This is a genomic window from Paenirhodobacter enshiensis (genome assembly GCF_000740785.1).
GTDB classification, from domain to species: domain Bacteria; phylum Pseudomonadota; class Alphaproteobacteria; order Rhodobacterales; family Rhodobacteraceae; genus Rhodobacter; species Rhodobacter enshiensis.
Genome location: NZ_JFZB01000005.1, coordinates 1 through 228,154, shown reverse-complemented (window position 1 = coordinate 228,154; position 228,154 = coordinate 1). Strand labels below are relative to the sequence as shown.

Genomic DNA, 228,154 nt, shown 5'->3' with positions numbered 1-228,154 from the left:
CCACCGATTGCAGGATTGCAGGACATTGTTCCAATTTCTCTTTTTCTTAGCGTAATCAGCGCAGTACTGGCGCCCATCCGGGCCGCAGCATGGGCAGCTTCGGTTCCGGCATGTCCACCGCCGACAACGATGACATCAAAATGTTTCACGTGAAACACTCCTCACTTGCCGATGCAAAAACTGGAAAAGATTTCGTCCAGCAATGTCTCGACGTCAATCCGGCCAACCAGAGTATCCAGAGCCCGCGCTGCATCGCGTAACGCCTCTGCCGCGATCTCGGCATGTTCAGGACGAAGCATTACCTCATCCCGTGCCATTTCCAAAGCCTCAACGGCGCGGCTCATCGCGATGCGATGGCGCTCACGCGTCATGGTCCCCGCAGCAGCGGCTTTCCGAGAAAGCCGCTCCGAAATCTCCGCAAGCAACTCCCCTACCCCGGCTCCTGTCAGCCCGGAAACCGCAAGGCCGCACTGGCTCCGAAGATCCGCCTTGCCCTGAACCACCAGATCTTCGGCCCGAGGTGAGATCAGGCCAACCTCTTCATCGTCAAGCAAAAAAAGACGCAAATCGGCCCGTTCTGCACGCTCGATTGCCCGCGCGACACCGATGGCCTCCACCCGATCGGGGGTTTCACGCAACCCTGCTGTATCCAGAAAGGTCACAGCGAGTCCGTCAATATCCATCCGAACTTCAATCACGTCACGGGTGGTTCCCGCAACATCAGAGGTGATCGCTGCCTCACGACCAGCCAACCTGTTGAGAAGAGTGGATTTTCCAGAGTTTGGCCGACCTATGATCGCAACTTCATAGCCCTCGCGAACGCGCTCTGCCGCTCCGACACCATCGAGTTCATGGCGCAACTCGCCGCAAACACGGTTGATCAGCTCCAGAACCTCCGGCGAGACATCGACAGGAACGTCTTCATCGGCAAAATCGATCGTCGCCTCAATAAGCGCACAGGCGCGGATCAGATTCCGGCGCCAGCCATCGACCTTTTGCCCGATCGCCCCTGACAACACCGTCAGGGCCTGACGCCGCTGCGCTTCGGTTTCTGCCTCAATCAGATCCGACAAACCTTCGACCTGGGTCAGATCGAGCTGTCCGTTTTCCAGTGCCCGGCGGGTGAATTCCCCAGGTTCGGCAAGACGCAGCCCATCAAACCCCGACAGCGCACGCAACACCGCCGATACCGTCGCGATGGAACCATGCAGATGCAGTTCCGTCACCCGTTCGCCAGTGAAGCTAGCTTCGGCTTCGAAGCACAGAACCAATGCCTCATCGAGAAAATCGCCGTTCAGGCGCAGTCGGCGCAGCCCTGCCACCCGCGCGGGCGGCAAGGAACCAGCAAGCACCTCCGTCACCGACCAGGACAACGGACCGGAAATACGAATGATGGCGACGCCCGCCTTTCCGCGCGCGCTCGCCTGAGCGTAAATCGTGTCCATGGCCTCTCCGGTGATACGTCAGCCGTTCATCGAATCGAAGAATTCCGCGTTGGACTTGGTCTGCTTCAGCTTCGAGATCAGGAACTCGATCGCGTCCGTCGTCCCCATCGGGTTCAGGATGCGGCGCAGCAGGTAAGTCTTCTGCAAGTCCTTGGAATCAACCAGCAATTCTTCTTTCCGGGTGCCGGATTTGAGGATGTCCATCGCCGGGAAGACGCGCTTGTCGGCGACCTTGCGGTCGAGCACGATTTCCGAGTTGCCGGTGCCCTTGAACTCTTCAAAGATCACTTCGTCCATGCGCGAGCCGGTGTCGATCAGCGCGGTCGCGATGATGGTCAGCGAACCGCCCTCCTCGATGTTGCGCGCGGCACCGAAGAAGCGCTTCGGACGCTGCAGCGCGTTCGCGTCGACGCCGCCGGTCAGCACCTTGCCCGAGGACGGGACCGTCGTGTTGTAGGCGCGACCCAGACGGGTGATCGAGTCGAGCAAGATCACCACATCGCGCTTGTGCTCGACCAGACGCTTCGCCTTCTCGATGACCATCTCGGCCACCGCCACGTGACGCGATGCCGGTTCGTCGAAGGTCGAAGACACGACCTCGCCATGAACCGAGCGCTGCATGTCCGTGACTTCCTCGGGACGTTCGTCGATCAGCAGAACGATCAGATAGCACTCGGGGTGATTGCGCTCGATCGAATGGGCGATGTTCTGCAGCAGAACCGTTTTACCGGTGCGCGGCGGTGCCACGATCAGCGAGCGCTGCCCCTTCCCGATCGGCGCCACCAGGTCGATGATGCGCGACGACTTGTCCTTGACCGTCGGATCCTCGATTTCCATCTTCAGCCGCTCGTCGGGATAAAGCGGTGTCAGGTTGTCGAAGGCCACCTTGTGGCGCGCCTTCTCCGGTTCCTCGAAGTTGATCCGCTCGACCGAGACCAGGGCGAAATACCGCTCGTTCTCGCCCGGTGCGCGGATGATGCCTTCGACCGTATCGCCAGTGCGCAGCGAATACTGCCGGATCATGTCGGGGCTGACGTAGATGTCATCGGGACCGGGCAGATAGTTCGCCTCGGTCGAGCGCAGGAACCCGAAGCCGTCCTGCAGCACTTCCAGAACGCCGTCACCGCCGATTTCGACGCCTTCCTCGGCATGTTCCTTCAGAAGCTGGAACATCATCTCGCCCTTGCGCATGGTCGAGGCGTTTTCGATCTCCCAGTCCTCTGCCATCGCAAGCAGATCCTTCGGGCTCTTCGCCTTCAGGTCGGACAGGTTGAGACGTTCGGTTTCGGTGGTCATGGCAATGCCCATTCACAAGGACCGCCCCGGTTTCAGGGGACGTGTCTGACAGTCGTGTAAGCTGAAACCCTTCGGCCGGACGGCCGCGGCTGAGATGCGAGATACCGCCGAAACTGCCGCGAGTCAATCTGACGGGGCCAAAGCCTCTGCACGGCCTTCAAAACAAGGCCCGACACAGGCTTTGCAAACTTTGCAAAGCCACAACGCGGGGCAGACAAGACTGCCGTTACCTATCATCTAATATAAGAAGAATTTAAAAGAAAAGATGAAGATGAAGTAGGCCCTGTGGATAATGTGAATCCGGCCTGTTCTCGACTCTCTTTTCCACTGTAGACAAGTTTCATTCGGGGTTTTCCACCTCGGTGTGAATAACTATAAAAATACATTAAAAACAGATAGATATACGAATATAACCGACCTCATCGACCTGTGGAAAACTCAGGTGAAAGTTTGGAACCTCAGTTATCAACATCTGCGCCGCGGTCTCTGCCAACCGGTGTGAAATCCGCTTTCGTTCCTTGACAAAACCCCGGTGAAACGTCGAAGCACGCTCGGGGGTGGTTCGGCTCCACAGAGCTGCCCCTTGGGTTTCAGCGGGGTTATCCACATGCCATCAGAGATCGTCCTGGCCTCTTCATCCGAGATCCGGGCGCGGATTCTTCGCAATGCGGGGCTGGAAATCGTCACCGTTCCGGCCCGGATCGACGAGGAAATGATCCGTCAGTCACTCTTGGCCGAGGGCGCGACGCCTCGCGATCTGGCCGATTTTCTGGCTGAGTCGAAGGCGCTGAAGGTCTCGTCGCGCAATCCGGGTGCGCTGTGCCTCGGTGCCGATCAGGTTCTGGAGCTGAAAGGCAAGGTGTTCTCGAAGCCGGAGAGCCCCGAGGAGGCGATTTTCCAGCTTTCCGAGCTTTCCGGCCAGACCCACCGCCTTCTCTCGGCCCTGGTCGTCGTGCGTGACGGCGCGCCCTTGTGGCGCCATGTCGGCGAGGCGCGGTTGACCGTGCGCCCGCTCTCCGCCCCTTTCATCGCCGATTACGTCGCCCGCTATTGGGAGCAGATCCGCCATTGCGTCGGCTGCTACCGGATCGAGGCCGAGGGTATCCGTCTGTTTTCGGCGATTCAGGGCGATCTTTTCACTGTTCAGGGGCTGCCGCTGCTGCCTTTGCTCAACTGGCTTCACGTCCGGGGGGACCTCGATACATGACCGATCATCCGCGTATTCCGCTCGCTGCCGTCATCGGTTCGCCCGTTGCGCATTCGCGTTCTCCGGCGGTGCATGGCTACTGGCTGCGCCAGTACGGCATTCCTGGATATTATATCCCGGTCGACATCGCTGCGCGCGACCTCTCCGAGGCCATGCGTGCCATGCACAAGATGGGTTTCGTCGGCTGCAACGTGACCATCCCGCACAAGGAGGCCGCGCTTGCCCTTGCCGACAGCGCATCGGAAACGGCCGTCAGCATCGGGGCGGCCAATACCATGACGCTCGCGGCTGACGGCTCGATCTTTGCCGACAATACCGATGGCTATGGCTTCATCGCCAATCTCCGCGCCGGAGCGCCGCTCTGGCGCCCCGAGGCAGGCCCTGCCGCGGTCATCGGGGCAGGTGGTGCGGCGCGCGCCATCGTGCATTCCCTGCTCGCCGAGGGTGTTCCCGAGGTTCGCATTTCCAACCGCACCCGCGCCCGGGCCGAGGCACTGCGCGACGATTTTGGCCCGCGCCTCACCGTCGTCGACTGGGCCGAGGCGGCCGATATGTTCGACGGGGCGGCGACGGTGGTGAATACCTCGTCTCTCGGTATGCAGGGCAAGGCAGAGTTCGACATCGCGCTCGATGCACTGTCCGCTGCCGCTGTGGTGACCGATTGCGTCTATACGCCGCTTGAAACGCCGCTGCTGCGCGGTGCCGCCGCCCGCGGCTGCGTGACGGTCGACGGCCTCGGGATGCTGCTCCATCAGGCCGTCCCGGGGTTCGAGCGCTGGTTCGGCCATCGCCCCGAAGTGACGGAAGATCTGCGCGTTCAGGTTCTTTCGGCATGAGCCGGCCGTTCATCCTCGGCCTCACCGGCTCCATCGGCATGGGCAAGTCGACGACAGCGCGCATGTTCGCCGAGGCCGGTATCCCGGTCTGGGATGCCGATGCGACGGTCCATGACCTCTACGGGCCCTCTGGCGCGGCGGTGGCGGCCATCGGTGCCGCCTTCCCCGGCACGGTGAGCGATGGCGCGGTGGACCGCGCCCGGCTGCGTCAGGCGATCCGGGCGGACGATACCGCCCTGCCGCGGCTCGAGGCGATCGTGCATCCGCTGACCAGCGCCGCCCGTCAGGCGTTCATTGCCGCCCATGGGCAGGACGATATCGTCGTCCTCGACATTCCGCTGCTGTTCGAGACCGGGGCCGATGCGCTGTGCGATGCGGTTCTGGTGGTCTCCGCCCCGCCCGAGGTGCAGCGCGCCCGCGTGCTGGAGCGTGGCACGATGACCGGGGCCGAGCTCGATCTGATCCTGTCGCGGCAGATGTCCGACGCCGACAAGCGCGCCCGCGCCCACCATGTGATCGAGACCCGGACCCTTGCGGAGACCCGCACCGCCGTGCATCGTCTGATCGACGAGATCCGGAGCCGCCGCCATGCGTGAAATCTGCCTCGATACCGAAACCACGGGCTTCGAGCCCTCCGAAGGTCACCGCATCGTCGAGATCGGCGCGCTCGAACTCGACAACCACGTGCCGACGGGTCGGACTTACCACCAATACATCAACCCAGAACGCTCGATGCCGACCGAGGCCTTTCAGGTCCATGGCCTCGGCGACGACTTCCTGCGCGACAAGCCGGTTTTTGCCCGGATCGGGCAGGAGTTTCTGGATTTCATCGGCCCCGATGCGAAGCTGGTGATCCACAACGCGGCGTTCGACATGAAGTTTCTGAACGCGGAACTGGGCTGGGCCGGGCTGCCGTCGATTGCGAACGAACGTGCCGTCGATACGTTGACCATGGCGCGGCGCAAGTTTCCGGGCTCACCCGCGACGCTCGATGCGCTGTGTCGCCGCTTTGGTATCGACAACTCTCACCGCACGCTGCACGGCGCGCTTCTCGACAGTGAGATCCTTGCAGAAGTCTACCTGGAGCTTCTGGGCGGCCGTCAGCCGGTCTTCGGTCTCGCGCCGGTGCAGAAGGCGGCGAAGGCTGCCGTGGTGACCGAGGACAACTGGCGCCCGCGCCCGCGTTCCGTTCCGTTGCCGTCTCGTCTGACCGAGGCAGAAAAGGCTGCGCATGAAGCGCTGATCGCCAGGCTCGGCGATGGGGCGATCTGGAAACGCTGAGCTTGTGACCCTGGTCGCAAGGGGGCAGAGCCCCCTTCTTCCTTCAATTTCTGCCGCGATCAGTCGAGGTAATCGCGGAACTCATTGAACACCTGCGCGTAGACCATGCGCTTGAACGGCACGATGCTTTCGAGGATCTCGGTCCAGGGCTTCCAGGCCCAGGCCGAGAATTCAGGATGTTCGGTATTCAGGTTTACGTCGCTGTCCTGACCGTTGAAGCGAAACAGGAACCACTTCTGTTTCTGACCGCGATACTTGCCTCCCCAGACCTTGCCGACGAGCGTGTCAGGAAGGTCGTAGGTGACCCATTTCCCGGTCTTGGCAAGCTTCACCACCAGATCCTCGGTGATGCCGGTTTCTTCCCACAGTTCGCGCAGTGCGGCGGCCTTGGGCTTTTCGCCCTCGTCGATCCCGCCCTGCGGCATTTGCCAGGCCGGGATCTCCGAATCCAGCCGCTGAGCGGCAAAGATCAGCCCCTCGCGGTTCATCAGCACGATGCCGACATTGCGCCGATACGGCAGGGCGGCGATTTCTTTGGGAGTCATGACATGTCCTCCGCGGACCGTTCTCATTTCTTGTTCGGTTTCGCCGGCGGCTGAGAGGCCGGTGCCGGCGCTGCATCGGCCTTGGCGGGCGTGTCGACGGTCTTCACCGGTGTCCCCATGACCTGCAGCCCCTTGATGAGGTCGATCGCATAGGACAGCTGGAAGTCCTGCAGACGCAGCTTCGCGGCCTCTTCGGCCTTGGCGCGTTCGGCCTCGGCCTGCTGCTTCTCGGCGTCGGACATCGAGTCGTTCGACAGGATGCCCTTCAGATCCGCTTCCGAAGTCATGTGGCCCTGAGGATCGTCTTCCTTGCCCGCATCGGGCGTCGGATCGGGTTGCGGCACCACGATGTCGGGCTGGATCCCGAGCGCCTGGATCGAACGACCCGACGGCGTGTAGTAACGCGCCGTGGTCAGGCGCATCGCGCCCTCACCCTGGATCGGGATAACCGTCTGCACCGAGCCCTTGCCGAAGCTTTTCGTGCCGACGACGATGGCGCGGTGATGGTCCTGCAGCGCGCCGGTGACGATCTCCGAGGCCGAGGCCGAGCCGCCGTTGATCAGCACCACCACCGGCTTGCCCTGAGCGAGGTCGCCGGGCGTTGCGCTCCAGCTTTCGTCGTCCTGGCTGTTGCGGCCGCGGGTCGAGACGATCTCGCCCTTGTCGAGGAAGGCATCGGACACCGAAATCGCCTGGTTCAGCAACCCGCCCGGGTTGTTGCGCAGGTCGACGACGAAGCCGTTCACCTTGTCGATGCCGCCGGCATCCGCGATGCCCTTCTTGATCGCGTCCTGCAGGTTCGGGAAGGTCTGGTCGTTGAAGGTGGTGATGCGCAACACCACGGTCTGGCCCTCGATGCGGCCCTTGACGGCGACCGTCTTGATCGTGTCGCGGGTCATCGTCATCTTGAGCGGGTCTTTTTCGCCCTTGCGCACGACGGTGATGGTGATCTCGCTGCCGACCGGGCCGCGCATCTTGTCCACCGCCTGATCGAGGGTCAGCCCCATCAGGTTCTCGCCGTTGACCTGGGTGATGTAGTCGCCGGGCTTGATGCCGGCATTGGCGGCGGGCGTGCCGTCCATCGGCGAGACCACCTTGACGAAGCCGTCTTCCTGCGTGACCTCGATCCCCAGACCGCCGAAGGAGCCGCGGGTCTGCACCTGCATGTCCTTGTATTCGTCGGGGGGCATGTAGCTCGAATGCGGATCGAGCGAGCTGAGCATACCGTTGATCGCGGCCTCGATCAGCTTCTTGTCGTCGACCTTCTCGACATAGTCGGAGCGGATCTTCTCGAAGATGTCGCCGAACAGGTCGAGCTGCTGATAGACCGAGGCGGGCTTCGAGGCCTCATCGGCCAAGAGCGGGGCCACCTGCGTCGCGATCAGCGCCCCGGCGACCGTGCCGCCCAGTGCGGCCATGATGAACTTTCTCATTCCCAACCTTCAGTCTTTCGTCTGAATGAACCACGGCGTCGGGTCCACGGGCTTCTTGCCCTTCCTGAGTTCCAAATAAAGCGTTTCCGTCTGCCCGGCGCTACCGCCTTTCTGGGCGGCCTGAACGAAATCGGCACCGAATTCCTGGGCTGCGGGTTCCGTGCCGCCCATCAGGCCGACCGGCGCACCGGCTGCGAGAACGTCTCCGACCTCACCATAGACGGTCCCGAGCCCGGCCAGAACCAGCAGATACCCCTGCGCCGGCTCGAGGATCATCACATTTCCGTAGTCGAGCAACGGTCCGCGGTAACGGATCGTCGCGGGCCAGGGCGTGGTGACCAGCGCGGCCGGCGCGGTGGCGATCACCAGACCGGGGCGACGGATGCCTGCGGCGTCGGCCTCGTTATACTTGCGTAGCAACGAACCGATCACCGGCATCGGCAGCAGACCCTGCGCATCGGGGAAATTGCCGACCGGAGGGCCGATATCGCTGTCTAGCCCGGCAAGCCCGGTTGCGAAGCCGTCGAGGGTGTCGGCGCTCTCGACCAGTCGGCGCACGTCATCGGGTTCTTCAAGGTAGCGCTTGGGCAGTGCGCTGCGGTCCGACACGGCCTGGCTCAGCTCGGTCCGGGCATCCTGAACCGAGGTCAGCCCCTCTTCCAGCACTTTTTCGGCATTGGCCTGAACGGCGCGAAGCTGCGCGATCTCGATCAGCGAAACGCGCAGCTTGTCGGCCTCGGCCTGAAGGGCCGGCGTCACCGAGCTGAGCACCATTCCCGAGCGTGCCGAACCGAGCGCCCCGCCCGGATGCAGCAAAAGCAGCGGCCCTTCGGATTTCTGCATCGTGCTCATCACGCCGAGCAGCCGGCCGATGTCGGCGCGCTTGGCGTTGAACTGCGACTGGATTTCGTCCTCGCGGATCGCGGCCCGGCGCAGACCGTTGCGCAGCGCGGCAAGGCCCTGCTCATAGGCGGTGATCGTGGTGGTCAGCGCCCGCACACGATCGGCCTTGGTTTTCGCCGCATCGAGCGCGCCGATCGCGTTGCGCAGGTTTTGCGCCGCCGCAGTTGCGGCCTGGGTTTCGTCATCCGCCCATGCCAGCCCGGGCGCCTGTCCGGCGATCAGGCACAGCGACAGGAGGCACAGGGACCGCGACAGCGCCCGCATCCGGCCGGCTCAGCGCACGATCAGGGTCTTGCCCGTCATTTCGGGCGGCACTGGCAGTTCCATCAGCTCCAGCAGCGTCGGTGCCAGATCGGCCAGACGGCCCTTGCGCAGGCTGACGCCCTCGGGCCCGCCGACCAGCGCCACCGGCACCAGATTGGTGGTGTGGGCGGTGTGCGGCTTCTTCGTCACCGGGTCGATCATCGTTTCGCAATTGCCGTGATCGGCGGTGACGATCATCGCGCCACCGACCTTGTGCAGCGTGGCGATGACGCGGCCCATGTCGCGGTCGATCTCTTCGCAGGCCTTGATCGCGGCGGGCAGGCTGCCGGTATGGCCGACCATGTCGGGGTTGGCGTAGTTGATGACGATCAGGTCATAGCCCTTCTCGATCGCGGCGACGAACTGGTCGGTGACCTCGGGGGCGCTCATCTCGGGCTGCAGGTCATAGGTGGCGACCTTGGGCGACTTCGGCATGAAGCGCTCCTCGCCCGGCCAGGGGGCCTCGCGGCCGCCGTTCAGGAAGAAGGTCACATGCGGGTATTTCTCGGTCTCGGCGCAGTGGAACTGCGTCAGGCCCTGCTTCGACACCCATTCGCCGATGGTGTTGACCAGATCGCGCTTCGGATAGGCGGTCTGCATGTATTCGTTGTGGCTGACCGAATATTCGACCATGCCGAGCATCTCGGCCCAGTGCGGCCGGGCCGAGACGTCGATCTCGTGGAACCCGGGCTCGCCGAGGGCGCGCAGGATTTCGCGGGCGCGGTCGGCGCGGAAGTTCAGGCAGAAGAAGCCGTCGCCGTCCTGCGTGCCGGTGTAACCGTCGATCACGGTGGGCTCGATGAACTCGTCCATCACCTTTTCGGCGTAGGACTTGGCGACCGCTTCGGCCGGGGTGGCGGCGGTGTGCCCCTTCGCCTCGACCATCGCGGCATAGGCCTTGCCGACGCGCTCCCAGCGGTTGTCGCGGTCCATCGCCCAATAGCGGCCGATCACCGTGCCGATGGTGCAGCCTTCGGGCAGGCGGGCGACGAAATCGTCGATGAAACCGGCGGCCGAATCCGGCGGAACGTCACGGCCGTCGGTGATGGCGTGGACGATGACCGGAACCCCTGCTCCGGCGATCATCTTGCAGGCGGCCAGAACGTGCTCGATATGGCCGTGCACGCCACCGTCCGAGATCACGCCCATCAGATGCGCGCGCCCGCCGCTCGTCTTCAGCTTGTCGATGAAGGCGAGGATGGCCTCGTTCTTGAAGAAGCTGCCGTCCTCGATGGCAAGGTCGATCTGCCCGAGGTCCATCGCCACGACGCGGCCGGCGCCGATGTTGGTATGCCCGACTTCCGAGTTGCCCATCTGCCCGCTCGGCAGGCCGACATCGGGGCCGAAGGTGATGAGCGTCGATTTCGGGCAGGTCGTAAAGACCTTGTCGAGGTTCGGCGTATAGGCAAGCGCGGGGGCGTTGCCTTCGGTTTCGGCGCGCTCGCCCCAACCGTCGAGAATGCAAAGAACCACGGGTTTCGGGCGCGACATGACAACCTCCGCTCAAGTGCTGCTTCTATTTAGGCGTCTGCGCCGGCGCGGGCAACAGCCGAGGCAGGAGGTCCGGGTTGCACAAGGCTCGGAACCGCCGGGAAAATCGCTGCCCGCCATGACGGAGGGACTTGCGCTCGCCGGTCCGAGCCGCTAAACGGCGCAACGGGTTTTCCGGCATTCTCGCCGGTCCCGAGAAGGCCGGTGTAGCTCAGCTGGTAGAGCACGTCATTCGTAATGATGGGGTCGGGGGTTCGAGTCCCTTCACCGGCACCACTTCCCGCAAGCGAAGTGGTGCAGAAATTCCGAAAATCCAGTCAATGCTGAACCGGACGCCCGCGGGCTGATCCGGTTTTCGTGCTGGCCCATCACCGTTTTCCTCCGGTTTAGTCGGCTGTTGCCCGGAATCCGGCTTCGGATCGTCGCTCCATCCTCATCAGTCCCCTTGAAAACAAGCGTATTGGCCCGATTTTGGCCTGTTTTTCTCTGCCAGAGACCTCTGAAAGTCACTCTATAACAGTGATATGCATTTTATATCCGCGATTAAACGCAATTATGCGCCGTTATGGCGCAACTATATCGACCCAGACCAGACGGTGGCGCGAGGCAGCGCGGACGTCCGCCGCCAGATCGTCTCCGGAAAGGGGCCAGACCACCCCTGCCCCGGTCACCGCGAGGTCCGAGGACGGCAGCACGTAATCCACCCGCAGGTTGCCCGGCGGATCGCCGTAATCCGCGGTATCGAGGCCGGGATCCCCCCGATGTGTCGCATCCGCGGCCTCCGCCCCGCCGGGCGAGGCGGGCAAGGGATCGCTCAGTCGCGGATCGGCCAGCAGGCGTTGCAACGCTTCGGGGCGGCCCTCGCTGTCTTCGGCATCGAGAGCCGCCTCTCCCATGATCGCGAAAGGCTGGGTGACGGGTGCGGCACCGGGGATCCGGCCGTCCAGCAGATCCAGCCAGAAAGCGGTCTCGTCATGGTTGCGCCGGCCGTTGCGATCCTCGGGGCCGTCGAAGACGGGCGGCGTCGCGGCGAAGGCGAGGATCGACAGCACTTCGCCCGAGGTCATCCGCACCGGCACCAGCCAATGGCCCGTGCTCGACAGCCGTTGCACCTTTCGCGCGGCCTCGCTCAGCCCGGCGCCGGCGATCAGGCCGTCGGGCAAATCCGCCCAGAGAAAGGCAGAGTAGTCGCGAGCGCGGCCCGCCTCGATCGGCAGGCGTGACAGCAATGCCATTCCCTTGGCGCCGGAAAATGTGCCATAGCCCTGCGCATCGCCGGGGCCGCCGGTTCTGCCGTCGCCATCGAGGTCGATTCCGCTGGCGCGCCCGGTGTTCGGCCGCGGCGCATAACTCCAGCCATAGTCGAGTCCTGCGGACTTCAGACGGGCGCGCAGCGCGTCAAGCGCCCGGCCCTCATGGTCCCAGTCGATCCCGGTGAGCAGCACGATGTCGGGATGCAGCCGGACAAGAACGGCAACGGCCGCGGCGACCTGCCTGTCCTTGCCGGCCTCGATGTCGCGCAGCATCAGCCCCGGTCCGTCGCGGTGAAACCCGATGTCCCATGTTGCCAGACGCAGTGCCTCGGCCCGGGCTGGATGGGGCAGCACCGGCAGCGCCATGATCGCAAGGATCCGCGCCGCCGCCCGCATCAGGCCGGCACCCCGTCCTGTTCCGATGTCTCGCGGCAGCTGCGCTCGATCTGGCGTGCGGCGCGCAGGATCGCCATCCCGCGCATGAACAGCCCCGCCGGCAGAAAGGCCCAGGCGACCACCGTCCAGATCAGCGACAGTGTGCTCCAGGGGGCGGCGGTGGCCAGAAAATGCGACAGCTGGCGGGCGATTTCGGGCAGCAGATAGGGCAGTGCCAGCGCCAGCACCACACTGACCAGCGCGTCGCGGCGCAACCGCTGCGCCAGTCCTGAATCGTCGGCCGAATAGAAGGTCGGCATGTTGGTCCACAGATTGAACCCGACGCCCGGCCAGTGCGTCCAGCGCATCAGCACGCACAGCAGCCCGATCATCGCCACGCCGCTCACCAGAACCAGTGCGCCGCCCTGCCGCAGCAACTCGGCCTGCGCGGGATCGGCGTTGGCGGGCAGGATGCGCAGCAACGACCGCAGCGGGCTGAGCGGCACATCGAGAACACTGCCGAGCCTTGCTCCCAGATCGCGGACCGCGCCGGTTCCGGCCTGGGCGTCGATCTGGGCAAGCACGGCGAACGAGGTCAGCGCCAGCATCAGGACCAGCGTTGCAAAACGCATCGCATTGTAAAGGGGCGCAAAGCGGAACTCGATCAGCCCGGGCGCGACGGCAACATATTCGACGAAGGTCAGCCCCCCCATGAACAGCGCAACCAGCGTCATCAGCAGGCTGAAGTCGTCGTTTTCATAGGGAAGAATCAGACCCGGAAGTGCAATCGCCACGATCACCAGGGCGGCACGGACCAGCGCGCCCACGATACGTCCTGACACAGTCCGTCTCCCACAGCTGGGGCCCGCAGGGGCCGCGATGACGTCCGGCAAACAAGGCCATGCCGTCATTTCGGCCTATATCTGACACAATTCCGGCGCGTTTCACAACGTGGCGCTTTGCACTGTGCAAGAATCCCGGACGGGTGATGCACCGTCGCATCAATCCATGGATGCCTGTGCCGTATGGGCGCACCAATCGCACAAAGGAAAGGGGCCCTTGCAGGCCCCCGGTTCCGGTTTTCATCTGTGCCGGATCTCAGACCCAGGGGCGCGACTGCTCCATCCGGGTCTCGTAATCGCCGATCGCGGAGACTTTCTGCAGCGTCAGCCCGATGTCGTCGAGCCCGTTCAGCAGGCAGTGCTTCTTGAACGGGTCGATGTCGAAATGGATCTTCTCGCCGTCCGAGGTGGTGATCTCCTGTGCCTCGAGGTCGATCGTCATGCGGGCGTTGGCGCCGCGCTCGGAATCGCGCATCAGCAGGTCGACCTGCTCCTGCGGCAGCCGGATCGGCAGCATCCCGTTCTTGAAGCAGTTGTTGTAGAAGATATCGGCGAAAGAGGTCGAGACCACCGCGCGGATCCCAAAATCGGCCAGCGCCCAGGGCGCATGTTCGCGCGACGAACCGCAGCCGAAGTTGTCGCCCGCGACGATGATCTGCGCGTTGCGATACTGCGGCTTGTTCAGCACGAAATCGGGGTTCTCGGCGCCGGTCTCGTCATAGCGCATCTCGTCGAAGGCATGAACGCCCAGTCCCGAACGCTTGATCGTTTTCAGGAACTGTTTCGGGATGATCATGTCGGTGTCGATGTTGACCAGCGGCATCGGGGCCGCGACGCCGGTCAGGGTGGTGAACTTTTCCATGGCTATTTTCCGCTATTCCTGAGCGCCAGGCCCAGAGAGATGAGAGTCGATCCGATCACGATCAGTTCGATCGCGAGCAGGGTTCCAAGCAGGATCAGGCTCGATTCCGGAACGGTGAACAGGATGTAGGCGCCAAGCCCGGCCGAGATGACGCCCGAGATCAGCATCATCCAGAACATCGGGGTGCCGCGCATCAGCGCGAAGGCCATGTAAAGTCGCACGATCCCCGAGACGAAGAACAGCGCACCGACCACCGCGGTCAGCGACACCATCCCCGCCAGCGGATTTGCGAGCATCCACACACCCACGACCAGATCGAGCAGTGCGAACGCCGCTGCCCACCCGCGCGAGGGCATCTCCTTGTCCGAGAACACCGACCACAGGCCGAGTGCCCCCGAGAACAGAAAAGCCCAGCCGACGAACAGCGTTACCGCCAGCGAGGCCGGCAGCGGGAAGATCAGCGCAATCGCGCCACCGGCCAGTGCCAGCGCACCCGAGACGATGAGAGAGGTCGTGCCCTTCATGGAAATCACTCCTGTAAACTGCAATTTCCGGCGATCCTACATCCGAACCATTCAGTTTACATCAGCTCCCTGACGTCGGTCAGGTGGCCGGTCACGGCCGCCGCCGCCGCCATCGCCGGGCTGAGCAGATGCGTGCGCCCGCCCCGGCCCTGACGGCCCTCGAAGTTGCGGTTCGAGGTCGAGGCGCAGCGCTCGCCGGGCTTCAGCTGGTCGGGGTTCATCGCGAGGCACATCGAGCACCCCGGCAGACGCCATTCGCAGCCCGCCTCGGTGAAGATCTCGGCCAGCCCCTCGGTCTCGGCCTGTTCGCGCACGAGGCCCGAGCCCGGCACGATCAGCACGCGCACGCCCTCGGCCACCTTGCGGCCCTTCAGGATCGCGGCCGCGGCGCGCAGATCCTCGATGCGGCCGTTGGTGCACGAACCGATGAACACCGCGTCGATGGCGATGTCGCTCAGCCTGGTGCCCGGCTCCAGCCCCATGTAATCGAGAGAGCGGCGCGCCGCCTCGACCTTGCCGCCGGTGAAATCCTCGGGCGCGGGGACGCTGGCCGAGATCGGCAGCACGTCCTCGGGCGAGGTGCCCCAGGTCACCACCGGCTCGATGTCCTCGCCGCGCAGCGTCACCACCTTGTCGAACTGCGCGCCCTCGTCGGTGAACAGGGTCTTCCACCAGGCGACGGCGGCTTCCCACTGCGCGCCCTTCGGCGCGTGCGGGCGGCCCATGACGTAATCGAAGGTGGTCTGGTCGGGGGCGATCAGACCGGCGCGGGCGCCGCCCTCGATCGCCATGTTGCACACTGTCATGCGCCCTTCCATCGACAGCGAGCGGATCGCCTCGCCGCAATATTCGATGACATGGCCGGTGCCGCCGGCGGTGCCGGTCTTGCCGATCACCGCAAGCGTGATGTCCTTCGCCGTCACGCCGGGATGCAGCTTGCCGGTGATCTCCACCTTCATGTTCTTGGATTTCTTCTGGATCAGCGTCTGAGTGGCGAGGACATGCTCCACCTCCGAAGTGCCGATGCCGTGGGCGAGCGCGCCGAAGGCGCCATGCGTCGCGGTGTGGCTGTCGCCGCACACCACGGTCATGCCGGGCAGCGTCCAGCCCTGTTCCGGGCCGACGATATGCACGATGCCCTGACGGATGTCGGTCACCGGGTAATAGGTCACGCCGAATTCGCGCGCGTTGTGATCGAGCGCCTCGACCTGGATGCGCGATTCCTCGTTCTCGATATGGGTTTCGCGGCCCTCGGTGGTGGGCACGTTGTGGTCGGGTGTGGCGATGGTCTTGTCGGGGGCGTGGACCTTGCGGCCGGCGACGCGCAGCCCTTCGAACGCCTGGGGCGAGGTGACCTCGTGCACCAGATGGCGGTCGATATACAGCAGGCAGGTGCCGTCTGCGTCTTCGGACACGACATGCGCGTCCCAGATCTTGTCATAGAGCGTCTTCGGAGCGGACATGGCTCTCTCTCGTGATGGCTATGTTTGGATAGGGTGGCGAGCCGCGCCCGTGGCGGCGGATCGCCGGATCTGTCAGGCAAAAGGGGGCAGGGCCCCCGCCGACATCAAAGTCGGGCGAGAGCGGACCGGCTTTCACCGGTGAAGCGTTCCGCCAGGCGGACGCGTTCCAGAAGGTCGAACACCATGCTCATGCGCCCGGATATAGCCGCAAGGCCGGCTCCGGGCAAGAATTCTTAGGGTCAGAGGGCCTGACCTTGTGCCTCTGCCCCTTGACATTCGGCGTCAAATCGCAGAGCGACCTGCGATCCGGCACCGCCTCGGTTGAGATTTCACCGTCGCGATGCTATTTTTGAATATGCCTCGCGCCGGGGCGAAAGCGGCGCGCGAACCAGCGGAGGACACTGTCCTGTCTGATCTTTCTGTGGCATCCGGCACTCCGGATGCGAATTCGGCCGCGGGCCGCGATGCCGATGTGGGCAGCGATGTGATCCTCGCACGCGTGCTGGCATCGCTCGACGATGACAAGGCCGAAGACATCATTACCATCGACCTGCGCGGCCGGTCGTCGATTGCCGATTACATGGTGATCTGCTCGGGCCGGTCGTCGCGTCAGGTCGGCGCCATCGCCGAGAAGCTGGTCGAGCGTCTGAAGGACGAGTTCGGCCGCATCTGCAAGATCGAGGGCAAGGACCAGGGCGACTGGGTTCTGATCGACACGCAGGACGTGATCGTCCACGTGTTCCGTCCCGAAGTGCGCGAGTTCTACCAGCTCGAGAAGATGTGGATGCCGGCCGGCGCCCCGGTCTGAGGCCACACGGATGAAGGTCACGATCTGCGCGGTCGGACGGCTGCGCAAGAGCCCCGAGCTGGAGCTGATCTCCGATTATCTCGACCGTTTCGGCAAGACCGGGCGGGGCCTTGGCCTCGGCCCGGCGCATGTCGTCGAGGTCGAGGACAAGAAGAACCTCGGCATGGAGGCCGAGGCGCAGCTTCTGGAGCGCGCGATCCCGCATGGTGCGGTGCTGGTCACCCTCGACGAGCGCGGCGATCTGGTGTCCTCGCCCGATTTCGCGCATCGGCTGGCGGGCTGGCGCGATGCCGGGCGCCAGGATCTGGCCTTCGTGATCGGCGGGGCGGACGGAATTTCGCCGGCGCTGCGAGCGCGGGCGGACTGGTCGCTCAGCTTCGGGCGCATGGTCTGGCCGCATATGCTGGTGCGGGTGATGCTGAGCGAGCAGGTCTATCGCGCGGCGCAGATCCTCGCGGGCACGCCCTATCACCGGGTCTGACCGACCCGGATAATTTGAATCCAATTTGCATGATTTGTCTGGAAAGAGCCGGTTTCCTGAAGGAATTAGTTAGTTCTGGATAGGTATTCTCGTCCTCGTGTCGACGTCCACGGGGATTGCGGGAAATGAGCTGGGTCTTGCAATTGCTGCGAAATCTGACTTCCGGGGCCTTTTCAGAGGCTGGCGGGCAGGTCGCACTGATCCGACTCGGGGCTTCGTCCGGCGCGGAGCGGGTTGCCGTATGGGATTATACCGCGGGCCAGCGGCTGGTTTACGACATGACCGACAAGGGCGCCATGACGCAGGTCGGTTCGTCCGAGATCGCGTCCATGGCGCGGGTTTCTGCAGTGATTTCGGGAAATTCCGGCTCTTTGGCCAAGGCAGCACTGGCCGATGCGGCAGCGGCAGCGGCACTCGATGCAGGTCATGCCGTTACCACCTATCTGTCGAAAACACCCTCTCAGGAAGAGGCGGTCAGCCTGCTTTCGGTCGACAGCGGCGGCAAGACCTGGATGATCGGTGCGGCGGCGGATTACTCCGGCCTGTCGGTCTTCGGTTATGACGGTGCGAGGGGCACGTTGAGCCCGCTGCAAACGGTATCCGACAGCAGCGCCGCCTATCTGCGCGCGGTCAGCGATCTGGCCTCGGTCAGCATCGGGGGCAAGACCTTCGTCATTGCCGGATCGGCGTTCGAGCATGGGGTGACGGCGTTCAGCCTCGGCAGCGACGGGCGGCTGACGCAGACCGACCGGCTGGGTATGCAGGAATCGGTGCCGGTGAATACGGTGACGGCGCTGGCCACGGTCAAGGTGGGCGGAGCGGCCTTCGTGGTGGCTGGGGCGTCGGAAACCTCCTCGCTGACGGTGATGCAGGTCAGTTCCACGGGCAAGCTGATCGTCAGGGACCATGTTCTCGACGATCTGACGACGCGGTTCGACGGGGTGACGCAGTTGCAGGCCGTTTCTGCGGGCGGGCGGGCCTATGTCGTAGCGTCGGGCAGCGATCAGGGGCTGACGGTCTTTGCGCTGACTGCGGAGGGGCGGCTTGTCCATCTCGCGACCCGGGCCGATCTTGCGGGCACGGCTCTGACGGGCAGCAGCGCGCTTTCCGTTACCGCCACGGGGGACGAGCTTCTGATCGCCACGACCTCGGGTTCCGAAGCGGGACTGACGCTGCTGCGCCTCGGGCTGTCGGGGACGGGGATGACGGCTTCGACCGGGTCGGGAACACTGACCGGCAGTGCCGGCGGCGACGTGCTGTCGGTCTATGGCACCGCAGGGGCAGGGATCGACGCAGGGGCGGGTGACGACATCGTGACCGACGGCGCCGGCAGCGACCGGCTGAGGGGCGGGACCGGCAATGATATCTTCGTGCTGCACCGCGACGGCAAGGCGGACACTATCCTCGACGCGACGCCGGGTCAGGATCTGATCGACATCTCGGCCTGGACCCGGGCAACCTCGGTCGAGGCACTGAATTATTCTGCAAGGGCGACAGGGGCGGTTCTGACCTACGGGACCGAGACACTGACCCTGATCTCCGGTTCCGGCAGATCGCTGAGCCTCGCTCAGGTGAGGCAGCTGATCCCCTCGGTCGCTTCTCATGTCGTTGTGCAGCCGTCACCTTTGCAGACCAGCACGCCCGCCCCCGTCCCCGGGGCAGGACCTGTCCCGGTTGCGCCGGCGCCGAATTCTGGCGTGATTTTGGAAACAAGCCCCGTGGTTTACGCGAAAATTCTGACGGGCAACAATGCTGCCAACCTTCTGGTCGGGACGGATCTGAATGACCGGGTCTATGGCAGTGGTGGCAACGACCGCCTTTACGGCCTGGCCGGGTCGGACTGGATCTTTGGCGGCAGCGGGTCGGACCGCATCTATACCGGGGCGGGCAACGATACGGTCAGCGGAGATTCTGGCAATGACAGCATCTGGGGGGGGGCGGGCAACGATCTGATCCAGGGCTCGGATGGCAACGATCTGGTCTATGCCGAGACCGGCAGCGACCGGATCTATGGCGGTTCCGGCAACGATATTCTGCATGGGAACGAAGGCAACGACCTGTTGTTTGGTGATGCCGGCAACGACCGTCTTTACGGCGAGTCTGGCAATGACAAGTTTTCCGGAGGATCGGGGCGCGACACGCTTTATGGCGGCTCCGGCAACGACCAGATGGCCGGAGGAAACGACGACGACCGTCTTTATGGCGGCTCGGGCTCCGATACGCTTTATGGCGGCTCCGGCAACGATGCTCTTTATGGCAACGACAACAGCGACCGGCTGTTCGGCGATGCGGGCAATGACCGGCTGTATGGCGAAGCCGGCAATGACAAATTTTCTGGCGGATCTGGCAACGACATCTTCTATGGCGGCTCCGGCAACGACCAGGTGGCCGGGGGCAGCGGCAACGACGGGGTCTATGGCGGACCGGGCAATGACAGGGTCTATGGCGGCTCCGGCAACGACGTTCTCAAGGGAGACAGCGGCCGCGACATCATGGCGGGCGACGACGGCAATGACCGGCTTTACGGCGGGGCGGACAACGACCGCCTGTCCGGCGGCAGCGGCAACGATCGCCTTTTCGGCGATGCCGGTAACGATACGCTGACCGGCGGCAGCGGGAACGACTGGCTGGAGGATAGATCCGGCGCCAACCAGCTCAACGGAGGGACGGGGAACGACACGCTGGTCGGCGCCTCCGGCAATGACGCGTTGCGCGGCGAGGACGGTCATGACCGCCTCTATGGCAAGACCGGAAACGATTTTCTCACGGGCGGTGCCGGCAACGATCGTGTTCTGGGCGACGCCGGCAACGACCGGATTTACGGCGATACCGGCAACGACACGTTGTTCGGCGGCTCCGGATCCGATTTTCTCTATGGCGGCACGGCCAATGACCGGCTGGACGGCGGAGCAGGCAATGACCGGCTGACCGGCGGGAGCGGGGCGGATACCTTCGTGTTCTCGGCCTGGACCGCGGGAGACCGCGATACGATCGTCGATTTCACCCCCGGGACCGACCATCTGCGGATCTCTGGCATCAACGGGGTCGCAGATCTCGACGACCTGAAAATCACCGATGCGTCAATCGGCATGACCATCGTGCACGCGGGTGAAACCATCGTGTTGAAAGGCGTGCACGAGATTTCCGACGGTGATTTTCTGTTCCGGTAAGCTGGCGCGGTGGTGTCCGGGGGTCAGTCCTCGCCCGGAACCCGGGCAAGGGCCTGAATTTCCGCGTGGCTGCGGTGGGTATCGCGCAGCAGCGCATCGCGGATCGCCAGTTTCAGCAGACGGCGGAAAACCGGGCGTTGTGCCTCGGTGTAATGGCGGCCGAGGCGGAACCACTTCGGGATCAGCAGGCAGATCAGTGGCCAGAACAGCGGCCCCGATGCCTCGTGATACATCAGCAGGCCGTTGCGGTAGTTGTAGTAAACCTTCCAAAGCGGCTTGTAGACGCGCAGCGTTCCGCCGGAAAACGTCCGGAAATCATGCTCGTAGCGCACTGTCGGGTCAAAGGTCAGCTTCAGTCCGGCCTTGCGGATCGCCAGCGTGTAAAGAACGTCATCGCCGTAGATGAACAGGTTGCCCGGCGGGAAGCCCGCGAGCTGCATCGCCTTACGTGACACGAACAGCCCGACGAAGGAGGTGCCGTCGATCTCGCATGGCGCGGCCGTCGGCTCGAAGGCGCTGTCGGGCAGGTGGTAGCCCGCACGCCCGCCACCAAAGAGCACGCGCAGGAACACTTTCGGATGCCAGAACGGGTTCATCCAGGGCCGGTTCATCTCGCAGATGCCGCCGGCCGGGTAGCGCACCGCGGTGGCAAGGCCGTCGAAATCCGGCGTGCCCTCGCTCAGCCGGGCGTGGAACGCGGCCAGCGCGCCCGGCTCCGGCCTTGCGTCGTCGTCCATGATCAGCAGCCAGTCGGGGTCGTGGCGGTCATGGACCAGGCGCATCCCGGCCTCGAACCCGCCGGCGCCGCCCAGATTGACCGGATTGTGCACCACCTCGAGGCGCGGATCGCTTTGCGCATCGAGCCATTCCCGCGTCCCGTCGGTCGAGGCGTTGTCGAACACCAAGACGCGTTCAAGCTCGGCCGCGGGGCTGTCGAGCAGCCGCGCCACTGTCACCTGCAGCTGGTCGAGCCGGTTGAAGGTCACGACAAGGGCGTTAAGTCGGGCACTCTGCCCGTTCTCGGTCCGTTGCATGTCGCTTCCTTCCGTCGCGCCCGTCAAAGTCGCGGCAATCTGTCCCGAAGGCCGGGCCGGGTCAAGGGAGGCTCATTTCCCGGATTTCTGCTCCGGAGGGCGCAACTCCGCCGCCCAGTCGATGTCACAATTCCCGTCGGCCGCGGCGCGGATCGCTTCCTCGCGCGAGGGTTGGGGCTCTGGCGTGGCCGGGGTGCCGACGATCAGCGGCAGCATCTCGGCGCCGTTGGTCACCGGCTGCGATCCGGCTGCCGGTTCGCGCCAGCTGAGCGTGTCGAACCCACCGCAGTTGTTGCACACCGGCGTCCAGTCCGACTGGATGTTCTGGCACTTGTCGCAGCACCATTGCGGGCCGCGCGGCGCGCTGAGGGCCCGCGCCAGCCAGCCGCGCACCACCGCGTCATCGGCGCCTTCGCCGCGTTCGATGGCCGCCATCAGCGCCATCACCCGCTGCGTCGGATGGCGCGTCGCCAGATCGCCGAGCGCGCGCCGCGCCGCCGGGAAATCCTCGGCCGCGATGGCCAGTTCGGCTTCCAGCAGCTTGCTCTCGTCATGATCGGGGCGCAGCGCCAGCAGTTTACCGAAGCGTTTCAGCCGCTCGGCCGGGGTCTCGTCCGCCACGATGCGGGCGAAGGCCGCGGCCAGATCGGGATGCGGCTGCGCCTCCCAGGCCTTGAGGATCACGCGCGCGGCGTTCTTCGCCTTGCCCTCGGCGGTATAGGCATCGGCCGCCATCACCGCCGCCGGGATCAGATCGGGCGAAGCCTTGTTGGCGGCGATCGCCTCCTCGCGCGCCTCGATGGTCGCGCCCTCGGCCAGAACGCCCTTCGCCTCCTGCAGCGCCATGACCGCATCGCGACGCTGATGCACGTCCTTCGGCAACTGGCCCTGATAGCGTTTGTCGTTCAGCACCTCGCGCGCGCCCTTCCAGTCGCCGGCCTCGGTGCGCAGCTTCAGCAGCGTGTCCTGCACCTCGGTCTGCGAGGGTTTCAGCGCATAGGCCTTCTGGGCCAGCGCCAGCGCCGTGGCGGTGTCGCCCTCGGCCAGTTTCTGGCGCATCAGCCCGCGGATGCCGACGAAACGGGTGCGCTCGTCGCCCAGAAGGCGCTTGTAGACCTCGGCGGCCTTGCCGGTGTCGCCAGCGACCTCGGCCGCCTGCGCCGCAAGCAGATTGGTCAGATGCGGCTGCTTCAGGTAACGCTCTGCCTTCGCGGCCTCGGACAGGGCAAGTTTTCCCTCGCCCGAAGCGACGGCGAGCATCCCCTGCGCGAGCGCCTCGTAGCCCTTGCGCTCGGCGCGGCGGTCCAGATAGCGGTTGATCGCCGTGGTATCGCCGAGCAGGAACCGCCCGGCCGCGACCAGAAGACCGATGGCGCGGATCGCGCCCCAGATCACCCCGATGATCACGATGGCGGCAATCGCCGCGGTCAGCGGCCCGAGCGTGTATTCGGTGCCGAAGACGACGATGCGCAGCGCCTCGGCACTGTCGGCGAGATGTGCCGCGACCAGCGTCAGAACCACTACCAGAACGAGGAAAATCGCGACCTTGACGAAAGACCAGATCATCGCGCCCTCCTCCTATCGAACCGAGGCGGCGAAATCGCCAAGCGCCTTGCCCGCCGCGAGCCGCGCCTGAGCGAGCGCCATCCACCCCGAGATCGCCTGTTTGCCGGCCTCGGGCAGGGTGTCGAGTTCGGCGGTGGCGCGGGCGATGTCGCCCGCCTCGACCGCGGCACCGGCGCGCGACAGCACCGCATCGGCATCCGTGCCGTCGCGCGGGCTGACCGAGCGCGCACCCACCTGCGTCATCAGGAAGGCGATCGCCCGTTCGCCGATACCGCCTTCGCGGGCGCCGGCCTTGCGCGCGGCCGCCAGCGCATCGCGCGCCGCCGCCGGGAAGGACATCTGCAACGTTGCGAGTGTCGGCACCGTGGCCGAGATCGCCGCGGGGACGCTCAGCCCCGCCGCCTGCGCATCGGCGATCGCCGGCCCGAGCGGCGCACCCGCGTCATAGGCGGCCGACAGCCGGGCGACCGCGGATTGCTGAATGGTGCGTTTCACCGCCGCCTCGGCCTGAGCGCGCAGTTCGGCGCTTTGCGCCTCGCCCTGCTTCAGGCGTGTTTCGGCCTGACTGGCGGCGGCATTGACCTGAGCCGAGATCGCCTCGGGCGAGACCGCGCCGATCTGCGCCTTCAGCGCGTCGATCTGCGCCTGAAGCCCCGAGGTATCGGCGGTTTCGGTCGTCGATGCGGTGCCTTGGGCCGCGATCCGGTCCTCGACGGCTTTCATCCGGCCGTCGAGATTGCGCAACTGCGCCGTCGTTTCGTCCAGCGCGGCCCGCAGGCCGGACTGATCGTCGGCCGCGGCCGGTGGGGCGGATTGCAGCGTGGCGATGCGCGCGTCGAGCGCCGCGATCTGCTTCGCCTGAGCGTCGATCTTGTCGGCCGTGCCGTCATCCACGGCGGCCGGCTGTGGCAGAAGTGCCGCGAGCTGCGGCACACGCGGCAGCGCCCAGACCGTCGCGCCCGCCCCGATCAGCGCCGCGATCACACCGCCCGCCAGCAGCGCGCCGAAGCCGGCTCCGGCCGTGCGGGGCGCCTCGGCCGCCGGAGATTGTTTCTCAGGTTCAGAGACTTCGGCCAGTGCCCGGACCTTTTCGGCATGGGCGCGTTCCGCTGCCATGGCCTTGTCTGCGGTTTCGGCCGTGATCTCGGTCGTCCGGGTGGTTTCGGGTTCCGTCATGGCCGATGGTCCTCCTCGCGCGGGCTTGGTCTCGGGGTAGTCTAGTGGGGTGGGGGGCGGGGCTCAACCCGTCTGTCGGGCCTTCTGTCAGGTCACGCTCACTGCACCCGCATCAGTCGTTCGAGCGCATCGAGCACCCCCGCCGCATCGGGGTGACCGGCAATCTCGGCCTGCTCGGCCCGCAGCCCTCCGGCCGCCGCCAGCACCGCGCCCGAGATTGCCGCGAGCCAGATCGGCGCGCGCCGTTCTGTGCCGGTGTCGGCCACCGCATCCGTCAGCGTCCGCGCCGTGCGGGGCGAGAACACCGGCACCAGCAGTGCCGCCGTCCCTGCCAGGGCCGCCGTGGCCTCTGGCGTCAAGGGCAGGCGCTCCTGCCGGTAAACCACCACTTCTTGTGCTTCCAGACCGGCATCATTCAACATTTCGGCCAGCGGAACGGCGACCTCTTCGCCGCGGACATGCACCAGCGGGCCTTCGGGCGCCTCGGCGAGCAGCATCCGCCACAGGCCTGCGGCATCGCCCGGCCCCTCGATCGCCTCGAAACCGGCGGCGCGCGCGGCCTCGGCGGTGCGCATCCCGACGCACCAGGCGCGCCGGCCCGCACGGGGCAGGGCGCTTGCCGGCGGCATCACGAAGACCGCCTGTTCCGAGGTGAAGATGTAGTCGCCCGCCTCGGGGATCGGCGCGCCGGTCGGGCGAAGTTCGGTCAGCGGCGAGACGATCACCGGCCAGTCGGCACCGAACCGGGCGCGGAACGCCTCGGCGAAGCGGATCGCGCCGGCACGCGGACGGGTGACAAGCAGCGTCGGGCGGGGATCGTCGGGCATCGGCCGCTCCCGGGATTGCAGGGTCATGTCTCTGGTGTTACCTGCGAAGACAGTACCACGCAACAATTCGACGGGGGCCGGATGACCCAGAGCCTCACCTTCCTCGGCATCGAATCGAGCTGCGACGATACCGCCGCGGCCATCGTGCGCCTGACCGGCGAGGTGCCGGAAATCCTCGCCTCGGTCGTCGCCGGTCAGTTCGAGCTGCACGCCCCCTATGGCGGCGTCGTCCCCGAGATCGCCGCCCGCGCCCATGCCGAGAAGCTCGACCTGTGCGTCGAGGAGGCGCTTGCGGTCTCGGGCCTCGGACTTGCGGATCTCGACGGGGTGGCGGTGACGGCGGGGCCGGGGCTGATCGGCGGGGTGATGTCGGGCGTGATGTGCGCCAAGGGCATCGCTGCGGGCACCGGGCTGCCGCTTGTGGGCGTGAACCATCTGGCCGGCCATGCGCTGACGCCGCGGCTGACCGACGGGCTCGATTATCCCTATCTGCTGCTGCTGGTTTCGGGCGGGCATTGCCAGTTCCTGATCGTCGGCGGGCCGGAGGCGTTCACCCGCATCGGCGGCACCATCGACGACGCGCCGGGCGAGGCCTTCGACAAGACGGCGAAGATCCTCGGCCTGCCGCAGCCGGGTGGCCCCGCGGTCGAGGCCGAGGCGCGTCAGGGCGATGCCAAACGCTTCCATTTTCCGCGCCCGCTGCTGGACCGTCCGGGCTGTGACATGTCGTTTTCCGGGCTGAAGACCGCGCTGGTGCGTGCCCGCGATGCGGCGATGGCCGAGGCGGGCGGGCTGCTGCGGCAAGACCGTGCGGATCTGTGCGCCGGGTTCCAGTCCGCCGTGGCCGACGTTCTGGCCGAGAAGGCCCGCCGCGCCATGCGCCTTTACATGGAGCGCAACCCGGCCCGTCCGGCGATCGCCGTGGCCGGTGGCGTTGCCGCGAACACCGCGATCCGCGCGCGGTTGCAGGGCGTCGCGGCCGAATTCGGTGCCGAATTCGCCGCGCCGCCGCTTAAACTGTGCACCGACAACGCGGCGATGATCGCTTTCGCCGGGATGCAGCGGTTTCGCCGCGGCGAGAGGGACGGGATGGACCTGACGGCCCGGCCGCGCTGGCCGCTCGACGATCACGCGCCGGCGATGCTCGGGTCCGGCAAGAAGGGGGCGAAGGCATGACGGTCGCGGTTCTGGGGGCAGGGGCGTTCGGCACGGCGCTGGCGATCACGCTGGCGCAGAACGGGCCAGTGACGCTTTGGGCGCGCGATGCCGCCAAGGTGGCCGAGATCGCCCGCACCCGGCTGAACGAGCGCCGTCTGCCCGGCTGTCCGCTGCCCGAAAACGTCGCCGTCACCGCCGATCTGACCGAGGCCACCCGCGCCCCGGTAATCCTGCTCGCCGTGCCCATGCAGCAGACCGCGGCCTTCCTGACCGAACATGCCGCGCTTCTCGATGGTCGGGTGCTGGTCGGCTGCTCGAAGGGGATCGACCTTGCCTCGGGGCGGGGGCCGGTCGCGCTGATCTCGGATATCTGCCCGGCGGCCCATGCCGCGATCCTGACCGGGCCGAGCTTCGCCGCCGACATCGCGCGCGGGCTGCCGACGGCGCTGACGCTGGCCTGTGACGAGGATGGCGGCGCGCTTCAGGCCCGGCTGTCGACGCCGAGCCTGCGGCTCTATCGCACCTCGGACAAGACCGGGGCAGAGCTGGGCGGTGCTTTGAAGAACGTGATCGCGATCGCCGCCGGGGTGGTGATCGGCGCGGGCCTTGGCGATTCCGCCCGTGCCGCGCTGATGACCCGCGGCTTCGCCGAGATGGTGCGCATCGCCACCCACCTCGGCGCGCGGGCCGAGACGCTGGCCGGGCTGTCGGGCTTCGGCGATCTGGTGCTGACCTGCACCTCGGTGCAGTCGCGCAACTTCCGCTTCGGTCACGCGCTTGGCGCGGGCGAGGATTTCGACCCCACCACCACGGTCGAGGGGGTTGCAACCGCGCGCGCCGTGGTGGACCTTGCGCAGCGGACCGGCATTGACATGCCGGTGGCCACGATGGTCACCGCGCTGGCCGCAAAGAAAATGACGGTGGCCGAGGCGACCCATGCCCTGCTGTCGCGCCCGCTCAAGGAGGAATGAATGCTCTTCGCGATCATCTGCAAGGACAAGGCCGGCGCGCTTCAGACCCGGCTCGACAACCGCGAGAAACACCTCGCCTATCTGGCCGAAACCGGCATCGTGCAGATCGCCGGCCCGTTTCTGGAAGACGGCCGGATGACCGGCTCGATGGTGGTGGTCGAGGGCGACAGCATCGAGGTGGCGAAGGACTGGGCGGCGAATGACCCCTATGCCAAGGCCGGCCTGTTCGAGGATGTGCGCATCACCGAATGGAAGAAGGTCGTCGGCTGATGGCGAAGTGGCTGTTCAAGTCCGAGCCGGATGTGTTCTCCTGGGACGATCTGGTGGCCAAAGGGGCCGCCGGCGAGCAGTGGGACGGCGTGCGCAACTATCTGGCACGCAACAACATGCGCGCGATGCAGCTTGGCGATCAGGGGTTCTTCTACCACTCCAATCAGGGCAAGGAGGCCGTCGGCATCGTCGAGGTCTGCGCGCTCGCCCATCATGACAGCACCACCGAGGATCCGCGGTGGGATTGCGTCGATATCCGCGCGCTGCGCCCGCTGGCGCAGCCGGTGACGCTGGCCGCCGTGAAGGCGGAGCCGCGGCTGTCGCAGATGTCGCTTGTCACCAGTATGCGCCTGTCGGTGCAGCCGGTGACCGAAGAGGAATGGCGTCTGGTCTGCGAGATGGGTGGCGTCGAACCCTGATCCGGCCTGCCGGAGACCATTCGGAAAGGGGTGCACCGATGCCGGATTTCGTCCTTGTCGCTCATGGATCGCCCTCGGAGCCGCTGCCTGCGGATGCCGCGCTTGCCGCCATCGCGGCACATGTCGCGCCGCTGGTGCCGGGGCATGAGGTGCGCTCGGCCACGCTGGCGCTGCCGGGTGCGCTCGACGCGGCGGTCGCGGGGCTGTCGGATCCGGTGATCTATCCGTTCCTGATGGCCGAGGGCTGGTTCACCCGCACCGAACTGCCCCGTCGTCTGGCCGAAATCGGTGTCACCGCGCGGATCCTGCCGCCCTTCGGTCTGGAACCCGCGCTGACCGATCTGGCGCTGAGCGCGCTTCCCGCCGGGACGGCCGAGGTCATCCTCGTCGCCCATGGCGCGCGCCGGCCGGGTCCGGCGCGGGACAGTGCGCTCGATCTGGTGCGGCGGCTGGAATTGGCGGGACGTTTCGCCCGTGTGTTGCCGGCATTTCTGGAAGAGGCGCCGTTCCTCGCCGATGTCGCGGCGGAAGCGCCCGATGCGGTCTGCCTGCCGTTCTTCGCGCTGCGCGCGGGCCATGTCGCGGGCGATATTCCCGCGGCGCTCGATCAAGGGGGATTTCGCGGGCAGTTGCTGCCGGCCCTCGGCGAGATGGCCGAGGTGCCGGCGCTGATCGCCCGCAGTCTGCGGACGATCGCGGAACAGGGCTGAGCCTGTCTTATTCGACCCAACCGCCGATCGACTTCGAGTCGCAGAACTCCTCGATGCCCCAGCGGCCGCCCTCGCGCGCGCGCCCGGAGGCCGAGACCCCGCCGAACGGCGCGCCGGCGCCGCGGCTCTGGCCGTTCGCCACTGCCATGCCTGAATGGAAGGCGCGCAGGACGCGGTTGACCTTGGCGCCGTCCTGACTCTGGACGTAGTTGGTCAGCCCGTAAGGGGTATCATTGGCGATCCGAAGGGCTTCTTCCTCGGTGTCGAAAGGCATGATCGACAGCACCGGCCCGAAGATTTCCTCGCGCATGATGGTCATGTCGGGGGTGCAGTCGGCGAAGACCGTCGGGCGCACGAAATAGCCCTTGTTCAACCCCTCGGGACGGCCGAGGCCGCCGGTCAGCAGCGTCGCGCCCTCCTTGATGCCGGCGGCGATCAGGCCCTGGATCTTGTCGAACTGGCTCTGGTTGATGACCGGGCCGATGTGATCGCCGGCCTCGTGACCCGAGGCGACGCGGATCCCCTCGGCCGTCGCCTTCGCGATTTCCAGCGCGCGGTCGTAGGCCGGGCGTTCGACCAGCATCCGGCTCGGCGCGTTGCACGACTGCCCGGTGTTTTCCATCATGTGCACGACGCCGCGGCGCACCGCATCGTCATCGGCATCGGCGAAGACGATGTTCGCGCCCTTGCCGCCCAGCTCCAGACAGACGCGCTTCAGCGTTTCCGCCGCAGTCTTCGAGATCGCCTTTCCGGCGCGGGTCGAGCCGGTGAACGAGATCATCTCGATGTCCGGGTGGCCCGAAAGCTGGGTGCCGACGCCCATGCCGTCGCCGTTGACCAGGTTGAACACGCCCGCCGGGATACCGGCCTCGTCGATGAATTCGGCGAACAGCATCGAGGACAGCGGTGCCTCTTCCGAGGGTTTCAGCACCATCGTGCAGCCCGCGATCAGCGCCGGCGTCACCTTCAGCGTGACCTGGTTCATCGGCCAGTTCCACGGCGTGATGAGCCCGACGACGCCAACCGGTTCATAGGAGATCATCGCCCCGGGTGTGCCATCGCCGAGCGGATGGATCCAAAGGAAGTCCTTGGCCGCATTTACGAAATTCGTCATGTGCCAAGTGCCGGCGCCAGCCTGCTCTCGCAACGCGAAGTCGATCGGGGCGCCCATTTCCAGACTGATCGCTTCGGCCATCTCGTCGATGCGGCGGGTGTAGACCGCGATCAGCCGCTCGACGAGGGCAATGCGTTCGGCCGGCGGTGTGGCGCGCCATCCGGGCAGCGCGGCCCTGGCGGCGGCGACGGCGCGGTCGGTATCGGCCTGATCGCCGAGCGAGATCACCGCGCAGGCCTCTTCGGTGGAGGGATCGATGACCGCATGATCGCGGGCCGCTGCCGGCGTCACCCATGCGCCGTCGATATAGAATTTACGCTTGTCCAGCATGTGGGGCTCCCTGTTTTTTCGGCGACCGCCGCCTTCGGCCCTCTGACTGTCATCCGGGCCGGGGCGATTCGACCGGACTTTAGCAGAGGATGGCGGTCCGAACAGGCACCGTGAGCGGGGCAGGTTCGCTTGCGATACCGATCTTGTCCCGGTCATTGTCATGCTGCGGCTCCGTCCGGCATTCGCGGATCGGATTCAGGGCAATGCCCATTGCGTAAATTCAATTGCACGGATTCGCTCATCGTATCGGACTGAGACAAGACGTTCGTTTTCTCGCGGTTGCTTTTCGGGCTTTCCAATCGGCCGATGTCGCCGACATCAAGACGTCATGGCGGTGGAACCTGAGACAGAAGTGTTTCCCAGGCAGCACGGTCTGCCTGACTGTCGGAGATTTGTCGGTTGGCGCGGCTCAGCAGGCCAGTCCCCTCTTCCGGCGCGGGCGCCCGGGACAGAGACCGGCGGATTGCGGTTTTCTGTGCCTCGGTCCCGAAGCGCAGGATCGCGTCGGGAGAGCCGCTGCGCCAGGCTTCCTGCGCGGCACGGGCAGTGTCGTTCATCGCGGCAAACATCTCGGCCGCTGCGGCATGTTCGCCAAGACCGGCCAGAGCTTCGGCCCGCAGGACGGCCACATCGGACCCATCCATCCCATCAAGTGCGGCAATCGCTGTCGGTGGGTCGCCGTTGGCCAGTGCCGCGCGTGCCAGCGCAACGCGGCCGCGGGGGGTGCGCTGAGCTGGCGGGTCCAGAACGGAGGCTCCGGCTTCTCCGAAGCCGAGTGTGGACAGCCGTTCCGACAAGGCAATTTGCTGGTTCAGCCCAAGTCCGGTCTCCCGCGCCTGAGCGACCCGCGGCAGCAGGCGCGACAGAAACAGATTGTCGTCCGGCACCCGCGACAGAATGTCGAACGCCTTTTGCCCGGCGCTGTGGCGCAGGTCGTCTTCGGTTCCGGCGGGCCAGGCATCGAGCACGGCGAATGCCGTGTCAAAGTCTCCGACCGAGGCGGCCCCCAGTATTTGCGCCCGTCGCATCCGGTAACTGTCGCGACCGTCGCCCAGCAGATGCACGAAATCGGCCGCCCGCTGCGTTTCGGCCTCGGGGACGGCGCGATGCCTGTCGATGAAGGAGTCGATGCGCATTGCGACGGCACGGGCAGCCTCGGCATCCTTGCCCTGTGCCACGGGTCCGAGAAGGTCTGCGGCCGCCGCCGGTGCCTTGTCGGCCAGTTCGAGCCGTGCTTCGGCCAGACGGGCGGCGTCGCTTTCCGGCGTCTCCGAGCGGCGGAAGGTGTTGCGGATGGCTTCTGCGGTCTCTCTGGCGCCGGCCTTCAGCAGGCGGTCGATCAGCCGCATTCCCAACGCGTCCCGGAGCCCCTGCGGCAAGGCGGAAAAGCTGCGCTGCACGGCATCCATGTCGGAAGCGGTCGCTGCAGCCGGTTCTGGCGAGGCCAGAAAGGCCCAGATCGCAACTCTTCCGGGGCATCCGCGCATGGCGGTCAGGGACGCGGAAGCGGGGCGGTCGTCGAGCACATCGGCCATCGCCAGAATGGCCGCGTCTGATTTTCGCACCGGCGTCGTGGCGTCGCGAAAGGCTTCGATGGTCCGTCTGGCCTCCGTGGACATGCCGAGGGCCAGATAGACTCTGGCCAGTCCGGTGACCGCGTTCTGGTCCGGCCGGTCGAATTCACCGATGAGAGATCGGCGTGCGGCTGAGATCTGTTGCACAGGGGGCTGGTCGTTCAGCCAGCTTCCCGGATCGTAATCCTCGTCCGCTGCGCAGGTGCGGCCGCCCGGTCCCATCCGTCGAACCAGCATTCCCATGTCCCGGTCCATCACGGTCAGGCTGTCCATGCCGAACAGAATGTCGGAACGTGGCGTCACCGGCTCTGGCGCCGCACGGGCAGGAGCCATCGGATTTATGCGAACCACCCCTTGCGTTGCAGAGCGCCCCAGTTGCAGCAGCAAGTCCTGTTCGGCCTGCTGAACCCGGGAATCGGGCAGGGGCAGGGTTGGCCTCGGGGGTTGGTTTCCGGCGGAATCTTCGCGCCACCACGATGATGGCAAATCGCGGTTCTGCGGCTCGGGGGCCGGATCGGTTGCATCCGAAATATCGAGGACCGCTCCGCCCTGGCTCAGGCCAAAGGAGGACACCCGCGTCGTCATGGCGGTTGTCAGGCGCAGTGTCGCTCGATCGGGCAGGGCAGTCATGTCCGCGATGCGCGCCCTGGGAATGCGGCGAAAGGCGTTCGACAGGTCGAAATCCAACGGCTCTCCGCGGGCGGTCAGCAGAATCTCCGTGCCCGACTGGCGGACCGTCCATTCAGTGCCTTGAGGAAACAGGACGACCACACGGGTAAATCCCGCGTGCTCGCCCGACCTGACAATGACATCGCGGGCGGAGGCCGCGATGGCCCAGACAGCCAGTGTGACCGACCACAGAAGAAGACGCAAACTGCTCATGCGGCTTCGGTCCTGGCGGCCTTCAGCGCCTGCTCGAGCTCTGAGAAGCTTGGCCGGAGGTGATGAGGCATGTTCTGCCGCCCTACCTCGAGGCAGATATTGGTCGCGTAATTATACAGATTGGATACCAGAACTTCGCGGATCAGGCGGTAGAAATTGCTGTCTTCGTCGACGCAAAACCGGATGCGAGAGGCGAAGGGCGCGATGAACCCATAGGCCAGGAAAACGCCGAGGAAGGTGCCGACCAGTGCGCCGCCGATCATCTTTCCCAGGACCTCCGGCGGCTGGTCGATGGCCCCCATCGTTTTCACCACGCCCAGAACCGCGGCCACGATACCGAGCGCCGGCATGGCGTCGGCCATCTGCTGCAAGGCGTGGCTGGAATGTCGGGCATGTTCCAGATTGGCGTCCAGTTGCTTGTCCAGGACCTCTTCGACCTGATGCGGATCGTCATAGTTCATCGACGCCGCCCGCAATGTATCGCAGATCATTTCGACGGCATCGTGATCCGCCAGAATCTTCGGGTATCTCGTGAAGATCGCAGAACTTTCCGGAGCCTCGATATGCTCTTCGATGGCGACGGGGTTCTGCCGCAGAAGGCGGATGATCTCGAACAGCAGGCACAGCAGATCGCGATAGTCGGCGGGGCTCCATTTCGGCCCCTTGAACACCTTCTTCATGTCGCGCATCACATGCTTGATCGACGCCACGTCGTTCGCCAGTGCAAAAGATCCCACGGCAGCGCCGCCGATGATGATCATTTCGAAGGGGACGGCCTCGATGATGATCGACAGATGTCCTCCGGCCGCGACATAGCCGCCGAAGACCATCACGAAGACGATCACGATGCCTGCGATGTTGATCATGGGCGCTGCTCTCGTCGCTGCGACACAGGGGTCAGTTCTTCGGAGCGCCGGCATTGCGGCCGGCAAAGATCACGCTGACGGAATAGGCGAATTTCGGGTCGAGGCTCGCCATCACGGCCGCGGCCGTTTCGGGCTTCATCCGGGCCAGGAAGCCTGCGGCGAAGTCGGGTGCCATCGTCTCGAACAGGGGGGCGGCCTCCCGTGGTTTCATGTTCTCGTAGATCGCGACCAGACGCGCGACATCGCTGTCGGCGGCGGTGTCGGCGAAGGTGACGGTTTTGGACAGGTCGTCCTCGGCCTTGCGCAGGGCTGCCAGACGCTCCTCCATTCCCTTTTCGGCGACGCCAAGCGCCTGAGCCCGGTCGGCCAGGGCACCTTCGCGCTGCTCCAGCTTCGCCTCGCGGGCGCGCAGAGTGTCGAGCAGGGCGGCGGTGTCGGTTTCGCTCAGGCACTGGCGGGCCGAATCGGCGGCACTTGCAAGGCCGGCAGCCACCCCGGGCAACGAAGCGATGCGCATCAGGGCCGCCGACACAAAGACCAGCGCCAGCGCGGCCAGAATGCCGCGACCGCGGGGGCGGATGGTCATGCCGCTTCCTCCGCCATGTTGTGCCGCGACCGCCGGCGCACGACGCGGTGGCGCGCCGATGGGGCCTGTCCTGCGGGCGGTATGTCATGCAGCGAGGCGAGAACCAGCTCCAGGCGCTTCGCTCCGGCATCTGCGTGTTCGGTCAGCCGCGACAGCTGCCCCGCCGATGCCGATGCCGATTCCTGAGCCCGTTTCAGCGCCTGAGTCAACTCATCGACCTGGGCCGACAGGACGGCGATGGCCGTTCCCATGTCGCCTTCGAGCTGTCTGAACCGGTTCAGGCGCCGGGACAGGATCATGCAGTAGACGGCCGCCCCCAGGGCAGCGATGGCAATCAGGATATCCGCGACGATTGTCATTGTTTTCCCTCAGTTGAGAACGAATTCGGTAATCAGCAGGTCGTCGATCATGTCTTCTCCGGTCACGATTCGGGCGCGGCGCAGCATCTGGGCGCGCAGCCGGATCAGCGAACCGGGAGCCTCGATTTCTTCGGGGGTCAGCACGTGAAGGTAGCTGTTGAGAATGTCGGCGATACGCGGCTTCAGTTCCTCGACAGCCCGGGCCTTGTCCTTCGGAACTTCGATCTGGGCCGAGAAGCGCAGATGGCGGGCCGATTCGGGGCCGATGGAAACCAGAATCGGATCGAGCGGCACGAAAGCCGTGTCGGCCGGGGAGGGGGCCTTATCCCCGGATTCGCGATGCAGATCGGGCAAAAAGCCCTTGTAAGACAAGAAGAATCCGCCGCCTCCACACAGCGCCATCAGCACTGCCCCGATGAGTATGGGGAGCAGCTTGCGCTTCGCAGGGGGGGGGGTCGTTTCCTCAAGGCTCATGTTCGCCACCGAAATCTTTCGTCGGGAAAGCTATAACCGTGCACCGACTAACCGATTGTTAAGCGGAACCGGGAAAACATCGCCGTGCAGACAGGGCAGAAGTCCGCTCGCAGGAGGTGTGCGTTGCAACAGATCTCGACCGCCTGGCAGGCACTCGATACCCGTCGCCGGATGATTGCCGGCGCGGCGGCGGTGGCGATGTTCGCGGCCATCCTCGCGTTGTCGGGGCTGGCGGCGAAGCCGCGGATGGCGCTGCTTTATGCCGGGCTGGAGGCGGCGCAGGCCGGTCAGGTCGTTTCGGCACTGGATCAGCGTGGCGTCAGCTATGAGGTGAAGGGCGATTCGATCTGGGTCGATGCGGCGCAGCGCGATGCGTTGCGGATGTCGCTGGCTTCGGATGGGCTGCCAGAAAGCGGGGGCAACGGCTATGAGCTGCTCGACACGCTGTCGGGGTTTGGCACGACCTCGCAGATGTTCGACGCCGCCTACTGGCGCGCCAAGGAAGGAGAGCTGGCCCGCACGATCTTGTCGAATCACGAGATTCGCGCCGCCCGGGTGCATATCGCCAATCCGGTCGGGCAGGGATTTCGCAACACCGTGCGACCGACGGCCTCGGTCACTGTCACAACGGTCAATGGCGGGCTTTCGCCGCCTCAGGCCAAAGCATTGAAATATATGGTTTCATCGGCCGTTTCGGGAATGCGGCCCGAAGACGTTTCGATCATCGACAGCGCGTCCGGCCTGGTGTCGGTCGGCGATGACACGCCGCAGCGCTCGAATGACATGCGCGCGGCAGAGCTGCGCCGCAATGCCGAGAGGGTGCTCGAGGCGCGGGTTGGGTATGGCAATGCCGTGGTCGAGGTCGCCGTCGATACCGTCACCGAACGCGAAGCGGTGACGGAGCGGCGCATCGACCCGCAGACACGCGTCGCGATTTCGACCGATTCCGAAGAGCGCAAGCGTCAGGACAGCAATAATCGCAGTGGTGCCACAACGGTGGCCTCGAACCTGCCCGAGGGTAATGGAGCCAATGACAGCCGGTCGCAAAGTCAGGACAACGAAACACGCGAGCGCACGAACTACGAGGTCTCAGAAACCACACGTGAGGTCGTGCGTGACCCCGGCGATATCAAGCGCCTGACGGTCGCGGTTCTGGTCGACGGGGTTGAGGGTAAGGATGATAAGGGGCAGCCGACGACCGCGCCGCGCTCGGACGAGGAGATTGCCGCGCTGCACGATCTGGTGGCCTCGGCCGTCGGCTTCGACGAGGCGCGTGGCGATGTGATCACGATTCGCTCGATGCCGTTCCGGCCGCTGGAGGCCACGGGAACAGAGGCGACGGGCGGGTTTCTGGCCAGCCAGTCCTTCGATCTGATGCGGATGGCGGAAATCGGGGTGGTCGCGCTGGTGGTTCTGATTCTGGGGTTGTTCGTGGTGCGCCCGATGCTGTTGCAGCGTCGCGAGCCTGCCTTGCCGGCCCCGTCCGGAGGTGCGGGTTTGCCCGTGCCGGTGGCGGATTCGCTTCCCGCGATGGCGGCTCCGGCGATGGCGATGCCCGCCATGGCGCCGATGGCAGAGCCGGAACTTGTGATGCCGAGCTTCGGGATGGCCGACATTTCCCTTCCGGGTGAAACTGTCGGCGCGATGGAGGGCGATCCGGTCGCCCGGCTGCGCACGCTCATTCAGCAGCGCCGCGCCGAATCGGCCGAGATCTTGCGGGGCTGGATGGAAACCCCGGATCGGGAGGTCTGAGCGATGCAGAAGCTGCGCCTCGAATGCTTCGGCGCGACTGAGGTCGAGACCGATCAGATCATGACAACACTGGCTGCACTGGAAGAGCAACGCCTCGCGGCTTATGATGCGGGTTATCGGGCCGGCTGGGAGGATGCCGGTGCGGCGCACGACGCGCAGCGCTCTGCCGAGGTTGAGGCTGCCCTTCAGCATCTGCAGGATCTGTCCTTCACCTATCACGAGGCACGCCAGGCCCTTATGGCCGAGATCGCCCCCCTGATGGCCGAGGTCGTCGGAAAGGTGCTGCCCGCGGCGGCACACCGGTCTCTGGTGCCGATGATCGTCGATCTTCTGCGCGACAAGGCCGCCGATCTCGCGAACCTGCCCCTGCGAGTCACCGCTCCGGCCGGGGTGTTGGGCCAGTTGCGCAGTTTGCTGGGCGAAATCGAGGGGCTGCCGATCGACTATGTGGATGCCGGATCGGGGGCCGCCGGGGTCGCGGTTGTCGCCTTCGCCCGGGGCGAGACCAAGATCGACCTCGATTCGCTGACGATGCGGATCGGGGCCGCCGTGAGCGACTATTTCACCTCCAACCGACAGGATGATGACGATGAGCGATCCGCAAAGCCCGCCGCCCCCCGGGGCTGACCGTGCCAATCCGTTCTCGCAGGTGCCGATCGAGATCACCATATCGGTCGGCCGGGCGCATCCGACGGTGCGCGATATGCTGCAGCTGAAGAAGGATTCGGTGCTGACGCTGGACCGTCGGGTCGAAGATCCGGTGGAGCTGTACATCGGCGACCGGCTGATCGCACGCGGAGAGCTGACCGAGAGCGGCGATGACGCCAATCCCACGCTGGCCGTGCGACTGACCGAGGTCGTCGACGCGCGGGACGTGCTCTGAATGCGGGTCTGGCTGTGCCTGCTGTTCGTCCTGCTCGCCGGTCCGGCCGCGGCGCAGCAGATGACGCTCGATCTCGGGGCGGATCAAAGCCTCGCGGGGCGCTCAATGCTGCTGTTCGGGGCGATCACGCTGCTCAGCGTGGCGCCGGGTCTGGCGATCATGATTACCTGTTTTCCCTTTGTCGTCACGGTCTTGTCGATCACCCGGCAGGGTCTGGGGATGCAGTCGGCTCCGCCGAACATGCTGATTGTCAGTCTGTCTCTGTTTCTGACCTGGTTCATTATGGAGCCCACTTTCACCCAAAGCTGGGAGGCCGGCGGTCGTCCCTTTGCGGCGGGTCAGATCGGGGTCGAGGACGCTTTCAATCAGGTAATGGGTCCGTTCCGGACCTTCATGTCTGCCCGGGTCGATCCGGACACGCTGCACCGCTTCATGGCATTGCGCAACCTGCCGTCCGGGGAGGGAGGCGCGGAGGTGCCGCTGTCGGTTCTGGTGCCTTCGTTCATGTTGTCCGAGATCACCCGCGCCTTCGAGATTGGCTTCATGATCTATCTGCCTTTCCTGATCATCGATCTCGTTGTTTCGGCGATCCTGATGTCCATGGGCATGATGATGGTGCCGCCGGCTGCCGTCGCTTTGCCGTTCAAGCTCGCCTTCTTCGTGGTGGCGAATGGCTGGACGCTGATCTCCGATGCCCTGGTGCGCAGTTACATCGGCTGAACGCGCCTCTGCCCGCCGATCACAAAAGCCTGAGGTCGCGACAGACTTTCGGCGACTTGCCGTTATATGAGGGTAGACAGGGCCATCGGGACAGGAACGGGCAGGCGGGCGATGAACAGACAGGCGGTGGCGTGGCTTGCCGGGGTCGCGATGGCGGCGACGATGACGATCTTCGCATCGGCGCAGGCCCAGCAGGCGAAGGGCATGGCCGGGCCCGTGTCGGTCGGGGTTGTCTCGATGAGCCGGCAGGCAGTGCCGCAAGGCGTCGATCTGCCCGGTCGGGCCGTCGCTTATGAACAGGTTTCGATCCGGCCGCGGGTCGGGGGGGTGGTGACGGCGATCGGGTATACTCCGGGCAAGCCGGTCGCGGCGGGGGATCCGCTGTTCCAGCTCGACGATGCCAGTTACGTGGCCACGGTCGCCGCCGACCGGGCCGCGCTGTCGCAGGCAGAGGCCGATCTGCCGATCAAGCAGGCCGCTTATGACCGCACTGCCAAGCTGGTGGGCAAGGGCTACACCACGGCCGATCTGGAAAGCGCCGAGGCCGATCTCGCTTCGGCGAAAGCCACGCTGCAATCGGCGCGCGCGGCACTCGATTTCGCGCAGACGCAGCTGTCCTGGACCACGATCCGCAGTCCGATCGCCGGTATCCCCGAGGTGCAGGCGGTTTCCGTCGGCGATCTGGTCTCGGCGGCGCAAAGTGATGCGATGACCACGGTGACGCGCCTCGATCCGATCTATGTCGACATGCTCGAGCCCTCGGCGCGAATGCTCACGATCCGTCAGCGTATCGACGACGGTGCCCTGACCCCGACGAAGGAGATCGACGCCCGCCTCGTGCTGGAGGATGGGCAGACCTATACCGGAAAGGGTCATATGGTCACGCCGTCCTCGATCGTGTCGACCTCGACCGGCACGCTCAGTTTGCGGTTCGAGTTCGAGAACCCCGATGGCAAGATCCTGCCCGGAATGTTTCTGCGCGGCACGGTGACGCTTGGAACGACGCAGGCTTTCCTGGTGCCGCAGCGCGCCACCACGCTCTCCGCCACCGGCGGGCTGACCGCCTTCGTGGTCGAGGACGGCAAAGCGAAAGCGGTCGATCTGACCTATTCCGGCACGCAGGGCAGCCACTGGATCGTCACCGGGGGACTGAACGAAGGCGACAAGCTGATCGTCGACGGACTGAAGTCGCTGACCGCCGGACGTGAGGTCAAGTCGGTGCCGGTCAGCATCGATGCCGATGGGCTGACCCGGGATGCCCCGGCAGCGGCGAACTGACGATGGCGCGCTTCTTCATTCACCGGCCGGTCTTCGCCTGGGTTCTGGCCATCCTGGTGATGCTGGCGGGCTGGTTCGGGCTGACCTCGCTGCCCGTCTCGCAGTATCCCGAGATCGCGCCGACCACGGTCCGCGTTTCGGCCAGCTATACCGGCGCCACCGCCGAGACGGTGCAGAATTCCGTTACCGCGGTGATCGAGGAGGGCATGACCGGCCTCGATGGGCTGATGTATATGACGTCGACGTCGTCGTCGGGGCGCTCGTCGATCCAGCTGATCTTTGACGACAGCGTGACGGCGCAGTCGGCCCAGGTCGATGTTCAGAACAAGTTGCAGCTGGTGCAGAAGAAGCTGCCTGACAGCGTGATCCAGTCCGGTGTCTCGGTCAGCCGGTCGAGCTCGTCGATTCTGATGGTCGGGGCGTTGGTGTCGACGGACGGGCGCTATGACCGCTCGGCGCTGGGCGACATGCTGGACCGGATCCTTCTCGACCCGATCCAGCGCACCGAAGGGGTGGGCGCGATCAACGCCTTCTCCTCGCCCTATGCGATGCGGATCTGGCTCGATCCGGCGAAGCTTTACAAATACGGGCTGACGCCGAATGACGTGACCACCGCGGTGACGGCGCAGAACAGGAATATCTCGGTCGGCTCACTCGGTTCGCTGCCGGCGGTGCAGGGGCAGCAGTTCACCATCCCGCTGAATGCGCAATCGCAGCTGTCGAGCATCGACGAGTTCGAGCGCATCGCGCTGACCACGGCGTCGGACGGATCGACGGTCTATCTGGGCGATGTCGCCCGGGTCGAGATCGACGCGCAGGATCTGGCCTCGACGTCGCGCTACAACGGCAAGCCGGCTGCGGGCTTCGGTGTGAACCTGGCGGTCGGGGCGAATGCGGTCCATACGGCCGCCGCGGTGCGCAAGACCATTGCCGATCTGCAGGGCGCCCTGCCTGTCGGGGTCGAGGTGCAATATCCCTTCGATACCTCGCCCTTCGTCGAGGAGTCGATCAATCAGGTCTATCACACGCTCGGCGAGGCGGTGGTGCTGGTGTTTCTGGTGATTCTTGCCTTCCTGCAAAGCTGGCGGGCGACGCTCATCCCGACCATCGCGGTGCCGATCGTCCTTCTGGGCACCTTCGGGGTGCTGACCGCCTTCGACATGTCGATCAACACGCTGAGCATGTTCGCGCTGGTGCTGGCCATCGGCCTTCTGGTCGACGACGCCATCGTCGTGGTCGAGAACGTCGAGCGGGTGATGGAGGAAGAGGGCCTCGGCCCGGTCGAGGCGACCGAGAAGTCGATGGGCGAGATTTCCTCGGCGCTGGTCGGAATCGTCATGGTGCTGTCGGCGGTGTTCCTGCCGATGGCGTTCATGTCGGGCTCGACCGGAGTGATCTATCGGCAGTTCTCGGTCACGATCATCTCGGCGATGGTGCTGTCGCTGTTCGTCGCGCTGATCCTGACACCTGCGATGTGCGCGAGCCTTTTGCGCCCGCGTCCGCCCACCCGGTTCGGGCCGGCGCGCGCCTTCAACAGCGCCATCGCGCGGCTGAGCACGGGGTATACCGGCGTCGTCGGGCGCTTCATCCGCCGGCCGTTCCGGGTGATCGTGGTGCTTGCCGCCATCGCGGGCGGGGTCTGGTTCAGCTACCGGGCGCTGCCCAGCTCCTTCGTTCCGACCGAGGATACGGGGATGCTGATGGGCATGGTGACGCTGCCCGACAATGCCACCCGCGGCCAGACCGAACAGGCCGTCGCCGCGATCGAGGATTACCTGCTCAAGGACCAGAAGAACAACGTTCAGTCCACCTTCGCCGCCGTCGGGTTCAGTTTCGGCGGCACCGGACAAAACCGGGCGATGATGTTCATCCGGCTGCGCGATTATGCCAGCCGGCCCGACATGCCGGCGGCGAAGATCGCACAGGCCGCGACGAAGCATTTTGCCGGCAACCGGTTCGGCCAGATCGTCTTCATGCAGCCGCCGGCGATCCATGGGATGGGCAATGCCTCGGGCTTCGACATGTATCTGGTCGACACCGGCGGGCAGGGCAATGCGGCGCTGCGCGCGGCGGCCGACACGCTGGTTGCGCAGGCCGCGGCGACGGGGCTGGTGTCGGGGATGCGCGGCAACGACAAGGCGACGACCCCCTCGATGCAGATCGCCCTCGACCGGCAGAAGGCGCAGGCCTTCGGGCTGACGCTGTCGGACGTGAATTCGATGCTGTCGACGATCTTCGCGGGCGATTACGTCAACGATTTCACACTGAACGGCAAGCTGCGGCAGGTGATCGTGCAAGGCGATGCACCTTACCGGATGCAGCCCGACGACATCTTCGACTGGTCGGCGAAGAACAGCTCGGGCGAGATGGTGCCCTTCGGCTCGTTCATGACGATCGACGGGCAGATGATTGCTTCGACGCTCTATCGTTACGGCGGCACCGGCGCGATCGAACTGACGGGCGACCCGGCGACCGGCGTGGCCTCGGGAACGGCAATGGCGAAGATCGAGGAGCTGGTGAAGGCGATGCCGGGCAATTACTCGGTCGCCTGGGTCGGGCTGTCGTTGCAGGAGCAGAAAGCCGGCAATCAGGAACCGCTGCTGTATACCCTGTCGGCGCTGGTGGTGTTCCTGTGCCTTGCCGCGCTTTACGAAAGCTGGACGGTGCCCTTCGCGGTGATGCTGGCGGTGCCGGTGGGCGTGCTGGGGGCGCTGATCGCGGCGAAGGTGTTTGGCCAGACCAATGACGTCTATTTCAAGGTCGGCATCCTGACCACCATCGGCCTCGCGGCGCGCAACGCGATCCTGATCGTCGAATTCGCCGAGACCCTGCGCGCCGAAGGCAAGACGATTCTGGAGGCGACGGTGACGGCGGCGCGGATGCGGCTGAGGCCGATTCTGATGACCACGCTGGCCTTCGCGCTCGGTATTCTGCCGCTGGCGCTGGCCTCAGGGGCGGGGGCGAAGGCGCAGAATTCCATCGGGATCGGGATGCTCGGAGGGATTGCCTTCACCGCCGTGTTCGGCATCGTGATGGTGCCGGTGCTTTATGTTGCGGTGATGTCCGGTGTGGCCCGGCTGAAATCGCGCGGAAACGGGGAAAACGCATGAGATCCAAGGCCCTCATTCTGGCGCCGCTGCTGGTTGCGGCGGGATGCGCGGCGGTCGGTCCGGATTATCGCCAGCCGCCGGTTGCGCTGACACCGGCCTTCGTCGGCGGCACCGGCGGCCCGGTCGCGGCGCTTGCCAGCCGCGAGTGGTGGCGCGATTATCGCGATCCGCTGCTGAACGAGCTGGTCGGGCGGGGGCTGGCGCAGGCGCTGACGGTGCAGTCGGCGCGCGCGGCCATCGCCGGGGCCGAGGCGAACCTGCGTGCCACCGGGGTGAACGAGGCGCTGTCGGGCTCGGCCTCGGCGTCGCGCGACCGCTCGGGCGGCAGTCAGAAGGCCACGGGGTATCGCAGCAGCTCGACCCTTTCGGCGGATGTGGTGCTCGACATGTTCGGCGGCATCCGGCGCGACCGCGAGGCGGCGCAGGCCGATCTTCAGGCAGCGCATGACGATCTGCAGACCGCGCGCCTCGCCTGGCTGGCCGAGCTGATCGCCGCCTATGCCGATGCACGCTACTATCAGCAGGCATTGACGCTGGCGCACCGGACGATGGCGACCCGGCGTCAGACGCTGGACATCACCCGCACCAAGTTCGAGGCCGGTGCCGCGACAGAGCTGGACGTCGCGCAGGCGCAGGCGCTGCTCGATACCGCGGCGGCGGATGTGCCGAACGATCTGGCGCAGTTCAATGCCAATGTTTTCGCCATAGCGACCTTGCTGAACGAACCCGCCGGCCCGTTGCTGGCGCGGATGCAGCAGGGCGGCGCACCGTTGCGCACACCGGGCACGGTGCCGACGGGGGTGCCGGCGGATCTGCTGCGCAACCGCCCCGACGTGCGCTCGGCCGAGGCGAGCCTGCACGCCGCGACGGCGCGGGTGGGGGTGGCGACGGCAGACATGCTGCCCTCGGTCACGCTGGGGGGATCGGTCGCCAATGCCTCGGGGGTCAAGAGCTGGTCGTTCGGTCCTTCGGTCAGCCTGCCGCTGCTCAACCAGGGCGCACTGGCGGCGGCACGCGATGCGAAGATCGCCGCGGCGCGTCAGGCCGAGATCGCCTGGCGCAGCGCGGTGACCGGCGCGGTCGGCGATGTGCAGCTGGCGCAGTCGAACCTGACCCAGTTCCGGGCGCGCAGGGTCGCGCTCGACCGGGCGGCGGCGTCCTATGGCACGGCGCTGTCGCTGGCGCAGGAGAACTATCGCAACGGCGCGACCTCGCTTCTCGATCTGCTCGACACCGACCGGTCGAAATATTCCGCCGATGTCAGCGCGGCCTCGGCGGCCAATACCGCCGCGCAGGAATGGGCGACGCTGCAGATCGCGACCGGGGCGGGGGCGGGCTCTCCCGATTAGTTGATTTATTTAGTAAGGTATGCCTTGACTCTTTCCCCCGGCCCTGTCTTTTCTTCGGCCAACAGGGCCGGTTCCGGCCTGAGCCACGTGGGGTATCCCGCGGGCGATCTCGGTCTTGGAAAGGCATGAAATGCTGGCACCGTTTCTGATCATGCTGCGCGAGGGGCTGGAAGCGGCCCTTATCGTGGGCATCATCGCGGGCTACCTGCGGCAGACCGGGCGCGGTGCCTGGCTGCCGGCGGTGTGGATCGGCATCTTCCTCGCGGTGGCGCTGTCGCTGTTCGCCGGTGCGGCGCTGCAGCTGGTTTCGGCCGGCTTTCCGCAAAAAGCACAGGAGCTGTTCGAGGCGGTCATCGGCTTCCTCGCCGTCGGTGTGCTGATGGGCATGGTGTTCTGGATGCGGCGCGCGGCGCGCTCGATCAAGGTGCATCTTCACGCCGGGATCGACGAGGCCCTGGCAGAGCCCGGCCGTGGCGCCACCTGGGCGCTGATCGGCATGGTGTTCCTCGCGACGGCGCGCGAAGGCCTTGAATCGGTGTTCTTCCTACTCGCGATCTTCCAGCAGAGCCCGGATGCGATGGCGCCTCTGGGGGCGCTTCTGGGGGTGCTGCTGGCGGCCGTGGCGGGCTGGGGGATCTACGCGGGGATGTTGCGCATCGACCTGCGGCGGTTCTTCCGCTGGACCGGGGTTCTGGTGATCTTCGTCGCGGCGGGGCTGCTGGCCGGTTCGGTCAAGGCGCTGCACGAGGCGGGGCTGTGGAACGGGCTGCAGGGCATCGTCTACGATCTCGGCCGCGTCCTGCCCGAGACAGGCCCCCTCGGCACCGTGCTGTCGGGCCTGTTCGGCTATCGCGATGCGCCGACGCTCGGCGAAGTCGCCGTCTATCTGATCTTCCTTGCCGGTGCGCTGTGGCTGTTCCTGCGCCCGGTGTCGTCTTCTCCGGCCGGGGCGCGCGCTCCGGCAAACAAGAGCCTGTCCGATGTCTGAGACCCCTGTCGCGCCGAACCGTCATCTGTATTGGGCCGTTGCGGCGGCGGCCTGTCTGGCCGTCGCGGGCGGCGGGGCGTTCTGGTATGCCGCTTCGAAGACCGCGGCCACGACCCGAGGTCAGGCCGCCGATCGCACGGTGACCATCACCGCCACCGCCTGCCAGCCGAACCAGATCACCGTTCCGGGCGGCAGGCGCAGCTTCGAGATCGTCAACGCCTCGGATCGGCCGATCGAGTGGGAGATCCTCGACGGCGTTCTGGTGCTGGCCGAGCGCGAGAACATCGCGCCGGGGTTCCGCGCCACGTTGTCGGTGCAGCTGGCACCCGGCACCTATCAGATGGCCTGCGGTCTGTTGTCGAACCCGCGCGGCACGCTGGTGGTGACGCCCTCGGACGAGGCGGCCGCAGCCGCCTCCGAGGTGACGCTGCGCAAGTTCCTCGGTCCGCTGTCGGAATACCGGGTCTATCTGGCGATGCAGGGCAACGCGGCGCTGAGCGCGGCGCAGACCCTGCAGGCGGCCATCGCGGCGGGCGACGTGACGGCGGCGCAGGCGGCCTGGCAGGCGGCGCGGCTGCCCTATCGCCGGATCGAGGCGCTGGCCTATCGCTTCTCGGATCTCGAGAACCGCATCGACCCGCGCGCCGCCTATCTGACCGGGCGTGAGCAGGATCCCGCTTTCACCGGCTATCACCGCATCGAATACGGGCTGTTCGCACAGGGCACGACCGAAGGTCTCGCCCCTGTCGCGGCGCAGCTCGTGACGGATCTGGAGGCGCTGAAGACCCGGTTGCGGCAGGCACCGCTCGATCCGCAGTTGCTGATCGCGCTGCCCGGCGATATGGCGACTCAGCTGGCGCAAAGTCACGTTCCGACGGGCGACGATGCCTATGCGAAGACCGATCTGGCCGAGTTCGAGGCAAGCCTCGAAGGCCTCGACAAGCTGACCGGGCTGTTGCGCGGGGTGGTGGCCTCGGTCAATCCGGACCTCGAGGCGCAGATCGGTGCCGCGATGGAGCGCAGCCGCGCCGATCTGACGGCGCTGAAACAGGGCGGGGCCTATCCGCCCTACGATACGATTTCCGCCGAGCAGCGTCAGGCGCTGTCCGGCGACCTGACGGCGCTGGCAGCGGCGCTTTCCAAACTGCAAGACGTGATCGGACTGAACTGACATGAGCAAGTTGAACAAGCCAGGTGACGACATCGCGCAGGCCGGCACCAGCCGGCGCGACCTTCTCAAGGGTCTCGGGATCGGGGTCGGGGCGGGTGTCGCCTCGGTCATCGGGGCCGGGCAGGTGGCGGCCGCGCCGATGGTGGGCGATGCGCCGAAGGCGGACGCCGACACCAGCGCGCAGCGCGTGCCGTTCTATGGCGCGCATCAGGCGGGCATCGTGAACCCGCGCCCGGCGGCGGGGATCATCGCCTCGTTCGATATCGTGGCGACGGATCTCGACCAGTTCGAGACGATGATGAAGCTGCTGACCGCGCGGATTGCCTTCCTGACGGCGGGCGGCGCGGTGGCCATGCGCGATCCGAAGCTGCCGCCGGAGGATTCGGGGATTCTCGGGCCGGACATCGCGCCCGACAACCTGACCGTCACGGTGGGTCTGGGCGATTCCTTCTTCGAGAAGACCGACTGGGGCAAGGCGCTGAAGCCCAATGCCCTCGACCGGATGACGCAGTTCCCGAACGACGCGCTCGATGCCGCGCTGTGCCATGGCGATCTGTCGCTGCAGTTCTGCGCCAATACCCCGGACACCGCGATTCATGCGCTGCGCGACATCATGAAGTCGCTGTCGGAATATCTGGTGATGAACTGGATGATGCCGGGCGACGTGCCGCAGGCGAAGCCCGCCGCCGATGGCACCACGCCCTCGGCGCGCAACCTGCTGGGGTTCCGCGACGGCTCGGGCAACCCGGATTCGACCGACGAGGCGAAGATGCGCCAGGTGGTCTGGGTCACCCCCGAGAACGGCGAACCGGGCTGGGCGCTCGGCGGCAGCTATCAGGTGGTGCGGCTGATCCGCAACAAGGTGGAGCACTGGGACCGCACCCCGCTGCAGGAGCAGGAACGCGACTTCGGCCGGCGCAAGATCTCGGGCGCGCCGCTCGATGGCGGGCCGAACGCGACCGAGCGTGACGTGCCCGATTACAGCAAGGACCCGGAGGGCAAGGTGACCTCCTTCCTGTCGCATATCCGCCGCGCCAACCCGCGCACCCCCGAGACCGAGGCCAACCTGATCCTGCGCCGGCCGTTCAACTATACCTCGGGCGCGCTGAAGAACGGCCAGATCGACCAGGGACTGATCTTCATCTGCTATCAGGCGGATCTCGGCATGGGCTTCATCACCGTGCAGAGCCGGCTGAACGGCGAGGCGATGGAGGAATATTTCAAACCCTTCGGCGGCGGCTATTTCTTCGTGCTGCCGGGGGTGTCGGGGCCGGGGGATTACCTTGGCTCGACGCTCGTTTCCGCAGCCAGAAGCCTTTGACTTCCAGCCAGTTTCCACACTTTCCGAAGGAGACCGACATGGTCGCGAACACTCTGAAATCCACGGCACTGGCGCTGATTCTGATGGCGGGGCTGACGGCCCAGTCCTTCGCGGCGGATCCGTCTCTCGATCTGGTGGCCCCGCTGGCGGACTACAAGATCTACGTGGCCGAGAACACCGAGCAGCTTGTCAAGGACACCGAGGCCTTCGTTGCCGCGATCAAGGCGAATGACGTCGCCAAGGCCAAGGCGCTGTTTGCCCCGACCCGCACCAGCTATGAGAAGATCGAGCCGATCGCCGAGCTGTTCGCCGATCTCGACAGCTCGATCGACGCGCGGGCCGACGATTTCGAGCAGAAGGAAGCCGATCCGACCTTCACCGGCTTCCACCGCATCGAATACGGCCTGTGGGTCGAGGGCAAGACCGGCGAGATTCAGGGCTACGCCGACCAGCTTCTGAAGGATATCAAGACGCTGAACGAGCGGATCAACGGTCTGACCTTCCCGCCGGAAGTCGTCGTGGGCGGTGCCGCCGCGCTGATGGAAGAGGTCGCCGCGACCAAGATCTCGGGCGAGGAAGACCGGTATTCCCGCACCGATCTGTGGGATTTCGACGCGAACTTCGCCGGCTCGCAGAAGATTTACACCCTGTTCCGTCCGCTGATCGCCGACAAGAACCCGGACTTCGTCAAGAAAGTCGACGCGAACTTCGCCGAGGCGGGCGCCATCCTGAAGAAGTATCAGAAGGATGGTGGCTACGTGTCCTATGTCGAGTTGAGCGATGCCGACCGCAAGGTTCTCGCGACCAAGGTCAACACCCTTGCCGAAGACCTGTCGACGCTGCGCGGTCAGCTCGGTCTGAACTGAGTCCTCGCAGCGCTGGACGGAGTGACGAGGGCGGCCTTCGGGCCGCCCTTTGGCGTTTTGGCTCAGAATCTGCTGTAAAAAGCGCCTTTTGCCTGTGAAACGCACATGTCCCGTTCAGTGCGCCTGAGAAATATGCAGCTTCATTTTTTATCATTCATATACAATGCCTTGATAGTTAGTTTGACCGGGCGTTTCATGTCTTTGTGCGACATATTATGGGGCCGGATCGGTCCTTTTTGCGGCGCGACTTGCCGAGTCCAGCGGATTTTGCGCGAATTTCGGGCGAAACCGGCCGGCCGGGTGGCGGAATTCCGCCGCCGGTTGAAACCGAGGGTTTGCAACGCCGCCGTAATCTGAAAAAAGGAAATCGCGCTCAAAAAGCAACACAGCAGGGCGCGCGCAATCGACCAGATGGGACAGACTGGAATGGGCATCGAAAAGCGGCTGCTGGCATCCTTGTTCGGGGCATGGATGGCGTTTTCTCTGACGTCGCCCTCTGCCGCTGTCGCCGATACGTCCGGCAAATCCGCCTCGCCGCTGCCGCGTCCGTCGGTGTCCATCAAGGCCCGTCCGGCCGCGAAGCCGGCGAATGCCAAATCCGCCGCACAGACTACCTCGAAAAGCAGCAAGCATCTGGCGGCCGTCTCGTCCAAGGCACCCGCCGGCAAGGCTGCCACCGGCAAGGCGAGCCTGAGCAAGACCGGAAAGGCCACCGTGGCGAAGACTGCTCGGCTGGCCTCGGCGTCGGGTGTGCATCATTCCGCCGTCGCGCCTGAGCATGTGAAGGCCGCCGTCGCCAGCACCGCCGATGTGCGCAGCACCCGCAGCCGGCTGTGGTGCGTGCCCTTCGCCCGTGAGGTGACCGGCATCAACCTGCAGGGCAATGCGAAGAACTGGTGGTCCGCTGCCGAGAATCGCTATGCCAAGGGCAAGACCCCGGTCGTCGGTTCGGTGCTGAACTTCCGCGCTACCAACAAGATGCCGATGGGCCATGTCGCGGTGGTGTCGCAGGTGGTGAACTCGCGCAAGATCCTCGTCGATCATGCCAACTGGCGCAAGAACCGCGTGTCGCTGAACATGGCGGTGGTCGATGTCTCGCCGCGCAACGACTGGTCGGCGGTGCGCGTCGAATCGGTTCCGAACACGCTTGGCGACGTCTATCCGACTTATGGCTTCATCTACCGCGCCGCCGACAACGGCTGATCCGCGACAGACAGCTTTCAAAGCAAAACCCCGGCGGGAGCGATCCCGGCCGGGGTTTGCTTTTGCGCTCGGACGGGCCCGGCACTGAACCTGTCAGCGCCGGGCCCCCGGGAGGGGAGGCCCGGATCGGGGGATCACTTCGGCTGCTTGACGAAGCGCAGATAGGGCAGCTTGATGTCGACGGTGCCGAACTTCTTCTCGCCTTCCTCGGTCGGGACCGAGAGCGCGAGGATCACGTTGTCGCCGGGCTGCCAGTTCGCCGGGGTGGCGAAGGGCACGCCATCGGTGGCCTGGATCGCGTCGAGGGCACGCAGGATCTCCGAGAAGTTGCGGCCGACCGACATCGGATAGCTGATCGTCAGACGGATCTTCTTGTCCGGCCCGATGATGTAGACGGTGCGCACGGTCGCCGAATGCGCCGGGGTGCGGCCGTCCTGCGGCAGATAGTAATCCGCCGGCAGCATGTCATAGGCCTTCGAGACGGTCAGCGAGGTGTCGTCGATGATCGGGAAGGTGGCCGGGCTGCCGCACAGCTTCTCGATGTCGGCCTTCCACTTCTTGTGCTCCTCGACCGAGTCGACGGACACGCCGATGACCTTGGTGTTGCGCTTCGCCCATTCCGCGGCGAGCGAGGCGACGGAGCCGAACTCGGTGGTGCAGACCGGGGTGAAGTCACGCGGATGCGAGAACAGGATCGCATAATGGCCATCAAGCCAGTCGTGAAACCTGATCTCGCCATCGGTGGTGTTGGCAGTGAAATCGGGGGCAATATCGTTGATGCGCAGACCCATGTCGGTCTCCATTGCTGTGTGACAGTCTCTATTTACGCCTGATCGGGAAATTTTCCATATTTTTGGAATCTTGTCCGATAATTCCGGTAAATAATTCCAAAATTTGACGGGTATATCCGAATAATGACTGCCTTTTGGGGGTCCGGCGGACGCATGTCCCGACGGACCGGGGCCGCGCCTCAGCCCCGGGCGATCTGGCGGGCGATAGCGAGGTCTTCGGGCGTGTTGACGTTGAAAAACGGGTCGACCGGATCGGTTGGCCAGACCGCGAGCACGACGCCGTGCCGTCCGGCCCACAGACCGACCTTAGAGACCCCTTCGTTCAGCGCCGCACGCAGATCCTCGCGCAGCGCGACGGGCCACAGACCGATCACCGGCTGGCGGATCGGGCGGCCCGTCCCGGCACTCGCGGCCATGACGACAGGGGCTTCGGAGAGCCCGAAACTCAGGCGCTGCGCCAGATCCGGCGGCAGGAAGGGCGTGTCGGCGGCCGCGCTCAGCACATGGCTGCGGCCCTCGCGCGCTGCCAGATCCATCCCCGCGAGAATCCCGGCGAGCGGCCCCGGCTGCCCCGGCACGCTGTCGGCCAGGACGGGCAGGCCGAGATCGGCAAACCGCGCCGGATCGCCATTCGCGCTCAGTGCCAGTGCACCGACCTGCGGCTTCAGACGGCCTATGACGCTCTCGACCAGCGTCGCGGACCCGAGCGCCAGCCGTCCCTTGTCGCCGCCGCCCATCCGCGTCGCGCGTCCGCCCGCCAGGATCAGACCCAGCATGTCGTCCGTCCCGATCATGCCGCCGGCGCCAGAAGCGCGATTTCTGCCTCACTCGCCATTTTCGCCACCCGGCGCAACACCGGCGTCAGCGCCGAGGACCGGCGCCACAGCATCCCGATGGTGCGCCCGGGCTGCGGCCGGTCGCGAAACGGCAGCAGTCGCAGATTGGCGTTCTCGGCCAGCGGTCCGCGCGTCGACAGGGCCGGCAGCAGCGTGATGCCCATGCCGGCCGCCACCATCTGGCGCAGGGTTTCCAGGCTGGTCGCGCGAAAGCCGGCGGTCTCGTCCGCGCCCCAGCGATGGCACAGGCTGACCGCCTGATCGCGCAGGCAATGCCCGTCTTCCAGCAACATCAGCTTCTGCCCGGACAGATCGTCAAGCACCACATCCGCGCGCCCGGCCAGCGCGTGCTCGGACGGCACCGCCAGAACGAAGGGCTCGTCGAACAGCTCCACCGTTTCCAGCGCATCGTCCGACACCGGCAGTGCCAGCAGTGCGGCGTCGATCTGCCCGGCTTTCAGTTTTTGCAGCAGCAGGTCGCTCTTTTCCTCGACCAGTTGCAGCTCCAGCCGGGGGAAGCGCGCGGCGATCCGCGGCACCAGCGCCGGCAGCAGATAAGGACCGAGCGTCGGGAACACCCCAAGGCGCAGCCGCCCGGCCTCGGGGGCGCTGTGACGCGCGGCAATGGTGCGGATGTCGGCCGCCTCGCGCAACATCCGCTCGGCCCGGGCGGCGATCTCCTCGCCCGCTGCAGTCAGCACCACCTTGCGTGCGCCACGCTCGACCAGCACCACGCCCAGCTCGTCTTCCAGCTTGCGGATCTGCGTCGACAGGGTCGGCTGCGACACGTTGCACATTTCGGCAGCCCGGCGGAAATTCTTCTGCCGGGCCAGTTCGACCAGATATTGCAGTTCGCGCAGCGTCATCGCGGCCTCTTTCGGCTTTCCTCAAATATCCCGGGGGGCTGCGGCGCTCGCCGCAGCGGGGGCAGAGCCCCCTCCTCCCGTCCCCCCGGAACCCGGCCTCAGGCGGCGTTTTCCGCCGCCGGCGCGGTGACCCGGATCAGATGATCGAACGCCGCGAGAGAGGCCGTCGCCCCGCCGCCGATGGCGATCACGATCTGCTTGTAGGGCACCGTGGTGCAATCGCCCGCCGCGAACACCCCGGGGATCGAGGTCGCCCCATGCGCGTCGATGACGATCTCGCCGCGCGGGTTCAGATCCAGCGTCCCCTTCAGCCATTCGGTGTTCGGCAAAAGACCGATCTGCACGAAGATGCCCGACAGCGGGACCTCGTTCATCTCGCCGGTCGTGCGGTCCTCATAGGCGAGCCCCGTCACCCGGACGCCGTCGCCCTTCACCTCGGTGGTGCGCGCCGAGGTGACGATCTCCACGTTCGGCATCGAGCGCAGCTTGCGTTGCAGCACCTCGTCGGCGCGCAGCGTATCGGCGAATTCCAGCAGCGTCACATGGTCCACCACGCCCGCCAGGTCGATCGCCGCCTCGACGCCCGAGTTGCCGCCGCCGATCACCGCGACGCGCTTGCCCTTGAACAGCGGGCCATCGCAATGCGGGCAATAGGTCACACCCTTGTTGCGATACTCCTGCTCTCCGGGCACGTTCATCGAGCGCCACCGCGCCCCGGTCGACACGATCACCGTGCGCGCCTTCAGCACCGCGCCGCTTTCCAGCGCGACCGAGAACATCCCGCCCTCCTGCGTCAGCGCCTTCGCGGTCTGCAGGTTCATGATGTCGACGTCATATTCCCGCACATGGGTTTCGAGTGCCGTGCCGAGCTTCGGCCCCTCGGTATGCGGCACCGAAATCAGGTTCTCGATCGAATTGGTGTCCAGCACCTGGCCGCCGAAACGCTCGGCCGCGATGCCGGTGCGGATGCCCTTGCGCGCGGCATAGATCGCCGCCGCCGCGCCGGCCGGGCCGCCGCCGATCACCAGAACCTCGAACGGCTCCTTCGCGGCGATCTTCGCGGCTTCCTTCTCGGCGGCCGAGGTGTCGATCTTCGACAAAATCTCTTCCAGGCCCATGCGGCCCTGACCGAACAGCTTGCCGTTCAGGTAGATCGTCGGCACCGACATGACCTCGCGTGCCTCGACCTCGGCCTTGAAGTCCGCGCCGTCGATGGCGTCATGCGTCACCCCGGGGTTCAGCACCGCCATCAGGTTCAGCGCCTGCACCACATCGGGGCAGTTCTGGCACGATTGCGAGAAATAGGTCTCGAAATGGAAGGCGCCGCCAAGCGCGCGGATCTGGTCCTGAATCGCCTGTTCGACCTTCGGCGGATGCCCGCCCGTCTGCAGCAGCGCCAGCACCAGCGAGGTGAACTCGTGCCCCATCGGCAGGCCGGCGAAGCTGATATGGATGTTCTGGCCGGGCGAGGTCAGCGCGAAGGAGGGGCGGCGTTCGGCCGTGCCGTCGCGGCTGAGCGTGATCTTGTCCGACAGCGCGGCGATCTCGGTCAGCAGCTCCATCATCTCGGCCGAGCGGGGGGTGTCATCGGGGGAGGCGACGATCGCGACGGGGCGCGTCAGGCGGTCGAGATAGGCCTTGAGCTGCGTCTTGATGGTGCTGTCGAGCATGATGGACTCCGGAAATGTCAGGAAAGGGTGCCCCCGCGCCATACGTCACACGCGCGAGGGGCTTTGCTCCCTGCGCCGGGGGGCGCAGGGTAAGAACGGATGGGTTGGGATCAGATCTTGCCGACCAGATCGAAGGACGGGGCGAGCGTCTTTTCGCCCTCTTCCCACTTCGCGGGGCAAACCTCGCCCGGATGGTTGCGGATGTAGATCGCGGCCTTGACCTTGCGCACCAGCTCGGCGGCGTTGCGGCCGATGCCTTCCGAGGTGATTTCCATCGCCTGGATCACGCCATCGGGGTCGACGATGAAGGTGCCGCGGTTGGCCAGGCCTTCGTTCTCGCGCAGGATGTCGAAGTTGCGGCTGATGGTCTGCGTCGGGTCGCCGATCATCGCATACTCGATCTTGCCGATGGTGTCAGAGCTGTCGTGCCACGCCTTGTGGGTGAAATGCGTGTCGGTCGAGACCGAGAACACCTCGACGCCCAGCTTCTGCAGTTCGGCATAATGATCGGCGAGATCGCCGAGCTCGGTCGGGCACACGAAGGTGAAGTCGGCCGGATAGAAGAAGAAGATCGCCCACTTGCCCGCGATGTCGGCATCCGAGACGTCGACGAACTTGCCCTGCTTGTAGGCAGAGGCGGTGAAGGGTTTGATCCTGGTGTTGATGACGGACATCTGTGTCTGCTCCTCGGTTTGGTTGATCCGCTGCTTCGGGCGGGGAAGGTCGCCTCAGGGCGACTCGCCCCGGCCTTCGAGGGCAACCATAGCCGTGGTGGATGTGTTTATGAAATAGATTGATTCTCTATTTTTGATAGGTTTTATATATCGAAAACTTGTATCGCGACAATGTCGGCGGGTTGACCTCGACCGGTGCGGGAATACACCGGGGCGCAACAAGCGCGAAGCGTGACAGCAGGGATGATCTGAAGATGCAAATGGATGCGCAACGCGGTGCGCAAAGGGCGGCCGTATCGGCGCGGATCTGCGCGATCCTCGCAGTGGCGATGATTGCCGCGCTGGTGATTGGCGAGGTCGGCAAGCCGCATCTGCCGGCGCTGGAAGCTTTCGACTGGGTGGCGGCGGTGGCGGCGGTGCTGCTGGCGGCGATCCGGATCGGACATGTGCAGCGGCTGGCGCGGATCTTCGCGGTGCTGGCGGCGATTGTGGCCGCAGCGGTCCTGCTCGTCGCCCCCGAGGCGCGGCCGGTGGTCGGACGTGCGCTGATGCAGGGCACGGCCTTCTCGGCGTTTCTGACCGCACTCGGGCTGATCCGGGCGCCGGTGCGGGCGTCGAAGGTGATCGGGCTCGCCGCCGCGTGGTTGTTCGCCTGCCCGGCGCGGATGCGCTCTGCCGCGATGACCTACGGGGCGCAGTTTCTGGCGGTGCTGTTCAATCTCGGTGTGATCGCGATGATGCATGACATCGCGCGCGACCATTCCGACCGCGCCCGGGCCGAGGGGCGCAGCGGCGTCGATGCCGGTGCGGTGACGCTGGTGGTCGAGCGCGGCGCGCTGCTCGCCACGATCTGGAACCCGATCGGGGTGGGCTTCGCCATCGTGACCGCGGCGATCCCGGCGCTCGATCCGGCGCTTTTTCTGATGCTGTCCTTCATGGTGGCGATGGTCGTTTCGGCGGGCAGTCTGGTCTTCGCTCCGCGCGACGATCAGGCGGACCCGGAAAGCCGCGCCCCCGAGGGCGGCGCACGGGCGCTGCTGATCGTGCTCGCGGTCGTGGCGGGGCTGATCGCGGTGACGCTGGTGCTGCACCGGTTGCTGGGTGTGGGCTTCCTGACCGCGGCCTGCATCGTGCTGCCGCTGCTGTCGGTGCTGTGGTCGCGGGTCGAGCCCTCGGTGCGCGGGCCGAAGGGCGGTGCGCTTGACGGGCTGGCGCAGGCGACGGCCTCCATGGCCTCGGAATCGACGATCTTCCTGGCGGCGACGATGATCGGGGCAGGGGCGTCGCTGGCGCTTGGCGCCATCGGGATCGAGGCGCTGATCTCGGGCGGGATGATCCCGCCTGTCGCGGTGGTTCTGGGCTGTCTGGTGCTGGTGCCGCTGGCGGGCGCGATCATGATCCCGCATTCCATCGTGATGCTTCTGGTGGTGCAGCTGTTCGGAGCGGGTCCGGTGGGGCAGGCGCATCCGCAGGCGCTGGCGCTGGCGCTGTGCCTCGCCTGGGCCTTCGCCATCGCGACCTCGCCGATTTCGGCGATGTCGATCGTTACCGGGCGGCTGACCGGCATCGGCCCGACCGGCATCGCGTTGCGGGTCAACCGGGCGTTCACGCTGTGCGGTCTCGCGGCCTCGGCCCTGATCGTTCTGGCCGTCTATCTCCTCGAGTAAAACAGAAAAGGTTTCAGGATGTCGCTGCCCGCCCCTCTCGTCACGATCCTGCTGCTGACCTGTTCCAACCTGTTCATGACGGTGGCCTGGTATGGCCATCTGAAGTTCCGCTCGGCGCCGCTGATCGTGGTGGTCCTGATCAGCTGGGGCATCGCTTTCTTCGAATACCTGTTGCAGGTGCCGGCGAACCGCATCGGCTACGGGGCGCTTTCGGCGGCGCAGCTGAAGACCATCCAGGAGGTGATCTCACTCACCGTTTTCGTCGGCTTCTCGGCGTTCTGGCTGGGCGAGGCGATCAGCTGGCGCACGGTGATGGGGTTCGCGCTGATCGCGGCGGGGGCGGCAGTGATCTTCACCGGCCATCGCTGAGCCGTCACGCCGTTTGACGGCCTTCTTTTGCAAAGCTATGACGAATCAATGGCAGCTTTTGCAAAAGGAGCCACCGATGCCGCCCCAGAAACTTTATGCCGGGGTGAAACTGCGCGAGACCCGGGCGCGCCTCGGGCTGACGCAGAAGACCTTCGCCGAGCGTCTCGGCGTGTCGCTGCCCTATCTCAACCAGATGGAGAACAACCATCGCCCGGTTTCGGCCGGGGTGGTGCTGGCGCTGGCGGGGGAATTCGGCCTCGACATAACGGAACTGTCTACCGGCGATTCCGAGCGCATGGTCAGCGACATGCGCGAGGCACTGGCCGATCCTGTCTTCGCCGATGTGGCGCCGCCCTTGGCCGATCTGCGGCTCGCGGCCTCGAACGCGCCGGCGCTGGCGCGGGCGTTTCTGGAGCTGCACCGGTCCTATCGGCAGGCGCATGAGCGGCTTGCCTCGCTCGACGAGGCGCTTGGGCGCGGTGCGCCGCACACCATCGTCAGCCCCTGGGAAGAGGTGCGCGACTTCTTCCACTATTGCGACAATTACATCGACGCCATCGACCACGCGGCAGAGCGTTTCGCCTGCCCGGACGGCCAGCGCGGCGACGTGATCCGGCTGGCGACCGAAGCTCTCGGCCGGCGCGGCCTGTCGGTCGAGATCGCCGATGTCGCCGCGATCCGCACCCGCGAGGGCGCGGTGGTGCGGCTGTCGGCCCATGCGCCGCGCGCCACTCAGGCGTTCCAGATGCTGCATCAGGTCGCGCTGGTGACGCAAAACGAGCTGATCGAGGCGACGCTCGATCTGGCGCGGTTCCAGTCCGAAATCTCGCGTTCGGTGGCGAAGGTGGGGCTGGCGAACTATTTCGCCGGTGCCGCGCTGATGCCCTACGCGCCGTTTCTGGCGGCCGCGCAAAGCACGCGCCACGATCTGGAGCGTCTGGCCGACATGTTCGGCGCCTCGATCGAGCAGGTGGCGCACCGGCTCTCGACGCTGCAGCGCCCGGGCGCCAAGGGCGTGCCGTTCTTCTTCGTGCGCGTCGATCAGGCCGGCACGATCACCAAGCGCCATTCCGCCACGCGGCTGCAATTCGCGCGCTTCGGCGGGTCGTGCCCGCTGTGGAACGTGCATCAGGCCTTCGAGACCCCGACGCGCTTCCTGCGCCAGCTGGCCGAGACGCCGGACGGCGTGCGTTATCTGTGCGTGGCGCGCGACGTGTCGAAATCGGGCGGCAGCTTTACCGCGCCGGTGCAGCGCTACGCGATCTGTCTGGGCTGCGAGATCAGCCACGCCCGCGATGTGGTCTATGCCGACGATCTGGATCTGTCGAACCCGCGCACCTATCAGCCGATCGGCATCTCGTGCCGGATCTGCGAGCGCAACAATTGCCCGCAGCGCTCGATGCCGCCTTTGGAACGCAACTTCCAGGTCGATCCGAATCGGCGCGGCCTGCTGCCCTACGAGATCGTCTGAGGGCATCTGAGACGACAACGGCCCCGGAAAACCGGGGCCGTCTGAAATGACTGCGGAGCGCGATCAGGCCTCGGCCAGCGCCTTGGCGATGGCGTCCTTGATGACGCCGCGCTGCTTGCGCAGTTCGACTTCGGCCAGCTCGTCGACCGAATCGACGCGGGTCTCGGCGCGGTGCACCTTGTCGTTGATCGCATCGTAATCGTCGAGCAGCTGCGCGAAGCGCGGATCGCTGGCCTTCAGGGCGTGCAGCTTCTCGATCTGCTGCGGGAACTCTTCCCCGAGGGTGTGCGGCGTGTTGGACATGGGTCTCTCCATTACTTGACGGGCAGACTGTGGCATGGTGCGCGCCGGTCCGACTTTGATGCGCATCAAATCCGCCCCGGGGAATACATGTTTTTTCCGCTATTCCGCCGGGGCGGTAATCGGGCGGTTCCCCGGGCGGCCCCGGAGCCTTATAATTTGCCGGAAACCGAGGCGGAATCGCGTGTCCGAAGAGCTGTCCACTCCTGTTGCCGGGGCGCCCGAAGCGGTGGCGCTCGACGGGCTGTGCAAGTCCTATGACGGGCGCAGGGTGCTGGACGGGCTGTCGCTGTCGGTGCGGCGGGGCGAGTTTCTGGCGCTGCTCGGGCCGAGCGGTTCGGGCAAGACGACGGCGATGCGGCTGATCGGCGGGTTCGAGGCACCCGACGCCGGCCGTGTGCACATCGCCGGGCGCGATGTCACCGACCTTCCCCCCGAGGCCCGCCCGGTCAACACCGTATTCCAGAGCTATGCGCTGTTTCCGCACATGACGGTGCTGGAGAACGTCGCCTTCGGTCCGCGGATGCAGGGGCTGAGCCGCGCCGCGCGCCGTGCCCGCGCCGGCGAGATGCTGGAGCTGGTGCATCTGTCGGCCGCCGCCGATCAGCCCCCGGCCGAACTGTCGGGCGGTATGCAGCAGCGCGTCGCGCTGGCCCGCGCGCTGGCGAACCGGCCCGAGGTTCTGTTGCTCGATGAGCCTCTCGCCGCCCTCGACCGGGGCTTGCGCGACGAGATGCAGCGCGAGCTGCGCCGCATCCAGCGCGAGATCGGCGCGACCTTCCTTTACGTCACCCACGATCAGGACGAGGCCTTCGGCATGGCCGACCGCATGGCGGTGATGCGCGCGGGCCGGTTTGAGCAGGTCGACACCCCGGGTGCGATCTATGACCGGCCGGCGAGTGGCTGGGTGGCACATTTCGTCGGCACCGCGACCGGTTTCGCGGCGCGGCTGGCCGCGGGCGGGATGCTGGAGACGGGCTTCGGCCGCTTTCCGGCGGGCTTCGTCGCCCCCGGGCTGGCGCCGGGCGATGTCGTCGCCGTCACCCTGCGCCCCGAGGCGACGCGCTTCGGTCCGGTCCCCGATCCGGGCGGCATTCCGGCGCGGCTGACCGATCGTGTGGCGATCGGGCCGAATCTGCGGCTGCGGGCCGTGGTCACGCCGGCCGATGGCGCTACAATCGGCTTCGAGACGCTGGTGCCGCGGGCCGGGGTGCCGGAGGAGATGGCACCGGGCCGGGCGGTGTCGATCACCTTCGCGCCGGGCGCCCTGCGGGCTTACCGGCCGGACACATGAGACCACGGGTGCCGGCCGGTCAGGGCGGCGACCCGAACAAGGAGACTGCACATGACTCGAGGCCTTTCCCTCACCCGCCGCGGCGTCCTTTCGGGGCTTGCCGCCATGCCGGCCACCGCCGCCCTGACCGGGCGCGCCGCCGCGCGCGAGGCGGCGCTGACGATCTACAGCTGGCCCGATTATTTCGCCCCGCTCAGTCTCGACGGGTTCCGCAAGCAAAGCGGGGTGCAGCCGGTCATCGCGACCTATGAATCGAACGACGCGATGTTCGCGCGGCTGAACTCGCCGGCGGGGACCGGGTTCGACATCGCGGTGCCGTCTCAGGCCTGGGTGCCGCAGCTGGCGAAGCGCGGACTGATCGAGCCGCTGGATCACAGCCGGCTGGATTTCTCGGTCATCACGCCGGGGCTTCTGAACCGAGAATTCGACCCGGGCAATGCCTATTCCATCCCGAAGGATTACGGCTTCCTCGGCATCCTTTATGACCCCGAGGCGGTGGGCATGGAGATCGCCAGCTGGGAGGATTTCTTCACCGCCGGTGCGAAGCCCGGGGTGTCGGGGCGGGTGCGCATGTCGGGCTCCGGCTGGGAGACCATCGGGCCGGAACTGTGGCTTCAGGGCCTCGACTGGAACAGCGCGACCAATGCGCAGATCGAGGCCGCGGGTCAGCGCCTGATCGGCTTCGCGAAACATATCCGCTCGTTCTCGCGGTTGCAGGCGGGGGATATGGCGAACGGCACCTTCGTTCTGGCGACCACAGATCAGGGCACGGCCCGGCGCGCCATCGCGATGAAGCCGGGGCTGAAATGGGTGCTGCCCGCCCCGGTGACCGAGCTGTGGATCGACAATTACGTGATCGTCAAAAACGCGCCGAACCGCGACATGGCCTATGCGTTCCTGACCTATCAGCTTCTGCCGGAGGTGCAGGTGGCCGCGACCGATTACATCGGCTTCCCGGCGCCGCTCGAGGGGCTGCGCGGCCGGCTGGGGGCGGATCTGACCGATGCCGACATGATCTTCGGCGGTTCGGTCATCGACTTCTCCAAGGTCTCGTCCTTCGTGGTGAACCCGGACACGATCGGCACCTACATGCGCGTGCAGACCGAGATCCAGGCCGCCGCAGCGGGCTGAGCCGATGGCGCGCCGTCTGCAAGCAGAGACTGCGATGGCGGCCGTCCCGGCGCTGTGGCTGGGGGCGGTCTTCGTCGTGCCGCTGGTGCTGACGGTGGCGGTGTCCTTCCTCGGGTCGAGCTTTGCCGGGATCGACGACCGGCTGACGCTCGACAACTACCGGCAGGCGGCGTCGGGGTTCTATCTTGCGGTGTTCGGGCGCACGCTGCTGTTCGCGGCCATGGGCTCGGCGCTGTGCGTCGCGCTGGCCTATCCGGTCGCGCTGTTCATCGCCGGGTTGCCGGAGCGGTGGCGGCTGCGCGCGCTGGTGCCGGTGCTGATCCCGTATTTCGCGAGCTTCCTGATCCGGGTGATGGCGCTTGGCATGGTGATGTCGCGCGGCGGGCTGGCCGAGGCGGTGCTGAACGCGCTTCATCTGCACCGTGGTGCGCTCGATGTGCTGAACAGCCCGGCGGCGGTATTCATCGGCATGGTCTACGTCTATCTGCCGATCGCGGTGGTGCCGATCCTCGTGGTTCTCGAGCGCGTGCCGCCGGCCCTTACCGAAGCGAGCCGTGACCTCGGCGCCGGTCCGCTGCGCAGTTTTCTGACCGTGACGTTGCCGCTGTCGCGCCCCGGTATCGCGACGGCGGTTCTGCTGACCGCGGTGCCGATGATGGGCGAGATGATCCTGCCCGATCTCCTGGGCGGGGGACGCGGGCTGTTGATGGGCAAGGCGCTGTCGTCGCAATATCTGGAGGCGCAGAACTACCCCCTCGGCTCGGCGATGGCGGTGCTGGTGCTGGCGGCGGTGGGGGGCATCGTCGCGCTGCTTGCGCGGGCGACGCGCGGCTTCGACGGGGGCAGGCCATGAAGCGCGGGCCGGCAACGGGGGCGCTCGGGCTGATCTACGCGCTGACGGTGCTGTTCTTGTTGCTGCCGCTGGCCGTGGGGGTGGCTTACGCGTTCAACACGGGCATGATGGGCAAGCAGGTGACCCGGTTCACCGGCCTGACACTGGCGTGGTTTCCGGCCGCGTGGAACGATCTGTCGCTGCGCCGCGCGGTCTGGGCGAGCCTCGTCTCGGCGAGCTGGGTGGCGGTGCTGTCGCTGGCGGTTGGCGCGATGCTGGGCCATGCGATGGTGCGCCATCCTTCTGTCACGGTGCGGCGGGTGCTGTCGGGGCTCAGCTACACGCTGCTGATCGTGCCCGAATCGGTGCTCGGGGTCTCGCTTCTGCTGTTCTATTCCGAGACGGGGGTGCCCCTCGGCATGGCGACGCTGGTCATGGGCATCACCCCGGTCGAGATCGCGGTGGTGGCGCTGATCGTCCGGGCGCGGCTTCTGACGCTCGACCCGGCCATCGAGGCGGCGGCGGCCGATCTGGGGGCTGGACCTTTGCGGGTGCTGTGGCTGATCGTGCTGCCGCAGCTTGCGCCGGCGCTGGCGGCGGCGGGGGTGATGGCCTGGACCTTTGCCTTCGACAATGTGGTGATCGCCTCGTTCCTCGCGACGCCACAGGTCAGCACGCTGGCGGTCTATCTTTATGGCAGTCTGCACTACGGCCCTTCGCCGGCGGTCTTCGCTGCGGCGGCTGCGGTGTTCGGAGTGACGCTTGTCGCGCTTTGCCTGTGCCTGGTGTTGCTCGCCCGGGCGCGATCGCTTGGCAAGGCCGCGCGCGCCCTGTAGGGAGGAGCTGCGCCGGAAGCGTGGCCGAGTGGTTTAAGGCTCTGGTCTTGAAAACCAGCGAACCGAAAGGTTCCGTGGGTTCGAATCCCACCGCTTCCGCCACTTACTGTCGTATCCGTATGATATGATGGATCTTCTGCCGAAATTCAGATTTCAGCCCCACATCCAGCCCCACATCTGCACTATGGTAAGGCTGTGAGCCCGGGAAATACGATTTTCTCCTTGCATCGACGTCTCAATCTGATGCAGCATGATGTGCATCGGATCAGGTCGTCTTAACCTGACCCACTTCGTAATAATATCGCTCAACCGGTCATGTGCAGGATGCATCGGACTGCCCAGCAAGGGTAGACCTGTGTCTTGCAAGCCTGAACAGCCCGATCTTTTCCAATCGACCTCATTCTCCGATTCGCAGGCCGAACAAAGTCCTGCTTCGAAGACCTCAACCACAGCGCAGACGAAAGCACGCAAAGCCAAACCGGCCACGGCCAGGGTGGGGCGGGCATCTCATTCCGATCGCCCTTCATGCCCCTCGCACGGCGTGCCTTGGGACCCCCACGAGATCAGATACCTGACCGACAAGATGGTCGCCGCGCGGTATGATGTGTCGCGCGCGACGATCTGGCGGTGGACCAAGGATAATCCCGACTTCCCGGCCCCGCTTTCGCTTGGCTCAGGCTCCTCGCGCTGGGCCCTGCCTGATCTCGTGGCTTACGAAGCCAGCCGCCGTAAGATCCAAACCGGCGGCACTGCCAAATGAGCCGGTCTTATCACGGTGTGCGCCCGCACAAACATCGCGTCTATTCCGTCGACGATGTCATGGCCCTCTATAAAGTGTGCCGGAACACAGTGTCGAACTGGGTAGCCAGTGGGTTGGATCCCTCCGATCGAGGGCAGCCATACGTTTTCCGGGGCGCTGACCTGATCCGTTTTCATCAAGTCTGCGCCCCAAAAAAACAGTCGCTCCCGCCTGGCGCATTTCAGTGCCTGCGCTGCAAGGCTAGGGTCGCTCCTACGCTTTCGACCATCAGGATTGCCCCGCAAAAGCCTGGCGTGTTCGTGGCGAATGCCACCTGTCCCAACTGTGCGGCAAGCATGACAAAGCTACTGGGTGAGACAGAGTACGACAAGCTCCGCAGCGCCCTCGAAACCAATACGAGCCTGGGCTCGATAGTCGAAGATTATACGCGAGCGCAGGCTTGTATTGGGAAAGATAAAGGTATCGCGCCCGACAGGCTTTCCCGCGCCAATGATCGCCTCCTCTATTCCTGGATCAAGTACGCGGGGCGCTACGACCCGAAGACGGTCAACGCGCATCTCATTTCAATCCGGGCTTTCGAAGTTTTTGTTGGCGGGAAGCCCTTCGTAGACCTGACCAGGGAAGACGCGGCGGCTTGGCGTGACCATATCATCCGCTCACGTGGCGATGACTTGTCACTGGGAACATTGCGGCAAAGGGTATCGCATCTGCGTCTCTTCTTTGGCTGGTTGAGCAAGCAGCCGCACTATGCCCACCTGGCCGCCCTGCCAGACTACGTCGTCTTGCCTCGTCGTTTTCAGGCTAAGTCCGAAACCGTGCCGCGTGCCTTCCCGACCATCGACGAGGCGGCCGAGATGCTTGACCGAATGTCTTCTGCAACACTGAAAGATCGTCGGGCCAGGGCGTTGTTTGCCTTTGCATTCATCTCAGGCTTCAGGGCGGACGCTTTGACGACGGTACGCCTGCACCACGTCGATATGACTGGCCACCGTGTGCGGCATGACGGCAAGCTGATGCGCACGAAAAACGGCAAGAGCTTTATCTCGAACTGGTTTCCGCGTACCGAACCGTTTCGTCAGGTGTTCGAAGATTGGGTCATGGAAATCGAAGAGCTTGGCCTCGGCCCCGATGACGCTTTGTTTCCGGGACTGAGAGCACTCTCCCAAGCAAGGACGCCAAACCGCGAGCCGATCCCTCCGATGGCAAGTGCTGCAGCGGTGACAGAAGCCTTTCGTTTGGCCTCTTCCGATGCGGCCCGTCGTTACTCCCCACACGCGGCCCGCCATACACTCGTCCATCTGGGCGATCAAATCTGCCGAACATCCGAAGAGCGTAAAGCGTGGTCGCTGAACCTTGGGCACTCGTCGGAAGCCGTGACATGGACCCATTACGGCAAGGTGAACGATGAACGTAAAGATGCGATCTTCGAGGCTTTCGAAGACAACGCCCCCACCACCTCTGACGAGATCTCCTTGATGTTGGCTTACCACGAACATCAACTGGTACGTGGCACCCCTGAATTCACTCGCGCTGAAGCCCTTGTCGAAAACAGACGCGACATGCAGCGGCAGCGCAAGCGCTGAGTCCGACAGGGGCGCCGCGGACAATTCTGCGACCTATCCCTGATATTTCAGGCCAGAATGCGTCAGGTCTCGGGCCCGTCACGCAAACCGGCTTCGGCCTCGCTCACCAGGTCGGTCAAGCTCATGCCGAGCCCACGAGCGAGCCCCTGCATCGTATCGAGGCTGGGCATGTGCTTTCTGCTCTCCAATAGCGAGACATAGCGCATGCTCAAACCCGCGCGATGAGCGAGTTCTTCCTGTGACAGACCTGCAGCAAGCCGTCGCTGTCGCAAAACACGGGCGAAGGAGTCCAGCAGAGGATTGGTGGCATTTTCCATTCCTCTCGAAAACCGCTTCACCGGACTTGCATCTATGAAGTATTTTGTGAATTATGCGAAACAGGTGATCCTTCCCCAATGGCTCGTTTCCCATGGTTTCCACGCTGCTCCTCCTCCGCTCAACGCTGCGCTGCTTTCAGGTCAGCTCCCGTGGCCGCTCTACAGAGTGATCAGTGGCATCGGATGCCCGAGCGCGTGACTTTTAACCAGCGGGACGGTGCGCCGGACGTTTTGTCGTCGTCCATAGAGAGCCTTCCGGCGCGCATTCCACCAATTTCGTCCTTCTGATTTCCAAGACATCGAGGTCTACATGCGTTTTCTACCCATCGTCGCGTTCTTTGCCGTCGCAAGCTGCGCGTCGCCTTCCGCTGAAACCGTCACGGCCCCAGACGGGCAGGAACTGACCACGGTTCGCTGCACGTCGAAGACCTCGAAATGCTTCGCGAAGGCCCAAGAGGTCTGCCACGGTCAGCCTTATCGTGTGACGAATAGCTATTCCAATGCGGGAGGCTTGGCGGCGGATTTGTTACCTGGCCCTGTGACTTGGTATACGATGACCTTGCAGTGTGGCGTCCCCGGCGGTGGCATGCCCAGCTTTCCGTTCCGCGGGGCAACCTATGCCGATGCGCTCGCCAGCATGCCTGCTCCGACGAGGCAGATTTCGCGCCCAATTCGCTGCACATCCAGTCGACTTGGCTACAGCGTTAACACGACGTGTTATTAAGGGGGCTAATCCATCACGTGCCGCCCAGCCGGCCCTAAAGGCCTTGTTAGTCTACGGCTGCCAATTCAAGAACGCTCACCTTGTCGGCGACGGGGTGACGTTCATTTGTCTCGAACCGGGCGCCTACGCGGCCTCACAAGGGGCCACGGCCGCTCATTCCGAATGTGATCGAGCGGATTTCGAATCCACTTTAAAGCTCATTCCTAGGCTCAGGACTCGTTCTTGATCACAGCCAGAACAAGACCGTTGCAGCGAGCATGATCGTGGAGAAGAAGGTTTCCGGGCACCAGTCGTATCGGGTTGCCACACGGCGCCAGTCCTTGAGACGGCTGAACATGATCTCGATGCGGTTGCGTCGTTTGTCGTGGCGCTTGTCGTATTTGACGACCTTCTTGCGGGACTTTCGGGCTCAGATGAAAACCTTTATCCAATTGTTGTTCAACGATTCTCTGAATCAGTCAGCGTCATAGCCTCTATCGGCGAGCAGCCACCCCGCCCTCGGCAGGCTGCCCAGCAGTGCCCCCGATCCGGTATAATCGCTGACCTGTCCGGCGGACATGTAGAACCCGATCGGCCGCCCCTTCGCATCCGCGACAGCGTGCAACTTGGTGTTCATGCCATCTTTGGTGCGCCCGATATGGCGCCCGGGCCCCCTTTTTGCCCCCTAGGCTCGATGCCGTGCGGTGCGCCTTGAGATAAGTCGCATCGATCATGATCGTCTTGTGTTCGGCGCGCTCAGTGGCAAGGCCCACCATGATCCGGGCGAAGACGCCGTTGTAGCTCCAGCGCTTCCACCGGTTGTAGAGGGTCTTCGGCGGGCCATATTCCTTCGGCGGATCACGCCAACGCAAGCCATTGTGATTTATGAAGATTATGCCACATCGAAACGTGCATTTGGATTGCTGCCGTTCGCTCGTAGCACAGCGACTGGCCGGTTTCCGCAGGTCATACTCTGGAACTACAGCTCGCCGTCGCGCTCTATCGACAGTCGCGGGGTGTCTTAACCCGTTCGTTTCTGTCATCGGCGAAATCGACCGTTATTGTCCCGCCAGCCATCTATCCCCGACCTTTTGGCCTGAAGGCATGCATCGCGCCACCACAGGCGCAGGAGCTCCAGGAGCTGCGGCGAAAGCATGGCGTTGCGGCCCTTGCAAGCCGATTACCTGTACGTCAGAGTGAACCACACTCAATCATGAGCGTAACAGTTGCGGAACACCGCAACTCTTTTCTTGCGCGCGAATATCTCTTGTACGCGTTTATCGCTAAACTCGAAAAAATAATACGTTACCAAAATGTACAGTTTTATTAGTAAAAACAATGTATTACATGGAGGATCCTCCCGCTTGAGTGCCGAGAGTAATGTGTCGCTTGATCGATTGGCATGGGTCGAAACTGCCTTCAATGCCGCATGGACCGGTCCAACTTCTACTCCGTTTATCACAGACATCCAAGCTCGCGGTGATCTCCTCCACGATGCGGCACATTTCGCTCACGAGATACCGCTGTGGCGCCTATTCAATTCTGCCCCGACGCTCGCGGTCTGGGCCGTTCTCATCCCGCTTGCGCGCAACTACGGCATCTCGACCAATGAGGTCTACAGCCATATCAGTCGCTTCGTCGGCGAGAGCTTTGATGAACAGGAGGCCCGCGAGGATCTCAAGACCCGCTACCGCCGCACCGCCCAAGCTCTCGGCCTGCCGGTATTCGGCAACGAGCCGACAGGCCTCTTTTTCGCACCACTCGGTCCGGCCCAGGCCCACCACGGTGATCTCGCCCGAGCCTTTGTCGGTGCCGCCCTTCACATTGGCCCGCCAGCAATCGAGGATACGGCTTCCGCACGGCGCTGGCAGAGAAGAGTTGTGGCCGATCGCTGTGCAGGACTCGCCCGCCTCAAGGCGACCATCGCCTTCGACACCTCCGCCCATGTCGCCCGCCGCTTCGAGGCATGGCGACATGGCGAAAGCCCCGTGGGAGATACCGAAGCCCATCTCTTCGAAGCTTATGATCAGGCGGCACGAAGCCTTGGTCGTTCAAGAGCCGACATCGTCGGCCCGCCACGCCTTGTCTGGACCGGAGATCACCTCACCCTCGAAACCGAGACGTCGCGCGAACTACAATCCCTGCGGCTCGGGGCCATCCCGACTCGACTTGCTGGCGGCAAACGCCTCCAGGTGCCCCCGCCTTGGCGCCCGACCATTCGCTGGACCGCGGGCACCCTCTCCCGGGACATCCCCCTTGCCCCCGCGGAAGGTGAGGTTCTGGTCTTCGATGCCGACACCGGCGCCATGCTCTCTCGCCTCTCCCCTGAACAGGGGGAAATGGAAATTGCCGCAGAACGGCTCATCGTCCTTTCCGGAGCCCCTTTCACAAGCCCTTCTTTCGGCGACGCTATCCCCGCAAAGGATGCGTCCTTCAGGATTGCTTGGGTCAATGCGGACGAAACCCTCGCTTTCGAGGGGCGCTCCGACCTTTCATTCACGCGTCCGGTCGAAGACGCCATTTGGATCGACGCCCCGGTTCTCGGGCGCGACGGAAGCAGGGCCCTCTATGCTTGCAACGGCGGGCTGCAGGTGCGGATCGCCCCGGAGATCGGCGGGCCAACCCGGATCATCCGGACCCGCATCGGCGGACAGGTCCGTTTCCACCAGGTCGATCTCGGCGCCACCGGCGAAGTCCGCATGGCCTTTGCCGACGCCCATCTCGAAGCCCTCGCCGATCCATCGGAAGTTCTCTTCGAGGTCCTTACGCCCGGGGCGGCCGGAGACCTCGAAGCGCGGGTCGCCCTGACCACGCGCTGCTGGATATGGCCCGGCATCTCCGCCCCCGACGGTGACCTTGCGGACGTCCCGATCCCTGCCAATTTTGACCCTGCGCGCAGCGCCGGGCTGCGCGCGATCGACGGGCGCCTCTCGGTCGATCCCGAGGCTGACCAGGAAACCCCGATCCTCGGGCTTTCCGGTCCTGACGGAGTTCACGAATTTCGCCTTGTCGCCCGTGGCGAGAAGCTCTGGCACTTCCGGATGGCGCGCGGCGACAGGGTCTACGTCCCGCGCGGGGCCACGCTGGTCTTCGGTCACGCCAACCGACACGATGCCCTCATCCTGCGCTCGCCGGACCGCGACGCCTCGCTTCTTGTTCTCGGCCGTGAGAGCCGGCGTCCCTTTCATCGACGACAGACCATTGAGATAGGTGAGGCGGATCTCGAAGAGGACACTGAAGACGACCGCATTGCCCTGCGGAGGGCGGACGGGCGCGTCGATCTTCTCGCCCGACTTCGCCGCGCCACCGACCCGGCTGGCCTAGAAATCAGCGAAGACCCCGACGAGATCCGCCTGCGCTTTACCCCCCGGACAGACTGCGACGCCCTTCGGGTTCGCATAGAGCCCGTCTGCGGAGCCCTGATCGAGGGGGAATATGCCTTCGGCCGCGCACCCCTCGATCTTCCTTCGCTTCAGGGCGTTCGCACCACGCGCGATCACGCGACCAGCCAGGTCGAGGTCATCCTCGATCCTTCGCAGCTGCCCGCGCCGGCGCGCGCCACCTTTCTTCTGCGCGACAACGCGGGGGTACTCCTTCCGCTTCGCGATGTCCGCAATGCACCGGTCGCGATCGGGCTTGCCGGAGAGATCGACACGCCGCAGCGAGGCCATCTCCTCGATCTTGCCCGCTTTCTCGCCGAACCCCAGCCGGATAGCCTGGGCGGACAAATCGGTCGGGCCCTCTCGCCAGCCTACGAGGCGGCACTGGATCACGTTGGCAAGTCTCACATGCTCGGATCGATCAAGCCTCTCCTCGCCGTTGCCCGGGAGGATCGGCAGCCACCCCGGCACGACCTCGTCGGCGCCACTCCCTGGATCTTCGAAGCAAGCCCGATCGCCTTCGGCGGCCTAGACATCGACACCGGCCTTGCGCCGATCTCCGACATGGCCGGAGAACCCTCGCCCGTGCCGCCTCCGCGCGTCGATGGAGACACGCCACTTTCTGACTGGCTCGGGCGCGTCTCGACGAGTGCTGGCATCCCAATCGGATTCCAAGCCGACAGGCTCCAGCATGCCTTCCAGGCCCTGCGCTGGCGGCTCAAGGAAACCGATCTCCACGACCTCGTCGGGGAAGGGACGCTTGCGGGAACCGTCAAGCTGATCTGTGGCGCCCATGTTGAAGGCCTCGAGAAACTTCGCTCCTTCGATACGGGCGGAGGTGCGGATCCGCTTCCCGCCCGAATCGCCGCGCAGGTCGAGCGCCTTGCCCGCAGTTGCGCCGAACGCCGGTCTCACGCCTTCGTCGATGACGTCGTGTTTCGAACCGGCCTACCCCGGCGCGAAGTCGGGCAGGCACTGACCCTCATGCTGAGGGTCGGCGTCGAGTTCTTCGCCTATTTCCGTGCGCTCTGGGCGCATGCCAGCAAGGATGGATCCCCCTCCGCATGACGCCCCTCAATCCCAACGATTTCCGCGAGCATCTCAACGACGTCCTTGCGCGCTTTGTCGCGACGTCTTCGCCAATCAACGGCATCCGTGCGCCCCGTCTCGCGGAAGAGCTCAGTAACGTCATCGGGCAGCTCGACTTCGTCAAAGGGCCTTATGTCGAGACCCTTCCCGATTTCGAGAAGGGAAAATCTCTCCGCGGACTCCAGGAAGAAGGCCTTCTCACGCCGCATTGGCAAACCCTCGCCTCGACAGCTCCTGCCGTCTTCGCCCGGCCCCTGCACGCTCACCAAGAAGCGGCAATCCGGCGGCAGGACAACTACCTCGTCGCCACCGGAACCGGCTCAGGGAAAACCGAAAGCTTCCTCTACCCGCTGGTCAACGACATCCTGTCTCAGGGGGATCTCGAACGCCCGGGAGTGCGCGCGATCCTCGTCTACCCCCTGAACGCGTTGGCCAACGACCAACTGGGGCGGATAGCGAAGCTCCTCTTCCACGACCTCGGCGATCCCGGTATCACGCTGGGAAGATACACGGGCCAGGTCAAGTCGCGCGCCACGCGGGATGAGGAAATCACGCGCCTTCGATCCTCCCCGAGTTTCCTAGAGGCCTTCGGCGAGGATGCCGACGTGCCCGCGAACTGGCTCCTTTCCCGCGCGGAGATGCGCGAGGCTCCGCCGCACATCCTGATCACCAACTACGCGATGCTCGAGCACATCCTGCTCCTTCCGACCAATCGGCAACTGCTGATCGGCGCTGACCTGCGCCGCATCGTGCTCGACGAGATCCACACATATGCCGGCGCCCAGGCGATCGAGGTCTCCTTCCTGCTGCGCAGGCTCAAGGCCCATCTCGGAATCCCCGACGGGCAGATCCGCTGCACCGGGACCTCGGCCTCACTCGACCCCCGCCGCAAGTCGGAACTTGCGGATTTCGCCTCTCGGCTCTTCGGCGAACCCTTCGCCGGAGAGATCTCCGTCATCACCTCGAAACGCAAGATCCATCCCAGCCTGGCCGGCGGCGCCATGCCGAGCGGCCTCTCTCCCGAGCACTGGGCGCGGGCACGAGATCTTGCCGAAGCCGCGCGCGACGCGGTCCAGAACGACACGCCGATGTCGATCGAGGACTGGAATCTCGAGACCGAATTTCTCGACCTTCCAAGACTTCACCTCGATGACGCCCCCTCTCTCGGCGATGCGCTGATCGAAAGGCTCGCCGGATTCGAGGAAATCCACCGCATCGCCCGGCGTCTCGAAGGCGGATCGGTCGCAATCGAAATCCTCGCGCGCGAGGTCTTTCCCGATGCAGGGGAAGCGGCCGTCGCCGCGCTCGTCGGGCTGATTTCCGTAGGCGTTCTCGCCGTCAGTGCCGACGCAGCGGTCTTTCCGCTTCTTCCTGCCCGCTATCACCTGATCTCGCGGGCGCCGGACCGCATCGGGATTTCGCTTGCGGCCGGCGGCGCTGACAATCTCCGCGAAGTCCTGATCGGGGCCGAACGTGACGACGAGGACCGCCCGGTCTACGAGCTCTACGTCTGCCGCAACTGCGGCGAGCCCTATCTCGAAGCCTGGGACAACGGCATTTCCCTCGACCCGACGCCTGGCGCGGGAGTCCGCCATCTCTTGCGGCTTGTGCCGGGCGGGCTGGCTATCGAGGAGGAAGATGACACCGAGATCGCCCTTCCCGGCCAGATGGTCCATCTCGATCCCTCGAACGGGCACCCGATGGAGGAGGGAACACCAGGCACGGTCGCCCTCGAGGCTGTGCCTCTCGAACAGGATCCCGACGACGGCAAGCGCTACATGCACCGCTGCGTGGCCTGCAATCATCGCTCCGCGCGATTCAATGAACCCATCACAACCGTACGTCCCGGCGACGAGGCGATCGCGGCAGTCGCCGCCCAGACCCTCCTCGAATCCATGTCGTCACGCGATCTCGGCACCACCCCCCCGATGGGCGGACGCAATCTCCTCGTCTTCTCCGATAACCGCCAAGATGCCGCTTTCTTCGCCCCATTCTTCGAGCGCACATCACGCGAACAGGCAGTGCGCAGTGCGATCCTTCGGGTCGTCGAGCGCAGCGGGCGCATGGATATCGACAACATCACCGGCGCGATCCTGCGCGAGCTTCAGGCCGACGGGCTTCGCCTCTACCGTCCCGGCGTCGTTCCCGAGCGCGAGACCGGGGAAAACGAGCGTCTCCGCCTCAAGGCTCTCGTTGCCGCCGAGATCACGGTCTTCGGGCGGGGACGTCTCAGCCTCGAGGGCTTCGGTCTCATCGGTGTGGATTATGACGCCATCGCACGGCCCGTCGATATGGTCCGGGGCGCTCTTCCCGACGCCATGAAACCCTACGCCGATACCTACGTCCGCTACCTGCTGAAAATGATCCGTGAGCACCGCGCGATCGCGCAGAAAGAATCCGGCATGATCGACCTCGAGGACGAGTCGATCTGGACGCGTATCGCCTCACAACAGAACCGCTGCGTGAGCCGTGAGCGCAATCCCCACACGAACCTTCCGCTCAGCCTCGTGCCGGCCGCCGGTCGGCAGAACCGCTTCACCGACCTTCTCGAACGCATGGCCCAGGCCTGCGGCACGACGATCGACGAGAACCAAGTCCGCGATGTTCTGACCCAATTCTGGAAAGCCATCGAGCACCCGAAATCGATGACCTCGAAACATGGTGTGGGACGCGGCCTGAAACTCGACCGGGGCCTCCTCATTCTTCCCGGTTCTGAGGTGTCGCTCTACCAATGCCTGTCCTGCGGCACGCGAACCCAGTTCGATACTGCCGGCGTCTGCCAGTCCATGAGGTGCAATGGAAAGCTCCACGAGGTTCCGTGGGACGAACGCCAGACCCTCGATGCTCGCAACCACTACGTGGCCCGCTACCGCGAGCATCCGCAAATGGGCATTGCGCGCGAACATACCGCGGCGATCTCCAGCGAGATCAGGTCCGAGATCGAGGAGAAATTCAAGGCAGGCGAAGTCAACCTCCTGTCCTGCACGACCACCATGGAAATGGGGGTCGACCTCGGTGATCTCGAGTCAGTCCTGTGCAAGAATGTCCCGCCCTCGATCGCCAACTACCAGCAACGCGCGGGACGCGCCGGACGCCGCGCCCAAGTCGCGCCAATCGTACTCACCACCGCGCGTTCCGGGCGCTATGACCGGGCGGTCTTCGAGAAGTTCTCCGAATATCTCGCGGCCCAGCCGATCATCCCCTACCTCAGCCTCGACAACGCGGGCTTTTTCCGTCGTCACCAGCTCTCGATGCTGCTGGCGCGCTTCCTCGAACACCGCCTCGCGGGATACACCCGGACGGGATCTCCCCGCATGCGTGACGTCTTCTCCGATGCCCTGACAGAGGAGGCCAGAAAGACGTTCGACACCTCCTTCGCCGACTGGATCGAGCGGGCGGACCCGGACCTTGCGGCCGCCGCAGACCTGGCCACCCGCTTGCCTCCTTCCCTTCGATCGATCGCGCTCGACGCGGCAGGTCTGAAGGCCTCCCTGAGCGAGCGGATCTCGCAATTCGCGGACATGGCCTGGGGTCGTTTCGGACTGATGCAGGAAGCAATCGACGACCTCGAGGCACGCCGAAACGATCTCCAAAAGACGGAAGCCGACAAGTTCATCAAGATCGACCGGTCGCTGGGCGCCCTGCGCACCCAACAGAAGCTCTATATGAACCAATTCTTGATCGACCAGCTATCGCGGCGAGCGATCATTCCCACCTACTCGTTTCCGGTTCACTCGGTCTCGCTCGAAGTTCTCAATACGGCCGGTCAGACCTCCGACACCGCCGTGCTCGAACTCGACCGCGACGGCTCGATCGGAATTTCCGAATACGCGCCGAGCGCCGAGATCGTCGCCGGAGGCCGAGTTTGGGTAAGCGCTGGGATTTCCAAGCGATCGAAATTCACCGGAGACGACGCCTTCATCGAACGATCCCAATACCGGGTCTGCGGTGCCTGCCGTTCTCCCCAAATCACCCTCCAGGGCGTGGAGCCAAAGAAGCATTGCCTGCAATGCGGCGCCGCGTTCCAAAAGACCAATGCGACTCGGGCCTTCATCCGGCCCCATGGTTTCGTCACTTCCGTCGCCGATGGTCAGGGGCGCGACCCGGGCGCGACCCGGATCCGTCCAACAATCTCCGATGAGGCCCTGCTTCTCACGGAGGCTCCACGCTCCAAATACACCGCGACCGACCTGCCCGGCATCCTGACCTTCCACGCGCCGGGCTCGAACCGGCCCGAGGATGAACTCGGGCGCATCATCACCGTCAATCGCGGACGCCATGGCGGCGGCTTCGCCTGGTGTCCGAGCTGCGAGCACGCCGTGCCCGCGCATGGACATGGTCCCGACCTCGCCTGGCAACAGCCGACGCTTCTCGCTACCCATGTCAACCCACGCAGCGGACAGCCTTGCCGTTTCGATCCCACCAAACAAGCTTGGCCGATCGATCTCGCCCATGTCTTCGAAACCGATGTCCGCGGTCTTCTCTTCGAGAGCCTCCCCACAACCCCCTCGGGGGACGCCATCCCCTCTGACAACTCCCTCGAACGCACGCTGCAGGAGGCGTTGCGGCTCGGCGCCGCCGAACTCCTGGAAACCAATCCGCGTGACCTTCGCGCGCTCGTTCAGAAACTCGACGGCCTCATCGTTGTCGTCATCTACGATTCCGTCTCCGGTGGGGCGGGTTACGCCACGCGGTTGACAAACGAGACCGGGTATCTCGCGCGAGATCTCCTTCTCTCCGCCCGCAAGATCCTCAACTGTCCCAACCCCGATTGCATCACCAGCTGCACGCGCTGCCTCAACGACTATTCGAACCAGCGCCACTGGCACATGTTCAATCGCCGCCCAGCCCAGGCATGGATCGAGACGATCCTGCTCGATGCCGGCGTCAAAATTGACCCGCAATGGGACATCTGAAACACATCGAAAGACAGACAGGCGCCTTCATGCTCAAGCACAAACCCCTCGATCCAACTGTCCGTTCGGCGATGACGGAGTTCTCTATCTCCAGTAAGACCCCTAGAACGACGGATTTCCCGAAGTCCCATCCCGCTTGCATCGTCATGGCCGGATGGACGACGGAGGACTGGGAAAAGCCCGAAGTCTTCAGTGACTTTCCCCTTCTGGAAATCTGCCCCGAGGCTCCTGCCTACTTTGCGCAGGCAGGCCATTTCTCGGCGCGCGACCTCCGCAATATCGTCTCTAGCTTCGGCCTCGACGTAGATCATCACGATGCGGAGGCGATTTATCACATCATCCTCGAGCGTGCCGAAGGGGCTCCCTGGGTTCTTCCGATGCTCGAGACGATCATCGCACGGCAAAGGCTCAAGAACGGCGGTTTCAAGAATAAGAACAAGGTTTCCTACGTCCTGAAGAAATTTCCTCTTTTGAAACTGCGTCTCAAGGCAAATCCACAACTCCATGAGCGGATAGGCGAACTTCTTCTTCCACCGGTCGCCTCCGATATCGCCGTGGCAGCCTTCTGCGAATACGCGATCGAGGCCTACTACCGGAAGACCGAAAACAAGAGCTTCTTCGAAGAGCACTACATCGAGGCGAGGAAGATCCTATCGGATATCAGTCCTGCCGACATCATCATGGGCGAGCTTGGCCAGATCGATGACATCGAGGATTGGGTCGAGCACGCGTCCCTGATCACATCCCTCATGTCCGACCACCCTGACGCCGTCTCCGAGTACCTCCATCTCCACCTCATCGCCACCCTGAAGCATTTCAGCCAGCACATCACGCCGACGAGCAGCGTCGACGATTTTGAAACCATCATGGTACTCTCCGGGGCCGCGGCAAAACAGGCAAAGCTGCTGCAGACCCCGCGCAAGGAAACCGTGATCGAACAGGTCCGGAAACTCGGAATCGAGGTGGATCCCAACCTCGTCACCGACGAGGCGGTTGCCACGCTTTCCGCCGCGTTGGATGCGGGTCTCGTCATGCGGGTGCGCATCCAGGACCTCGCCATTGCCGACCTCGAGGAAAAGATCGCGGAAACCAAGGAGGCGATCGCCGCGGCGAATGCCGAGGAAGATTACGCCCTCCTCACCCGCCTCGCGCCGCAGGCGGGTGAGGAGAAGGAGGCCCTGCGCGTCGCGCGTGACGTTCAGGAGGCCATTCTTCTCTGCCTTGGCGAGTTGGTCTCTGGCGCGGCGGAAGATCAGGATGCTGCGCTGGCCGAGCTACGCGCCTTCATCGAGAAGAACGACCCGGACACAGAAGACTACTCCAAGGCCGATGCTTCCCTGGCATCCGAACTCTTCACCCCGCCTTACGCCGAAGAAGACCCCGTCGAAGACCACACCGCCGCAGACGATGTCGACCCCGAAGATGAGGTCGAGGACAACTCGCCCGTCGACGCCACGAGCGTCTCCTCCGACCTCGTGAATAGCGATGATTCCGAAACCGCTGGGCACGATCAGGCGGAGGGGAACACATCTGAGCCGACTGTCACCGATGCATACGAGGAAGACACCGTCGAGGCGCAAAACACCCACGCAGGCATCGATGAGAACGAAGGCGCGGCGAAGGAGATCGAACCGCAGGACGTCAATCCCCAGCCTGACGCCGATTCCGTCGCTATCGAGAATCCCCTCGAACACGCACCGATTCAGTCTGCCATTGAAACGGCGGAAGATAGATATTCTGAACCCGAGGCGCTTCCCGATCTCATATCTCGGATTGAGCCTGAAACCTATGTGGCCGAGATCGACATCGACACCCCCCCGCCGGTCCCAGTCTCGGTGCTGGCAAGCCTGATCTATCGCAATCTCCTCGGGATCGCCGCCGATGCGGCGAAGAGCTTCGAACACGAAGGCAAGCACTGGCCGATCCGGGCCGTTGTCCTCGAGGCCGCCGCCGGCAGCCGCACGCCCCATCGCAAATACGGGGCTGACACCCAGCGGTTCCTGGAACTCGCCACCCGTGGGGCGGGTGATGCCGCATCCGATGTCGGTTCCATCCTGCTCCTCGGAGCATTGATCCGGCCCGCGCTGCTCGAGACTTCCCTCTCCAGCCTGCGCAATATTCTCCACGAGCTTTGCCGCGGCAGCCTCGGGCAGCACCTGCAGCAGGCCACGGATGCGATCTCGGAACTCGATTACGACTTCCCGCCCGACGCCGACGAGCTGGCGCGCCTCTCCGGCGGCCAACGCACGCCCCAGAAACAGAGGCTTGCGGCCCAGCTCGGCAAATGGGCCAACACGGTGTCGGCCAAGACCTCGCGCTGGCCCTTCGCCACCGCCATCATGCACCACATCGCCTCGCCCGCCGGCCCCATCGGCGCGGCTCTCTCTGCGATCAGTAACGGCAACAAGAATGCGGCTAGCCTCGCTCGCGAGGCGATCGACGGTCTCTCTTCCGCCTCGAAAATCGAGACGCTGTCCGCGGAATACGCGAGCGAGGCTGGGCGCAACACGGCCCGCCTGCACCCTAAGGGGATCGAGTATCTCGAGCGCCAGCTCGAGGAGCCCCTCGGCCTTCTCGACAGCTGGATCGACGCAACTACGCGCGAGGGCAGCCAGGGGCAGAAATCCGAGGCGCGTCTGCGCACCATCGTCGGAAACCTCATCTCCCGCCTCGAGAAAGCCGAAACCGGGCTGCGGGCGGAGGCGAAAAGCGCCCCCGACACACTTGCTGGAGCAACTGCCCACTGGGTTGCGGATCAGGTCCGCGAAGTCCTGCAGGCACTGCGCGGAGAAGATATCGGCGCCTTCGCGACGCTCGATGAAGCGCTCGCCGCGGAACGCGATCTCCTGCCCGCCTCGGTGCGTGACACGCTCGATATCCCCGAGGGCCGCTTCGACGCCTTCAGCGATCTTCTCAACGAAACCGTCATTCCCGATCCCAAGGGCGCCCTGGCCCAGGCGCGCGAGGAAGGCGCCTTCGATACCGCATCCCGTCTCGCCAGCCGTTTCGGCATCGACGTCCAGGACGGCCTGACCCATGACATGAAGGTCTTTGCGAAAACCTGGAGCGCGGAGATCAACACCCGCGTCCGTCGCCTCAAAACCCTCTCGAAGGTCGACTACAAGCACCAGGAAGAGATCTCCAGGCGCCTTGCACTCTGCGAAATCCTTCTGGGGCGCCTCACGGCGATCGACAACGGATCCGAGGTCCACGACCTTGCCGAACTACCGGCGGCTGCGGCCGAGATCGATGCCACATGCGCCCAGATCGAGGCCAAGATCCGCGCAGACCAGGTTCAGCGCATCGACCAATATCGCAACGACCGCAACTCGGAAGAAGCCGACACCCTGCTCGGGGCTCTCGACGGCATCACGGTCGAGGCGGCCGAAGACCGCATCGCGCAACTTCGCGATGGTCGCTCCGCTGCGATCTTCCAGACCGAACTTGGCGGGCTCGTGTCCGACTTTCTGCCCGACTTCCTCGCCTATGCGAGCTCTGCGCAATGGCCCACGACCAGCGAAGCGCTCGAGCGCACCGTCGCCGCGGCGGGGCCTCTGCATATCGAGGAAGATCGTCGCGGCGCCGGCCTTGATCTCATCCATCTCTACCGCGCCATCGGCACCTCGATGCAATCGAAGCAGCCCGACCTGCCGAAGGTTAAAGTGCTCTTCGAGGAGATCGGCTACGACAGCGTGAAGATCCACAACCCCCGGCCGGTCGGCCGTTCCGGACTGTGGCAGGCCCAGCTTGGCGGCCGGATCCAACCCCTCCGCTCCGGCGACTGGTTCCTGCCGCCGGTCTTCGGCTCGCAGGCCACAAACGGGGCGGGCGCTCATCTCGTGCTGATCGGACGCGATACCCTTCCCGAGAACCTCGTGAAGACTCTCGCTTCGGACATGCCCGCGATCCTTCTTTTCGCCGGCGTCGTCGATGCCCAGCGGCGGCGTGAACTCGCCGAACATCTGCGCGACAACGCGATCCCCGCACTCCTCATCGACGAGGCCCTCATTACCTTCGCTGCTACCCGCCGTCAGGCCAGGGCCCGGACCATCTTCGAATGCGGATTGCCCTATGGCCGCATCGAGCCCTACACAACGGACGCGGGCCAGCTGCCGCCCGAGATGTTCTTCGGGCGCAGCGAAGAGATCCGCCTCATCATGTCGAAAACGGCTGACGGCTGCCTCGTCTACGGCGGGCGTCAGCTCGGCAAGTCCGCCCTTCTGGGCCATATCGCCCGTACCGAGCATGCCCCCGAGAAGGACCGGATCGTCGTGACGCGCGAGGTCCGACCGCTTGGAAAATCCGAGAAGCCTTCGGAGATCTGGTCCCATCTCGCCTCGATGCTTTCACCCGAGATCGTGCGTCCCGCCAGCCGCAACGCCGAGGATGTCTCGCGTGACATCAAGGCCTGGCTCATGCACCATCGACAGGGGCACATCGTCGCCATGTTCGACGAAGCCGACAACTTCATGGATGCTGATACCCGCGACGACTACCCCGAGCTCGCCCGCCTCAAGAAGCTGATGGAAGAGAGCGGGCGCGCGTTCAAGGTCGTCTTCGCCGGCCTTCACAACGTCCAGCGGATGTCTCACCAGCCGAACTCTCCGCTCGCCCATCTCGGCCTGCCTATCTGCATCGGTCCGCTGAACCGGACCGAGGACGACAAGCGCGCCGCGCATGATCTCGTTGTCTCGCCGATGCGCGCCGCGGGCTTCCGTTTCGAAAACCACGAGGCGATTGAGGAAATTCTGGCCTGGGCCAACTACTACCCCTCTCTGATCCAGGAATACATGAAGGGGCTTCTCTCCACTCTCCATGGCAGCGGTTCGGGCAAGCCCTATCGACTGCCCGTGGGCGATCCCCTCTGGCCGATCTCGAGTGACGCCCTCTTTGATCACCGCGGCTTTGGCGAGATCGAGAACCGGATCCGCTTCAAGTTCCACCTCACGCTGAATCTCGATCCACGTTACGCGCTCGTGGCCTATACGCTCGGCCGGCTCAACGTCGAGGGCCAGGAAGACAGGGCCCGGGTCACCGGCTTCGATCCACGCGAGCTTCTCGACGAAGCGAGCACCTTCTGGCCGCGCAGCTCCGAGATCCCGCCCCTTGCCGCCTTCGAGGCCTTGCTCGAGGAACTCTTCGACCTTGGCGTTCTCGGCCGCGTTCCGATCCCCGGAACCAAGCGCTTCCGCTACCTGCTAGGCTCGCGCCAGGTCGCGACCATGCTCGGCTCCGAGGACGACATCTACCATGCGCTCGCCGAAATCGAGGAAAAGGATCCGGAGGTAGCCTATGACCGCTCCGTCCATCGGCGGCGCTACAACCTGAACACCTCCGGCAACCAGGGCGAGTTTTCCTACTGCCCGCTCACCGATCTCCAGATCGAGCGCATCGTCCAGCCCCAGGATACGACCGGACAGATCGTCTGCGGCCTTGAGGCCCTCGGGCTTTCCAAGGTCGGCTCGTCGCTCAAGCGCATTGCCGAATCCGGCCACCTGCCCGGAGCCCCCGAGCAGGGGATCAACGTGGAGATCGTGCGCAGCAAGCGCGAATTGCGCGCACCCGTCGAACGCAAGGGCGCCTCGCAAAACCCGGTGATCCTCGTCTTCACGCCGGAAGATAGCAAGGAGGCGCATGATGCGCTGATCTGGCTCGAACATCAGCCGCGGGTTCTCAATAAGCAGGTTCGTCCGCTTCTCCTTCTCGATGCCGCCAACACGGAGATGCGCGACATCGCCATCCGGCGGCCTGAACAGAGCCAGTTTCTCACCGCCTGGGGGGCGGAGATGATCCGCATCCACCTGAGCCATATCGAAAAGGTGGAGCTCGATACCAAGCCGATGCGGTCCGCCATTCTTGCGGCGGCCGGCGGCATCCCTTCTGAAACCATCAAGCTGATCTCCGCGATGCGGGTGGCGGAAGACCCGCTGGAAGTCGCTCGGGAATGGAAGGTGTCTTTCCGTATGCCGGCGGGACTTCTCAATGGCCCCCTGGGCAAAGCCCTTTCCATTCTCGACATGGGGGATGACGAAGACGCCGACACTTTCAACGAGATCCTGCGCGATTACGCAGGAGCCGATCTTGTCGATATCGGGCCGGACCTCGTCGCAACCGGTCTTGCGACCTGGTTCAAGAAAAAAGCTGGACGCATCCGCCGCTCCGCACTTGGCGATCTGCTCGCTAGGGGGAGGGAGAAATAGACACGAATCTTCCCCGAAACCTCTTATCATAAAGTTCGTTACCGACCTGCTTCGTCGCTGGGGAGGCGTGAATTGCCGCTCGATCAGAGGTCACACATTCGTAGTTGACGTGATCGTCAGCCCGTTAGCGTAGCGCAAAGGCCAAACAAAACTCTTCCATATGAACTCATCAGGCCAATGTCCTGTGCATGAACTACCTACACCTCCATAACCACCTTGAAGCGGATCCGGATTTCGCGGCGTCGAGCGGTTTTTCGAATGTCCATCCGGCAGACGGGTTTTCCCTTGGTGGCCGCGTAGGCCCCCGGGGGCGTTTTTCGATTTCCCGAATGGTCCCATCATGCTCTGCATGATGCACCCTCAACCGATCCCGAACCTTGCGATCTGCGGATGCGGATCGAAAACGGTACCATACCCTCGCCCGGAAGCGCCTTCATCCTGGCGTTTCTCGACTTCGCCCACAGCGTGATAGGAGCAGAGGCGTTTAACGACCCCGGCGTGCTCGCTTCAGAGGCGTAGTTCGCGGCCTTGTTTCCCCGAGGTCCGGACGACGATCTTGCCGCAGCATTCGGGGATGCCGCCCTCTACGGCCGGTGCCGGGAATTCACACTCCCCGCCCAAAGTGATCAGTGCTGCACTTGGCCATTTATGCCCGCTTCGGGCTCGGAGCTGTCATGCGGCGGCGCGGTGAGCCTTTCTTGAGGCCTGCGCCGCTGAACCGACGCCACCGGCCGATTGCGCACGGTCGAAGCAGCGGCCGAGCAGTGGTGCGCCCGGCACATAGCGGATGGTCAGGCAGGACGCCTGGCACCGCAGCGCCCTGCCCCTTGCGTCAATTTACGGCCTCCCCAGGCCACACACGAAATCCGCCCAATTCTGCATCATTGTTCGACGTTCATCGAGAAGGTCCGTCCGGTGATATGCCGCTTCCGTGGTATTCGGGATTGTATGCGCCAGTGCCCGTTCAGCCAGATCGCGGGGATAGCCGTTTTCGGAAGCCCAATCGCGAAAGCTGGAGCGAAAACCGTGCGCCGTGGCTGATCGGTCTGGAACATCACTTGGAAAATTCTTAAGTCGCAACACCTTTGTCATGGTCATATCGCTCATCGCGTCTGCCCCGCGGGTATTGAAAACGAATAGACCGCCAAGATGAGTGCGCTGCCGCTCTCGCAGAAGCTTGACCGCCTGAGTGCTCAGCGGGACACGGTGTTGACGTCCTGCTTTCATCCGTTCGCGCGGAATGGTCCAGGTTGCGGTCTCAAGATCGATTTCATCCCAAGTTGCCCCTCTGACTTCGCCGGACCTCCCCGCTGTCAGGATCAAGAACAGCAGTGCCTGACGGCTGATGGAAAGCCGGGCAGCCTCGTTCATGGTGCTGACAATGTCAGGAAGGTGCCGCCAGGGGGCTGCGGGGTGATGTGTCACCCGGTCTCGCGCTCCTGATTGCCGAGGCAACAGCGCATCAACGGCCGAAAGCGGATTTGTCGTACAGTGGCCATTGGCGACGCACCACGTCATGACCCGCTCGCAGCGCTGCTTAACCCGGCTTGCCGTTTCTGCTTTCTGGAGCCAGATCGGCTGAAGGACTCCAGCGAAATCCGCAACGGTGAGCGTATCCACGCTACGCCGTCCCAGTTTAGGAAAGACATAGGTTGTAAGGGTGTTGATCCACTGATCCCGATGCTTTGCATTCCGAAAGCCCGAGGCGATCGCTTGAAATACCGTCCTTGCCGCATCTTCGAACGAAGGTACGGCATCCTGTTTGCGGTTTGCTTGAGAGCGCCGGTTCTCAATCGGATCGATCCCCCTGGCAATCAGCTCTCTGGCATCCATTGCTCTGCGGCGCGCGTCCGCAAGCCCGAGCTCCGGGTAGGTGCCGAGCCCCATGTCCCGGCGCTTTCCAGACACCGGTGACACGAAGCGCATGTAGAACTTCCCCGCCCCAACCTTCTTGGCCGGCTGAAGATAGAGGCCCGGGACTCCACCGACCGCGATAGCTTTGTCGCCAGGTTGCAGGCTCTTTGCTTTGGTGTTGGAGAGCATGATGCTCGCCCCTTGTTCCTAAATTGGCCCCACATAGAGCCCCACACTATCGATGTGATGGCGTGATGCTGGGTGCATCGGGACAAGACAACGTCAAACATAAAATCAAATAAAAACAATGATAAATATGAATTTTCTGGAAAATTTTGACAGCATTTTACAGAACTATGGCGGACACCGCTTCCGCCATTATTTTCAGCGCTGGTCTTTGCGTTGCCGGATCCGCCGGGCTGGCTGCGATTTCGCCGATCCGGGCCGTTTTCAGAGATTTTGTTCCAGAAAAGACGAAGGCCGCGCAACCTGGTAGGGGTTGCGCGGCCTGCCGCGAAGTATTGGTGCCCAGAAGAGGACTCGAACCTCCACGCCTTGCGGCACACGGACCTGAACCGTGCGCGTCTACCAATTCCGCCATCTGGGCGATGTCGTGAGGCGGGATTTACCGATTGCCATCGGGGGTGTCAACAGGGGGTAAGCGATTTTCTTCATCCCTTTTTCCGACGCTGCGGCGGGCCGGGCGGGCCGGCCTTGTCCGGGCAGGGGCAAACGGCTAATCATTGCAGGACTTCAGACGAGATGAGGAGGGCTGAGCCCATGTCCAAGCTGGTCACGATCTATGGCGGTTCGGGATTCGTGGGACGTTACGTCGCGCGCAGGATGGCTCAGCAGGGCTGGCGGGTGCGTGTCGTGTGCCGCCGCCCGAACGAGGCGCTCTTCGTCAAACCCTATGGTGCGGTCGGGCAGGTCTCGGTCGAGTTCTGCAACATCCGCGACGATGCCAGCGTCCGCGCGGCGATGCGCGGTGCCGATGCGGTGGTGAACTGCGTCGGGATCCTGGTGCAGGACGGGCGCAACCGTTTCGACGCGGTGCAGGCCGAGGGCGCGGCGCGCGTCGCCCGAATCGCGGCGGAAACCGGGGTCGCGCGTCTGGTGCAGATCTCGGCGCTCGGGGCCGATGCCGCCTCGCCCAGTCAGTATGGCCGCAGCAAGGCCGCCGGCGAAGCCGCGGTTCTTCAGGCCTTCCCGAAGGCGGTGATCCTGCGCCCGTCGGTGATTTTCGGCACCGAGGACGATTTCTTCAACCGTTTCGCCACGATGGCCGTGCGCAGCCCGGTCCTGCCGCTGGTCGGCGCCGAGACCCGGTTCCAGCCGGTCTATGTCGATGACGTGGCTCAGGCCGTGGTCAAGGGTGTGCTTGGCGAGGCCGAGGGCTGCTATGACCTCGGCGGTCCGGATGTCGAGACCCTGCGTCAGCTGATGACCCGTATGCTGACGGTGATCGAGCGCAAGCGCCCCATCGTCGCGCTGCCGCGCTTCGTGGGCGCGCTGATCGCCACGGCCGGCGATGCGGTGCAGGCGGTGACGCTCGGCCTCGTGACCAACCGGGTGCTGACGCGCGATCAGCTGCGCAATCTTTACGTCGACAATATCGTCGCGCCCGAGGCCCGTGGCTTCGCCGCGCTCGGCATCGCGCCGGTGGCGATGGGGGCGGTGCTGCCCGATTATCTGTGGCGCTTCCGCAAAGCCGGCCAGTTCGAGGCGATCCGCGCCTCGGCGCGCAATCTGCGCAAACTTTCGTAAGGCGAAAACCGCATCATGCACGACACGATCGTCGCGGCCGTTCTGGGGCTGCTCGAGGGGCTGACAGAGTTCATCCCCGTCTCCTCTACCGGCCATCTGTTGCTGGCGGGGCATTTCCTCGGGTTCAACTCGACGGGCAAGACTTTCGAGGTGGTGATCCAGCTCGGCTCGATCCTGGCGATCCTCGGGGTCTATGCCCGGCGTCTGGTGCAGATCTTCACCTCGGCGCCGCACGATCCGAAGTCGCGCCGGTTCATCGCGGCGGTGCTGCTGGCCTTCCTGCCGGCGGTGGTGATCGGCGTTCTGGCGCATGATTTCATCAAGACCGTGCTGTTCGAAAGCCCGGCCCTGATCGCCTGGATGCTGGTGCTGGGCGGTATCGTGCTGCTGGTCGTCGACCGGCTGCCGCTGCGCCCGGTGGTGCATGACGTGATGGACCTGCCGTTGTCCAAGGCGCTGGCGATCGGCTTCTGCCAGTGTCTGGCGATGATCCCGGGGGTGTCGCGCTCTGGCTCCAGCATCGTCGGCGCGATGCTGATGGGCGTCGACAAGCGCGCGGCGGCCGAGTTCAGCTTCTTCCTGTCGATGCCGACCATGGCCGGCGCCTTCGCCTATGACCTCTACAAGAACCGCGACGCGCTCAGCAGCGGCGATCTGCATCTGATCGCCATCGGTTTCGTCTTCGCCTTCCTCTCGGCCGTGGTCGTGGTGAAAGGGCTGCTCGATTACGTTTCGCGTCATGGTTACGCCCTGTTCGGCTGGTGGCGAATCATCGTCGGCGGGCTTGCCTTGCTGGGTCTGACGCTGGGTCACTGATTGGTTGGTCAGCAATACTGACCAACTTTACCCTCACTTTTTGTTACATCCGGCCCCTTACCGCGATAATTCCGACAGAAAGGTCAGCATTGCTGACTTTCAATTGAGTCGGAACGCGTGTATTTCTGCGCTCCCGACAGGACCCAGTGGAGCGCAGCCATGGCCAAGCAACGCATGCTCAAATTCGTCCACACGCAGCGCGAAACGCCCCAGAAGCGGGATGCGGATCAGCGGGCGCAGGACTTCAGCGAGATCTATCGCGAATTCTCCGAAGCCAAGGCCGAGGAGCAGGCCAGCCGGTGCAGCCAGTGCGGCGTGCCGTTCTGCCACGCGCATTGCCCGCTCCACAACAACATCCCCGACTGGCTGCGCCTGACCGCCGAGGGCCGCCTGCAGGAGGCCTACGAGATCAGCCAGGCCACCAACACCTTCCCCGAGATCTGCGGCCGCATCTGCCCGCAGGATCGTCTGTGCGAAGGCAATTGCGTGATCGAGCAGTCGGGTCACGGCACCGTCACCATCGGTGCCATCGAGAAATTCATCACCGATACCGCCTGGGAAAACGACTGGGTGCAGCCCATCGCCCCGGCGCGCAGCCGCACTGAAAGCGTCGCCATCATCGGGGGCGGCCCGGGCGGTCTGTCCGCCGCTGACGTGCTGATCCGCGCCGGGCTGAAGGTCACCGTCTACGAGCGCCACGATCGCGCCGGCGGCCTGCTGACCTACGGCATCCCCGGCTTCAAGCTGGAGAAGGACATCGTCCTGCGCCGGGTCGAGCAGCTTGCGAAGGGCGGCGTCGAATTCGTGCTGAACTGCGATGTCGGCCGCGACATCACCTTCGCCGAGATCCGCGCCCGCCACGATGCGGTGCTGATCGCGACGGGTGTCTACAAAACCCGCGAGCTGCGCGATCCGGGGGCCGATGCGGCCGGGATCGTGCGCTCGATCGACTTCCTGACCGCCTCGAACAAGAAGGGCTTCGGCGATGCCGTTCCCGAGTTCGACAACGGCACCCTGAACGCCGAGGGCAAGCGCGTGCTGGTGATCGGCGGTGGCGATACCGCGATGGACTGCGTGCGGACCTCGATCCGGCAGGGCGCGACCTCGGTCAAATGCGTCTATCGCCGCGACCGGGCGAACATGCCGGGCAGCCAGCGCGAAGTGCACAACGCCGAGGAAGAGGGCGTCGAATTCGTCTGGCTCGCGGCGCCGAAGGCGTTCTCGGGCAATCCGGTGAACCGCGTCACGATCCAGAAGATGCGCCTCGGTGCGCCCGACGCGACGGGCCGTCAGTCGCCCGAGCCGATCGAGGGCGGGATCTACGAGGAAGAGGCCGATCTGGTCATCAAGGCCCTCGGTTTCGAGGCCGAGCCGCTGGCCCAGATGTGGGGCGCCGACGATCTCGAGACCACCCGCTGGGGCACGGTGAAGGCCGATTTCGGCACTCATGCGACCTCGATCCCCGGCATCTACGCCGTGGGCGACATCGTGCGCGGTGCCTCGCTGGTGGTCTGGGCGATCCGCGACGGCCGCGAGGCCGGGGCCGAGATCCTGCGCTACCTCGACAAGGCCGGCCGCGTGGCCGCCGAATGAACGTGACGCCCGCACACTGACGCGGGCGGAAAACCGAAGCCGGGGCCGGTCCCCATCCGAAAGGTCGAAGCGGTGCGTGCGCCTGTTCTCTGTCTGGCGGCTGTCGGAGCCTTCCTCGCGGGTCATCCCGCCGGGGCGGCCACGGCTTTCGTGCCGCCCGAGGGCTGTCAGGTCGACTATACCGTGCAGTTGCGCGGTTGCCGGGTTGAAAACCACTATCGCTGCGCGGCCGATCCCGCCGGCGAGCGGCGGATCTCCATCGCCGATCAGACGGGCGAGTTCTTCATCAGCCGGATCGACGACGAGACCCGCTGGATCGGCTCGGCGGCACCGCAGGACGGGACGTTCACCGCGCTCGATCTCGCTGGCTCGGCCGACAATGCGTCCTTCACGACGCTGCTGGCGACGGGGCGTGACGATTACGATTTCGTCACCCACGCCCTCGGCGGCGAGACCCGGCGCTACATCGGCCACGACCGTCTGACCGGCGAGAGCGTGACCGTCAGCGGCCAGACGCTCGAACGGACCGAGTTCTCGATGCGGATCGAGGACGAGGCCGGAAACCTTCTCGCCACGCGCTCGGGCCGGCAGCTGATCAGCCGCGGGTTGCGGGTGTTCTTCGGCGATGCCGAGAGTTTCGACTCCGCCGACGGCACGCGCAGCGATGACATCTCTACCCCGGTGAGCTTCGCCTTTCCGGGTCAGGACGGCTTTTCCGCCGCCAAACCGATTTTCGATTGCGACATGATGATGAGCCTCATGTCCCCGAACCCTCACCATCCCACTCTCTGAGGAGGCAAGTGATGACGAAGTATGATGAAGCCTGGGTCGCCGCAGAGGAAGCCAAGCGCAAGTGGATGGCTGAAAACGGTCTCTACCGCGAGGATGACGAGCATTCCTCCTGCGGCGTGGGTCTGGTGGTGTCGATCGACGGCAAGTCGAGCCGCAAGGTGGTGGCCTCGGGCATCGAGGCGCTGAAGGCGATCTGGCACCGCGGCGCGGTCGATGCCGACGGCAAGACCGGCGACGGCGCGGGTATCCACATCCAGATCCCGGTGCCGTTCTTCTACGATCAGATCCGCCGCACCGGCCACGAACCCGACATGGAGAAGCTGATCGCCGTCGGTCAGGTGTTCCTGCCGCGCATCGACTTCGCCGGTCAGGAAGCCTGCCGCACCATCGTCGAGACCGAAGTTCTGCGCATGGGCCATTACATCTATGGCTGGCGCCACGTTCCGGTGAACACCGACGTTCTCGGCGAGAAGGCCAATGTCACCCGCCCCGAGATCGAACAGATCCTGATCCGCTGCGAGAAGGACATCGACCAGGAAGCCTTCGAGCGCGAGCTTTACGTGATCCGCCGCCGCATCGAGAAGGCGGTTGCCGCCGCCTCGATCCACGGGTTCTACATCTGCTCTCTGTCGTGCCGCTCGATCATCTACAAGGGCATGATGCTGGCCGAGCATGTCTCGACCTTCTATCCCGACCTGACGGACGAGCGGTTCGAATCGACCTTCGCGATCTATCACCAGCGCTATTCGACCAACACCTTCCCGCAGTGGTGGCTGGCCCAGCCGTTCCGGATGCTTGCCCACAACGGCGAGATCAACACGCTGAAGGGCAACGTCAACTGGATGAAGAGCCACGAGATCCGCATGGCCTCGAAGGCCTTCGGTGACATGGCCGAGGACATCAAGCCGATCGTGCCGGCCGGCACCTCGGATACCGGCGCGCTCGATGCCGTGTTCGAGGCGATGGTGCGCGGCGGCCGTTCGGCGCCGATGACCAAGACGATGCTGGTCCCCGAGGCCTGGTCGAAGGCGACGACCGACATGCCGAAGGCGTGGCAGGACATGTATGCCTATTGCAACTCGGTGATGGAACCCTGGGACGGTCCGGCCGCGCTTGCGATGACGGATGGCCGCTGGGTCTGCGGCGGGCTTGACCGCAACGGCCTGCGCCCGATGCGCTACACCATCACCAACGACGGTCTGCTGATCGCCGGTTCCGAAACCGGCATGGTCGCCATCGAAGAGACCAACGTCCGCGAGAAGGGCGCCCTCGGGCCGGGTCAGATGATCGCCGTCGACATGCGCGAGGGCCGTCTCTACCACGACCGCGAGATCAAGGACCGTCTGGCCAACAGCCAGCCGTTCGGCGAATGGGTCTCGAAGGTGGTCGATCTGAATGCGATGATGCGCGACATCCCGGAAACCCCGGTGTTCTCGGGTGCCGAGCTGCGCAAGCGCCAGATCGCGGCGGGCTACTCGCTGGAAGATCTGGAACAGATGCTGTCGCCGATGGCCGAGGACGGCAAGGAGGCGCTGGCCTCGATGGGCGACGACACGCCGCCCGCGGTGCTGTCGAAGCAGTATCGCCCGCTCAGCCACTTCTTCCGGCAGAACTTCTCGCAGGTCACCAACCCGCCCATCGACAGCCTGCGCGAAAGCCGGGTGATGTCGCTCAACACGCGCTTCGGCAACCTGAAGAACGTGCTCGACGAGGACAGCTCGCAGACCGAGATCCTGATCCTCGAAAGCCCGTTCATCGCCAATGCGGAATACGACCGGCTGCTGAAGCAGTTCGGCGAGTCGGTGACGATCATCGACTGCACCTTCCCCGCCGGCGAGGACAACGAGGCGCTGCACCGCGGGCTGAGCCGGATCCGTGCCGAGGCCGAGGATGCCGTGCGCTCGGGCGCGCTGCACATCGTGCTGACCGACGAGTTCCAGTCGTCCGACAAGATCGGGATGCCGATGATCCTCGCGACCTCGGCGGTGCACAGCTGGCTGACCCGCAAGGGGCTGCGGACCTTCACCTCGGTGAACGTGCGCTCGGCCGAGTGCATCGACGCGCATTACTTCGCGGTGCTGATCGGTTCGGGTGCGACGACGGTGAACCCCTATCTGGCGCAGGATTCGATCGCCGAGCGGATCGGCCGCGGTCTGCTGCCGGGGACGCTGCTGGAGAACATGCGCCGCTATCGCCACGCCATCGACGCGGGTCTGCTGAAGATCATGGCGAAGATGGGCATCTCGATCATCTCGTCCTATCGCGGCGGTCTGAACTTCGAGGCGGTCGGTCTGTCGCGCGCCATGGTCGCGGAATATTTCCCCGGAATGCACTCGCGCATCTCGGGCATCGGCGTGCACGGTATCCAGCGCAAGCTGGAAGAGGTCCACGCCAAGGGCTGGCTCGGCGGTCAGGACGTCCTGCCCATCGGCGGCTTCTACAAGGCCCGCCGCACCGGCGAGAAGCACGCCTGGGAAGCGCAGACCATGCACATGCTGCAATCGGCCTGCGACAAGGCGAGCTATGAGCTGTGGAAGCAGTATTCCGCGATGATGCGGGCCAACCCGCCGATCCACATCCGCGATCTTCTGGACATCAAGCCGCTCGGCAAGCCGGTGCCGATCGAGGAGGTCGAATCGATCACCTCGATCCGCAAGCGCTTCGTCACGCCCGGCATGTCGCTCGGCGCGCTGTCGCCGGAGGCGCACCGCACGCTGTCCATCGCGATGAACCGTATCGGCGCGAAGTCGGACTCGGGTGAAGGCGGCGAGAGCCCGGACGATTTCACCCCCGAGCCCAATGGCGACAACGCCTCGGCGAAGATCAAGCAGGTGGCCTCGGGCCGGTTCGGCGTGACGGCGGAATATCTGCTGCATTGCGAAGAGCTGGAGATCAAGGTCGCTCAGGGTGCGAAGCCCGGCGAGGGCGGCCAGCTGCCTGGCATGAAGGTGACCGAGCTGATCGCCAAGCTGCGCCATTCGACGCCGGGCGTGACGCTGATCTCGCCGCCGCCGCATCACGACATCTACTCGATCGAGGATCTGGCTCAGCTGATCTACGACCTGAAGCAGATCAACCCGAAGGCCAAGGTGACGGTGAAGCTGGTGTCCTCCTCGGGCGTCGGCACCATCGCGGCGGGCGTGGCGAAGGCCAAGGCCGACATCATCCTGATCTCGGGCCACAACGGCGGCACGGGTGCATCGCCGGCGACCTCGATCAAGTTCGCGGGTCTGCCGTGGGAGATGGGTCTGACCGAGGCGCATCAGGTTCTGGCGATGAACAAGCTGCGTGAGCGGGTGACGCTGCGCACCGACGGCGGTCTGCGCACCGGCCGTGACATCGTCATGGCCGCGATGATGGGCGCCGAGGAATACGGCATCGGCACCGCCGCGCTGATCGCGATGGGCTGCATCATGGTGCGCCAGTGCCAGTCGAACACCTGCCCGGTGGGCGTGTGCACGCAAGACCCGGCGCTGCGCTCGAAGTTCCATGGCAATGCCGACAAGGTGGTGAACCTGATCACCTTCTACGCTCAGGAAGTGCGCGAGATCCTCGCCTCCATCGGTGCGCGGTCGCTCGATGAGGTGATCGGCCGTGCCGATCTGCTGACCCAGGTCAGCCGCGGCTCCGCGCATCTCGACGACCTCGACCTGAACCCGCTGCTGATCACCGTCGATGGCTGGGACAAGATCGTCTACGACCGCTCGAAGCCGCGCAACTTCGTCCCCGATACGCTCGATGCCGAGATCATCAAGGACGGCGCGCGCTTCTTCGAGGACGGCGAGAAGATGCAGCTGTCCTACGCGGTGCGCAATACGCTGCGCACCATCGGCACGCGCGCCTCGAGCCACATCGTCAAGAACTTCGGGATGCGCAACGCGCTGCAATCCGATCATCTGACGCTGAAGCTGACGGGGTCGTGCGGCCAGTCGCTCGGGGCCTTCGCGGCGCCGGGGCTGAAGATCGAGGTCTCGGGCGATTCGAACGACTATGTCGGCAAGGGGCTGTCGGGCGGCACCATCGTGGTGCGGCCGCAGATGTCCTCGCCGCTGGTGGCGTCCGAGAACACGATCATCGGCAACACCGTGCTGTATGGTGCGACGGACGGCTATCTGTTCGCCGCCGGCCGCGCGGGCGAGCGTTTCGCCGTGCGCAACTCGGGCGCCAAGGTGGTGATCGAGGGCTGCGGCACCAACGGTTGCGAATACATGACCGGCGGTGTGGCGGTGATCCTCGGCCGGATCGGAGCGAACTTCGGCGCCGGCATGACCGGGGGCATGGCCTACCTCTACGACCCGGACGGGATCGCCGAGGATTACATGAACCCCGAGAGCATCGTCACCAACCGGATCAGCCATCCGCATTGGGAAGCCGAGCTGAAGCACCTGGTGGAGCGTCACGCGGCCGAGACCGGCTCGCGCAAGGCGCAGGACATCTTGCAGAACTGGGAAGCCGAGCTTGGCAACTTCCTGCAGGTCTGCCCGAAGGAGATGCTGGCCCGTCTGCCGCATCCTCTGACCAATGAGCCCGCGGCGGTTCCGGCCGAATAAGCGGCCGCACAGGGTATGAATGACGAAAGGGGCGGGGCCGCGGGGCCTCGCCCCTTTTGCTTGGGCCGCCTAGGGCAGAGCAGGGCGGCGAGAGCCTCCCTCAGCCTCTCAGGCGGGCCGCCAGGCGCCCTGTGGCTCCTGCCCTCCTGCCCGGCCTCAACGGAGTTGGGCGAGCCTTAGCCCCTCAGGGCCGGGGCGCGCGATCTCCATCCCGCTCCCCGGCCCCGGTCCCCGGCAACGAAAAAGGGCGAAGCCTGCGCTTCGCCCCTTGCTCATTTCCCGGTCGGTCCGGCGGGAAGGATCACGATTCCAGCAGCCGGCGCAGCATCTCGACATCCTCGGTCAGCTGGCTGTCGGCGGTCATCAGCTCCTCGACCTTGCGGATGCCGTGCATGATCGTGGTGTGATCGCGCCCGCCGAAGCGACGGCCGATCTCGGGCAGCGAACGCGTGGTCAGCTGCTTCGACAGATACATCGCCACCTGCCGCGGCCGGGCGATGGTGCGCAGCCGCTTCGGCCCGATCATGTCGGACAGGCGCACGTTGTAATGCTCGGCCACCTTGCGCTGGATCTCCTCGATCGTCACCTTGCGCTCCGAGGCGCGCAGGATATCCGTCAGGCACTCCTGCGCGAGGTCGAGCGTGATCTCGCGCCCCACCAGCGAGGCGAAGGCGAACAGCCGCGTCAGCGCGCCTTCCAGCACGCGCACGTTGGTGGTGATCCGGTGGGCGAGGAATTCCAGCACGCCATCTGCGATCTTCAGGCCCGGATACTGGCCGCGATAGGCCTCGGTCTTGGTCTGCAGGATGCCGAGGCGCAGCTCGTAATCGGTGGGGTGCAGATCGACGACCAGCCCGCATTGCAGCCGCGACTTGATCCGGTCCTCCAGATCCTTGATCTCGCCGGGCGCACGGTCGGCCGAGATGACGATCTGCTTGCCCTGATCGACGAGGGCGTTGAACGTGTGGAAGAACTCTTCCTGCGTCGAATCCTTGCCGGCGATGAACTGAACGTCATCGACCATCAGCACATCGACCGAGCGGAACAGCCCCTTGAAATCCATGATCTGGCGTTCGCGCAGCGCCTGGACGAAGCGATACATGAACTGCTCGGCCGAAAGATAGAGCACCCGCATCTCGGGGCGGCGCTTGTGCAGTTCGTTGGCGATGGCGTGCATCAGATGCGTCTTGCCGAGGCCGACGCCACCATACAGGAACAGCGGGTTGAAGGTGACGGGCCCGCCCTCGGCGACGCGGCGGGCGGCGGCATGGGCGAGTTCGTTCGGCTTGCCGACGACGAAACTGTCGAAGGTGAACCGGGCATCGAGCGGTGCGCCCGGAAGCTCGTCATCGCTGCGGGCATCGGGGCCCTGCGGGCGGGACGGAGCGGCCGACGAAGCCGGGCGGACGACTTCGCGGGCAGGGATCGGGCGCAACTGCGAGACGCGGAAATCCACCCGCTCGACGGCGACGCCGGCATGACGCATCTCACGCAGAATCGCGTCGGCGAAGTTGCGCGACACCCAGTCGCACATGAATTTCGTCGGCGCTTCGAAGGCGGCGATGCCGTCCTCGACGCCGGTCATGCGCAGCGGAGCGATCCAGGTCGTGAAATTGCTCTTGCCGACCGATTTGAGAAGTTCATTGCAGACCCGCCCCCAGGATTCGTCGCTCATTTTTCGCCTTCGTGATCTACATCGCTTCCACGCGGGAACACCTCGGCCTCGGGGCAGGGATCCTCCGGCGCCAAAGGCGCGGACAGATCCGGCAGCAACAGGGACGGCTCCGCAAACCGGCACAAACCGGCGTGCAGACGGACAGACGGCGGCAGGCAGCAGCCTCACCACGAATCGGAATCGCATTCATCGACCGGACAGCGCCGGGTATTTTCGTTTGTCGTGGCAGACTTGCGCCGGCTGCGACGGTCGGGAATGCGGGATGTCCCCCAAGGCGACGTGAATCGCACGGTCAAGCTAGCAAGGGCTCCACCCCCCCCGCAACCGATCTTCGCGCTTGACGGAGGATTCCCGAAAACGAATCCCCGAACCTCGGCAGGACCGCCACACCGCGAATCAAGCAATTGAAATATATTGAAAAAAGAAAAGGGGCGCCGCATGGCACCCCTTGCTCGATTCTTGGTCTCGGATGAATCCGAGGGCCGCGATTACTTCGCAGCAACGGCCTTCACACGGGCGGCCAGACGCGAAATCTTGCGCGAAACGGTGTTCTTGTGCAGCACGCCCTTGGTCACGCCACGCGCCAGTTCCGGCTCGGCAGCGGCCAGCGCAGCCTTCGCAACTTCGGCGTCGCCCGACAGGATCGCCTCTTCGACCTTGCGGACGAAGCTGCGGATGCGCGAACGGCGGGCGCGATTGATTTCGTTGCGGGTCTCGTTCTGACGAGCGCGCTTCTTGGACTGGGCGTTATTGGCCATCTGTATTTCCCAACTTCCGGGCTATGGTTGATACGAAACACGCAAAGCCCGGTCGTCCCAGCGAACCGGATGATTCTAGCCTGAGCGGGCTCCACGCGCATGTCTGGCGCTGCCTATACGGCAAAACCCTCGCCTTGAAAAGCCCGGAATCGCCAGTCTGCGCAGGGCGCGGCCTCTGCTTTCGATTCGCCGCAAATATCCCGGGGGTGAGGGCCGAAGGCCCGAGGGGGCAGAGCCCCCTCCCTTTCACTCTCTGCGGGGCAGAGCCCCCTTCGCGATGGCCGGCGGACGATCGGCGGGCAAAAGAAGAAACCGTGCCGGTTTCCCGACACGGTTTCTGGAATTTCGCTTCTGGCAGCGGAACCTAGCCCTGACGGGCCTTGTACCGCTTCTGCGTCTTGTTGATCACATAGACGCGGCCCTTGCGGCGCACGATCTGGCAATCGCGATGACGCAACTTGAGCGAGCGGAGCGAGTTACGGACCTTCATGGTCTACCTCCTGGTCGCGGCGCGCGTGCGCCTTGAAACAGATATGCCTCCCGAAGGAAGCGGTGAATATGGTGGGCGGTACTGGGATCGAACCAGTGGCCACTACGATGTCAACGTAGTGCTCTACCGCTGAGCTAACCGCCCTTAACCCTTGCGATTTCGGCCGCCTTGGTTCTTCATCAGAACCTCGATGCCGCGCCCAAACGCTTCGGTCTGGGGGTCTATAGAAGGACTTTCGGCGGCTTTCAAGAGGCTTTTCGCGGGAAATGGATCTCTCATTCCCGCCGCTGACAGGCAGGACGATGACGGATCCAGGCTCCCATGCGCTTCCCTTCCGGCTGATCCGGCCAGAGCCGCCGCTCGCGCCGGTGATCTTCGCCTCGCCGCATTCGGGACGCGAGTATCCGGCGGAAATGCTGGCCCGCAGCGATCTCGACAGTCTGAAACTGCGCTCGTCCGAGGATGCTTTCGTCGACGATCTGCTGAGCGCGGCGCCGGCACAGGGGGCGGCTTTGCTGCTCGCGCGGCTGCCGCGCGCCTACGTCGATCTCAACCGCGCCGAGGACGAACTCGACCCCGCGCTGATCGAGGGGGTGGCGCCGCGCGCGGTGCGCAACCCGCGAGTCGCTGCGGGGCTCGGGGTGATTCCGCGCGTCGTGTCGGGCGGCCGGGCGATCCAGCCCGGCAAGATCACCCTCGCCGAGGCTGAGGCCCGGCTTGCCGCTGTCTGGCGGCCCTATCATGCCGCCCTCGGGGCTCTGATCGCGGATACCCGGCTGCGATTCGGCCATGCCCTTGTGCTCGATATGCACTCGATGCCGTCGGATGCGGTCTCGGGGATGGGGGCGGGTCGGCCGCAGATCGTGCTTGGCGACCGCTTCGGCACCTCGGCCGGGCGTGCGACCGTGGCCCGGATCGAGGCCTGTTTCCTCGCCGAGGGGCTTCGGGTGCAGCGCAATGCCCCCTTCGCCGGTGCTTATGTCGCCCGCCACTATGGTCGCCCTGCCGAAAACGTCGAGGTCGTGCAGATCGAGATCGACCGCTCCCTTTACATGGACGAGGCGCGAATCGTTCGCTCCTCCGATTTCACGCGGTTCGCCGCGACAATGGGGCGGATCGTCGCCCGCCTCGCCCGGATCGGCCGGGGGCGCGAGGACGGACTCGCGGCGGAGTAACCTCAGCGCTCCTCGCCGGTCCAGCCGCGACCGCGGGCGATGGCCGTGGCGCCGAAACGGGCGCGAATCGCATCGACCGCGCGTTCCGCCCCGGCGCGGGTCCTGGCGCCCGGATCGAGCAGATCGCCCGCCGGATCGCGCCCGTCGTCAGGGGCAAGATCGGTATAGCCCGCCCCGATCAGCCGGAACGCCCCGCCCTCCTGTGCCAGAACCGTCGCCAGCAACGGCCGCGTCGCGCGAAACAGCGAATCGGCAAGCTGCGACGGCTCGTCGAGGCGCAACTGCCGGCTCAGCGCCGAGAAATCCGCCCGGCGCAGCTTCAGCACCGCGGTGCGGCCCTGCAGCCCCTTCGCCTTCATGCGCGCCGCCGCCTTCTCGCACATCACCCACAGATGCGCCTCGAGGCGTTCGGGATCGGCGATGTCGGTCTCGAAGGTGGTTTCCGAGGACACCGATTTCATCGGCGCGTCGGGCGTCACGCGGCGGTGGTCCTCGCCCTCGGCCAGCGCCGCGAGGCGCGCCCCGGTGGCGCCGAAGCGCGCCTCCAGCGCCTTGCGCCCGGCGCGGCGGATGTCGGCGAGCGTGCGCAGCCCGGCCCGCGCCAGCGCCGCGCGCGTCGCCTCGCCGACGCCCCACAGGATCGACACCGGCTTGTCGGCGAGGAACTCCGCCGTCTCGCCCCGGCCGATCACCGCGAAGCCGCGCGGCTTGTCGAGGTCCGAGGCGATCTTCGCCAGAAACTTGTTGTGCGACAGCCCGACCGAGGCGGTGACGCCGATCTCGGTCTCGATCTCGCGCGCGAGGCGGGCCATCATCAGCGCCGGCGGTGCCCGGTGCAGCCGCGCCGTCCCCCCGAGGTCGAGAAACGCCTCGTCGAGCGACAGCGGTTCCACCAGCGGCGTCAGCGCGGTCATCTTCGCCCGGATCTGTTTCGAGACCTCGGCGTAATGCGCCATGCGCGGGCGGATCACCACCGCGTCGGGGCACAGTTTCAGCGCCCGAAACATCGGCATCGCCGAACGCACGCCGGAGATCCGCGCCACGTAGCAGCAGGTCGAGACCACGCCGCGCTGCCCGCCGCCGACGATCACCGGCCGGGTGGAAAGCGACGGATCGTCCCGCTTCTCGACCGAGGCATAAAAACTGTCGCAGTCGATATGCGCGATCGACAGCGAGAACAGCTCGGGGTGCGACAGCATCCGCGGGCTGCCGCAGCGCGGGCAGCGCGGGACGGGGCGCTCGGTCTCGAACGGGGTCAGGCAGTCACGGCACAGGGCGGGCATGGCGCAGCACGAAAACAAGGGGCGAGACGACGAAGGGCACCCCGGATGGGATGCCCAGTCTATCCCTACACGGGATGCGGAGCGAGGCCCCGATTGCCGGCCTTAGGCGCGACAACCGGGAATTCCCGCGATCAGCTCTCGACGACCGGCAGATTGCCGTCGACGGGACGCGGCCGGCCCTCGGAATCGACGGCGACCATGGTGAACTTGGCCTCCGTCACCTTCTCGCGGGTCGAGGTATAGGCGCGCCGCGCCCAGACCTCGAGGCGGATGGTCATCGACGAGCGCCCGACATGGTCGATCGCGGTATAGACGCACAGCGTATCGCCGACCTGCACGGGCTTGCGGAAGATGATCTCGTTCGCGGCGATGGTGACCGTGCGGCCGTTGCAGCGCTCGTCGGCGCGGATCGCGGCGGCAAGGTCCATCTGCGACATGACCCAGCCGCCGAAGATGTCGCCCGAGGCATTGGTGTCACCCGGCATGGCGAGCGTGCGCAGGGTCAGCTCCATGCCTTCGGGGGTATAGCTTTCGCTCATTGTCAGAGCCTCCTGAACTGCTGTCGCGACCAGTCTTGCCAAGGGATGGCCGTTCGCTCAACCGCAACGTCGCGGAGCGGCGTGAAAAAGGGGCGCCGGAGCGCCCCTTTCACGAAGCTTTGCGCGTGCTCACTGCAGCGGCGCGTCTTCGGGGCGGGCTGCGGTGGGCGCGACCTTGCCGCCGATCACCAGCCCGTCGGGACCGGCCGTGATCTTGACCGTCGAGCCATCGAGCACCTCGCCGCTGAGGATCAGCTCGGCCAGCGGATCTTGCAGCGTGCGCTGGATCACCCGCCGCAGCGGCCGTGCGCCATAGACCGGATCGTAGCCTTCATCGGCCAGCCACTTGGTCGCCGCCTCGTCGAGGTCGAGCGTGATCTTGCGCGCCGCCAGGCGCTTCTCGAGGCTCTGGAGCTGGATCTTGACGATACCGTCCATGTTCTTGCGGCTCAGCCGGTCGAAGATGACGATCTCGTCCAGACGGTTCAGGAACTCGGGGCGGAAGTGTCCGCGCACCGCGGCCATCACCTCGTCCTTCGCCTCGGAGCTGTCCGAGCCCTCGGGAAGCTGGCTCAGCGCCTGGCTGCCGAGGTTCGAGGTCAGCACGATCAGCGTCTGCCGGAAATCGACCACCCGGCCCTGACCGTCGGTCAGACGTCCGTCGTCGAGAACCTGCAGCAGCACGTTGAACACGTCCGGATGCGCTTTCTCGACCTCGTCGAACAGCACGACCTGATAGGGACGACGCCGCACCGCCTCGGTCAGCACGCCACCCTCGTCATAGCCGACATAGCCCGGAGGAGCGCCGATCAGCCGCGCCACGGAGTGTTTCTCCATGAACTCGGACATGTCGATGCGCACCATCGCGGTATCGTCGTCGAACAGATATTCGGCGACGGCCTTGGTCAGCTCGGTCTTGCCGACGCCGGTCGGGCCGAGGAACAGGAAGCTGCCGAGCGGGCGGTTCTCGTCGTTCAGCCCGGCACGGGCGCGGCGCACGGCATTGGCGACGGCGGTGATCGCCGTGTCCTGGCCGATGACGCGCTTGTGCAGCTCCTCTTCCATCTTCAGGAGCTTCTCGCGCTCGCCTTCCAGCATCTTGCTGGTCGGGATGCCGGTCCAGCGCTCGACCACCTCGGCGATCTGCTCGGGGCGCACGGCCTCCGAGACCATGGAGCCTTCGCTCTGGTCGGTTTCGGCGAGCTTCTTCTCCAGATCCGGGATCTTGCCATACTGGAGTTCGCCGGCCTTCGCGAAGTTGCCCTCGCGCTTCGCCTGGTCGAGTTCGGCCCGCGCCTTGTCGAGGTCTTCCTTCAGGCTGCGCGTGCTTTGCAGCTTGTCACGCTCCGCCTGCCAGCGGGCGGTCATCGAGGCCGCCTTGTCGTTCAGCTCGGCGAGTTCCTTTTCCAGATGTTCGAGACGGTCCTTCGAGGCCGCGTCGTCTTCCTTCTTCAGGGCCTCGGCCTCGATCTGCTTTTGCAGGATCTCGCGGTCGAGCGCATCAAGCTCCTCGGGTTTCGAATCGACCTCCATGCGCAGCCGGCTCGCGGCTTCGTCCACGAGGTCGATCGCCTTGTCGGGCAGGAAGCGGTCGGTGATGTAGCGGTTCGACAGCGTCGCCGCCGCCACCAGCGCCGAATCCGAGATCTTCACGCCGTGGTGGAGTTCGTATTTCTCCTTGATGCCGCGCAGGATCGAGATGGTGTCTTCGACCGTCGGCTCCTCGACCATGACCGGCTGGAACCGGCGGGCGAGGGCGGCGTCCTTCTCGATATACTTGCGGTATTCGTCGAGCGTGGTGGCGCCGACGCAGTGCAGTTCGCCGCGCGCGAGCGCCGGCTTGATCAGGTTCGCGGCATCCATCGCGCCATCGGTCTTGCCGGCGCCGACGAGGGTGTGGATCTCGTCGATGAACAGGATGATCTCGCCCGCGGCGGCCTCGATCTCCTTCAGGATGGACTTCAGCCGTTCCTCGAACTCGCCACGATATTTCGCGCCGGCGATCAGCGCGCCCATGTCGAGCGCGAGCAGCTTCTTGTTGCGCAGCGATTCCGGCACGTCGCCGTTGATGATGCGCAGCGCGAGGCCCTCGGCGATGGCGGTCTTGCCCACGCCCGGCTCGCCGATCAGGATCGGGTTGTTCTTGGTGCGGCGCGACAGGACCTGCATGGCGCGGCGGATTTCCTCGTCGCGGCCGATGATCGGGTCGATCTTGCCTTCGCGGGCGGCTTCCGTCAGGTCGCGGGCATATTTCTTCAGCGCCTCATAGCCGTCTTCGGCCGAGGCGGAATCGGCGGTGCGACCCTTCCTCAGGTCGTTGATCGCGGTGTTCAGCTTCTGCGCGGTGATCGCGCCCTGATCGAGGCAGTCCTTCGCCCGGGTGTTCACCACCGCAAGCGCCATCAGCATCCGTTCGACCGGCACGAAGCTGTCGCCCGCCTTCTGGGCGATCTGCTCGGCCTCGTCGAGGACGCGCACCAGCGATTGTTCGACATAGACCTGACCGTCGCCGCCCGAGACCTTGGGCAGTTTCTCGACCGCGAGGTCGACGGCTTCCCTTACGCGGGCGGGCTCGCCCCCGGCGCGCTGGATCAGGTTGGACGACAGGCCCTGTTCGTCATCCATCAGCGCTTTCAGCAAATGTTCGGGAACCACGCGCTGGTGGCCTTCGCGCATCGCGATGGTCTGGGCGGCCTGAATGAACCCGCGCGACCGTTCCGTGAACTTTTCCATGTTCATGCGGAAATCTCCTTCCTTGAAGCCCCCGGCGGTTGTGGGTGCCCGCGTGCGGCGCACCCTGGTCCGGGTCTTTCTGTGGAAGTGGTCGGGGGAGCGGGCGGCTTCAAGAGGGGGGCGCGGGAAATGATGAAAAAACGTGCGTGGAAAGGGGCTCTGCCCCTCTTGCCCCTGCGGGGCAATTCACCCCGGGATATTTCGGGCGACGCGAAAGCCCGAGTCTATTGACCGGGGACGGGCGCGGGGGCACAACGCGGCCGTTTTCCCTTCCCAGCCGGAGCGCCGCCATGACTGTCCCTGCCTCGACCCTTCCCGCCGATGACCGGCTGATCGTTGCCCTCGATGTGCCGAACGCGCTGGCGGGGCTGGATCTGGCCGGCAAGCTCGGCGACAGCGTGTCGTTCTACAAGGTCGGGCTGGGGATGCTGACCGCGGGCGGCATGGCGCTGGCGAACGAGCTGAAGCATGACATGGGGAAGAAGGTCTTCCTCGACATGAAGCTGTTCGACATCGGTGCGACGGTCGAGGCGGCGGTGCGCGGCATCGCCCGGTTCGATCTGGATTTCCTGACCGTGCATGGCGACCCCTATGTGGTGAAGTCGGCCAAGGAAGGCGCGGCGGGAACCGGGCTGAAGGTGCTGGCGGTGACGATCCTGACCTCGCTCGACCGGGCGGACCTCGACGGGGCGCTGATCCGCGAGGGCGAGATCCTCGATCTGGTCACCGAGCGCGCGGCGCGCGCCTTCGAGGCCGGGGCGGATGGCGTGATCGCCTCGCCGCGCGAGGCGGCGGCGATCCGCGCGCTGCCCGAGGCGGCCGGCAAGCTGATCGTCACCCCGGGCGTGCGTCCGGCGGGGGCGGCGCTCGGCGATCAGAAGCGGGTTGAGACGCCGGCCTCGGCCCTGCTGGCGGGCGCCGATCATCTGGTCGTCGGCCGTCCGATCTGGAAGGCGGAAGATCCGCTCGCCGCCACCCAGGCGATCCTGAGCGAGATCCGCGGCATCTGAGGTTCACGAACGGCGGGCCTTCGGGCCCGCCGGTTCGGTTACACGATGACCGGGCGCGCGGTCTGTGCGCCGGTCTCGAACACCCGGCGGTAGCGGTCGATCTCTTCGGCCGGGCCGGTCGATTTCTCGGGATTGTCCGACAGTTTCACCGTCGGATGCCCGTCGGCCGAGACCGCCTTGCACACCAGACTGAACGGCGCGAGCGAATCGTTCGGCGCCAGACCGCGGAAATCGTTGGTCAGCAGCGTGCCCCAGCCGAAGCTGACCTTCACCCGCCCGGCGAAACGGTGATGCAGCGCGGCCATCTCGGCCACGTCGAGCCCGTCCGAGAAGATGATCAGCTTGTCATGCGGATCCTCGCCGCGCGATTTCCACCACGAGATCGCGGTCTCCGCTCCTTCGACCGGATCGCCGGAATCGAGGCGGATGCCGGTCCAGCCGGCCAGCCAGTCGGGCGCGTGTTCGAGAAACCCCTTCGTGCCGAAGGTATCGGGCAGGATGATGCGCAGATTGCCGTCGTGTTCCTCGTGCCAGTCGGCGAGGACGCGGTAGGGCGCCTGACGCAGTTCCTCGTCGTTCTTCGCGAGCGCGGCATAGACCATCGGCAGTTCGTGGGCGTTGGTGCCCACCGCCTCGAGGTCGCGCCGCATCGCGATCAGACAGTTCGAGGTGCCGGTGAAGGCGCCGCCCTGCGCGGCATCGCCCAGCCCCTCGATCATCGCCTGCACTGTCCAGTCCTGCCAAAGGAAACCATGCCGGCGCCGGGTGCCGAAATCGGCGATCTTCAGGCCGGGCAGCTCGCGCAGCGCCTCGATTTTCTCCCAGATCCGGGTCATGGCGCGGGCGTAAAGGATCTGCAGATCGAACCGCCCCATCCGGTTCAGCACCGCGCGCGAGCGCAGCTCCATCAGGATGGCGAGGGCGGGGATCTCCCACATCATCGCCTCATACCACTTGCCCTCGAAGGTCAGCTCGTACTGGCCGTCCTTCTTTTCCAGATGATAGGCCGGAAGCTGGAAGTTCTCGAACCACTCCATGAAGTCGGGGCGGAACATCTGGCGCTTGCCGTAGAAGGTGTTGCCGCGCAGCCAGGTCGATTCGCCTCGCGTCAGCCGCAGCGAGCGCGCGTAATCGAGCTGTTCGCGCAGCTCGCCCTCGTCGATCAGCTCGGCCAGACGCACCGAATGGGCGCGGTTGATCAGGCTGAAGCGCACCACCGTGTCGGGCTTGTTGCGAAACACCGACTGCGCCATGAGCAGCTTGTAGAAATCGGTATCCAGAAGCGAGCGGATGATCGGGTCGATCTTCCACTTGTGGTTGTAGACGCGTGCCGCGATGTCCATCGTGGCCTCCTTCATTTGGCGAGGGTGACGCCCGCGGCGCGCATCGCATCGCGCGCCGCCGCAAGCGAGCCGTTGAGGTCGATCGCCCGGCACGCGCCTTCGAGAACACGTGCCCGGAAGCCGAGCTTGGCCGCGTCGATCGCCGACCAGGCGACGCAGAAATCGAGCGCGAGGCCGACGAAGGTCAGATCCGAGATTCCCCGCTCGCGCAGATACCCGGCAAGCCCGGTCGGGGTGCGGCGGTCGTTCTCGAAGAAGGCCGAATAGCTGTCGACATGGGCGCGAAAGCCCTTGCGCAGGATCAGATCGGCCGGATCGACGTTCAGCGCCGGGTGAAACGCCGCGCCGGGCGTGCCCCAGACGCAATGCACCGGCCACAGCGTCTGCGCCCCGTAGGGCATTTCGACCGTGCTGAAGGCCGGTTCGTCATGCAGCACCGCGAAGGAGGAGTGCTCCTCCGGATGCCAGTCCTGGGTCAGCACGGTGACCGGATATTCCTGCATCAGCGCGTTGACGCGCGGGACGATCTCGTCGCCGCCGGCGACCGCGAGGGCGCCTCCGGGACAGAAATCGTTCTGGATGTCGATGACGATCAGGGCTTCGCTTGCGTCTGCCATGTTCCCCCTCCTGCTGTTGCCTCATGCCTAGGGTGCGGGGGGCGTGCGGTCAATCCGGTTGGGCGCAACCGGCGGGCTTGCACGTGAAAGCCGTGCCGGATTATGGGAGAGCCATGCTGACCGTTGCCGCACTCTATCATTTCACCCGTTTCGACGACCCCGCGGCGCTGCGTGCGCCGCTCGCCCGGCTTGCCTGTTCCATGGGGGTGCGCGGCACGCTGCTGCTTGCGCCCGAGGGGATCAACGGCACCATCGCCGGCACGCGCGAGGGGATCGACGCCGTGCTGGGCCATATCCGCGCGCTGCCGGGCTGTGCCGGGCTCGAGTGGAAGGAAAGCACCGCCGCCGGGATGCCGTTCGGCCGGATGAAGGTGCGGCTGAAGCGTGAGATCGTCACCATGGGTCAGCCCGATGTCGATCCGCGCGCGCGGGCGGGCCATTACGTCGCGCCCGAGGACTGGAATGCCCTGATCCGCGAGCCCGATGTCGTGGTGATCGACACCCGCAACGATTACGAAGTCGGCATCGGCACCTTCGCGGGCGCCATCGACCCGAAGACCCGCAGCTTTCGCGACTTCCCCGCCTGGTGGCAGGAAAACGCGCCCCGCTTCCACAACAAGCGCGTCGCGATGTTCTGCACCGGCGGCATCCGTTGCGAGAAATCGACGAACTACCTTCTGTCGCAAGGCGTCGAGGAAGTGTTTCACCTCAAGGGCGGCATCCTGAATTATCTGGAGCATGTCCCCGAGGACCAAAGCCTGTGGCAGGGCGATTGCTTCGTCTTCGACGGGCGGGTCAGCCTGCGTCACGGGCTGAAGCAGGGCGATTACGGACTGTGCCACGCCTGCCGCCGCCCGATCTCGGCCGAGGACCGGCTGAGCCCGGTCTTCGAGGACGGTGTGTGCTGCCCGCATTGCGTGGATGAATACACCGAGGCCGACCGCGCGCGGTTCCGCGAGCGTCAGCATCAGATCGCGCTCGCCCATGCCCGCGGCGAGGCGGGGCCGTTCGGGGGCACGCCGGACGCGCCCTGAAAACCGGGCCGGTTCAGCGCAGCAGCAGCACCGGCACCTTGCACGACAGCAGCACCGATTCCGTGGTCGAGCCGATGAAGAACCGGCGCAGCCGCGAATGGCCGTAGCTGCCCATCACCAGCATGTCGACGCCCTCGACCTCGACCAGCGTGCCGAGCGCGAGGTCCGTCTGGCCCTGCACGATCCGGCTTTCGGCCTTCAGCCCGCCGGCGCGCAGCACGGCGAGCGCGTCGTCATGGCGGCGGCGCACCTCGGGGGTGTCGGCGCCGACGGTGGCGACGATCACTTCGGCACCCTCGAACAGCGGCGAACGGGCCACCTCGTCGACCGCGCGCAGCGCGACGGATCCCCCGTCATGCGCGACCAGCACCTTGCGCACCGGGCTGAAGGCGCGGGCCGCGACCAGAACCGGCGTCGCGGTCGCCCGCGCGATGCGTTCGAGGTTCGATCCCAGATGGCCGATCGCGTAATCCGCCGCCTCGCCGCGCTTGCCGACGACGACGATCCCGGCGCCGGTCTCGCGCGCCGACAGCGCGCTCAGCAGATCGCCGCCCAGAAGCTCCGTCGCGACATCGGAAACCCCGGCATCGCGCACCATCGCCCCGGCATCGTCGAGGATCGCGCGTCCGCGCGATTCCGCCAGCCGCTCGCGCTGCGCATCGAGCGCGGCAAGCTCCGCCTGCAGCGCCGAGCGCGCGCCCAGCCCCTCGGCCGCACTCTCGCGCCGGCCGGTGACATGCACGATGTCCACTCCCTGACCGAGCTTTCCCGCAGCCCAGGCAGCATAGGCGCAGACGCTGGTCGAATAGATCGACCCGTCGACGAAGGCGATGATCCGGTCTGACATGGGCTCCCCCGGGACAATTCGACGTTTTTCCAATCGCTAGCCCGTCCGCGCGCCGACGGAAAGAGCCATTCGCTGCCCGGCTGAAAATGTCTCGGATCTGGCCGGATCGCAGTGTGGAATCGCGGGGGGCGGATCGTGCGGGAGACAGCGGATTGCACCCGGCCCCGCTTCCGGGTCATTGTGCGATCATGCCCGTGCTATTCTCGCCCTTTCGCAACCCGGCCGTGCGCTTCGTGATCGAGCTTGTCGATCGCCTGGCCCAGACCAACATGATGCTGGTGGCTGCCGGCGTCACTTTCTACGCCATGCTCGCCGTGTTCCCGGGCCTGTCGGCGACGCTCGCGATCTGGAGCACCTTTGCCGACCCCGAGGCGATCCGCTCCTATCTGTCGGTCGCCCATACCTTCATCCCGCCCGAGGCGTTCGAGATCCTCAGCCAGCAGATCGACGCGCTGATGCAGGGGCCGCGCGGCAGCATCGGGTTGCCTGCCGTCGTGTCGATCCTGATCGCGCTGTGGTCGGCGCGGGCGGGGGTGGGCTCGCTGTTGCAGGGGCTGAACCTGATCCACGGCACGCGGCCGAGGAACACCGTCCTCGCCTATCTGTTCGGCTATGTGATGACCGTGGCGCTGGTGGGGGTGATGTTGCTGGCGCTGGCGACGGTGGTGGTGGTGCCGGTGGTGGTGACCTTCCTGCCGTTCCATGCGGTGACGGGATGGCTGAACTCCGGTCTGCCGTGGATCGCGATGGTGCTGCTGATGTTCACAGCGCTTGGGCTGTTGTATCGCTACGGACCGAACGTCCGGCCGGACCGGCGCGATCCCTTCATCAGCGCGGGCTCGTTCCTTGCCACGCTGGTGTGGGGCGGGGCCTCGCTGGGGCTGACCTTCTACATCGCGAATTTCGGCAATTACAATCGGATCTACGGCTCCATCGGGGCGGTGATCGCGCTGATGATGTGGCTTTACGTCAGCGCGATGTCGGTGCTTCTGGGCGCCGCGCTGAACGCCGAGATCGCGCGCTGGCGGCTGCGCCGCACCCGGCGCCGGATGGCCGCGGCGCAGCGCGCGGCCCGCAGGACCGCCCGCGATCTTGCCGGGCCAGAGCAGGGGGCAGCAGAGCAGGGGGCGCCGCTCGCCCCCCGCCTTCCGCCGGTTCAGTAATCCTTCTGGAAGAACAGCCCGACGCTGCTGTCCCCGCCCGATCCGACAGTGCCGCGCGCCGTCACATGCGAGTTGATGTCGAGGTTCAGGTTCAGCTCGGTTTGTCCGAGGCTGTCGACCGCTACGTCGCTGTAAACCTTCTTCGACAGATACCGCCCCGCCCGCAGCGAGGTATTGCCATTGTCGTCGGTGCCGACATCCAGATCGTCCATGCCGAAGTTCTTGCGCAGCTTCGCGATGATCCCGTCGCCGCCCTTGCCCGCCAGCGTCGCCACCGCTGAGGCGAGCTGCGCCGCCTGCAGCGCCGACAGGTTGGTCAGGCCCTTGTTGAACAGCAGTCGCGCCAGGATCTCGTCCTCGGGCAGCTCGGGCGAAGAGGTCAGCGTCAGCTTCGGCTGCGTCGCCTCGCCCTCCAGCTGGATGGTGATCGTGGTGTCTTCCTGGTTGGCGGTGGCGACGAACAGGAGCCAGGGCGTCAGCGTGCCCTGCATCGCCACCTGCCCGTCAGTCAGCGTGAAGCGCTTCGCCAGCACGTCAAGCCGGCCGCGCACCAGCGTGAAATGCCCGACCGGCACGATATTCGCCGTCGTTCCGGTCAGTCTCAGCGAGCCGCCGAGTTCCGCATCGAGGCCGCGGCCGCGCACATAGACCTGGTTCGGCGCGTCGATGGTGACATCGAGCCGGTAGGACACCGCCGCGCCCCGGCTGCCCTCGCCGCCCATGTGCAGCAGCCCCGCCCGGCTCAGCGTGCGGGTCACTTTCACGGGCGCGCCGCGATGGGAGATGTCGGGGATCTCGGCCGTTCCGCCGAGGCTGCTCGGCACCCGGATCTCGGTGGTGCCGAGGCTGAGCCGGCCGGTGATCGCCGCGCCCCCCGCCAGCGGCCCCGCGATGCCGAGCGTGCCGGAAATCCGGGTGTCGTAAAGCTCCGGATCGCGCAGCCGCGTCTGGCTGAGAACGAGTTTCAGGTTGCTCTGGAACGGGGCTGTCAGGGTGACCGGGCCGCTCAGCGTCAGCGAGCCGCCGCCTTTGATCGCCGCCCTGGTGTCGAGCGTGACCTTGCCCCCGCCAAGCGTCGCGACCAGCCGGATGTTCTGCAGCGCCAGCGAGGCCGCCGGCACGTTCAGGCTGGCATTCGGTGCCTCGATCCGGCCCGACAGCGCATTCAGCCCGGGCTTGCCCTGCATCTTCAGATCGAAGGACACCGTGCCCTCGACCGATTGCGGGTCGATGAAATTGTTCGCGAGCGCCGTGTCCGCCTTGCCGCGGATCGTCAGGTCGGTGGTCGCCAGATTGCCCGCGACGGTGCCCGCGACCACCGCCTGCAGACCGCCCGGACCCCCGGCCTTCAGATCGAGCGCGTAGTTGCTGCCCTGCTGGCCAAGCGTGCCCTCGACCGTGACGGGGCCGGAATACTTGGGCGTGATCAGTCCGATGTTCGCCAGTCGCGCGCTCAGCCGCACTGCGGTGGCACTGGTGCCTTCGGCCTTCGCGCTCAGCTGCGGGTTTTGCAGGTTCAGCGCTGTCAGCCGGGTTACCCCGTCGCGCGTCGCCGCCCGCGCCGTCACCACGGTGTTGCCGGCCAGAAGCCGGTCCGCCGTCTCCTGCCCGAAGGCGAGGTTCGTCGCGGTGCCGTCGAGCGTGTAGCGCCTTTCGCCGTCCACATCCAGGATACTGGCCTTCAGATCGGCCGAGCCGCGATAGCGCCCGCCGAGCGAGCCGAGGTCGCGCAGCGCCACTTCGGCGGTCAGATCGCTTGCCCCGGTGGCCAGAACGCCCGCGGCGGTGACGCTGAGGGTGTGGGCATTGGCGCTGAACTGGCGGATCGTCAGCCCGGTCTCGTCGCGCGCGGCCGAGACCTCGATCTGGGACCGTCCGCTCAGCAGCGCATCGCTCTCGGCGATACCGGTCTTAAGGTCCTGCCCGCTCAGCGAGGCGTCGAGGTCGAACGCCCCGCTCAGCGCGGTCAATTTCCCCTTCACCGTGCCCTCGATCGCCCCCGCGAGCGGCCGGCCCGTCAGCGCCGCGTAATGGCGCAGGTCGCGCGCATCGAGCACCAGATCGGGCATGATGTCGATGCCCTCCGCCAGATTGCCGATCGAGACCGCGCCGGTCAGCGCCAGATCGCGGCCGTTCAGCACCAGATTGGTCAGGTTCAGCGGATGCGTGCTCGTCCAGTCGAACACGGTCGAACCGTCAAGGGTGGGCCCCACCGCCTCGGCCAGCGCCGGATCGGCGGGGGCGAGGCCGGTGACATTGAAATTGATCCGTCCGCTTGCCGCGTCGGTCTGCTCGGCCAGCGATACGAGGCCGTTGCCGGCCAGCTTCACCTGGCCGAGCGCCAGATCGGCGCGGCTCAGCCCGTTCAGCACGCCGCTCAGCGTCCAGCCCTGACCGCGGCTGCGGTCGTAAAACAGCCGCAGAGTCGCCGATTGCACCCGCGTCTCGGGGCCGGAGACCGGCAGCAGCACCGGCGCTGCCGCCGTGTCCTCGGATCCGAGGGCGACGTTCAGGCTGAAACTGTCGGGCATCCCCGAGGGCAGCGTGGCCAGCCGCCCCTGCACGTTCAGCGCCTGGCTCGCCACCGTCAGATCGGAGAGCGAGAAGCTGCCGTCGGGCATCGACACGCCGGTCGCCGAGAGCTTCGACTGCGTGCCGAAGAAATCGCGGTATTCGTCGGGCAGAAGCGGCGTCAGATCGCCCGCCAGATTGACGGCGAAGCCCTGACCCTTCGTGCCGTCCGCGGCCGGGGCGGCGGCGCTCAGCGTCACCTTGCCGGTCACCCGAGGCTGACTGTCGGTGCTCAGCACCACGTCGGAGGAGAAAGCATCGAGCGGCCCGCTGCCCGCCACCGCCAGCGTCAGCGCCGGGCTGCCCGGCAGCTTCGCCAGTTTCGACACCAGCCCGCCCTGACCCTCGTCGACCAGAAGATCGACCGACAGCTGACGCTTGCCTTCGGAATACCCGCCGGTGAACGAGAAACTGCCTTTTGTCCCGTCGAGTCGCGTCATCGCGAGCTTCGCTTTCGCATCGGTTCCCGACAGCGACAGGTTGCCGTCGAGCGTCAGCGTCACCGCCTCGCCCAGCACCGGTGCCCCGAGGGCGAGTTTGCCCACGCTCAGCTTGCCGATGTTGACCGAGACCGGCAGGTCCGGCAGCAGGCGGAACGGTTTCGCCTCGGGCGCGGGGGCCATGGCCGAGGCCGGGGTCTCGGGGCGGCGGTCGATGTCGATCTCGGTCGCCGTCAGCTCGGAAATCTCGACCTTGCCGGTCAGCAGCGCCGCGCGGCTCCAGGACATGGTGCCGCCGCGGATCGTCAGCCAGGGGCCGCTCGCGTCCGAGACCGTCAGCTGATCGAAGGTTGCCTTCGAGGAAAACGCGCCCCGGAACCCGTCGACGCGAATCTGCCGTCCGTCGCCTGACAGCTTGTCCTCGATCATCCCGGTCAGCCAGTCGCGGTCCTGCGCCGATTGCGCTGCGTCCTCGGCGGCGGGGGGCTGCACCTGCGCCGCGGGGGGAGGGGTGTCCTCGGCCATCGTGGGGACGGGCGCGAGCAGCAGCGCCGCAACCAGAAGTCTCCGTATCATCCGCCCCGCCATCAGAATGCCTGCCCGATGCCGAGATACAGCTGCACGCCGCCCCCGGTGCTGCCCTGCACCGGCACCGCGACGTCGAGCCGGATCGGGCCGATCGGGGTCTTGTAACGCAGCCCGAGGCCCGCACCCGACTGCCATTCGCCATCGCGCCCGAACAGGTCGTTGCTGGAAATGAAGCCGGCGTCGTAGAAGGCGACCACGCCAACCTTGTCGGTCAACCCGTAGCGCGCTTCGCCGGTGTAGCCGATGAACTGCATCCCGCCGGTTTTCAGCTGGCCGTCATACAGCTCGTTCACGCCGAGCGACTGATAGGGCTGGCCGCGCACCGTGCCGCCGCCGCCCGAATAGAACAGGTAGCTGCGCGGCGTGCGCCCGAGGCTCGGCCCGTAGACCGCGCCGAACTGGCCGCGCCCGGCCAGCACCAGCCGCTCCTCGGTGCCGAGGGCCTTGTAGGCGCGGAAATCCGCCACCAGCTGCATCCCCGAGCCGGTCGTCTGCCCCAGCCCGTAGAACGGCGTGGCGCGCAGCAGCCCGTAATATCCGCGTTTGGCATCGGTCTTGTCGTCGCGGTTGTCCCAGGTCAGGCTGTTCGGAAAGGCGATCTGGCGGAAGATGGTGTTGCCATAGTCGTCCTTCACCTTCGACCAGATATAGGCCGTGCCCGATTCGCCGGTCAGCCGGTCGCTGAACACATGGGTCAGGCCGCCGCCGATCTGGCTGCCCCATTCGGTATAGTCTTCCTCGGTGGTCTTGTAGGCCTTGGTCAGCACATAGGCCGAGGTGTCGGGCGAAAGCGTTGCGGGCCGGTCGATGCGCGCCCCGATCGAGTAATCCGTCGCCCCTGCGCTGTTCGAGCCCCCGATGCCCTTGATGTCGGCGTCGATGCGCAGCCGCTCGCCGCCGCCCCAGAGGTTGCGGTTCATCCAGTAGCCGGTCAGAGCCAGCCCGTCCGAGGTGCCGATCTCGGCGCCCGCGCCCATGCGGCGGGGCTTGTCCTCGGCCACCGCGAGGTCATAGTCGAGCACATCGCCCGCGCGCAGCCTCTCGGCCTCGGTCAGGGTGACAGAGCTGAAGATCCCGGTGCGGCGCAGCCGGGTCTGCACCTCGGCCAGCCGCTCGGGGGTGTATTTCTTGCCGGTCGGAAAGCCCGCGATGGCCAGCAGCCGGTCGGTGCGCAGCTTCTTGTTTCCCGTCGCCTTCAGATCGCCGAAATGCACCACCGGGCCGGGATCGAGGACGATCACCGAATCGACCGTGTTCTTGCGGTGGTCAGCGACAATCCTCTTGTCGGCGACGGTGGCCTTGGCGTGGCCCTCTTCCTTCCAGCGTGCCACGCCTGCGCTCGCGGCATCGAGGATCGCACCCGAGCGCGCGATCCGCCCTTCGGCGTAATCGGCGGGCAGCGCGGTTCCCGCCGCAAGCGGCGTGACGCCTGCGCGCACGAAATGGAACCGCGGCCCCGGGGTCACGCTGACATCGATGGCGTGGATCGTCTCGGGGGCGTCCATCGGCTGGATATCGGCGGCTTCCTTGCCGTCGATGTGGATGGTGATGACGCCGGAGTAATAGCCTTCGCTGTAAAGCACCCCCAGAAGCCGGGCGTAATCGGCCCGTGCCGAGGTGAACAGATCCTGCGGATTGGGGGTCTTTGCCGCCCCCGCAGCGCGCACCAGCGAGACATCGCCAAGCTGCCGGGCAAGATCCTCATCCGCCCCGGGGGCGGAGAAGGCAACCAGCCCGCGCGGTGCCGGTTCTTTCGGGGCGGATGGCGCTGTCTTGTCCCCGGTCGCGTTGTCGCCCGCCATCGCGCCGCCGACGGTCGCTGCCCCCGCCAGCGCACAGACCAGCGCGGTCGCCCATGTCCTCCGAACCGTCACTGCTGCCCCTTTCGGATTGTTTTTCCCAGAATGCCGGAATGGCCGGGGAATACCAGAGGAACGGGCCCCCGGCTGCGAATTTCCGCCCATTTCGCGGCTCTGACGCAAACCGCCCGGCCGTGCGGGGCGCACGACCGGGCGGGCGGAACCTGACCGGGGCGTGGGGTGCGCGCGCCCCGGGAAATGTCTCAGGACAGGTGCTGGGGGGCCTGAGCCTCGGCGCGGCGCGCCATCTCGGCGCGATAGAGCGCCACGAAGTCGATGGGTTCCAGGTTGAACGCCGGGAAGCCGCCGTCGCGCGTCACGTCCGATACGATCCGGCGCACGAAGGGGAACAGCTGACGCGGGCATTCGATCAGCAGGAACGGGTGCATCTGGTCGTCGGGCACGCCCTCGATGTGGAAAATGCCGCCGTATTCCAGTTCCAGCAGGTAAAGCGTCGCGTTGTCGACCTTGTTGGTCGAGGTCAGGCGCAGCTTCATGATGGTTTCATACTGATTGTCGACCGGACGACGGCGGGCGTCGAGGCTGACCTGCACCTGAATTTCGGGCTGGACCTCGGGGGCCTGCATCCCCTTCAGGGCGACGGCGTTTTCGAACGACAGATCGCGCACGAACTGCGCGAGGATGCTCATCTTCATCTGCGGCTGGGCCGAGGCGTCGCCGGTGGTCTCTTCGGTCATCGTGTTCTCCAGACTGGTCACGATAAGCTGTAGCACCCGTGCGGGCGCGCCTCAATCGTTGCGGACAGCAATCGTCCTCAGTCACGGGTCCAGCCGGAACCGTTCCGGCGTGGCAGCTGCGAGGGGGGCACTTCGTGGAACTCGCCTTCGAGAATGTCGTCCTCGGCCGGGCGCGGACGCGCGTAGCCGGTGCCCGAGACGCCGAACCCTGCCACGGTGACCCGGCTGGCGAGCGCGCGCAGGATCATTTCGGGCACCGCCGGGATCATGAGCACAAGGCCGAGCGCGCTGGTCAGAAAGCCCGGCACCATCAGCAGCACCCCCGCCAGCACCGAGGCCGCCCCGCGGGCCAGTGGCCCTGTCGGATCGACGCCCGGCGCCCCCGAGGCCGCCCCTGCCGCGGCCTTGCGCAACTCGTTGCGTGCACGCTCTCCCTGCGAGCGAATCACCCACCCGCCGAGCAGGAAAGACGCCAGCACGAAGGCCAGCGTCGGACCGAGACCGATGGCGCCCCCGATCACGACGAACAGCGCGATCTCGATCAGCGGCAAGGCGATGATGGCCAGCAAAAGCGGCATGATGACACTCTCCGGGCGCCGGTGGACTTGATCGCGCCCCTGTCATACATAAGTGGAGCAGGTTGAAATACCAGCAGTGCAGAAACGGAAACTCACCCATGTCGGATGCCGTCATCAAACTCGTCGTTCTCGCGGCGGTCGCGATCTTCCTGATCCTGCGCCTGCGCAGCGTGCTCGGCACCCGCGACGGGTTCGAGAAGCCGGTGGCCCCGCCCGAGGTGCCCCGGCCCGTCGAACGGCAGGCTTTTGAGGTCGTCGAGAACGGCCCCGATACCGACATCACCGACCACGTGGCCGAGGATTCGGACGCGGCGAAGGCGCTGACCGCGATGAAGCTGGTGGAGCCGTCATTCTCGGTGTCGGAGTTCCTCAAGGGCGCGCGTCAGGCCTATGAGATGATCCTGATGGCCTTCGAGACCGGCGAGATCGACAAGGTGCGCAGCTTCCTGTCTCCCGAGGTGGCCGGCGCGTTCGATGCCGCAGTGGCCGAGCGCAAGGCGAAGGGTCTCGATATCCACGCCGATTTCATGGGGCTGACGGAGCTGACGCTGAGCGCGGCAAGTTTCGACCGTGGCAGCAATCTCGCGGAGATCACCATCCGTTTCGGGGCCGAGCTGATTTCCGCCGCGAAGGATGCCAGCGGCACCGTGGTCGAGGGCGACCCGAAGATGCCGCGCAAGCAGCGCGACGTCTGGACCTTCTCGCGCACCATGGGCAGCGCCGATCCGAACTGGGTGCTGGCCGCGACCGGCGGCTAGGCGATGCGGCGGGTTTCCTGGACCGACATCCCCGGCTGGGAGACCGAGGATCACGCCGCCGCCTGGGCGGCGTTTTCCGTCAGCGCGCATCTGATCGGGCTGAGCGACATCGCCCGCGTCCACCCGACCCCGCGCGAGGCCTTCGAGCTGCTGTTCGACCCCTATGAGGTCGTGCCCGCCGGCAAGGCCTTTTATACCGGATATTACGAACCCGAGATCGCCGGCTCGCCGGTGCGCACGGAGCGGTTCCGCGCCGCGCTTTACGCCGTGCCCCCCGGTCTGAAGCCGCCGGCGAAATGGTTCACCCGTGCCGAGATCGCCGCGCGCCATCTTCTCGACGGTCACGAGATCGCCTGGGTCGAGACCCCTCTCGATGCCTTCTTCGCGCAGGTTCAGGGCTCCGTCCGGCTGAAGATGACGGATGGATCGTCGCTGCGTCTCGGCTTCGCAGCGAAGAACGGCCATCCGTATCGCTCCATCGGGGCAGAGTTGATCCGGCGCGGCGTGGCAAAGGACGGCATGTCGCCCGAGCGCATCCGGGACTGGGCCGGGGCGCATCCGGACGAGCTGCAGGGCCTGCTGAACCACAATCCGTCCTTCGTGTTCTTCCGTGCGCTCGATCTGCCGGCGTTGTCGGGCCCGGTCGGGGCGGCGGGGCTGCCGGTGATGGCGGGGCGCACGCTGGCGGTCGATCCGGCGGTGGTGAGCTTCGGCAGCCCGGTCTGGGTGGATTGCGCGGCCTTCGGGCGGCGGCTGACCTTCGCGCTCGATACCGGGACGGCGATTCGCGGGGCGGGGCGGGGCGATCTGTTCTTCGGCTCCGGCCCCGAGGCGGGGGCGGCCGCGGGGGCGGTGCGCCACAATGGCTCGATGATCGTGCTGAAGAGGCGGACATGAAACGGCGGCGCGGGCTGAGCGAGGAAGAACGCGAGCTGTGGCAGAAGGTGGCGGCCTCGGCGCAGGCGCTGCATCCGGTGCGGGTGTCGCGTCCGGCGGAGGCCGACCCGGTGCCGGTGCGGCCGGATCCGGCGGCGCGCCTGCCCGAGCCGAGCTTCGCGCAGATCTTTCGCGTCGGCGAGCAGGCCCGCCCGCGGCTGCCGGGGCACGATCTGGCGCCCTCCATCGGGGCGGGGCTGGCGGCCCAGCCGGTGGCGATGGACCGCAAGGCGCACCGTGCCATGCTGCGCGGCAAGATGGAGCCCGAGGCGCGGCTCGATCTGCATGGGATGACGCTCGCCGAGGCGCATCCCGAGCTGATCCGCTTCGTGCTGAGCGCGCAGGACCGGGGCTGCCGGCTGATTCTGGTCATCACCGGCAAGGGCAAGCATCGCGAGGACACCGGCCCGATCCCGACGCGGGTCGGCGTGTTGCGCCATCAGGTGCCGCAGTGGCTGCGCCTGCCGCCGCTGAGCGCGGCGATCTTGCAGATCACCGAGGCGCATCTGAAGCACGGCGGGGCGGGGGCCTATTACATCTATCTGCGGCGGTTGCGCTGAGGGCGGCCGGGGAAGGGGGGCTCTGCCCCCTCTTGCCCCTGCGGGGCAATTCACCCCCGGGATATTTGCGGCGAATCGAAAGGGCGAGGGCGGTGCTGGCGGTCAGTGCGCGTCGATCGCCGTGCCGATCTTCTCGATCGGGTTCAGCACGATCTGGGTGGCGTTCTGCACGCTGAGAACGACACTCGCGAAGGGGTCGCGGTGGCTCGCCTGTTCGCCGGCGAGCACGCGCGCGAGGCCCGACCAGTTGCGCAGCAGGCGGATCAGTTCAGGCGAGTTGGCGACGTTGAAATGCCCGCCCTGCGTGTCGAACCGGGCCGTGTCTATCAGCGTCACCTTCAGATCGGCGAGCCGCGAAATGTCGTGCAGATTGCCGAGGCGTGCGGATTCGCCGCGCATATGGGCTGAGATGTTCAGCGCCTTGTCGCTTTGCGAGGTGAAAACGATGAACGGTTGCGGCAGGCGGCCGATCCGGTGCGCCTCGATGCGGAACAGGTCGGTGTCGATGTCGGGCGAGATCAGGATTACCGCGCCGATCCTGTCGAGGGTGGTGCGGTCGCCCGCGATGGAAAGCTGGCGCAGCGCTTCCATCGTCAGGAAGCCGCCCATCGAATGGCCGACCAGCACGATCCGCCGCGCGCCCGCATCGCGCACCATGCGCAGGAGCGCGGTCAGCCCGTCGCGGGCGAACAGCGCCGAATCCTGATCGTAGGCGTAGCCCATCACCTGCGCGCGTGAGGGCCAGGCGTAGTGCACCGTCGCCCCGGGCAGCCCGAAATCGGCTGACATCTGGGCGAAGCGATAGAGCCCCTCGGCGAAATTGGTGTTGTAGCCATGCACGAAGACCACCGCCTCGCCATGGTTCGCGGCGATGCGGCGGGCGAGGTCGGCGCGGAAGGCGGCGGGGCCGGGGTAGATCCGCGAATCGGCCAGGAGGAAATCGTGTTTCGGGTCGGGGGTCTTGCCGGGGACCGGCACGGTGAGGGTGCCGGGCCGGTGGTCGGGAGGGATCGCCACGTCATAGCGGCCAAGCGTCAGCGTTTCGCTGCGGCCGACGTCGGCGAAATCTCCGGTCGCGGGATCGGGGACGCGGGTGGAGCCCACGAACACCGGGATCACCCGCGCATCCGGCAAGGCGCCGCCCGCCAGTTCGGCGCGCGGCGAGCAGGCGCCGAGGACGATCAGGACGACGAGGACGATCTTGCGCACGGCTTGGCCCCTTTCCGGGCGCTCAGGGTAGCATGTTCCGCCCCCGGGCCAAGCCCCCGGCGGGTGTGAACAGGCGGTTTACAGCACGTAGCGGCTGAGGTCGGTGCTGCGCGACAATGCGCCGAGATTGGCCTCGACGAAGCCGGCATCGACCGTCACCGACTGGCCCGCGCGGTCCGGCGCGACGAAGGACAGCTCCTCGAACACGCGCTCCATCACCGTATACAGCCGCCGCGCGCCGATGTTCTCGACCGAGCGGTTGACCTCGGCGGCGATGCGGGCGAGGGCCTCGATCCCGTCGGGGGTGAAGGTGACGGAAACGCCCTCGGTCTCCATCAGGGCGGTGTATTGACGGGTCAGGGCGTTGTCGGTCTCGGTCAGGATGCGGACGAAATCGGCCTCGGTCAGCGCGTCGAGTTCGACCCGGATCGGCAGCCGGCCCTGCAGTTCCGGCAGCAGATCCGAGGGCTTGGCGATATGGAACGCGCCCGAGGCGATGAACAGGATGTGGTCGGTGCGCACGGGGCCGTATTTCGTCGAGACGGTGGTGCCCTCGATCAGCGGCAGCAGGTCGCGCTGCACGCCTTCGCGCGAGACATCGGCGCCGCGCGCCTCGGCGCGGGCGGCCACCTTGTCGATCTCGTCGATGAAGACGATGCCGGACTGGCTGACCGCCTCAAGGGCGGTGGCGCGCACCGCCTCGTCGTCGAGGAGCTTGTCCGCCTCTTCCGAGATCAGCACGTCATAGGATTCCGCCACGCTCATCTTGCGCCGGCTGCGGCGCTGGCCGCCGAAGGCCTTGAACAGATCCTGAAGCCCCTGCATCTGGTTTTCCATCCCGGGCGCGGTGAACACCCCGGCCTGCGGCGCGGCGGCAGGCTCGGCCACCTCGATCTCGATCTGCTTGTCGTCGAGTTCGCCCGCCCGCAGCCGGGTGCGGAACATCTCGCGCGTGGCCTCGCGCGCGTCGGTGCCGGCGAGCACGGCGATCACCCGGTCCTCGGCCGCCTGACGGGCGCGGGCGCGGACCTCTTCGCGCATCCGCGCGCGGGTCTCGGTCATGCCGACTTCGGTCAGGTCGCGGATGATCTGCTCGACATCGCGGCCGACATAGCCGACCTCGGTGAACTTGGTGGCCTCGACCTTGAGGAAGGGCGCCTGTGCCAGACGGGCTAGGCGGCGCGAGATTTCGGTCTTGCCGACGCCGGTCGGGCCGATCATCAGGATGTTCTTCGGATAGACCTCTTCGCGCATCTCGGGGGCCAGACGGGCACGGCGCCAGCGGTTGCGCAGCGCCACGGCGACGGCGCGCTTGGCCTCGGCCTGACCGACGATGAAGCGGTCGAGTTCGGAAACGATTTCACGAGGGGTCAGATCGGACATGGATCACTCCGCATAAGGGGGGAGCCGGCGCTTGCCGGGAAAATCGGGAAGGGCGCGCATCAGACGGGCGCGCAGCGCGGTCCAGTAGGTGCCGAGCAGCGTCAGCCCGAGGCCGGTGAGCAGCAGCACCCAGGCCCAGGAACGCGGATCGCCCGGCCCGCCCGCGACATAGGCGACGAGGAAGATCAGATAGCCGATCCCCGCCGTCAGGAAGGACCGCCGGTCGATCACCAGCGCCAGCATGGAGATCAGCGCGAGCGCCGCCGCAAGCAGCCCGTAACCGAGCCCCGGCCCCATGTTCCAGAAGGTCAGCGCCACGGTGTTGACGAGCGCGGGCGCCGCCAGCAGATGCAGCCAGAAGCCCGAGGCGGCAGTCCGCCCGAGGCGATGAGGATCGCGCATGTCGAAGCTCATCGCCACGACGAAGGCGATCAGCCCGAAGGCCAGCGTGCCGAAGGCGAGGCCCGAACCGTGGCGCAGATCGAAGGCATCGGTGTAATCGCCGAAGCCGACACCGGGGATCAGCGTGCGGGTCACCACCAGCACCAGCGCAAGGCCGGTCAGCCCGACGAGGAACATCGAGAACGGCAGGCGGAACACGCGAAACCACGCCAGCAGCGCCAGCCCCGTCGCCACGAGGACCAGTGCGGCGGGTTCGGTGGTGCCGTGGCTCAGCCCGTATTGCCGCCAGATCAGCACGCCGAACATGCCCAGCACGCCCGCGCCATAGACCAGAACGAGCACGATGGAAGGCAGCATCATCCGCCGTTTCAGCGTGTAATAGCGCGCGAGCCACCAGGCCAGCACGGCGCACAGCCCCGACAGCAGTGCCGGCCGGCCGATCAGTTGCAGGAAGCCGAAAGCGCCGAGGAACAGGATCGACAGCCCGACGGCGACGAAGATCTCGGCGAAGCCGCGGAACAGCTCGAAGGGTTCGTCCTCGGGGATGCGGGTGCCGGCGCGGGTCTGCGCGAGGGCGAGGACGTTGGCGGCCTGCGCCTCGGTCAGGTAGCCCGCGGCCACGGCGGCGCGCAGGTCTTCGCGGGTCAGATCAGCCACCGATGGTCTCCACCGTCACGTTGCCATTGGTGAAGACGCAGATCTCGGCCGCGATCGCCATCGCCTTGCGCGCGATCGCCTCGGCGTCGAGGTCGGTGTCCATCAGCGCCCGTGCCGCGGCGAGCGCGTAATTTCCGCCCGAACCGATGGCGGCGATGTCATGCTCGGGTTCCAGCACGTCGCCGGCACCCGTCAGCACGAACAGATCCTTGCCGTCGGTCACGATCAGCATCGCTTCGAGGTTGCGCAGATACTTGTCCATCCGCCAGTCCTTGGCGAGTTCGACGCAGGCGCGGGCGAGCTGTCCGGGCGCCGCCTCGAGCTTCTTCTCCAGCCGTTCGACCAGGGTGAAGGCATCGGCGGTCGAGCCGGCGAAGCCCACCACCACATCGCGCCCGCCCGGCGTCAGGCGGCGCACCTTGCGCGCGGTGCCCTTGATGACGGTGTTGCCCAGACTCACCTGCCCGTCGCCCGCCACCACCACCCGGCCGCCCTTGCGCACGCCGATGATCGTCGTGCCATGCCAGCCGGGAAACTTGTCCTCCGCCATCTTTTCCGCCGTTCGTTCACTGTGATCGTCGCCGTTGATATGAGCGTGCCCGCCGCGCCGTGCAACCCTTTGACCTGACCGGCGATGCCGGTCTAGGCTCGGAACATGCGACAGACCCGCCTCCTGACGCTTTACCTCGACCCGGCGACGCTGGCCCGTCTGCGCCGCGGCGAGCACACGTTCTTCGGACGGCTGGTCGCGGCGGTGCGGGGGCAGGGCTGGCAGGTCACGGCCGAACCCGACAGCCTCGCGAACCGTCTCGCGGCCCCCGGACGGCCGGGATATGCGCTCTATCACATGGAAGAACCTACGCACGAGCGCGCACTGACCTGCCGGCGCACCTATGTCGGTGCGTTCTGGCACATCGAGGCGCAGGCCGCGCGCTGGCTGTGGCCCGTGGCGCAGGCGCCGTTCCGCCCCGGGGATGTGCCGGCCGAACCGGCGCGCCGCTTTGTCGCGCAGCTGCGGCACCGGCTCTGGCCCGATCCGCCACGGATCCGCGACGAAGGCTATCTTCTCGTGCCGCTGCAGGGCCGGCTGACGCAGCAGCGCAGCTTTCAGTCGATGAGCCCCGTCGCCATGCTGGAGACGCTTCTGGCGCGGACCGACCGGCCGCTGCGTGCTTTCCTGCACCCGCGCGAGGTCTACTCCGCCGAGGAGCGCGCCGCGCTCGATGCGCTGGTTTCCCGCGCGCCACGGCTGAGCCTTGCGAGCTCGGGTGCGCCGGAGGCCCTGCCGGGCTGCCACGCTGTCGCGACCGAGAACAGTGCCCTCGCCTTCGAGGGATATATGCTGGAAAAGCCCGCGTTGCTGTTTGCCGGGGCGGATTTCCATCACATCGCCGCCAGCGTTCCGCGCGACGGTCTGGATGCGGCCTTCGCCCCCCGCCCGTCGCCGGAGTTCGCCCGCTACCTGTTCTGGTTCCTGCGCGAGCAGGCGATCAATGCCGGCAGCGGCGACTGCGAGGCACGTATTCTCGACGTGCTGCGCCGCAACGGCTGGCCGATCTGAGCTGTCCGGTCCGGGGGCGGTCGCATGGCACGAAAAAGGGCGCCCGAAGGCGCCCTTTCCCTGTTTCAATGGCCGTGCGGCTCACACGGCCGAGTCGATCCACGCCTTCAGCGCGGCTTTCGGCGCGGCCCCGACCTTGTTCGACACGATCTTGCCGTTCTTGAACAGGAACAGCGCCGGAATGCCACGCACGCCCATGGTGGCGGGGCTTTCCGGGTTCTCGTCGACGTTGACCTTGGCGATCTTGACCTTGCCGTCGTATTCCTTGGCCAGTTCCTCGAGCGACGGGCCGATCATGCGGCACGGGCCGCACCATTCCGCCCAGAAGTCGACGACAACCGGAACCGTGGAGTGACGCACTTCCTGATCGAAAGTGGCGTCGGTGACATGAACGATGGACATGACGGATCTCTCCTCGATATTCGCTTGTCCGAATAGGTAGGCAGCCCCCCCTTGGCCGTCAAGGTCAGATGGCAAGGTCAGATGGCGCAGAGCCGCTGCCCGGCCGGGCCAAGGGCCGGCATCAAAGGCCGGACAGAGCTTCCTCCATCTGCGCGGCGGGCAGCTCGGTCAGGGTGGCGGTTTCGGTCCACACGACGGTGCAGGCGATCTCGCGGCCCGGATAGATCCCGGCCAGCATGGCGCGATAGGCGGCAAGCTGGCGCACGATGCCAAGCGGCACTTCGGCCGCGGTCCCGGGCACCACCCGGTTCGACTTGTAATCGAGGACGTGGATCTTCGCAGGCGTCACCCACAGCCGGTCGATCGCGCCACGCAGCACCCGACCGCGAAGCGCATCGAGCGTCGCCGTCACCTCGACCTCGGCGAGCGATGCCGCCAGATCGAAGCCGCTCGCGGCGATCGCGGCGATCACCCTTTCGGCCGTGGCGAGGAGCGGCGCGATGTCTTCGGTCCGGTCCGGCCCGGTCGACAGCAGCGCGTGTGCGCGCTCGGGGCGGGCTTCGGGCGCCTCGGCGGGCAGATGTTCCAACAGCAGATGCAACTGCCGGCCACGGCGCAGCGCTGCGGCCTCGTCCGGGCCCTCGGTCGCATCCTCGCCCGGCAGCGCCTTTGCCCCGCCGAGGTCCGAGGGCGAGAGGGTCGCCTCGGGCCGCGGGGGCGCTTCGGGGCGGGTGAACAGCCAGCCGGGCAGTTCGGGCTGCGCGGCGGCAGCGTGGGCTTCGGCCCCGGCGGGTTCCGGCCAGTCGCCCGAGGCATGGCGGCGCAACACGCCGATCTCGCGCAGGCGCGGCGAGATGCCCTCGGCCTCGCCCGCGCCGAGGCGCGCCATCGCGCCCTCGACCAGCGCATACCAGCTTTCCTCGCCCTCGCCGGTCTCGCCCGCCGCGGCGACGATCAGCCAGCTTTCGGCCCGGGTCAGCGCGACATAAAGCAGGCGCATCTTCTCTTCGCGGATGCGGGTCGCCTCGTCGTCGGAGAGGGTGCGCAGCGCCGCCGGCATCGGCCCGCCCTTCCACAGTGCGACGGCCGGCGCCTGATCCGCCGCCGTTTCAAACACCGACGACCCTGCCGGTGAGCGATGCGGTTTCGCGGTATCGGGCAGGATCACCACCGGCGATTCCAACCCCTTAGAGCCATGCACCGTCATCACCCGGATGGTGCGGCCCTCGTTCTCCATCTGGCGCTTGACCTCGATGTCATCCGCGCCGAGCCAGCCGAGGAAGCCGGTCAGGCTGGGGATCTCGGTCATCTCGTAGGCAAGGGCCTGCTGCACCAGCTCGTCGATGCCGTCTTCGGCCTCCGGGCCGAGACGCGCGATCAGCCGGCCGCGGCCGCCGTGGCGGTTCAGGATCCGCGCGATCAGGTCGAACGGGCGCAGGAAATCGGTCTGGCCAAGCAGATCCTGAATGATCGCGACGTTCGGGTCTTCGGGTCCGCGTTCGCGCAGCGCCGGCCACAGATAGCCCTTGCGGGGCTGCGCGAGGGCGTAAAGCTCGGCCTCGGTCCAGCCGAACAGCGGCGAGCGCAGCGCCTCGGCGAGCGACAGATCGTCTTCGGGGGTCGCAAGGAAGGTCAGCAGCGACACGATGTCCTTCACCGCGATCTCGGCCCCCAGACGCAGCCGGTCCGCGCCGGCGACGGCCAGCCCCGCCGCCTTGCAGGCGCGGATGATCTCGCCGAACAGGAAGGCGCGGCGCTGTACGAGGATCAGGAAATCCCCCTCGTCGAGGGGGCGCGACCCGCCCTTGCCGTCGGGCAGGCGCTGCCCGCCCTCTATCATCGCCCGGATCTCGGCGGCGATGGTGCGCGCGAGGATCACATCGGCATCCTCGCGCCCGGGCAGGTCGACGGGATCGTCCCATTCGCCCTCGGGCGCATCCTCGGGCCTCGCGATGGCGGGCCACAGATCGACGCGGCCGGGCATCGCCTGATGGAAGGCGATATGCTCGGGCGCGCCGCCGAGGCCGACCGCGCCCGCGCCGGCAAAGGTCTCGTCCACCAGTTGCAGCACCGCCGGGGCGGAGCGGAACGAATGTTGCAGCACGTCGCTGCGCAATGGCCGCTCGATGGCGGCGAATTTCTCGGTGAACAGGGTGCGCATCGCCTCGAAGCGGTGCAGATCGGCGCCTTGGAACGAGTAGATCGACTGCTTGCGGTCGCCGACGACGAAGATGGTGCGGGCGGCCTCGCGCGCGCCCTCGCCGGCGGTGAATTCGTCGGCCAGCCGCTCGATCACCTGCCACTGGCCGGGCGAGGTGTCCTGCGCCTCGTCGACGAGGATATGGTCGATGCCGCCATCGAGGCGGAACAGCACCCATTGCGCCACCGAGCCGCGCGACAGAAGCGCGCCCGCCCGTTCGATCAGGTCGTCGAAATCGAGCCAGCCCCCCGCCGCCTTGCGTGCGCGGTAGCGCGGCACGAAGGCCCGCGCGAAGGCCGAGAGCGCCTCGGACCGGGCGGCGACGGCGAGGGCGAATTCGCTGTCCTTCGCCGCGCTCAGCCTTTCGGCGAAGGCCTTGAAGTCGTCGAGCGTGTCCTCGCCCATCGCCTCGGCGGCCTTCTTCGTCGGGATCTTGCTGCTCAGGGTCCAGTCGATCTTGCGCAGCAGCGCGGATTGCAGCTCCTCGACGTCGCGCAGCGTCGGCGCCTTCAGATCGACCCGGGCAAGCACCGCCGCCAGATCCTTCATCGTCTTCGATTCCGCCTTCAGGATCGGGATGACGGTGTCGAACAGCGCCTTCTCGCTGCCGTCGAAGACCAGCGCCGGCAGGCCCGCGCGGGTCAGATCGGCGGGCTGGCCGAGCGCGCTCAGCAGATCGGCGCGCGTCACCGGACGGGCGAGCGTCGCGGCATGGCGCGAGACCTCGGCGATCAGGGGGCTCAGATCCTCGCCCGCGGTGCAGTCGGCCAGCCGGTCGAGGACGGTGCGCTCGGGACTTTCGGCGATCTCCTCGACGATGCGCGAACGCATCTCGGCGGCGGAGCGGTCATCGAGTTCGGCGAAACCATGCGGCACGCCCGCCTCCAGCGGGAAGCGGCGCAGCAACATGCCGCAAAACGAGTGGATGGTCTGGATCTTCAGCCCGCCCGGCGTCTCGATCGCCTTGGCGAACAGCCGACGGGCCTGCGCGAGGCGCTCGGCCGGGACGGCCTCGGCCGCCTCGCTCGCACCGCCGAGGCGCGTCAGCTCCGCCCGCAGGCGGGCATCGTCGAACATCGCCCATTCGCCGAGGCGTTTGAGCAGGCGGTTCTGCATCTCGCTCGCGGCCGCCTTGGTATAGGTCAGGCACAGGATCTTCTGCGGCTCTGTCCCGTCAAGCAGCAGCCGCGCCACCCGGTCGGTCAGCACCTTGGTCTTGCCCGAGCCCGCATTCGCCGACAGCCAGACCGAATGAGCCGGGTCCGCCGCGCTGACCTGTCGTTGGGTGGCAAGATCGGTCATTCAACATCCTCGCCTTTGGCCGGGTCGCTGATCTGCCATTCGCCGAAGCGCGACAGGTGGTCGTAATCGCTGGCGATGGTGGTGGTCTGCATCGCGCGCCGCGCGGTATAGCCGGTCTCTGGCCGCAGATAGCGCGCGACCAGCGCGCGGAACCGCTGCCATGTGGCCTCGATCTCGTCGGGGCCCATCTTCAGATCGCGGGTCTCGCCATCGCCGCCGAGGCGGATATAGGTCATCGCCGCCACCTCGCGCGGGCCGATGGCGGCGAAGGCACCGCGCGCGACCATCGCGGCCTCAAGCGGCAGCTGCTTGTCGAAGGCGAGAACTTCCTTGTCGCTCGGCGGCTTGCCGGATTTGTAGTCGAACAGATGCGCCCGCCCGTCGCGCAGCACGTCGATGCGGTCGGGCTTGGCGGTCAGCCGGAAACCGATGTCGGGAAGGTCGATCCCCGCCTTGGTCTCGACGATCACCGGATCGCCCTCGTCGCGGCGGGCCTGTTCGGCCTCGACCAGCGTGCGGGCGATGCGCCGGATCCGCGCGAGCCAGAGCACCTGCGCGCTCGGCCAGGGGATCTGATCGGTCAGGATCTCCTCGGCGATCAGCAGAAGGCGGTCCTCGGCTTCGTCGAGGGTCTCGTCGAGGGGGCGGCGCTCGACGAAGCGCTGCACGATCAGGTGCAGCACCTCGCCGCGCAGCCGGGGATCGGGTTCGGGGCTGAGCGGGTTGAGCGGTTTCAGCCGCAGGATCCGGCCGGCATAGACGGCATAGGGGTCGCGGATCAGCGTGCGGATCGCGGTCACCGGCAGCTCGCGCGGGCGCGCCGCTTCCGGCGGGCGGGGCGAGGGGCGGGTCGCGGGGGCGACACGCTCGGTCGGGGTCTCGAAGGCGCGGGCCATGCGCAGCCAGTCGGCACCGCGCCGGCGCATCCCGGCCAGAGCCTCGGGCCCGCCGGTCGGGCCGAGGCCGCCCATCAGGTTGGTCAGCCGGTTCAGCCAGCGCGAGGGCACGGTCTCCGCACTCGCATCGCGGCGGGCGCGCGACAGCACCACCTCGGGCGCGCCGATGGCCTGCTGGAAGTCATGCGCCGAAAGGCCGATCTGGCGTTCGGGCAGCAACAGCCCGGCCGCGAGCCGCATTTGCCGGCTGAGCCAGGGATCGGGGTCCGGGGCCTCGGGCCAGCTGCCTTCGTTCAGCCCGGCGAGGATGACGAGATCCGCCGTTTGCACCCGCGCCTCCAGCGTGCCGAGGATCAGCACACCGGGATGCACCGCCTGCGAATGGCGCACCTGCTGGGCCTGAAACAGCGTGTCGATCAGATCGGCGTAATCGGCCGGGCCATAGCGGCCGCCGGCGGGGGCTTCGGTCGTCAGCTCGGCCATGATGGCGGCACAGGTTTCGCCCGCCTCATGCTGCCACAGCCCGCTTGCCGCGGCCGTGCCGCCGGGGCCGGCGGCGAGATCCGACGCCAGCGCCAGATGCGCGGCGATGACCTCGGGCAGATCGGCTTCGGGTGCCGGAAGGAAGCCCGCGATGACCGTGGCGACCCATTCGGCCCAACGGATGCGGGGCTCCTCGTCTCCCGCCCATTTCAGCAGCGCAGCCCGGTCCGGGAAGGCGGGGCCGCGCCGGCGCAGATACAGTTCCAGCTCGCGGGTGAACAGCAGATGGTCGCCGCGCATCGCCGATCCCGTGGCGGCCACCGGATGTTTCAGCAAGATCAGCAGCGGCGCGATCATCAGCGCCCGGCCGCGCATCCGTGCGACCAGCCGCAGGAACCGCCCCGAGGCAGTCAGCGACAGCGGCTGTCCGGCGCTGTCATCGGGCAGGATGCCCCAGCGGTCGAGCGCCGCCGCCACCCGCCGCGTCACCGTGCGGTTCGGCGTGACCAGCGCGGCGGAGCGCCCTTCCTCCACCGCCCGGCGCAGAACCAGCGCAAGGGCCAATGCCTCGGCCCGTTCGTCCGGCGCCTCGATCAGCGTCATGCGCTCCGCTGCCGGGCCAAGCGGGCCGAGGCCCGCGCCCTCGCGCATCCACTGGTCCGTCACCGGGGCGGGGCGCAGCGCCAGCGAGACCAGCCGGTTGCGTTCGGGTGCGGGGGCGGGCGTGGCGGTCCAGCGTTCGACGTCGCCGGGGCCGATGCCGAGGCGCTTGAACAGCGCGCAGAAGCGGTATTGCGGGTGATCCTCGATCGGGACGCGGCCGGCGGTCAGGCTGTCCCAGGCGAAGTCCGGCATCTCGAAATCATAGCCCGGCCAGACGATGGCGCCCTTCGGCAGGCCGGCGACGGCCTGCATGAACAGCGCCGTCGCGCCGCGCGATCCGGTCGAACCGGCGATGATGATCGGGTCTCGCGGCGGGGCGTCCTGCCACAGCCGGATCAGCGCCTCGACCACCCGACGTTGCCGGCCGGAGGTATCGGGGGCGGCGTCATCCTCGAAATAGCGGGCGACGATGCGGATGAATTGCAGGCTGGCCTGCCAGTGCTCGGCATGGGTTTCGGCGATGTCGAGGGTTTCGAGCGTCTCGGGGGTGACGCCTTCCTCCTGCATCTCGGCCAGCAGACCGGCGAGGCTGTCGGCCAGCCGGAAGGTGCCGGCGCCCGGCTCGAACTGCGGCAGGCGGCGGATCAGCCCGGCGACGAGCTGCGCAAGCTCCAGCCGCCGCCCGAGCGAGGAGACCGCCGGCGGAATGTCGTCGATGGGCAGCCGCCCGATGTCGGAGATCAGCCCGATGCGCGGCAGCAGCCGGGCACCCGCGGCATCGAACGCCTCGCGCACGCGGCGCACCATCCGGCCGGAGCCGAGGTAAAGCCGCACCCGCGCGAGGTCTTCAGGCGGGGCGTCGCGGAACCGCTCGATCAGCCCGGCGACGAGGGCGCGGGGGAAATCGACGCCGCAGGGCAGGGCGAAGACGTTAGCGGGCATCGGCGAGCATCGCTTCGGCGAGCGGAATGCTTTCCGGCCGGCCGACATCGCACCAGCCGCCCTGATGAAGCAGGCCGAAGGCGCGGCCCTCGGCGATCAGCCGGTCCCACAACAGATTGATCGAGAACACCGCTTCGGGGATCGCGGTCAGTCCCGCGGGGTCGACGATCTGTGCGCCGGTGTAGACATAGCCCTCGCCGCGGCGGATCATGCCGTCGGGGGCCAGGGTGAAATCGCCCTTGCCGGTGTGGCCGGTGGCGCGCTCGACCGGGATCAGGGCGAGAAGCGCGCTCATCCGCGTGCCGTCCCAGCCGGCTTGCAGTGCGCTCAGCACGTTCGGCCCGGTCCATATCGCATCGGTGTTCAGCGTCAGCACCGGCCCGGGGCCGAGAAGCGCCGTGGCCTTGCGCAGCCCGCCGCCGGTTTCCAGAATTCGCCCCCGCTCGTCCGAGATCAGCACCCCCGTGCCGGCGAGATGCGCCTCCATCTGATCGGCCTGCCAATGGACGTTGGCGACCATGCGGGCGATCTTCGCCCCCCGCGCCAGATCGAGCGCATGGTCTATCAGCGGCCGGCCCGCGACTTCGACCAGCGGCTTCGGGCGGTTTCTGGTGAGCGCGCCCATCCGCGTGCCGAAGCCCGCGGCGTAAAGCATCAGCGCATCGGGCGGGTTCCGCATTCGCGTTTCAACCTTTCGATAAGGGGGGCATCCGGGGGCGCGAAGGCCGCCCCGACCGCGCGGGCGAGGGGGGCGAGCGTGGGATGCGCCAGATTGCGGTGCAGCAGCGCCCAGTTGCGCGGCATCAGATCGACATAGCGCGCCTTGCCCGCGCCCAGACACAGCCGCGCGAAGACCGCATGGATGCGCAACGCGCGCTGTGCGCCGAGGAGAGCATAATCGGCGGCGAAGGTGTCCGGGTCGAGCCCGCGGGCGGCGGTGTAACGGGCGATCTCGCGCGCCTCGACCTCGGGCGAGACGGCGCGGCGCACATCTTGCAGCGCCGAGACCAGATCGTAGCTAGGATGGGCCGCCACCGCGTCCTGAAAGTCCAGCAGGCCAAGGCGGGCGACGCCGTCGCGGCCGGGCAGCCACAGCATGTTCTGGGCATGGAAATCGCGCAGGCAAAGCACCGGCGCCAGATCGTCGAGCCGCGCGGCGAGCGTGGTGACGAGGTCAGGCACCTCGGTCGCGGCCTCCGCCGACAGGAGCGGCGCCCAGTCCTGACCGAGCCGGGTCAGATCGCCGAGCCCCGTTGCATCGAGCGGCGCCACGAAATCGGGCGGCGCCAGCCGGTGCAGCGCCAGAAGCGCATCGGTGATCGCGCCGTAAAGCGGGGCCTCGCGCGCGGGGTCGGCCTCGACCAGATCGAAGATCAGATCGTCGCCCAGATCCTCGATCAGCATCAGCCCGGCGGGGGCGTCACTCGCCATGATCTGGGGCGCGGAAAAGCCGTTGGACAGAAGCCAGCGGCCGACGTTTTCGAAATGCGTCACCTCGTCGGGCGAGGGCGACATCATCAGAACGGCGATCTTTTCGCCCAGGGTCAGCCGCGCATAGCTGCGCCCCGAGGCATCGCCGGCGAGCGGACGGCTGAGCGCATCCTGCCAGCCTTCGCGCGCAAGGAAAGCACGTGCCGGTTCGGGCAGGGTCATGCCAGCGCCTCCAGCCGGGGCTGCCAGGCGGGCGGGCCGATCAGGTCGACGGCGCGGGCATCGCCCCCCTCGGTCAGCCGGAAGCGCAGCGTCAGCGCGCCTTCGGGGCGCAGCGAGCCGAGCCGTTCCGGCCATTCGACCAGACAGATCGCGGTGCTGAACGCGTCCTCAAGGCCGAGTTCCGCCACCTCATCGGGATGGCCGAGGCGGTAGAGGTCGGAATGCCAGATCTCGGGCGCGGCGCCATAGGTCTGGATCAGGGTGAAGGTGGGCGAGGGCACGTCTTCCTCACGCCCCAGCCGGGCCCGGATCAGCGCGCGGGAGAAATGCGTCTTGCCCGCGCCGATCGGCCCTTCGAGCAGCAGCACATCCCCCGCCCGCAGCAGCGCGGCGAACCGGCGGCCGAAATCGGATGTGGCCTCGGCGTCGGCGAGGGCGAAGGTGGCCAGAAGGGGAACGTCGGACATGACCCCATCTTAGCGCGCTGCCCGGGCGACCTCAATCGGCGGCGGGACGGGCGGGTCGGGGAGAGAGGCGACCTCCGCCGACAGATCGCCCGCAGGCGGGACCACCTTCGTTTCTGACGCCGTTGCCGGCAACGGGGTGAAGCGCGCCATGGTCGCCCCGCCGGGAAGTGGCGTCAGACAACAGGCGAGGTGCTGCCCTCCGGCCAGGCACAAAACACCCGCGGTCTCGGTCCGGAGAGCCGTGCGGGCGCGCCGTTCCTGCACCTGCTGCCAGAAGCTGTCCGGCCCGCTGAGCTGGCGCCAGCCGAGCAGGGCCGCGGCGAAGGTCGTGCGGCCGAGCCCGCTTTCGGCATCGGTGCGCCACAGCCGGTCATAGGCGGCGTTCGACATCACCAGCTCGTCGGTGGAGCCGAAGATTGCGATGGCCTCGTCGAGGCGGTCGAGCACAGCCTGACCCAGCTCCAGTTCGGCGCGGAACCGGCGCATCACCGCAACCTCAGAGGTGATATCCTCGAACAGGAAGGCGACGGCGCCGTCGGGATGCGGTCGGCCGGTGACGCGATAGGTCTGTCCGCGCGGCAAGGTCCAGGTTTCGGAATGGAACCCCGAGGCGGCGGCCTTTTCCAGATCGGCCATGTGCTGGCGCCATCCGGTGTAATCGCGCGGCTCCGGCACCATGCGGGTCTCGCGCAGCCGGTCGAGAAAGGCGTGCAGCGTCGGTCGGCCCAGCAGGAAATCCGGCGGCAGCATCGTCAGTTCGGCCAGTGCCGGATTGAACAGTTGCAGCTGACGGCGGCGGTCGAACACCGCAAGGCCGATCGGCAGGTCGGCAAAGGTCTTCGACAGGGTCTGGATGAAATCGCGCAGCGACCGTTCAGCCCGCACCAGCGCATCGGCCGGCATCGCGTAGCGGATCCGCCCCTCGCCGAGGGGGTGGCTGTAGCCTTCGAACCACAGGGCCTTGTCCTGCGCTCCGGCGAGCGAGATCCGTTGCTCCGTCGCCTCGGCCTCGAGATCGGGAAACAACTGCGGCAGTGGCCAGGTGATACCGATGCCGTCCTTGTCCAGAGCCTCGGCGCGCAAAACGTAGCTACGATTCGCCCAGGTCACGGCCCCTCCCGCATCCTCGCGCCAGGCCAGTGCGGGCAGATCGTCGAGCACGCGCCGGGTCAGGTCCAGCTCGTCTTCGATCGCACGCAGCGACAGCCCGTCAACCAGCGCCCCGCTGCCCTCGGCGTCACGATCGAACAGGGTGATGCGGGCCAGCCCCTCGACCTCCTCGGCGCAAAGGCGCAGGTCTCCGGCGTCACTGCGCGAGGTCATCTCGATCCGGCCGATGCGGCCAAGAGACTGCATTCGTTCGCAAAAACCTTCAAACCGCGGGGCGAGAACCGCCGTGAGCCGGGCCCAGTCCGTCGCGCCTGCGGGGGCGGTTTCCAAAAGCGCGCGTGCCGGCCCCGTGGCATCGACAAGCTGGTGATCGTCGAACAGGAAGACTGCGGGCTCCAGTTCCGGCAAGGTGCTGCGGGCGGGGCGGCGGGCCTGCATCCGTTGCGTGACCAGCGAGGCCACGATCAGGGCGATCGCCGCAGAGCCGACCGAGGTCACCGCGATCAGAAGCGCCTCGAACCACTGGATCGACATGTCTGACCTCGCCTGTGGAACCCTTCGGGGGTCATCTTCGGCGAGAATTGCTTAACAGGTCGTTAAACCCCGGGATGAACGGCGGCGGTCAGTCGACGATCTGGCGGTTCTCTCCCAGAGGGCCCTGGGCGACGCTCAGGTGTTCGATCGGCCAGCGCAGTTCGACTTCGGCGCCCGACCGGCACGGGCCGCCCTCGGCCGGGGGGGGAGCGCTGACGTTGCAAAAGCGCAACCGCGCTCCGGTGCGCTCGAGAAGCGTCTTCGCGATGAACAGACCAAGGCCCATGCCCTCGTATTCCGGGCGCTGGCTGCGGTCAGGGTCGCGGGTGTGCAGATAGGGGTCGCCGATACGCGCCAGCACCCCGGGCGGGAAGCCGCGGCCGTCGTCGATGATGCGCACGAAAACCTCGCGGTCGGTCCATTCGCCCTCGATCCAGACGGTGCTGCGGGCGAAGTCGACGGCGTTCTGAATCAGGTTGCGCAGGGCGTGGATCAGCTCGGGCGAGCGGTGGACGACGGGCTGACGCTCCTGCCCGCCGGGGCCGGGAGCGAGATCGAAGATCAGCTCCTTGCCGCGGTCGGAATGGGGTTCGGCTGCCTCGCGCAGCACGGTGACGAGCGGCGCGGTGCGCATCTGCATGTCATCCTTGCCGCTGCGGCCCATCGAGCGCAGGATATCGCGGCAGCGGTTGGCCTGATCGCGGATCAGCAGCGCATCGTCGCGCAGCTCCGGGTCGTCGGCCAGCTCGTCGGCCAGTTCCGAGGAGACCAGCTTGATCGTGGCGAGGGGGGTGCCGAGTTCATGTGCCGCGGCCGCCACCACACCGCTGAGATCGGTCAGTTTCTGTTCGCGCGACAGGGCCATCTGCGTCGCCACCAGCGCCTCGGCCATGGCGCGGATTTCCAGCGCGATGCGATGCGCGTAAGCGCCGAGGAACACCACCCCGGTCATGATTGCGACCCAGAAGCCGAACTCGATTTCGTCCGGCACCCGAACGACGGTGCCCGAATGGGTGATCAGCGGCAGATGCAGCCCCGCGACCAGGCTGATCATCGAGATCGTCGAGATCCCGATCAGCACTGTCGGCCGGGTGTCGAGCGCGGTCGCCGCAATGGTCACCGGCACGAGAATCAGAAAGGCGAAAGGGTTGTTCAGACCGCCGGTCAGCGCCAGCAGGACCGACAGCTGTGCCGTGTCGAACAACAACGTCAGCGTCATCTCGGCTTCGCTCAGCCGGCGGGTGGCGGGAAAGGCGATGATCGCCGTCAGATTCACCGCGACCGAGGCCCCGATCGCCATGAAACACATCGGCAGATCCAGTGCGATATCATAGAGCAGCCATGCCGCGATCACCGCGGCGCTCTGGCCGAAGACGGCGATCCAGCGCAGGTAGATCAGCGTGCGCAGCCGGATCCAGTCCTGCTGCCCAGTTGCGCGCCACAGCCCCTTGCTCCGGTCTTCCGGCATCCTTGCCCCCTGACTGTCTCCCCCGGTCCGGTGGGGGTGCACCGGTGATAGCCACGCAAGCCTTCCGGATCAACGTATGCGCATCGCGCAATTTGACCCCATCGCGCCGAGGGCTTAGTGTTCGGCAATCAATTTGGGGAACCGCATGTCCGAAGAGGAAATTGCTGAAGAGCTCGGCGAGGACCGGTCGCTGCTTCTCGTCGACGATGACGTTCCGTTCCTGACCCGGCTGGCACGGGCGATGGAAAAGCGCGGCTTCGTGACCGAGACAGCGGAAAGCGTGGCCCATGGCAAGGAGCTTGCTGAGCGGATGCCGGCGGCCTATGCGGTCGTCGATCTGCGGCTTGAGGATGGCAGCGGTCTCGAGGTGGTCGAGTTGCTGCGTGCGAAGCGGCCCGATGCGCGGATCGTGGTGCTGACGGGGTATGGCGCCATCGCTACGGCCGTCGCGGCGGTCAAGATGGGGGCGGTGGATTATCTGTCGAAGCCCGCCGATGCTCATGATATCACCAACGCATTGCTGGCCCGCGGCGGAGATCTGCCGCCGCCGCCAGAGAATCCGATGAGCGCCGACCGCGTTCGTTGGGAGCATATCCAGCGGGTTTACGAGCTGTGCGACCGCAATGTTTCGGAAACCGCGCGGCGGCTGAACATGCACCGCCGCACATTGCAGCGGATTCTGGCCAAGCGCAGCCCGCGCTGAGGTCTCTCTCATCCTGGTTCGGCGCCAGCCAGCGCAAGCTGATCCAGAATGGAAAATGCGGTGCGAGAAGCCGCGGGACCAGTCAGCTAGCCGCGCGATCATGCGGGCTAGAGCAGCAGGGACAGGATGTTGGTTCCGCCGGACGCGCGGCTGACCTGCAGAATTTGTAGTGCCGGCGAGTTGGCCACCGTCGTGCCATTTTCGATCTGATCGCGGATCAGGTAGTTGCGGGTCATCTTGTCCATCGTCTTGCCCGAAGCCAGCTGCGCCACCGCGTCCGATCCGAAAACAGCTCTCGCCTTGGCCTTGTAGATGTCGAGTTGCCGGTCCACGTCGAGCGCCGCAATACTGTCGGGCAGGCCGAGGGCGCCTTGCATATAGGCGCTCAGGGGCTCTGACCCGATGATCTGATACCAGAGGGTATTGTTCGTGGCCCCCGATGCGGCCATCTCTGGCAGGCTGCGTTCGGCATTAAGAGCAATGCGCATCGCGTCGTTCTGTGCCCCAACCGCGGTTTCGAAGGCGCGGGTCTCGAATTTTTTCAGGATGGTGTCGGCAAAGCCGGGCTCCGAAGTCCGGGGTGTCTCGCCCGGTCCAAAACCGAAGGCTGCGGAAAGTGCCTGATAGCTTTTGTCGGTAAGCTTGTTCGCAAAAGACTTCGGGTCGGTCGTGCCCTCCGACAGAACCTTGCGGATGAAATAGGTGCTGCGAATGTCCTCGTCGAGGCCGAAGGCCCCCAGTGCGACGGAGAGCAAGCGGTAGTCCGAAACCAAGTCCTGCGCCGAAGTGACCGAGCCGATTTTTTTTCGGAAGTAGGCTTCGGTTGTCTGTATCTGGGCTGACTCTGCGAAGGCGGCTTTCTGCCGCTCCATCGTCTGGGTCAGCATTTTCCAGCCTGCGTAGCCACTCAGCGGAAGGGCGACGGAGTAACTCATGTCTGGCCGGCGGCCATGATCCGCTCCTCCCGGGGCAAGAGGGTTCGCAGAGCTTTCAGCACCATGTAATGCTGGTCCTGCAGCACGAAGCTGGTGGCCTGAGCCAGATGTTTCCGGCTGTCGGGATCGAGGAGAACCTGACTGAGCTGCTCGATCCCGCGCAGCAGCTGCAGTCGCGCATCGTCCGGGGTTACGTCGCCCGACAGGACCAGTTGGGCGATATAGCAGACACGGCGCACGGGTGTGTTCACCTCGGCCGGGTGAATCGCGTCACGCAGCCGAAGGATATTTGCGTTCGGAGTCATAATCGCCAGACGGGACCGCTTGTCGCCGTTTTCGATGACGGCGCCGTTGATCAGAACCCGCTCCTTCGGGGCCAGCTTCAGGACAAGGCCGGTCATTTTGCCTCCCCCTCTCGCCTGAGGCCACGCATGACCGAAGTATTGATTTCGATCAGGACATCCGCAGTTGCGGTGCCGTGCAGGACTTTCTGGCTGTGGCGCCGGGTGAATTCCGCCAGATAGGCGATCCGGCTGCGCAGATCCTGGGGCAAGCCGTTTTCGGGCAGGCTGACGTCGGCGTTCAACCGGGCCCAGAGGGTTCGATTGTCATGAACCGCTCCGACGAGGCCGGGGTAGTCGCTGGCAGCACAGCCAGCCGCGGCGCGCAATCGCCGGGTAATACGGGCAAAGACCTCGTATTCGGCATCGCGGGCGGTTCGCAGGGGTTGTTCGGGGTTTGCATAGGCCGTTTTGGCCATGAGGCTGGCATTCACGGGAAGAATTCCTTCTGTGTGATGCAGAAAAGCGGCTTTGCCGCGGACGGTGGAGGCGCCTGCTCAGGCGCCTCCGCGCGTTATTACTTGAACAGCGACAGGATCGTCTGCGGCTGCTGGTTGGCGATCGACAGGGCCTGGATGCCCAGCTGCTGCTGAGTCTGCAGAGCCGTCAGGCGGGCCGAGGCCTCTTCCATGTCCGCATCGACGAGCGATCCGATGCCGGTGGTCATCGCATCGGACAAGGTCGACATGAAATCGGCCTGATCCGACAGCTGGGTTTCGGTCGAGCCATAATAGGAGGCCACGGCCGTCGCCTGCGAGATCAGCGCGCTGAGCTTCTCGACCGACGCCGCAGCCGCAGTCGAGGTCGAGACGTCCAGCGTTGCCAGATCGGTCGACCCGGCATTGGCATACTGACCGGTCACCGACAGCGCGGTGCCGCCGGTATTCGACAGCGACAGCGTATCCGCACTGGTATCGTCGTAATCGACCGTCAGCCCGCTTATGCCGAGCGATTCGATTGCGCTTTTCAGGCCGGTCGCGACCAGCGCGGACGGCGAGGTCGACGCCATGTCCTCGGCGCTCAGCGTATAGCTGACCTTTTGCCCCGAGATCGTCAGCGACACGGTGTCACCGGCGGCGAGGGTCGAGGTGTCGAACGTGATATCGCCGGTTCCCGTCGTGGCATCGAGCGTCATCGCGAAGGTGTCGCCGGTGGCGCTGGCACCGGTGGTGCCGGTGAACGCCGACTTGGCGACATAGGCGCCGTTCAGCAGATCTTTCGCCTCGACTGTCAGCGAGGACGTCGTGATCGTGTTGCCCGAGCGAGAGAAGGACGACAACATGCTCATCCCCGAGGAGCTGCCGTCGAGCAGGTTGAGGCCGTTGAACTGCGCGCTGCCGATCACCGACTTGATGCTCTCGGCGAGCTGCCCCATCTGCTCCGTCAGAGTGGAGTGATCGACGTTGTCCGAGCTGGCATTGACGGCGATTTCCTGCATCGACTGCAGTTTCGACACGACGCTTTCGGCCGCCTGACGGGCCACCGAGACCGTCGACTGCCCCAGATTGAGGCTCGAAGTGATCGAATCGATGGTGGAGACGTCGGTTTCCATCACCTTCGAGATCGACCACACGGCGGCATTGTCCTTCGCGCTGGAAATCGCCTTTCCGGTCGAGATCTGATTTTGCGTGTCGGAGAGGTTACCGTTGATCGACTTGAGCGTCTGCAGCGCAACCATCGCGCTGGAATTCGTCAGAATGCTGGTCATCTTGCATATCCTTGTATCGGCGCTTCGCGCCGGTTGATACAGCCGGCCTTGCCGGCAAAAGGGGCGTTCTGACCCATGCGGAGTGGTAACCTGCCGCGCCACCGTCCGTTTTGTCCGGTGCAGGGAGATCATTGCGCACGGCCTCCTAACAAAATGCTAAGGCCGCCCGGGTGGGCGGCCAGAAGTGCATCGCATTTTCAGGAATTTCCTCAGGCCCGGCGTTCAATCGCCGGAGAATCGAGGCTGATCTGCTGCGACTGACCGTTTCGGTCGTAGGTCGTGCAGCTGCGGACCGAGGCGGCGATCTGTTCGATCCGGCTCCGCGCGGACCGAAAGCCATTCAGTGCGGCCTCGATCAGGCGTTGATTCTCCTCGATGCGACTCCTGAGGGCCGGAATACGGGAGGCCGGCAGGGCCTGCATGTCCGCCATGGCCTTTTCCTTTCGGGCGACCAGATCGCCAAGCCGGGCGAAGTCGCCAGTGCGAATCGCGATCCGTTCGTCATTCAGAAGATCGCGCAGCGCGAGCAGGCGGGGGTCCTCGGCGGCCGGATCCGGTGCCGCGACATGGCTAGTCATCTGTTTGTCCTTTCGCGAGAGATTGAAAGATCGTCTCCGCCAGACCGATCCCCCCGGCGGCAACGGTTTTTTCCGCGTAAGCTTCGCGCAGGAAGGAAGAAAACTGCTCTTCTCCGGCGCCGCCTCCCATGCTTTCCGACACTTTCCCGACACCTGCGGTTGCAAGCATCTGCGACAGGAACGCCGCTTCGAGCTGATTCGCCCGGTCCCGCAAGACAATGTTGCGCGGATCCCGGGCCCGGGCGGGCTCATGCCCTGCAGGGGCGCCGGAGATTGGTGAGATCATCTGAAATTGCCTCCGATTGAGCCGGTATTCCGTCAGCTTGCGGTCAAGCAGTAAAGAAGTGGTAATCTTCCGATGCGACTCTGAGCTTGTAACAAAAGATGTCGCAGGACCGATGGACAGCATTCTTCCGATGGATCCACTCGCTTTGCCCTCCTGCACCGGAGGACGGACGGCTGCGGGAGAGGGTGCGGCTTGTCCGGCTGCGGGAAACGACTTTGCGCTGGTGTTTGGAGGGACGGAGCCCCTTGCCGCCGGGCCTGTGCCGGTCGCGGCTGAAGAGGCGAAGCCGGACGTCGCAATGTCATCTGTGGGCAACTTCCCCGAGCCGGACGGAGAAGAAACGGTGTTTTCGGCCGGATCTGCGGCATGGCTGCATCGGGGACGGAGCGACGATTCCACTGAATTGTCCTGGACAAGGGACGATGCGCCCGGAGATGGCGATCGCGGCGGCATCGCTCTTCCGGCGGTTCTCGTTCCGGCGATTTTGGACGCACGAAACATGGCGACCGCGGGTCCGGGAACGCCTGCGCCTTTTGCTCCCGGACCGGCAGCGGACAAAGATGTTCCGGGCAGTGTGACGGGTCTGCCTTTCGTGCGGGGTGGGGGACGGTATCCACCACCCGACGGGCATGTCGCGGAGCGGGATCTCCTGACGACGGCTGTCTCGTCTCAGCAGGCGCAGTCCCTGCCATCGTGGGCGGCAATGGATGGTTTCGCTTCGCCCCCGGCCGTTGAGCGGCCGACAGTGGATCGGAACTGGGAGGACCTCGTTTCCCATGCGTCTTCCGGCGATGTTTCGGTTCCGGTAGGCGTGGGCCGACCGGCTGTCGAAATCGCGCAGCACTATCCTTTGCTTGCCGACAGCACAGCATTCGCGCGGCCACAAGACCGGAACCGCATGGTTCCGGCGTTTGGCGTTTCCGCCCCGATGCACTTTCAGGCCTCGTCTTCTGGTTCCGAAACCGTCCGGGCCGGGGAGGCCCGTCAGGCGTTGACCGATCCGCAACCGCCAGGCACGCCGCGCGGTGTCAGTCCGTTGTCGCTCTCTTCTGCTTCGGAGGCGGTGTCTTCACCGATCATCATTCCGAACTCCTCGGGAGTTGCCGGGCAAATATCGGGCGTTGCTGCAGTCGGGGGGGCGTTCCCGGAAAGCCCGGTGCGCATGACTGTTTCCGATCTGGTGGGAGATTCTGGGGTTGGTGCTGTCCGGCGGCCATCCTCGGCTTCGGCGGCCAGACCGGAGGCCGTTGCCTTGCCCGTATCGGGATCCGATTCTGCTGTATGGCGCGGACGCGTGGTGGCGGTAAATGATCTCCCTGCCGCTCTCGTCGATGAGACGCCTGCCCCGTCCTTCGGTTCAGGGGCGGCTTACGTTGTCGCGTCGTCAAAACCGGACATGTCCGAAACCCAGACGGCACGGATGCCGGAAAGTCGGATGGAGGGGCGTGCCCCCGAAGGGGCGGCCGCATCGCCGGTGCCGCCGGCTTCGGTGGCACCGGCGATGCGCGTTCAGCTGCATGTCACCGCTGCTTCGCCTCGGCCGATGGAGGTGGACGGCCGCCCGGACGATCCGGTCAGAACTCCGAGCGGGGTTTCGGCCGTGGCATCGCCCGTGCCGGATGCTCTGTCGCGATCCGTCTCCGCGGTGCGGGGCGAGGCGGGCGATATGGCCGTCGCCGGCTCGCTGCCGCAGTCCGGACTGCCGGTGCAGATGCCGCCTGATGTCGTGTTCACACCTCCGACTTCCGGTGAACGCCCTGCCAGCGGACCTGGCATCGCGACGGCTTCCGGTCATGTCTTGGGGGAAGAGGCCGGTCCCGATGTGCAAGCCGTGGCCTCTTCGGCGGCCTTTTCAGAGAGAGCTGTCGACGTTTCGGCGGACGATTCGGTCGAAATGCCGTCTGATCGTGCCGCCGGGAGCGTCCCCCTTCCCGGCACGATCGATCCGTCGACAAGCAAGGCTGCCGCCGTTTATGGCCGAGAGGCTGCTGCCGCACCGCCGGCCGTATCGCATCAGATTCTGGAGAAAATCCTTCATGCCGCGTCGAGCGACCGGATCGAGATAACTCTGGCCCCGGCCGATCTGGGCAAGCTTCGCCTGTCGTTGCATGCGACGGATGGAGGCGTCTCGGTCGTGGTCGAGGCTGAACGGCCCGAAACCCTCGATCTCGTGCGCCGGAATGCGGATTCGCTTGCCCGCGATCTGCGCGACATCGGCTATGGTCAGGTTACGTTTTCCTTCGGTGGGCAGGATAGTCCGGGCGATCAGCGCCCCACGAATTTGGCTTCCGCCGATTTCGCCGTGCCGAGCGAAACCGACGCTATGCCGGAAGTTCCGCCTCCCGTCTCTCATCCCTCTGCCGCCAGCGGGTCTCTGGACCTGCGTATCTGAGAAAGGATTTCCATGACCAGCGTGACATCTTCGACATCTTCGTCCTCGTCTTCCGCCGCAGGCGGTTCGTCGGCGGGTTCGACGATCGTGTCGGACTACCAGACGTTCCTCAAGCTCATGACGACACAGATGCAGAATCAGGACCCGACGGATCCGATGGACAGTTCGCAATATGCGACTCAGCTGGCCACGTTTTCGCAAGTGGAACAGCAGGTGCGCACTAACGACCTTCTGTCGTCTCTGAACGCACAGCTTGGCGGAACCGGCATCGGCCAGTATGCGGGATGGGTGGGGATGCAGGCGCTGGCCGACACCTCTGCCATTTTCGACGGGGTGACGCCATTGACCCTGGCGACCGATGCGTCTTCCGGGGCCGATGCGGCCATTCTGGTGGTCAGAAACAGTGCGGGCACGGTCGTCGATCAGCGCGCGGTTTCGGTCGGCGACAGTTCCTTCGATTGGGATGGGATGACCTCGAACGGCAAGCGGCTTGGCTCCGGGGAGTATTCGTTCCAGCTGCAAAGTTTCAGCAACGGGAAGCTCGTCTCGACTGATGACGTGGCCGTCTATACGCCCATCGTCGAGGTGAGACAGGACAGCGGAGGCACCCCGATTCTGGTGACCGGCAGCGGCAAGGAGATCGGGGTCGAGGAGGTTCAGGCTCTGCGCTCTGGCAGCTAGAGTGTTTCCGAAGGACCTGTGCATGCCATGGCATGCCTGACTTTCAGGGCGGTCCGGGCCGTGGGCGAGGGGAATTCCAGACTAGGGAAGCGATGCCGGGAGGGAGATATCAAGCCGCAGAATTCCCTGAAGAAATTCTTGTGAAATCCCGACGGGAATTACATGTAGCCATATCGGGAAGGCGTCTGTGTTCTCCGACGCGGCCGTTGCCCCACTGGACTGTGCCGTGTTCGCCGTGCCGGGGGAGATCGCTTTCCTTCCGGAAGGAAAGCATGGGACGATCAGGGCATTGCCGGTGATTTGCCCCGTGACGGTCACAGATATGCACCGCCACGGAATTGACCGGGAAGGGCTCTGTTTACGGATGGATGATCTGCCCCGATGCCAGTAATCCGACCGCGACCCCTGCCGCCAGAACCAGCACAACCGCTGCGGTCGACAGAAATACCGTGCTTGCCCGGTGCGTGGCCGGTTTCGGTGCGGGGGCGTCCTTGCGTTCCAGCGCTGTCTGCAACATTTCGGGCAGGCGGGGGGCGAAATGGCTGAGCACCATCGCAGTGCGGCGCATGTCGCGCAAAACCGCACGCGGGCCAAAGTTCTCACGGATATAGCGCTCGACCACGGGCCGGGCGGTCTCCCACATGTTCAGCGCCGGGTCGAGAGAGCGTGCCACCCCCTCGACCACGACCATCGTGCGTTGCAGCAAGATCAGTTCGGTCCGGGTTTGCATACCGAAACGCTCGGTCACCTCGAACAGATGGGCGAGCAGCCGCGCCATCGAGATCTGCGTGGCGTTCATGCCGAAGATCGGCTCGCCCACCGCTCGCAGGGCGAGGGCGAAGGCGTTCACGTCGCGGTCGGCAGGAACGTAACCGGCCTCGAAATGCACCTCGGCGACGCGGCGATAGTCGCGCTGGATGAAGCCCATCAGGATTTCGGCATAGACGCGGCGGGTATATTCGTCGATCTGCCCCATGATGCCGAAATCGAAGGCGATGATATCGCCGTTCGCCGCGACTTTCAGGTTGCCCTGGTGCATGTCGGCGTGGAAATAGCCGTCGCGCAGCGCGTGGCTGAGGAACAGCTGCAGCACGTTGCGCCCGAGCGCGGCGAGGTCATGGCCCGCGGCCTTCAGCGCGGGGACATCGCCCATCGGCGTGCCCTCGGCCCAGTCCATCACCATGACGCCGCGGCTGCTCATTTCCCAGACTGGGGCGGGCACGCGGAAGTTCGGATCGTTCGCGGTATTGGCGGCGAATTGCGAGGCGGCAGCGGCCTCCAGCCGCAGGTCCAGCTCGCCGAGAACGGTGCTCTCGAAATGGTTCACCACGTCCGACGGGCGCAGCCGGCGCGAGAACGGCGCCAGAAATTCGATCATCCCGGCGGCGAAGTGGAAGGCGTCGAGGTCTTTGCGGAAAGCGCGCTCGATCCCGGGGCGCAGCACCTTGACCGCGACATGGCGTCCGTCGGCGGCCAGAACCGCCTCGTGCACCTGCGCGATCGAGGCGGCGGCGACGGGTTCCGAGAATGCGGAGAACAGCGTTTCGACCGGGCGGCCCAGCTCTTCGGCGATGGTGGCCTTGGCGACGGCCACGGAAAACGGCGGCAACTGATCGCGCAGCACGCCGAGCTGGGCGGCCAGTTCCGGCCCCACCACATCGGGGCGGGTCGACAGGATCTGACCGAACTTGATGTAGGCCGGTCCGAGCGCGGTGATCGCCCGCGTCACCGGCGGCAGCGCCGGATCGCCCTTGTAGCCCAGCCATTTGAAGGGCCAGCCCAACACCCGGGCAACCAGTCGCAGCCGCGCGGGAACCTCGAGCGCCTCGAGCACCTCGCGCATGGCGCCGGTGCGCTCGAAGGTGGCTCCGGTGCGGATCAGTCGCCAGATGTTGTGCGGGCCCCTCACGTCAGATCTTCCAGCCCGAATGCAGCGCCGCGATGCCCATCGACAGGTTGCGGTAACGCACCTGAGCGAACCCGGCCTCGCGGATCATGTTGGCGAAGTTTTCCTGGTCGGGGAATTTGCGGATCGATTCCACCAGATATTGATAGCTGTCGCGGTCATTCGCCACGATCTGGCCCATCAGCGGGATCACGTTGAACGAATACTTGTCATAGAGCCATTGCAGCATGTCATTCGGGATGCGGTTGAATTCCAGCACCATCAGCCGGCCGCCGGGCTTCAGCACGCGGTAAGCCTCGCGCAGCGCGTCGGGGATGCGGGTCACGTTCCGGATGCCGAAGGAGATCGTGTAGACGTCGAAGGAATTGTCCGGGAAGGACAGGTCCATCGCGTCCTCGACCTGCCAGGTCAGCCGATCGGCCAGGTTCGCGGCTTCGGCGCGCTTCTCGCCTTCCTTCAGCATCGGCTCGGTCAGGTCGCACACGACCGCCGTGGCGCCGGGGGCACGTTCGAGGAAGCGGAACGCCACGTCGCCGGTGCCGCCCGCGACGTCGAGAAGGCGCTGTTCCGGCCGCGGCGACAGCCAGTCCATCATCGCGTCCTTCCAGAGGCGATGGATGCCCACGCTCATCAGGTCGTTCATGATGTCGTATTTGGAGGCCACGCGCGAGAACACGCCGTGCACCATCCCGGCCTTCTGATCCTCGTCCACGGTCTGGAAACCGAAGTGCGTCGTTCTGTGCTGTTCCGCCATCGTGATCTCTTGCCGATGCTGATATGTGACCTTCCTTATAGGCGCCCCTGCGGCCATGACAATGAGACAGGACAAATCATGCCGGAACTGCCCGAGGTGGAAACGGTCAGGCGCGGGCTGGTCCCCGCGATGGAGGGGCGGCGGATCGCCCATGTGACGCTGAACCGCCCGGATCTGCGCTGGCCCCTGCCCGAGAACATGGCCACCCGGCTGGAGGGCGCGCGGGTTGAACGGCTTCGGCGGCGCTCGAAATACATTCTCGCCGATCTCGACACCGGCGAGAGCCTGCTCATCCATCTGGGCATGTCGGGGCGGATGCTGGTCTCGGGGATCATGCTGGGGGATTATCATTTCGAGCATCCCGCCCCCGAGAAGCACGATCACGTCGTTCTGGACATGGAAGGCGGCGCGCGCGTCACCTTCAACGATGCGCGCCGGTTCGGGGCGATGGATCTGGTGCGCACCGACCGCGAGGCGGCGCATTGGCTGCTGGCGGGGCTCGGGCCGGAGCCTCTGGGCAACGATTTCAGCGAGGCCTATCTGATCGCGCGCCTGCACGAGCGCAAAAGCCCGGTCAAGACCGTGCTGCTCGATCAGCATGTGGTCGCGGGACTGGGCAACATCTACGTGAACGAGGTGCTGTTCCGCGCCGGCATCGACCCGCGCCGGCAGGCGGCGAGGATCGCGGCGAAGCGCATCGGGCAGATCGTGCCACTGGTGCGCGAGGTGCTGTCCGAGGCGATCGAGGCCGGCGGCTCCAGCCTGCGCGATCACCGGCAGGCCTCGGGGAAACTTGGCTATTTCCAGCATACCTTCCGCGTTTACGACCGCGAGGGCGAGCCCTGTCCGGTCTGCGGCACGCCGATCCGGCGCATCGTGCAATCCGGCCGGTCGAGCTTTTTCTGCCCGTCGTGTCAAAGCTGAGCTTGATCGGACGCCCCCCGATGTGACGTCGCGGCGCGCTGTGCCGGGCCGGGGGGCGGTGGCGGAACGGCTTGCCAAATGCCCCTGTCCTGTTAGGACTCGGCGCTGAAACTAGGAAAGGCATGCCCAGATGGCCTATCAGACCCTGATCGTCGAAGTCGAAGATTACGTCGCTCTGATCCGGTTGAACCGCCCCGAAGCCCTGAACGCGCTGAACTCGATGCTGCTCGGCGAGCTGGCCGAGGCGCTGAAGGAAGCGGACGCCAACGACAAGGTGCGCTGCATCGTCATCACCGGGTCGGAAAAGGCCTTCGCGGCTGGCGCCGACATCAAGGAAATGTCGACGAAGACCTCCGTCGAGATGTTCCTGTCGAACTTCTTCGGAACGGAATCCGAGTCGCTTCTGCGCACCCGTAAACCGATCATCGCCGCGGTGGCGGGCTATGCGCTCGGCGGCGGGTGCGAACTTGCGATGATGTGCGATTTCATCCTGTGTGCCGACAACGCGAAGTTCGGTCAGCCGGAGATCAACCTCGGGATCATCGCGGGGATCGGCGGAACGCAGCGTCTGACCCGCTTCGTCGGCAAGTCGAAGTCGATGGAAATGCACCTGACCGGCCGCTTCATGGATGCGGCCGAGGCGGAGCGTTCCGGGCTGGTGAGCCGTGTGGTGCCGCTCGCGCAGCTGCTGCCCGAGGCGCTGGCGACGGCGCGCAAGATCGCCTCGAAATCGCAGGTCAGCGTGCTGGCGGCGAAAGAGGCCGTCAATCGCGCCTACGAGACCACGCTGCACGAGGGCGTTCTGTTCGAGCGCCGGCTGTTCCACTCGCTGTTCTCGACCGAGGACCAGAAGGAAGGCATGGCGGCTTTCCTCGAAAAGCGCGAGCCGCAGTTCCGCGACCGCTGAGGTCACGCGCGGGCCTTTCGGGGCCTGCTTTGCGTGACGGTCTGGAGAGGGGGCTCTGCCCCCTCGGGCCTTCGGCCCTCACCCCCGGGATATTTGCGGCGAATCGAAAGAGTGGCCGTCAGAACGGGACGGGGGCGGAGAAGGTCATGTAGCGGCCGCCGTCCGGGTGGCGGATGCGCAGGCTTTCGGCGTGCAGCATCAGACGCGGGAAGTCGCGGGCCGGACCTTCGGAATAGAGCGGATCGCCGAGGATCGGGTGGCCCTGTTCCTTCATGTGCACGCGCAGCTGGTGGCTGCGCCCGGTCAGCGGGGTCAGGCGGACGCGGGTGGTGTCGCCCTCGTAGCGCAGCACGCGCCAGTCGGTCTGGGCGGGCTTGCCGTTCTCGTGATCGACATGCTGGCGCGGCCGGTTCGGCCAGTCGACGCAGAGCGGCAGGTCGACATGGCCTTCCTTCGGTTCCAGATGTCCCCAGAGCCTTGCGATATAGTGCTTTTTCGTCTGGCGGTGCTCGAATTGCAGGCCGAGGTGGCGTTGCGCATGGGGCGTCAGGCCGAAGATCGTCACGCCGGAGGTGTCGAGGTCCAGCCGGTGCACCAGGAGGATCGTCGGGAATGCGCCGCGCAGCCGGTTGATGAGACAGTCATCGCGCCCCTCGCCCTTGCCGGGGACGGACAGCAGGCCGGCGGGCTTGTCGACGACGAGGATCTCGTGATCGACATGCAGAACCCGCGGCTGTTCGGCCGTGGGGCGGTAGACGAACTCCTGATCGGTCATGTGTCGAGTGCCAGCTTCGCGGCGAGGCCGCCGAACAGCACCGCCGCGACGCGGTTCAGGATGCCGAGCCGACGCGCCAGACGCGCGCCGAGCCAGCCCGCCGTCGCGCCATAGGCGCTGGTGATGAGCGTTCCGGTGCAGCACACGAGCCCGCCGAGGATCAGCATCTGCTGCCAGACCGGGCCGACGGCCGGGTCGGTGAACTGCGGCAGATAGGCCAGCATGAACAGCATGACCTTGGGGTTCATCACATTGGTCACGACGGCGCGGCGGAAGGCGTTTCTCGGGCTCAGGGCGCCGCGTTCGGTGTCCGGGCCCGGGGTGACGGCGTGCCAGCTTTTCCATGCGATATAAAGCAGATAGGCGGCGCCGAGCCAGCGCACGACAATCAGCGCTCCGGGATGGGCGGCGACCAGCGCGCCGAGGCCGAAGGCGGTGGCGCAGCTGTGCACGATGCCGCCGATGCCGACGCCGAGACCTGCAGCCGCGCCGGCCTTCGGTCCGCCCTGGATGCCCGAGGCGGTGGCGAACAGCACGTCCGATCCCGGTGTCAGGTTCAGCACCAGCGCCCCCACCATGAAAGCGGCCAAGGTCGCGGCCGGAATGGCCATCAGCGTGTCCCACATCGTCGTCGGTCCCGAATGATCTGTCTCATCCTTACACGAGCCAGGCCGGTCCGGGAATGGCTTACCGACTGGTAACTTTTTCCCGCCATGATGGGGCATCCAATGGGAGAATCGGCTTGGAGCTGCATGTCGAAACACGAGGAGAAGTTCTTGTCGTGCGCCCCGAGGGGGAGCGCCTCGATGCCGTCGCGGCGATTCCTTTCAAGGAGCAGATGCGCGGGCTGACTGCGGGGCACCGCGGTCCGGTTGTGCTGGATCTGTCGCGGGTGGTGTTTCTGGACAGCTCTGGTCTGGGCGCCATCGTAGCGGTGCTGAAATCTCTGGGCATGCCGGGACGGCTTGAGCTGGCAGAGCTGCAACCGAATGTCGACAAGGTGATGCGACTCACGCGGATGGACACGGTGTTCCGGATCTCGTCCAGTCTGGCGGACCGGTTGTCCGGTGGCTGGCGCGATGCGGGCTGAGGCGATCATGGCGCATCCGGGCCCCTGTGCGGAGCATGGCTATTACAGCCGGGTCTTCGATGCGACGCCGGAGGCGATCCGCGCGATTCTGTGCAGTGCCGCGCGATATCTGCGCCTGCTTCTGCCCGAGGATGTCGCCGGTTCGGTTGAGATCGTTCTTGCGGAGATTCTCAACAATATCGGCGAGCATGGCTATCCCGCAGGGTGCGCCGGGCGTATCCGGTTGTCGTTGATGCTGGATAAATCAGATCTGTTCTGCACGGTTTCGGACCGGGGAGACGAGATTCCAGCCGGTTTGTTTCAGACCGGCCCGCCGCGATGTTCGCGCCCGGTTCCGGCGGACTTGCCGGAGGGAGGGTTTGGAACCTTTCTGATTCGCGATCTGACGCGGGAAATTCATTACCGGCGTGAAGACGGCTGCAACCTCATCACGTTCCATATGACGGTCTGAGTCAGTTCAGCGCGACATAGGGGTCGTAATGGCCGCCGTGAAAGTCTCCGAACATATCTGCGAGATCGGGGTGCTCGACTGGTTCGCCGCTATCGTCTGGCTCAAGGTTTTGTTCCGACACATAAGCGACATAGCTGTTGTCATCGGTGCAGGCGAGCAGGTGATAGAACGGCTGATCCTTGACCGGGCGCTCGGCTTCAGGGATGGAAAGATACCAGTCCTCATCATTTGAAAACACCGGATCGACATCGAAGACGACTCCGCGAAACCCGTGCTTGCGGTGACGGACGACCTGTCCGAGGCCGTATCTGGCCCAAGTCGTGGGTGCGGTACTTTTCATGCCGGACTTGCTATCCGGCTGAGGCTTCGCTGTCCACAGCAGACCGTCTGGCGGAGACAACCGTCAGGCGTCCACCGGAAGGTGGGCTCGATGGCCGGGGGGGGCGCTTCACGATCATGAGGAGGACGATCATAAAGAGATGACGTCAGATATGTTCTGACGGTGCATCGGGCCGAATCAGTCGCTGAGATCGGATAAGAACAGAGCTCCGGCGGGCGCGGGTCTGTGCCTCACGCAGGGCGGATAGCGCCCGGAGAACCGCTGTTGGGTCGTCGGGTTCGCGGAGCGAGCCGAGAGCGTGCGGCGGGCCTGAATTCGCTGTGGAGCCCCGGGGCGTCAGCTGTCAGACGGGAATGGGTTCGGAGCCGCATGAAGCTTTGCGCCGTCGGCTTGTTCTTGCAAGTTTCAACATCGTCGGGGGGCATGAACGGAATCCCCTGGTCGGGGTCAAATCCGGTTGTGGTGTCGGGATGTTTGACCTGCGGGTCGCGCCCGCTCCGATGGGATGTGTCCTCTTTACCGAAGAAAGGCCGGGACGGCTTTCGCGATTTCATGACGCGGGTTGAGCTGAAAGGGGGGGCACACGAAAGATCGGGCGGGAAATGTGCCGTAGGCCATTGTAATTATGGGAACTCCTTTGCCCGGATATCGTGGGGCGGCCCTCTGCGGAGACGAAGATTATCCATCGTGGCAAATGCGCAGGATGTGGATTTCGGTAGGCGCATCGGATTCACGAATGGATGTCGGCAAAGGCCGGTGGGCCTGAAATCGGTGACGGTGCCGTGCAATCCCGTGACCATCCTGCATTCCTTCCCCGTCTGTTGCGTGTGAGCGTCGGGGCACTTCCAGGTCCGGATCTGGCCCGTTCAGGGCGTCGGGATCTGCCGGATCAGAAACGGTGGCGCTGAGGGCCGCGATCTGTTGGGGGCTGCGCGGCCTTCTGACTGGCCGGCTCCTGGCTTCGCATGGCGCCGTGCCGAATGAACCGGGTCGTATCGCGCGCCGCGGGCATTTTCCGGAAGAGGACGCAGCCGTCGCCGTGTCGGATCTGATGACCGGTGAGGCGCGAATGCGTCGCGGCTTCACCGGACGCTGCCGGCGCCGCTTTGTCCGGGGCCGCACGCGGAGTCGGCCTTGCACGGTCCTCCACGCGAGACGGCCGGGCGCTCTTCGCGATATGCGCCGTTCCGGGCCATTGCCCCGCCGTGCGCCGACCGTTGCCGCTGCATCGCTTTGCCATTCCACAGCGGGAGGATTTTTCGTAAACTGTCGAAAACAACGCCCCGAGGGCAGAGCAGTCATGAACAAGTTCCTGAAACTGGCCATCCTGCTGATGGTCGCGTCTTGCGGTGGCGGGTCGCACGCGCCGCGCAACCTCGATAACGCATGTGCTCTGGCACGGGAAAAACCCGATTATTACAATGCCATGCGTCGGACTGAAGCGCGCTGGGGCGTGCCGGTTCCGGTTCAGATGGCAACGTTCCACGCCGAATCGAAGTTCGTGGGCGATGCCAAGACGCCGCATCGCTACGCACTCGGGATCATTCCGCTGGGGCGGCAAAGTTCTGCCTATGGGTTCAGTCAGGCCCTCGATTCGACCTGGCGCGACTATCAGCGCGACACCGGCCGTTACAGTGCGCGGCGCAACAAGTTCGCGGACGCCTCGGATTTCCTGGGCTGGTACATGGACGGCACGTCGCGCTCGCTGGGGATTTCCAAGTGGGATGCGCGCAGCCAGTATCTGGCCTATCACGAGGGGCGTCAGGGCTATGCGAACGGCTCGCACAATGCCAAGGGCTGGTTGATGGGCGTGGCGAACCGGGTTCAGTCGCGCTCCGACATGTATCGCAATCAGCTCAACAGCTGCCGGGGCTGAGCGGGCCCGGCCCGCAGATGCCGTTTACTGACGGCGCTTCTGGGTCTCGGTGTCGATGCTGAACAGGCTCGCCGGCAGGTCCACGCCGGTCTGCAGGTTCTGCAAGATCACCACCGTCTTCGATCCGCTGTCGTCGGTCACGGTCCACTGCCGCAGCTCTGTCGGATTGGCGGTGAACACCAGACTGATCGAGCCGTAATCCGGATGGTCCGGGTCCTGCGCGACGACGGTCGTGGTCTTGTCGTCGCTGGTGTGCCCCACCACCATGTTCGAGCGCCCCAGATCCACATTCGCCGCCAGGATCAGGTTCAGCGGCGTGCGAGACAGCGGGTATTGCTGCGGCGGCTGGTTCGACTTCGGGTCGAACACCGCCACCGTTCCGCCCGAGGCCAGAACAAGCGTCTTGTCGGTGTTATACTCGAACCGCACCCGGCCCGGTCGGCGGATGTAGATCGTCCCGGTCGAAAGCGAGCCGTCGGAATTCACCTGGGTGAACTTGGCCTGAGCCGTCGTCAGCCCGTTCAGATAGGCCGACAGCGTCGCCAACGGGATCTTGTCGGCGAAGGCGGGAACCGCGAGGGTCAGGGCAAGGACGGGCGCGAGCGCGAAACGAAGCATGTTCATGCCCGCAAGATAGCGCAGAGCCGATCGAGCAGAAAGCCCCGCCGGATCACCTCGGGCGGGGCTTTCTTCACGTTCCGGGCATTGGGCCGGGCATCGGGCCGGGGTGGGGTTACGCCTCGGGGACCAGGATCTCGCGCTTACCGACGTGGTTCGCCGGGCTGACGACGCCCTCGTCCTCCATCTGCTCGACCAGCCGCGCGGCCTTGTTGTAGCCGATGCCCAGCTTGCGCTGGATGTAGGAGGTCGAGCATTTCCGGTCCCGCGCCACGATCGCCACCGCCTGATCGTACAGCGCATCCTCGCCTTCGCTGTTGCCGCCGAGGCCGAGAACCTGGTCGATGTCGCTCGCCATTTCCTCGTCCGGCCCCTCGACCACGCCCGACATGTATTCCGGCGGCCCGAAGGATTTCAGATGGTTGACGATTTCCTCGACCTCCTCGTCGCTGACGAAGGGGCCGTGGATACGGGTGATGCGCGAGCCGGTGCCCATGTAAAGCATGTCGCCCATGCCCAGAAGCTGCTCGGCGCCCTGTTCGCCCAGAATGGTGCGGCTGTCGATCTTCGAGGTCACCTGGAACGAGATCCGGGTGGGGAAGTTCGCCTTGATCGTGCCGGTGATGACGTCGACCGAAGGCCGCTGCGTCGCCATGATCAGGTGGATGCCCGAGGCGCGCGCCATCTGCGCCAGACGCTGGATGCAGGCCTCGATTTCCTTGCCGGCGACCATCATCAGATCGGCCATCTCGTCGACGATGACGACGATATAGGGGAAGGCCTGCGGCTGGAATTCCTCGGTCTCGAACACCGGCTCGCCGGTTTCCTCGTCGAAGCCGGTCTGGACGGTGCGCTTGAACATCTCGTTCTTCGACAGCGCCTCGCGGACGCGGCCGTTGTAGCCCTCGATGTTGCGCACGCCCATCTTGGACATCTTGCGATAGCGCTCTTCCATCTCGCCGACGACCCATTTCAGCGCCACGACGGCTTTCTTCGGGTCGGTGACGACGGGGCTCAGCAGATGCGGGATGCCATCATAGACCGACAGTTCCAGCATCTTCGGGTCGACCATGATGAGGCGGCATTCCTCGGGCGACAGCTTGTAAAGCAGCGACAGGATCATCGTGTTGATCGCCACCGACTTGCCCGAGCCGGTGGTGCCCGCGATCAGCAGATGCGGCATCTTGGAGAGGTTGGCGATCACCGGCGCCCCGCCGATATCCTTGCCGAGCGCGAGCGGCAACCGCATGTTGCTGTCGCCGAAATCGCGCGAGGCGAGGATCTCGCGCAGCAGAACCTTTTCGCGGTGCACGTTCGGCAGCTCGATGCCGATGACAGAGCGGCCCGGCACCGTCGAAACACGCGCCGACAGCGCCGACATCGAGCGTGCAATGTCGTCGGCGAGCCCGATCACCCGGCTGGCCTTCAGACCCGGCGCGGGTTCGAGTTCATACATCGTGACCACGGGGCCGGGGCGGACCGAGACGATCTCGCCCTTCACGCCGTAATCCTCGAGCACGCTTTCCAGCATCCGCGCGTTCTCTTCCAGCGCCTCGTCCGACAGCATGTGCCGTTCGATCGTCGTGGGATTGGCGAGAAGGCTCAACGGCGGGGTCTCGTAAGCGGGATGGCCCGAGGCCTCAAGGCCCAGCCGGGGCTGCGCCTCGGCCACGGCCTGCCGCGAGGGGGCAGGGGCCTTGCGCGGCGCGGTCATCACGCGGCGCTCGGGTGCTGCGGCCGGGCTGGCCTGACGGATCAGGCCGGCATGTGCCGGCAGCGGCGGAATCGCGTCGTCGTCATCGTCGTCCTCGTCGAGGGTGGCGAAGGCGTTGCGGTCGAAGTCGTCTTCCTCGGGCGCGGCCACGACCTCGCGCCGGGACGGAGCGGTCCAGCCGGCTTCGGCGGGCGCGATATCTCCGGGCGCTTCATAGAGGTCCGCCTCGGGAGCAGGTTCGGGCGCCATGACGGGCGGTTCCGGCATCCGGGGGCGCAGCGGCTCTGCCGGGCGCGGCGGCGCGGCGGGGCGGGGGGCGCTGAAGCCGGAATGTGCCGAAAGGCCCGGCATGTAGCGCGGCTGCGCCTGAAGCGGGGGCTCGGCGCGGCGCAGCGGCGGCGCGACCGGAGCGGGCGCGGCAGCCGCCCGCGCACCGCGCGAGAGCCGGGCCGCCACCGCCGCGAGCACCGAGGCCGGCGTGGCCGGAGCTGGCGCCGTCACCGGAGCGGGAGCGGGAGCGACAGGGGAGGCCGTGGGGGCCACCGGCGCGGCGGCGGCCCGGCTGTCGCGCGGTTCCGCCCGCAGCGGGGTGCGCGGTTCGGCGTAATAGCTGTCCTGCATCGCGGGCGCGGCCGGCGGCACAGCCTCGGCGCGGGTCTGGACGGCGCGCGCGATGCGGGCGCGGATGCGCTCGGGCGGCGGGGCAGGGGTGTCGTCGTCTTCGAAAACATTGTCCCACTGCGGTTCGATCAGCTCGGCGCGGGGGTCGTCATAGGCGTCGGACATCGGCTCGGGGGCGCGACGCACCCGCGAGGCGGAGCGGGTCGGCTGCGGCGCATATCCGTCGTCCACCGACCAGTCCCGCTGCTGCAATTCGGCCTGCTGCTGTTCCCATGCGGCAAGCTCGGCGGCCTGGCGGGCGGCTTCGGCGCGGCGCTGGCGGGCATGTTCGGCCGCCTGTCGCGCGGCCTGAACCGAGGCCATCGCGCCTGTGCCGAGCGCGTTCATCGCCCGGTCGTAGAGGGTTGCCGCGCTCAGCGCCGCGACCCGCGCCATCGTGCCGAGTTCGGTCTTCTCGAAGCCCAGCACGAACAGCGTCATCGCGATCATCGCGAAGAACAGCACCACCGACATCAGCGTCAGCCCGAACGAGCCCGACACCGGCGAAATGCCGAGCAACGATCCCGCGATCATGTCGCCGAAATGTCCGCCGAGCCCGTAGGCCTGACGCCATTCCGCCCCCGGCACCAGCAGCGCCGAGAACACCGAGGCCACCGCCACCGCGATCGGGAAGAACACGATGCGTCCGCTCAGCCGCTCTTCGCCGATGTGAAGGATGAAGCGCATCCCCCAGACGGCAAGACCGCAAGGCACCAGCCAGGCGCCCTTGCCCACGATCACGATCATCGGCGAGGCGATCCCCGCCCCGATCCGGCCCAGCCAGTTGTGCACCGGGGCACTGGAAACCGCCATCCAGCTGGGATCATCGGGCGCGTAACTGCCCAGAAGCATCGCCGTCAGCACCCCCAGAACCACCAGAACCGCGCCCAGCAGTTCTTTGCCCCGCCGTTCCAGCGCTGCCTGGGTATTCTGATCCAGCAGCGGGTCTCGCTGCCGTGCCTGATACGATGCCATGCCGATCCTCGTTACGTGTAGAGGCAGTCGCGAAGCTGGATCAGCCCGCGCCGCGTTTCTTCTCTTGGGGCGACCAGAGCCACCCGGATATATCCCTTGCCGGGGTTGAAGCCGTCCGCCTCGCGCGCGAGGTAGGCACCCGGCAGGACGCGCACCCCGGTTTCGGTCCACAGCTTCAGCGCCGCCGCCTCGCCATCCTCGACCGGCAGCCACAGGAAGAAGCCGCCCTCGGGCATCCGGAAGCTGTTGACGCCGGAGAAGATCTCCTCGGCGTCACGGTATTTCTCGGCGTAAAGCGCGCGGTTTTCGATGACATGCGCCTCGTCGGACCAGACCCGTTCCGACACGCGCTGCAACGGCAGCGGCACCGGCGCCCCGGTATACGAGCGCAGCCGGCGCATCAGACGCACCGCCTCGGTCCCGCCCGCGACGAAGCCCGAACGCAGCCCCGGCAGGTTCGAGCGCTTCGACAGCGAGTTGAACACCACCACGCGCTCGGGGTCGATGCCTTCCTCGGCCGCGACTTCGAGCGCGCCGGGCGGCGGCGCATTGCGGTAGATTTCGGCGTAGCACTCGTCCGAGAACAGCCGGAAATCGTGCTTTTCCGCCAGATGCAGCAGCCGCGCCAGATAATCGCGCGGCGCGACAGAGCCCTGCGGATTGGCGGGGCTGCACAGATAGGCGATGGTCACGCGATCGAGGATCTCGGCCGGCAGCGCCTCGTAATCGGGCAGGAAGCCGGTTTCCTCGGTCGCCGGGACGAAGACGGGCTCGGCGCCCACCTCGACGGCGGCGACCGCGTAGACCTGATAGAACGGGTTCGGGATCAGCACGACGGGCTTGCGGCCGTTCTTGGTCTCCGGGCTCAGCGCGATGGCGGCGTTGAACAGCCCCTCGCGCGTGCCGTTGAGCTGCATGATCCGCTCGGGGCCGACATCGACCTTGTAGCGCCGCCCGATCCAGCCCGAAATCGCATCGAGCAGCTCGGGCGTGCCGTCGTTCGGCGGATACTTGCCGAAACCAGCCATGTTTTCGGCCAGCACCCCGGCCACGAAGCCCGGCATCGCGTGCTTCGGTTCGCCGATGGTCAGGTTGATCGTCTCGCCGCCTGCGGGATGCGAATCGAGCAGCTTCCGCAGACGCGGAAAAGCATATTCGGGCAGGTTCGAGAACCGCTCGGGAGTGTCCATCTGTGCCTCATGTTCGGGGTCGTTTCGCCCCGTTTGACCCGAAGGTTACCGAAGCACGGACCCCGCGTCCAGAAAAAGCATGTCACGCCAAGGGTTGATCGGCGGATTGACACGCGGGTTGTGGCCGGCCCGGCGGGCCTGGCACATCGTGCCGCAGGCCAAAGCCCGTGCGCGCGATGGACAATCCCGCAAGAGGGCGCATATTCGGCCCATGAAACACGATTCCGATGTCCTGATCGCCGGCGGCGGGCTGAACGGCCCGGCGCTTGCACTTGCGCTGGCAGATGCCGGTCTGACCGTCACCGTGATCGACGCGCAACCCGCGCGCGCGCGAGGCGCCGAAGGGTTCGACGGCCGGGCCTATGCGCTTGCCATCGCCTCGCAAAAGCTCCTGGCCGCGCTCGGCCTGTGGCGCGATCTTGCGGCCGAGGCGCAACCGATGATGGAGGTCAAGGCCTCGGACGGCCGCCCCGGCGAAGGGGCGAGCCCGCTGTTTCTGCATTTCGACAGCCGCGAGCTGGACCAGAGCCCGGTGGGCTACATGCTCGAGGACCGGTTCCTGTCGCGTGCCCTGGCCGAGGCGATGGCCGTCCATCCGCGGGTGAGCCTGATTGCCGAGACCAGCGTCACCGCGCAGCAGCCCGGGGCAGGCGGCGTCACCGTCACGCTGTCCGACGGGCGCAGCCTGACGGGGCGGGTGCTGGTCGGGGCCGACGGGCGCCGCTCGGGCACGGCGGAGCGCGCCGGGATCGGGCGCGAGGGCTGGGGCTACGGGCAGACCGCGCTCGTCGCCGCCATCGCGCATGAGCTGCCCCACAACGGCATCGCGCAGCAATTTTTCATGCCGGGCGGCCCGCTTGCCATCCTGCCGCTGACCGGCAACCGCTCTTCCATCGTCTGGTCGGAACCCGATGCCAGTGCCCGCACCATCGCCGCGCTGTCGGACGAGGATTTCCTCGCCGTGCTGCGGCCGCGCTTCGGCGATTTCCTCGGCCGGATCGAACTTGCCGGTCCGCGCTTCAGCTATCCGCTCAACCTGACGCTGGCCAAGGCCTATGTCGCGCCGCGCATCGCGCTGATCGGCGATGCGGCGCATGGCGTGCATCCGATCGCCGGGCAGGGGCTGAACCTCGGCCTGCGCGATGTCGCGGCCCTGGCCGAGATCCTCGTCGACGCCACCCGCCGTGGCGAGGACATAGGCGCCATCGACGTTCTGGAGCGCTACCAGGGCTGGCGGCGGTTCGATTCGACCTCGCTCGCGCTTGGCATGGATACGGTCAACAAGCTGTTCTCGAACGACAACCCGGTGCTGCGGCCGCTGCGTGATCTGGGCATGGGGGTGGTTCAGGCGCTCGGCCCGCTGCGCCGCGGTTTCATGCGCCAGGCGGCGGGCCTTGCCGGCGCGCAACCGCGCCTGCTGACCGGACGCGCTCTCTAGACCCTTTCGATTCGCCGAAAATATCCCGGGGGTGAGGGCCGCAGGCCCGAGGGGGCAGAGCCCCCTCTCTTCCCTTCGTCCGGGCTCACTCCAGCGGCCGGGCCTCGTCCTCGATCATGATCGGGATGCCGCCGCGGATCGGGAAGGCCAGATGCGCCCGGTCCGAGATCAGCTCTTGCCGCTCGGGATCATAGCGCAACGGCCCCTGGGTCAGCGGGCAGACCAGCGCCTCCAGCATCCGGCGGTCGAAGGTGGCGGCGGCGCTCACGGACGCCCTCCGCAATCCGGCTTCCGGCCCCCCGGATCCGGGCCATCGAGACCCGGCCCGCCGCGCGCGCCGAGTTCCAGCAGCGTCACCAGCGTCTCGCGCCGCGTCGGCAGACAGGGCGCCTCCAACAGCGCCTGCTTGTCCTCGGCCGAGAACGGCAGCAGCGTCGAGAGCGCATTCACCAGGAATTCGTCATCCGAATCGCACAGCTCCTGCCATTCGGCATCGAGGCCCTGCGCATGGAAATACTGCGCCAGCAGCGGCATGAAACTGTCGCGGTCGAAGGCCGGATCGCTCTCGGGCTGGCCGAGGTCGCGGGTGAAACAGTGCCAGTCGACCTCCGCCCGCAAATAGGTCGTTCCCGCCTCGACCGTCCGACCGAGACGAAACCGCGACACGCCGGTCAGCGTGATCATGTAACGACCGTCCTCGGTCTCGGAAAAGGCGGTCAGCCGTCCGGCGCAGCCGATCTGCGACAACCTTACCGTGCCGCGGCAGCGACATTCACCGATCATCCCGATCAGTCGCGCGGGCGTCGCCATGCAATCCTCGATCATCCGCCGATAGCGGGGTTCAAAGATATGCAGCGGCAGCTTGCCGCGCGGCAGCAGCAGTGCGCCGGGCAGCGGGAACAGCGGGATCTCCGCGGGCAGATCGGCTTGCGTCAACATGACCATGATCTAGCCCGCGACCGCGCTCAGGCAAATATCATCGACGACAGCCGGCGGCGGCCCTTCACCGCGACCGGATCGGTGGGCTTCAGCGCGTCGAAGATGGTGAACAGCTGGGTCTTGGCCGCCCCCTCGTTCCACTCGCGGTCGCGGCGGAACAGTTCGAGGAGCTGGTCGATGGCTTCCTCGACCTGACCGGCGGCGTGAAGGGCCGTCGCATAATCGAAGCGGGCCTGATGATCGGCGGGATCGGCCTCGACCTTGTGGCGCAGCTGATCGAGGGGGCCGGCCTTCTCGGCCTGACGGGCGAGGGCGAGCTGGGCGCGTGCCGCCTCGACGGGCGCGGCGGTCGCGATCTTCGCCGGGGCGGCGTTCAGCACGGCCTCCGCCTGATCGAGATTGCCGACGGCCAGATGCGCGCGCACCAGACCGCCATAGGCCTCGGCGTTCTCCGGCTCCTCGCCGAGGATCGCGGCGAAAGTCTCGGCGGCGTCGGCCGCAGCGCCCTCGGCCAGCATTTCCTCGGCCGCGATCAGCGCATCGGCAAGGCCGTTGTCCGCACCGCCGCCAAGCTCGACCAGCTTCTGCACGAACTGCTTCACCTCGGAGGGCGGCACCGCACCCTGGAAGCCGTCGACCGGCTGGCCCTGCCAGAAGGCATAGACCGTCGGAATCGACTGGATGCGCAGCTGCGACGAGATCATCTGGTTCTTGTCGACATCGACCTTGGCCAGAACGACCGCGCCCTTCGCGGCCTTGACCTCGGCTTCGAGGCTCGGCCCGAGGGTCTTGCACGGCCCGCACCAGGTCGCCCAGAAATCGACGATCACCGGAACCGTCATCGACTTGTCGATGACTTCCTTCATGAAGTCGGCCTCGTTGACGTCTTTCACGAGGTCGGCGGCGGGGGCTGCGGAGGCGGTATCGGTGCCGAACATGGGTCTCTCTCCCGAAGAACTTTGGTGCCTATATGCGCGCGGCCGGCTGCCCCGCCAAGGGGGTCAGAGGTCGAAAGTCGCGAAGACCGGCGCGTGATCCGAGGGCTGTTCCCAGCCGCGGGCATCGCGCAGCACCCGGCTGCCCTGTCCCGAGGCCGCGATGTCGGCGCTCGCCCAGACATGATCCAGCCGCCGGCCCTTGTCGGCCGCGTCCCAGTCCGCCGCGCGATAGGACCACCAGGAATAGAGCTTGCCGTCGGGGATATTCGCGCGGGTCACGTCGACCCAGCCGCCGGCCTCGCGGGTCTCGTTCAGCTGGTCGACCTCGACGGGGGTGTGGCTGACGATCTTCAGCAGCGCCTTGTGATTCCACACGTCATCCTCGCGCGGTGCGATGTTCAGATCGCCGACGAGGATCGACTTTGCGGGTTTCTCGGCCCGGAAGCTGTCGCGCATCTGGGTCAGGAAATCGAGCTTCTGGCCGAATTTCTCGTTCTGCTCGCGGTCGGGGATGTCGCCGCCCGCCGGGACATAGACGCAATTGACGGTGACGCCGTTCTCAAGCCGCGCGGCCACGTGGCGGGCATGACCGAGATCGGCGAAATCGACGGAACCGGCATCCGTCAGCGGCAGGCGCGACAGGATGGCGACGCCGTTGTAGCCCTTCTGGCCGCGGGCGATCATCCAGTTGTAACCGAGGGCGCGGAACTGCTCGGTCGGGATCTTGTCGACGGGGCTCTTGCATTCCTGCAGGCACAGCACATCGGGCGCCTCGTCGCGCAGCAGCCGCGCGACGAGCCCCTCGCGCAGGCGCACGGAGTTGATGTTCCAGGTGGCGAGGGTGAAGGTCATGTCGGGCTCTCCGCTAAGGCGGCGCGATACTGGCGCGCGGACGGGCCGAGGGCAACCCGCTCGAAACGGTTTCGGGATACGCGGAATTGTCGGGGAAGGATGGTGGTGAGCCGGCTGGGGTTCGAACCCAGGACCTACTGATTAAAAGTCAGTTGCTCTACCGGCTGAGCTACCGGCTCATCACGGGGCGACCTCTACAGACCGAACCCCCGCCGGTCAAGAGGGCCGGCCGGCCCGCGGACTGGATTCGGTAAGGCGTCTGGATTATATGCGGCACATGAACGTTCAAAGCGCCCTTTCCGGCCTGCCCTTCATGAAAATGCACGGGGCCGGCAACGATTTCGTGGTGATCGACGCCCGCTCGGGCGACGATCCGGTGACGCCTGCGCTGGCGCGGGCGATCGGCGACCGCCATCGCGGCGTGGGATTCGATCAGCTTGCGGTGATCCGGCCCTCGGAAAGCGCGGATTTCACGCTGGAATTCTGGAATTCCGACGGCTCCAGGGCAGGCGCCTGCGGCAATGCCACGCGCTGCGTGTCGGACTGGATGATGGGCCAGCTCGGCCGCGACAGCCTGAGCCTGACGACCGAGCGCGGCACCCTGTTCGCGCGCCGGCGCGCCGACGGGCTGGTGTCGGTGAACATGGGGGCGCCGATTCTCGAGGCGGCCGGGATTCCGGTCCTGGCCGATCCGATGGCCCTGCCGATCGAGGGCGATCCCGTCGCCGTCGGCATGGGCAATCCGCATTGCATCTTCTTCGTCCCCGATGCCGAGGCCGTCGATCTGACCGGGATCGGCCCGCGGATCGAGCATCACCCGCTGTTCCCCGAACGCACCAATGTCGAATTCGCCAGCCTCACTGCGCCCGATCATCTGCGGATGCGGGTGTGGGAGCGCGGCGCGGGCGTCACCCTCGCCTGCGGGTCGGGCACCTGCGCGACGGCGGTCGCGGCCTGCCTGAAGGGGCTGACCGGGCGTCATGTGATCGTCGATGTCGACGGCGGGCGGCTGGAGGTCGACTGGCGCGAGGATGGCGTGTGGCTGACCGGGCCGACGGCGATGGTGTTCGAATCCCGCCTGCCGGCGGCGTTCCTCGCCCGGGCTGCCGAAACGCCATGACCGCGCCGGTTTTCGCCACGCTGGGATGCCGGCTGAACGCCTATGAGACCGAGGCGATGAAGGAGCTGGCCGAGCAGGCCGGCCTCGACGGCGCGGTCGTGGTCAACACCTGCGCGGTGACCGCCGAGGCGGTGCGCAAGGCCAAGCAGGAAATCCGCCGTCTGGCGCGCGAGAACCCCGGCGCGGCGGTGATCGTCACCGGCTGCGCCGCCCAGACCGAGCCCGAGACCTTCGCCGCCATGCCCGAGGTCACCCGCGTCGTCGGCAATCACGAGAAGATGCAGCCCGAGACCTGGCAATCTCTGCGTGCCCCCGATTTCATCGGCGCGACCGAGAAGGTCATGGTCGACGACATCATGTCGGTGAAGGAGACGGCCGGCCATCTGATCGACGGCTTCGGCCGGCACCGCGCCTATGTGCAGGTGCAGAACGGCTGCGATCACCGCTGCACCTTCTGCATCATCCCTTACGGCCGGGGCAATTCGCGCTCGGTTCCGGCGGGGGTGGTGGTCGAGCAGATCAGGCGTCTGGTCGACAAGGGATTTCAGGAAGTGGTGCTGACCGGGGTCGATCTGACCTCCTGGGGGCAGGATCTGCCCGGCGAACCGCGTCTGGGCGATCTGACGATGCGGATCCTGCGGCTGGTGCCGGATCTGCCGCGGCTGAGGATCTCGTCGATCGACAGTATCGAGGCGGACGAGAACCTGATGCAGGCGATCGCCACCGAGCCGCGCCTGATGCCGCATCTGCATCTGTCGTTGCAGGCGGGCGACGACATGATCCTGAAGCGGATGAAGCGGCGCCATCTGCGCGACGACGCGATCCGGTTCTGCGAAGAGGCGCGCCGGCTGCGTCCGGGGATCGTGTTCGGGGCCGACATCATCGCCGGTTTCCCGACCGAGACCGAGGCGATGTTCGAGAATTCGCTGAAGCTGGTCGACGATTGCGGGCTGACCTTCCTGCATGTCTTCCCCTATTCGGCGCGTCAGGGCACGCCCGCGGCGCGGATGCCGCGCGTGCCCGGGCCCGCGATCAAGGAGCGCGCCGCGCGGTTGCGTGCCAAGGGCCAGGAGGTGCTGTCGCGCCATCTGCGCGCCGAGGTCGGGCAGGAGCGCTCGGTTCTGGTCGAGGGCGGGATGTCGGGGCGGACCGAGTATTTCACCGAGGTGCATTTCGCCGAGGAGAAGCCCGAAGGGACGATCCTGCGTCTGCGCATCGCGGGCGAGGACGGGGCGCGGCTGCTGGCCTGAGGCGCGGCGTTTGCGCAAGGGGAAGGGGGCTCTGCCCCGCCGAGACGCAAGGGGGAGGGGGCTCTGCCCCCTCGGGCCTGGCGGCCCTCACCCCCGGGATATTTGGAGAAAGATGAAAGCAGGGGCGGGATGCTCTGGATCAGCGAGACGATCTCGATTGCCGACTGGGAGATGAGCGAGACGTTCAACCGCGCGCAGGGGCCGGGCGGGCAGAACGTCAACAAGGTCTCGACCGCGGTCGAATTGCGCTTCGAGGCGGAGCGCTCGCCGGCGCTGAGCCCGGCGGTGAAGGCGCGGCTGCGCCGGATCGCGGGGCGGAAGTGGACGCTCGACGGGGCCATCGTGATCCGTGCCGAGGAGACCCGCAGCCAGCCGCGCAACCGCGAGATGGCGCGCGAGCGGCTGGTCGAGATGATCCGGCAGGCGCTGGTGGCGCCGAAGCGGCGGGTGGCGACGAAGCCGACGCTCGGTTCGCAGCGGCGGCGGCTGAAGGCGAAGACGGTGCGTGGCGAGGTGAAGGCTCTGCGCGGTCGGGTCGAGGGCGAGGGCGACTGAGGCCCGGATCGAGTCTGCCTTATTGTTGGGCGGTACGCCCTGTCTTACAGCAGTTGCGGAATGGTGGAGGGGTTTGCGCCGGCGGGATCTTGTCTCGGCTTTCTTCCGCCTTCGGTTGGACTTATGCCGGTTCGGGACTTCCGGAGGGTCCGCGCGATGTCTGAAACGCTGTCCATCATCGTGATCGAGACCGACCGGGACCGCACCCGCGTCATCGTCGACAGCCTGCGCGATGCCGGGTTCTCCGATATTCAGGTCATCCCCGAAATCGCCGGTCTGGCGCGGCGGATTTCCGAGAGCAATCCGGACCTCGTGCTGGTCGACATGGCGAGCCCGTCGCGCGACATGCTGGAGGAGATGGCGCTGGCCTCGGGTCCGCTGGAGCGGCCGGTGGCGATGTTCGTCGACCGTTCGGACGGCAGCCTGACCAAGGCGGCGATCGAGGCGGGGATCTCGGCCTATGTGGTCGACGGGCTGAAACCGTCGCGGATCGGCTCGATCCTCGATGCGGCGGTGACGCGTTTCCACATGATGCACCGGATGCGGGTCGAGCTGGAGACTACGCGCCGCGCGCTGGAGGAGCGCAAACTGATCGACCGGGCGAAGGGGCTGATCATGAAGGCGCGGGGCGTGGACGAGGATGCGGCCTATGCGCTGTTGCGCAAGACGGCGATGGATCAGGGGCGGCGGGTGGCCGATGTGGCGCAGGCCCTCGTCACCGCGGCGGGGCTGCTGACATGAGCGGCGCGCCGGTTTCCGCGGGGTTCATCCCGCTCGTCGATGCCGCGCCGCTGATCGTCGCGCGCGAGATCGGGTTCGCCGAGGAAGAGGGGATCGACCTGACGCTGCGTGCCGCGCCGAGCTGGTCGACGCTGCGCGACCGGCTGATGCTCGGCCAGATCGAGGCGGCGCATATGCTGTTTCCGATGCCGGTGGCGGCGGCGCTCGGACTTGGCGGGATCGGGGCGCGGCTCGATATCCTGATGGTGCTGTCGCTCAACGGCAATTCGATCGGCGTGTCGCGCCGGATGGCGGCGCGGATGCGGGCGGCGGGCTACGAGTTCGATTTCGCCGATGCCCGCCGCGCCGGCGAGGCGCTGATCGCCGCGACCGAGGGGCGGTTGCGCGTCGGCGTGCCCTTCCCCTATTCGATGCACGCCGAGCTGCTGTATCACTGGCTCGGTTCACTCGGGTTGCGGGCGCCGCAGGACCTCGATGTCCATACGGTGCCGCCGCCCCTGATGGCCGAGGCGATGGCCGAGGATCAGATCGACGCCTTCTGCGTCGGGGCGCCCTGGGGCTCCATCGCGGTCGAGACCGGGGTCGGAGAGCTGTTGTTGCCCGGCTCCGCCATCCGCGCACGGGCGCCCGACAAGGTGCTTGCTGTGCGTCACGACTGGGCCGAGGCCGAACCCGTGCTGACCCGGCGGCTGATGCGTGCGCTGTGGCAGGCCGGGCGCTGGCTTTCCCGTCCCGAGAACCGCACCACCGCGGTCGAGCTGCTGGCGCAGCGCGCCTATCTCGACCTCTCGGCCGAGATGATCGAGCGCGCGCTGTCGGGCAATGTCGTCATTTCTCCGCGGGGCGAGTTGCGGCGGGTGAACGACTACATGACCTTCCACGGCGGGGCCGCGGGCTATCCCTGGACCTCGCAGGCGGCATTGGTGGCCAGCCGTCTGGCGGGGCGGCTTGGCCTTGACCGGGCAAGCTCGATCGCGGCGGCGGGGGCGATCTGCCGCACGGATCTGTATCGGGCGAATCTGGCCGATCTGGGTGCCGATCTGCCGGCGGAAACGGCACGGATCGAGGGCGCGAACACCGTTCCTCAGACGGTGGCGGGTCTGAACGGAGAGGTGATTCTTCCCCCGGACGCATTCTTCGATGGCTGGATTTTTGACCCCGAGGCGTGAAGAAACGGTAAAATTTGGGCGACAGGTGGAACGGCGAAGCTCAGATGCCGATTTTCGCATCCCTCATGCCGGGCTGATGTTGACGCCTGCCCCCTGAATGCCGCAGCTTGGGCGTAACGGAGCAATGGCGTTCCGGGCCTTCCTGACAGTTTCATCCGCGATGCCGCGGAACGCCGAGCACAGCCGCTCGACCTGATCCAGTCCCATTCCGTGGGATTGCGTTCATGTCGTGCGGCTTTTTCGCGTTTCGCCTTCGCCCCTTCGCCACATAGCCAACAGGGACAAGAGAATGCTCAGACTGCTGACGGTCATCGCGACCACCACCATGCTGACCGCGCCGGCCTTCGCCGCGACGCTGGACCTCGAGAAGGATCAGCTGAAGTTCGGGTTCATCAAGCTGACCGACATGGCACCGCTCGCCGTGGCCTATGAGAAGGGCTATTTCGAGGACGAGGGGCTGTTCGTCACGCTGGAGCCGCAGGCGAACTGGAAAGTGCTGCTCGACCGCGTGATCGACGGCCAGCTCGACGGCGCGCATATGCTGGCGGGCCAGCCGCTTGCCGCGACCATCGGTTACGGTACCAAGGCGCATATCGTCACCCCGATCTCGATGGACCTGAACGGCAACGCGATCACCGTGTCGAACTCGGTCTGGGACGAGATGAAGAAGAACATCGCGCTCGGGGACGACGGCAAGCCGGAGCATCCGATCTCCGCCAAGGCGCTGGCGCCGGTGGTGGCCGAGTATCGCGCCGCGGGCAAGCCGTTCAACATGGGCATGGTGTTCCCGGTTTCGACCCACAATTACGAACTGCGCTACTGGCTGGCCGCGGGCGGGCTGAAGCCGGGCTTCTACTCGCAGCAGGATACCTCGGGCCAGATCGGCGCGGATGTGCTGCTTTCCGTCACGCCGCCGCCGCAGATGCCGGCGACGCTCGAGGCGGGCACCATCTCCGGCTATTGCGTGGGCGAGCCGTGGAACCAGCAGGCCGTCGCCAAGGGCATCGGCGTTCCGGTCATCACCGATGACGAGATCTGGAAGAACAACCCCGAGAAGGTGTTCGGCATGACCGCCGAATTCACCGAGAAATACCCCAACACCACGCTTGCGGTGACCAAGGCGCTGATCCGCGCCGCGATCTGGCTCGACGAGAACGACGACGCCAACCGCGCCGAGGCGGTGAAGATCCTGGCGAAACCGGAATATGTCGGTGCCGATCCGGGCGTGATCGCCAACTCGATGACCGGGACCTTCGAATACGAGAAGGGCGACAAGCGCAAGGTCCCGGATTTCAACGTGTTCTTCCGCTACTATGCGACCTATCCCTATTACTCGGATGCAATCTGGTATCTGACCCAGATGCGCCGCTGGGGCCAGATCCCGGACACCAAGCCCGACAGCTGGTACGAAGAAGTCGCGAAGTCGGTCTACAAGCCCGAGATCTACGTGAAGGCCGCGAAGATGCTGGTCGATGAGGGCAAGGCGAAGGCGTCTGACTTCCCGCTCGACAGCGACGGCTACAAGGCCCCGACGAGCGATTTCATCGACGGCATCCGCTACGACGGCCACAAGCCCAACGCCTATATCGACAGCCTGCCGATCGGTCTGAAGTCCGGTCAGACGGTGGTCGGCAACCAGGTCCAGCCGGCGAACTGACACGGCCCGGGCGGCCCCGTGGCCGCCCCCCCCTCCCCATTCCCGTATCACAAGGACGATCCGCCATGACCGCCACCGGTCCAGAAGCCCTGAGCGTCGACGCGGCCCGCGAGGCCCGGCGCGAGAAGCTGTTCTCCCGCATCACCCGCGCCGACGCCTGGCTCCGTGTTCTCGGGCTGAGCTGGCTGACCCCGATCCTGCGCGCCATCGCCGGCGACAACCCGCGCGCTCAGGCGAAGGAGATCTGGCAGCTTCTCGGCGTGCCGCTGACCGCGATCATGGTGTTCCTTGCGGTCTGGGCCGCGCTCGCGCCGAAGGTGCAGACCTCGCTTGGCGCGATCCCCGGGCCGGCCGCGGTCTGGGCGCAGGCCGAGGTGCTCTATCAGGATCACGTGCAGGAGCAGGCCCGCGCCGATGCCTTCTATGACCGCCAGAAAGAGCGCAACGCCAAGCTGGTCTCCGAAGGCCATGCCGATCAGGTGAAATGGCGCGACTACCTCGGCAAGCCTACCTATCCCGACCAGATCCTGACCTCGATCAAGACGGTGTTCTTCGGCTTCCTGCTCGGCTCGGCCATCGCCATTCCGCTCGGCATCTTCGCCGGCCTGTCGAAGACCGCGAATGCCGCGATGAACCCGCTGATCCAGATCTTCAAGCCGGTCTCGCCGCTCGCCTGGCTGCCGATCGTGACGATGGTGGTCTCGGCGCTTTACACCACGACGGATGGCTGGTTCTCCAAGAGCTTCCTGATCTCGGCGATCACGGTCACGCTGTGCTCGATCTGGCCGACGATCATCAACACCGCGCTCGGCGTCGCCTCGATCGACAAGGATCTGGTGAACGTGTCGAAGGTGCTGAAGATGGGCACCTGGACCAAGATCACCAAGCTGGTGCTGCCCTCGGCTCTGCCGCTGATCTTCACCGGGCTGCGTCTCAGCCTCGGCGTGGGCTGGATGGTGCTGATCGCCGCCGAGATGCTGGCGCAGAACCCCGGCCTCGGCAAGTTCGTCTGGGACGAGTTCTAGAACGGCTCCTCGCAGTCGCTCGCCAAGATCATGGTCGCGGTGTTCACCATCGGCATCATCGGCTTCGCGCTCGACCGGGTGATGTATGCGATCCAGGCGATGTTCACCTTCTCGAACAATCGGTGAGCGCCATGGCCATTCTCGAATTCCGTAACGTCACCAAGAGCTTCGGCGAAGGCCCCGGCAAGACGGACGTGCTGCGCGGCATCGACCTGAGCGTCACCGAAGGCGAGTTCGTCGTGCTGCTCGGCTTCTCGGGCACCGGCAAGACCACGCTGATCAACCTGATGGCGGGGCTTGAGCGGCCGAGCTCGGGCGAGGTTCTGTTCAAGGGCAAGCCGATCGCCGGCCCGGGGCCGGAGCGCGGCGTGATCTTCCAGAACTACTCGCTGATGCCCTGGCTGAGCGTCGACGGCAATGTCGCCCTCGCCGTCGACACGGTGTTCCCGGATCTGCCGGCGGCCGAGCGTCGCGCGAAGGTCGACCGCTATGTCGCGATGGTGGGCCTTTCGCACGCCAAGACCCGCCGTCCGGCGGAGCTGTCGGGCGGTATGCGTCAGCGCGTCAACGTGGCGCGGGCCCTGGCGATGAACCCCGAGGTGCTGCTCCTCGACGAGCCGCTGAGCGCGCTCGACGCGCTGACGCGGGCGAACCTCGCCGACGAGATCGAGGCGCTGTGGCAGGCCGACCGCAAGACCTGCGTTCTCATCACCAACGATGTCGACGAGGCGATCATCCTCGCCGACCGGATCATCCCGCTCAATCCCGATGGCACGCTCGGCGCGGCGTTCCGCGTCGATCTGCCCCGCCCGCGCGAGCGCGGTGCGATGAACCACGATCCGGCGTTCAAGGAGCTGCGCGGTGCGGTGACGCGCTATCTGATGGATGCCGGCCAGCAGGCCCATGCCGAGGGGACGCGCGTCCTGCCCGACGTGCTGCCGCTTCACGCCCTGCCCAAGGCGCTGTCCGAGGCGGCGCGTTCGGCGCTCGAGGACCGCTATCTCGAATATGCGCATCTGCACAAGATCTACCCCACGCCCAAGGGTCCGCTGACCGTGGTCGAGGATTTCAACCTGAGCCTGAAGAAGGGCGAGTTCGTCTCGCTGATCGGGCATTCGGGCTGCGGCAAGTCGACGGTGCTGACGATGACCGCCGGGCTGAACGATGTCTCGAAAGGCGGCATCAAGCTCGACGGTTACGAGGTGAAGGGCGCCGATCCCGAGCGCGCGGTGGTGTTTCAGTCGCCCTCGCTGTTTCCCTGGCTCAGCGCGCGCGAGAACGTCGCGGTGGGCGTCGACAAGGTTTACCCGAAGGCCAGCCGGGCCGAGCGTCAGGATGTGGTCGATTACTACCTCGAACGGGTGGGGCTGGGCGACGCGATGGACAAGCCCGCCTCCGAGATGTCGAACGGGATGCGTCAGCGCGTCGGCATCGCCCGCGCCTTCGCGCTCTCGCCGAAGCTGCTGCTGCTCGACGAGCCGTTCGGGATGCTCGACAGCCTGACCCGCTGGGAGCTGCAGGATGTGCTGATGGAAGTGTGGTCGCGCACCCGCGTCACCGCGGTCTGCGTCACCCATGACGTCGACGAGGCGATCTTGCTCGCCGACCGGGTGGTGATGATGACCAACGGCCCGCGCGCCACCATCGGCCGGGTGATGGAGGTCGATCTGCCCCGTCCGCGCACCCGCAAGGCGCTGCTCGAACACCCGGATTACTACCGCTACCGCGAGCAGGTGCTGAGCTTCCTCGCCGAATACGAGAAGGGCCATACCCCGGCCCCGAAACCGAAAACCGCCAAGATCGAGGCTGCATGATGGATACCGCGATCCTCGCCACCCCCCGCCCGTTCATCGCCGCGACCGAAGTCTGGCTGCCCTCGGGCGACCGTCTGGTCCATGGCGGCGGCGATTACGCCGATCTGACCGCGTTCGAGGCCGCCTCGATCCGGCAAAGCTTCGCCCGGGGCGAGGGTCTGCCGGGCAAGGCCTGGGACGAGGAGCGCCCGGTGGTGCTCAAGTCCTTCGACGGCAGCTATTTCCTGCGCGCCGAGGCGGCCCGCGAGGCCGGTCTGACCGCCGCGGTGGCGCTGCCGGTGTTCGACGGCAAGAAGCTCCTCGCCGTGCTGGTGGTGCTGTGCGCGGGCGACGAGACCGCGACCGGGGCGATCGAGGTCTGGCGCGGTCAGGACGGTCTTCTGATGCTGGCCGATGGCTATTACGGCGCGGCGCGGCAGTTCGAATGGGTCAGCCAGCACACGCATTTTCCGAAGGGCCAGGGCCTGCCGGGCGGTGTCTGGGCGGCGCGCGCGCCGATCCTGATGCGCGACCTCGGGTCGGGCTACAGCTTCATCCGCTCGGAAAGCGCGGGCGCCGCGGGGCTGAGCACCGGGCTTGGCCTGCCGGTGCCGCTGCCGGGCGATGACAGCTGCGTCGTCGCGCTGCTGTCGGCCGCGGGCACGCCCATCGCGCACCGGTTCGAGATCTGGGACGCCCGCGCCGCGCGCGTCGGCGCCGCCGGCGGGGCCGAGCTGACCGACGGCATCTGCGACCGCGACGGCCCGCTGTGGGACGAGGACAACCCGCCCCGCGTGCAGGTCTGGCAAGGCCCGATCGGCCAGGTGCTGGGCACCGGCCTTCCCGTGGTGCTGTCGGCCCGTCCGGGTCTGGCGGCCGGTTACAACCTGATGGTGGCGCTGCCGATCCATCGCGATGGCGAACTTTCCCACATCGTCGCCTGGTACATCTGAAGGAGTCAGCGATGCAGAAACTGGTCGTGATCGGGGCCGGCATGGCCTCTGGGCGGATGCTCGAACACCTGTTCGAGGCGGCGCCGGGTGAGTTTGACGTCACCCTGTTCAATGCGGAGCCGCGCGGCAACTACAACCGCATCATGCTCTCGCCGGTGCTGTCGGGCGAGAAGAGCTATGACGAGATCGTCACCCACGATGCGGATTGGTATGCGCGCCACGGCGTGCACTGCCGCTTCGGCGAGCGCGTCACCGCCATCGACCGCGCCCGCAAGGTGGTGCTCGGCGCCTCGGGCGATGAAGTGCCCTATGACAAGCTGGTGATCGCCACCGGCTCCAACCCGTTCATCGTGCCGCTGCCGGGCCACGATCTCGACGGCGTGGTCGCCTATCGCGACCTCGACGACACCAACCGGATGATCGCGGCGGCGGGCCCCGGGCGGCGCGCGGTGGTGATCGGCGGCGGTCTGCTGGGTCTTGAGGCGGCGGCCGGTCTGCGGCTGCGCGGCATGGAAGTGACGGTGGTGCATCTGCCGGGCCATCTGATGGAGCGTCAGCTCGATCCGGCGGCGGGCTATCTGCTGCGCCGTGCGCTTGGCGAGCGCGGCATCGAGGTGCTGTGCGGCGCGAACTCGAAGGAAATCGTCGGTCAGGACGGCAAGGTCGCGGCGCTGCGTCTGGAAGACGGCACCGAGATCGCCTGCGACATCCTGGTGATGGCGGTGGGCATCCGTCCGGCGGCGGCGCTCGGCCGCGAGGCCGGGCTGACCACCGGCCGCGCCATCGCGGTCGATGCGACGATGACCACCTCGGACCCGGATGTGCTCGCGCTCGGCGAATGCGTCGAGTTCGAGGGCCAGCTCTTCGGTCTGGTCGCGCCGCTTTACGATCAGGCGAAGGTCGCGGCGCAGACGCTGCTCGGGCAAAGCGCCGCCTTCGTGCCGCGCGAGGTCTCGACCAAGCTGAAGGTGACCGGCTGCGATCTGTTCTCGGCGGGCGATTTCGCCGAGGGCGAGGGCCGCGAGGACATCGTGTTCCGCGACCCGGCGCGCGGCGTCTACAAGCGCCTCGTGCTCAAGGACGACCGGATCATCGGCGCGGTGATGTATGGCGACACCGCCGACGGTAACTGGTTCTACGGGCTGATGAAGGACGGCGCCGATGTCTCGGCGATGCGCGAGACGCTGATCTTCGGGCCGGGCTTCCAGGGGGGCGCGCCCGCGGACCCTATGGCGGCCGTTGCAGCCTTGCCGGATGAGGCAGAGATCTGCGGTTGCAACGGCGTCAGCAAGGGAATGATCGTCAAGGCGATCGAGGGCGGCGCGCATACGCTCGACGCGATCAAGATCTGCACCAAGGCCTCGGGGTCGTGCGGCGGGTGCTCGGGTCTGGTCGAGCAGGTTCTGGCGCTCACCCTCGGGGGCGAGTTCGTCAAGCCGGCGGTGAAGCCGGTCTGCGGCTGCACCGATCTGACGCATGAGGAACTGCGCCGGCTGATCCGCTCGAAGTCGCTGAAGTCGATGCCCGAGGTGATGCAGGAGCTGGGCTGGAAGACGCCCGACGGCTGCCCCTCGTGCCGGCCGGCGCTGAACTTCTATCTGCTGGTGGAATGGCCGCTCGAATATCGCGACGATCTGCAAAGCCGCTTCGTGAACGAGCGCAACCACGGCAACATCCAGAAGGACGGCACCTATTCGGTGATGCCGCGGATGTTCGGCGGCATGACCAACGCCGACGAGCTGCGCGCCATCGCGGATGCCGCCGACAAATACGGCGCGGCGGTCAAGGTCACCGGCGGCCAGCGCATCGACCTTCTGGGCATCCGCAAGGAGGATCTGCCGTCGATCTGGGCCGATCTGGGGGCGGCGGGCATGGTGTCGGGTCACGCCTATACCAAGGGTCTGCGCACGGTGAAGACCTGCGTCGGAACCGACTGGTGCCGCTTCGGCACGCAGGATTCGACCGGGCTCGGCATCAGGCTGGAGAAGCGGCTGTGGGGCTCGTGGACGCCGCACAAGTTCAAGCTGGCGGTGACGGGCTGCCCGCGCAACTGCGCCGAGGCGACCTGCAAGGATCTGGGCGTCGTGTGCGTCGACTCTGGCTACGAGATCGGCGTCGGCGGGGCCGCGGGGATCGAGCTGAAGGCGACCGAACCGCTTGCCAAGGTCGCGACCGAGGCCGAGGTGATCGACATCACCGTGGCCTTCCTGCAGCTCTACCGCGAGGGCGCGAACTACCTCGACCGGCCCCACAAGTGGATCGCCAAGACCGGCGGCCTCGACTGGATCCGGGAACGCGTGGTCGACGATCCCGACAGCCGCCGGGCGTTGATCGAGCGCTTCGACATCTCGCAGTCGGTCTATCAGAAGGACCCCTGGGCCGATCATGTCGCCACCCGTGCGGCGCTTTACACCCCGCTTGCAGATCTGACCAAGGAGGCCGCGGAATGAGCTGGATCGACATCGGCGCACTCGAGGACATCCCGCGCCAGGGCGCGCGCGTCGTTAAGACCGCGCATGGCTGCGTGGCGGTGTTCCGCACCCTCGACGATGCGGTCTTCGCGCTGTCGGACCGCTGCGCGCACAAGGCGGGGCCGCTGTCCGACGGTCTGGTGCATGACCACAAGGTGACCTGCCCGCTGCACGGCTGGGTGTTCAGCCTGGAGACCGGGCAGGCGCTCGGGGCCGATCAGGGCTCTGTGCCGAGCTATCCGGCCCGGGTCGAGGCGGGGCGCATCCTCCTCGACGCGGCGCGGCTGACGGCCGGCGCAACCGCCTGAACCGCGCCGGCCTGACCTGTGGCCCCCGCCCGAGCCGGCGGGGGGCTCTGACCCCATTTCTTCCAAAGACCGGAGGCCCCGATGACCCGCTTGACCGGACCCGAGATCCGCACCACCTGCCCCTATTGCGGCGTCGGCTGCGGCGTGATCGCGCGCCCGGACGGGCAAGGCGGCCTCGATGTGCGCGGCGACCGCGCCCATCCGGCGAACGAGGGGAAGCTGTGCTCGAAGGGCTCCGCGCTCGGCGAGACGGTCGGCCTTTCGGGGCGGCTGCTCGAACCGCGCATCGGCGGCGCGGAGGCGGGCTGGGACGAAGCCATCGACCTCGTGGCGCGCAAGTTCCGTGAAGCCATCGCCGAGCACGGCCCCGACAGCGTGGCCTTCTACGTCTCGGGCCAGCTGCTGAGCGAGGATTACTACGTCGCCAACAAGCTGATGAAAGGCTTCATCGGCTCGGGCAACATCGACACCAATTCCCGGCTGTGCATGGCGTCCTCGGTCGCCGGGCACCGCCGCGCCTTCGGCACCGATACCGTGCCGGGGCTGTATGAGGATTTCGAGACCGCCGACACCATCGTTCTGGTCGGCTCCAACCTCGCCTGGTGCCACCCGGTGCTGTATCAGCGCATCGCCGCCGAGAAGAAGCACCGCCCGGCGCTGAAGGTGGTGGTGATCGACCCGCGCCGCACCGCCACCGCCGAGATCGCCGATCTGCATCTGCCCGTCGCGCCGGGCGGCGATGCGGCGCTGTTCAACGCGCTGCTGTGCGAGATCGCCGATGGCGCGGCGCTGGATCGCGATTTCGTCGCCGAGCATGTCTCGGGCTTCGATGCGGCACTGGCCGCCGCACGCGCGAGCGATCCGGCCCTGACCGGGCTGAGCGAGCGCCAGATCGCCGATTTCACCCGCATCTGGATCGGCTCCGAACGGGTGGTGACGGTCTACAGCCAGGGCATCAACCAGTCGTCGAGCGGCACCGACAAGGTGAACGCGATCATCAACTGCCATCTGGCGAGCGGGCGGATCGGCCGACCGGGGATGGGGCCGTTCTCGGTCACCGGCCAGCCCAACGCCATGGGCGGGCGCGAGGTCGGCGGGCTCGCCAACATGCTGGCCTGTCATCTGGACATCGAGAACCCTGCCCATCGCGATGCGGTTCAGGGCTTCTGGGCCAGCCCGACGATGGCGCCGGGGCCGGGGCTGAAGGCCGTCGACATGTTCCGCGCCGTCGAGGACGGCCGGATCAAGGCGCTGTGGATCATCTGCACCAACCCCGCCGTCTCGATGCCCGAGGCCGATCGGGTGCGCGCCGCCATCGCCGCTTGCCCGTTCACCGTGGTCTCGGACGTGCTGGCCGATACCGACACGACGCGGCTGGCCGACGTTCTGCTGCCCGCCACCGGCTGGGGCGAGAAGGACGGCACCGTCACCAATTCCGAGCGCTGCATCTCGCGTCAGCGCCCGGTGCTCGACGCACCGGGCGGGGCGCGGCACGACTGGCGCATCCTGTGCGACGTGGCCGCGCGCATGGGCTGGGCCGAGGATTTCGACTACGACGGGCCGGCGGCGATCTTTCGCGAATATGCCGCGCTGTCGGGGGTGGCGGGGGCGCTCGGGCGCGATTTCGACATCTCGGCGCTCTCGGGGGTCAGCGATGCGGAATACGACGCGCTCGACCCCTTCGTCTGGCCGCGGAGCGCGACGCGTTCGGGTGGGCGGTTCTTCGGCGACGGGCAGTTCTACACCCCCGACGGGCGCGGCCGGATGCTGCCCATCGTGCCGGCGCTGCCGGTGTCGCGCCTTGCGCCGGAAACCCCCTACCGGCTGAACACCGGGCGGGTGCGCGATCACTGGCACACCATGACCCGCACCGCGAAATCGCCCCGGCTCAGCCAGCACATGGCCGAACCCTATCTGGAGGTTCACCCGGACGATGCCGCGGCCCTCGGTCTGGTGCCGGCGGGAATCGCCCGGTTGTCGAACGGCTGCGGCGAGGCGCTGCTGCGCGTTCTGGTGACCGGGCGTGCGCAGCCCGGCTCGGTCTTCGCGCCGATGCACTGGACGGGCGAGACCGCCTCGCTCGGCCGGATCGACGCGCTGGTGCCCTGGGTGACCGATCCGGTCTCGGGCCAGCCCGAGAGCAAGGGCGCCACCGTGGCCATCGCGCCTTTCGCCGCCGCCTGGTATGGGTTCGCCGTTTCGACGCGGCCGGTGCAGCCCGCAACCGAATACTGGGCGCAATCGCGCGAGAAGGCCGGCTGGCGGACCGAGCTTGCCGCGTTGCAACGGCCCGGCGCGGGCACTGCCGCCGATTGGGAGGCCTTCGCCCGCACGCTGTTCGATCTGCCCGAGGCGCAGGTCGTGTCGATGATCGACCCGGCCCGAGGCTTCGCGCGGATCGCGCTGATGGAGTATGGTCGGGTCGCGGCGGCGCTGTTCACCGCGACAGAACCTGTCGCCGTGGCGCGCGGCCATGTCGCGGCGCTGCTCGGCGCCGAGGATCAGCCGGCGCTGCTGGCGGGCCGTCCGGGTGCCGACCGGCCCGATCCCGGCGCCACGGTTTGCGCCTGTTTCGACGTCGGGGTGAACACGATCCTCGCCGCCATCGCGGCCGAGCGTCTGACCACGGTCGAGGCGGTCGGACAGGCGCTGCGCGCGGGCACCAACTGCGGCTCCTGCCGGCCCGAGATCGCGGCGCTTCTTGCGCAGGCGCGGGCCGCGGCGGCCTGCTGAGACACCGGTTCCATCCCGCGCGACGGTCGCGAGGCAATGATGAAAGGGCAAGGCAATGAAGACATTTCCGATGAGTCCGCGTCTTGCCGGGGCCGATCCGGCCACGCTGCGCGGCTGGGTCGCGGCGGGCCGCGAGGGGCTGTGCCGGATGCTGCGGGCCGTGCTGCGCGCGCTCGACGGCGGGCTGAACGCCTCGCATCCGCCTGTCGCTTCCGCGACCTGCGATCAGACGCAGCCGGTTCCGGGCGGTCTGATCTCGCTGGTCGGTGCGGGGCCGGGGGCGGCGGATCTGCTGACGCTGCGCGCGCTTCGCTGCCTGCAACGGGCCGATGTCATCTTCTACGACCGGCTCGTCGATCCCGAGGTTCTGGCCCATGCCCGCCCCGGGGCGGAACGGATCTATGTCGGCAAGGCGGTCGGCGCCTGCGACTGGCCGCAGGAGCGCATCGACGCGGTGATCGTCGCCGCCGCGCTTCAGGGCAAGCGGGTGGTGCGGCTGAAAAGCGGCGATCCCGGCATCTTCGGCCGCGCGACCGAGGAACTGGCCGCCGCCCGCCGTCACGGCATCCCGACCGAGATCGTCCCGGGCGTCACCGCGGCCTCGGCGGCCGGTGCCGCGCTCGGCCGGGCGCTGACCGAACGCGGCGAGACCGACCGTCTGGTTCTGGCGACCGGCACCTGCCGTCCGGGCGACGATGCGCCGGACTGGGGCGCGATGCTGATGCCGGGCACCACGCTCGCGCTTTACATGGGGGTGTCGCAGGCCGCGCGGATCGAGGCGAATCTTCTCGCCGCCGGGGTGCCTGACCGGGCTTCGGTCGAGATCGTCAGCCATGCCTCGGGGGCGGATCAGCGCATCGTGACCTGTTGCCTCGGCACGCTCGCCCGCACGGTGCGCCGGCAGGGCGTCGAGAATCCCGCCATCATCGTGATCCGCCGCCCCAAGGGAGAGCTGTCCTGTTCCGCGCTGCATCCGCTGCGCCGCGTCGGCTGAGTCGGAGGCCGGGCAGGGGAGGGCCCGGCCGGCACAAACCCCGGCCGTCGTCGCGGCGGTGACATGCAGGGAAGACAGGGCACGGGAAAAAAGGGGCGGCACAGCATCAGGGGCGAACGGATGATCCGCTCGCCCCTGACACCTTGCTATTTCGTTAAGTGCGGCCCGGGGGCGAGTAAGGGGGGCGTTTTGGCCCGGCGCCCCCCCTTTTCACCATATCCACGATCGGAGTCTACACGCGGATCGGCCAAGTTCGGTTCCAGATTTTTCGGAGTCTCGTCTGGTTCCGTTATCGCTAACATAGGGCAACGGGACGGCTTGCGCAAGAGATTCGATTGGCGATACTGGATCACGAGCAAGAGAGGTTCCGCTTTGCCCCGCACCCCCGTCGATCCCCGTCGTTCCGCATCGCACCGGCCGCTGACCCTGCGCGACGTCTCCGAAGCCTCGGGCGTGTCGGAAATGACGGTCAGCCGGGTGCTGCGCAACCGCGGCGACGTGTCAGAGACGACCCGCATCAAGGTGCTGGAGGCGGCGCGCACCCTCGGCTACGTGCCGAACAAGATCGCCGGCGCACTGGCTTCGCAGCGGGTCAATCTGGTCGGCGTGGTGATCCCGTCGCTGTCGAACCTGGTGTTCCCCGAGGTGCTCTCGGGGATTTCGGCCGAGCTCGACGAGACCGGGCTGCAACCGGTGGTGGGGGTGACGAATTACTCGCCGGCGCGCGAGGAATCGGTGCTTTACGAGATGCTGTCCTGGCGCCCCGCGGGGCTGGTGGTCGCCGGCCTCGAACATACCGAGGCCGCGCGTGCCATGCTGGCCAATGCCGGCGCCCCGGTGGTCGAGATCATGGATGTCGACGGCGAGGGCGTGGACAGCGTGGTCGGCATCTCGCACCGCCGGGCCGGGCTGCACATGGCGGAGGCGATCGTCGCCTCGGGCTATCGCCGGATCGGTTTTCTCGGCACCAAGATGCCGGAGGATCACCGGGCGCGCAAACGCCTCGAAGGCTTTCGCGAGGGGCTGGCGGCGGCGGGCCTCGGCATCGAGGATACCGAGTTCTACTCGGGGGGCTCGGCGCTTTTGAAGGGGCGCGAGATGACCGAGGCCATGATGCGCCGCTCTCCCGATCTTGATTTTCTATATTATTCCAATGACATGATCGGTGCGGGCGGGCTGTTGTGGTGCCTTGAGCAGGGCTATGACGTGCCCGGCCGGCTGGGCCTTGCCGGGTTCAACGGGGTCGAGCTGTTGCAGGGGCTGCCGCGCCGCCTCGCCACGATGGATTCGTGCCGGCGCGAGATCGGCCAGCGCGCGGCGCAGATCATTGCCGCCCGTGCCTGCGAAGGCGCCTCTGCCGATGCCGCGCCCGAGCGGATCGAGCTCGAACCGGTGATCCAGCCCGGCGACACGATCCGGCCGCCGTCGCGCGGCTGAGGGCGCATATCTCTTGCCCCTGCCGGCCCGGCATCCCATAACTTGGGGGCACCCACGGCACTTTGCCGGTTCGGAGGAATGATGGATTACAACCGCCTCGTCGACGTCATGCGGCTGCTCGCGCTTCAGGCCGGAGCGAAGATCATGGAGATCTACGAGGGGCCGGATTTCGACGTCCATCTGAAGTCGGACAACTCTCCGGTCACCGCGGCGGACGAGGCGGCGGATGCGCTGATCTCGGCCGGGCTGGCCGAGGCCTTCCCGCAGACCCCCATCGTCACCGAGGAACAGGCCGACAGCCACGATCAGCACGTCAGCACCTTCCTGATCGTCGACCCGCTCGACGGCACCAAGGAATTCGTGCAGCGGCGCGGCGATTTCACCGTGAATATCGCCTATGTCGAGGATGGCGTGCCGACCCGTGGCGTGGTCTATGCCCCGGCGCGCGGGCGGCTGTTCTACACCCTCGCCGACGGTCGCGCGGTCGAGGAGGTCGGTCCGGTCTTCGATCTGGCGAAGCCCGGCGAGCAGCGTCCGATTTCGGTCGCGGTGCCCGACAACCGCGGTCTGCGCATCGTCGCGTCGAAATCGCACCGCGATCAGGCGACGGACGATTACCTCGCCCGTTACGCCGCGCGCGATCTGACCTCGGCGGGCTCGTCGCTGAAATTCTGTCTGGTCGCCACCGGCGAGGCGGATCTGTATCCGCGGCTCGGGCGCACGATGGAATGGGACACCGCGGCGGGCGATGCGGTGTTGCGCGGTGCCGGTGGCAAGATGGTCCGTTTCGACGATCTCGCGCCTTTCACCTATGGCAAGGAGGGCTTCGCCAACCCGTTCTTCATCGCCTATGCCCCCGGCGTCCTTCTGGCAAAGTAACCGACTGAAATCATGTCCGTCCTGATCGTCATTCCGGCCCGATACGCCTCGACGCGCTATCCGGCCAAGCCGCTCGTCCACCTTCGCGGGGCTTCGGGCGTTTCGAAATCGCTGATCCGGCGCAGCTGGGAAGCGGCCTCGGCCGTGCGCGGCGTCGACCGGGTCGTCGTCGCCACCGACGACGACCGCATCCGCACCGAGGCCGAGAGCTTCGGCGCCGAGGTCGTGATGACCCCCGTGACCTGTCACAACGGCACCGAACGCTGCGCCGAGGCCCTGCGCGACATCGACGCGGGTTATGACATGGTGGTCAACCTGCAGGGCGACGCGCCGCTGACGCCCGCGTGGTTCGTCGAGGATCTGGTGGCCGGGCTGGAGAAAAACCCCTGGGCGGAGCTGGCGACGCCGGTGTTGCGCTGCCGCGGCGACATGCTGGCGAGCCTGCGCGAGGACCGTGCGCAGGGCCGCGTCGGCGGCACCACGGCGGTGTTCGGTGCAGGCAACCGGGGGCTCTATTTCTCGAAGGAAGTCGTGCCCTACACCGGCACCGATTACGCGCCCGAGGCGCCGACCCCGGTGTTCCATCACGTCGGTGTCTACGCCTACCGGCCGGAGACGCTGATGGCCTATCCGGGCTGGCCGATCGGGCCGCTCGAAACCCTCGAAGGGCTCGAACAGCTGCGCTTCCTGGAAAATGGCCGTGCGGTTCTGTGCGTCGAGGTCGAGGCCCGCGGCCGCCAGTTCTGGGAGCTGAACAACCCCTCGGACGTGCCGAAGATCGAGGCGATGATGGCCGAGATGGGCCTCGATTGAGAGAACGGGCTCGGCAGCTTTCCGCTGCCCAGCCCCGCCCCGGAGTGCAAACCCGCGTTTTGGGGCGACAATCCTGCCGATTGCGATTAACGCCCGCCGCGCGAGCCCATATAAAGGCCCGAACGACCCGGTTGCACGACCTGCCCGAGTCGCGTGAATTTCAGCAAAGACGGGCCGGTGTCGCCCGCAATTGAGGTGCCTGATGAAACGCAAGGTCACGAAAGCCATCTTCCCGGTTGCCGGCCTCGGGACCCGCTTCCTGCCCGCCACCAAGGCGATCCCGAAGGAGATCCTGACGCTGGTCGACCGCCCGCTGATCCAATACGCGATCGACGAGGCCCGCGCCGCCGGCATCACCGATTTCATCTTCGTCACCTCGCGCGGCAAATCGGCGCTGGAAGACTATTTCGACAACGCGCCCGAGCTGGAAGAGACGCTGGAGCGCAAGAAGAAGACCGCTCTGCTCGAAGAGCTGAAGACCACCAACATGCCCTCGGGCGCCATCGCCTACGTGCGGCAGAACCGTCCGCTCGGCCTCGGCCATGCGGTGTGGTGCGCCAAGAAGCTGGTCGGCGACGAGCCCTTCGCCGTCATTCTGACCGATGACGTGATCAAGGCCGACAAGCCCTGCCTCGCGCAGATGATGGAAGCCTACGAGGAAACCGGCGGCAACGTCGTCGCCACGATGGAAGTCGCGCGCGACAAGACCTCGTCCTACGGCATCATCGACGTCGAGGAAGACCGCGGCGACATCGTGAAGGTGCGCAAGATGGTCGAGAAGCCCAAGGCCGAGGAAGCCCCCTCGAACCTCGCGGTGATCGGCCGTTACATCCTGACGCCCGAGGTGATGCACAACCTCAGCGAAATGAAGGAAGGCGCGGGCGGCGAGATCCAGCTGACCGACGCCATCGACAAGGAACTCGAGAAGGGCAATCCGGTCTACGGTTTCCGCTTCAAGGGTCAGCGCTACGACTGCGGCTCGAAGGCGGGCTTCCTGCAGGCGACGGTGGCTTACGGCCTTGCGCGACCGGAACTGCGCGACGAGTTCGCGGCCTTCCTGACCGGGGTGACCACCGGCATGAAGTTCCCGAAGTAAGCCGATGGCGAAGCATGTCCTGGTGACGGGCGGCGCGGGCTACATCGGTTCGCACGCCTGCAAGGCGCTGAAGGCGGCGGGCTACGTGCCCGTCACCTTCGACAGCTTCGTGACCGGCTGGCGCGACGCGGTGAAGTTCGGCCCGCTCGAAGAGGGCGATCTGGCCGACCGCACCCGCCTCGACGAGGTGTTCGCCAAATGGCAGCCGGTGGCGGTGATGCATTTCGCGGCCCTCAGCCTGGTCGGCGAATCGATGACCAACCCGGGCAAATACTGGCGCCACAACGTGCTCAGCTCGCTCAACCTGATCGAGGCGACCTGCGCCGCCGGGGTGAAGAACTTCGTGTTCTCCTCGACCTGCGCGACCTATGGCGATCAGGACGGGGTGATCCTCGACGAAGGCACGCGGCAGATGCCGATCAACGCCTATGGCGGCTCGAAACGCGCCATCGAGGACATGTTGCGCGATTTCGGCAACAGCCACGGGCTGAACTCGGTGATCTTCCGCTATTTCAACGTCGCGGGCTGCGATCCCGAAAGCGAAGTCGGCGAGTTCCACCGCCCCGAGACCCATCTGATTCCGCTGGTTCTCGATGCCATCGACGGCCGGCGTCCGGCGCTGACGGTCTACGGCACCGATTACCCGACGCCCGACGGCACCTGCATCCGCGACTATGTCCATGTCTCGGATCTGGTCGATGCGCATGTGCTCGGCGTGAAGTGGCTCGAGGACGGCAAGCCCTCCGAGGTGTTCTGCCTCGGTTCGGGCGATGGCTTCTCGGTGCGCGAGGTGATCGCGAAATCGGGCTCGGTGACCAATCGCGAAGTGCCGATCGTCGAGGGCGCGCGCCGTCCGGGCGATGCGGCGAAGCTGGTCTCGGGCTCGAAGAAGGCGATCGAGGTTCTGGGCTGGAAGCCCAAGCGCGACGATCTTCAGACGATGATCGCCGACGCCTGGCGCTGGCATCAGAACGGCCATTACGAGAAGTGACGGCCAGGGCGTGGGCGCGTTTCACGACCTGCGCCTTGCCATCGGCGCCCGCGCCAAGCGCCAGCGCCTTCTGCTGAGGGCTTACCGCAGCCGGCACGATTTGGCTGCGGTGCGCGACAGGACCGCCGCGATCCGCCCCGATACGCTGCTGCTGTTCGCCACGATGCGCAACGAAAGCGTGCGCCTGCCCTATTTCCTGCGCCATTATCGCAAGATGGGCATCGGTCATTTCCTGATCGTCGACAATGACAGCACCGACGGGACCGCCGCGATGCTGGCCGCGGAGCCCGATGTGTCCTTGTGGCGCAGCGGGGCGAGTTACCGTGCCTCGCGCTTCGGGATGGACTGGATCAACCATTTGCTGCGCCGTTACGGCAGCGGGCACTGGTGCCTGACCGTCGATGCCGACGAGCTGCTGACCATCCCGCATCGGGACACGCGCGATCTGCGCGATCTGACCGGGTGGCTCGACGCGCGCGGGGTGCCGATGATGGCGGCGCTGATGCTGGATCTGTATCCGCGGGGGGCGCTGTCCGGGGCGGTCTGCCCGCCCGGGACCGATCCGGCGACGGTGCTGAACTGGTTCGACGCGGACAACTATACCTGGGAGTTCCAGCCGCGGTTTCGCAACATCTCGATCCGCGGCGGCGTGCGCAGGCGGGTGTTCTTCGCCGATACCCCCGAGAACGCGCCGCATCTGCACAAGGTGCCGCTGATTCGCTGGAACCGGCGCTATGCCTATGTCAGCTCGACCCATGTGGCCTTGCCACGGCGGCTGAACGCGGGGTTCGATGCCCGGCTGTCGCTGCCCACCGGCGTTTTGCTGCACGATAAGTTCCTTGACCAGATCATCGCGAAATCGCGCGACGAGAAACTGCGCGGCGAGCATTTTACCCATGCAGCGCGCTATGACGGCTATTACGATGCCCTGATCGCCGATCCGGTGCTGTGGAACGCCGACTCGCAGCAGATGACGGACTGGCGTGGCCTCGAAACGCTCGGTCTGATGAGCCGCGGCGCCTGGTGCTGAGGGGAAACCGGCCCGGAATCCGGCCCCGGGTGCGGGAAGAAGTGTTTACGTCTCGCAACTCTCCGCTATTCTGAGGGATAATATTTGTGTCACGATCGGACTGCGCCGGTTCTGCCCGCCGCGTCTTTCGGCCGTGGGCTTCGATTGGTGCGAGACCGGCGTGAACCTGAGGACTCTCCTTCGACTGCGGATGGACCGGCAGCGCGGGCAGTTTCGCGGCTTTCTGCACCGTCGCGAGCTGCGCGCGGTCTCGGACCGGACCGGCTCGATCCGGCATGACGATGTGCTGTGCTTCGTCACCTTGCGCAACGAGCGCGTCCGCCTGCCGTATTTCCTCGACTATTATCGCCGGCTCGGGGTGCGGCATTTCCTGATCGTCGACAACGATTCCGCCGACGGCTCGGGCGAGTATCTGCTGGACCAGAACGACGTTTCGGTCTGGCACACCTCGGCCAGCTATCGGGCATCGAACTTCGGCATCGACTGGATGAACCACCTGCTGCGCCGCTATGGCAGCGGGCACTGGACGCTGACCGTCGATCCCGACGAGTTCCTGATCTACCCGTTCCATGACACCCGCCCGATCGGTGCGCTGACCGACTGGCTCGACACCTACGAAATCCGCGCCTTCCCGGCGATGCTGCTCGACATGTATCCGAAGGGGCCCTTCGACGCCCAGCCCTACCACGAGGGGCAGGATCCGTTCGAGATCGCCTGCTGGTTCGACAGCGGCAATTACATGATCCGCAAGAACGAGAAACAGCGCAATCTGTGGATCCAGGGGGGACCGCGCGCGCGCGCCTTCTTCGCCCGCCGCCCCGAGGAAGCGCCCTCGCTGAACAAGATCCCGCTGGTGCGCTGGAGCAAGGATCAGGTGTTCCTGTCCTCGACGCACATGTTGCTGCCACGCCGTCTGAACGCGGTCTATGACGAATGGGGCGGCGAAAAGGCTTCGGGTTGCCTGCTTCATGCCAAGTTCCTGTCCCCTTTGCGCGGCAAGGTCGCCGAGGAGATGACAAGGAATCAGCATTATGGTGCCTCGCGCGAGTATCGGGCCTATGGCTCGGGGCTGGAAACCACGCCGGACCTGTGGACGAACTGGTCCGAGAAATACATCAACTGGCGCCAGCTCGAGATTCTCGGGCTGATGTCGCGGGGCATGTGGACGTGACGGTCGGCTTCCTGATGCTGTGCCACACCGCGCTTGAACGGGCGGCGCAGGTGGCGCGGTTCTGGGCGGAAAGTGGTGCACCGGTGGTGATCCATGTCGATTCCCGTGCGCCCCGGCACGAGGTCGAGGCGCTGCATCGCCGCGTCTCGGATCTCGATACCATTTCATTTTCGGCCCGGCACGCCTGCGAATGGGGCACCTGGTCGCTGGTCGCGGCCACGATCGACGCGGCGCAGCAGATGCTCGACCGCCATCCCGAGGTGCGCCACGTGTTCCTTGCCTCGGGCGCGTGCCTGCCCCTGCGTCCGCTGGCAGAGCTTGAGGCCTATCTGGCTGTCCATCCCGACACCGATTTCATCGAGAGCGTCACCGTGGCCGATGTCGGCTGGACTGTGGGCGGGATCGACACCGAGCGCTTTACCCTGCGCTTCCCGTTCTCGTGGCGGCGCAACCGGCGGCTGTTCGACGGATACGTGCGGTTGCAGCGCCGGTTCGGCTTCCGGCGCAACCCGCCGGCGGGGCTGGTGCCGCATCTGGGGTCGCAATGGTGGTGCCTGACGCGGCGCACCCTCGACGACATCCTGAGCGATCCGCGGCGCAAGGAGTATGACCGCTATTTCAAACGGGTCTGGATCCCGGACGAGAGTTATTTCCAGTCTCTGACGCGGCTTCATGCGCGCTGCGTCGACAGCCGGTCGCTGACGTTGGTGAAGTTCGATGTGCGCGGCAAGCCGCATATCTTCTACGATGACCATCTGGAGCTGTTGCGCCGCTCGAACTGCTTCGTGGCGCGCAAGATCTGGCCCCGGGCGGACCGGCTTTACGACACCTTCCTGAGCCCGCGTCCCGCCATCGGCACCGCCGAGCCCGACACCGCCACGATCGGGCGGCTGTTCGACCACGCGGCCGAGCGGCGCACCCGCGGCCGTCCGGGTCTTTACATGCAAAGCCGCTTCCCGCGGCAGGATCACGAGAACGGCAAAACCGCCGCCCCTTATTCGGTATTTCAGGGCTTCACCGAACTGTTCCCCGAATTCTGCGGCTGGCTGTCGCGTCAGGCTGCCGGACGGGTGCACGGCCATCTGTTTTCGCCCGAGCGCGTCGAATTCGCCGGCGGTGCGAGCGTCGGACCGGGCTGTCTGACGGACAGTCTGCCGCTGCGCGACTACAACCCGCGCGCCTTCCTGACCAATCTGATCTGGAACGACCGCTCGGCGCGGCAGTGCTTCATGCTCAGCCCGCGCGACACCCAGCCTCTGAACTGGTTTCTGGCGACCGATCCGAATGCGCAGATCTCGGTGGTGACGGGGGCGTGGGCGGTGCGGCTGTTCCGGGCGCGCCGGCCCTTCGCCCAGATCCGGCGCGAGGCCGCACGGTTGCAACGTCTTGAAACGCAACAGCTTGGTGTGCTGCGCTCTGGCTATGTCAAGGCGCGGGTGCGGATCTGGACACTGTCTGAATTCGTCGAGAACCCGACCGAGCCGTTGCAGACGATCCTTGAGGAGGTCGGCGTGCGCAACCCGCGCCAGCTGCTCACGCCGCCGCAGATGGTCGACCTGACGGGGTTCGGCGGGTTCTTGCAGGAATTGCGCAACCGTGGCATGCAGCCGCGCCTGATGGGCGATTTCCCGGCTCCGGGCGGATGGCGGAGCCCGGGCGGGGCGGTTTCGGGCGAAGGGGAGGGGTCATGACCCGGTTCAGCAGCTTCGTGGTTCTGGCCGAGATGCGCACTGGCTCGAATCTGCTCGAGGCGGCTCTGAACCTGTTGCCGGGCGTGCATTGCCATGGCGAGGCCTTCAATCCCGGGCTGATCGGCTATCCCCGGCGCACGGCCCTTCTGGGCGTCACCCGCGTGCAGCGTGACGCCGATCCGATGCGGCTGTGGCAGGCGATCCGGGCAGAGCCGGGGCTGAACGGCTGTCGCTATTTCCACGATCACGATCCGCGAATGCTGCCCGAATTCCTCGACGATCCGGGCTGTGCCAAGATCGTGCTGACACGCAACCCCGTCGACAGCTATGTCAGCTTGCAGATCGCGCGTGCCACGGGACAGTGGAAGCTCGGCGATGCGCGCCACCGCAAGGCCGCGCAGGCGGAGTTCGATCCGGCCGGGTTCGAGGCGCATCTGGAGGCCCTGCAAGGCTTCCAGATGAGGGTGCTGCACCGGATGCAGACCTCGGGGCAGGTGGCGTTCTATATCGACTATGACGATGTTCAGGACGTTGCGGTGCTGAACGGGCTGGCGGCATGGCTGGGCGTGGGGGCTGGCCTCGATACGCTGCCCGCGGATCTGGTGCCGCAAAACCCCGGTCCGCTGGAAGCCAAGGTCGCGAATTTCCCCGAGATGGAGGCCGCGCTGGCCCGTCTCGACCGGTTCAACCTGTCGCGCACCCCGAATTTCGAGCCCCGCCGCGGACCGAACGTGCCGGGCATTCTGGGCTGTGCGCTGTCCGATACCGCGGGGCTGTTGTTCCTGCCGTTGCGGCCGGCGCCGGTGGGGGCGGTGCGCGACTGGCTGGCGCAGATCGGCACGCTCGAGGAGGGGTTTTCGCAAAAGACCCTGCGGCAGTGGAAGAAGGCCCGTCCCGATCACCGCAGTTTCACCGTGCTGCGCCATCCGCTGCTGCGCGCGCATCTGGCACTGGCCGCGGTGCTGAGCTGGGACGCCATGGCCGAGACCCGTCAGGTGCTGCGCAAGACCTACAAGCTGCCTTTGCCGCCCGAAGGACGTCTGCCCGGCCCGGAGGGGTGGGCGAAGCTGCTGCTCGCCTTCCTGAAATGGCTGAAGATGAACCTGAACGGGCAGACCTCGTTGCCGGTGTCCTATCTGTGGGCGAGCCAGTCGGCGGCGGTGCAGGGCTTTGCGCAGTTCTCGACACCCGATCTTCTGGTGCGCGAGGACCGTATGGCCGAGGATCTGGAGTATCTGGCGCGCGCGCTCGGGGTCGATGCGCCGCGCTGCACCGCCGCCCCGGACGGCGCGCCCGTCGATCTTGCCGCGATCTGGAGTTCCGATCTGGAGAAGGCCGCCCGCGACGCCTATGCGCGCGATTACATCCAGTTCGGGTTTCGGGACTGGACTGCGGCGGGCTGAAGCGCTGTCCGCGCCCCTGGCCGGGATCTGCGCACGGGGCGGCATGGTCGTCACCCTGAAATGACGAACGGCAGCCCCCGGGGGGCTGCCGTGACCGGACTTTCGATCCGTCGTCGGGTTTCTTTCTGTCAGGCCGCCTGCGCGCCCGCCGCAGCGGTCAGAACCGCATGAAGAGCCGCCGGATCGGTGTTCACGCGCAGCTTGGCGCAGACCTCGGCGTTGCGCATGGTGCGCGACACCAGGGCCAGCGCTTTCAGGTGATCGACGCCCGAATCCTTCGGCGCGAACAGCGCGAAGATCAGATCGACCGGCAGCCGGTCGACGGCATCGAAATCGAGCGCCTTTTCCAGCCGCAGGAACACGCCGACCACTTCGGTCAGCCCGTGCAGACGCGCGTGCGGCAGCGCCACGCCATGGCCCACGCCGGTCGGGCCGAGGGCCTCGCGCTCCTGCAGGGCATCGACCGTCTGGATCGCATCCAGCCCGTAGGCTGAATGCGCGATGTCACCGAGGTCCTGAAACAGACGCTTCTTGCTCGTCACGGTGGCAAGCACTTTCACCGCATCGGGCCGGAGCAGGGTCGAAAGATCCATTGGTCCTATTTCCGCGCCCGTCGAGGGGGCGCTCATTTGCTGTTGCGCGGGTCTATCCAGCCGACGTTGCCGTCCTCGCGGCTGTAGACGACATTGACCCCGCCATGTTTCTCGTTGCGGAACACGAGAAGGGGCTTGCCCGCCAGCTCCATCTGCATCACCGCCTCGCCGACCGAGAGGGTGGGGACCTTGGTCTCCATCTCGGCTACGATCACGGGTGCCAGGCTGTCGGCCTCGGCCTCCATCTCGTCTTCATCCGAAGCGAGGACATACAGATCGGCCGGGGCAAATTCAACAGGGGTGGTCCGGTCGCGCGAATAGTCCTTCAACCGGCGCTTGTGACGGCGCAGCTGCTTGTCCATCTTCTCGCGGCAGGCCTCGAAGGCGGCGTAGATTTCCGTCGCATGGCCCGAGGCGGCTGCGGTCAGCCCGGTCGAAAGATGAACGCTCGCCTCGCAGCTGTATTCATACGCGTTTTTCGAGAACACCACGATCGCATCGGTGGGGCGCTGCTGGTATTTCTCGAAGGTCTCGCCCAGCTCGGACTTCACATGGCTTTGCAGGGCCTCGCCGATGTCGAGCTGCTTGCCGCTGATCTGAGTGCGCATGGTTCTTCCTCCGCGTCAGAAGACCGTGGGGCAAGTGCCCCCGGCCGGTTGAATTCGGGAAAACGGGCCGCTTCGCCACCGGCTGCAGGGCCGGATCTGCGGTTCCAAAACCCGGCGGCTCCCGGAAAGCGGGGCGCGGCGGATGCAGGAACGGTGCAGGCGGGTATCACGCATAAGATCAATGTGTGAGCGCCGCGCCGATCCGTCAACGCCTTCCGTGTCACCGGGGCGAAACATTTTCGTTGCAGGGGGTTGCGGGCGTAAACCGGCCTGTCGGCGGTGGGTCGTCAGGCGATCGAGAAGTTCTCGCCCAGATAGACGCGGCGCACGGTCTCGTCGCGCACGACCTCATCTGTCGTGCCCGACATGATGACCTGACCGTCGTGCAGGATATAGGCGCGGTCTACGATACCGAGGGTCTCGCGCACGTTGTGATCGGTGATCAGCACGCCGATGCCGCGTTCCTTCAGATGGCACACGAGGCCGCGGATCTCGCCCACGGCGATCGGGTCGACGCCGGCGAAGGGCTCGTCGAGGAGCAGGTATTTCGGATTGGCAGCAAGACAGCGCGCGATCTCGACGCGGCGACGTTCGCCGCCCGAAAGCGCCAGCGCCGGAGCCTGACGCAGATGCGCGACCGAGAAATCGCCGAGCAGCTCCTCCAGCCGTTCGCGCCGGCGGTGCTGGGTCGGCTCGGCAATCTCGAGAATCGCCATGATGTTCTGTTCGACCGTCAGTCCGCGGAAGATCGAGGCCTCCTGCGGCAGGTAGCCGATGCCGAGGCGCGCCCGGCGATACATCGGCAGGCCCGAGGCCTCCTGTCCGTCGATCATGACACGGCCCGAATCGGGGCGCACCAGGCCGGCGATGGCGTAAAAGCATGTCGTCTTGCCCGATCCGTTCGGCCCGAGCAGCGCCACCACCTCGCCGCGCGCCAGCGTCAGCGACACGTCCCGCAGCACCAGCCGCTTGCGGTAGCTCTTGCGCAGGTTGACGACGGTGAGGCCGGTTTGCTGCGGGGCCTCGGTCATGGCTTCTTCCCCGGGGTGGCCGACTGCGCTGCGGGCTGTTGCAAGATGGTGCGCACCCGCCCGTCCATGTGCCCGGTGCCCGAGCGCAGATCGACAGTCAGCTTCTGGCCCGACATCACGCTCTGTCCTTGGGTCAGCAGCACGTCGCCGGTCATCACCACCTGCCCGGTGGCGACATCGTAGACGGCATCCCGGCCTTCGGCTGCTTCGTCGGGCGAGACCATCGTGACCCCGCCGGTGGCGTGCATCGTGGTGATCCGCGTGCGGTCGGCCGGGTCGTAATCGACGGTGACTTCGGCCGCCTTCAGCCGCATCCCACCCTGAATGACCACCACGTTGCCCGAGAACACTGCATGGCCGCTTTGCTGATCGACCGCGAGCTTGTCCGAGGTGACCTGAACCGGGGCCTTGGGGTCGGCCTTCAGCCCGCCGAGGGCCATCTGCTGCGCCATCGCACCCACCGGGGCGACAGCGGTCAGTCCCAGGGCGAGAGCGGCGGCAAGGAAGGGGGCGAAACGCATGGGCGACCTCATCAATGCGGTTGATACACGAGTTTCACCCCGCCGGTGAAGACCAGATCGTAAGGAGCACCCGCGGCGGGGCGGGACATTTCGGCACTGTCGGAGGACAGCGTGCCATAAGGCGCACGCCCGTCGACGGCGCCGGGCAGGGAAATGCGGCTGCGGTCTGTGGCGATCCGCGCCTCGCCGGTCGCGAGATCGTAGCCGGTCGAGGTTTTCAGCGTCACATCGCCCATCAGCGCGATTTCAGTCCGGGCAGGGTCGATCAGGCCGGATCTGGCGGTCATGTCAGTGGTTTCGCCGGTCGAGGGGGATACCAGATGCGCCTTCATATCGGTCGCGCGGGTTCCGGTCGTGCCATTGAGGTCGGGATAGGCGGCGGTTGCCTCGACCCTCAGCGCGTCGCCGTCCTGGGTGACGCCGGAATAATGCGGCGCGCCGATGCGCTGCTCGCGCGCGATGCGGTCGAGGTCGACCTCGGAATACAAGGGCGCCCGCGTCGGATCGACCCGGTCCGAGATCAGGAAGATCGTCGACAGAAGAGCAAGCGCGGCCAGCGGCAGAACCACCTTGGCCAGTCGCACGATCCTCGTATGGCGGACCTCGCTCAGCATCCCTGTCAGACCAGTCCGGCGCGCAGGCAGTCGTGGATATGGATGATGCCGACGGGGCGGTCGTTCTCGACGACGAACAGGCAGGTGATCTTGCGGGCGTCCATCACGGCGACGGCGGCCTCGGCCAGAGCGTCGGGGGCGATCACCTGCGGCGAGCGGGTCATCACCTCGGCCGCGGTCTGATCGAGCAGCCCGCGCATGTGCCGGCGCAAATCGCCGTCGGTGATGATGCCGATCAGCCGCCCGTCCGCCGCGGTCACGCCCGCGACGCCGAAGCCCTTGGCGGTGATCTCCAGCAGCGCCTCGGCCATCGGGGTGGCCTCGTGCACCAGCGGCAGATCGGTGTGCATCAGATCACGCACCTTCGACAGCCGCGCGCCGAGCTTGCCGCCCGGATGGAACACGCGGAACTGCTCGGGGGTGAAGCGGCGATGTTCCATCAGCGCGACGGCCAGCGCATCGCCAAGCGCGAGGGTCATCGTCGTCGAGGTCGTCGGCACCAGCCCGCCGGAACCGGCCTCGGGCACCTTCGGCAGCACCAGCGCGACGTCCGACTGCCGCAGCAGCGTCGAATCGGCGTTCGAGGCGATGCCGATCAGCGGAATGCCGAAGCGGCGGGTATGCGCGATCAGATCGGCGAGCTCGGGCGTCTCGCCCGAGTTCGACATCATCAGAACCACATCCTCGGCGGTGACCATGCCAAGGTCGCCATGGCTCGCCTCGGCGGGATGGACGAATTGCGCGGGCGTGCCGGTCGAGGCCATGGTCGCCGCGATCTTGCGCGCGATATGGCCCGACTTGCCCATGCCCGAGACGATCACCCGGCCATGAGCGTGCAAGATCGTTTCGACCGCACGCGCGAAAGAGGCATCGAGCCCCGCAGCCAGCGCGGTCAGCCCCTCGGCTTCGACGGTTATGACGCGGCGCGCCGTCGCCAGATAGGCCTCGTTGTCAGCGGTTTCAGTGGTGGAAGATGTCATTGGGTTCCTCCCATCCCATCAGGTCAAGCTGCGCGCGTGCCGGCAGGAAATCGAAACAGGCCTGCGCAAGGTCGGTCCGGCCTTCGCGGGCCAGCCGCTCGACCAGCGCCGCGCGCGCCTTGTGCAGGTAAAGAACGTCGGACGCCGCATATTCCATCTGCGCCTGGCTCAGCGTCTCCGCGCCCCAGTCCGAGGTCTGCTGCTGCTTCGAGATGTCGACCCCCACCAGATCGTGCAGCAGGTATTTCAGCCCGTGCCGGTCGGTGAAGGTGCGCACCATCTTCGAGGCGATCTTGGTGCAGAACACCGGCGCGGTCAGCACGCCGAAGGTGCGATACAGCATCGCCACGTCGAAGCGGGCGAAATGGAACAGCTTCTCGGTCGCGGGATCGGCGAGCAGGCGGCACAGATTCGGCGCCTCGGTCTGCCCCTTGGCGATCTTGACCAGATGGGCATGGCCGTCGCCCGCCGACAGCTGGACCAGACACAGCCGGTCGCGCCGCGGATCGAGGCCCATGGTCTCGGTGTCGATCGCCACGATCGGGCCGAGGCTCAGCCCCTCAGGCAGGTCGTTCATGTGCAGATGGATGGACAAACCTGTCCCTTTCTTCGGATGGTGCAGGGGATATATCGTCTCAGCAAGCACATTGCCACTGCCGGCAGGGTGCGAAGGGCGCGAAGGGCATGGAAATTCCCGCGCTCTGCGCCATCTTCTGCCCATGCCCCCGAGGAGAGCGCCATGACCGCACCCTATTCCAAGACCCCCGAAGCTCTGGCCCGGCTGACGCCGGAACAATACCGCGTCACCCAGCAGGCCGGCACCGAACGCCCCTACAGCGGCGAATACGATCATCTGTTCGAACCCGGCCTCTATGTCGATGTCGTCTCGGGAGAGCCGCTGTTCTCCTCGGCCGACAAGTTCGACAGCGGCTGCGGCTGGCCGGCTTTCGCCCGCCCGGTCGACGAGGCGATGATTACCGCGCATCGCGACACCACCCACGGCATGACCCGGGTCGAGGTGCGCTCGAAACACGCCGACAGCCATCTCGGCCATGTCTTCCCCGACGGGCCCGAAGACCGCGGCGGGCTGCGCTTCTGCATCAACTCGGCGAGCCTGCGCTTCATTCCCCGCGACCGGATGGAGGCCGAGGGCTATGCGGATTACCTCCCCCTCGTCGATGCCGCCCCGGTCGAGAAAGCGATCCTCGCCGGCGGCTGCTTCTGGGGGATGCAGGATCTGATCCGCCGCATTCCGGGGGTGATCGCCACCCGCGTCGGCTATTCCGGCGGCGACGTGGCGAATGCGACCTACCGCGACCACGGCACACACGCCGAATCGCTCGAGGTAACCTTCGACCCGACGAAACTGTCCTACCGCCGGCTCCTCGAGCTGTTCTTCCAGATCCACGACCCCTCGACACCGAACCGGCAGGGCAATGACATCGGCACTTCCTACCGCTCGGCGATCTTCACCCTGTCCGAGGAACAGCGCCGCACCGCCCTCGACCTGATCGCCGAGATCGACGCCTCCGGCCGCTGGCCCGGCAAGGTGGTGACCGAGGTCACCGCCGCCGGCCCGTTCTGGGAAGCCGAGCCCGAGCATCAGGATTACCTCCTGCGCTACCCCGAGGGCTACACCTGCCACCGCCCGCGCGCCGACTGGGTCCTGCCCACGAAAGCGGACTGACCCCGAAACGACGAAGGGCGCGGGAGATTCCCCCGCGCCCTTTCGATTCGCCGAAAATATCCCGGGGTGAATTTGCCCGCAGGGCAAAGAGGGGCAGAGCCCCTCCCTGCTTCTCCGCCCCGGCGACACTCAGATCGCGATATCCTCGCCCCCGGGCGTGATCACACGCGACGGCAGGCCGATCTTGCCGAGCAGTTCCAGGAACGGCCGCGCCGGCAGTTCCTCGACATTCGCCATCCGTGCGACATCCCAGGTGCCCTCGGCCACCATCAGCGCGGCGGCGACGGCGGGCACGCCCGCGGTATAGCTGATGCCCTGCGCGCCGACCTCTTCATAGGCTTCCTTGTGATCGGCGACGTTGTAGACGAAGACCTCGACCTCGCGGCCGTCCTTCATGCCCTTCACGAAATCGCCGATGCAGGTCTTGCCGGTGTAATCGGGCGCGAGCGAGGCCGGATCGGGCAGCACCGCCTTCACCACCTTCAGCGGCACCACTTCCAGCCCCTCGGCCGTGGTCACCGGCTGTTCGGACAGCAGGCCGAGCGTCTTCAGCACGGTGAACACGTTGATGTAGTGATCGCCGAAGCCCATCCAGAACCGCACATCGGCCGCGGGGTAATTCGCCGACAGCGAATGCACCTCGTCATGGCCCGACAGATAGGCCTTCTGCTTGCCCACGACCGGCAGATCCCATTCCTGACCGACCTCGAACATGGCGTTTTCCTGCCACTTCCCGCCCTGCCACGAATAGACCGTGCCGGTGAATTCGCGGAAGTTGATCTCGGGGTCGAAGTTGGTGGCGAAATAGCGGCCGTGGCTGCCGGCGTTGATGTCGACGATGTCGATCGCCGTCACCGTGTCGAGGTATTCATCCGCCGCGAAGCGCACATAGGCGTTCACCACACCGGGGTCGAAGCCCGCGCCCAGAATCGCCGTCACGCCCTTTTCGGCGCACAGATCGCGCTTCTTCCACTCGTAGTTGCCATACCACGGCGGCGCCTCGCAGATCTTGTTCGGCTCCTCGTGGATGGCGGTGTCGATATAGGCCACCCCGGTCTCGATGCAGGCGTCGAGCACGTATTTGTTCACGAAGGCGGAGCCCACGTTGATCACGATCCCGGCCCCGGTCTCGCGGATCAGCGCGGCGGTGGCGGCGACATCGGTCGCGTCCAGCGCGTGACTGTCGAACGTGCCGGGCACCTTCATCGCCTGCTTCTCCCCGACCGAGGCGATGATCGCGTCGCATTTCGCCTTTCGGCGCGAGGCGATGTGCAGATCCCCAAGAATGTCGTTGTGCTGCGCGCATTTGTGGGCAACCACTTGCGCAACGCCACCGGCACCGATGATGAGCACGTTCTTTTTCACTTCAGCTGGCTCCTTTCACGAGCAAGGGGAAGGGGGGTGTTCAGCCCCTCAGGACAGGGAAGAGGTGTAATCCTCGTAGGTGAATTCGCGGATCGTCTCGATCGAACCGTCCGCGCGACGGATCGCGATCGCGGGCATGTTGACGCCATTGAACCAGTTCTTCTTGACCATCGTGTAACCGGCCGCATCGCGCACCGAGATCCGGTCGCCGATCTGCAACGGGCGCTCGAAGCGCGCCTCGCCGAAGATGTCGCCCGCGAGGCACGATTTGCCGGCGATCTGATAGGCGTGATCGCCGCTCTGCGGCAGCTTCGCGCTCTCGCGGTAGATCAGCAGATCGAGCATATGCGCCTCGATGCTCGAATCGACGATGGCGATGTTCTTGCCGTTGTCGAGAATATCGAGGACCGAGACCTCAAGCGTCGTCGATTGCGTGATCGAGGCCTCGCCGGGTTCGAGATAGACCTGAACGCCGAACCGCTCCGAGAAGGTCTTCAGCCGGGCGGCGAATTCCTCGATCGGGTAATCCGCGCCGGTGAAATGCAGCCCGCCCCCGAGCGACACCCAGTCGAGCCGTTCGAGCAGCGGGGCGAATTCGGTCTCGATCCGGCTCAGCTGCCGGTCGAACAGCGCGAAATCGCCGTTCTCGCAATTGTAATGGATCATCACGCCGCTGATCATGTCCGAGACCGCCAGCAGCTTCGCCACATCCCATTCGCCGAGCCGCGAGAACGGCCGCGCCGGGTCCGCCAGATCGAAGCCCGAGGTCGAGAACCGCGGGTTCAGCCGCACGCCGCGGCGGATATGGGCGGATTGTTCGGCATAGCGGGTCAGCTGACCGATGGTGTTGAAGATGATCTTGTCGGCGTAGCCGCAGGCCTCGTCGATCTCGCGGTCGGACCAGGCGACGGAATAGGCATGGGTTTCCTTGCCGAATTTCTCGTGGCCGAGGCGCAGCTCGTAAAGCGAGGACGAGGTGGTGCCGTCCATATAGGGGCGCATGATGTCGAAGGCCGACCAGGTGGCGAAGCATTTCAGCGCCAGAAGCGCCTTCGCGCCCGAGGACTCGCGCAGATGCTGGATCTTGCGCATGTTGCGAAGAAGCGCCTCTTCGTCGATCAGGTAAAAGGGTGTCGGCAGCATGGTCCCCCCCGCACGGCAAAGTGAGGCTGCGGTATAGGTCGGCGGTCCGGGCAAGGCAAGCGAAACCCTTGTGACACAGCCGGTTCCACGGCCTCGGCGGAACGGCGCCGAGGCGCTCGGCTGACATTCGCGCGATCGGGGACAAGCCCGCGCGAGTCCTCTTGCGGCGACGCCGGTGCGCTCTCATCTTCCGTGAAACCGGGGGGCCGCGGCGCGGGTCCTGTCACAGCAAGGGGGAAGCGATGTCCCTGAACATTTCTGGCCATATGCGAGGCGGTCTTCTGGCCGGCGCGGTCATGGCGGCGGCAGGCCTCGGCACGGCGATGCCGGCTTCGGCACTCAGCCCCGAGGGGCGAGACGCCCTCGGCACGGCGGTGGGCGTGGGGGCGGGGATCCTGCTCCTCGACAGTATCGTCAACGCGCCCTCGCGCCGCGTGGTGGTGGAGCCGCGTTACAGCTACGGCTATCCGCCGCCCCCGCCGCCGCCGGTCTATGTGGTGCCGGCCCGGCCCTGGGGGCCTCCGGGGCCGCCGCGCCGAGACTGGGACGATCACGGCGACTGGGACCGGCACGGGGGCTGGGATCACGACCGGGGCTGGGGCCACGACCGGGGCTGGGGCCACGGGCGGCGCTGGTAAGACGGAGACGACGGAAAGGCGGGGGCTTCCCCGCCTTTTTCGTTGCGCGCGCGGCCCGGGGGCGGCATCCCCGGGCCATGACACACGCATCCGCCGCCTCCGGCCCCGATTACGCTCATGAACTTGCCCTGGTCGCGCGCGGCTTCGTCCGCGTCGCCGGCGTCGACGAGGTGGGCCGCGGCCCGCTGTGCGGCCCGGTGACCGCGGCGGCGGTGGTGCTCGACCCGGACCGCATCCCCGAGGGGCTGAACGATTCGAAGGCGCTCAGCCACAAGCGGCGCGCCGGGCTCGAACAGCTGATCAGGGACAGCGCCGACTGGTGCGTCGCTCATGCCAGCGTCGAGGAGATCGACGAACTCAATATCTTGCAGGCGAGCCATCTGGCGATGTGCCGCGCCATCGCCGGGCTGCGCCGTCCGGCCGATTTCGTGCTGGTCGACGGCAACCGGTTGCCGCGCGATCTGACCTTGCCGGCCGAGACGCTGGTGAAGGGCGATGCGCGTTCGGTCTCGATCGCGGCGGCCTCGATCCTTGCGAAGGAAGAGCGCGATCGCCTGATGGTGGATTTGGCGCAACAATACCCGGGCTACGGCTGGGAGAAGAACGCGGGCTACCCGACGAAGGACCATCTCGAGGCGCTGCGAAATCTGGGGGTAACCCCTGTGCATAGACGTTCCTTCCGCCCCGTCCACAACATCTTGTGCCAAGCTAATTCTGTAAGTGGTTGATTCAAAAAACAATTTGACGGATTCCCCGGCATGACCCATCTTCGGGGACACAAGACTGGCACAAGCCGGCTACGAGACGAGCAGTAAAAACCGACGACGGAACGAGACCCGAAAACGGGCGGTTCGCGGCACAGATCGGGCAGAATGAGGCAAAAATGACGAGAACGACCACGCGCATGGCGCGGGCGGCCGAAGGGTCGTCGCGTGCGGCGGCGCTGCCGCTGAACCAGATTCTTGCGGGCGATTGCATTGAACAGATGAATGCTCTGCCCGAGGCGAGCGTCGATCTGATCTTCGCTGATCCGCCCTACAACCTGCAGTTGCGCGGCGATCTGCACCGGCCGGACAATTCGCTGGTCGATGCGGTGGACGACGCATGGGACCGGTTCGGTTCCTTCGCCGATTACGACCGGTTCAGCCGCGACTGGCTTGCCGCGGCGCGCCGGTTGCTGAAACCGAACGGGGCGATCTGGGTGATCGGCTCCTATCACAACATCTTCCGCGTCGGCGCCGAGCTGCAGAACCAGGGGTTCTGGATGCTCAACGACGTGGTGTGGCGCAAGTCGAACCCGATGCCGAACTTCCGCGGCAAGCGGCTGACCAACGCGCATGAGACGCTGATCTGGGCCTCGAAGTCCGAAGCGTCGAAATACACGTTCAATTACGAGGCACTGAAGGCGCTGAACGAAGGCGTGCAGATGCGCTCCGACTGGGTGCTGCCGATCTGCACCGGCAACGAGCGGCTGAAGGACGAGCACGGCGACAAGGCCCATCCGACCCAGAAGCCCGAGGCGCTGCTCCACCGCGTCATCATCGGCACGACCAATCCCGGCGATGTGGTGCTCGATCCGTTCTTCGGCACCGGCACCACGGGCGCCGTGGCGAAGATGCTCGGCCGCAATTTCATCGGCATCGAGCGCGAGGACAGCTATCGCAAGGTCGCCGAGGCGCGGATCGCGCGGGTCCGTCGCTTCGACCGCGACGTGCTGGAGACCACCACCTCGAAGCGCGCCGAACCGCGCGTGCCCTTTGGCCAGCTGGTCGAGCGCGGCATGTTGCGCCCGGGCGAAGAGCTTTATTCGCAGGGCAGCCGTTTCAAGGCGCGGGTGCGCGCCGACGGCACGCTGACCAACAAGGACAGCGATGTCTCGGGCTCGATCCACCAGGTGGGCGCGCGGCTCGAAGGGGCGCCGTCGTGCAACGGCTGGACCTACTGGCACATCAAGCGCGAGGGCAAGCTCGTGCCGATCGACCTGCTGCGCCAGCAGGTCCGTGCCGAGATGAACTGACTTTCCACACCGCTTTCCGGTCACGGGGCGCCTTCGGACGCGCCTGTCCGGGATGCGCGATTTCCGCCAGCGTCCGACACAGTTGCCTCGGACGCCACTTGCCCCGCCGTGTCCGCACGGCGGGGATTTTTCTGCAATGGCGGGTGTCGCCGAGGCCGGGATGGGCATAGCCTGAGCGGAACGCCCCTGACCTCGGAAGGCTTGCCATGCCCGATCTGTCCCATCTTCTCGCCTTCGCCGCGATCGCGCTCGGCATGGTGCTGACGCCCGGTCCGAACATGATCTATCTGGTGTCGCGCTCGATCTGTCAGGGGCGGATGGCGGGGCTGATCTCGCTCTTCGGGGTGGCGCTCGGTTTCGTGGTCTACATGTTGTGCGCGGCGACCGGGATCACCGCCATCGTGGTCGCGGTGCCCTATGCCTATGACGCGCTGCGGCTGGCCGGCGCGCTTTATCTGCTGTGGCTCGCCTGGCAGGCGGTGCGGCCGGGCGGTCAGACGCCGTTCCAGCTGCGCGAGCTTGCCCCCGACAGCCCGCGCCGGCTGTTCGCGATGGGGCTCGTGACCAATCTGCTGAACCCGAAGATCGCGGTGATGTATCTGTCGCTCCTGCCGCAATTCGTCGAGCCGGGCCATGGCAGCGTGCTGGCGCAGTCGCTGGTTCTGGGCGCGGTGCAGATCGCGATCAGCGTGACGGTCAACGCGCTGATCGTGCTGGGCGCGGGCGGCATCGCGCTGTTTCTGGCGCGCCGGCCGGTCTGGGCGCGGGTGCAGCGTTGGCTGATGGGAACGGTTCTGGCGGCGCTGGCGCTGCGGCTGCTGACGGAGCGGCGTTAATCCGCATCCAGCCGGTTGCGCAGCGCGCGCAGCACCGGCAGCGTCGCGCGCACCTTGTCCGGCCCGATCGAGCGCACCACATCCGCGATCACCGGCATGAACGAGGCGAGCGCCGCATCGCGCGCCTGCCGCCCGGCCGGAGAGATCGACACGAACTTGCGCCGCGCATCGTCCCAGTCGGGCCGGATATGCACATGCCCGGCCCATTCGAGTTTCGAAAGCGTGTTGGTCATCGCGCCGCGGGTGACATGAAACGTCGCCGCAAGCTGGGCGGGCGTGCGCTCCTCGCCGATATGGGCGAGGTGGTTCAGCACCGAGAAATGCGAGATTTCCATGCCCTTCGGCAGCGCCCGGCTGACCACGTTGCGGGCCAGCTGGTCGACCATGAACACCTCGGCGAAGAGGGTCGCGGCAAGCGGGTCCGAATCGTCCCTCATGGGCCGTCGAACGGCCGGTCATGGGTCAGCGAGGGCACGCGGGCGCGGGCCTGGGCGACGCGCTCCAGATCCAGATCGACCAGCGTCACCCCGGGGTCCGAGCCGCCGTCGGCCAGAACCTCGCCCCAGGGCGCGACCGCGAGGCTGTGCCCCCAGGTGCGGCGCGGCGTCTTCGGCGCCTTCGGGCTCGAAGCGGCATGAGCGCCGCATTGCGCGGGGGCCAGCACGAAGGCGGTGTTCTCGATTGCGCGGGCGCGGATCAGGCTTTCCCAATGCGCGGCGCCGGTGGTGTCGTTGAACGCCGCCGGCAGCGTCAGGATCTGCGCCCCGCCCTTGGCGAGCGCGCGGAACAGATAGGGGAAGCGCAGGTCGTAACAGATCGCCATGCCAATCTTCGCGAAGCCGGCATCCGCCACCACCGCCCGCGTGCCGGGGCGATAGCCCTCCGATTCGCGATATTTCTCGGTCGCCGAGACATCGACGTCGAACATGTGGATCTTGTCGTAACGCGCCGCGATCTGCCCTTTCGGCCCGATCAGGAACGAGCGGTTGGCGAACCGGCCGTCGGCATCGTCGGTCTTCAGCCCGATGGAGCCGATCAGGAGCCAGATCCCCAGCTCATCCGCCTCGGCGCGCAGCGCCGCGAGCGTCGGATCGTCTTCCTCGAAACACAGCACCTCGTTCTGATAGGCGCGATCCGAGGACAGCAGGTTGGTGCATTCGGGCGTCAGCACGAAGCCCGCCCCGTTGCCCGCCGCCTCGCGGATGAACGAGATCGTCACCGGCAGATTGCGCGCCGGATCGTCGGAAACACTCAGCTGGACCAGACCTGCCTTCATGTTCAGTCCTCCAGAAGCGCGTCGAGCTTGCGCGCGGCTTCGAGGGCATGCAGGTCGTCGCAGCCGCCCACCAGCGTTCCGCCGATGAAGATCTGCGGCACGGTGCGCCGCCCGCCGGCGCGCTGGATCATCACGGAGCGGTCGCCCGACACGTCGGTTTCCTCGAAGCTGACGCCCTTCTTGCGCAGCAGCGCCTTGGCGGCCATGCAATAGGGGCAGGTGGGGGTGGTGTAGATTTCGACGCGCTTCATGGACGGCTCCCTTTTCGCCGCCAGACTATAGGGATTTAGGCGTCCTTCGCAACGCGTGCCAGTGCCGCGACGCGCACTTCGGCGGCCCCTGCCGCCAGAAGTGCGCCGGTCGCCGCGGCGAAGGTCGCCCCCGAGGTCATCACGTCGTCGATCAGCAGCACTTTCTGCCCCTCGATCCGCGCGCTTCGGCGCGGATTCACGGCGATGGCGCCCCCCATGTTGGCGATGCGCTCCTCGCGCGAACGGCCCTCCTGCGAGGGGGTGGCGCGGGTGCGGATCAGCAGATCGGACAGTTGGTCGAGCCCGTAGGCGCGCGCGACAGCCTGCGCCAGCAGCGCCGACTGATTGTAGCGCCGCTTCAGCAGCCGGAACCGATGCAGCGGCACCGGTGCGACTAGGGTGCCAGGCGTCGCCAGATCCCGCACCGCGCGCGCGAGCCACCCGCCCAGAGGCCGCACCAGATCCAGCCGGTCGCCATGTTTCAGCCCGAGGATCAGCCGCCGCGCCGTGCCATCATAGCGCAGCGCCGCGCGGCCCTGCGACCAGGGCTGCGGGTGGCGCAGGCAGTCGTCGCAGGTCAGGCGCTCGTTCCCGGCCTGCCCGGGCAGGGGTGCGCCGCAGCTGTCGCAGGCGGCGCCCAGAATAAAACCGGCCTCGCTCCAGCACGTCCCGCACAGCCCGAAATCGCTTGCCACCGCCTCGCCGCAGCAGATGCAGCGTGGCGGAAACACCAGATGCAGCGCCGCGAGCGCGGCCTGCTGCAACCGGACCCGGTGCAACAGCACTGGCAACCGCGGGGCAAGAGCACTAGTTTCCTTTCTCGACATGGAAAAGCCACCCGTTCTGACCGATACCGTCGCCCTTGCCCGCCACCGGAGCCGCGCCCGCCGCGCGCCCGCACTGTTCCTGCACGAGGATGCCGCCGCCGAACTTCAGGAAAGACTGCTTGAGGTTAACAGAACGTTTACGGCGCCGGCGATCGTCACAGATTTTCCCGATCCCTGGCTTGCGGTGCTGCCCGGCGCGCGGATTGTCGCGCCGGAGGAGACGCTCGATCTGGCCGAGGGGGCGCAGGATCTGGTGATCCACGCGATGGCGCTGCACTGGGCGAACGATCCGGTCGGCCAGCTGGTGCAATGCGCCCGCGCGCTGCGCCCGGACGGGCTGTTCATCGCGGTGATGTTCGGCGGCGAGACCCTGACAGAGCTGCGCGCCGCCCTCGCCGAGGCCGAGATCGCCGCGACCGGCGGTCTCAGCCCGCGGGTGCTGCCGATGGGCGAGATCCGCGACCTCGGCGCGCTGCTGCAACGCGCGGGCTTCGCGCTGCCGGTGGCCGACGGGGTGCTTCGCAAGGTCACCTACCCGGACCCGCTGGCGCTGCTGCACGATCTGCGCGCGATGGGCGAGACCAACGCGCTCGATGCCCGGATCCGTCATTTCACCCGCCCCTCGGTGATCGCCGGGGCGCTGGCGCGCTACGCCGAGGCCTTCGCCGAGCCCGATGGCCGGGTGCGGGCGAGCTTCGACATGGTGTGGCTGACCGGCTGGAAACCGCATCCGAGCCAGCAAAAACCACTGCGCCCCGGCTCCGCCGCGCATCGTCTGGCCGAGGCGCTGAACGGTGCCGATCTTCCCGCCTGTGACAGGCCGAGCCGCTAGTTCCCGAAAGGACCCGCCATGAGCGAAACCTACCGCCCCGAGCACGCCCCCGCCGACCACCCGCCGGTGATGCGGCCGAAGATCGGTATTCTCGTCGCCAATCTCGGCACGCCCGAGGGCACCGATTACTGGTCGATGCGCCGCTATCTGAACGAGTTCCTGTCGGACCGGCGGGTCGTCGATTACCCGGCGTGGAAATGGCAGCCGATCCTGAAGCTGTTCGTGCTGACCAGGCGGCCGTTCAGCTCGGGGAAGAATTATCGCTCGATCTGGAACACCGAGGCCGACGAGAGCCCGATGATGACGATCACCAAACGTCAGGTCGCCGCGCTGCGCGCCGCTGCGGCGGAGCGCTACGGCGATGCGGTCATGGTCGATTTCTGTATGCGCTATGGCAAGCCCTCGACGCAGGATGTGGTCGAACGCATGGTGGCCGAGGGCTGCACGAAGATCGTGTTCGTTCCGCTTTACCCGCAATATGCCGGCGCCACCTGGGCCACGGCGAACGATCAGTTCTTCCGTGCGCTGATGACGATCAAGCGCCAGCCCGCGGTGCGCATCGCGCCCGAGTATTTCGATCATCCAAGTTATATCGACGCGCTCGCGCAGTCGGTCGAGCGGGTCTATGCCGGGCTCGACCGGCGCCCCGACGTGCTTGTCGCCTCGTTCCATGGGATGCCGAAGCGCTACCTGATGGAGGGCGACCCCTACCATTGCCAATGCGCGAAGACCGTGCGGCTGCTGCGCGAACGGCTGGGTTGGGGCAAGGCCGATATCGACATCACCTTCCAGTCGGTGTTCGGTCCCGAGGAATGGCTGAAGCCCTACACGGTCGAGCATGTCACGGCGCTCGCCCGCGCCGGCAAGCGCAACATCGCGATCATGTCGCCGGCGTTCTCGGCCGATTGCGTCGAGACGCTGGAAGAGGTGAACGGCGAGATCCGCCACGCCTTCATGGCCGCGGGCGGCGAGACCTTCACCTACATCCCTTGCCTCAACGACGAGGCGGCACATATCGCGGCGCTGATGGAGGTAATCTCGGAAAACCTGCGCGGCTGGATCGACGTCTGAGCAAGCAGGGGGCTCTGCCCCCTCTTTGCCTTTCAGGCAAATTCACCCCCGGGATATTTGTGGAAAGACGAATGGGAAAGAGAGCTCTTGTTCCTTTCATCTTTCTCCAAATATCCCGGGGTGAGGCCGAAGGCCGAGGGGCAGAGCCCCTCTTCGCCCTCGGACCCGGGCGATCCGCTCAGAGGATCACGACCTGCGTGCCGACCTTGGCGAGGTCGTAAAGCTGCTCGATATGCTGGTTGTAGAGCCCGATGCAGCCGTTCGAGGAGGGCCGCCCGATCTTGCGCGTGTCATGCGTGCCGTGGATACGGTAATACTGCCAGCTCAGATACAGCGCCCGCGTGCCGAGCGGATTGTCCGGCCCCGGCGGCACATAGGCCGGCCAGTAAGGTTCGGTGGCGCGCATCGAGGGTGTCGGGCGCCAGGACGGGTTCGGCACCTTCTGCACCACCGAGGTATAGCCGCGCCGCGTCATCTCGGGCGCGACGGGGACCGAGGTCGGGTAGAGCTTGTAGACCGACAGGTCCTCGGACCAGAAATGCAGGCAGCGCGACACGGTATCGCAGATGATCACGCCGTTTTTCGTGTTGGTGAAATAGTCCTGCCAGTCCAGCTCGCGGAAGCTCGCGATGTTGCGGCGCGGGTTGGTATAGGCGTTGTCCTCGTATTGCACCTGTCCGGCATCCGGGGTCTCCGCGAAGGCTGCGGGTGCGGCGAGAGCCGCACCGGCAAGCGCAGCGCTACCGAGGAAGGCTCGACGATTGAAAGGGGTATTCGATCCGGTCATGTTCAGGCCTCCTGTTTCGGCCGGTCTTCGGGCCGATGTGGACAAAGCCGGATTAGGACAGGCCGCTTGCGTCCCGCAAATCAAACCAATGTTCCCGATCGTGCATTTCCCGCGATTTCACGCAACTGTGCGTTTGCGCCCGTTCACGACGGGGTGTATGGGGACGCCTGCAATTCCGGGAGTAATTCTGAATGTACAGCGTTAAGGCTCTGGTAGTGCTTGCCGCGGTGGGGCTGGCGGCCTGTTCTTCCTCCAGCGAAAGCAAGCTCGGCCCCGACGGCCAGCCGCTGCCGCAACTCTACAAAATCGACTCCAAGGTCGCGAAAGAGATCCCCGATCGGGTTCTGACCAACATCAACGACGTCCGCGTCAAGCGCGGCGAAACGCCGGTGGTGATGGATCCGTCTCTGGTCGTTGCGGCGAACAAGCATTCGAAGGACATGGCGGCGCAGAACCGTCCGTGGCACTGGGGCACCGACGGCTCCTCGCCGCTCGACCGCGGTCGTCAGGCCGGCTATCCGGGCGAGATCATCGGTGAGGATATCTCGGAAAGCTACGAGAACGAGATCCAGACCCTTTCGGCCTGGATGAGCACGCACGACACCCGCGATGTCATCATCAATCCGAAGGCCACCTCGGTCGGGATCGGCTGGTACCAGGAGCCGGAAGGCAAGATCTGGTGGACGCTGGTCACCGGCAACAGCAATTCCTCGCCGCGCTAAGCGCCGGAAGACATCCGATGAAAGGCCCGCCGCGTGCGGGCCTTTTTCGTTTCGTCATTCGAAACAGGCGGACCGGCCGTCAACGCGGATGGTTTCGGCGCCCTGCTCGATGGCGCTCGCACGACGCTGCACGAAGCGCGACGGATGCGAGGCCGAGCGCCCCTTCGGATCGGGCAGAACCGCGGCCAGCAGCGCGGCCTGGCGTGGGGTCAGCTTGTCGGGGGTGGTGCGGAAATAATGAAATGCCGCAGCATTGATGCCGAACACGCCTTCGCTGAACTCGGCGACGTTCAGATAGACCTCGAGGATGCGGCGCTTGTTCCACACCAGCTCGACCGGCGGCGTCAGAGTGGCCTCGATCGCCTTGCGCAGCCAGCTGCGGCCCTGCCACAGGAAGACGTTCTTCACCACCTGCTGGGTGATGGTCGATGCACCGCGCTCGCCGCCGGCATCCATCGCCTGACGGATCGCGGCCATGTCGAATCCCCAATGAGTGCAGAAATTCGCGTCCTCCGCCGCCACGACAGAGCGGCGCATCACCGGGGCGATATCGGACATGTCGGTCCATTCCTGGTCGATCGCCCCGAGGCGGCGCGATTCGGACCACATCGTCCAGGTCATCGGTGGATTCAGCACCCGGAACAGCACGATCAGCGCCAGCGCCACCGCCGCCGCGATCAGCACCGCACGCAACGCCAGCCGGCGCAGCGTCAGAACCAGCGCCGTCAACCCGCGTGCGGGATAGCGGTCCGCGGGCGCGGGCGTTTCGGAAGGAGTCGGGTCGGATTTCGTCTTGCGTCGGGCCATGGCGCCATAAGTCACGCCCGGCGGGACCGGGTCAACCCCGCCTTCCGCGCCTGCGGCCATTCCCCGCGGAGGGCGCGGCCTCTGCTCTCTCTTTCGGCTTTCCCGAAATATCCCGGGGTGAACTGGCGCTTGCGCCAGGAGGGGCGGAGCCCCTCTCGCCGATGCAGCAAGAGCCTCAGTTCTCGTTGATGTCCCGGTGCCAGATCCGGGTCTGGCCGCGGCGGATTCCGAGCGCGCGGCGCAGCACGACCCAGGCGAGAATCGCGATCACCGCCAGCGCCAGAAGCGCCACCGGAACCGAACCGATCAGCCCCGCCCAGATCAATGCGCCCGTCGCCACCGCCCCGATGGCGAAGCCGAGCAGGTAAAACCCCGGCAGCAGCAGTTCGAGAAATGCCAGCACCACCCCCGCGGTAATCCAGATCCAGGCGGCCGGCATCACATCCGCCCCTTCAACAGCCCGAAAGCATCGGTGAAGGCATCGAGCGCCGCCGCGGGCAACAGCACGGTCTGCTTGCCCGCGCCCTTGCCGACCTCGGTCAGCGCTTCGACCTGACGCAGAGCGACCTGATATTGCGCGGCTTCCAGACCGTTCCTGGCGATCGCCTCGGCGATGACCGAGGTCGCGTAGGCCTCGGCCTCGGCGGTGATGCGCTTGGCCTTGGCCTGCTGCTCGGCGGCGTAAAGATCGGCATCGGCCGAAAGTTCCACGGCGCGCTTGCGGCCCTCCGCCTCGGTCACCTGAGCGCGGCGGGCACGCTCGGCGTTCAGCTGCTGCAGCATCGCGGCGCGGGTCGCCTCGTCGAGGTTGACGTCCAGAATCTCGGCCCGGGTGACCTCGATGCCCCAGTCGTCGACGACGCTGGCGAGGTTTTCCTGAATCGTGTGGATCAGACCGGAGCGGTTCGACTGCACCTGATCGAGCTCCATCTTGCCGATCTCGGCGCGCACGATGCCGGTGACGGTGGTGGCGATGGCGCCGTCGATGTCGCGGATGCGGTAGACGGTCTTCTCGGGTTCGGTGATGCGGTAGAACACCGAGGTCTCGACCTGCACCAGAACGTTGTCGGCGGTGATCGCATCCTGTTTCGTCGAGGGCAGCTGACGTTCGAGGACCGAGACCCGATGCGCCACCCGGTCGATGAACGGCACGATGATGTTGATGCCGGGGCCGAGCACCGCGCGCAGCCGGCCGAACCGTTCGACCACGTGTTTTTCGGATTGCGGCACGATGCGCACGCCGAGGAAGACCGCGAGGATCAGAAGGGCCGCGAGGGCCAGGAAAACGGTATCGCCGCCGGTCAGTTCGAACATGTCACTCGCCTCGTTGTTGCTGGCTGACTATAGGGGCAGGGGTTGCGGGTGCGAAAGCCCGGTTTGGCGGGGTCTGATGTGCCCAGACGAGCGCCGCCGCGGCCAGAATCGCCCAGCCCCCGGGGCGGGTGAGGATCCACCACGACAGCAGGGCAGCCCAGGACAGAAGCTGCAGCCCGGTCGTCCGGATCAGTCCGAGGATCAGTGCCCCCATCCCGGCGGCCTCCCTCTCAGCGTCCGGGGCCGTAGGTCCGCCACAGCCAGATCAGCAGCATCGCGCCGATAACCGCGCCGACGAAACCCGCGGCCCAACCCGAGAGCATGATGAGGAAGCGCAGCACGAAGCCACCGATCAACGCGCCGAGCGCGCCGATGGCGACCGTCGTCGGGATGTCGGTGTCGAGGCGCATCAGCCGGGTGGCGATAAACCCCGCCGCCGCGCCGAGGATGAGAAGAAAGATGACCTGCATGAGCGCCTCCGGGGTCGGGCCGGTGCCGATATGGGGATCGCGGCGGGGTTCGGGAAGATGCCTGGGGGCGTTTCGCGATGCCGGTCGGGGATTGGGGGCTCTGCCCCCGTCTCCTGCGGAGACTCCCCCGGGATATTTATGGAAAGCCGAAATGGAAAATGGGGGCTGTCAGCTCAGGGTTTCGGGCAGATGCAGGCCTTTGAGGACCTCGGCGGCTGGCATCGGGCGCTTGCCTTCGCGCTGCGCCTCGAGGATCCCGAGCGCGCCCTTTCCGCAGGCGACGGTGAAGCCGGTGAGGACCTGCCCGGGCGTGCCTGCCCCGGCGGCCGGGGCGGCGCGCAGCAGCTTGATGCGTTCCGTGCCGATCATGGTCCAGGCGCCCGGGAAGGGCGAGAGGCCGTTGATGTGGCGGATCAGATCGGTCGCGGGGCGGGTCCAGTCGACATGCGCCTCGGCCTTGTCGATCTTGCTTGCGTAGGTCACGCCGGCATCCGGCTGCGGCACGGGGATCAGCCCGTCGATGTGGTCGAGCGCGTCGAGGATCATCCGCGCGCCCATCCCGCTCAGCCGGTCATGCAGATCGCCGGTGGTGTCGGTGGCGGCGATGGGGGTCGCCGCGCGCAACAGCACCGGCCCGGTGTCGAGCCCGGCCTCCATCCGCATGATGCAGACGCCGGTTTCCGCGTCGCCCGCCATGATCGCGCGATGGATCGGCGCGGCACCGCGCCAGCGCGGCAGCAGCGAGGCATGGATGTTCAGGCAGCCCTTCGCCGGCGCGTCGAGCACGGCCTGCGGCAGGATCAGCCCATAGGCCACCACCACCGCGATATCGGCCTTCAGCGCGGCGAAATCGGCGCGGGCCTCGTCCGAGCGGAAGTTCAGCGGCGTGCGGACTTCGAGCCCGAGATCGAGCGCCGTCTGATGCACCGGCGAGGGGCGCTCCTTCTTGCCGCGGCCGGCGGGGCGGGGCGGTTGCGAATAGACGGCGACGACCTCGTGGTCCGCGGCCAGCGCGCGCAGCACGGGGACGGAAAACTCGGGCGTGCCCATGAAGACGACGCGCATCGGATTACCTCCGCATCAGTTTCTTCGACTTGGCGATCAGCATCTTGCGGCGCAGCGGCGACAGATGGTCGAGATAGGTGCGCCCGTTCAGGTGGTCGATCTGGTGTTGCACCGAAGTGGCCCAGAGGCCAACGAAATCGCGCTCTTCGGTCTCGCCGCGGTCGTTGAGGAACCGCACCGTGACGGCGCGCGGCCGCTCGATCAGCGCCGAGACGCCGGGCAGGTTGGGCGAGGCCTCGTCATGGCTGCGCATCTGGCCCGAGGCATGGAGGATCTCGGGGTTGGCCATGCGCACCGCCTGGCCGCGCTTGTCCGACGCATCGACCACCGCGAGGCGCAGCATGATGCCGATCTGCGGCGCGGCGAGGCCGACGCCGGGCATGGCGTCCATCGTCTCGATCATGTCGTCCCAGATCATCCGCACGGTCTCGGTCACCGCGGTGACGGGCTCGGCCGGGGTGTGGAGGCGGCGGTCCTCGAACGGGACATAGGGGCGCACGGTCATGGCAGGGCCCTTTCCGGCCGGGAGCGTCAGAGGATGTCGGCGCTTTTCGCGGCGCGGGCGCGCTCTCGCTTCAGTTTTTCCATCTTGCGGGTGATCATCTGGCGCTTCAGCGGGCCGAGGTAGTCGATGAACAGCTTGCCGTCGAGGTGGTCGTTCTCGTGCTGGGCGCAGGTGGCCCAAAGTCCGTCGAACTGCTCCTCGTGGGTCTGGCCGTCGAGGCCGAGCCAGCGCATCCGCACCTCTTTCGGGCGGGTGACCTCGGCGTATTGATCGGGGATCGAGAGGCAGCCTTCCTCGTAGACGTTGGTCTCCTCCGAGGTCCATCGCACCTCGGGGTTGATCATGACCATCGGGGCGGGGGCCGCGTCCTTGTCCTTGGAACAGTCCATCACGAAGACCCGCTTGAGCACACCGACCTGAGGTGCGGCAAGGCCCACGCCGGGCGCCTCGTACATGGTGGCAAGCATGTCGTCAGCCAGCTTGCGGATCGAATCGTCGAGGTCGGCGACCGGCTCGCAATGCTTCTTGAGACGGGGATCGGGATGAATGATGATGGGGCGCAGTGTCATGGCAGAGATTTAGGAGATGCGCGCCCGCCGTGCAATGGTGCCATTGATGGAAACAGAATGTTCCTGATTTACGTATTAAATCGGAACATTGATCTACATTCTTTATATTAACTGGAAGCAATTTCCATTGTATCCAGTTGCAATGGAACGAACAGACCTGAGGACCGTCCTGTCATGAGCCTGCCCCCCGATTTCGACGAGCTGATCAACCGCGTCGGCACCCATTCCGACAAGTGGGACGAGATGGAACGCATCTTCGGCGTCAGCCCGGCCGAAGGGCTGCCGATGTGGGTGGCCGACATGGATTTCCGTCCGCCGCACAGCGTGCAGAAGGCACTCGAGGACATGGCCGCCGTCGGGGTCTATGGCTACTGGGGCGACAACCGCGATTATTTTGCCGCGATTTCCTGGTGGATGCAGAACCGTCATGGCTGGACTGTCGAGAAGGACTGGATCTTCACCACCCACGGGCTGGTGAACGGCGCCGCGCTTTGCATCGATGCCTTCACCCGGCCGGGTGACGGTGTGGTGCTGATGGTGCCGGTCTATCACGCCTTTGCGCGGGTCATCAAAGCGGCGGGGCGCACTGTCGTCGAATGCCCGCTGAAGACGGTCGACGGGCGTTACGAGATGGACTTCGAGGCCTGGGACCGGATCGTCGATTCCAAGGCGAAGATGCTGATCCTGTGCTCGCCGCACAATCCGGGCGGCCGGGTCTGGTCGGTCGAAGAACTGAAGGCCGTGGCCGAATTCGCGCGCCGGCACGATCTTGTGCTGGTCTCGGACGAGATCCACCACGATCTGGTGATGCCCGGCCACAAGCACCACCCGATGGCGACGGTGACCGATTATCCGGTGGTGATGATGTCGGCCGCGACCAAGACCTTCAACATCGCCGGCACCCATTCGGGCAATGTCATCATCGCCGATCCCGATCTGCGGGCGCGGTTCGCGGCGCGGATGGCCGCACTCGGCATTTCGCCGAACAGCTTCGGTCTGGCGATGGCTACGGCAGCCTACAGCCCCGAGGGCGCGGCCTGGGTCGATGCGCTGTGCAGCTATCTCGATGGCAACCGCAAGCTGTTCGACGCCGGGGTGAATGCGATTCCGGGGCTGCGCTCGATGCCGCTTGAGGCGACCTATCTCGCCTGGGTCGATTTCTCCGGCACCGGCATGACGGCGACGGAAATCCACACCCGGGTCGAGGCCGGCGCGAAAATCGCCGCGAATCATGGCGAGACCTTCGGATCGGGTGGTGAAACCTTCATGCGGTTCAACCTGGCAACGCCGCGGGTCCGGATCGCTGACGCCGTGGCGCGCCTCGCCCGCGCCTTCGGCGATCTTCAGTAACTTCGGCTCTCGGCCGCGGAGCCGGTCGGGCCAACCGACCGGCCTTTCATCTTTCCGAAAATATCCCGGGGGTGAGGGCCGAAGGCCCGAGGGGGCAGAGCCCCCGACTCGGGGGCCGCGAGGGCTTTCCCCTCCCGGTCCTGCCCGAAGGCCTGTTTTCAGGCAAGCGGTCCCGGCGTTTCGTATGTCCCGGCGTTTCGTATTCGGTGCCGCGAACAATGGTCTGTATCGCAAGGGCCCGCGTTGCCGCGGGCCACGCCATGCCAGTGCGTGGCCTCGTTTCCGATCCGGTTCAGGTCCGCGGCAGCAAGGCCACCGGCGCGGCCGCGTCGCGCTCGAAATCGAGGGCCGGGCGATCGGCGACGGGCAGCTCGCTTTTCAGCAGACAGATCAGCTCGCCGCCCACGACTTCCGAGGCGACGATCAGGCATGATGACACGTGTCGGCCGGCCTCGTGCACCTCGACAAGACCGCGCAGCGTCTCGATCTGGCTGGCATCGAGGGCGAATCCGCCGGCCCATTCGCGCAGGATCGGCCAGACCTCGTTTCCGGCATGGATGCGCCGCCGCGCGCGCCGGCGTGCCTGCCGCAATCCGGCGGCTTTGAGATCCTTCAGCAGGTTGTCGTGCAAGAATTCCATCGTCTCCTCCCGGCTTCGTCTCCGGCGCCAGTCTGCGGCAGTGGCATGAAAAATCAATGACGCCGCGGGTGAGAGGGGGGATTCCGGCCGACCGGGACTGCCTCATGCGCTCAGTCCTCGCGGAAGGCCCGGGCGAAATAGTCGGCGAAAGGCTTGATCAGATAAACCAAGGGGCTGCGCTCGCCGGTGCGGATCAGCACCTCGGCCGGCATTCCGGGCAGCAGCGCCCTTCCGCCGAGACGCACCTCCTCGGTCTCCGGGATCGAAACTTCGGCGCGATAATAGCTCGTCCGTGTGGCTTCGTCGGTGATCACGTCGGCCGAGATCCGTTCCAGCCGGCCCGCAAGTTCCGGCGTCATCCGGCCCGAAAAGGCCGGAAAGCGCAGCGTGACGGGCAGACCGGGCCGGATCTCGTCGATACGCGTCGGCGCGATCCGCGCCACGATCAGCAGCGGCCGGTCATCGGGCACGATGAACAGGGCGGGCTCGGCGCCGCGCAGCACGGCGCGCGGCGTGGTGACCGCCAGCCCGTAGACCCGCCCCCCGACCGGAGCGCGCAGGTCCAGCCGGTCGATCTGCCCGGTCAGGATGCGCAGCCGTTCCGTCAGTTCCAGCTGCTTCGGACCGATGTCGCGCAGATCCGTCTCGGCCTCCTCGCGGCGCTGCGAGGTCTGGCGCAGGCTTTCGAGTTCCAGCTCGGCGATCCGGCCCTCGGACTGGGCGCGTTCGGCAATCAGCTCTCCCGCGCGCCCGTCGAGGTCTGCCGCCTCCCGGCGCAGCGCGAGCACCCGTGCCGCCTGCGCAAGCCCCTTGTCGAGCAGCCCCTGCTGATCGCTCAGCTCGCGTTCGATCAGGATGCGCTGCCGGCCGATGGCGTCGATCTGCGCATCGATTCCCCCGATCTGGGCGCGGGTCTGGTCGCGGCGCCGGTCGATCTGGTCGAGGGCCTTGCGCAGGGTCTCGCGTCGGGCGGCGAACAGGCCGCGCTGACCGGCCATCAGTGCAGCGGTATCTGCGTCGGTGGCGGCTGCCCGGACGAGATCGGCCGAGAAGCGGATCGCGGGGCGGTCGTCGCGCTCGGCTTCCAGGCGGTCGCGGCGGGCTGCAAGTTCGCGGATCTGGCCTTCGACGACCGCCCGTTCGGGCCGCAGAAGGGCATCTTCGAGCCGGATCAGCACCTGTCCCGCCTCGACCCGGTCGCCGTCGCGAACGTCGATTGCGGCGACCACACCGCCGTCCGGATGCTGGACAACCTGGCGGTTGCGCTCGACCTCGACCTGACCGGGTGCGACGACCGCGCCGGCGATCTTGCTGGTCGCGGCCCATGTGCCGACACCGGCGATCAGCAGGGCAAGCGTCACGAATCCCATGACGATCCCGTTCTGGGCCGGGTGGGTCTCTGCCCCTTGTCCGGCCTCGCAGGGCGAGGCTTGGGGAAGGCCTGCACAGGACGCACCGAGATAGCCGTGGCCGTGAAAGACATGTCCGGGCAGGGCGCGATCGGGCCGGACGGGATCTGGCCGGGCGTTCATGCCGGTCCCCCGGCTGGGTGCGGCGAAACGAGATCGCCGGCGTTGCACAGCACCGAGGCAAGCACCCGGTCGCGCGGTCCGAACGCCCGGCAAACCCCGCCTTCGAGCACCAGCAGACTGTCGCATTCCGCAATCGCGGCGGGTCGGTGCGCCATCACGATCACCGCCCCGCCAGAGGCTTTCACGGTCCGGATGGCGGTGTTGAGCGCCTCGCCGCCCTCGTGGTCGAGGTTGGCGTTCGGCTCGTCGAGGATCAGCAGCACCGGCTCGCCGTAAAGGGCGCGGGCCAGACCGATTCGCTGGATTTGTCCGCCCGAGAGCCGCCCCCCCGCCTGAGTGACGCGGGTGTCATACCCCTCGGGAAGTGCGAGAATCATCCGATGCGCATCGGCGCGGCGGGCGGCAGCGATGATCCGGTCCGGCTCGGCGTCGGGGGCCAGCCGCGAGATGTTCTCGGCGATGGTGCCGTCGAACAGCGACACGCGCTGTGGCAGATAGCCGATCATCCGGCCCAGAACGTCGGGGTCGTATTGCGCGAGCGTCGCCCCGTCGAGGCGGATCGTTCCTCCGATCGGGGGCCAGATGCCGCACAGCGCGCGGGCAAGCGTCGATTTTCCCGATCCGGAGGGACCGATGACCCCCATCGCCTGCCCCGGCTCCAGCGTGAAGGAGACCATGCGCAGCGTCGGCGCCGGGGCACCGGGCGGAGCGACGGTCAGGGCATGTGCCTCGATCCGGGCGCGCGGGCGTGGCAGCGGGGTGCGGGGCGCCTCGGGGGGGGCACGACCCAGCAGTTCGGACAGCCGCAGCAGCCCGGCGCGGCCATGCTGCACGATCGGCCAGCCGGCGATCAGCTGCTCGACCGGGACGAGCGCACGTCCCATCAGGATCGAGCCCGCGATCATCGCCCCTGCCGACATCTCGCCGCGCAGCACCACGAGCGCGCCGAGCGCGAGCATCGCCGATTGCAGGAACATCCTGAATGTGCGGGAGAATATGGAAAACGTCTCGCCCAGATCGGCGGCCGACAGCGCCGCCCCCGAAGCCAGCCGGCGTGCCGTGCGCCAGCGCAGAAAGGCCGCGCCGCGCATTCCCAGGGCGCCGATCAGCTCGCCCTCGTCACGCAGCTGATCGGAGAGCCGCTCGGCCGCGATCTGTTCGTGCATCGCCGCCGCGAGCCGCGGCGCGGTCAGGCGCTGATGCAGTGCGGTCATCGCGATCAGCAGTGCCCCCCCCGCCACGGCCAGCCAGCCGAGCCAGCTGTGGAAGGTGAAGATCGCCCCCAGAAAGATCAGCGCCCAGGGCAGGTCAAACAATGCCAGGAATACCGGAGCGCCAAGCAGCACCCGCACTGCATCCAGATCGCGCAGTGCGGTCTGCGCCAGCGTGTCGCCCGGGCGCATCCCGTCGCGGTGCAGTGCAGCCGAGAAGATCCGCGCCTCGGCCCGGCTCTGGAACCGGGCGCCGATCCGCCGCATCACATGGCTGCGGGCATGATCGAGCGCGCCCATCGCGGCAAACAGCACCAGAACCAGAACGAACAGCGCCAGCAGTGTTTCGGTTGAGCGTGCGCTCATCACCCGGTCATAAACTTGGAGCATGAACAGCGGTCCGGTCAGCGCGAGCAGGTTCGCCACCGCGGAGAACAGCGCGACAGAGCCGAGCAGCGCCCGGTTTTCGGCGTGCAGCCCGTGCAGCTCGGCCCGTCCGGCTGCCAGTAGTCGCGAGACCGCAGTCCCGTCCATCCCGTTCCTCCGTCGCCGTGGTGTCGCCTGTTGCAGGTCCGAAATGCAGAGGCTGCCGGGTGTGGCGGATTGCCGCCGGTGGCAGTCTGGGGTAAACGGATCCGAACGTGGCGGCACGCAAGAAACGCCTGCCCCGGCCTTGCCTGCCGGGGTTCGCGCCCTTAATCGTACCGGTACGAAGCTTTAGAAACCGTAACGATGTCCGCGTTCGGCCGATTTTCGGGCGGGCCCGGGGCGCTGATGCTGGAGAACGAAATGGGTGTTGGCAGGCGAGTCGCTCTGACTGTCGTCGCGGTGGCGGGGTTGGCCGGCTGTGGGGTTCAGGACCCGCAGCCGACAGGAATTCACGATCCCTACGAGGGTGTGAACCGTGGCGTGCACGCCTTCAACAAAGGCTTCGATACGGTGGTGTTCAAGGCACCTCCGGGCAAGCCGCGCACGATCGACAACGCCTTCGTGCGGTCGGTTTCGAATGCGGGGTCGAACCTCGGGCTGCCGGGCAAGGTGGTCAACTCCATCCTGCAGGGGCGCCCGGCGCCGGCGATGATGAACACCTTCCGCTTCCTGGTGAACACGACGGTGGGCATCGGCGGTCTGTTCGATCCGGCCGGCACCGCGATGAACCTGCCCGAGCAGGACACCGATTTCGGCGAGACCCTGGCGGTCTGGGGTGTGCACGAGGGCGATTACGTCGAGCTGCCGCTGTTCGGCCCCTCGACCGCGCGCGACGCGGTCGGACGTGTCGTCGACATCGCGATGAATCCGCTTGGCGGGCTGCAGGGCACGGCGGCGACCGCCGCGACCGCAACCCGGATCGCCGGAAAGGCCGCAGACCGCAAGATCCACGGCGACGTGATCGAATCGGTCCTCTATGACAGCGCCGACAGCTACTCGCAGTCGCGCCTGATGTATCTGCAGAACCGGCGCTATCATCTCGCCGGACAGGAGACGAAGAACGATGCCAATACCTGGGATCCCTACACTGACCCGGCGCAGTGACGCCGGTCTGTCCCTCGGCCTCGGCCGCGGGCTGACCCGTCGTGGAGTGATCGGCCTCGGGCTGGCTGGCGCGGCTGCGCTGGCCATTCCTGCCCCGTCTTTCGCGATGACGGATGACGATGCGCGTGCGCTGATCGACAAGGCCATCGCCGATGTGAACGGGGCGATCGAATCGGGCAAGACCGGTCCGGCGCTTTATGCGGTGTTCGAGCAGATCTTCACCAAATACGCCGATGTGCCGACGATCGCGCGCTCCGCTCTCGGAACGGCCTCGCGTCAGGCGACGCCGGCGCAGATGAACCAGTTCACCACGGCGTTCCGTGGCTATGTCGCGCGCAAGTATGGCTCTCGGTTCCGCGAGTTCATCGGGGCCAAGTTCGAGGTGCAGGACGCCGAGCCGGTGAAGTCGTTCTACGAGGTCACGACGACCGCCTTCCTGCGCGGGCGCAACCCGTTCAATGTGGTGTGGCAGGTGTCGGACAAGTCGGGCCGGCCGCTGTTCTTCAACATCATCATCGAGGGCGTCAACATGCTGGCGGCCGAGCGCACCGAGATCGGCGCGATGCTCGACCAGCAGCAGGGCGATATCGACGGGCTGATCCGCTCGGTGCAGGCGGCGGGCTGATCCGTCGCGCGGCCCCGGCCGGTTTCATGAAACGCGCCCTTCGGGGCGCGTTTTTCGTTTCGGGCCCGCGTGTTTCAGGGGCGTCTTCCGGGCTCAGTAAAGCGACTTCAGCACGCCGTCGATGGCCTGGCCCAGGCTGTTGCTTTGCTGTCCCTGATCGTCTTGCCCCGCGTCGCTCTGACCGGTGCTGCCCTGGGTCTTCGCCGCTTCCGAGGGCGAGACGAGCCGTCCGTCGACCACCGGAACGCCACCTTCGGGGATCGGTTCGTCCGAGTTCCAGTCCTGTCCGTCATTGCTGCTGCCGCCCCATTCGCCGGGCTGAGCCATCGGCAGGGGATGCGCCGGCTGGCCCTTCTCGACCCGGGCCATCACGTTGTGCCAGATCTCGGCCGGAAGGCCGCCGCCGGTCACGCCGCTCAGCGGGCGGTTATCGTCATAGCCCATCCAGACGCCGGCCACGTAATCGGCGGTGAAGCCGATGAACCAGGCATCGCGCGCCGACTGGGTGGTGCCGGTCTTGCCCGCGACCTCGTAGCCCGACAGGCCAGCGCGCTTGCTGGTGCCCTGCAGCACGCCCTGCCGCATCATCCAGATCAGTTCCCGCGCGGCCTTTTCCGAAATCACCCGGTCGCCCATGCCGCCGGTGTTCGAGATCATCGGCACCTTGTCGCCCTTCAGCCGCAGGTCCGTCACCCCGTAAGGCAGCACCGAGGAGCCGCCGTTCAGAATGCCGGCATAGGCCCCGGTCATTTGCAGCAGCGTCGTTTCCGACACCCCGAGCGCGACCGCCGGCCCCTGAGCCAGATCCGCGCCGAAGCCGAATCCCGTTGCCACCTGCCGCACCGCATCGAGCCCCACCGACATCGCCACCCGCACCGTCGCGGTGTTGATCGAGTTCGCCAGTGCCCGCCAGATCGGGATCGGGCCGAGGTAACGCTCGGTGTAGTTCTTCGGCGACCACGGCCCCGAGCCCTTCACGTTGATCGTCAGCGGCGCGTCGTCGACGATGGTCTCGGGTGTCCAGCCGGCATTCAGGGCGGCGGCGTAGACGAAGGGCTTGAACGTCGATCCGGTCTGTCGCATCGCCTGCGTGGCACGGTTGAACGCCCCCGAGACCTTGGTTTGCCGTCCGCCGACCATGGCGCGCACCGCGCCGTCGGCCGACATCACCACGATCGCCGCCTGCGCGGCCGAGCTGTCCCTGACCTTGGCGCCGAAGACCTGAGCCATCGCCTCTTCGGCGGCGGTCTGCACGCGCTGATCGAGCGTGGTGCGGATCACCACGTCTTCGGTGGTATCCTTCGACAGGAAGTCGGGCAGGGTATCCATGACCCAATCGGCGAAATAGCTGCCCGCGCGGGCCTGTGCGGCGTCCGACAGCGTGGCCGGACTGGCCTTGGCCTCGCGGAACTGCTTGTCGGTCAGATAGCCCTGCTCGTGCATCAGATCGAGCACCATCGACGCGCGCGCCTGGCTGCGCGTAAGGTCCGTCGTCGGCGCGAAATAGGACGGCGCCTTCAGCAGCCCGGCCAGCATCGCCGCCTGTTGCGGGTTCACCTGAGCCGCAGGCACCCCGAAATAGCGCTGCGCCGCCGCCTCGAAACCGCGTGCGCCCGCGCCAAGATAGGCGCGGTTCAGGTAGATCGTCAGGATCTGGCTCTTGGAATACTTGATCTCCATCGCCAGGGCGTAGGGGATCTCCTCGATCTTGCGCTTCAGCCCGCCCGAGCGGCAATCGCTTTCATAATCGGCTTCGGTCTTCCAGCGCTTCGGATCGTAGGGCACGCCGAGGCACAGCAGTTTCGCCACCTGCTGAGTGATGGTCGAACCGCCGTTGCCCTGAAACGGGCCGCGCCCCTCGGACAGGTTGATGCGGATCGCCGAGACGATGCCGCGCGGGCTGACGCCGAAATGACGATAGAACCGGCGGTCCTCGGTGGCGACGACGGCATCGCGCAGGAACGGCGAGACCTTGTCCGCCGTGACCTGCCCGCCGAAGGTCTCGCCGCGCCAGGCGAAGACATCGCCATTGGTGTCGAGCATGGTGACAGAGCCGCGGTTGCGACCGTCGAGAAGCTGGCGGTAATCCGGAAGCTGTTGATAGAAATAGAATGTCGCCCCGCCCACGATCACGGCGATCAGCAGCGCGATGCGCCAGGCGAAGGCCCAGACCGTCCGCCCGATCAGCCGGAAGATCCCGCCGAGCATCCCACCGCCGCCGCGTCCGCCGCGCCTGGTCCGCACGCTCTTGCGAGGCGTCGCGCCGCGTTTCGGTTGCGCCGTCTTCGCCGGGTAACGCCGATCCGCCACCAGCTGCCCGCGCCGCCCTCCTGTCTGCCCCATTGCCTGTCCGCCGTTTTCCGTTTCCCGGCAGACTACAGAAACGCGTCCGGGATGTGGAGAGGGACATTCCATGACCGATTTCTCGATTCGCATATTTTTTGGACGTTGCGCCTAATATTTAAGTGAACGTATCGTTATACGCGCAGTCATGTCGGCAGAAAATCGCCGCCGACTTGTCTGTGAAAAGGCAACAAGGCCTTCTGTGGGCGTGCGGTGCCTTGCATCGGCGCCGGAGGCTGCTGACCATTAGGAAGGGACATCCAGTGAAACTGATCATCGCAGCAATCAAGCCGTTCAAGCTGGAGGAGGTGCGCGAGGCGCTCACCGCCATTGGCGTTCGCGGCATGATGGTTACTGAAATCAAGGGCTTCGGCGCGCAGTCCGGCCACACCGAGATCTATCGCGGTGCCGAATATGCGGTCAACTTCGTGCCCAAGGTGAAGCTCGAGATCGTCGTTCCGGACAGCCTCTCGGACGAAGTGGTCGACACGATTCTGAAGGCGGCCAAGACCGACAAGATCGGCGACGGCAAGATCTTCGTGCTGGACGTGGCTCAGGCCGTGCGCGTGCGCACCGGCGAAGCGGGCGACGACGCGCTGTAAAAAACGCTCAGGGGAAGTGAACGAGATGAAGACTCTTACGAAAATTGCGGGGCTTGCCTCGGCATTCGCCCTCGCGGCGCTGCCGGCGCTGGCTGACGACGCCCCGGCGCCTGTCGTCGACAAGGGCGATATCGCGTGGATGATGACGGCGAGCGTGCTCGTGCTGTTCATGACGCTGCCGGGCCTGGCGCTGTTCTACGGCGGCCTCGTGCGCGTCAAGAACATGCTGTCGCTGCTGATGCAGACCACCGTCGTCGCGGCGGTGATGATGATCATCTGGGTCATCTACGGCTATTCCTTCGCCTTCGGCGGTTCGACCAACCCGTTCTTCGGCGGCTTCTCGAAGCTGTTCCTGTCGGGCGTCGGCGTCGACAGCACCGCGGCCACCTTCACCCAGGGCGTGGCGATCCCGGAATATGTCTTCATCGTGTTCCAGATGACCTTCGCCGCGATCACCCCGGCGCTGATCATCGGCGGTTTCGCCGAGCGCGTGAAGTTCGGCGCGGTCGTGCTGTTCTGCGCGCTGTGGGGCACCTTCGTTTACTTCCCCGTTGCCCACATGGTGTGGGATGCCAACGGCCTGGTCTACGGCTGGGGCGCGATCGACTTCGCCGGCGGCACCGTGGTTCACATCAACGCCGGTATCGCGGCGCTGGTCGGTGCTCTGATCATCGGGCCGCGCATCGGTCTGGGCAAGGACATGATGGCGCCGCATTCGATGACGCTGGCCATGGTCGGTGCCTGTATGCTGTGGGTCGGCTGGTTCGGCTTCAACGTCGGCTCGAACCTCGAAGCGAACGCGACGGCCGGTCTGGCGCTGATCAACACCTTCATCTGCACCGCGACCGCTCTGGTCACCTGGGCGCTGATCGAAAGCGTCACCCGTGGCAAGTCGTCGATGCTGGGCGCCTGCTCGGGCATGGTTGCCGGCCTCGTCGCCGTGACCCCGGCTTGCGGCACCATCGGCCCGATGGGCGCGATCATCCTCGGCGTTGTGGTTTCGCTGGTGTGCTACTTCTTCGTTGCGGTGGTGAAGAACAAGTTCGGCTATGACGACAGCCTCGACGTCTTCGGGATCCACGGCGTGGGCGGCATCGTCGGCGCGGTCGGCACGGGCTTCCTGACCTCGACGGTGTTCGGCGGCGTGGGTTATGCCCATGACGGCACCATGGGCGCCCAGGTCATCACTCAGATCAAGGCGGTTCTCGTGACCGTTGTCTGGAGCGGTGTGGGTTCGTTCATCCTGTACAAGATCGTCGATATGGTCATGGGGCTGCGTGCCTCGGCCGACGACGAGCGTCAGGGCCTCGATCAGACCTCGCATGGCGAAAGCGCCTATCACATGTAAGATCCGCTTCGGCGGAACGCGAAAGGCCCGGGGGAAACCCCGGGCCTTTCCTTTTGCATCGAGAGCATCCCCGCGCCGGGCGCGCGCCTACTCGGACGGGACGGGGGTCGCGGCAGGGGCTCCGGGGCGGCGCAGCAGAAAGATCAGCGGGATCGCCGCAACGGTCACCCAGGTCATCGCCTTGAAGTCGTCGACATAGCCGATCATCGCCGCCTGCTGACCGACGATCGCGTTCATCTGGGTCCAGGCCGCGCCTTCGCCATAGCTCGCCCTCAGGCCGGCGAAGATCGTCGAGAGCTGGCCGAAGTTCGGATCGTAAGGCGACAGGTGCTGCGCCAGCTGGACATGGTTGATCTGGGTATTGCGCGTCAGCAGCAGCGTCACCACCGAGATCCCGATCGACGAGCCGATGTTGCGCAACAGGCTGAACAGTGCCGTGCCGTCGCCGCGATAGCGCGGATCGAGCGTCGCGAAGGCCACGGTCGAGAGCGGCACGAACACCAGCCCCAGCCCGAAGCCCTGCACCAGCCCCGAGGAGATGATCGGCCAGGAATCCATCTGCGGATCGAAGCCGGTCATCATCTCGAGCGAGATCGCCGTCAGCACCAGCCCCGTCGCCACCATCTTGCGCGGATCGACGTGCCGCACGATCCGCCCCGCGATGATCATCGTCGCCATGGTGCCCACGCCGCGCGGTGCCATCACCAGACCGGTCGTCACCACCGGATAGCCGAAGATCGACGACAGCATCGGCGGCATCAGCGCCAGCGAGGCGAGCAGGATGATCCCCACGATGAAGATGAACACCAGTCCCACCGCGAAGTTGCGGTCGAGGAACATCTTCGGGTCGATGAACGGATGCTCCGTTCCGGCGATCCAGACTGCGAAGACCCAGAAGCCGCAGACGGCGATGGCGGTCTCGATCCAGATCTCGGCCGAGTTGAACCAGTCGACCTCGCCGCCGCGGTCGAGCATCAGCTGCAGCGCGCCGATGCCGATGCTGAGCGCGGCGAAGCCGAAGAAGTCGAACTGTCGGATCCGGCGCGGCATGTCGGGCAGCGAGGCGAGGCACCCCACCAGCGCGATGATGCCGAGCGGCACGTTGATGTAGAACACCCACCGCCAGTTGAACGCATCGGTCAGATAACCGCCGAGCGTGGGGCCGATGATCGGGCCGACCATGATCCCCGCGCCCCAGATCGCCATCGCCTGGCCCTGACGCTCGCGCGGGTTGATGTCGAGAAGGAAGGTCTGCGACAGGGGCACGATGGCGGCGCCGAACACGCCTTGCAGCAGCCGGAACGCCACCATCGTCTCGAGGCTCCAGGCGATGCCGCACAGCATCGAGGTCACCACGAAGCCGACGATCGACCAGATGAAGATTTCCTTGCGGCCGAAGCGTTCGGACATCCAGCCCGACAGCGGCGTCGCGATGGCGGCGGCGACGATATAGGCGGTCAGAACCCAGTTGATCGTGTCCGACGAGGCACCGAGATCCGCCTTCATCGACGGCAGTGCCACGTTGGCAATCGTGGTGTCCAGAACCTGCATGATCGTCGCCAGCATCAGCGAGGCGGTGATCAGGGCGCGGTTCTTCACCTCCATGTGGGTCGGGGGCATCGGCTGGGCGGACATGGCTTATTCCGGCTTCGCCTCGGCCCGGGTGCCGAACAGCGCGCTGAGGCGGGTGGCGGCGCGGGTATCGACGGTCACCTCGGCCGACAGACCGGTGCGCAGCCCCGACAGGTTCGCGTTTTGCGAAAGGCGCAGCTTCACCGGAACGCGCTGCGTGACCTTGACCCAGTTGCCGGTGGCGTTCTGCGCCGGCAGCACCGAGAACTCGGCTCCCGTGCCCGCGCCGACCGATTCGACCACCGCTTTGAAGTCATGGCCGGGGAAGGTGTCGAAAACCACGGTGGCGGTGTCGCCCGGCTGCATCCGGCCGATCTGGGTCTCCTTGAAATTCGCCGTCACCCAGGTGTCGCCGGTCTCGACCAGCGAGAACAGCGTCGCCCCGGCCGAGACATACTGCCCCGGCTTGAAGTTGCTGGCCTGGTAGACGATGCCGTCCGCCGCCGCCTTGACGGTGGTCAGCGACAGATCATAGGCGGCACTGTCGCGCGCGACGATGGCGGCGCGCACGGTCGGGTGATCGTCGGTCTTGATGTCCGGGTCGCCGCCGAGCGCGGCCAGCGCCGCATCCACGCTTTGCGTCGCGGCGTTCAGCGTCTGATGTGCCGAATTCGCGTCGTGGCGTGCCGAATCGAGGGCCGAGGCCGTGCCCACCCCCTTCACGGTGATCGCCTGCTGACGCTTCAGCTCGGCATCGAAATAGGCCACGCTGTCGCGTGCCGACTGTTCCTGCGCCAGTGCCACCTGGTAATTCGCGCGCAGCTGGTCGATCTGCAGCCGGGCCTGCGCGAGCGCGGTCTCGGCCTTGGCGAGGGCAAGGCGGTAGGGCTCCGGGTCGACCTCGAACAGCGGGGTACCGGCGGTCACGATGGTGCTGTCGGTGGCGAAGACCCGGGTGATCCGTCCCGAGACATTCGCCGCGACGGTGATCCGCGCCTGCTGCAGCGCGGCGTTGTCGGTCGATTCGTAGCGGCCCGAATCAAGCCACATCCACAGCCCCACGGCGACCACCGCCACGGGCAGCGCCGCCATCAGCAGCTTCTTCGGTTTCTTCGTCTGGCGCGGCATCTTGGGCGCGTCGGTGGGTTCGGTGCTCATTCGTCTTGGGTCCCGGTCGGTTCGGAAAGGTTTCGGATCAGCCGCAGCAGGGCGGTGCGGGTGATCTGATAGGCTTCGGGCGAGACACCCTGCAGTGCCTCGGAATAGATGTCGTCGGCGATGCAGCGCATGTCGGCGAAGGTGGCGCGGCTTTTCTCGGTCAGATCGACCAGCTTGATGCGACGGTCCTCGGCATCGGGGTAGCGGATCAGCCAGCCGGCTTCCTGCATCCGGTCGACCAGTCGCGAGACCGAGATCGGTTCGATTTCCAGAAGCTCGGCGAGGCGCGCCTGCGGCAGTGCCCCGCAGCGCATCACCTGCACCAGAAGCCGCCATTGCGAGGCGCTGATCCCGAGGTCCGCGCCGCGTCTCTGGAACTGTCGGCGCACCGCGCGGGCGGCATCGGCCAGCAGGAAGCCGAAGCTGATGGACGGATCGGTCGGGCAGGGCATGGGGGTGCGCTCTCGTCAGTAAGGTAAGCCGGGATATGATAAGCCTGCTTATCTTTGCAAGATACAAACCAATCCCGCGGTCAGGTTTCCCTGCCGCGGGGTGTCACGAAGTGGTGAGGATCGGGTGTTCCGGCTCAGACGCCGGCGTCGACGATGGCACGGGCGAGAACGGGGACCGAGGCCTCGTTCAGCCCGGCGATGTTCATCCGCGAATCGCCGACCATGTAGATGCCGCTGTCGAGGCGCATCTTCTCGACCTGTTCGGGCGTCGCGCCGAGGCGCGAGAACATCCCGCGGTGCCCGGCGAGGAAGTCGAACCGGTCCGAATTGGTCAGCCGGCGCAGCTCGTCGGCGAGCTGGCGGCGCAGCGACAACATGCCGTTGCGGACCTCGGTCAGTTCGGCCTCCCAGTCGGCGCGCAGCTCGGGCGTGGTGAGGATGGTCTGCACGATGCGCGCGCCGTGATCGGGCGGGAAGGAGAAGGTCTGCCGGTTCACATGGGCGAGCGTGCCCTGCATCACCGCGCGGTTCGACGGATCGGTCAGCACCAGCAGGCAGCCGGTGCGCTCGCGGTAGATGCCGAAGTTCTTCGAGCAGGAGGCGGCGATCAGCACCTCGGGCAGGCGCGCGGCGATCAGCCGGGTGCCGGCGGCGTCTTCCTCCAGCCCGTCGCCGAAGCCCTGATAGGCCAGATCGACCAGCGGCACCGCGCCCTTGCGCAGCAGCAGATCGGCGATCTCGGCCCATTGCGCCAGCGTCGGGTTCGCCCCGGTCGGGTTGTGGCAGCAGCCGTGCAGCAGCACCAGGTCGCCCGGCTTCACCTGTTCGAGGTCGGCCAGCATCGCATCGAAGGCGACGGTGCGGGTCTCGGCGTCGAAGTAGCGGTAGGGGCGGTGGCGCTGGTGCATGAAGTCCAGGATGGTGACATGGTTCGGCCAGGTGGGATCGGGCACCCAGACGGTGGTGTCGGGATTGGCGAGACGCGCGATCTCGAAGCCCTGCCGCACCGCGCCGGTGCCGCCGACGCTTTGCAGCCCCGACAGCCGATCCTTCGGGTAATCCGCGCCGAGCACCAGCCCCGCCATCGCCTCGTGGAACGAGGCCTCGCCCGCGAGCGAGGAGATATAGGTCTTCGTCGTCTCGGCTTCCCAGATCCGGCGCTCGGCCTCGCGCACGGCGCGCATCACCGGGGTGCGGCCCTCGGCGTTCTTGTAGACGCCGACGCCGAGGTCGACCTTGTTTTCGCGCGGGTCGTCACGGAAGGCGGCGATCAGCTGGATGATGGCGTCGGGCGCCTGCGGCTTCAACGTGCCGAACATCATGCTTCTCCGGTTGCGACCTTGAGGTCGGTATACATGCCCCATTCCGTCCACGATCCGTCGTAGACCGACCAGTCGTGCTTGCCGATCCGTTCGAGGCCGAAGGCCAGCACCGAGGCGGTGATGCCGGTCCCGCAAGACGTGATCGCGGGTTTCGACAGATCGACGCCCGCGGCCACGAAGGCGGCGCGGATCTCGTCGGGGGACTTCATCGTGCCGTCGGCGTTGATGAGCGTGTTGAACGGCACGTTCTTCGCGCCGGGGATATGGCCCGAACGCAGGCCGGGGCGCGGCTCGGCCACGGCGCCGGTGAAGCGCTCGTGCGAGCGGGCGTCGATGATCTCGTGGCTGCCGAGCTTCGAGGCCCGGGCGACCTCGGTGACGTCCATCACGCGCTCGGGCTGGCGCATCACCGTCATGTGCCGGTCCTTGATGAGCGCGGGGAAAGCGTCGACCGGGCGCCCCTCGGCCAGCCATTTCGGCAGGCCGCCGTCGAGCACCGCGACATCGGTCTTGCCCATCAGCCGGAACGTCCACCACACCCGCGGCGCCGAGAAGATGCCGGCCTGATCGTAGACCACCACCTGATGGCCGTCGCCCACCCCCATCGCGCGCAGCCGCGAGATGAACCTCTCGGGCGGCGGCGCCATATGCGGCAGCGGCGAGCGGGTATCGGCGATCGCGTCGATGTCGAAGAACCGGGCGTTCGGGATATGCGCGGCCTCGTAGTCCGCGCGCGCATTCTTGCCCGAGTTCGGCATGAACCAGGATCCGTCGAGAATGCGCAGGTCAGGGTCGGCCAGATGGTCGGCCAGCCACTGCGTGGAGACCAGCGTCTTCGGATCGTCCTGTGCCATGATGCGCACCCCTTTCGTCCCGCCTGTCGGATGTCCCTGTGCTTAACGGCACGGGCAGGGGCGGGCAAGCGCGCGATCAGCCGTTTTGCTTCAGCAGGCGCTGCTTCTGGCGGTCCCAGTCGCGCTTGGCCTCGGTGGCGCGCTTGTCGGCGAATTTCTTGCCCTTGGCGATGCCGAGAAGCACCTTCACGATGCCCTTGTCGTTGAAATACATCTTCAGCGGCACCAGCGTCATGCCCTCGCGCCCGGTGGCCTGCCACAGGCGTGCCAGCTCCTTGCGCTTGACCAGCAGCTTGCGCAGCCGCCGTTCCTCGTGGCCGAACATCGCGGCTTCCTTGTAGGAGGCGATATAGGCGTTCACCAGCCACAGCTCGCCCTTCTCGACCGAGGCATAGCTGTCGGTGATGTTGGACTTGCCGGTGCGCAGCGATTTGACCTCGGACCCCATCAGCGCGATGCCGGCCTCGAGGGTGTCCTCGATGCTGTAATGGTAACGCGCCTGCCGGTTCTCGGCGATCAGCTTGGAATTGGGGTCGTGTTGCTTGGCCATGATCGCTCCGAGATAGGCGACGGGGGGGCGGCTGTCCAGTGCAGGCGGGTTCGGGCGGCGGTCGCGCTCACATTTCCGACAGGTTCGGTTTCAGTGGGCTGCCGAAACGCCAAGCTGCGCTATCATTCCCGGTATATGGAGGGCCTGACGATGCGCAACGATCCGAAACGACCCCTGACCCATGCCGATGTGACGCCGAAGGAGCTGTTCCTGAACCGGCGCGCGCTGATGGCGGGCGCACTGGCCGGCAGCGTGGCCGGCAGCGGCCTGTTCGCGGCGGCGGCAGTCGCGAAACCCGCGGCCTCGCCCTATTCGACGGATGCGGCGCCGAACGCGCTCAAGGACATCACCAGCTACAACAACTATTACGAGTTCGGCTTCGGCAAGGAGGACCCGGCGCAGAACGCCGGCCGCCTCGTCACGGATCCCTGGACGGTGGAGATCGCGGGCCTTGTCGACCGGCCCGGGAACTGGGGCCTCGATGACGTGCTGCGCTCCGCCCCCGCGGAAGAGCGGATCTATCGCTTCCGCTGCGTCGAGGCCTGGTCGATGGTGATTCCCTGGACCGGCTTCCCGCTCTCCGCGTTGCTCAACCGGGCGGGGGTGCAGCCTTCGGCGAAATACGTGGCGTTCCAGACGCTCTATCGTCCGTCGCAGATGCCGATGCAGACGCCGGGTTCGGGGATCGAGTGGCCCTATGTCGAGGGGTTGCGCCTTGATGAGGCGATGCACCCGCTGACGATTCTGGCTAGCGGTCTTTATGATGCACCGCTGCCGAACCAGAGCGGCGCGCCGCTGCGGCTGGTGGTGCCGTGGAAATATGGCTTCAAGTCGATCAAGGCGGTGGTGAAGATCACCCTGACCGACCGGCAGCCGCCGACGACCTGGAACCGGATGCAGCCGAACGAATACGGCTTCTATGCCAATGTGAACCCGGCGGTGGATCATCCGCGCTGGTCGCAGGCGACGGAGCGGCGGATCGGCGGCGGGCTGTTCAGCTCGCGCCGGGTGCCGACGCTGCCGTTCAACGGCTACGGCGAGGAGGTCGCGAGCCTTTATAGTGGCATGGACCTGAGGGCGAACTATTGAGCGCGCCGTCCCCCGCCGCGATGGCGCTGAATCGCGGGTTCGCGAAGGTGCCGGTCTGGGCGGTCTATCTGGCGGGGCTGCTGCCGCTTGCGGTGCTGGTGTGGCAGATGGTGCTGGGCGATCCCGGTGCCGATCCGGTGAAGACGGTGGAGCATCGCCTCGGCAAGGTGGCGCTGTGGTTCCTGCTCGGCGGGCTGGCGATCACGCCGCTTCGCCGCTTCGCCGGGATCAACCTGTTGCGGTTTCGCCGGGCGGTCGGACTGATCGCGGCAGGATACGTCACCTTGCATGTGGTGGTGTGGTTCTCTCTCGATATGGGCTTTCTGTGGGACCAGGCGCTGAGCGATCTGTGGCGCCGCCGCTATCTGCTTTTGGGGGTGGGGGCGGTCGTCGCGCTGATTCCTCTGGTGGCGACCTCGAACGACCGGGCGATCCGGCGACTCGGGGCGAACTGGCGACGGCTGCATCGGCTGGTCTACGTCGCGGCCAGTCTCGGGGTCGTGCACTATCTGTGGCAGATGAAGGTGATCTCGCAGGAGGGCTGGCTGTGGCTCGGGGTGCTGATGCTGCTTCTGGCGGTGCGGATCAGGCCGGGATTCGGCGGCTTTCCGGGGGCTCGCGGCGGGGTGCGAAAAACTTCGCGGCCGGAGGCCCAATGAAACAAGGGATTTTCGGGAAAAGCGCGAGATATTTGAACTTTTTCCGAAAAAGCCTCTTGCGGGTTTGAGCAGTAA

General features: G+C 66.3%; 199 protein-coding genes, 5 tRNA genes and 1 pseudogene (1 of these 205 cut by a window edge). 96 read left to right on the top strand and 109 right to left on the bottom strand.

The window, feature by feature from the left end; translation table 11 throughout:
* The 3 genes in view from mnmG to rho are tightly spaced (at most 18 nt apart) and all read right to left on the bottom strand, a layout consistent with a single transcriptional unit that may run on beyond the window.
* On the bottom strand, positions 1-149 hold the 5' portion of the coding sequence (gene mnmG, locus CG50_RS03990) for a tRNA uridine-5-carboxymethylaminomethyl(34) synthesis enzyme MnmG (protein WP_036635430.1). The gene continues 1,711 nt to the left of window position 1, outside the view; the window shows 149 of its 1,860 coding nt (coding positions 1-149); the start codon lies at positions 147-149; the stop codon falls past the left edge of the window.
* A gap of 12 nt (positions 150-161) precedes the next feature.
* Positions 162-1,445, bottom strand: a complete 1,284-nt coding sequence (gene mnmE, locus CG50_RS03985) for a tRNA uridine-5-carboxymethylaminomethyl(34) synthesis GTPase MnmE (RefSeq protein WP_036635429.1) — start codon at positions 1,443-1,445, stop codon at positions 162-164.
* Positions 1,446-1,463: 18 nt separating this feature from the next.
* Positions 1,464-2,741: a transcription termination factor Rho gene (rho, locus tag CG50_RS03980; protein WP_036635428.1), complete on the bottom strand. Its 1,278-nt coding sequence runs from the start codon at positions 2,739-2,741 to the stop codon at positions 1,464-1,466.
* A 607-nt stretch (positions 2,742-3,348) separates the two neighbouring features.
* Between rho and CG50_RS03975 the strand changes: the two genes are divergently transcribed.
* The 4 genes from CG50_RS03975 to dnaQ are packed head-to-tail and all read left to right on the top strand — an operon-like array spanning position 3,349 to position 6,065.
* Entirely contained in the window at positions 3,349-3,948 is a 600-nt protein-coding gene (locus CG50_RS03975; protein ID WP_036635427.1) for a Maf family protein, read from the top strand.
* A complete protein-coding gene (locus CG50_RS03970) occupies positions 3,945-4,784 on the top strand; it encodes a shikimate dehydrogenase (RefSeq protein WP_036635426.1) in 840 nt (279 codons plus the stop codon). The genes CG50_RS03975 and CG50_RS03970 overlap by 4 nt, the downstream gene beginning before the upstream one ends.
* Positions 4,781-5,380 carry a dephospho-CoA kinase gene (gene coaE / locus CG50_RS03965; protein WP_036635423.1) on the top strand — a complete coding sequence of 200 codons (600 nt, stop codon included), beginning with the start codon at positions 4,781-4,783 and terminating at the stop codon, positions 5,378-5,380. The genes CG50_RS03970 and coaE overlap by 4 nt, the downstream gene beginning before the upstream one ends.
* Positions 5,373-6,065 carry a DNA polymerase III subunit epsilon gene (gene dnaQ / locus CG50_RS03960; protein ID WP_036635421.1) on the top strand — a complete coding sequence of 231 codons (693 nt, stop codon included), beginning with the start codon at positions 5,373-5,375 and terminating at the stop codon, positions 6,063-6,065. The genes coaE and dnaQ overlap by 8 nt, the downstream gene beginning before the upstream one ends.
* Positions 6,066-6,124: 59 nt before the next feature.
* On the opposite strand, the gene CG50_RS03955 is transcribed toward dnaQ, so the two are convergent.
* From CG50_RS03955 to gpmI, 4 genes are read right to left on the bottom strand one after another with little or no spacing between them, the layout of a single operon-like run.
* The gene (locus CG50_RS03955; RefSeq protein WP_036635420.1) at positions 6,125-6,610 is read right to left on the bottom strand and encodes an RNA pyrophosphohydrolase; all 486 of its coding nucleotides are present in this window, start codon (positions 6,608-6,610) and stop codon (positions 6,125-6,127) included.
* A 23-nt stretch (positions 6,611-6,633) separates the two neighbouring features.
* The gene (locus CG50_RS03950) at positions 6,634-8,043 is read right to left on the bottom strand and encodes a S41 family peptidase (RefSeq protein WP_051909474.1); all 1,410 of its coding nucleotides are present in this window, start codon (positions 8,041-8,043) and stop codon (positions 6,634-6,636) included.
* Positions 8,044-8,052: 9 nt separating this feature from the next.
* On the bottom strand, positions 8,053-9,210 hold the full coding sequence (locus CG50_RS03945) for a murein hydrolase activator EnvC family protein (RefSeq protein WP_152559420.1): 1,158 nt from the start codon (positions 9,208-9,210) through the stop codon (positions 8,053-8,055).
* A gap of 9 nt (positions 9,211-9,219) precedes the next feature.
* Positions 9,220-10,740: a 2,3-bisphosphoglycerate-independent phosphoglycerate mutase gene (gpmI, locus tag CG50_RS03940; RefSeq protein WP_036635418.1), complete on the bottom strand. Its 1,521-nt coding sequence runs from the start codon at positions 10,738-10,740 to the stop codon at positions 9,220-9,222.
* Positions 10,741-10,940: 200 nt separating this feature from the next.
* Here gpmI and CG50_RS03935 point away from each other — a divergent pair.
* Positions 10,941-11,016: transfer RNA gene (locus CG50_RS03935), tRNA-Thr, on the top strand.
* 287 nt (positions 11,017-11,303) lie between these two features.
* Here the strand turns inward: CG50_RS03935 and CG50_RS03930 are convergent.
* The 5 genes from CG50_RS03930 to leuC all read right to left on the bottom strand — a co-directional run bounded on the left by CG50_RS03930 (position 11,304) and on the right by leuC (position 16,059).
* Positions 11,304-12,389: an endonuclease/exonuclease/phosphatase family protein gene (locus CG50_RS03930; RefSeq protein WP_081880267.1), complete on the bottom strand. Its 1,086-nt coding sequence runs from the start codon at positions 12,387-12,389 to the stop codon at positions 11,304-11,306.
* Positions 12,389-13,210 (bottom strand): hypothetical protein, encoded by an 822-nt coding sequence (locus tag CG50_RS03925; protein ID WP_152559419.1) that lies wholly within the window; start codon positions 13,208-13,210, stop codon positions 12,389-12,391. Before CG50_RS03925 ends, CG50_RS03930 begins: the two co-directional genes overlap by 1 nt.
* A gap of 256 nt (positions 13,211-13,466) precedes the next feature.
* Entirely contained in the window at positions 13,467-14,072 is a 606-nt protein-coding gene (leuD, locus tag CG50_RS03920; RefSeq protein ID WP_036635417.1) for a 3-isopropylmalate dehydratase small subunit, read from the bottom strand.
* 2 nt (positions 14,073-14,074) lie between these two features.
* Positions 14,075-14,596, bottom strand: a complete 522-nt coding sequence (locus CG50_RS03915) for an HdeD family acid-resistance protein (RefSeq protein ID WP_036635411.1) — start codon at positions 14,594-14,596, stop codon at positions 14,075-14,077.
* A 56-nt stretch (positions 14,597-14,652) separates the two neighbouring features.
* Complete coding sequence (leuC, locus tag CG50_RS03910; RefSeq protein ID WP_036635410.1) at positions 14,653-16,059, bottom strand: 3-isopropylmalate dehydratase large subunit; 1,407 nt, start codon at positions 16,057-16,059, stop codon at positions 14,653-14,655.
* A 355-nt stretch (positions 16,060-16,414) separates the two neighbouring features.
* Between leuC and rsfS the strand changes: the two genes are divergently transcribed.
* The 3 genes from rsfS to CG50_RS16160 all read left to right on the top strand — a co-directional run bounded on the left by rsfS (position 16,415) and on the right by CG50_RS16160 (position 20,518).
* On the top strand, positions 16,415-16,867 hold the full coding sequence (rsfS, locus tag CG50_RS03905; protein ID WP_081880266.1) for a ribosome silencing factor: 453 nt from the start codon (positions 16,415-16,417) through the stop codon (positions 16,865-16,867).
* 10 nt (positions 16,868-16,877) lie between these two features.
* Complete coding sequence (gene rlmH, locus CG50_RS03900) at positions 16,878-17,348, top strand: 23S rRNA (pseudouridine(1915)-N(3))-methyltransferase RlmH (RefSeq protein WP_036635409.1); 471 nt, start codon at positions 16,878-16,880, stop codon at positions 17,346-17,348.
* 125 nt (positions 17,349-17,473) lie between these two features.
* Complete coding sequence (locus CG50_RS16160) at positions 17,474-20,518, top strand: calcium-binding protein (protein WP_081880265.1); 3,045 nt, start codon at positions 17,474-17,476, stop codon at positions 20,516-20,518.
* A gap of 23 nt (positions 20,519-20,541) precedes the next feature.
* Here the strand turns inward: CG50_RS16160 and CG50_RS03890 are convergent, their stop codons facing one another.
* From CG50_RS03890 to CG50_RS03875, 4 genes are all read right to left on the bottom strand, one after another.
* On the bottom strand, positions 20,542-21,552 hold the full coding sequence (locus CG50_RS03890) for a glycosyltransferase (protein ID WP_036635408.1): 1,011 nt from the start codon (positions 21,550-21,552) through the stop codon (positions 20,542-20,544).
* Positions 21,553-21,624: 72 nt separating this feature from the next.
* Positions 21,625-23,118, bottom strand: a complete 1,494-nt coding sequence (locus tag CG50_RS03885) for a heme biosynthesis protein HemY (RefSeq protein ID WP_051909469.1) — start codon at positions 23,116-23,118, stop codon at positions 21,625-21,627.
* Between the two features lie 12 nt (positions 23,119-23,130).
* On the bottom strand, positions 23,131-24,294 hold the full coding sequence (locus tag CG50_RS16155; protein ID WP_051909467.1) for a COG4223 family protein: 1,164 nt from the start codon (positions 24,292-24,294) through the stop codon (positions 23,131-23,133).
* Between the two features lie 98 nt (positions 24,295-24,392).
* Entirely contained in the window at positions 24,393-25,121 is a 729-nt protein-coding gene (locus tag CG50_RS03875) for a uroporphyrinogen-III synthase (protein ID WP_051909465.1), read from the bottom strand.
* An 81-nt stretch (positions 25,122-25,202) separates the two neighbouring features.
* On the opposite strand from CG50_RS03875, the gene tsaD reads away from it, so the two are divergent.
* The 5 genes from tsaD to CG50_RS03850 are packed head-to-tail and all read left to right on the top strand — an operon-like array spanning position 25,203 to position 28,649.
* Positions 25,203-26,297 (top strand): tRNA (adenosine(37)-N6)-threonylcarbamoyltransferase complex transferase subunit TsaD, encoded by a 1,095-nt coding sequence (gene tsaD, locus CG50_RS03870; protein ID WP_036635404.1) that lies wholly within the window; start codon positions 25,203-25,205, stop codon positions 26,295-26,297.
* A complete protein-coding gene (locus tag CG50_RS03865; RefSeq protein ID WP_036635403.1) occupies positions 26,294-27,250 on the top strand; it encodes an NAD(P)H-dependent glycerol-3-phosphate dehydrogenase in 957 nt (318 codons plus the stop codon). Before tsaD ends, CG50_RS03865 begins: the two co-directional genes overlap by 4 nt.
* On the top strand, positions 27,251-27,520 hold the full coding sequence (locus CG50_RS03860) for a YciI family protein (protein WP_036635401.1): 270 nt from the start codon (positions 27,251-27,253) through the stop codon (positions 27,518-27,520). It abuts the gene before it with no gap.
* A complete protein-coding gene (locus tag CG50_RS03855; protein ID WP_036635400.1) occupies positions 27,520-27,939 on the top strand; it encodes an EVE domain-containing protein in 420 nt (139 codons plus the stop codon). Before CG50_RS03860 ends, CG50_RS03855 begins: the two co-directional genes overlap by 1 nt.
* Before the next feature lie 38 nt (positions 27,940-27,977).
* Positions 27,978-28,649, top strand: a complete 672-nt coding sequence (locus tag CG50_RS03850; protein ID WP_036635399.1) for a CbiX/SirB N-terminal domain-containing protein — start codon at positions 27,978-27,980, stop codon at positions 28,647-28,649.
* A gap of 7 nt (positions 28,650-28,656) precedes the next feature.
* On the opposite strand, the gene CG50_RS03845 is transcribed toward CG50_RS03850, so the two are convergent.
* The 6 genes from CG50_RS03845 to CG50_RS03820 all read right to left on the bottom strand — a co-directional run bounded on the left by CG50_RS03845 (position 28,657) and on the right by CG50_RS03820 (position 34,834).
* Complete coding sequence (locus CG50_RS03845) at positions 28,657-30,093, bottom strand: aldehyde dehydrogenase family protein (RefSeq protein WP_036635397.1); 1,437 nt, start codon at positions 30,091-30,093, stop codon at positions 28,657-28,659.
* Between the two features lie 326 nt (positions 30,094-30,419).
* Entirely contained in the window at positions 30,420-32,549 is a 2,130-nt protein-coding gene (locus tag CG50_RS03840) for a hypothetical protein (protein ID WP_152559418.1), read from the bottom strand.
* Positions 32,546-33,415, bottom strand: coding sequence for a flagellar motor stator protein MotA (gene motA, locus CG50_RS03835; protein WP_036635395.1), 870 nt, complete (start codon positions 33,413-33,415; stop codon positions 32,546-32,548). Before motA ends, CG50_RS03840 begins: the two co-directional genes overlap by 4 nt.
* A 31-nt stretch (positions 33,416-33,446) precedes the next feature.
* Positions 33,447-34,001, bottom strand: a complete 555-nt coding sequence (locus CG50_RS03830) for a MotE family protein (RefSeq protein WP_036635394.1) — start codon at positions 33,999-34,001, stop codon at positions 33,447-33,449.
* Positions 33,998-34,360, bottom strand: coding sequence for a hypothetical protein (locus CG50_RS03825; protein WP_036635392.1), 363 nt, complete (start codon positions 34,358-34,360; stop codon positions 33,998-34,000). The genes CG50_RS03830 and CG50_RS03825 overlap by 4 nt, the downstream gene beginning before the upstream one ends.
* 9 nt (positions 34,361-34,369) lie before the next feature.
* Complete coding sequence (locus tag CG50_RS03820; protein WP_051909463.1) at positions 34,370-34,834, bottom strand: flagellar basal body-associated FliL family protein; 465 nt, start codon at positions 34,832-34,834, stop codon at positions 34,370-34,372.
* Positions 34,835-34,957: 123 nt separating this feature from the next.
* Between CG50_RS03820 and fliF the strand changes: the two genes are divergently transcribed.
* From fliF to efeO (CG50_RS03765), 11 genes are all read left to right on the top strand, one after another.
* Positions 34,958-36,586 (top strand): flagellar basal-body MS-ring/collar protein FliF, encoded by a 1,629-nt coding sequence (gene fliF / locus CG50_RS03815; protein WP_036635385.1) that lies wholly within the window; start codon positions 34,958-34,960, stop codon positions 36,584-36,586.
* Between the two features lie 3 nt (positions 36,587-36,589).
* On the top strand, positions 36,590-37,213 hold the full coding sequence (locus CG50_RS03810; RefSeq protein WP_051909461.1) for a hypothetical protein: 624 nt from the start codon (positions 36,590-36,592) through the stop codon (positions 37,211-37,213).
* Positions 37,176-37,469: a FliM/FliN family flagellar motor switch protein gene (locus CG50_RS03805; RefSeq protein ID WP_036635383.1), complete on the top strand. Its 294-nt coding sequence runs from the start codon at positions 37,176-37,178 to the stop codon at positions 37,467-37,469. Before CG50_RS03810 ends, CG50_RS03805 begins: the two co-directional genes overlap by 38 nt.
* On the top strand, positions 37,470-38,189 hold the full coding sequence (fliP, locus tag CG50_RS03800) for a flagellar type III secretion system pore protein FliP (RefSeq protein ID WP_036635381.1): 720 nt from the start codon (positions 37,470-37,472) through the stop codon (positions 38,187-38,189).
* A gap of 111 nt (positions 38,190-38,300) precedes the next feature.
* Positions 38,301-39,467 carry an efflux RND transporter periplasmic adaptor subunit gene (locus tag CG50_RS03795; RefSeq protein WP_036635379.1) on the top strand — a complete coding sequence of 389 codons (1,167 nt, stop codon included), beginning with the start codon at positions 38,301-38,303 and terminating at the stop codon, positions 39,465-39,467.
* A gap of 2 nt (positions 39,468-39,469) precedes the next feature.
* Positions 39,470-42,577 carry an efflux RND transporter permease subunit gene (locus CG50_RS03790; protein WP_036635377.1) on the top strand — a complete coding sequence of 1,036 codons (3,108 nt, stop codon included), beginning with the start codon at positions 39,470-39,472 and terminating at the stop codon, positions 42,575-42,577.
* Positions 42,574-43,926, top strand: a complete 1,353-nt coding sequence (locus tag CG50_RS03785) for an efflux transporter outer membrane subunit (RefSeq protein ID WP_036635375.1) — start codon at positions 42,574-42,576, stop codon at positions 43,924-43,926. Before CG50_RS03790 ends, CG50_RS03785 begins: the two co-directional genes overlap by 4 nt.
* 130 nt (positions 43,927-44,056) lie before the next feature.
* On the top strand, positions 44,057-44,914 hold the full coding sequence (efeU, locus tag CG50_RS03780; RefSeq protein WP_036635373.1) for an iron uptake transporter permease EfeU: 858 nt from the start codon (positions 44,057-44,059) through the stop codon (positions 44,912-44,914).
* Entirely contained in the window at positions 44,907-46,085 is a 1,179-nt protein-coding gene (efeO, locus tag CG50_RS03775) for an iron uptake system protein EfeO (protein ID WP_036635370.1), read from the top strand. The genes efeU and efeO (CG50_RS03775) overlap by 8 nt, the downstream gene beginning before the upstream one ends.
* Before the next feature lies 1 nt (position 46,086).
* Positions 46,087-47,406, top strand: coding sequence for an iron uptake transporter deferrochelatase/peroxidase subunit (gene efeB, locus CG50_RS03770; RefSeq protein WP_051909459.1), 1,320 nt, complete (start codon positions 46,087-46,089; stop codon positions 47,404-47,406).
* The gene (gene efeO, locus CG50_RS03765) at positions 47,403-48,272 is read left to right on the top strand and encodes an iron uptake system protein EfeO (protein ID WP_275452230.1); all 870 of its coding nucleotides are present in this window, start codon (positions 47,403-47,405) and stop codon (positions 48,270-48,272) included. The genes efeB and efeO (CG50_RS03765) overlap by 4 nt, the downstream gene beginning before the upstream one ends.
* 140 nt (positions 48,273-48,412) lie before the next feature.
* On the opposite strand, the gene CG50_RS16805 is transcribed toward efeO (CG50_RS03765), so the two are convergent.
* The gene (locus tag CG50_RS16805) at positions 48,413-48,832 is read right to left on the bottom strand and encodes a hypothetical protein (protein ID WP_169743345.1); all 420 of its coding nucleotides are present in this window, start codon (positions 48,830-48,832) and stop codon (positions 48,413-48,415) included.
* Between CG50_RS16805 and CG50_RS16150 the strand changes: the two genes are divergently transcribed.
* Positions 48,825-49,475, top strand: a complete 651-nt coding sequence (locus CG50_RS16150; protein WP_245615588.1) for a CHAP domain-containing protein — start codon at positions 48,825-48,827, stop codon at positions 49,473-49,475. The genes CG50_RS16805 and CG50_RS16150 overlap by 8 nt on opposite strands.
* 134 nt (positions 49,476-49,609) lie before the next feature.
* On the opposite strand, the gene CG50_RS03755 is transcribed toward CG50_RS16150, so the two are convergent.
* From CG50_RS03755 to ahpC, 5 genes are all read right to left on the bottom strand, one after another.
* Entirely contained in the window at positions 49,610-50,266 is a 657-nt protein-coding gene (locus CG50_RS03755; RefSeq protein ID WP_036635879.1) for a peroxiredoxin, read from the bottom strand.
* 179 nt (positions 50,267-50,445) lie between these two features.
* Positions 50,446-51,042 carry a molybdenum cofactor guanylyltransferase MobA gene (mobA, locus tag CG50_RS03750; RefSeq protein ID WP_036635878.1) on the bottom strand — a complete coding sequence of 199 codons (597 nt, stop codon included), beginning with the start codon at positions 51,040-51,042 and terminating at the stop codon, positions 50,446-50,448.
* A gap of 14 nt (positions 51,043-51,056) precedes the next feature.
* Complete coding sequence (locus CG50_RS03745) at positions 51,057-51,968, bottom strand: LysR substrate-binding domain-containing protein (RefSeq protein WP_051909456.1); 912 nt, start codon at positions 51,966-51,968, stop codon at positions 51,057-51,059.
* A 98-nt stretch (positions 51,969-52,066) separates the two neighbouring features.
* On the bottom strand, positions 52,067-53,638 hold the full coding sequence (gene ahpF, locus CG50_RS03740; protein ID WP_036635367.1) for an alkyl hydroperoxide reductase subunit F: 1,572 nt from the start codon (positions 53,636-53,638) through the stop codon (positions 52,067-52,069).
* 110 nt (positions 53,639-53,748) lie between these two features.
* Positions 53,749-54,312 (bottom strand): alkyl hydroperoxide reductase subunit C, encoded by a 564-nt coding sequence (gene ahpC / locus CG50_RS03735; protein WP_036635366.1) that lies wholly within the window; start codon positions 54,310-54,312, stop codon positions 53,749-53,751.
* A gap of 260 nt (positions 54,313-54,572) precedes the next feature.
* Between ahpC and CG50_RS03730 the strand changes: the two genes are divergently transcribed.
* From CG50_RS03730 to CG50_RS03720, 3 genes are all read left to right on the top strand, one after another.
* Positions 54,573-55,979: a hypothetical protein gene (locus CG50_RS03730; RefSeq protein WP_051909454.1), complete on the top strand. Its 1,407-nt coding sequence runs from the start codon at positions 54,573-54,575 to the stop codon at positions 55,977-55,979.
* An 18-nt stretch (positions 55,980-55,997) separates the two neighbouring features.
* Complete coding sequence (locus tag CG50_RS03725) at positions 55,998-56,348, top strand: DMT family protein (protein WP_036635364.1); 351 nt, start codon at positions 55,998-56,000, stop codon at positions 56,346-56,348.
* 76 nt (positions 56,349-56,424) lie between these two features.
* Complete coding sequence (locus tag CG50_RS03720; protein ID WP_036635362.1) at positions 56,425-57,819, top strand: helix-turn-helix domain-containing protein; 1,395 nt, start codon at positions 56,425-56,427, stop codon at positions 57,817-57,819.
* 63 nt (positions 57,820-57,882) lie between these two features.
* On the opposite strand, the gene CG50_RS03715 is transcribed toward CG50_RS03720, so the two are convergent.
* Positions 57,883-58,122: a YdcH family protein gene (locus CG50_RS03715; protein ID WP_036635358.1), complete on the bottom strand. Its 240-nt coding sequence runs from the start codon at positions 58,120-58,122 to the stop codon at positions 57,883-57,885.
* 181 nt (positions 58,123-58,303) lie between these two features.
* Here CG50_RS03715 and CG50_RS03710 point away from each other — a divergent pair, with 181 nt between their 5' ends.
* The 6 genes from CG50_RS03710 to CG50_RS03680 all read left to right on the top strand — a co-directional run bounded on the left by CG50_RS03710 (position 58,304) and on the right by CG50_RS03680 (position 64,555).
* A complete protein-coding gene (locus CG50_RS03710; RefSeq protein ID WP_245615586.1) occupies positions 58,304-59,413 on the top strand; it encodes an ABC transporter ATP-binding protein in 1,110 nt (369 codons plus the stop codon).
* A gap of 51 nt (positions 59,414-59,464) precedes the next feature.
* Positions 59,465-60,544: an ABC transporter substrate-binding protein gene (locus CG50_RS03705; RefSeq protein WP_036635356.1), complete on the top strand. Its 1,080-nt coding sequence runs from the start codon at positions 59,465-59,467 to the stop codon at positions 60,542-60,544.
* 34 nt (positions 60,545-60,578) lie between these two features.
* Positions 60,579-61,397: an ABC transporter permease gene (locus tag CG50_RS03700; protein WP_051909450.1), complete on the top strand. Its 819-nt coding sequence runs from the start codon at positions 60,579-60,581 to the stop codon at positions 61,395-61,397.
* Positions 61,394-62,212, top strand: coding sequence for an ABC transporter permease (locus CG50_RS03695; protein ID WP_036635354.1), 819 nt, complete (start codon positions 61,394-61,396; stop codon positions 62,210-62,212). The genes CG50_RS03700 and CG50_RS03695 overlap by 4 nt, the downstream gene beginning before the upstream one ends.
* 14 nt (positions 62,213-62,226) lie before the next feature.
* A tRNA-Ser gene (locus CG50_RS03690) sits at positions 62,227-62,314 on the top strand.
* Positions 62,315-63,307: 993 nt separating this feature from the next.
* Positions 63,308-64,555 (top strand): tyrosine-type recombinase/integrase, encoded by a 1,248-nt coding sequence (locus CG50_RS03680; protein ID WP_036635352.1) that lies wholly within the window; start codon positions 63,308-63,310, stop codon positions 64,553-64,555.
* A 62-nt stretch (positions 64,556-64,617) separates the two neighbouring features.
* Here the strand turns inward: CG50_RS03680 and CG50_RS03675 are convergent, their stop codons facing one another.
* Positions 64,618-64,872 (bottom strand): helix-turn-helix domain-containing protein, encoded by a 255-nt coding sequence (locus CG50_RS03675; protein ID WP_036635350.1) that lies wholly within the window; start codon positions 64,870-64,872, stop codon positions 64,618-64,620.
* A gap of 950 nt (positions 64,873-65,822) precedes the next feature.
* A pseudogene (locus CG50_RS16460) lies at positions 65,823-66,474 on the bottom strand (IS5 family transposase); the annotation flags it as partial.
* A gap of 465 nt (positions 66,475-66,939) precedes the next feature.
* On the opposite strand from CG50_RS16460, the gene CG50_RS03660 reads away from it, so the two are divergent.
* Genes CG50_RS03660 through CG50_RS03650 form a run of 3 tightly spaced genes read left to right on the top strand, consistent with a single transcriptional unit; the run spans position 66,940 to position 81,160 of the window.
* Positions 66,940-70,023 (top strand): hypothetical protein, encoded by a 3,084-nt coding sequence (locus tag CG50_RS03660; RefSeq protein WP_152559416.1) that lies wholly within the window; start codon positions 66,940-66,942, stop codon positions 70,021-70,023.
* Positions 70,020-74,960: a DEAD/DEAH box helicase gene (locus CG50_RS03655; protein ID WP_036635343.1), complete on the top strand. Its 4,941-nt coding sequence runs from the start codon at positions 70,020-70,022 to the stop codon at positions 74,958-74,960. The genes CG50_RS03660 and CG50_RS03655 overlap by 4 nt, the downstream gene beginning before the upstream one ends.
* 29 nt (positions 74,961-74,989) lie before the next feature.
* The gene (locus CG50_RS03650) at positions 74,990-81,160 is read left to right on the top strand and encodes a hypothetical protein (RefSeq protein WP_152559415.1); all 6,171 of its coding nucleotides are present in this window, start codon (positions 74,990-74,992) and stop codon (positions 81,158-81,160) included.
* An 837-nt stretch (positions 81,161-81,997) separates the two neighbouring features.
* On the opposite strand, the gene CG50_RS16455 is transcribed toward CG50_RS03650, so the two are convergent.
* Both CG50_RS16455 and CG50_RS03645 read right to left on the bottom strand, forming a co-directional pair.
* Entirely contained in the window at positions 81,998-83,203 is a 1,206-nt protein-coding gene (locus tag CG50_RS16455; protein WP_081880262.1) for a tyrosine-type recombinase/integrase, read from the bottom strand.
* Between the two features lie 333 nt (positions 83,204-83,536).
* Positions 83,537-83,621 (bottom strand) — tRNA-Leu (locus CG50_RS03645).
* A gap of 173 nt (positions 83,622-83,794) precedes the next feature.
* On the opposite strand from CG50_RS03645, the gene CG50_RS03640 reads away from it, so the two are divergent.
* The 5 genes from CG50_RS03640 (at position 83,795) to gltB (ending at position 92,532) form a co-directional block, all read left to right on the top strand.
* Entirely contained in the window at positions 83,795-84,781 is a 987-nt protein-coding gene (locus tag CG50_RS03640) for a complex I NDUFA9 subunit family protein (protein WP_036635338.1), read from the top strand.
* Between the two features lie 15 nt (positions 84,782-84,796).
* Positions 84,797-85,597: an undecaprenyl-diphosphate phosphatase gene (locus CG50_RS03635; RefSeq protein WP_152559414.1), complete on the top strand. Its 801-nt coding sequence runs from the start codon at positions 84,797-84,799 to the stop codon at positions 85,595-85,597.
* A 159-nt stretch (positions 85,598-85,756) separates the two neighbouring features.
* On the top strand, positions 85,757-87,190 hold the full coding sequence (locus tag CG50_RS03630) for an NAD(P)-dependent oxidoreductase (RefSeq protein ID WP_036635332.1): 1,434 nt from the start codon (positions 85,757-85,759) through the stop codon (positions 87,188-87,190).
* 72 nt (positions 87,191-87,262) lie between these two features.
* Positions 87,263-87,982 carry a hypothetical protein gene (locus CG50_RS03625; RefSeq protein ID WP_036635329.1) on the top strand — a complete coding sequence of 240 codons (720 nt, stop codon included), beginning with the start codon at positions 87,263-87,265 and terminating at the stop codon, positions 87,980-87,982.
* A gap of 11 nt (positions 87,983-87,993) precedes the next feature.
* Positions 87,994-92,532, top strand: a complete 4,539-nt coding sequence (gene gltB, locus CG50_RS03620; protein WP_036635322.1) for a glutamate synthase large subunit — start codon at positions 87,994-87,996, stop codon at positions 92,530-92,532.
* 301 nt (positions 92,533-92,833) lie between these two features.
* Here gltB and dnaA read toward each other — a convergent pair whose 3' ends face one another.
* From dnaA to CG50_RS03600, 4 genes are all read right to left on the bottom strand, one after another.
* The gene (gene dnaA / locus CG50_RS03615) at positions 92,834-94,207 is read right to left on the bottom strand and encodes a chromosomal replication initiator protein DnaA (RefSeq protein ID WP_036635320.1); all 1,374 of its coding nucleotides are present in this window, start codon (positions 94,205-94,207) and stop codon (positions 92,834-92,836) included.
* A gap of 488 nt (positions 94,208-94,695) precedes the next feature.
* Positions 94,696-94,965, bottom strand: coding sequence for a 30S ribosomal protein S20 (gene rpsT / locus CG50_RS03610; RefSeq protein ID WP_036635319.1), 270 nt, complete (start codon positions 94,963-94,965; stop codon positions 94,696-94,698).
* A 364-nt stretch (positions 94,966-95,329) separates the two neighbouring features.
* Positions 95,330-95,455, bottom strand: coding sequence for a type B 50S ribosomal protein L36 (gene ykgO / locus CG50_RS03605; protein ID WP_036635318.1), 126 nt, complete (start codon positions 95,453-95,455; stop codon positions 95,330-95,332).
* A 69-nt stretch (positions 95,456-95,524) separates the two neighbouring features.
* Positions 95,525-95,599, bottom strand: a tRNA-Val gene (locus CG50_RS03600).
* Between the two features lie 158 nt (positions 95,600-95,757).
* Between CG50_RS03600 and CG50_RS03595 the strand changes: the two genes are divergently transcribed.
* On the top strand, positions 95,758-96,630 hold the full coding sequence (locus CG50_RS03595; RefSeq protein WP_036635316.1) for an N-formylglutamate amidohydrolase: 873 nt from the start codon (positions 95,758-95,760) through the stop codon (positions 96,628-96,630).
* Positions 96,631-96,632: 2 nt separating this feature from the next.
* On the opposite strand, the gene CG50_RS03590 is transcribed toward CG50_RS03595, so the two are convergent.
* From CG50_RS03590 to clpB, 3 genes are all read right to left on the bottom strand, one after another.
* The gene (locus CG50_RS03590) at positions 96,633-97,913 is read right to left on the bottom strand and encodes a DNA polymerase IV (protein WP_036635315.1); all 1,281 of its coding nucleotides are present in this window, start codon (positions 97,911-97,913) and stop codon (positions 96,633-96,635) included.
* A 131-nt stretch (positions 97,914-98,044) separates the two neighbouring features.
* A complete protein-coding gene (locus tag CG50_RS03585) occupies positions 98,045-98,452 on the bottom strand; it encodes an acyl-CoA thioesterase (protein WP_036635314.1) in 408 nt (135 codons plus the stop codon).
* A 129-nt stretch (positions 98,453-98,581) separates the two neighbouring features.
* Positions 98,582-101,191: an ATP-dependent chaperone ClpB gene (gene clpB, locus CG50_RS03580; RefSeq protein ID WP_036635312.1), complete on the bottom strand. Its 2,610-nt coding sequence runs from the start codon at positions 101,189-101,191 to the stop codon at positions 98,582-98,584.
* A 284-nt stretch (positions 101,192-101,475) separates the two neighbouring features.
* Between clpB and pyrF the strand changes: the two genes are divergently transcribed.
* Positions 101,476-102,195 (top strand): orotidine-5'-phosphate decarboxylase, encoded by a 720-nt coding sequence (gene pyrF, locus CG50_RS03575; protein WP_036635311.1) that lies wholly within the window; start codon positions 101,476-101,478, stop codon positions 102,193-102,195.
* A 38-nt stretch (positions 102,196-102,233) separates the two neighbouring features.
* Here pyrF and pncB read toward each other — a convergent pair whose 3' ends face one another.
* Both pncB and pncA read right to left on the bottom strand, forming a co-directional pair.
* Entirely contained in the window at positions 102,234-103,538 is a 1,305-nt protein-coding gene (gene pncB / locus CG50_RS03570; protein ID WP_036635310.1) for a nicotinate phosphoribosyltransferase, read from the bottom strand.
* Positions 103,539-103,549: 11 nt separating this feature from the next.
* Positions 103,550-104,155, bottom strand: coding sequence for a bifunctional nicotinamidase/pyrazinamidase (gene pncA / locus CG50_RS03565; protein WP_036635309.1), 606 nt, complete (start codon positions 104,153-104,155; stop codon positions 103,550-103,552).
* Positions 104,156-104,268: 113 nt separating this feature from the next.
* Between pncA and trhO the strand changes: the two genes are divergently transcribed.
* Positions 104,269-105,189: an oxygen-dependent tRNA uridine(34) hydroxylase TrhO gene (gene trhO / locus CG50_RS03560; protein ID WP_036635305.1), complete on the top strand. Its 921-nt coding sequence runs from the start codon at positions 104,269-104,271 to the stop codon at positions 105,187-105,189.
* 13 nt (positions 105,190-105,202) lie between these two features.
* Here trhO and CG50_RS03555 read toward each other — a convergent pair whose 3' ends face one another.
* Positions 105,203-106,036 carry a universal stress protein gene (locus tag CG50_RS03555; RefSeq protein ID WP_036635303.1) on the bottom strand — a complete coding sequence of 278 codons (834 nt, stop codon included), beginning with the start codon at positions 106,034-106,036 and terminating at the stop codon, positions 105,203-105,205.
* A gap of 188 nt (positions 106,037-106,224) precedes the next feature.
* Between CG50_RS03555 and CG50_RS03550 the strand changes: the two genes are divergently transcribed.
* Positions 106,225-107,199 (top strand): YihY/virulence factor BrkB family protein, encoded by a 975-nt coding sequence (locus CG50_RS03550; protein ID WP_051909448.1) that lies wholly within the window; start codon positions 106,225-106,227, stop codon positions 107,197-107,199.
* Here CG50_RS03550 and CG50_RS03545 read toward each other — a convergent pair.
* The 4 genes from CG50_RS03545 to CG50_RS03530 all read right to left on the bottom strand — a co-directional run bounded on the left by CG50_RS03545 (position 107,193) and on the right by CG50_RS03530 (position 113,933).
* The gene (locus CG50_RS03545) at positions 107,193-110,786 is read right to left on the bottom strand and encodes a translocation/assembly module TamB domain-containing protein (protein ID WP_161785380.1); all 3,594 of its coding nucleotides are present in this window, start codon (positions 110,784-110,786) and stop codon (positions 107,193-107,195) included. The two genes, CG50_RS03550 and CG50_RS03545, sit on opposite strands and share 7 nt — an antisense overlap.
* An 11-nt stretch (positions 110,787-110,797) precedes the next feature.
* Positions 110,798-112,672 carry an autotransporter assembly complex protein TamA gene (locus CG50_RS03540; RefSeq protein ID WP_051909443.1) on the bottom strand — a complete coding sequence of 625 codons (1,875 nt, stop codon included), beginning with the start codon at positions 112,670-112,672 and terminating at the stop codon, positions 110,798-110,800.
* 188 nt (positions 112,673-112,860) lie between these two features.
* Positions 112,861-113,355, bottom strand: coding sequence for a protein-export chaperone SecB (gene secB, locus CG50_RS03535; protein WP_036635862.1), 495 nt, complete (start codon positions 113,353-113,355; stop codon positions 112,861-112,863).
* Between the two features lie 77 nt (positions 113,356-113,432).
* A complete protein-coding gene (locus CG50_RS03530) occupies positions 113,433-113,933 on the bottom strand; it encodes an FxsA family protein (RefSeq protein WP_036635302.1) in 501 nt (166 codons plus the stop codon).
* A gap of 98 nt (positions 113,934-114,031) precedes the next feature.
* On the opposite strand from CG50_RS03530, the gene CG50_RS03525 reads away from it, so the two are divergent.
* Genes CG50_RS03525 through CG50_RS03515 form a run of 3 tightly spaced genes read left to right on the top strand, consistent with a single transcriptional unit; the run spans position 114,032 to position 116,187 of the window.
* Complete coding sequence (locus CG50_RS03525; protein ID WP_036635300.1) at positions 114,032-114,691, top strand: Tim44/TimA family putative adaptor protein; 660 nt, start codon at positions 114,032-114,034, stop codon at positions 114,689-114,691.
* 3 nt (positions 114,692-114,694) lie between these two features.
* Positions 114,695-115,588 (top strand): murein transglycosylase A, encoded by an 894-nt coding sequence (mltA, locus tag CG50_RS03520; RefSeq protein ID WP_036635298.1) that lies wholly within the window; start codon positions 114,695-114,697, stop codon positions 115,586-115,588.
* The gene (locus CG50_RS03515) at positions 115,585-116,187 is read left to right on the top strand and encodes a Smr/MutS family protein (RefSeq protein ID WP_036635296.1); all 603 of its coding nucleotides are present in this window, start codon (positions 115,585-115,587) and stop codon (positions 116,185-116,187) included. The genes mltA and CG50_RS03515 overlap by 4 nt, the downstream gene beginning before the upstream one ends.
* Positions 116,188-116,289: 102 nt before the next feature.
* Here the strand turns inward: CG50_RS03515 and CG50_RS03510 are convergent, their stop codons facing one another.
* The 4 genes from CG50_RS03510 to hslV all read right to left on the bottom strand — a co-directional run bounded on the left by CG50_RS03510 (position 116,290) and on the right by hslV (position 120,388).
* The gene (locus CG50_RS03510; protein ID WP_051909441.1) at positions 116,290-117,396 is read right to left on the bottom strand and encodes an alpha/beta hydrolase; all 1,107 of its coding nucleotides are present in this window, start codon (positions 117,394-117,396) and stop codon (positions 116,290-116,292) included.
* Positions 117,397-117,474: 78 nt separating this feature from the next.
* On the bottom strand, positions 117,475-118,779 hold the full coding sequence (gene hslU / locus CG50_RS03505; RefSeq protein WP_036635294.1) for an ATP-dependent protease ATPase subunit HslU: 1,305 nt from the start codon (positions 118,777-118,779) through the stop codon (positions 117,475-117,477).
* A 3-nt stretch (positions 118,780-118,782) separates the two neighbouring features.
* Positions 118,783-119,838 carry a hypothetical protein gene (locus CG50_RS03500; RefSeq protein WP_245615584.1) on the bottom strand — a complete coding sequence of 352 codons (1,056 nt, stop codon included), beginning with the start codon at positions 119,836-119,838 and terminating at the stop codon, positions 118,783-118,785.
* Positions 119,831-120,388, bottom strand: a complete 558-nt coding sequence (gene hslV / locus CG50_RS03495; RefSeq protein ID WP_036635293.1) for an ATP-dependent protease subunit HslV — start codon at positions 120,386-120,388, stop codon at positions 119,831-119,833. Before hslV ends, CG50_RS03500 begins: the two co-directional genes overlap by 8 nt.
* 105 nt (positions 120,389-120,493) lie before the next feature.
* Between hslV and CG50_RS03490 the strand changes: the two genes are divergently transcribed.
* Entirely contained in the window at positions 120,494-121,399 is a 906-nt protein-coding gene (locus CG50_RS03490; protein ID WP_036635291.1) for a hypothetical protein, read from the top strand.
* Between the two features lie 81 nt (positions 121,400-121,480).
* On the opposite strand, the gene trxA is transcribed toward CG50_RS03490, so the two are convergent.
* The 8 genes from trxA to regB form a co-directional block, all read right to left on the bottom strand.
* Positions 121,481-121,801: a thioredoxin gene (trxA, locus tag CG50_RS03485; protein WP_036635290.1), complete on the bottom strand. Its 321-nt coding sequence runs from the start codon at positions 121,799-121,801 to the stop codon at positions 121,481-121,483.
* 121 nt (positions 121,802-121,922) lie between these two features.
* Positions 121,923-125,303: a double-strand break repair helicase AddA gene (gene addA, locus CG50_RS03480; RefSeq protein ID WP_036635289.1), complete on the bottom strand. Its 3,381-nt coding sequence runs from the start codon at positions 125,301-125,303 to the stop codon at positions 121,923-121,925.
* Positions 125,300-128,227: a double-strand break repair protein AddB gene (addB, locus tag CG50_RS03475; RefSeq protein ID WP_036635287.1), complete on the bottom strand. Its 2,928-nt coding sequence runs from the start codon at positions 128,225-128,227 to the stop codon at positions 125,300-125,302. Before addB ends, addA begins: the two co-directional genes overlap by 4 nt.
* On the bottom strand, positions 128,217-128,906 hold the full coding sequence (locus CG50_RS03470; protein ID WP_036635285.1) for a nucleotidyltransferase family protein: 690 nt from the start codon (positions 128,904-128,906) through the stop codon (positions 128,217-128,219). Before CG50_RS03470 ends, addB begins: the two co-directional genes overlap by 11 nt.
* The gene (locus tag CG50_RS03465) at positions 128,882-129,880 is read right to left on the bottom strand and encodes an aminoglycoside phosphotransferase family protein (protein WP_036635283.1); all 999 of its coding nucleotides are present in this window, start codon (positions 129,878-129,880) and stop codon (positions 128,882-128,884) included. Before CG50_RS03465 ends, CG50_RS03470 begins: the two co-directional genes overlap by 25 nt.
* Positions 129,877-130,347 carry a tRNA (adenosine(37)-N6)-threonylcarbamoyltransferase complex ATPase subunit type 1 TsaE gene (tsaE, locus tag CG50_RS03460; protein WP_036635281.1) on the bottom strand — a complete coding sequence of 157 codons (471 nt, stop codon included), beginning with the start codon at positions 130,345-130,347 and terminating at the stop codon, positions 129,877-129,879. The genes CG50_RS03465 and tsaE overlap by 4 nt, the downstream gene beginning before the upstream one ends.
* A gap of 9 nt (positions 130,348-130,356) precedes the next feature.
* Positions 130,357-131,991, bottom strand: a complete 1,635-nt coding sequence (locus CG50_RS03455; RefSeq protein ID WP_051909438.1) for a PAS-domain containing protein — start codon at positions 131,989-131,991, stop codon at positions 130,357-130,359.
* Between the two features lie 88 nt (positions 131,992-132,079).
* The gene (gene regB / locus CG50_RS03450) at positions 132,080-133,459 is read right to left on the bottom strand and encodes a sensor histidine kinase RegB (RefSeq protein WP_036635279.1); all 1,380 of its coding nucleotides are present in this window, start codon (positions 133,457-133,459) and stop codon (positions 132,080-132,082) included.
* A 145-nt stretch (positions 133,460-133,604) separates the two neighbouring features.
* On the opposite strand from regB, the gene CG50_RS03445 reads away from it, so the two are divergent.
* Positions 133,605-134,162: an ActR/PrrA/RegA family redox response regulator transcription factor gene (locus tag CG50_RS03445; RefSeq protein ID WP_036635276.1), complete on the top strand. Its 558-nt coding sequence runs from the start codon at positions 133,605-133,607 to the stop codon at positions 134,160-134,162.
* Positions 134,163-134,269: 107 nt separating this feature from the next.
* Here the strand turns inward: CG50_RS03445 and CG50_RS03440 are convergent, their stop codons facing one another.
* From CG50_RS03440 to CG50_RS03415, 6 genes are all read right to left on the bottom strand, one after another.
* A complete protein-coding gene (locus tag CG50_RS03440; RefSeq protein ID WP_245615581.1) occupies positions 134,270-135,049 on the bottom strand; it encodes a DUF1217 domain-containing protein in 780 nt (259 codons plus the stop codon).
* A gap of 44 nt (positions 135,050-135,093) precedes the next feature.
* Positions 135,094-135,498: a flagellar biosynthesis repressor FlbT gene (gene flbT, locus CG50_RS03435; RefSeq protein ID WP_036635272.1), complete on the bottom strand. Its 405-nt coding sequence runs from the start codon at positions 135,496-135,498 to the stop codon at positions 135,094-135,096.
* A complete protein-coding gene (gene flaF, locus CG50_RS03430) occupies positions 135,495-135,872 on the bottom strand; it encodes a flagellar biosynthesis regulator FlaF (RefSeq protein ID WP_036635269.1) in 378 nt (125 codons plus the stop codon). Before flaF ends, flbT begins: the two co-directional genes overlap by 4 nt.
* An 83-nt stretch (positions 135,873-135,955) precedes the next feature.
* Complete coding sequence (locus CG50_RS03425) at positions 135,956-137,146, bottom strand: flagellin (RefSeq protein WP_036635267.1); 1,191 nt, start codon at positions 137,144-137,146, stop codon at positions 135,956-135,958.
* Positions 137,147-137,355: 209 nt separating this feature from the next.
* Positions 137,356-137,724 carry a hypothetical protein gene (locus CG50_RS03420; RefSeq protein ID WP_036635265.1) on the bottom strand — a complete coding sequence of 123 codons (369 nt, stop codon included), beginning with the start codon at positions 137,722-137,724 and terminating at the stop codon, positions 137,356-137,358.
* The gene (locus tag CG50_RS03415) at positions 137,717-138,133 is read right to left on the bottom strand and encodes a rod-binding protein (protein WP_394297131.1); all 417 of its coding nucleotides are present in this window, start codon (positions 138,131-138,133) and stop codon (positions 137,717-137,719) included. Before CG50_RS03415 ends, CG50_RS03420 begins: the two co-directional genes overlap by 8 nt.
* A 1,273-nt stretch (positions 138,134-139,406) precedes the next feature.
* On the opposite strand from CG50_RS03415, the gene CG50_RS17010 reads away from it, so the two are divergent.
* Both CG50_RS17010 and CG50_RS03405 read left to right on the top strand, forming a co-directional pair.
* Positions 139,407-140,402, top strand: a complete 996-nt coding sequence (locus CG50_RS17010) for a flagellar hook-length control protein FliK (protein ID WP_161785379.1) — start codon at positions 139,407-139,409, stop codon at positions 140,400-140,402.
* Positions 140,403-140,414: 12 nt separating this feature from the next.
* Positions 140,415-141,083: a flagellar hook capping FlgD N-terminal domain-containing protein gene (locus tag CG50_RS03405; RefSeq protein WP_051909434.1), complete on the top strand. Its 669-nt coding sequence runs from the start codon at positions 140,415-140,417 to the stop codon at positions 141,081-141,083.
* 358 nt (positions 141,084-141,441) lie between these two features.
* Here the strand turns inward: CG50_RS03405 and ubiB are convergent, their stop codons facing one another.
* The gene (gene ubiB, locus CG50_RS03400; RefSeq protein WP_036635258.1) at positions 141,442-142,992 is read right to left on the bottom strand and encodes a 2-polyprenylphenol 6-hydroxylase; all 1,551 of its coding nucleotides are present in this window, start codon (positions 142,990-142,992) and stop codon (positions 141,442-141,444) included.
* A gap of 1 nt (position 142,993) precedes the next feature.
* Entirely contained in the window at positions 142,994-143,743 is a 750-nt protein-coding gene (gene ubiE, locus CG50_RS03395; protein WP_036635257.1) for a bifunctional demethylmenaquinone methyltransferase/2-methoxy-6-polyprenyl-1,4-benzoquinol methylase UbiE, read from the bottom strand.
* A gap of 78 nt (positions 143,744-143,821) precedes the next feature.
* Here ubiE and mutM point away from each other — a divergent pair, with 78 nt between their 5' ends.
* The gene (gene mutM, locus CG50_RS03390; protein ID WP_036635255.1) at positions 143,822-144,667 is read left to right on the top strand and encodes a bifunctional DNA-formamidopyrimidine glycosylase/DNA-(apurinic or apyrimidinic site) lyase; all 846 of its coding nucleotides are present in this window, start codon (positions 143,822-143,824) and stop codon (positions 144,665-144,667) included.
* A gap of 130 nt (positions 144,668-144,797) precedes the next feature.
* Positions 144,798-145,574, top strand: a complete 777-nt coding sequence (locus CG50_RS03385) for an enoyl-CoA hydratase (protein ID WP_036635253.1) — start codon at positions 144,798-144,800, stop codon at positions 145,572-145,574.
* A gap of 118 nt (positions 145,575-145,692) precedes the next feature.
* Here the strand turns inward: CG50_RS03385 and CG50_RS03380 are convergent, their stop codons facing one another.
* The gene (locus CG50_RS03380; protein ID WP_036635251.1) at positions 145,693-146,349 is read right to left on the bottom strand and encodes a pseudouridine synthase; all 657 of its coding nucleotides are present in this window, start codon (positions 146,347-146,349) and stop codon (positions 145,693-145,695) included.
* Positions 146,346-146,960 carry a LysE family translocator gene (locus tag CG50_RS03375; protein ID WP_036635848.1) on the bottom strand — a complete coding sequence of 205 codons (615 nt, stop codon included), beginning with the start codon at positions 146,958-146,960 and terminating at the stop codon, positions 146,346-146,348. Before CG50_RS03375 ends, CG50_RS03380 begins: the two co-directional genes overlap by 4 nt.
* Positions 146,961-147,091: 131 nt before the next feature.
* Here CG50_RS03375 and CG50_RS03370 point away from each other — a divergent pair, with 131 nt between their 5' ends.
* Both CG50_RS03370 and CG50_RS03365 read left to right on the top strand, forming a co-directional pair.
* Positions 147,092-147,439, top strand: a complete 348-nt coding sequence (locus CG50_RS03370; RefSeq protein WP_036635248.1) for an STAS domain-containing protein — start codon at positions 147,092-147,094, stop codon at positions 147,437-147,439.
* A gap of 7 nt (positions 147,440-147,446) precedes the next feature.
* Complete coding sequence (locus tag CG50_RS03365) at positions 147,447-147,890, top strand: ATP-binding protein (RefSeq protein ID WP_161785378.1); 444 nt, start codon at positions 147,447-147,449, stop codon at positions 147,888-147,890.
* 1 nt (position 147,891) lies between these two features.
* On the opposite strand, the gene hspQ is transcribed toward CG50_RS03365, so the two are convergent.
* On the bottom strand, positions 147,892-148,230 hold the full coding sequence (gene hspQ / locus CG50_RS03360; protein ID WP_036635246.1) for a heat shock protein HspQ: 339 nt from the start codon (positions 148,228-148,230) through the stop codon (positions 147,892-147,894).
* A 1,300-nt stretch (positions 148,231-149,530) separates the two neighbouring features.
* Between hspQ and CG50_RS03355 the strand changes: the two genes are divergently transcribed.
* Positions 149,531-150,106 carry a transglycosylase SLT domain-containing protein gene (locus CG50_RS03355; RefSeq protein WP_036635245.1) on the top strand — a complete coding sequence of 192 codons (576 nt, stop codon included), beginning with the start codon at positions 149,531-149,533 and terminating at the stop codon, positions 150,104-150,106.
* Positions 150,107-150,130: 24 nt separating this feature from the next.
* Here the strand turns inward: CG50_RS03355 and CG50_RS03350 are convergent, their stop codons facing one another.
* From CG50_RS03350 to CG50_RS03340, 3 genes are all read right to left on the bottom strand, one after another.
* Positions 150,131-150,730, bottom strand: a complete 600-nt coding sequence (locus CG50_RS03350) for a LolA family protein (protein ID WP_036635243.1) — start codon at positions 150,728-150,730, stop codon at positions 150,131-150,133.
* A 109-nt stretch (positions 150,731-150,839) separates the two neighbouring features.
* Complete coding sequence (locus tag CG50_RS03345) at positions 150,840-154,073, bottom strand: DNA translocase FtsK (protein ID WP_036635240.1); 3,234 nt, start codon at positions 154,071-154,073, stop codon at positions 150,840-150,842.
* A gap of 11 nt (positions 154,074-154,084) precedes the next feature.
* On the bottom strand, positions 154,085-155,263 hold the full coding sequence (locus tag CG50_RS03340; RefSeq protein ID WP_036635239.1) for an aminotransferase class I/II-fold pyridoxal phosphate-dependent enzyme: 1,179 nt from the start codon (positions 155,261-155,263) through the stop codon (positions 154,085-154,087).
* A 211-nt stretch (positions 155,264-155,474) separates the two neighbouring features.
* On the opposite strand from CG50_RS03340, the gene CG50_RS03335 reads away from it, so the two are divergent.
* On the top strand, positions 155,475-156,701 hold the full coding sequence (locus tag CG50_RS03335; protein WP_036635234.1) for a UbiH/UbiF/VisC/COQ6 family ubiquinone biosynthesis hydroxylase: 1,227 nt from the start codon (positions 155,475-155,477) through the stop codon (positions 156,699-156,701).
* Between the two features lie 85 nt (positions 156,702-156,786).
* Here CG50_RS03335 and CG50_RS03330 read toward each other — a convergent pair whose 3' ends face one another.
* From CG50_RS03330 to CG50_RS03310, 5 genes are all read right to left on the bottom strand, one after another.
* A complete protein-coding gene (locus tag CG50_RS03330; protein WP_081880285.1) occupies positions 156,787-156,939 on the bottom strand; it encodes a Trm112 family protein in 153 nt (50 codons plus the stop codon).
* A 26-nt stretch (positions 156,940-156,965) separates the two neighbouring features.
* Positions 156,966-157,640 carry an LON peptidase substrate-binding domain-containing protein gene (locus tag CG50_RS03325; protein WP_051909521.1) on the bottom strand — a complete coding sequence of 225 codons (675 nt, stop codon included), beginning with the start codon at positions 157,638-157,640 and terminating at the stop codon, positions 156,966-156,968.
* Positions 157,641-157,666: 26 nt separating this feature from the next.
* A complete protein-coding gene (locus tag CG50_RS03320; protein WP_036635229.1) occupies positions 157,667-158,578 on the bottom strand; it encodes a tetratricopeptide repeat protein in 912 nt (303 codons plus the stop codon).
* A 63-nt stretch (positions 158,579-158,641) separates the two neighbouring features.
* Positions 158,642-159,430, bottom strand: coding sequence for an exodeoxyribonuclease III (locus tag CG50_RS03315; protein WP_036635227.1), 789 nt, complete (start codon positions 159,428-159,430; stop codon positions 158,642-158,644).
* A gap of 103 nt (positions 159,431-159,533) precedes the next feature.
* Positions 159,534-159,609, bottom strand: a tRNA-Lys gene (locus tag CG50_RS03310).
* A gap of 98 nt (positions 159,610-159,707) precedes the next feature.
* Between CG50_RS03310 and dapF the strand changes: the two genes are divergently transcribed.
* From dapF to CG50_RS03200, 22 genes are all read left to right on the top strand, one after another.
* A complete protein-coding gene (gene dapF / locus CG50_RS03305) occupies positions 159,708-160,550 on the top strand; it encodes a diaminopimelate epimerase (RefSeq protein ID WP_036635840.1) in 843 nt (280 codons plus the stop codon).
* A complete protein-coding gene (gene mtaB / locus CG50_RS03300; RefSeq protein WP_036635224.1) occupies positions 160,547-161,800 on the top strand; it encodes a tRNA (N(6)-L-threonylcarbamoyladenosine(37)-C(2))-methylthiotransferase MtaB in 1,254 nt (417 codons plus the stop codon). Before dapF ends, mtaB begins: the two co-directional genes overlap by 4 nt.
* Before the next feature lie 129 nt (positions 161,801-161,929).
* On the top strand, positions 161,930-162,355 hold the full coding sequence (gene arfB, locus CG50_RS03295) for an alternative ribosome rescue aminoacyl-tRNA hydrolase ArfB (protein ID WP_036635221.1): 426 nt from the start codon (positions 161,930-161,932) through the stop codon (positions 162,353-162,355).
* 156 nt (positions 162,356-162,511) lie between these two features.
* A complete protein-coding gene (locus tag CG50_RS03290) occupies positions 162,512-163,096 on the top strand; it encodes an ANTAR domain-containing response regulator (protein ID WP_036635217.1) in 585 nt (194 codons plus the stop codon).
* Positions 163,093-164,265, top strand: a complete 1,173-nt coding sequence (locus tag CG50_RS03285) for a CmpA/NrtA family ABC transporter substrate-binding protein (protein ID WP_036635214.1) — start codon at positions 163,093-163,095, stop codon at positions 164,263-164,265. The genes CG50_RS03290 and CG50_RS03285 overlap by 4 nt, the downstream gene beginning before the upstream one ends.
* Before the next feature lie 289 nt (positions 164,266-164,554).
* A complete protein-coding gene (locus CG50_RS03280; RefSeq protein WP_036635212.1) occupies positions 164,555-165,922 on the top strand; it encodes a CmpA/NrtA family ABC transporter substrate-binding protein in 1,368 nt (455 codons plus the stop codon).
* 65 nt (positions 165,923-165,987) lie between these two features.
* On the top strand, positions 165,988-166,947 hold the full coding sequence (locus tag CG50_RS03275; RefSeq protein ID WP_394297130.1) for an ABC transporter permease: 960 nt from the start codon (positions 165,988-165,990) through the stop codon (positions 166,945-166,947).
* A gap of 131 nt (positions 166,948-167,078) precedes the next feature.
* On the top strand, positions 167,079-168,761 hold the full coding sequence (locus tag CG50_RS03270; protein WP_036635210.1) for an ABC transporter ATP-binding protein: 1,683 nt from the start codon (positions 167,079-167,081) through the stop codon (positions 168,759-168,761).
* The gene (locus CG50_RS03265) at positions 168,758-169,693 is read left to right on the top strand and encodes a GAF domain-containing protein (RefSeq protein WP_245615580.1); all 936 of its coding nucleotides are present in this window, start codon (positions 168,758-168,760) and stop codon (positions 169,691-169,693) included. The genes CG50_RS03270 and CG50_RS03265 overlap by 4 nt, the downstream gene beginning before the upstream one ends.
* A gap of 11 nt (positions 169,694-169,704) precedes the next feature.
* The gene (nirB, locus tag CG50_RS03260; protein WP_036635207.1) at positions 169,705-172,143 is read left to right on the top strand and encodes a nitrite reductase large subunit NirB; all 2,439 of its coding nucleotides are present in this window, start codon (positions 169,705-169,707) and stop codon (positions 172,141-172,143) included.
* Positions 172,140-172,472 (top strand): nitrite reductase small subunit NirD, encoded by a 333-nt coding sequence (gene nirD / locus CG50_RS03255; protein ID WP_036635205.1) that lies wholly within the window; start codon positions 172,140-172,142, stop codon positions 172,470-172,472. Before nirB ends, nirD begins: the two co-directional genes overlap by 4 nt.
* A gap of 81 nt (positions 172,473-172,553) precedes the next feature.
* Positions 172,554-175,205: a nitrate reductase gene (locus CG50_RS03250; protein WP_036635203.1), complete on the top strand. Its 2,652-nt coding sequence runs from the start codon at positions 172,554-172,556 to the stop codon at positions 175,203-175,205.
* 70 nt (positions 175,206-175,275) lie between these two features.
* Positions 175,276-176,199 carry a uroporphyrinogen-III C-methyltransferase gene (cobA, locus tag CG50_RS03245; protein ID WP_245615578.1) on the top strand — a complete coding sequence of 308 codons (924 nt, stop codon included), beginning with the start codon at positions 175,276-175,278 and terminating at the stop codon, positions 176,197-176,199.
* Between the two features lie 372 nt (positions 176,200-176,571).
* Entirely contained in the window at positions 176,572-177,636 is a 1,065-nt protein-coding gene (locus CG50_RS03240; protein WP_051909427.1) for a LacI family DNA-binding transcriptional regulator, read from the top strand.
* 81 nt (positions 177,637-177,717) lie between these two features.
* On the top strand, positions 177,718-178,515 hold the full coding sequence (cysQ, locus tag CG50_RS03235; RefSeq protein ID WP_036635200.1) for a 3'(2'),5'-bisphosphate nucleotidase CysQ: 798 nt from the start codon (positions 177,718-177,720) through the stop codon (positions 178,513-178,515).
* A 12-nt stretch (positions 178,516-178,527) separates the two neighbouring features.
* On the top strand, positions 178,528-179,328 hold the full coding sequence (locus CG50_RS03230) for a 3-deoxy-manno-octulosonate cytidylyltransferase (RefSeq protein WP_036635198.1): 801 nt from the start codon (positions 178,528-178,530) through the stop codon (positions 179,326-179,328).
* Between the two features lie 202 nt (positions 179,329-179,530).
* Positions 179,531-180,424 (top strand): UTP--glucose-1-phosphate uridylyltransferase GalU, encoded by an 894-nt coding sequence (galU, locus tag CG50_RS03225; protein ID WP_036635196.1) that lies wholly within the window; start codon positions 179,531-179,533, stop codon positions 180,422-180,424.
* Positions 180,425-180,428: 4 nt separating this feature from the next.
* Complete coding sequence (galE, locus tag CG50_RS03220; RefSeq protein ID WP_036635194.1) at positions 180,429-181,415, top strand: UDP-glucose 4-epimerase GalE; 987 nt, start codon at positions 180,429-180,431, stop codon at positions 181,413-181,415.
* A 10-nt stretch (positions 181,416-181,425) separates the two neighbouring features.
* Complete coding sequence (locus CG50_RS03215; RefSeq protein WP_051909425.1) at positions 181,426-182,445, top strand: glycosyltransferase family 2 protein; 1,020 nt, start codon at positions 181,426-181,428, stop codon at positions 182,443-182,445.
* A gap of 190 nt (positions 182,446-182,635) precedes the next feature.
* Complete coding sequence (locus CG50_RS03210) at positions 182,636-183,616, top strand: glycosyltransferase family 2 protein (RefSeq protein ID WP_036635192.1); 981 nt, start codon at positions 182,636-182,638, stop codon at positions 183,614-183,616.
* Positions 183,613-185,307, top strand: coding sequence for a DUF5927 domain-containing protein (locus CG50_RS03205; protein ID WP_051909519.1), 1,695 nt, complete (start codon positions 183,613-183,615; stop codon positions 185,305-185,307). The genes CG50_RS03210 and CG50_RS03205 overlap by 4 nt, the downstream gene beginning before the upstream one ends.
* Positions 185,304-186,710, top strand: a complete 1,407-nt coding sequence (locus tag CG50_RS03200) for a hypothetical protein (protein ID WP_036635190.1) — start codon at positions 185,304-185,306, stop codon at positions 186,708-186,710. Before CG50_RS03205 ends, CG50_RS03200 begins: the two co-directional genes overlap by 4 nt.
* Positions 186,711-186,838: 128 nt before the next feature.
* Here the strand turns inward: CG50_RS03200 and CG50_RS03195 are convergent, their stop codons facing one another.
* The 7 genes from CG50_RS03195 to CG50_RS03165 all read right to left on the bottom strand — a co-directional run bounded on the left by CG50_RS03195 (position 186,839) and on the right by CG50_RS03165 (position 191,652).
* Entirely contained in the window at positions 186,839-187,303 is a 465-nt protein-coding gene (locus tag CG50_RS03195) for a PTS sugar transporter subunit IIA (RefSeq protein WP_036635188.1), read from the bottom strand.
* A gap of 32 nt (positions 187,304-187,335) precedes the next feature.
* Positions 187,336-187,911 carry a ribosome hibernation-promoting factor, HPF/YfiA family gene (hpf, locus tag CG50_RS03190; protein ID WP_036635185.1) on the bottom strand — a complete coding sequence of 192 codons (576 nt, stop codon included), beginning with the start codon at positions 187,909-187,911 and terminating at the stop codon, positions 187,336-187,338.
* A gap of 287 nt (positions 187,912-188,198) precedes the next feature.
* On the bottom strand, positions 188,199-188,942 hold the full coding sequence (gene lptB / locus CG50_RS03185) for an LPS export ABC transporter ATP-binding protein (RefSeq protein ID WP_036635184.1): 744 nt from the start codon (positions 188,940-188,942) through the stop codon (positions 188,199-188,201).
* Positions 188,939-189,463 (bottom strand): lipopolysaccharide transport periplasmic protein LptA, encoded by a 525-nt coding sequence (gene lptA, locus CG50_RS03180; protein ID WP_036635182.1) that lies wholly within the window; start codon positions 189,461-189,463, stop codon positions 188,939-188,941. The genes lptB and lptA overlap by 4 nt, the downstream gene beginning before the upstream one ends.
* Positions 189,464-189,474: 11 nt before the next feature.
* Entirely contained in the window at positions 189,475-190,077 is a 603-nt protein-coding gene (locus CG50_RS03175; protein WP_036635180.1) for a hypothetical protein, read from the bottom strand.
* A gap of 5 nt (positions 190,078-190,082) precedes the next feature.
* Positions 190,083-191,057, bottom strand: a complete 975-nt coding sequence (locus tag CG50_RS03170) for a KpsF/GutQ family sugar-phosphate isomerase (RefSeq protein ID WP_036635179.1) — start codon at positions 191,055-191,057, stop codon at positions 190,083-190,085.
* Complete coding sequence (locus tag CG50_RS03165) at positions 191,038-191,652, bottom strand: ribonuclease D (protein ID WP_036635178.1); 615 nt, start codon at positions 191,650-191,652, stop codon at positions 191,038-191,040. The genes CG50_RS03170 and CG50_RS03165 overlap by 20 nt, the downstream gene beginning before the upstream one ends.
* Here CG50_RS03165 and CG50_RS03160 point away from each other — a divergent pair.
* Positions 191,641-192,744, top strand: a complete 1,104-nt coding sequence (locus tag CG50_RS03160; protein ID WP_338048254.1) for a bifunctional methionine sulfoxide reductase B/A protein — start codon at positions 191,641-191,643, stop codon at positions 192,742-192,744. The genes CG50_RS03165 and CG50_RS03160 overlap by 12 nt on opposite strands.
* A gap of 129 nt (positions 192,745-192,873) precedes the next feature.
* Here the strand turns inward: CG50_RS03160 and CG50_RS03155 are convergent, their stop codons facing one another.
* Both CG50_RS03155 and CG50_RS03150 read right to left on the bottom strand, forming a co-directional pair.
* Positions 192,874-194,109 carry a saccharopine dehydrogenase family protein gene (locus CG50_RS03155; RefSeq protein WP_036635173.1) on the bottom strand — a complete coding sequence of 412 codons (1,236 nt, stop codon included), beginning with the start codon at positions 194,107-194,109 and terminating at the stop codon, positions 192,874-192,876.
* A gap of 48 nt (positions 194,110-194,157) precedes the next feature.
* Positions 194,158-195,252 (bottom strand): carboxynorspermidine decarboxylase, encoded by a 1,095-nt coding sequence (locus CG50_RS03150; RefSeq protein WP_036635163.1) that lies wholly within the window; start codon positions 195,250-195,252, stop codon positions 194,158-194,160.
* A 242-nt stretch (positions 195,253-195,494) separates the two neighbouring features.
* On the opposite strand from CG50_RS03150, the gene CG50_RS17200 reads away from it, so the two are divergent.
* From CG50_RS17200 to CG50_RS03130, 4 genes are all read left to right on the top strand, one after another.
* Complete coding sequence (locus CG50_RS17200; protein WP_036635156.1) at positions 195,495-195,890, top strand: hypothetical protein; 396 nt, start codon at positions 195,495-195,497, stop codon at positions 195,888-195,890.
* A gap of 77 nt (positions 195,891-195,967) precedes the next feature.
* A complete protein-coding gene (locus CG50_RS03140; protein WP_036635154.1) occupies positions 195,968-196,618 on the top strand; it encodes a ribonuclease HII in 651 nt (216 codons plus the stop codon).
* Positions 196,619-196,773: 155 nt separating this feature from the next.
* Positions 196,774-197,907 carry a site-specific DNA-methyltransferase gene (locus tag CG50_RS03135; protein WP_275452229.1) on the top strand — a complete coding sequence of 378 codons (1,134 nt, stop codon included), beginning with the start codon at positions 196,774-196,776 and terminating at the stop codon, positions 197,905-197,907.
* 206 nt (positions 197,908-198,113) lie between these two features.
* Positions 198,114-198,743 carry a LysE family translocator gene (locus tag CG50_RS03130; RefSeq protein ID WP_036635148.1) on the top strand — a complete coding sequence of 210 codons (630 nt, stop codon included), beginning with the start codon at positions 198,114-198,116 and terminating at the stop codon, positions 198,741-198,743.
* On the opposite strand, the gene CG50_RS03125 is transcribed toward CG50_RS03130, so the two are convergent.
* Genes CG50_RS03125 through CG50_RS03110 form a run of 4 tightly spaced genes read right to left on the bottom strand, consistent with a single transcriptional unit; the run spans position 198,740 to position 201,097 of the window.
* Positions 198,740-199,180 carry a MarR family winged helix-turn-helix transcriptional regulator gene (locus CG50_RS03125; RefSeq protein ID WP_036635145.1) on the bottom strand — a complete coding sequence of 147 codons (441 nt, stop codon included), beginning with the start codon at positions 199,178-199,180 and terminating at the stop codon, positions 198,740-198,742. The genes CG50_RS03130 and CG50_RS03125 overlap by 4 nt on opposite strands.
* Positions 199,177-200,019 carry a carbon-nitrogen hydrolase family protein gene (locus CG50_RS03120; protein ID WP_036635142.1) on the bottom strand — a complete coding sequence of 281 codons (843 nt, stop codon included), beginning with the start codon at positions 200,017-200,019 and terminating at the stop codon, positions 199,177-199,179. Before CG50_RS03120 ends, CG50_RS03125 begins: the two co-directional genes overlap by 4 nt.
* A 2-nt stretch (positions 200,020-200,021) precedes the next feature.
* Positions 200,022-200,270, bottom strand: a complete 249-nt coding sequence (grxC, locus tag CG50_RS03115) for a glutaredoxin 3 (RefSeq protein ID WP_036635135.1) — start codon at positions 200,268-200,270, stop codon at positions 200,022-200,024.
* Between the two features lie 35 nt (positions 200,271-200,305).
* The gene (locus CG50_RS03110; RefSeq protein WP_081880257.1) at positions 200,306-201,097 is read right to left on the bottom strand and encodes a ComF family protein; all 792 of its coding nucleotides are present in this window, start codon (positions 201,095-201,097) and stop codon (positions 200,306-200,308) included.
* On the opposite strand from CG50_RS03110, the gene CG50_RS16795 reads away from it, so the two are divergent.
* Both CG50_RS16795 and hemH read left to right on the top strand, forming a co-directional pair.
* Positions 201,096-201,929: a methyltransferase domain-containing protein gene (locus CG50_RS16795; protein WP_036635133.1), complete on the top strand. Its 834-nt coding sequence runs from the start codon at positions 201,096-201,098 to the stop codon at positions 201,927-201,929. The genes CG50_RS03110 and CG50_RS16795 overlap by 2 nt on opposite strands.
* 18 nt (positions 201,930-201,947) lie before the next feature.
* Positions 201,948-203,000, top strand: a complete 1,053-nt coding sequence (gene hemH, locus CG50_RS16790; RefSeq protein WP_036635131.1) for a ferrochelatase — start codon at positions 201,948-201,950, stop codon at positions 202,998-203,000.
* 178 nt (positions 203,001-203,178) lie between these two features.
* Here hemH and CG50_RS03095 read toward each other — a convergent pair whose 3' ends face one another.
* Entirely contained in the window at positions 203,179-203,787 is a 609-nt protein-coding gene (locus CG50_RS03095) for a L,D-transpeptidase (RefSeq protein WP_036635130.1), read from the bottom strand.
* Positions 203,788-203,978: 191 nt separating this feature from the next.
* Here CG50_RS03095 and CG50_RS03090 point away from each other — a divergent pair, with 191 nt between their 5' ends.
* The gene (locus CG50_RS03090) at positions 203,979-204,509 is read left to right on the top strand and encodes a CAP domain-containing protein (RefSeq protein ID WP_036635128.1); all 531 of its coding nucleotides are present in this window, start codon (positions 203,979-203,981) and stop codon (positions 204,507-204,509) included.
* 54 nt (positions 204,510-204,563) lie between these two features.
* Here the strand turns inward: CG50_RS03090 and mtgA are convergent, their stop codons facing one another.
* The 7 genes from mtgA to def (CG50_RS03050) form a co-directional block, all read right to left on the bottom strand.
* A complete protein-coding gene (mtgA, locus tag CG50_RS03085; protein ID WP_036635820.1) occupies positions 204,564-205,316 on the bottom strand; it encodes a monofunctional biosynthetic peptidoglycan transglycosylase in 753 nt (250 codons plus the stop codon).
* Positions 205,317-205,491: 175 nt separating this feature from the next.
* Positions 205,492-205,755, bottom strand: coding sequence for an NfeD family protein (locus CG50_RS03080; protein WP_036635126.1), 264 nt, complete (start codon positions 205,753-205,755; stop codon positions 205,492-205,494).
* Positions 205,755-206,630, bottom strand: a complete 876-nt coding sequence (locus CG50_RS03075; RefSeq protein WP_036635124.1) for an SPFH domain-containing protein — start codon at positions 206,628-206,630, stop codon at positions 205,755-205,757. The genes CG50_RS03080 and CG50_RS03075 overlap by 1 nt, the downstream gene beginning before the upstream one ends.
* Positions 206,631-206,860: 230 nt before the next feature.
* A complete protein-coding gene (locus CG50_RS03065) occupies positions 206,861-207,100 on the bottom strand; it encodes a GlsB/YeaQ/YmgE family stress response membrane protein (protein WP_036635121.1) in 240 nt (79 codons plus the stop codon).
* Between the two features lie 168 nt (positions 207,101-207,268).
* Positions 207,269-208,165: a methionyl-tRNA formyltransferase gene (fmt, locus tag CG50_RS03060; RefSeq protein ID WP_036635119.1), complete on the bottom strand. Its 897-nt coding sequence runs from the start codon at positions 208,163-208,165 to the stop codon at positions 207,269-207,271.
* Between the two features lie 4 nt (positions 208,166-208,169).
* Complete coding sequence (gene def / locus CG50_RS03055; RefSeq protein ID WP_036635118.1) at positions 208,170-208,670, bottom strand: peptide deformylase; 501 nt, start codon at positions 208,668-208,670, stop codon at positions 208,170-208,172.
* Positions 208,671-208,696: 26 nt separating this feature from the next.
* Positions 208,697-209,239: a peptide deformylase gene (gene def / locus CG50_RS03050; RefSeq protein WP_036635116.1), complete on the bottom strand. Its 543-nt coding sequence runs from the start codon at positions 209,237-209,239 to the stop codon at positions 208,697-208,699.
* Positions 209,240-209,413: 174 nt separating this feature from the next.
* On the opposite strand from def (CG50_RS03050), the gene CG50_RS03045 reads away from it, so the two are divergent.
* Positions 209,414-210,589 carry a MalY/PatB family protein gene (locus CG50_RS03045; RefSeq protein WP_036635115.1) on the top strand — a complete coding sequence of 392 codons (1,176 nt, stop codon included), beginning with the start codon at positions 209,414-209,416 and terminating at the stop codon, positions 210,587-210,589.
* 292 nt (positions 210,590-210,881) lie between these two features.
* Here CG50_RS03045 and CG50_RS03040 read toward each other — a convergent pair whose 3' ends face one another.
* The 3 genes from CG50_RS03040 to CG50_RS03030 all read right to left on the bottom strand — a co-directional run bounded on the left by CG50_RS03040 (position 210,882) and on the right by CG50_RS03030 (position 214,506).
* A complete protein-coding gene (locus CG50_RS03040) occupies positions 210,882-211,229 on the bottom strand; it encodes a hypothetical protein (RefSeq protein ID WP_036635113.1) in 348 nt (115 codons plus the stop codon).
* A 110-nt stretch (positions 211,230-211,339) separates the two neighbouring features.
* Positions 211,340-212,599 carry an HlyD family type I secretion periplasmic adaptor subunit gene (locus tag CG50_RS03035; RefSeq protein WP_036635111.1) on the bottom strand — a complete coding sequence of 420 codons (1,260 nt, stop codon included), beginning with the start codon at positions 212,597-212,599 and terminating at the stop codon, positions 211,340-211,342.
* Between the two features lie 158 nt (positions 212,600-212,757).
* Positions 212,758-214,506 carry a type I secretion system permease/ATPase gene (locus CG50_RS03030; protein WP_051909420.1) on the bottom strand — a complete coding sequence of 583 codons (1,749 nt, stop codon included), beginning with the start codon at positions 214,504-214,506 and terminating at the stop codon, positions 212,758-212,760.
* Between the two features lie 240 nt (positions 214,507-214,746).
* Between CG50_RS03030 and CG50_RS03025 the strand changes: the two genes are divergently transcribed.
* Positions 214,747-215,505 (top strand): MlaA family lipoprotein, encoded by a 759-nt coding sequence (locus CG50_RS03025; protein ID WP_245615576.1) that lies wholly within the window; start codon positions 214,747-214,749, stop codon positions 215,503-215,505.
* Entirely contained in the window at positions 215,465-216,130 is a 666-nt protein-coding gene (locus CG50_RS03020) for an MlaC/ttg2D family ABC transporter substrate-binding protein (RefSeq protein ID WP_081880256.1), read from the top strand. Before CG50_RS03025 ends, CG50_RS03020 begins: the two co-directional genes overlap by 41 nt.
* 93 nt (positions 216,131-216,223) lie before the next feature.
* Here CG50_RS03020 and CG50_RS03015 read toward each other — a convergent pair whose 3' ends face one another.
* On the bottom strand, positions 216,224-218,473 hold the full coding sequence (locus CG50_RS03015; RefSeq protein ID WP_081880255.1) for a transglycosylase domain-containing protein: 2,250 nt from the start codon (positions 218,471-218,473) through the stop codon (positions 216,224-216,226).
* Between the two features lie 263 nt (positions 218,474-218,736).
* Between CG50_RS03015 and CG50_RS03010 the strand changes: the two genes are divergently transcribed.
* On the top strand, positions 218,737-219,075 hold the full coding sequence (locus CG50_RS03010) for a P-II family nitrogen regulator (RefSeq protein ID WP_036635109.1): 339 nt from the start codon (positions 218,737-218,739) through the stop codon (positions 219,073-219,075).
* A 25-nt stretch (positions 219,076-219,100) separates the two neighbouring features.
* A complete protein-coding gene (locus CG50_RS03005) occupies positions 219,101-220,423 on the top strand; it encodes an ammonium transporter (RefSeq protein ID WP_036635811.1) in 1,323 nt (440 codons plus the stop codon).
* An 87-nt stretch (positions 220,424-220,510) separates the two neighbouring features.
* Here the strand turns inward: CG50_RS03005 and CG50_RS03000 are convergent, their stop codons facing one another.
* The 6 genes from CG50_RS03000 to smpB form a co-directional block, all read right to left on the bottom strand.
* Positions 220,511-222,058, bottom strand: coding sequence for a DHA2 family efflux MFS transporter permease subunit (locus tag CG50_RS03000; RefSeq protein ID WP_036635106.1), 1,548 nt, complete (start codon positions 222,056-222,058; stop codon positions 220,511-220,513).
* 3 nt (positions 222,059-222,061) lie between these two features.
* Positions 222,062-223,153, bottom strand: a complete 1,092-nt coding sequence (locus tag CG50_RS02995) for an HlyD family secretion protein (protein WP_036635104.1) — start codon at positions 223,151-223,153, stop codon at positions 222,062-222,064.
* On the bottom strand, positions 223,150-223,605 hold the full coding sequence (locus tag CG50_RS02990; RefSeq protein ID WP_036635102.1) for a MarR family winged helix-turn-helix transcriptional regulator: 456 nt from the start codon (positions 223,603-223,605) through the stop codon (positions 223,150-223,152). The genes CG50_RS02995 and CG50_RS02990 overlap by 4 nt, the downstream gene beginning before the upstream one ends.
* Before the next feature lie 134 nt (positions 223,606-223,739).
* Positions 223,740-224,924 (bottom strand): amino acid aminotransferase, encoded by a 1,185-nt coding sequence (locus CG50_RS02985; protein ID WP_036635100.1) that lies wholly within the window; start codon positions 224,922-224,924, stop codon positions 223,740-223,742.
* Positions 224,924-225,781: a 3-mercaptopyruvate sulfurtransferase gene (sseA, locus tag CG50_RS02980; RefSeq protein ID WP_036635097.1), complete on the bottom strand. Its 858-nt coding sequence runs from the start codon at positions 225,779-225,781 to the stop codon at positions 224,924-224,926. The genes CG50_RS02985 and sseA overlap by 1 nt, the downstream gene beginning before the upstream one ends.
* Positions 225,782-225,857: 76 nt before the next feature.
* Positions 225,858-226,331 carry an SsrA-binding protein SmpB gene (smpB, locus tag CG50_RS02975; protein ID WP_036635094.1) on the bottom strand — a complete coding sequence of 158 codons (474 nt, stop codon included), beginning with the start codon at positions 226,329-226,331 and terminating at the stop codon, positions 225,858-225,860.
* 150 nt (positions 226,332-226,481) lie between these two features.
* On the opposite strand from smpB, the gene msrP reads away from it, so the two are divergent.
* Both msrP and CG50_RS02965 read left to right on the top strand, forming a co-directional pair.
* Complete coding sequence (msrP, locus tag CG50_RS02970) at positions 226,482-227,420, top strand: protein-methionine-sulfoxide reductase catalytic subunit MsrP (RefSeq protein ID WP_036635809.1); 939 nt, start codon at positions 226,482-226,484, stop codon at positions 227,418-227,420.
* Positions 227,417-228,079: a protein-methionine-sulfoxide reductase heme-binding subunit MsrQ gene (locus CG50_RS02965; RefSeq protein WP_245615574.1), complete on the top strand. Its 663-nt coding sequence runs from the start codon at positions 227,417-227,419 to the stop codon at positions 228,077-228,079. Before msrP ends, CG50_RS02965 begins: the two co-directional genes overlap by 4 nt.
* Positions 228,080-228,154 lie beyond the last annotated feature (75 nt).

What these genes read in the sequence shown, in the direction of transcription:
- CG50_RS03700 (WP_051909450.1), top strand. Translation starts at nt 60,579, where the DNA reads ATGGCGGCCGTCCCGGCGCTGTGGCTGGGGGCGGTCTTCGTCGTGCCG.
- CG50_RS03855 (WP_036635400.1), top strand. Translation starts at nt 27,520, where the DNA reads ATGGCGAAGTGGCTGTTCAAGTCCGAGCCGGATGTGTTCTCCTGGGAC.
- coaE (WP_036635423.1), top strand. Translation starts at nt 4,781, where the DNA reads ATGAGCCGGCCGTTCATCCTCGGCCTCACCGGCTCCATCGGCATGGGC.
- tsaD (WP_036635404.1), top strand. Translation starts at nt 25,203, where the DNA reads ATGACCCAGAGCCTCACCTTCCTCGGCATCGAATCGAGCTGCGACGAT.
- CG50_RS17200 (WP_036635156.1), top strand. Translation starts at nt 195,495, where the DNA reads ATGTCCCTGAACATTTCTGGCCATATGCGAGGCGGTCTTCTGGCCGGC.
- addA (WP_036635289.1), bottom strand. Translation starts at nt 125,303, where the DNA reads ATGACCGATCTTGCCACCCAACGACAGGTCAGCGCGGCGGACCCGGCT.
- CG50_RS03725 (WP_036635364.1), top strand. Translation starts at nt 55,998, where the DNA reads ATGTCGCTGCCCGCCCCTCTCGTCACGATCCTGCTGCTGACCTGTTCC.
- CG50_RS03440 (WP_245615581.1), bottom strand. Translation starts at nt 135,049, where the DNA reads ATGCTGACCCAGACGATGGAGCGGCAGAAAGCCGCCTTCGCAGAGTCA.
- dapF (WP_036635840.1), top strand. Translation starts at nt 159,708, where the DNA reads ATGAACGTTCAAAGCGCCCTTTCCGGCCTGCCCTTCATGAAAATGCAC.
- CG50_RS03380 (WP_036635251.1), bottom strand. Translation starts at nt 146,349, where the DNA reads ATGACCGATCAGGAGTTCGTCTACCGCCCCACGGCCGAACAGCCGCGG.
- CG50_RS03325 (WP_051909521.1), bottom strand. Translation starts at nt 157,640, where the DNA reads ATGTTGACGCAAGCCGATCTGCCCGCGGAGATCCCGCTGTTCCCGCTG.
- CG50_RS03795 (WP_036635379.1), top strand. Translation starts at nt 38,301, where the DNA reads ATGAACAGACAGGCGGTGGCGTGGCTTGCCGGGGTCGCGATGGCGGCG.
- CG50_RS03210 (WP_036635192.1), top strand. Translation starts at nt 182,636, where the DNA reads ATGGACCGGCAGCGCGGGCAGTTTCGCGGCTTTCTGCACCGTCGCGAG.
- trxA (WP_036635290.1), bottom strand. Translation starts at nt 121,801, where the DNA reads ATGTCCATCGTTCATGTCACCGACGCCACTTTCGATCAGGAAGTGCGT.
- CG50_RS03125 (WP_036635145.1), bottom strand. Translation starts at nt 199,180, where the DNA reads ATGAGGGACGATTCGGACCCGCTTGCCGCGACCCTCTTCGCCGAGGTG.
- galE (WP_036635194.1), top strand. Translation starts at nt 180,429, where the DNA reads ATGGCGAAGCATGTCCTGGTGACGGGCGGCGCGGGCTACATCGGTTCG.
- CG50_RS03095 (WP_036635130.1), bottom strand. Translation starts at nt 203,787, where the DNA reads ATGACCGGATCGAATACCCCTTTCAATCGTCGAGCCTTCCTCGGTAGC.
- flbT (WP_036635272.1), bottom strand. Translation starts at nt 135,498, where the DNA reads ATGACCGGCCTTGTCCTGAAGCTGGCCCCGAAGGAGCGGGTTCTGATC.
- CG50_RS03320 (WP_036635229.1), bottom strand. Translation starts at nt 158,578, where the DNA reads ATGTTCGGCACCGATACCGCCTCCGCAGCCCCCGCCGCCGACCTCGTG.
- mltA (WP_036635298.1), top strand. Translation starts at nt 114,695, where the DNA reads ATGCGGCGGGTTTCCTGGACCGACATCCCCGGCTGGGAGACCGAGGAT.
- CG50_RS03975 (WP_036635427.1), top strand. Translation starts at nt 3,349, where the DNA reads ATGCCATCAGAGATCGTCCTGGCCTCTTCATCCGAGATCCGGGCGCGG.
- CG50_RS03720 (WP_036635362.1), top strand. Translation starts at nt 56,425, where the DNA reads ATGCCGCCCCAGAAACTTTATGCCGGGGTGAAACTGCGCGAGACCCGG.
- CG50_RS03830 (WP_036635394.1), bottom strand. Translation starts at nt 34,001, where the DNA reads ATGACCATCCGCCCCCGCGGTCGCGGCATTCTGGCCGCGCTGGCGCTG.
- CG50_RS03030 (WP_051909420.1), bottom strand. Translation starts at nt 214,506, where the DNA reads ATGGACGGGACTGCGGTCTCGCGACTACTGGCAGCCGGACGGGCCGAG.
- CG50_RS03000 (WP_036635106.1), bottom strand. Translation starts at nt 222,058, where the DNA reads ATGTCCGCCCAGCCGATGCCCCCGACCCACATGGAGGTGAAGAACCGC.
- CG50_RS03035 (WP_036635111.1), bottom strand. Translation starts at nt 212,599, where the DNA reads ATGGGATTCGTGACGCTTGCCCTGCTGATCGCCGGTGTCGGCACATGG.
- trhO (WP_036635305.1), top strand. Translation starts at nt 104,269, where the DNA reads ATGCTGACCGTTGCCGCACTCTATCATTTCACCCGTTTCGACGACCCC.
- leuC (WP_036635410.1), bottom strand. Translation starts at nt 16,059, where the DNA reads ATGTCCGCTCCGAAGACGCTCTATGACAAGATCTGGGACGCGCATGTC.
- nirB (WP_036635207.1), top strand. Translation starts at nt 169,705, where the DNA reads ATGCAGAAACTGGTCGTGATCGGGGCCGGCATGGCCTCTGGGCGGATG.
- CG50_RS03630 (WP_036635332.1), top strand. Translation starts at nt 85,757, where the DNA reads ATGGCCAAGCAACGCATGCTCAAATTCGTCCACACGCAGCGCGAAACG.
- CG50_RS03045 (WP_036635115.1), top strand. Translation starts at nt 209,414, where the DNA reads ATGAGCCTGCCCCCCGATTTCGACGAGCTGATCAACCGCGTCGGCACC.
- CG50_RS03175 (WP_036635180.1), bottom strand. Translation starts at nt 190,077, where the DNA reads ATGCTGAGCGAGGTCCGCCATACGAGGATCGTGCGACTGGCCAAGGTG.
- CG50_RS03820 (WP_051909463.1), bottom strand. Translation starts at nt 34,834, where the DNA reads ATGAGCCTTGAGGAAACGACCCCCCCCCCTGCGAAGCGCAAGCTGCTC.
- CG50_RS03160 (WP_338048254.1), top strand. Translation starts at nt 191,641, where the DNA reads ATGGATGGACAAACCTGTCCCTTTCTTCGGATGGTGCAGGGGATATAT.
- CG50_RS03170 (WP_036635179.1), bottom strand. Translation starts at nt 191,057, where the DNA reads ATGACATCTTCCACCACTGAAACCGCTGACAACGAGGCCTATCTGGCG.
- CG50_RS03790 (WP_036635377.1), top strand. Translation starts at nt 39,470, where the DNA reads ATGGCGCGCTTCTTCATTCACCGGCCGGTCTTCGCCTGGGTTCTGGCC.
- efeO (WP_036635370.1), top strand. Translation starts at nt 44,907, where the DNA reads ATGTCTGAGACCCCTGTCGCGCCGAACCGTCATCTGTATTGGGCCGTT.
- CG50_RS03005 (WP_036635811.1), top strand. Translation starts at nt 219,101, where the DNA reads ATGAAGACTCTTACGAAAATTGCGGGGCTTGCCTCGGCATTCGCCCTC.
- CG50_RS02985 (WP_036635100.1), bottom strand. Translation starts at nt 224,924, where the DNA reads ATGTTCGGCACGTTGAAGCCGCAGGCGCCCGACGCCATCATCCAGCTG.
- rlmH (WP_036635409.1), top strand. Translation starts at nt 16,878, where the DNA reads ATGAAGGTCACGATCTGCGCGGTCGGACGGCTGCGCAAGAGCCCCGAG.
- CG50_RS03955 (WP_036635420.1), bottom strand. Translation starts at nt 6,610, where the DNA reads ATGACTCCCAAAGAAATCGCCGCCCTGCCGTATCGGCGCAATGTCGGC.
- hslV (WP_036635293.1), bottom strand. Translation starts at nt 120,388, where the DNA reads ATGGCGGAGGACAAGTTTCCCGGCTGGCATGGCACGACGATCATCGGC.
- CG50_RS03585 (WP_036635314.1), bottom strand. Translation starts at nt 98,452, where the DNA reads ATGAGCGAAAGCTATACCCCCGAAGGCATGGAGCTGACCCTGCGCACG.
- CG50_RS03265 (WP_245615580.1), top strand. Translation starts at nt 168,758, where the DNA reads ATGATGGATACCGCGATCCTCGCCACCCCCCGCCCGTTCATCGCCGCG.
- hspQ (WP_036635246.1), bottom strand. Translation starts at nt 148,230, where the DNA reads ATGAAAAGTACCGCACCCACGACTTGGGCCAGATACGGCCTCGGACAG.
- CG50_RS03280 (WP_036635212.1), top strand. Translation starts at nt 164,555, where the DNA reads ATGCTCAGACTGCTGACGGTCATCGCGACCACCACCATGCTGACCGCG.
- CG50_RS03015 (WP_081880255.1), bottom strand. Translation starts at nt 218,473, where the DNA reads ATGGGGCAGACAGGAGGGCGGCGCGGGCAGCTGGTGGCGGATCGGCGT.
- CG50_RS03020 (WP_081880256.1), top strand. Translation starts at nt 215,465, where the DNA reads ATGCCAATACCTGGGATCCCTACACTGACCCGGCGCAGTGACGCCGGT.
- CG50_RS03455 (WP_051909438.1), bottom strand. Translation starts at nt 131,991, where the DNA reads ATGTCGATCCAGTGGTTCGAGGCGCTTCTGATCGCGGTGACCTCGGTC.
- CG50_RS03555 (WP_036635303.1), bottom strand. Translation starts at nt 106,036, where the DNA reads ATGTCAGACCGGATCATCGCCTTCGTCGACGGGTCGATCTATTCGACC.
- ahpC (WP_036635366.1), bottom strand. Translation starts at nt 54,312, where the DNA reads ATGTCCGTCATCAACACCAGGATCAAACCCTTCACCGCCTCTGCCTAC.
- CG50_RS03945 (WP_152559420.1), bottom strand. Translation starts at nt 9,210, where the DNA reads ATGCGGGCGCTGTCGCGGTCCCTGTGCCTCCTGTCGCTGTGCCTGATC.
- rpsT (WP_036635319.1), bottom strand. Translation starts at nt 94,965, where the DNA reads ATGGCCAATAACGCCCAGTCCAAGAAGCGCGCTCGTCAGAACGAGACC.
- pncB (WP_036635310.1), bottom strand. Translation starts at nt 103,538, where the DNA reads ATGGACATCGCGGCACGCGTCTACAACCACAAGTGGAAGATCGACCCG.
- CG50_RS03275 (WP_394297130.1), top strand. Translation starts at nt 165,988, where the DNA reads ATGACCGCCACCGGTCCAGAAGCCCTGAGCGTCGACGCGGCCCGCGAG.
- CG50_RS03650 (WP_152559415.1), top strand. Translation starts at nt 74,990, where the DNA reads ATGCTCAAGCACAAACCCCTCGATCCAACTGTCCGTTCGGCGATGACG.
- CG50_RS03745 (WP_051909456.1), bottom strand. Translation starts at nt 51,968, where the DNA reads ATGACGCTGCGCGAACTGCAATATCTGGTCGAACTGGCCCGGCAGAAG.
- arfB (WP_036635221.1), top strand. Translation starts at nt 161,930, where the DNA reads ATGCTCTGGATCAGCGAGACGATCTCGATTGCCGACTGGGAGATGAGC.
- leuD (WP_036635417.1), bottom strand. Translation starts at nt 14,072, where the DNA reads ATGGAAAAGTTCACCACCCTGACCGGCGTCGCGGCCCCGATGCCGCTG.
- mobA (WP_036635878.1), bottom strand. Translation starts at nt 51,042, where the DNA reads ATGCTGGGTCTGATCCTGGCGGGCGGACGCGCGACGCGGATGGGCGGC.
- CG50_RS03375 (WP_036635848.1), bottom strand. Translation starts at nt 146,960, where the DNA reads ATGGCCATTCCGGCCGCGACCTTGGCCGCTTTCATGGTGGGGGCGCTG.
- CG50_RS03250 (WP_036635203.1), top strand. Translation starts at nt 172,554, where the DNA reads ATGACCCGCTTGACCGGACCCGAGATCCGCACCACCTGCCCCTATTGC.
- grxC (WP_036635135.1), bottom strand. Translation starts at nt 200,270, where the DNA reads ATGAAGCGCGTCGAAATCTACACCACCCCCACCTGCCCCTATTGCATG.
- ubiE (WP_036635257.1), bottom strand. Translation starts at nt 143,743, where the DNA reads ATGGCGGAACAGCACAGAACGACGCACTTCGGTTTCCAGACCGTGGAC.
- CG50_RS03150 (WP_036635163.1), bottom strand. Translation starts at nt 195,252, where the DNA reads ATGCTGCCGACACCCTTTTACCTGATCGACGAAGAGGCGCTTCTTCGC.
- CG50_RS02990 (WP_036635102.1), bottom strand. Translation starts at nt 223,605, where the DNA reads ATGCCCTGCCCGACCGATCCGTCCATCAGCTTCGGCTTCCTGCTGGCC.
- msrP (WP_036635809.1), top strand. Translation starts at nt 226,482, where the DNA reads ATGCGCAACGATCCGAAACGACCCCTGACCCATGCCGATGTGACGCCG.
- CG50_RS03415 (WP_394297131.1), bottom strand. Translation starts at nt 138,133, where the DNA reads ATGCTGTCCATCGGTCCTGCGACATCTTTTGTTACAAGCTCAGAGTCG.
- cobA (WP_245615578.1), top strand. Translation starts at nt 175,276, where the DNA reads ATGAGTCCGCGTCTTGCCGGGGCCGATCCGGCCACGCTGCGCGGCTGG.
- gpmI (WP_036635418.1), bottom strand. Translation starts at nt 10,740, where the DNA reads ATGTCGCGCCCGAAACCCGTGGTTCTTTGCATTCTCGACGGTTGGGGC.
- CG50_RS03930 (WP_081880267.1), bottom strand. Translation starts at nt 12,389, where the DNA reads ATGCGGGCGGCGGCGCGGATCCTTGCGATCATGGCGCTGCCGGTGCTG.
- CG50_RS03825 (WP_036635392.1), bottom strand. Translation starts at nt 34,360, where the DNA reads ATGACAATCGTCGCGGATATCCTGATTGCCATCGCTGCCCTGGGGGCG.
- tsaE (WP_036635281.1), bottom strand. Translation starts at nt 130,347, where the DNA reads ATGTCCGACGTTCCCCTTCTGGCCACCTTCGCCCTCGCCGACGCCGAG.
- clpB (WP_036635312.1), bottom strand. Translation starts at nt 101,191, where the DNA reads ATGAACATGGAAAAGTTCACGGAACGGTCGCGCGGGTTCATTCAGGCC.
- CG50_RS03075 (WP_036635124.1), bottom strand. Translation starts at nt 206,630, where the DNA reads ATGTTCGAACTGACCGGCGGCGATACCGTTTTCCTGGCCCTCGCGGCC.
- CG50_RS03810 (WP_051909461.1), top strand. Translation starts at nt 36,590, where the DNA reads ATGCAGAAGCTGCGCCTCGAATGCTTCGGCGCGACTGAGGTCGAGACC.
- pncA (WP_036635309.1), bottom strand. Translation starts at nt 104,155, where the DNA reads ATGGCAGACGCAAGCGAAGCCCTGATCGTCATCGACATCCAGAACGAT.
- CG50_RS03345 (WP_036635240.1), bottom strand. Translation starts at nt 154,073, where the DNA reads ATGGCATCGTATCAGGCACGGCAGCGAGACCCGCTGCTGGATCAGAAT.
- ykgO (WP_036635318.1), bottom strand. Translation starts at nt 95,455, where the DNA reads ATGAAGGTCCGTAACTCGCTCCGCTCGCTCAAGTTGCGTCATCGCGAT.
- CG50_RS03350 (WP_036635243.1), bottom strand. Translation starts at nt 150,730, where the DNA reads ATGAACATGCTTCGTTTCGCGCTCGCGCCCGTCCTTGCCCTGACCCTC.
- def (WP_036635116.1), bottom strand. Translation starts at nt 209,239, where the DNA reads ATGACACTGCGCCCCATCATCATTCATCCCGATCCCCGTCTCAAGAAG.
- hpf (WP_036635185.1), bottom strand. Translation starts at nt 187,911, where the DNA reads ATGCGCACTCAGATCAGCGGCAAGCAGCTCGACATCGGCGAGGCCCTG.
- CG50_RS03385 (WP_036635253.1), top strand. Translation starts at nt 144,798, where the DNA reads ATGGCCTATCAGACCCTGATCGTCGAAGTCGAAGATTACGTCGCTCTG.
- hemH (WP_036635131.1), top strand. Translation starts at nt 201,948, where the DNA reads ATGAGCGAAACCTACCGCCCCGAGCACGCCCCCGCCGACCACCCGCCG.
- fliP (WP_036635381.1), top strand. Translation starts at nt 37,470, where the DNA reads ATGCGGGTCTGGCTGTGCCTGCTGTTCGTCCTGCTCGCCGGTCCGGCC.
- CG50_RS03590 (WP_036635315.1), bottom strand. Translation starts at nt 97,913, where the DNA reads ATGCCCGCCCTGTGCCGTGACTGCCTGACCCCGTTCGAGACCGAGCGC.
- CG50_RS03420 (WP_036635265.1), bottom strand. Translation starts at nt 137,724, where the DNA reads ATGACTAGCCATGTCGCGGCACCGGATCCGGCCGCCGAGGACCCCCGC.
- regB (WP_036635279.1), bottom strand. Translation starts at nt 133,459, where the DNA reads ATGCCGGAAGACCGGAGCAAGGGGCTGTGGCGCGCAACTGGGCAGCAG.
- CG50_RS03290 (WP_036635217.1), top strand. Translation starts at nt 162,512, where the DNA reads ATGTCTGAAACGCTGTCCATCATCGTGATCGAGACCGACCGGGACCGC.
- dnaA (WP_036635320.1), bottom strand. Translation starts at nt 94,207, where the DNA reads ATGAGCGACGAATCCTGGGGGCGGGTCTGCAATGAACTTCTCAAATCG.
- CG50_RS03785 (WP_036635375.1), top strand. Translation starts at nt 42,574, where the DNA reads ATGAGATCCAAGGCCCTCATTCTGGCGCCGCTGCTGGTTGCGGCGGGA.
- CG50_RS03330 (WP_081880285.1), bottom strand. Translation starts at nt 156,939, where the DNA reads ATGCTGGAGGCGCTGGTCTGCCCGCTGACCCAGGGGCCGTTGCGCTAT.
- CG50_RS03530 (WP_036635302.1), bottom strand. Translation starts at nt 113,933, where the DNA reads ATGCCGCTTTTGCTGGCCATCATCGCCTTGCCGCTGATCGAGATCGCG.
- CG50_RS03040 (WP_036635113.1), bottom strand. Translation starts at nt 211,229, where the DNA reads ATGGAATTCTTGCACGACAACCTGCTGAAGGATCTCAAAGCCGCCGGA.
- dnaQ (WP_036635421.1), top strand. Translation starts at nt 5,373, where the DNA reads ATGCGTGAAATCTGCCTCGATACCGAAACCACGGGCTTCGAGCCCTCC.
- CG50_RS03860 (WP_036635401.1), top strand. Translation starts at nt 27,251, where the DNA reads ATGCTCTTCGCGATCATCTGCAAGGACAAGGCCGGCGCGCTTCAGACC.
- CG50_RS03470 (WP_036635285.1), bottom strand. Translation starts at nt 128,906, where the DNA reads ATGCGGAACCCGCCCGATGCGCTGATGCTTTACGCCGCGGGCTTCGGC.
- galU (WP_036635196.1), top strand. Translation starts at nt 179,531, where the DNA reads ATGAAACGCAAGGTCACGAAAGCCATCTTCCCGGTTGCCGGCCTCGGG.
- CG50_RS03595 (WP_036635316.1), top strand. Translation starts at nt 95,758, where the DNA reads ATGACGGATCCAGGCTCCCATGCGCTTCCCTTCCGGCTGATCCGGCCA.
- mtaB (WP_036635224.1), top strand. Translation starts at nt 160,547, where the DNA reads ATGACCGCGCCGGTTTTCGCCACGCTGGGATGCCGGCTGAACGCCTAT.
- CG50_RS16805 (WP_169743345.1), bottom strand. Translation starts at nt 48,832, where the DNA reads ATGGACACCGACGGACGCGGCAGCGGCGAGGCGGATTTGCCGGACGTA.
- motA (WP_036635395.1), bottom strand. Translation starts at nt 33,415, where the DNA reads ATGATCAACATCGCAGGCATCGTGATCGTCTTCGTGATGGTCTTCGGC.
- CG50_RS03270 (WP_036635210.1), top strand. Translation starts at nt 167,079, where the DNA reads ATGGCCATTCTCGAATTCCGTAACGTCACCAAGAGCTTCGGCGAAGGC.
- CG50_RS03120 (WP_036635142.1), bottom strand. Translation starts at nt 200,019, where the DNA reads ATGAAGGCAGGTCTGGTCCAGCTGAGTGTTTCCGACGATCCGGCGCGC.
- CG50_RS03695 (WP_036635354.1), top strand. Translation starts at nt 61,394, where the DNA reads ATGAAGCGCGGGCCGGCAACGGGGGCGCTCGGGCTGATCTACGCGCTG.
- CG50_RS03550 (WP_051909448.1), top strand. Translation starts at nt 106,225, where the DNA reads ATGCCCGTGCTATTCTCGCCCTTTCGCAACCCGGCCGTGCGCTTCGTG.
- CG50_RS03090 (WP_036635128.1), top strand. Translation starts at nt 203,979, where the DNA reads ATGTACAGCGTTAAGGCTCTGGTAGTGCTTGCCGCGGTGGGGCTGGCG.
- mutM (WP_036635255.1), top strand. Translation starts at nt 143,822, where the DNA reads ATGCCGGAACTGCCCGAGGTGGAAACGGTCAGGCGCGGGCTGGTCCCC.
- rsfS (WP_081880266.1), top strand. Translation starts at nt 16,415, where the DNA reads ATGCCTCGCGCCGGGGCGAAAGCGGCGCGCGAACCAGCGGAGGACACT.
- CG50_RS03355 (WP_036635245.1), top strand. Translation starts at nt 149,531, where the DNA reads ATGAACAAGTTCCTGAAACTGGCCATCCTGCTGATGGTCGCGTCTTGC.
- CG50_RS03755 (WP_036635879.1), bottom strand. Translation starts at nt 50,266, where the DNA reads ATGGGTCTGCGCATCAACGATATTGCCCCCGATTTCACTGCCAACACC.
- CG50_RS03200 (WP_036635190.1), top strand. Translation starts at nt 185,304, where the DNA reads ATGACCCGGTTCAGCAGCTTCGTGGTTCTGGCCGAGATGCGCACTGGC.
- CG50_RS03970 (WP_036635426.1), top strand. Translation starts at nt 3,945, where the DNA reads ATGACCGATCATCCGCGTATTCCGCTCGCTGCCGTCATCGGTTCGCCC.
- CG50_RS03675 (WP_036635350.1), bottom strand. Translation starts at nt 64,872, where the DNA reads ATGGAAAATGCCACCAATCCTCTGCTGGACTCCTTCGCCCGTGTTTTG.
- lptB (WP_036635184.1), bottom strand. Translation starts at nt 188,942, where the DNA reads ATGACCGAGGCCCCGCAGCAAACCGGCCTCACCGTCGTCAACCTGCGC.
- CG50_RS03845 (WP_036635397.1), bottom strand. Translation starts at nt 30,093, where the DNA reads ATGCTGGACAAGCGTAAATTCTATATCGACGGCGCATGGGTGACGCCG.
- def (WP_036635118.1), bottom strand. Translation starts at nt 208,670, where the DNA reads ATGACCGTGCGCCCCTATGTCCCGTTCGAGGACCGCCGCCTCCACACC.
- rho (WP_036635428.1), bottom strand. Translation starts at nt 2,741, where the DNA reads ATGACCACCGAAACCGAACGTCTCAACCTGTCCGACCTGAAGGCGAAG.
- sseA (WP_036635097.1), bottom strand. Translation starts at nt 225,781, where the DNA reads ATGGCACAGGACGATCCGAAGACGCTGGTCTCCACGCAGTGGCTGGCC.
- CG50_RS03515 (WP_036635296.1), top strand. Translation starts at nt 115,585, where the DNA reads ATGAAACGGCGGCGCGGGCTGAGCGAGGAAGAACGCGAGCTGTGGCAG.
- CG50_RS03285 (WP_036635214.1), top strand. Translation starts at nt 163,093, where the DNA reads ATGAGCGGCGCGCCGGTTTCCGCGGGGTTCATCCCGCTCGTCGATGCC.
- CG50_RS03365 (WP_161785378.1), top strand. Translation starts at nt 147,447, where the DNA reads ATGGCGCATCCGGGCCCCTGTGCGGAGCATGGCTATTACAGCCGGGTC.
- CG50_RS03655 (WP_036635343.1), top strand. Translation starts at nt 70,020, where the DNA reads ATGACGCCCCTCAATCCCAACGATTTCCGCGAGCATCTCAACGACGTC.
- CG50_RS17010 (WP_161785379.1), top strand. Translation starts at nt 139,407, where the DNA reads ATGTCCGAAACCCAGACGGCACGGATGCCGGAAAGTCGGATGGAGGGG.
- CG50_RS03890 (WP_036635408.1), bottom strand. Translation starts at nt 21,552, where the DNA reads ATGCAACGGACCGAGAACGGGCAGAGTGCCCGACTTAACGCCCTTGTC.
- CG50_RS02995 (WP_036635104.1), bottom strand. Translation starts at nt 223,153, where the DNA reads ATGAGCACCGAACCCACCGACGCGCCCAAGATGCCGCGCCAGACGAAG.
- CG50_RS03950 (WP_051909474.1), bottom strand. Translation starts at nt 8,043, where the DNA reads ATGAGAAAGTTCATCATGGCCGCACTGGGCGGCACGGTCGCCGGGGCG.
- CG50_RS16795 (WP_036635133.1), top strand. Translation starts at nt 201,096, where the DNA reads ATGGAAAAGCCACCCGTTCTGACCGATACCGTCGCCCTTGCCCGCCAC.
- CG50_RS03230 (WP_036635198.1), top strand. Translation starts at nt 178,528, where the DNA reads ATGTCCGTCCTGATCGTCATTCCGGCCCGATACGCCTCGACGCGCTAT.
- CG50_RS16160 (WP_081880265.1), top strand. Translation starts at nt 17,474, where the DNA reads ATGAGCTGGGTCTTGCAATTGCTGCGAAATCTGACTTCCGGGGCCTTT.
- efeU (WP_036635373.1), top strand. Translation starts at nt 44,057, where the DNA reads ATGCTGGCACCGTTTCTGATCATGCTGCGCGAGGGGCTGGAAGCGGCC.
- CG50_RS03525 (WP_036635300.1), top strand. Translation starts at nt 114,032, where the DNA reads ATGTCGGATGCCGTCATCAAACTCGTCGTTCTCGCGGCGGTCGCGATC.
- CG50_RS03885 (WP_051909469.1), bottom strand. Translation starts at nt 23,118, where the DNA reads ATGATCTGGTCTTTCGTCAAGGTCGCGATTTTCCTCGTTCTGGTAGTG.
- CG50_RS03680 (WP_036635352.1), top strand. Translation starts at nt 63,308, where the DNA reads ATGACAAAGCTACTGGGTGAGACAGAGTACGACAAGCTCCGCAGCGCC.
- CG50_RS03065 (WP_036635121.1), bottom strand. Translation starts at nt 207,100, where the DNA reads ATGCAGGTCATCTTTCTTCTCATCCTCGGCGCGGCGGCGGGGTTTATC.
- nirD (WP_036635205.1), top strand. Translation starts at nt 172,140, where the DNA reads ATGAGCTGGATCGACATCGGCGCACTCGAGGACATCCCGCGCCAGGGC.
- CG50_RS03080 (WP_036635126.1), bottom strand. Translation starts at nt 205,755, where the DNA reads ATGCCGGCCGCCTGGATCTGGATTACCGCGGGGGTGGTGCTGGCATTT.
- mtgA (WP_036635820.1), bottom strand. Translation starts at nt 205,316, where the DNA reads ATGGCCCGACGCAAGACGAAATCCGACCCGACTCCTTCCGAAACGCCC.
- CG50_RS03730 (WP_051909454.1), top strand. Translation starts at nt 54,573, where the DNA reads ATGGATGCGCAACGCGGTGCGCAAAGGGCGGCCGTATCGGCGCGGATC.
- efeB (WP_051909459.1), top strand. Translation starts at nt 46,087, where the DNA reads ATGAGCAAGTTGAACAAGCCAGGTGACGACATCGCGCAGGCCGGCACC.
- CG50_RS03715 (WP_036635358.1), bottom strand. Translation starts at nt 58,122, where the DNA reads ATGTCCAACACGCCGCACACCCTCGGGGAAGAGTTCCCGCAGCAGATC.
- CG50_RS03545 (WP_161785380.1), bottom strand. Translation starts at nt 110,786, where the DNA reads ATGATACGGAGACTTCTGGTTGCGGCGCTGCTGCTCGCGCCCGTCCCC.
- gltB (WP_036635322.1), top strand. Translation starts at nt 87,994, where the DNA reads ATGACGAAGTATGATGAAGCCTGGGTCGCCGCAGAGGAAGCCAAGCGC.
- addB (WP_036635287.1), bottom strand. Translation starts at nt 128,227, where the DNA reads ATGCCCGCTAACGTCTTCGCCCTGCCCTGCGGCGTCGATTTCCCCCGC.
- CG50_RS03850 (WP_036635399.1), top strand. Translation starts at nt 27,978, where the DNA reads ATGCCGGATTTCGTCCTTGTCGCTCATGGATCGCCCTCGGAGCCGCTG.
- CG50_RS03875 (WP_051909465.1), bottom strand. Translation starts at nt 25,121, where the DNA reads ATGCCCGACGATCCCCGCCCGACGCTGCTTGTCACCCGTCCGCGTGCC.
- fmt (WP_036635119.1), bottom strand. Translation starts at nt 208,165, where the DNA reads ATGCGCGTCGTCTTCATGGGCACGCCCGAGTTTTCCGTCCCCGTGCTG.
- CG50_RS16155 (WP_051909467.1), bottom strand. Translation starts at nt 24,294, where the DNA reads ATGACGGAACCCGAAACCACCCGGACGACCGAGATCACGGCCGAAACC.
- CG50_RS03140 (WP_036635154.1), top strand. Translation starts at nt 195,968, where the DNA reads ATGACACACGCATCCGCCGCCTCCGGCCCCGATTACGCTCATGAACTT.
- CG50_RS16455 (WP_081880262.1), bottom strand. Translation starts at nt 83,203, where the DNA reads ATGCTCTCCAACACCAAAGCAAAGAGCCTGCAACCTGGCGACAAAGCT.
- mnmE (WP_036635429.1), bottom strand. Translation starts at nt 1,445, where the DNA reads ATGGACACGATTTACGCTCAGGCGAGCGCGCGCGGAAAGGCGGGCGTC.
- CG50_RS03635 (WP_152559414.1), top strand. Translation starts at nt 84,797, where the DNA reads ATGCACGACACGATCGTCGCGGCCGTTCTGGGGCTGCTCGAGGGGCTG.
- CG50_RS03805 (WP_036635383.1), top strand. Translation starts at nt 37,176, where the DNA reads ATGAGCGATCCGCAAAGCCCGCCGCCCCCCGGGGCTGACCGTGCCAAT.
- CG50_RS03405 (WP_051909434.1), top strand. Translation starts at nt 140,415, where the DNA reads ATGACCAGCGTGACATCTTCGACATCTTCGTCCTCGTCTTCCGCCGCA.
- CG50_RS03490 (WP_036635291.1), top strand. Translation starts at nt 120,494, where the DNA reads ATGCGACAGACCCGCCTCCTGACGCTTTACCTCGACCCGGCGACGCTG.
- CG50_RS03840 (WP_152559418.1), bottom strand. Translation starts at nt 32,549, where the DNA reads ATGAGCAGTTTGCGTCTTCTTCTGTGGTCGGTCACACTGGCTGTCTGG.
- CG50_RS03465 (WP_036635283.1), bottom strand. Translation starts at nt 129,880, where the DNA reads ATGACCCTGCCCGAACCGGCACGTGCTTTCCTTGCGCGCGAAGGCTGG.
- CG50_RS03315 (WP_036635227.1), bottom strand. Translation starts at nt 159,430, where the DNA reads ATGACCTTCACCCTCGCCACCTGGAACATCAACTCCGTGCGCCTGCGC.
- CG50_RS03195 (WP_036635188.1), bottom strand. Translation starts at nt 187,303, where the DNA reads ATGGATCTTTCGACCCTGCTCCGGCCCGATGCGGTGAAAGTGCTTGCC.
- CG50_RS03425 (WP_036635267.1), bottom strand. Translation starts at nt 137,146, where the DNA reads ATGACCAGCATTCTGACGAATTCCAGCGCGATGGTTGCGCTGCAGACG.
- CG50_RS03445 (WP_036635276.1), top strand. Translation starts at nt 133,605, where the DNA reads ATGTCCGAAGAGGAAATTGCTGAAGAGCTCGGCGAGGACCGGTCGCTG.
- CG50_RS03335 (WP_036635234.1), top strand. Translation starts at nt 155,475, where the DNA reads ATGAAACACGATTCCGATGTCCTGATCGCCGGCGGCGGGCTGAACGGC.
- lptA (WP_036635182.1), bottom strand. Translation starts at nt 189,463, where the DNA reads ATGCGTTTCGCCCCCTTCCTTGCCGCCGCTCTCGCCCTGGGACTGACC.
- CG50_RS03915 (WP_036635411.1), bottom strand. Translation starts at nt 14,596, where the DNA reads ATGAAGGGCACGACCTCTCTCATCGTCTCGGGTGCGCTGGCACTGGCC.
- ahpF (WP_036635367.1), bottom strand. Translation starts at nt 53,638, where the DNA reads ATGCTCGACAGCACCATCAAGACGCAGCTCAAGGCCTATCTCGACCGC.
- hslU (WP_036635294.1), bottom strand. Translation starts at nt 118,779, where the DNA reads ATGTCCGATCTGACCCCTCGTGAAATCGTTTCCGAACTCGACCGCTTC.
- CG50_RS03640 (WP_036635338.1), top strand. Translation starts at nt 83,795, where the DNA reads ATGTCCAAGCTGGTCACGATCTATGGCGGTTCGGGATTCGTGGGACGT.
- CG50_RS03340 (WP_036635239.1), bottom strand. Translation starts at nt 155,263, where the DNA reads ATGGACACTCCCGAGCGGTTCTCGAACCTGCCCGAATATGCTTTTCCG.
- CG50_RS03025 (WP_245615576.1), top strand. Translation starts at nt 214,747, where the DNA reads ATGCTGGAGAACGAAATGGGTGTTGGCAGGCGAGTCGCTCTGACTGTC.
- pyrF (WP_036635311.1), top strand. Translation starts at nt 101,476, where the DNA reads ATGACTGTCCCTGCCTCGACCCTTCCCGCCGATGACCGGCTGATCGTT.
- CG50_RS03110 (WP_081880257.1), bottom strand. Translation starts at nt 201,097, where the DNA reads ATGTCGAGAAAGGAAACTAGTGCTCTTGCCCCGCGGTTGCCAGTGCTG.
- CG50_RS03130 (WP_036635148.1), top strand. Translation starts at nt 198,114, where the DNA reads ATGCCCGATCTGTCCCATCTTCTCGCCTTCGCCGCGATCGCGCTCGGC.
- CG50_RS03705 (WP_036635356.1), top strand. Translation starts at nt 59,465, where the DNA reads ATGACTCGAGGCCTTTCCCTCACCCGCCGCGGCGTCCTTTCGGGGCTT.
- cysQ (WP_036635200.1), top strand. Translation starts at nt 177,718, where the DNA reads ATGGATTACAACCGCCTCGTCGACGTCATGCGGCTGCTCGCGCTTCAG.
- CG50_RS03135 (WP_275452229.1), top strand. Translation starts at nt 196,774, where the DNA reads ATGACGAGAACGACCACGCGCATGGCGCGGGCGGCCGAAGGGTCGTCG.
- smpB (WP_036635094.1), bottom strand. Translation starts at nt 226,331, where the DNA reads ATGGCCAAGCAACACGACCCCAATTCCAAGCTGATCGCCGAGAACCGG.
- CG50_RS03865 (WP_036635403.1), top strand. Translation starts at nt 26,294, where the DNA reads ATGACGGTCGCGGTTCTGGGGGCAGGGGCGTTCGGCACGGCGCTGGCG.
- secB (WP_036635862.1), bottom strand. Translation starts at nt 113,355, where the DNA reads ATGACCGAAGAGACCACCGGCGACGCCTCGGCCCAGCCGCAGATGAAG.